Origin of the sequence: Flagellimonas baculiformis (genome assembly GCF_033441575.1) — a bacterium.
GTDB lineage: Bacteria > Bacteroidota > Bacteroidia > Flavobacteriales > Flavobacteriaceae > Flagellimonas > Flagellimonas baculiformis.
The window spans coordinates 57411-228753 of the sequence record NZ_JAUZVW010000006.1 but is presented as its reverse complement, the minus strand read 5'-3'; the positions used below and the strand labels follow the sequence as shown (position 1 = coordinate 228753).

151 protein-coding genes and 1 pseudogene (1 of these 152 running past the window's edge) are annotated in these 171343 nt (G+C 46.2%); 68 read left to right on the top strand and 84 right to left on the bottom strand.

Going from position 1 to position 171343, the window contains the following annotated elements; all coding sequences use genetic code 11:
• The coding region (locus tag SD450_RS10970) for a heavy-metal-associated domain-containing protein (RefSeq protein ID WP_318344515.1) at positions 1-186 on the top strand (186 nt) is incomplete at its 5' end.
• An 850-nt stretch (positions 187-1036) separates the two neighbouring features.
• Here SD450_RS10970 and SD450_RS10965 read toward each other — a convergent pair.
• The 15 genes from SD450_RS10965 to SD450_RS10895 all read right to left on the bottom strand — a co-directional run bounded on the left by SD450_RS10965 (position 1037) and on the right by SD450_RS10895 (position 21061).
• Positions 1037-2197, bottom strand: coding sequence for an alpha-hydroxy acid oxidase (locus tag SD450_RS10965; protein WP_318344514.1), 1161 nt, complete (start codon positions 2195-2197; stop codon positions 1037-1039).
• Between the two features lie 4 nt (positions 2198-2201).
• Entirely contained in the window at positions 2202-2540 is a 339-nt protein-coding gene (locus tag SD450_RS10960; RefSeq protein WP_318344513.1) for an L-rhamnose mutarotase, read from the bottom strand.
• On the bottom strand, positions 2528-3835 hold the full coding sequence (fucP, locus tag SD450_RS10955) for an L-fucose:H+ symporter permease (RefSeq protein ID WP_318344512.1): 1308 nt from the start codon (positions 3833-3835) through the stop codon (positions 2528-2530). The genes SD450_RS10960 and fucP overlap by 13 nt, the downstream gene beginning before the upstream one ends.
• Positions 3836-3844: 9 nt before the next feature.
• Positions 3845-4624 (bottom strand): L-fucose dehydrogenase, encoded by a 780-nt coding sequence (locus tag SD450_RS10950; protein ID WP_318344511.1) that lies wholly within the window; start codon positions 4622-4624, stop codon positions 3845-3847.
• A 3-nt stretch (positions 4625-4627) separates the two neighbouring features.
• Positions 4628-6724 carry an alpha-L-fucosidase gene (locus SD450_RS10945; protein WP_318344510.1) on the bottom strand — a complete coding sequence of 699 codons (2097 nt, stop codon included), beginning with the start codon at positions 6722-6724 and terminating at the stop codon, positions 4628-4630.
• Between the two features lie 101 nt (positions 6725-6825).
• The gene (locus SD450_RS10940; protein ID WP_318344509.1) at positions 6826-8214 is read right to left on the bottom strand and encodes an alpha-L-fucosidase; all 1389 of its coding nucleotides are present in this window, start codon (positions 8212-8214) and stop codon (positions 6826-6828) included.
• The gene (locus SD450_RS10935; protein WP_318344508.1) at positions 8215-10620 is read right to left on the bottom strand and encodes a glycoside hydrolase family 95 protein; all 2406 of its coding nucleotides are present in this window, start codon (positions 10618-10620) and stop codon (positions 8215-8217) included.
• Positions 10617-11453: an amidohydrolase family protein gene (locus tag SD450_RS10930; RefSeq protein WP_318344507.1), complete on the bottom strand. Its 837-nt coding sequence runs from the start codon at positions 11451-11453 to the stop codon at positions 10617-10619. The genes SD450_RS10935 and SD450_RS10930 overlap by 4 nt, the downstream gene beginning before the upstream one ends.
• A 62-nt stretch (positions 11454-11515) precedes the next feature.
• The gene (locus tag SD450_RS10925) at positions 11516-14194 is read right to left on the bottom strand and encodes a glycoside hydrolase family 3 protein (protein WP_318344506.1); all 2679 of its coding nucleotides are present in this window, start codon (positions 14192-14194) and stop codon (positions 11516-11518) included.
• Between the two features lie 63 nt (positions 14195-14257).
• A complete protein-coding gene (locus SD450_RS10920) occupies positions 14258-15115 on the bottom strand; it encodes a fumarylacetoacetate hydrolase family protein (RefSeq protein ID WP_318344505.1) in 858 nt (285 codons plus the stop codon).
• Positions 15116-15153: 38 nt separating this feature from the next.
• The gene (locus SD450_RS10915; RefSeq protein ID WP_318344504.1) at positions 15154-16641 is read right to left on the bottom strand and encodes an alpha-L-fucosidase; all 1488 of its coding nucleotides are present in this window, start codon (positions 16639-16641) and stop codon (positions 15154-15156) included.
• A gap of 12 nt (positions 16642-16653) precedes the next feature.
• Entirely contained in the window at positions 16654-17433 is a 780-nt protein-coding gene (locus tag SD450_RS10910; RefSeq protein WP_318344503.1) for an SDR family NAD(P)-dependent oxidoreductase, read from the bottom strand.
• A 2-nt stretch (positions 17434-17435) separates the two neighbouring features.
• Complete coding sequence (locus SD450_RS10905) at positions 17436-18776, bottom strand: alpha-L-fucosidase (protein WP_318344502.1); 1341 nt, start codon at positions 18774-18776, stop codon at positions 17436-17438.
• On the bottom strand, positions 18773-20089 hold the full coding sequence (locus SD450_RS10900; protein WP_318344501.1) for an L-fuconate dehydratase: 1317 nt from the start codon (positions 20087-20089) through the stop codon (positions 18773-18775). Before SD450_RS10900 ends, SD450_RS10905 begins: the two co-directional genes overlap by 4 nt.
• Positions 20090-20191: 102 nt before the next feature.
• On the bottom strand, positions 20192-21061 hold the full coding sequence (locus tag SD450_RS10895) for an AraC family transcriptional regulator (protein ID WP_318344500.1): 870 nt from the start codon (positions 21059-21061) through the stop codon (positions 20192-20194).
• A 357-nt stretch (positions 21062-21418) separates the two neighbouring features.
• Between SD450_RS10895 and SD450_RS10890 the strand changes: the two genes are divergently transcribed.
• From SD450_RS10890 to SD450_RS10870, 5 genes are all read left to right on the top strand, one after another.
• Positions 21419-21949, top strand: coding sequence for a SusD/RagB family nutrient-binding outer membrane lipoprotein (locus tag SD450_RS10890; RefSeq protein ID WP_318344499.1), 531 nt, complete (start codon positions 21419-21421; stop codon positions 21947-21949).
• A gap of 239 nt (positions 21950-22188) precedes the next feature.
• Positions 22189-23112, top strand: coding sequence for a hydroxypyruvate isomerase family protein (locus tag SD450_RS10885; protein ID WP_318344498.1), 924 nt, complete (start codon positions 22189-22191; stop codon positions 23110-23112).
• A 10-nt stretch (positions 23113-23122) separates the two neighbouring features.
• Positions 23123-24082 (top strand): formylglycine-generating enzyme family protein, encoded by a 960-nt coding sequence (locus SD450_RS10880; protein WP_318344497.1) that lies wholly within the window; start codon positions 23123-23125, stop codon positions 24080-24082.
• 25 nt (positions 24083-24107) lie between these two features.
• Positions 24108-25439, top strand: coding sequence for a Gfo/Idh/MocA family protein (locus tag SD450_RS10875; protein WP_318344496.1), 1332 nt, complete (start codon positions 24108-24110; stop codon positions 25437-25439).
• Positions 25440-25722: 283 nt separating this feature from the next.
• Complete coding sequence (locus SD450_RS10870) at positions 25723-26640, top strand: hypothetical protein (RefSeq protein WP_318344495.1); 918 nt, start codon at positions 25723-25725, stop codon at positions 26638-26640.
• A gap of 243 nt (positions 26641-26883) precedes the next feature.
• Here the strand turns inward: SD450_RS10870 and SD450_RS10865 are convergent, their stop codons facing one another.
• The 6 genes from SD450_RS10865 to SD450_RS10840 all read right to left on the bottom strand — a co-directional run bounded on the left by SD450_RS10865 (position 26884) and on the right by SD450_RS10840 (position 32137).
• On the bottom strand, positions 26884-27036 hold the full coding sequence (locus tag SD450_RS10865) for a hypothetical protein (RefSeq protein WP_318344494.1): 153 nt from the start codon (positions 27034-27036) through the stop codon (positions 26884-26886).
• Positions 27037-27042: 6 nt separating this feature from the next.
• Complete coding sequence (locus SD450_RS10860) at positions 27043-27264, bottom strand: hypothetical protein (RefSeq protein WP_318344493.1); 222 nt, start codon at positions 27262-27264, stop codon at positions 27043-27045.
• Positions 27265-27408: 144 nt separating this feature from the next.
• Positions 27409-28341: a polysaccharide deacetylase family protein gene (locus SD450_RS10855; protein WP_318344492.1), complete on the bottom strand. Its 933-nt coding sequence runs from the start codon at positions 28339-28341 to the stop codon at positions 27409-27411.
• A 68-nt stretch (positions 28342-28409) separates the two neighbouring features.
• Complete coding sequence (locus SD450_RS10850) at positions 28410-29129, bottom strand: CPBP family intramembrane glutamic endopeptidase (RefSeq protein WP_318344491.1); 720 nt, start codon at positions 29127-29129, stop codon at positions 28410-28412.
• 124 nt (positions 29130-29253) lie between these two features.
• Entirely contained in the window at positions 29254-30474 is a 1221-nt protein-coding gene (locus tag SD450_RS10845) for a hypothetical protein (RefSeq protein ID WP_318344490.1), read from the bottom strand.
• A gap of 94 nt (positions 30475-30568) precedes the next feature.
• Positions 30569-32137, bottom strand: a complete 1569-nt coding sequence (locus SD450_RS10840) for a choice-of-anchor D domain-containing protein (protein ID WP_318344489.1) — start codon at positions 32135-32137, stop codon at positions 30569-30571.
• Between the two features lie 340 nt (positions 32138-32477).
• On the opposite strand from SD450_RS10840, the gene SD450_RS10835 reads away from it, so the two are divergent.
• Entirely contained in the window at positions 32478-33401 is a 924-nt protein-coding gene (locus SD450_RS10835; protein ID WP_318344488.1) for a PAS domain S-box protein, read from the top strand.
• A gap of 108 nt (positions 33402-33509) precedes the next feature.
• Here SD450_RS10835 and SD450_RS10830 read toward each other — a convergent pair whose 3' ends face one another.
• Entirely contained in the window at positions 33510-34361 is an 852-nt protein-coding gene (locus tag SD450_RS10830; RefSeq protein ID WP_318344487.1) for a helix-turn-helix domain-containing protein, read from the bottom strand.
• Between the two features lie 475 nt (positions 34362-34836).
• Between SD450_RS10830 and SD450_RS10825 the strand changes: the two genes are divergently transcribed.
• From SD450_RS10825 to SD450_RS10810, 4 genes are all read left to right on the top strand, one after another.
• Positions 34837-36270 (top strand): MATE family efflux transporter, encoded by a 1434-nt coding sequence (locus SD450_RS10825; protein WP_318344486.1) that lies wholly within the window; start codon positions 34837-34839, stop codon positions 36268-36270.
• A 119-nt stretch (positions 36271-36389) separates the two neighbouring features.
• Positions 36390-36806 (top strand): SRPBCC domain-containing protein, encoded by a 417-nt coding sequence (locus tag SD450_RS10820; RefSeq protein WP_318344485.1) that lies wholly within the window; start codon positions 36390-36392, stop codon positions 36804-36806.
• Between the two features lie 188 nt (positions 36807-36994).
• On the top strand, positions 36995-37810 hold the full coding sequence (locus SD450_RS10815; RefSeq protein WP_318344484.1) for a helix-turn-helix domain-containing protein: 816 nt from the start codon (positions 36995-36997) through the stop codon (positions 37808-37810).
• A 188-nt stretch (positions 37811-37998) separates the two neighbouring features.
• Positions 37999-38352, top strand: coding sequence for a cupin domain-containing protein (locus SD450_RS10810; RefSeq protein WP_318344483.1), 354 nt, complete (start codon positions 37999-38001; stop codon positions 38350-38352).
• A gap of 176 nt (positions 38353-38528) precedes the next feature.
• Here the strand turns inward: SD450_RS10810 and SD450_RS10805 are convergent, their stop codons facing one another.
• Positions 38529-40928, bottom strand: a complete 2400-nt coding sequence (locus SD450_RS10805; protein WP_318344482.1) for a hybrid sensor histidine kinase/response regulator — start codon at positions 40926-40928, stop codon at positions 38529-38531.
• Positions 40929-41197: 269 nt separating this feature from the next.
• Here SD450_RS10805 and SD450_RS10800 point away from each other — a divergent pair, with 269 nt between their 5' ends.
• A complete protein-coding gene (locus SD450_RS10800; RefSeq protein WP_318344481.1) occupies positions 41198-42559 on the top strand; it encodes a WD40/YVTN/BNR-like repeat-containing protein in 1362 nt (453 codons plus the stop codon).
• Positions 42560-42592: 33 nt separating this feature from the next.
• Positions 42593-44212, top strand: a complete 1620-nt coding sequence (locus SD450_RS10795) for a hypothetical protein (protein ID WP_318344480.1) — start codon at positions 42593-42595, stop codon at positions 44210-44212.
• Between the two features lie 130 nt (positions 44213-44342).
• Here SD450_RS10795 and SD450_RS10790 read toward each other — a convergent pair whose 3' ends face one another.
• Positions 44343-44561 (bottom strand): hypothetical protein, encoded by a 219-nt coding sequence (locus tag SD450_RS10790; protein ID WP_318344479.1) that lies wholly within the window; start codon positions 44559-44561, stop codon positions 44343-44345.
• 11 nt (positions 44562-44572) lie between these two features.
• On the bottom strand, positions 44573-45067 hold the full coding sequence (locus tag SD450_RS10785) for a DinB family protein (protein ID WP_318344478.1): 495 nt from the start codon (positions 45065-45067) through the stop codon (positions 44573-44575).
• Between the two features lie 232 nt (positions 45068-45299).
• On the opposite strand from SD450_RS10785, the gene SD450_RS10780 reads away from it, so the two are divergent.
• The 5 genes from SD450_RS10780 (at position 45300) to SD450_RS10760 (ending at position 48808) form a co-directional block, all read left to right on the top strand.
• Positions 45300-46262 (top strand): helix-turn-helix transcriptional regulator, encoded by a 963-nt coding sequence (locus SD450_RS10780; RefSeq protein WP_318344521.1) that lies wholly within the window; start codon positions 45300-45302, stop codon positions 46260-46262.
• Positions 46263-46339: 77 nt separating this feature from the next.
• Positions 46340-47188 carry a bifunctional helix-turn-helix domain-containing protein/methylated-DNA--[protein]-cysteine S-methyltransferase gene (locus SD450_RS10775; RefSeq protein ID WP_318344477.1) on the top strand — a complete coding sequence of 283 codons (849 nt, stop codon included), beginning with the start codon at positions 46340-46342 and terminating at the stop codon, positions 47186-47188.
• Between the two features lie 59 nt (positions 47189-47247).
• Entirely contained in the window at positions 47248-47961 is a 714-nt protein-coding gene (locus tag SD450_RS10770) for a 2OG-Fe(II) oxygenase (RefSeq protein WP_318344476.1), read from the top strand.
• 3 nt (positions 47962-47964) lie between these two features.
• Positions 47965-48216, top strand: coding sequence for an Ada metal-binding domain-containing protein (locus tag SD450_RS10765; RefSeq protein WP_318344475.1), 252 nt, complete (start codon positions 47965-47967; stop codon positions 48214-48216).
• The gene (locus SD450_RS10760; protein WP_318344474.1) at positions 48197-48808 is read left to right on the top strand and encodes an alpha-ketoglutarate-dependent dioxygenase AlkB family protein; all 612 of its coding nucleotides are present in this window, start codon (positions 48197-48199) and stop codon (positions 48806-48808) included. The genes SD450_RS10765 and SD450_RS10760 overlap by 20 nt, the downstream gene beginning before the upstream one ends.
• Positions 48809-48814: 6 nt before the next feature.
• On the opposite strand, the gene SD450_RS10755 is transcribed toward SD450_RS10760, so the two are convergent.
• Complete coding sequence (locus tag SD450_RS10755) at positions 48815-50356, bottom strand: phosphatase PAP2 family protein (protein ID WP_318344473.1); 1542 nt, start codon at positions 50354-50356, stop codon at positions 48815-48817.
• A complete protein-coding gene (locus tag SD450_RS10750) occupies positions 50346-51350 on the bottom strand; it encodes a transporter (RefSeq protein ID WP_318344472.1) in 1005 nt (334 codons plus the stop codon). The genes SD450_RS10755 and SD450_RS10750 overlap by 11 nt, the downstream gene beginning before the upstream one ends.
• A gap of 351 nt (positions 51351-51701) precedes the next feature.
• Between SD450_RS10750 and SD450_RS10745 the strand changes: the two genes are divergently transcribed.
• The 22 genes from SD450_RS10745 (at position 51702) to trxB (ending at position 82809) form a co-directional block, all read left to right on the top strand.
• Positions 51702-54455: a helix-turn-helix and ligand-binding sensor domain-containing protein gene (locus tag SD450_RS10745; protein WP_318344471.1), complete on the top strand. Its 2754-nt coding sequence runs from the start codon at positions 51702-51704 to the stop codon at positions 54453-54455.
• 231 nt (positions 54456-54686) lie between these two features.
• Positions 54687-57743, top strand: coding sequence for a SusC/RagA family TonB-linked outer membrane protein (locus tag SD450_RS10740; RefSeq protein ID WP_318344470.1), 3057 nt, complete (start codon positions 54687-54689; stop codon positions 57741-57743).
• A 10-nt stretch (positions 57744-57753) separates the two neighbouring features.
• A complete protein-coding gene (locus tag SD450_RS10735) occupies positions 57754-59298 on the top strand; it encodes a RagB/SusD family nutrient uptake outer membrane protein (RefSeq protein ID WP_318344469.1) in 1545 nt (514 codons plus the stop codon).
• Between the two features lie 24 nt (positions 59299-59322).
• A complete protein-coding gene (locus tag SD450_RS10730) occupies positions 59323-61035 on the top strand; it encodes a LamG domain-containing protein (RefSeq protein WP_318344468.1) in 1713 nt (570 codons plus the stop codon).
• Between the two features lie 29 nt (positions 61036-61064).
• Positions 61065-62429, top strand: coding sequence for a glucoamylase family protein (locus SD450_RS10725; RefSeq protein ID WP_318344467.1), 1365 nt, complete (start codon positions 61065-61067; stop codon positions 62427-62429).
• Positions 62419-63795, top strand: coding sequence for a glucoamylase family protein (locus SD450_RS10720; protein ID WP_404828239.1), 1377 nt, complete (start codon positions 62419-62421; stop codon positions 63793-63795). The genes SD450_RS10725 and SD450_RS10720 overlap by 11 nt, the downstream gene beginning before the upstream one ends.
• 80 nt (positions 63796-63875) lie before the next feature.
• Entirely contained in the window at positions 63876-64664 is a 789-nt protein-coding gene (locus SD450_RS10715) for a carboxylesterase family protein (protein ID WP_318344466.1), read from the top strand.
• Positions 64665-64724: 60 nt separating this feature from the next.
• Complete coding sequence (locus SD450_RS10710) at positions 64725-66437, top strand: discoidin domain-containing protein (RefSeq protein WP_404828242.1); 1713 nt, start codon at positions 64725-64727, stop codon at positions 66435-66437.
• Positions 66438-66462: 25 nt separating this feature from the next.
• Positions 66463-68730: a beta-glucosidase BglX gene (bglX, locus tag SD450_RS10705; protein ID WP_318344464.1), complete on the top strand. Its 2268-nt coding sequence runs from the start codon at positions 66463-66465 to the stop codon at positions 68728-68730.
• A 6-nt stretch (positions 68731-68736) separates the two neighbouring features.
• On the top strand, positions 68737-70365 hold the full coding sequence (locus tag SD450_RS10700) for a sulfatase family protein (RefSeq protein WP_318344463.1): 1629 nt from the start codon (positions 68737-68739) through the stop codon (positions 70363-70365).
• Positions 70362-71195, top strand: a complete 834-nt coding sequence (locus SD450_RS10695; RefSeq protein ID WP_318344462.1) for an endonuclease/exonuclease/phosphatase family protein — start codon at positions 70362-70364, stop codon at positions 71193-71195. Before SD450_RS10700 ends, SD450_RS10695 begins: the two co-directional genes overlap by 4 nt.
• 175 nt (positions 71196-71370) lie before the next feature.
• A complete protein-coding gene (locus SD450_RS10690) occupies positions 71371-71826 on the top strand; it encodes a (2Fe-2S)-binding protein (RefSeq protein WP_318344461.1) in 456 nt (151 codons plus the stop codon).
• Positions 71827-71851: 25 nt separating this feature from the next.
• A complete protein-coding gene (locus tag SD450_RS10685; protein WP_318344460.1) occupies positions 71852-74056 on the top strand; it encodes a xanthine dehydrogenase family protein molybdopterin-binding subunit in 2205 nt (734 codons plus the stop codon).
• A 456-nt stretch (positions 74057-74512) separates the two neighbouring features.
• Positions 74513-75967 carry an arginine decarboxylase gene (locus SD450_RS10680; protein WP_318344459.1) on the top strand — a complete coding sequence of 485 codons (1455 nt, stop codon included), beginning with the start codon at positions 74513-74515 and terminating at the stop codon, positions 75965-75967.
• A gap of 19 nt (positions 75968-75986) precedes the next feature.
• On the top strand, positions 75987-76928 hold the full coding sequence (gene speB, locus SD450_RS10675) for an agmatinase (RefSeq protein WP_318344458.1): 942 nt from the start codon (positions 75987-75989) through the stop codon (positions 76926-76928).
• On the top strand, positions 76918-77892 hold the full coding sequence (locus tag SD450_RS10670) for a deoxyhypusine synthase family protein (protein WP_318344457.1): 975 nt from the start codon (positions 76918-76920) through the stop codon (positions 77890-77892). Before speB ends, SD450_RS10670 begins: the two co-directional genes overlap by 11 nt.
• Entirely contained in the window at positions 77892-78209 is a 318-nt protein-coding gene (locus SD450_RS10665; protein ID WP_318344456.1) for a hypothetical protein, read from the top strand. The genes SD450_RS10670 and SD450_RS10665 overlap by 1 nt, the downstream gene beginning before the upstream one ends.
• A 118-nt stretch (positions 78210-78327) precedes the next feature.
• Positions 78328-78774, top strand: coding sequence for an NUDIX hydrolase (locus tag SD450_RS10660; protein ID WP_318344455.1), 447 nt, complete (start codon positions 78328-78330; stop codon positions 78772-78774).
• The gene (locus tag SD450_RS10655) at positions 78740-79153 is read left to right on the top strand and encodes a VOC family protein (protein WP_318344454.1); all 414 of its coding nucleotides are present in this window, start codon (positions 78740-78742) and stop codon (positions 79151-79153) included. The genes SD450_RS10660 and SD450_RS10655 overlap by 35 nt, the downstream gene beginning before the upstream one ends.
• An 8-nt stretch (positions 79154-79161) precedes the next feature.
• Positions 79162-79947: an RMD1 family protein gene (locus SD450_RS10650; protein ID WP_318344453.1), complete on the top strand. Its 786-nt coding sequence runs from the start codon at positions 79162-79164 to the stop codon at positions 79945-79947.
• A gap of 9 nt (positions 79948-79956) precedes the next feature.
• Positions 79957-81330, top strand: coding sequence for a 30S ribosomal protein S6--L-glutamate ligase (gene rimK, locus SD450_RS10645; RefSeq protein ID WP_404828241.1), 1374 nt, complete (start codon positions 79957-79959; stop codon positions 81328-81330).
• A gap of 510 nt (positions 81331-81840) precedes the next feature.
• The gene (gene trxB / locus SD450_RS10640) at positions 81841-82809 is read left to right on the top strand and encodes a thioredoxin-disulfide reductase (protein ID WP_318344451.1); all 969 of its coding nucleotides are present in this window, start codon (positions 81841-81843) and stop codon (positions 82807-82809) included.
• 64 nt (positions 82810-82873) lie between these two features.
• Here the strand turns inward: trxB and SD450_RS10635 are convergent, their stop codons facing one another.
• Positions 82874-83317, bottom strand: a complete 444-nt coding sequence (locus tag SD450_RS10635) for a hypothetical protein (RefSeq protein ID WP_318344450.1) — start codon at positions 83315-83317, stop codon at positions 82874-82876.
• Between the two features lie 297 nt (positions 83318-83614).
• On the opposite strand from SD450_RS10635, the gene SD450_RS10630 reads away from it, so the two are divergent.
• Positions 83615-86686, top strand: coding sequence for a SusC/RagA family TonB-linked outer membrane protein (locus SD450_RS10630; protein WP_318344449.1), 3072 nt, complete (start codon positions 83615-83617; stop codon positions 86684-86686).
• A 9-nt stretch (positions 86687-86695) separates the two neighbouring features.
• Complete coding sequence (locus SD450_RS10625; RefSeq protein WP_318344448.1) at positions 86696-88099, top strand: SusD/RagB family nutrient-binding outer membrane lipoprotein; 1404 nt, start codon at positions 86696-86698, stop codon at positions 88097-88099.
• A 74-nt stretch (positions 88100-88173) separates the two neighbouring features.
• On the opposite strand, the gene SD450_RS10620 is transcribed toward SD450_RS10625, so the two are convergent.
• From SD450_RS10620 to SD450_RS10580, 9 genes are all read right to left on the bottom strand, one after another.
• Complete coding sequence (locus SD450_RS10620; protein WP_318344447.1) at positions 88174-89379, bottom strand: SH3 domain-containing C40 family peptidase; 1206 nt, start codon at positions 89377-89379, stop codon at positions 88174-88176.
• Positions 89376-90434 carry a pyridoxal phosphate-dependent aminotransferase family protein gene (locus SD450_RS10615; RefSeq protein WP_318344446.1) on the bottom strand — a complete coding sequence of 353 codons (1059 nt, stop codon included), beginning with the start codon at positions 90432-90434 and terminating at the stop codon, positions 89376-89378. Before SD450_RS10615 ends, SD450_RS10620 begins: the two co-directional genes overlap by 4 nt.
• On the bottom strand, positions 90434-91444 hold the full coding sequence (locus tag SD450_RS10610) for a dipeptide epimerase (RefSeq protein ID WP_318344445.1): 1011 nt from the start codon (positions 91442-91444) through the stop codon (positions 90434-90436). Before SD450_RS10610 ends, SD450_RS10615 begins: the two co-directional genes overlap by 1 nt.
• A 109-nt stretch (positions 91445-91553) precedes the next feature.
• Positions 91554-92276: a head GIN domain-containing protein gene (locus SD450_RS10605; RefSeq protein ID WP_318344444.1), complete on the bottom strand. Its 723-nt coding sequence runs from the start codon at positions 92274-92276 to the stop codon at positions 91554-91556.
• 180 nt (positions 92277-92456) lie between these two features.
• Positions 92457-93038, bottom strand: a complete 582-nt coding sequence (locus SD450_RS10600) for a GIN domain-containing protein (RefSeq protein WP_318344443.1) — start codon at positions 93036-93038, stop codon at positions 92457-92459.
• Positions 93039-93077: 39 nt separating this feature from the next.
• Positions 93078-94799, bottom strand: a complete 1722-nt coding sequence (locus SD450_RS10595; RefSeq protein WP_318344442.1) for a PspC domain-containing protein — start codon at positions 94797-94799, stop codon at positions 93078-93080.
• 10 nt (positions 94800-94809) lie between these two features.
• Positions 94810-95139, bottom strand: coding sequence for a PadR family transcriptional regulator (locus SD450_RS10590; RefSeq protein WP_072882137.1), 330 nt, complete (start codon positions 95137-95139; stop codon positions 94810-94812).
• Positions 95140-95351: 212 nt separating this feature from the next.
• Positions 95352-95864 carry a nuclear transport factor 2 family protein gene (locus tag SD450_RS10585; RefSeq protein ID WP_318344441.1) on the bottom strand — a complete coding sequence of 171 codons (513 nt, stop codon included), beginning with the start codon at positions 95862-95864 and terminating at the stop codon, positions 95352-95354.
• Positions 95864-96346 carry a DUF4870 domain-containing protein gene (locus SD450_RS10580; protein WP_318344440.1) on the bottom strand — a complete coding sequence of 161 codons (483 nt, stop codon included), beginning with the start codon at positions 96344-96346 and terminating at the stop codon, positions 95864-95866. The genes SD450_RS10585 and SD450_RS10580 overlap by 1 nt, the downstream gene beginning before the upstream one ends.
• Before the next feature lie 166 nt (positions 96347-96512).
• Between SD450_RS10580 and SD450_RS10575 the strand changes: the two genes are divergently transcribed.
• Positions 96513-96968 carry a DUF4442 domain-containing protein gene (locus SD450_RS10575; RefSeq protein WP_318344439.1) on the top strand — a complete coding sequence of 152 codons (456 nt, stop codon included), beginning with the start codon at positions 96513-96515 and terminating at the stop codon, positions 96966-96968.
• A gap of 68 nt (positions 96969-97036) precedes the next feature.
• Here the strand turns inward: SD450_RS10575 and SD450_RS10570 are convergent, their stop codons facing one another.
• Complete coding sequence (locus SD450_RS10570; RefSeq protein WP_318344438.1) at positions 97037-97843, bottom strand: hypothetical protein; 807 nt, start codon at positions 97841-97843, stop codon at positions 97037-97039.
• A gap of 133 nt (positions 97844-97976) precedes the next feature.
• On the opposite strand from SD450_RS10570, the gene SD450_RS10565 reads away from it, so the two are divergent.
• The 4 genes from SD450_RS10565 to nudK all read left to right on the top strand — a co-directional run bounded on the left by SD450_RS10565 (position 97977) and on the right by nudK (position 100511).
• Positions 97977-98777 (top strand): TIGR00266 family protein, encoded by an 801-nt coding sequence (locus SD450_RS10565; RefSeq protein ID WP_318344437.1) that lies wholly within the window; start codon positions 97977-97979, stop codon positions 98775-98777.
• 61 nt (positions 98778-98838) lie between these two features.
• Positions 98839-99201 (top strand): four helix bundle protein, encoded by a 363-nt coding sequence (locus SD450_RS10560; RefSeq protein ID WP_318344436.1) that lies wholly within the window; start codon positions 98839-98841, stop codon positions 99199-99201.
• A gap of 60 nt (positions 99202-99261) precedes the next feature.
• Entirely contained in the window at positions 99262-99915 is a 654-nt protein-coding gene (locus SD450_RS10555; protein WP_318344435.1) for a DUF2461 domain-containing protein, read from the top strand.
• A gap of 8 nt (positions 99916-99923) precedes the next feature.
• Positions 99924-100511: a GDP-mannose pyrophosphatase NudK gene (gene nudK, locus SD450_RS10550; RefSeq protein WP_318344434.1), complete on the top strand. Its 588-nt coding sequence runs from the start codon at positions 99924-99926 to the stop codon at positions 100509-100511.
• On the opposite strand, the gene SD450_RS10545 is transcribed toward nudK, so the two are convergent.
• Positions 100505-101788: a D-alanyl-D-alanine carboxypeptidase gene (locus SD450_RS10545; RefSeq protein ID WP_318344433.1), complete on the bottom strand. Its 1284-nt coding sequence runs from the start codon at positions 101786-101788 to the stop codon at positions 100505-100507. The genes nudK and SD450_RS10545 overlap by 7 nt on opposite strands.
• A 118-nt stretch (positions 101789-101906) precedes the next feature.
• Here SD450_RS10545 and SD450_RS10540 point away from each other — a divergent pair, with 118 nt between their 5' ends.
• Entirely contained in the window at positions 101907-102104 is a 198-nt protein-coding gene (locus SD450_RS10540) for a hypothetical protein (protein WP_318344432.1), read from the top strand.
• 27 nt (positions 102105-102131) lie between these two features.
• Here the strand turns inward: SD450_RS10540 and SD450_RS10535 are convergent, their stop codons facing one another.
• Positions 102132-103073: a LysR substrate-binding domain-containing protein gene (locus SD450_RS10535; protein WP_318344431.1), complete on the bottom strand. Its 942-nt coding sequence runs from the start codon at positions 103071-103073 to the stop codon at positions 102132-102134.
• A 123-nt stretch (positions 103074-103196) separates the two neighbouring features.
• On the bottom strand, positions 103197-103619 hold the full coding sequence (locus SD450_RS10530; protein WP_318344430.1) for a DUF2141 domain-containing protein: 423 nt from the start codon (positions 103617-103619) through the stop codon (positions 103197-103199).
• A 212-nt stretch (positions 103620-103831) separates the two neighbouring features.
• Between SD450_RS10530 and SD450_RS10525 the strand changes: the two genes are divergently transcribed.
• Entirely contained in the window at positions 103832-105994 is a 2163-nt protein-coding gene (locus SD450_RS10525; protein WP_318344429.1) for a TonB-dependent receptor, read from the top strand.
• A 1-nt stretch (position 105995) separates the two neighbouring features.
• Here the strand turns inward: SD450_RS10525 and SD450_RS10520 are convergent, their stop codons facing one another.
• The gene (locus tag SD450_RS10520) at positions 105996-106418 is read right to left on the bottom strand and encodes a DoxX family protein (protein ID WP_318344428.1); all 423 of its coding nucleotides are present in this window, start codon (positions 106416-106418) and stop codon (positions 105996-105998) included.
• Between the two features lie 290 nt (positions 106419-106708).
• On the opposite strand from SD450_RS10520, the gene SD450_RS10515 reads away from it, so the two are divergent.
• Positions 106709-107350, top strand: a complete 642-nt coding sequence (locus SD450_RS10515; RefSeq protein ID WP_318344427.1) for a hypothetical protein — start codon at positions 106709-106711, stop codon at positions 107348-107350.
• Positions 107351-107374: 24 nt separating this feature from the next.
• Here SD450_RS10515 and SD450_RS10510 read toward each other — a convergent pair whose 3' ends face one another.
• Positions 107375-107860, bottom strand: a complete 486-nt coding sequence (locus SD450_RS10510) for a GNAT family N-acetyltransferase (protein ID WP_318344426.1) — start codon at positions 107858-107860, stop codon at positions 107375-107377.
• A gap of 265 nt (positions 107861-108125) precedes the next feature.
• Between SD450_RS10510 and SD450_RS10505 the strand changes: the two genes are divergently transcribed.
• Positions 108126-109925 carry a PorP/SprF family type IX secretion system membrane protein gene (locus SD450_RS10505; protein WP_318344425.1) on the top strand — a complete coding sequence of 600 codons (1800 nt, stop codon included), beginning with the start codon at positions 108126-108128 and terminating at the stop codon, positions 109923-109925.
• A 3-nt stretch (positions 109926-109928) separates the two neighbouring features.
• Here the strand turns inward: SD450_RS10505 and SD450_RS10500 are convergent, their stop codons facing one another.
• Both SD450_RS10500 and SD450_RS10495 read right to left on the bottom strand, forming a co-directional pair.
• A complete protein-coding gene (locus tag SD450_RS10500) occupies positions 109929-110537 on the bottom strand; it encodes an FMN-binding negative transcriptional regulator (protein WP_318344424.1) in 609 nt (202 codons plus the stop codon).
• Positions 110538-110665: 128 nt separating this feature from the next.
• Positions 110666-111562 carry a DUF4382 domain-containing protein gene (locus tag SD450_RS10495; RefSeq protein ID WP_318344423.1) on the bottom strand — a complete coding sequence of 299 codons (897 nt, stop codon included), beginning with the start codon at positions 111560-111562 and terminating at the stop codon, positions 110666-110668.
• Positions 111563-111790: 228 nt separating this feature from the next.
• Between SD450_RS10495 and SD450_RS10490 the strand changes: the two genes are divergently transcribed.
• From SD450_RS10490 to SD450_RS10460, 7 genes are all read left to right on the top strand, one after another.
• Positions 111791-112411 carry a tetratricopeptide repeat protein gene (locus tag SD450_RS10490; protein WP_318344422.1) on the top strand — a complete coding sequence of 207 codons (621 nt, stop codon included), beginning with the start codon at positions 111791-111793 and terminating at the stop codon, positions 112409-112411.
• A gap of 6 nt (positions 112412-112417) precedes the next feature.
• On the top strand, positions 112418-113746 hold the full coding sequence (locus SD450_RS10485; RefSeq protein WP_318344421.1) for a 2TM domain-containing protein: 1329 nt from the start codon (positions 112418-112420) through the stop codon (positions 113744-113746).
• A 247-nt stretch (positions 113747-113993) separates the two neighbouring features.
• A complete protein-coding gene (locus SD450_RS10480) occupies positions 113994-114272 on the top strand; it encodes a 2TM domain-containing protein (RefSeq protein WP_318344420.1) in 279 nt (92 codons plus the stop codon).
• 44 nt (positions 114273-114316) lie between these two features.
• A complete protein-coding gene (locus tag SD450_RS10475) occupies positions 114317-114619 on the top strand; it encodes a 2TM domain-containing protein (RefSeq protein WP_318344419.1) in 303 nt (100 codons plus the stop codon).
• Positions 114620-114621: 2 nt separating this feature from the next.
• A complete protein-coding gene (locus SD450_RS10470) occupies positions 114622-114927 on the top strand; it encodes a 2TM domain-containing protein (RefSeq protein ID WP_318344418.1) in 306 nt (101 codons plus the stop codon).
• Between the two features lie 2 nt (positions 114928-114929).
• Entirely contained in the window at positions 114930-115262 is a 333-nt protein-coding gene (locus SD450_RS10465; RefSeq protein WP_318344417.1) for a 2TM domain-containing protein, read from the top strand.
• 66 nt (positions 115263-115328) lie between these two features.
• A complete protein-coding gene (locus SD450_RS10460; protein WP_318344416.1) occupies positions 115329-116084 on the top strand; it encodes a LytR/AlgR family response regulator transcription factor in 756 nt (251 codons plus the stop codon).
• Between the two features lie 91 nt (positions 116085-116175).
• On the opposite strand, the gene SD450_RS10455 is transcribed toward SD450_RS10460, so the two are convergent.
• Entirely contained in the window at positions 116176-117366 is a 1191-nt protein-coding gene (locus tag SD450_RS10455) for an LETM1-related biofilm-associated protein (protein WP_318344415.1), read from the bottom strand.
• Between the two features lie 364 nt (positions 117367-117730).
• Here SD450_RS10455 and SD450_RS10450 point away from each other — a divergent pair, with 364 nt between their 5' ends.
• On the top strand, positions 117731-119014 hold the full coding sequence (locus SD450_RS10450; RefSeq protein WP_318344414.1) for a tetratricopeptide repeat protein: 1284 nt from the start codon (positions 117731-117733) through the stop codon (positions 119012-119014).
• Positions 119015-119100: 86 nt separating this feature from the next.
• Here the strand turns inward: SD450_RS10450 and SD450_RS10445 are convergent, their stop codons facing one another.
• Entirely contained in the window at positions 119101-119643 is a 543-nt protein-coding gene (locus SD450_RS10445) for a mechanosensitive ion channel domain-containing protein (RefSeq protein WP_318344413.1), read from the bottom strand.
• On the opposite strand from SD450_RS10445, the pseudogene SD450_RS10440 reads away from it, so the two are divergent.
• Positions 119549-120682 (top strand): annotated as a pseudogene (locus tag SD450_RS10440) (CorA family divalent cation transporter); the annotation flags it as partial. The gene SD450_RS10445 and the pseudogene SD450_RS10440 sit on opposite strands and share 95 nt — an antisense overlap.
• A gap of 158 nt (positions 120683-120840) precedes the next feature.
• Positions 120841-121488, top strand: a complete 648-nt coding sequence (locus SD450_RS10435; RefSeq protein ID WP_318344411.1) for an OmpW/AlkL family protein — start codon at positions 120841-120843, stop codon at positions 121486-121488.
• A 73-nt stretch (positions 121489-121561) separates the two neighbouring features.
• Here SD450_RS10435 and SD450_RS10430 read toward each other — a convergent pair whose 3' ends face one another.
• The 13 genes from SD450_RS10430 to SD450_RS10370 form a co-directional block, all read right to left on the bottom strand.
• Positions 121562-122356 carry an anti-sigma factor gene (locus SD450_RS10430; RefSeq protein WP_318344410.1) on the bottom strand — a complete coding sequence of 265 codons (795 nt, stop codon included), beginning with the start codon at positions 122354-122356 and terminating at the stop codon, positions 121562-121564.
• Between the two features lie 3 nt (positions 122357-122359).
• On the bottom strand, positions 122360-122887 hold the full coding sequence (locus tag SD450_RS10425; protein WP_318344409.1) for an RNA polymerase sigma factor: 528 nt from the start codon (positions 122885-122887) through the stop codon (positions 122360-122362).
• A 40-nt stretch (positions 122888-122927) separates the two neighbouring features.
• Positions 122928-123230, bottom strand: coding sequence for a GNAT family N-acetyltransferase (locus SD450_RS10420; RefSeq protein WP_318344408.1), 303 nt, complete (start codon positions 123228-123230; stop codon positions 122928-122930).
• A gap of 18 nt (positions 123231-123248) precedes the next feature.
• A complete protein-coding gene (locus SD450_RS10415) occupies positions 123249-123455 on the bottom strand; it encodes a (4Fe-4S)-binding protein (RefSeq protein WP_318344407.1) in 207 nt (68 codons plus the stop codon).
• Between the two features lie 175 nt (positions 123456-123630).
• Complete coding sequence (locus tag SD450_RS10410; RefSeq protein WP_318344406.1) at positions 123631-124215, bottom strand: superoxide dismutase family protein; 585 nt, start codon at positions 124213-124215, stop codon at positions 123631-123633.
• 75 nt (positions 124216-124290) lie between these two features.
• Entirely contained in the window at positions 124291-124983 is a 693-nt protein-coding gene (locus SD450_RS10405; protein WP_318344405.1) for a DUF2490 domain-containing protein, read from the bottom strand.
• Entirely contained in the window at positions 124980-126902 is a 1923-nt protein-coding gene (locus tag SD450_RS10400) for a S9 family peptidase (RefSeq protein WP_318344404.1), read from the bottom strand. Before SD450_RS10400 ends, SD450_RS10405 begins: the two co-directional genes overlap by 4 nt.
• A 163-nt stretch (positions 126903-127065) precedes the next feature.
• The gene (locus SD450_RS10395) at positions 127066-128487 is read right to left on the bottom strand and encodes an amidohydrolase family protein (protein ID WP_318344403.1); all 1422 of its coding nucleotides are present in this window, start codon (positions 128485-128487) and stop codon (positions 127066-127068) included.
• A 4-nt stretch (positions 128488-128491) separates the two neighbouring features.
• The gene (locus tag SD450_RS10390) at positions 128492-129064 is read right to left on the bottom strand and encodes a YdeI/OmpD-associated family protein (protein ID WP_318344402.1); all 573 of its coding nucleotides are present in this window, start codon (positions 129062-129064) and stop codon (positions 128492-128494) included.
• A 1-nt stretch (position 129065) separates the two neighbouring features.
• Positions 129066-130679, bottom strand: coding sequence for a M1 family metallopeptidase (locus SD450_RS10385; protein WP_318344401.1), 1614 nt, complete (start codon positions 130677-130679; stop codon positions 129066-129068).
• 25 nt (positions 130680-130704) lie between these two features.
• Positions 130705-132036, bottom strand: a complete 1332-nt coding sequence (locus tag SD450_RS10380) for a M28 family peptidase (RefSeq protein WP_318344400.1) — start codon at positions 132034-132036, stop codon at positions 130705-130707.
• 39 nt (positions 132037-132075) lie between these two features.
• Positions 132076-133599: a nuclear transport factor 2 family protein gene (locus SD450_RS10375; protein WP_318344399.1), complete on the bottom strand. Its 1524-nt coding sequence runs from the start codon at positions 133597-133599 to the stop codon at positions 132076-132078.
• Positions 133596-135806, bottom strand: a complete 2211-nt coding sequence (locus SD450_RS10370) for a bifunctional alpha,alpha-trehalose-phosphate synthase (UDP-forming)/trehalose-phosphatase (RefSeq protein WP_318344398.1) — start codon at positions 135804-135806, stop codon at positions 133596-133598. The genes SD450_RS10375 and SD450_RS10370 overlap by 4 nt, the downstream gene beginning before the upstream one ends.
• A gap of 103 nt (positions 135807-135909) precedes the next feature.
• Here SD450_RS10370 and SD450_RS10365 point away from each other — a divergent pair, with 103 nt between their 5' ends.
• Positions 135910-137709, top strand: coding sequence for a glycoside hydrolase family 15 protein (locus tag SD450_RS10365; protein WP_318344397.1), 1800 nt, complete (start codon positions 135910-135912; stop codon positions 137707-137709).
• 54 nt (positions 137710-137763) lie between these two features.
• Here SD450_RS10365 and SD450_RS10360 read toward each other — a convergent pair whose 3' ends face one another.
• From SD450_RS10360 to SD450_RS10330, 7 genes are all read right to left on the bottom strand, one after another.
• Positions 137764-139575, bottom strand: a complete 1812-nt coding sequence (locus SD450_RS10360) for an acyl-CoA dehydrogenase family protein (protein ID WP_318344396.1) — start codon at positions 139573-139575, stop codon at positions 137764-137766.
• Between the two features lie 99 nt (positions 139576-139674).
• Positions 139675-139971, bottom strand: a complete 297-nt coding sequence (locus tag SD450_RS10355) for a four helix bundle protein (RefSeq protein WP_318344395.1) — start codon at positions 139969-139971, stop codon at positions 139675-139677.
• Between the two features lie 38 nt (positions 139972-140009).
• Positions 140010-141203 (bottom strand): acetyl-CoA C-acyltransferase, encoded by a 1194-nt coding sequence (locus SD450_RS10350; protein WP_318344394.1) that lies wholly within the window; start codon positions 141201-141203, stop codon positions 140010-140012.
• 48 nt (positions 141204-141251) lie between these two features.
• Positions 141252-141611, bottom strand: coding sequence for a four helix bundle protein (locus SD450_RS10345; RefSeq protein WP_318344393.1), 360 nt, complete (start codon positions 141609-141611; stop codon positions 141252-141254).
• A 33-nt stretch (positions 141612-141644) separates the two neighbouring features.
• Complete coding sequence (locus SD450_RS10340) at positions 141645-144050, bottom strand: 3-hydroxyacyl-CoA dehydrogenase/enoyl-CoA hydratase family protein (RefSeq protein ID WP_318344392.1); 2406 nt, start codon at positions 144048-144050, stop codon at positions 141645-141647.
• A 19-nt stretch (positions 144051-144069) separates the two neighbouring features.
• A complete protein-coding gene (locus SD450_RS10335; protein ID WP_318344391.1) occupies positions 144070-144516 on the bottom strand; it encodes a MarR family winged helix-turn-helix transcriptional regulator in 447 nt (148 codons plus the stop codon).
• A gap of 137 nt (positions 144517-144653) precedes the next feature.
• A complete protein-coding gene (locus SD450_RS10330) occupies positions 144654-146423 on the bottom strand; it encodes an AMP-dependent synthetase/ligase (protein WP_318344390.1) in 1770 nt (589 codons plus the stop codon).
• A 206-nt stretch (positions 146424-146629) separates the two neighbouring features.
• Here SD450_RS10330 and SD450_RS10325 point away from each other — a divergent pair, with 206 nt between their 5' ends.
• Both SD450_RS10325 and SD450_RS10320 read left to right on the top strand, forming a co-directional pair.
• Positions 146630-146875 (top strand): ribbon-helix-helix domain-containing protein, encoded by a 246-nt coding sequence (locus SD450_RS10325; RefSeq protein ID WP_318344389.1) that lies wholly within the window; start codon positions 146630-146632, stop codon positions 146873-146875.
• Positions 146862-147149 carry a type II toxin-antitoxin system RelE/ParE family toxin gene (locus SD450_RS10320; RefSeq protein ID WP_318344388.1) on the top strand — a complete coding sequence of 96 codons (288 nt, stop codon included), beginning with the start codon at positions 146862-146864 and terminating at the stop codon, positions 147147-147149. Before SD450_RS10325 ends, SD450_RS10320 begins: the two co-directional genes overlap by 14 nt.
• A 16-nt stretch (positions 147150-147165) precedes the next feature.
• Here the strand turns inward: SD450_RS10320 and SD450_RS10315 are convergent, their stop codons facing one another.
• The 5 genes from SD450_RS10315 to SD450_RS10295 all read right to left on the bottom strand — a co-directional run bounded on the left by SD450_RS10315 (position 147166) and on the right by SD450_RS10295 (position 154544).
• Positions 147166-147621, bottom strand: coding sequence for a GNAT family N-acetyltransferase (locus SD450_RS10315; RefSeq protein ID WP_318344387.1), 456 nt, complete (start codon positions 147619-147621; stop codon positions 147166-147168).
• On the bottom strand, positions 147611-151291 hold the full coding sequence (gene purL, locus SD450_RS10310; protein ID WP_318344386.1) for a phosphoribosylformylglycinamidine synthase: 3681 nt from the start codon (positions 151289-151291) through the stop codon (positions 147611-147613). The genes SD450_RS10315 and purL overlap by 11 nt, the downstream gene beginning before the upstream one ends.
• Positions 151292-151402: 111 nt before the next feature.
• Positions 151403-152305, bottom strand: coding sequence for a helix-turn-helix domain-containing protein (locus tag SD450_RS10305; RefSeq protein WP_318344385.1), 903 nt, complete (start codon positions 152303-152305; stop codon positions 151403-151405).
• Positions 152306-152361: 56 nt separating this feature from the next.
• Positions 152362-153204, bottom strand: coding sequence for an SDR family NAD(P)-dependent oxidoreductase (locus SD450_RS10300; protein WP_318344384.1), 843 nt, complete (start codon positions 153202-153204; stop codon positions 152362-152364).
• 128 nt (positions 153205-153332) lie between these two features.
• On the bottom strand, positions 153333-154544 hold the full coding sequence (locus SD450_RS10295; protein WP_318344383.1) for an RsmB/NOP family class I SAM-dependent RNA methyltransferase: 1212 nt from the start codon (positions 154542-154544) through the stop codon (positions 153333-153335).
• A gap of 59 nt (positions 154545-154603) precedes the next feature.
• On the opposite strand from SD450_RS10295, the gene SD450_RS10290 reads away from it, so the two are divergent.
• Positions 154604-155635, top strand: a complete 1032-nt coding sequence (locus SD450_RS10290) for a WD40/YVTN/BNR-like repeat-containing protein (RefSeq protein ID WP_318344382.1) — start codon at positions 154604-154606, stop codon at positions 155633-155635.
• 16 nt (positions 155636-155651) lie between these two features.
• Here SD450_RS10290 and SD450_RS10285 read toward each other — a convergent pair whose 3' ends face one another.
• The 7 genes from SD450_RS10285 to SD450_RS10255 form a co-directional block, all read right to left on the bottom strand.
• Complete coding sequence (locus tag SD450_RS10285; protein WP_318344381.1) at positions 155652-156092, bottom strand: hypothetical protein; 441 nt, start codon at positions 156090-156092, stop codon at positions 155652-155654.
• Entirely contained in the window at positions 156085-156615 is a 531-nt protein-coding gene (locus SD450_RS10280; protein ID WP_318344380.1) for a hypothetical protein, read from the bottom strand. Before SD450_RS10280 ends, SD450_RS10285 begins: the two co-directional genes overlap by 8 nt.
• Positions 156616-156648: 33 nt before the next feature.
• Positions 156649-157191: an RNA polymerase sigma factor gene (locus SD450_RS10275; protein ID WP_318344379.1), complete on the bottom strand. Its 543-nt coding sequence runs from the start codon at positions 157189-157191 to the stop codon at positions 156649-156651.
• Positions 157192-157351: 160 nt separating this feature from the next.
• Entirely contained in the window at positions 157352-159178 is a 1827-nt protein-coding gene (locus tag SD450_RS10270; protein ID WP_318344378.1) for an ABC transporter ATP-binding protein, read from the bottom strand.
• A gap of 4 nt (positions 159179-159182) precedes the next feature.
• On the bottom strand, positions 159183-160889 hold the full coding sequence (locus SD450_RS10265; RefSeq protein WP_318344377.1) for a phospho-sugar mutase: 1707 nt from the start codon (positions 160887-160889) through the stop codon (positions 159183-159185).
• A gap of 54 nt (positions 160890-160943) precedes the next feature.
• A complete protein-coding gene (locus SD450_RS10260) occupies positions 160944-161891 on the bottom strand; it encodes a glycosyltransferase family 2 protein (protein WP_318344376.1) in 948 nt (315 codons plus the stop codon).
• A gap of 42 nt (positions 161892-161933) precedes the next feature.
• Entirely contained in the window at positions 161934-162455 is a 522-nt protein-coding gene (locus tag SD450_RS10255) for a DUF4199 domain-containing protein (RefSeq protein ID WP_318344375.1), read from the bottom strand.
• Between the two features lie 160 nt (positions 162456-162615).
• Between SD450_RS10255 and SD450_RS10250 the strand changes: the two genes are divergently transcribed.
• Entirely contained in the window at positions 162616-162876 is a 261-nt protein-coding gene (locus SD450_RS10250; protein ID WP_318344374.1) for a type B 50S ribosomal protein L31, read from the top strand.
• A gap of 94 nt (positions 162877-162970) precedes the next feature.
• The gene (locus SD450_RS10245) at positions 162971-164146 is read left to right on the top strand and encodes a GlmU family protein (protein WP_318344373.1); all 1176 of its coding nucleotides are present in this window, start codon (positions 162971-162973) and stop codon (positions 164144-164146) included.
• Between the two features lie 474 nt (positions 164147-164620).
• Here the strand turns inward: SD450_RS10245 and SD450_RS10240 are convergent, their stop codons facing one another.
• The 5 genes from SD450_RS10240 to SD450_RS10220 form a co-directional block, all read right to left on the bottom strand.
• Complete coding sequence (locus SD450_RS10240) at positions 164621-165076, bottom strand: toll/interleukin-1 receptor domain-containing protein (RefSeq protein WP_318344372.1); 456 nt, start codon at positions 165074-165076, stop codon at positions 164621-164623.
• Positions 165077-165569: 493 nt separating this feature from the next.
• Complete coding sequence (locus tag SD450_RS10235) at positions 165570-166283, bottom strand: suppressor of fused domain protein (protein WP_318344371.1); 714 nt, start codon at positions 166281-166283, stop codon at positions 165570-165572.
• Between the two features lie 192 nt (positions 166284-166475).
• Positions 166476-166880: an EthD family reductase gene (locus SD450_RS10230; protein WP_318344370.1), complete on the bottom strand. Its 405-nt coding sequence runs from the start codon at positions 166878-166880 to the stop codon at positions 166476-166478.
• Between the two features lie 144 nt (positions 166881-167024).
• Positions 167025-169070 carry an amidohydrolase family protein gene (locus tag SD450_RS10225; protein ID WP_318344369.1) on the bottom strand — a complete coding sequence of 682 codons (2046 nt, stop codon included), beginning with the start codon at positions 169068-169070 and terminating at the stop codon, positions 167025-167027.
• 180 nt (positions 169071-169250) lie between these two features.
• The gene (locus SD450_RS10220; RefSeq protein WP_318344368.1) at positions 169251-170333 is read right to left on the bottom strand and encodes a hypothetical protein; all 1083 of its coding nucleotides are present in this window, start codon (positions 170331-170333) and stop codon (positions 169251-169253) included.
• 288 nt (positions 170334-170621) lie between these two features.
• Here SD450_RS10220 and mtaB point away from each other — a divergent pair, with 288 nt between their 5' ends.
• Positions 170622-171343, top strand: partial view of a tRNA (N(6)-L-threonylcarbamoyladenosine(37)-C(2))-methylthiotransferase MtaB gene (gene mtaB, locus SD450_RS10215; RefSeq protein WP_318344367.1) — the 5' portion only. The gene runs 607 nt beyond the window's last position; 722 of the gene's 1329 nt are visible here — the first part of the coding sequence; it begins with the start codon at positions 170622-170624; its stop codon lies beyond the right edge, outside the window.

Genomic DNA, 171343 nt, shown 5'->3' with positions numbered 1-171343 from the left:
AATATTAAGTGCAGTGGGTGTGCCAATACCGTAAAACCATTTTTGGATAAGGTGGATGGCGTGACCGATTGGTCTGTTGACTTTGCCTCCCAAGACAAATTGTTGATCGTACAGACCACAAGTGCCACGGAAGAGGAAATCACTTCTGCTGTTGAATCGGCTGGATATCATTTGACCAAGAAATAAAGGAATGTCCAGAAGAATATATTAAATGGTTCGAATAGGGTTGGGGTTACCTTAATCCTATTCGGGTTGTATAAGTTTATTGGATTTTTCTACACAACTTCGGTATAGGCATGGTCATTGGTAGTATTGAAAACATCGCAAGATTCAGGTATCACTGCAATCAAAACCTCTAAACTCGATCGTGTCAATCATGTAAGGTGGACCAGTAATGGCTTGGCTGGAACACCGGTGGCAAAAATCTAAATCTTGTAATTTATACAGCTAGTTTAAAAATGACAATCAAAGTTCTTATTATATCTGCTTGTCGATAGGGCGAATAGATACTCATCTTGTTTGTGATGAGATTTTGAACTCACAAAAATTCCTTTGTCTATTTTGATTTAAAATTAAATAAAACAAGATGGTGTGGTTTGATTTTATTTATCGATATTTACGTTGTGAAAATCATTATTTCACACGAAGATGTCCTATGGGATGTCCTATTTTGGGAAAATCGACATAATATTCTGGATATTAATGGGTTAGCACCTCGTCAAGAGGTCAGTCATCCTGACGAACCACTGTATAGGTGGTATCAAAGCACTGTCAACTGATTGATTTACAGCGATTTTTGTCTTTATTGCATTCAATTGAATTCATTTAAAACCATATAAAAGGTGTAGCACTCGGTGAATGGTTTAGTACGTTCATTGTGCATAATTTAGATACCGTTTGACAAACCTGATCTGTCAACTCCAAAATTTTTTTAGGCTTATTCTCTATAATTGGACAATGTTTTCTGCGTAAATCCATTCATCTCCATCCATGAACATTCAATAATTGAAAGATATCCAATGGCTTTTTAAGCCACTCAATGCTTCCTGAAAAGTGGCATTTGCTCCACATCAGGGCATCCAATTTGTTCCATTACCTGTTTCAATTGGGTTTTGAGTAAGGAAATGGTATGGTCGCCCCCATTGCTTCCCAAAGCTGCTACGCCATACATAAAGGAACGGCCTAAAAAAGTAAACTGGGCCCCACTGGCCATGGTTCGGGCAATATCGGGTCCGGAGCGCACACCGCTATCCATCATCACGGTAAGTTGATTGCCATATTTTTCCGATATTCGGGCCAATGGCTTTATGGTGGATTCCCCGGCATCCAATTGCCTCCCCCCATGATTGGATACAATGATGCCATCCAGTCCCAGGGATACTGCTTTTTCGGCATCGGCCTCAGTGATCACCCCCTTCAATACCAATTTGCCTTTCCATAGGTCCCTGATGGAAGCAATCTTTTCCATGTCCATACGCTTGCTAAAAGTCTGGTCCATGAACTGTCCCAACTGTTTTAGGTTGAGCCCTTTGGGCATGTACGTTTTAAGCACTTCAAAATTGGGTTGCCCATGCCGTAAAGTCTCAAAGGCCCATTGGGGCTTTCCCAATATCTGAAGGATGTTGGCAACACTCATTTTCGGGGGCATCGAAAGTCCGTTCTTTATTTCTTTAGGACGAAAACCAAAAACCGGGGTGTCGCAAAGCAACACGAGAACGGGGCAACCGGCAACTTGGGCCCGATGGATCAGGTCATTTCGAACAGATTCCTTCGTGGGATGGTACAATTGAAACCAAGCATTTCCCTCAGTGATCTCGCTGATACGTTCTATGCTGGAAGTGCCCACGGTACTCAGAATGAAGGGAATATTGTGTTGGAATGCAGCTTTGGCCAGAATCTCGGGGGAATTGGGCCACATGAGTCCTTGTAGACCGATGGGGGCAATTCCAAAAGGGGCATCATATCTTTTTCCAAAGATTTCTGTGGTCATATTGGCCTCCTTGTAGGTATCCAAATACCGGGGCAACAATTCAACCTCCCTGATTTCACCAGTGTTTTTTCGCAGGTTCACCTCTTCATTGCACCCACCGTCCAGATATTCGAAGGCAAATCTGGGAATACGTTTACGGGCCTTTTCACGAAGATCTTCGATGGAGGGGTATCGGGGGTTGAATGTGATTTGTGTTTGGTTGCGCATATGATTACAACTTGAAAATTTTTTTCATGGGCAGCCATTTTTCCCCTTTTTGGGCAAAGGGAAGTGGTTTTTGGAACGTCCACATCAACTCTTCCCATTCCTGCACCTTGGGATTTTGGGCATCGGCCTGTTGTTTTTTCTCAAAGGAAAACGAATCATCCACCTCCATGATCATGGACAACCGATTTCTTACTCGATATATTTCCATGCTTTGGATGCCAGATTCCTTGATGCTCTCCAATATTTCGGGCCATACTTTTTTATGATGCTCCTCATAGGCCTTGATGCTTTGTTCGTCATCCACAAGATCAAGTGCCAAGCAATATCTTTTTAGATTTCCCATACGCGTTCATTTTTTAAAGTGTCAAAACCGAACCAGACAATGTAGGCGAAACAGAACAATGGGAGGGTAAAGGAATAATTCACCTCGGCCACTCCCATGATTTGGGCATCGGCCACCCCATGGCCCCCAATATCAATGATCATTCCCTGTAATTTGGGCATCAGGGCACCTCCAACAATGGCCATGACCAATCCGGCCGCCCCCAATTTGGATTCCTCCTCGGTCAATCCGTTCAAGGCGATTCCATAAATGGTCGGAAACATGGGCGACATGAAGAACGAAATGCCCACTAACGAAAGCAATCCCAAATGGCCTTCAATGAAAATGGCGGCCAAGGAACAGATCCCGGCCATGAGGGAAAACCACATCAATAGTTTGCCCGGACTGAGAAAACGTAACAGATACGTGCCGATGGCCCGACCCACCAAAAACAAAATGAACGCCGCAAACTGGTAATTGGCTGCCATATCGCTTGCCATACCCATGGCCTCGGCATATTGATAGATGTAGGTCCAGCACATGATCTGCGCACCGACATATAGGATCTGTGCCAATACGCCCAACCTGTAACGGGGCCTTTGGAACAGTATCCTGCCCGTTTCTTTCAAGGACGGAATTGTTCCGTTTCCTTTGGCCTGCGGCATTTTGTTGACCATTATGAGAACGAATACCGCCAGAATGACCAGTCCCAGAACCACATACGGGTCCCTGATCACCATAAGGTCCGAAGTACGAATCATAGCTTTTTTGACAGGGTCCAAGGATGAATAATCCACGATATCATCCGATTGTAGTTTTTTGAGCACAAATTGCTGTGCAATGAGCAATCCCAATAGCAACCCCACCGGATTGAACACCTGGGCCAGGTTCAGGCGCTGCGTTGCCGTTTCCCTTGCACCCATGGCCAAAATGTAGGGATTGGCCGTTGTTTCCAAAAAAGCAAGCCCGAAAGTGAGCACGTATAGGCCAAGGCAAAAAAACCAGAATTCCTCCATGATGGCCGCTGGATAGAACATGAGCGCCCCTGCTGCATAAAGGGCCAGCCCTATCAGTATGCCTACCTTATATGAGTATTTCCGAACAAACAGTGCCGCAGGCAAGGCCATGCAAAAATAGCCGCCATAAAAAGCCATTTGGACCCAAGCAGCTTGGGAATTGGAAAGCTCCAACACTTTTTTGAATGCCTGTACCATCGGGTCTGTAACAGCATTGGCAAAACCCCATAAAGCAAAAAGGGAAGTGATCAGGACGAAGGGCAAAAGTGCTTTTTTGGATACAATTTTTGGTCTGGTCATGGCTATAGGTTAAAGTGAACGATCCAGATGGGTGTAGCCCCCATCCACGAAGATCAGTTGGCCGGTAGTGTGGCTGGATTTTTCGGAAAGAAGAAAAGCCACCGTGTTGGCGATCTCTTCTGCGGTTGTCATTCTATTCCCTAAGGGGATGTTATCCCTAATTTCCTTGAGTTTTTCTTCAGGATTATCAAAAGAATTTATCCAATTCTTGTACAATGGGGTATAACATTCAGCGACGATTACGGCATTCACCCGGATGGAATAGGGAAGAAGTTCCAGCGCCCATTCCCGGGTAAGGGAATTGCGGGCCCCGTTCGCTGCCGCATAGCCCGAGGTATTGCCCTGGCCCGTCACCGATGTTTTGGAGCCGATGTTCACAATGCTGCCTTTGGTTTTCTTCAAGTGGGGCAAGGCATGGTGGGCCATCAGATAATAATGTCCCACATTGCGCTCCAAGGAACGTTTAAAATTGTCATAATTGCCATTTTCGAGTCCCACTCCGTCATTGACCCCGGCATTGTTCACCAATCCATCTATTCTTCCGAACTGTTGGATGGTTCTTTCAATGGCATTTTTGCATTGCAGGGGGTCGGTAAGTTCCGCGAGGGCGTAAAAGGCTTTGCCTCCTTTGTCCTTGATTTCTTCGACAGTGGAAAGTACGTCGGCCTCCTTTCTTCCAATAATGACCGGGATGGCATTTTCTTCTGCCAAAGTGCAGGAAATCCCTTTCCCGATTCCTTTGTCACCTCCTGTGACCAATATCACCTTGTCCTTTAATCTTAAATCCATGCATCATTGATTTGTTGTGAACACACCGATTTCCGCAAAGGAAGTCCTGCCATCACCATTATGTTTTTCCAAAGCCCTCAATTTTATATATCGGGCCACTGTTGGATTGAAATTTATTTTTTGTTCAATGCGATTGTTGGCCACATTGCTGAATTCCCCTTTCGATACCGATTTCCATGTTCGGTTATCCTGACTGACCAAAAATTCATACTTGGTGATGATCCCAAACGGATAGCGTTCTTGGATGGGCCAATAGGTAAATCCAGTAAGTGTATGGGATGCTCCCAAATCTACGGTGATTTCGCTACTGTTCGAAGAATTTTCATCCGTTGCCCAGAAAGTATTGGTGTCATCATCCATAAGTTTAACGACATCGGCATCATGTTGAAGGGCCCCCACCACTTTCCAATCTTTTTTGGCCAGATCAAAGTATTGGCTCACCGTCTGTGTTTGTTGTCCATTGTTCGGGTCCACGGCAATGACCTTTACGTTAGTGGGGGTCAATACAGGAAATGGGCCGCCATATTTTTTGGAGGACGTTGTTGGCTCCTTTCCATCGGTGGTCACATAGACGTCCACTTCATCATCAGGTACTTCAATGGAGACCATTCCATCCCTATTTCTGGTGATTTTAGGGTCTACCAAAAGGGGAGGGGCATTATAGAGCTCAAGCGTGGAGAGTGTAATTGGGCCTTTGGCGTCCAAAATATCCACTTTGATTTGGGTAGCGGTAACGGTTTCAAACCGAAGAATACGTTTGTACCCCACAGTGGTCTGCTCATCCAAAACGTGCCATGTTCCATCCACTTCGGCACTTACCGTGAATTTTTTGATGCGTTGCCCCAAAGGAATATACTCTTGCAGGAGTATGCGGTTGACTTTGGTGGGCTGATTTAAACTGATGGTGATGGAAGCCGGTGTTGTTCCGTCGTCTGTGGCCCAGTAGGTTTCAAAATCCCCATCGATGGCCTTTTCAGCATTGAAGGAAGCACTGTTGCCACGGACATTCGAGGCACTGGCAGTATTTCCATGCGCCAGTTCTTGGGCAAAATCAGTATCGATTTGTGCCTTCAGGGCCATCAATTGTTGTACATCGTTTTCATGCACCAAACCTCTATCGTCCACCGGAAGGTTCAACAAAAAGTTCCCGTTCCTGCCTATTGATTCGTAATAGGTTTGCACCAAACGGGGCAAGGTTTTTACCTGATGGTCCTCACCGGGATGGTAGTACCACCCGGGACGTATGGAGGTGTTCACTTCTGCGGGCAGCCAATGTGTACCGTCTTCATGGCCCGAACGTAATTCCACATATCGTGGCCATCCGGGATGGATCTCATCCCTTCGCATCACGCTCCAGTTGGTCTCGTTGGCCCAGCCTTCCTCGTTACCGACCCAGCGTATGTCCGGTCCGCCATCACTGAAAATGACCGCATTGGGCTGTAATTCCCGGATCATCTCAGTGGTCTTTTCCCATTCGTAATAGGTTTTGTTGTCTATTTTTCGGGTTTCGTTGGCCCCTCCGTAATATCCGGAGCCTCCATTGGCACCATCGAACCATACCTCGAAGAGTTCCCCATAATTGGTCAACAGTTCCCGTAGCTGTTCATGGAAGATTTCCACGTATTCCGGTTTTCCATAATGCTCGTTGTTGCGGTCCCAAGGGGAAAGGTATAACCCCAATTTTAGGCCATATTCCTTGCAGGCATCGGCCAATTCTTGGACCACGTCCCCTTTTCCATCCTTCCAAGGTGAATTTTTAAGGGAATGTTCCGTGGTCTTGGTGGGCCACAAACAGAATCCATCATGGTGCTTTGCAGTTAAAATGATTCCCTTCATCCCGGCATCTTTGGCCACTTTGGCCCACTGTCGGGTGTCCAGTTGGGTAGGGTTGAAAAGAGCAGGGGATTCTCCTCCTATGCCCCATTCCATATCGGTAAAGGTGTTCATGTTGAAATGGACAAAGGCATAATATTGCAGTTCATGCCAATCCATTTGGCGTTGCGAAGGGGTTGGGCCAACAGCTTTGGGTGGTTCCACGGTTTGGCAGGCTACAAAGAGCAGGGCCAGGGACAAAGTTAGGATGTGGGCTTTTCGAATCATTTTTTCAAAGGTTTATTGTTAAGAAAGACAATCTTCTTCGCTACCCATTTTTAGTAGTGGAGCAGGTTGTTTTCAGGGTTGGATTTTTGATTACCTTCATTTTAATTGCTTTCAATTACAGAACCATCTTCCCGGTACAGCTCTATTTCACCATCCAAGAGCACGGCCAACACGGTCATGTTTTCGTCCAAAACGTAATCCGGGACTTGGATGTATTTGATGCCTGGATAATGGCTCCAATAGATTTTTCCCACCACTTTGTGGGAGAGTTTGGTGCCATTGCCCACAACCCATATGCGGTTGATTTTGTTCTTTATTCCACGGAGTACAATTTCACCGTTCGGATTTCCTTTTACAAATAGATACAGGATGCTTTTATCTTTTGAAAGGGTAGTGGGACCATAGAAATGTTCTTTTGGGATGCCGGCAACGGTTCCAAAAATAGCCTCTTTGTGCTTTTGGGTCCAACGCCCCAAACCGGTCAACAGTTCTTCCTGTTCCTTTGGAATGGAACCATCTCCCTTGGGGCCAATGTCCAACAACAAATTTCCACCTGCAGAAATGACATCGGTGAAAATACCGATCAACTGATCCAGACTTTTGTAGTCGTGGTCATTTTTTTGATACCCCCACGAGTTGTTCAGGGTCATGCAGAGTTCCCAATAGTTGTCCTTGGGTCGGGTGACGGGCATGCCTTGCTCGGGAGTGGCATAATCTCCATGTCCCTGTAATCTGGAATTGATGATGGTCCGTGGATTTTGATCGAGCAGCATTTGCCGTACCTTGGGGGCTTCCCACTCCGCTGAGCTATGCTCCCAATCCCCATCAAACCACCAAAGGTCGGGATCGTAGGTTTTTGAAAGCTCTTTTAGCTGTCCTTGGTAATAGTGTAAAAAGGTGTTCCATCGTTTGGGGTCGTCCGCGGGTTTGTACCGCATGGAATCCCGGGTGTGGTGGGTGTAGTCTTGATAGGACCAATCGGGAAGCGAATAATAGATGCCCACTTTTACTCCTTCCTTTCTGAGAGCATCCACAAAAGGGGAGAGTACGTCCCTTTTGGCCGCCGAGGCCTTTTTGGCATTGAAATCCCCAAATTTGCTGTCCCAAAGGGCAAATCCATCATGGTGTTTTGAAGTAATGACGGAGTAACGGGCCCCAGTTTTTTTGATGAGATCGACCCATGCCACAGGGTCGTAGTTTTTGGCAGTGAATCCATCGGTCTGTTTCAGGTAATCGTTATGTGAAATATATCCGTTGAAAAACGACCAAGACTCATCGATCCCATTTACGGCGTATAGTCCCCAGTGGATGAAAATACCCAATTTGGCATCTTGGAACCACTGCATTTTCTCTTCAGCTTGCGAATTATTTTGTGCCGTTCCAGAGACCGATATCAAAAAGAACAAGATGATAAGTCCCAATAGGGTCAACTTGTTGACCACTTGGACAATATTCTTTTGAAATGGCAGTGTCATGCTATATCGGATCATTTAATCGTTCGTTTTTTTAAGCTTTGCATTTAGCTGGATTTCCTCATTGGCCTTTAGTTGTAGGTCCACGATGGATGCGCCATATTTTACAGCAATGCTCGTGTCGGATGGGGAACGAAAGGCAACTTCCTCCAAGGTACCATTCTTCCAGCTTATATCCACTTCAATATTGCCCCTGGCCTTTAGGCCAGTTATTTTCCCGTTCTTCCAGTTGGGGGGGAGGGCAGGCAACAATCGGATAAATCCTTCGTGCGATTGGATCAGCAGTTCTGCCACCCCGGCGGTATAGCCAAAGTTACCATCAATTTGGAAAGGGGGGTGCATATCGAACATATTGTCCGCCAAAGAGATCTGAAAAAATTTGTTGATATTCTCCTCTGCGGAGGCACCATCCAGCAAACGGGCGTTCATATTGATCATCCAAACACGGCTCCAACCGGTTCCGGCACCGCCATGTTCCAATCGGTGATCAATGGTTTTTTGGGCAGCGGCAAATGCTTCGGGGTGGTTCTCCGTAATGTCATCACCTGGATGAAGGGCATAGAGGTGTGACATATGCCGATGTCCTTTTTCGGGTTCGTCATACGGCTCGTTCCATTCCAAGATGTGACCATCTGTTCCAACGACCACTCCGGGGTGAAGGGAAGCTTTCTTGGTTTTCACCTCTTCCACGAGTTTGTCTTCGATACCCAGTATTTGGGCCGCTTCCAAAAAATTATCGAACACCTCTCCAATAATTTGATGCCCCATGGCACTCCCCATGGAAACCGCTGCAGATTTGCCCTCTTGGTTGTAATAGGAATTTTCAGGGGAGGTTTCCGGGGAGGAAATCCATTTTTGGCTTTTGGTGTCCCAAGTCAACCAATCCAGATAAAAAGAAGCAATGTCCTTAAGGACAGGATAGGCCCTGTTCCTTAAAAAATTCTTGTCTTGGGTGAATTGGTAATGCTCCCAATAGTGCTGTGCACACCACCCGCCCCCATGGATCCACGATCCCCAATAGGCTCTTTCGGCCCTCATGAAGGGGGTGGCCCAAAGATCTGTGGTATGGTGGGCCATGCTGCCACGGGCAATACCATATTGCTCCTTGGCGGTCTTTCGCCCTCTTTCCAATACCCTGTCAATGAGATTGAAAAAAGGCTGGTGGAGCTCACTGAGATTGGTGACCTCGGCCGGCCAATAATTCATTTGCAGGTTAATGTTGAGGTGGTAATCGGCATTCCAGGGCGCTTCAAGATGTTCGTTCCAAATCCCTTGCAAATTGGCAGGATTGGTGTCGGGGCGCGAAGAGGAAATCAGCAAATACCTTCCATATTGAAAGAGCAGGGATTGCAACCCTAAGTCGGTACTCCCTTCTTTACAGCGTTGTAGGCGTTCATCCGTGGGAAGATGGGCCATGTTGTTTTCTCCCAGCTCAAAATCGACCCTATGGTAAAGTTGTTGGTAGTCCGAAATATGTCGCTCCAATAGCGATTCAAATAACTGTGGAGTGATTTGGGAAAGAGTCTCCTCATTTTTTTCAGCAAAGCTGTCCCCATGATAGAAGGAAGTATTGCCCACGATAAAGATCAAAACCTTTCTTGCCCCTTTGACTGAGATCTTGCCTTCCTTGGCTGTGATCTTTCCATCAGGAGCCACAACCTGTAACCGTACCTCAAAACGTACCCCATGATCAATGGGCAAAGGTTTGGAGAACCGCTTTCCGCCATATTGGGTCACCTGCCCGATCATACTGATTTGATTTGGGGAAGGGTTGGAGACGCTCACCGTGGGGTTGCCGTGGTCTTCGGGTCTGCTCAGGGAAAGTTCCAGGTTCAGACCGCTTGGAGATGTGGTGGTGAGCTCCATGACCATGGCATCATCGGGTTGGGAAGCAAATACTTTTTGGGTGTAATGATTGCCGTTCAGGGTATAGGAGGTAGAGGCCAACGCTTGGTCAAGGTCGAGTTCCCTTCGGTAGTTGGTGATTTCCCCCGTTTCTTTAAAATCAATGAAAAGATCGCCCATGGTCTGATGGGAGCGGAGGATGGTTTTGTTGGAGAATTTTTCAACAATCAGGCTATCCACCTCCGTAGTTTTGCCCTCACGTAACAATCTTCGCAACTCTTTGAGATCTCCGGGGTTTCCTTGTGCGTCTTCCCAATCCGGTCCTCCGGCCCACATGGAGTCCTCGTTGAGTTGAAGGTGTTCCTTGAATGGATTTCCAAAGACCATGGCCCCCAAACGGCCATTACCAATGGGAAGGGCCTGCATCCATTCTTCGGATGGGGCGGAATACCATAAAACTTTCTCGGAATCCTGTGCCTTCAAGCTGGAAAAAATAGTGGCCAAAATCAAGACCAGCACCCATGTCGATTTTGACACAAAGGATTCCGTCGTGAGGGAAGTATGGGTTTTGGCAATCATATTCTATAAAATTTTTGGGCGTTCCCTCCCATGACCTGTTCTTGGGATTCCTTCGGATATTTGGTCAGGTATTGGATCAAAATATCTTTTACTTGTCCGTATTCAGTAGAGAGCAGACAAACGGGCCAATCCGAACCGAACATGATTCGCTCAGCGCCAAAGGAATCGAACACCACATCCAGATAGGGGATGAAATCATTTTTGGACCATTTTTCCCAAGCCGCTTCCGTGACCATTCCAGAAGCCTTGCAATACACATTCTTCCGTTTGCCAAGTTCACCCATATAGTGTTCCCAGTTAGGATCTATCTTTCCATTGATATTGGGCTTGGCGATGTGGTCCAAGACAAAAGATTGGCCAGGGAACAGTTTTACCAGTTCCAATGCTGGGGACAAATGCTTCGGATAGATGAGAATGTCATAAGTGAGGCCATATTTTTCCAACAGGGATAGTCCTCTTTGGAATTCGGGACGGAGCATAAAATAGTCGTCTGGTTCATCCTGGACAACATGCCGTAATCCTTTCAATAATGGATTTTTTGCATACTCCTGAAGTTTTTCCCCGATATCCTCGGCACATAGGTCCAGCCAACCCACAACTCCCTTTATGAACGGATGTTGCTTTGCAAGGTCCAGCAAAAACAAGGTTTCAGCTTCGGATTGTTGTGCCTGGACGGCAATACAACCATCCATGGTGTTTTTTTGAAGCAAGGGATATAGGTCCGCAGGTAAAAAATCTTTTTTAATGGCCTCCATGGAGGGACCGATCCATTCATGTGTGCTTGGATGGTATTTCCAAAAATGCTGGTGACTGTCGATTTTTACGTTGCTCATAAATTTTCTGTCTTCAAGGTTGACAGCAGTTCCTTTTGGCTGGTGTCGGTTGCACCAACTGATCAGGGCAATACCGTGAAATTGGTCCGGATCAAATCCGTACTGTTTCCTCCGATCATCACTTCAAACTTGCCCGGTTCGACTATATATTCCATTTCCTTGTTCCAAACAGCAAGTTCTTCAGGTGTAAGGGTGAAGGTGACTTTTTTGGTCTCTCCCTTCTTGAGAAAGATCCGTCTGAAGCCCTTCAATGTTTTTTCGGGGGTGGTCACACTGCTATGCACATCATTGATGTAAAGTTGTACCACTTCTTCTCCATCTAAATCTCCTGTATTTTTTACAGATACGGAGACGGTGACATTTCCATTTTTTTGTATCTCTGGAGTATCCGCTTTGATATCGGAATATTCAAAAGTGGTATAGCTCAGACCATGGCCAAAGACATATAATGGGTTTTCGCTCTCGCTCACATATCTATGGATGGCTGAGGGTTTTTGGTTGTAATAGATGGGTAGTTGTCCCACGGATTTGGGGAAGGTGACAGGTAACTTCCCGCCGGGATTATAGTCCCCAAAAAGCACTTGTGCAACCGCTTTTCCTCCAAGTTCGCCGGGAAACCATGCTTCCACTATGGCCGGAACATTGTTCTGGATCCAGTTGATGGATAGGGGGCGTCCGTTGAGCAAGACACACACGACGGGTTTTCCGGTCTGTTGTATCGCCTGAATGAGTTCGTTTTGCATGCCGTGGAGATCCAAAGTGGCGACATCCCTGTTCTCTTCCACCAATTCCTTGGATTCTCCCAAGACCACGATGGCCACATCGGACTTCTTCACCAGATCCAGGGCAGGTTGAAAATTGACCTTTTCCCTGTTCCAGCGCAAATGTGCCCTCGCTCCCCAGCCTCCTTCCCACATTTCAATGCGGACTTTATAGGTTTTGCCGGCCTCTATTTTTTGGGGTACTGTGACAATGTTTGTGCTTCCTTTCCTCCAATTGTCAATGACCAATTGATCGTCCAGCCACATTCGGATGCCATCATCTGAACTCAATCCCAGCCAGCCATCAAATGCCTGGTCACTTTTTATATACCCGGTCCACCGGATGGAAAAGTTATCATCGTCCACACCGATACCGGGCGACCAGGGCCAATCAAATTCCAACTCCTTGTCGATTCTCACTAAGGCTGGTTCACCCTGCAAGTTTCTATTGTTGAAGTACTCGCCCTTCAGGCCGTTCTGTGAGCCATCCGGCACGAACAAATATTCGGATGGAATGGCCTGGCCTTTTACAATCAAGGGAACACCTTCTTCATACTGAACAAGGGTATTGGGGCCAACGGTCTGTTTGATTCCTTCCAGAACGGTTGTTGCCACTTTGTTCCTCACAGCATACCCTCCCAATCTCGACTGGTCCGCATTGGGACCTATGACAGCTATCGATTTGATATTCTTGTCCAAAGGCAATAAGTTGTCTTGGTTTTTGAGCAACACAATCGACTTGAGGGCAGCTTCCAAGGCAATTTTTTGATGTTCTTCGGAGTGGAACCTTTCCTGGATCAATTTTTCACTGGTGTAGGGGTTTTCAAAAAGCCCCAACATAAATTTGAGTCGCAGCACGCCCCCGACGGCCCTGTCAATATCGTTCATGCTCAATTGGCCTTCGTTGACCAAAGCAATCAAGGTCTCTTGCCAAAATTCATTGCTGAAATCGTAAAATTGCATATCCACTCCTGCCGATACTGCTTGTCGAATGCTCTCTTTTGGGGAATCGGAAACATTATGGGTGGTCTGGAGGTATTTGATGGCTCCTAGATCGGAAACCACGATGCCCTTAAAACCATATTCTTTTCTTAGGACCTCTGTCAAGAGCCAATGGTTCGAGGCACAAGGGATACCATCCAACTCGGAATAGGCACACATGGTACCGAGGGCACCTCCTTTCATGAAGGCTTTCTGAAAGGATGGCAGGAAACTTTCCCGCGCCGTACGTTCGCCGACCAGGGCAGGGGAGGAGTTTCCACCAGCCTGGGGTATGCCGTGCACGGCAAAATGCTTGGGTTCGGCAATGATGGAACGATCGGAGGCCAAACTTTCACCTTGAAGCCCTTGGACCATGGCAGTCCCCAATTCACCGGCCAAATACACATCTTCCCCAAAGGTTTCGGCAATCCTTCCCCAACGGGGTTCCAGACCAATATCCAAGTTTGGGCCAAGACCGAAATGGACACCATGTGCCCTTGCTTCAGTACCTATCACTTGTCCGACTTTCTTCAGGAGTTCTGTGTCCCATGTGGCCCCTAAGCCAATGTTCATGGGAAAGGCAGTACTTCCCTCCGCCATATAGCCATGGAGCATTTCTTCCATGATAAGGGCTGGTATGCCCCATCTGTTGCTTTCGATCACAAATTTTTGGAGGTCGTTGATCGTTTGTGCGGATTCTGGATAAAGGTCATGGATGGCGCCCACGCCCAAACTGCCTATTTTATTTTTTGCCTTATTCATGGAAAAATTCTGTCCGTCCACGAAAAATTCCCCCTTGTACATATCCATTTGGCGGACTTTTTCTTCAAGGCTCATTTTGGACAACAGATCGGTCACACGCTCTTCCACAGAAAGTTCAGGGTTTTTGTAGCTGTTCCCTTTCTGCCCGAACAGGTTTGGGGACAGAACAGAGGTCAATAAGCAAAGGGTGACGATTGTTTTCCTAAAATTGGCCTTATCCATAATTGAATTGATCACTATTGATTTTTTATGGGACATTTTCAAAAAGTGTGTTGGATAACTCTTGAGATGTCCAAGTTCCTATTTTTTATATGCAATACAGGTTTGTTTTGACTTTCCCAGACCTTCAATCCCCAGTTCCATTCGATCTCCTGGTTTGAGATATCGGGGAGGGGTAAAGCCAAGACCAACACCAAAAGGAGTTCCGGTGGAAATAACATCCCCTGGTAATAGGGTCATATATTGGCTGATGTAGGAAACCACTTCTTGGACATTGAAAATAAAATCAGATGTGGACGAATGTTGCAATCGCTCCCCATTCACGTCCAGCCACAGTTCCAAATTGTTCGGGTCCTTGATCTCATCGGTGGTGGCAATGTACGGGCCTAGTGGAGCGAACGTGTCACAGCCCTTCCCTTTGCACCATTGTCCCCCCTTCTCGATCTGGAAGGTTCTTTCACTGATATCGTTGTGAAGCACGTAACCGGCAATATGATCAAAGGCTTCCGATTCTTCAATATAGGAAGCTTTTTTGCCTATCACGATGGCAAGTTCCACTTCCCAATCGGTCTTTACACTGTTTTTGGGGATGATGACCTCGTCAAAGGGGCCGCATATGGCGGTTGTCGATTTAAAAAATAGTACAGGTTCCGTCGGAACGGCCATCCCTGCTTCTTCGGCATGCTTTGCGTAGTTCAATCCCACACACACTAGCTTGGAAGGTCTGGCTAATGGCGGTCCCAATCGGGTTTCCTTTGGAATTTCGGGACAACTGGCGGCATTTTTGTCGAGCCATTCCCTCAAATGGGCGATGCCGTCACCCCCAAAGAACGCTTCATCATAATCCTGGACAAAGGCCGAGACATCCAGCCATTTCCCATCTTCGGTCTGTATCCCCGGTTTTTCTTTTCCTGTGTCTCCAAATCGTATCAGTTTCATATATCTTTTCTGGCTTTGATAGTTATTTCCTTTCTGACTTAGTTCAACTTGATCGTAAATGCCACGGTTCCCTTCAGGCTGTTCTTGGCCGATGATGGAATCGTGAAAACTGTGGTGTCGCCTTCTTTTTTCCATTTGACCTTCCCAGAGCTTCCCAAGATGGTGGCCTTTCGGATGCTTTCCTTGGGAAGACCCACAAATTCAATGGTATCGGGAAGCGTTTCTTCATCTTCATCCATCAAATAGATCAGATAAAGGGTGTCGTCCGGTTTTGAGGTGAGACAGACCTTTTCATATTTATAGGGAGCGATGGCCTCCGTGCTGTAGATTGCCTCGCTATTGGTGTCCATCCAGTTCCCAATGCCCTGTAGGAGGTTATAGGCCCCCTGGTCCCATTCGCCTTCTGGGCTAGGGGCAATGTTCAACAGCAGGTTGCCCCCTTTGGCCACAATATCGACCAAGGTGTGAACGGCCTTTTTGGTGCTCATATAGTTGGCATTGAAGGCATAGGACCAACCACCACCGGCAATCATACACGATTCCCAAGGGTAGGGAAGGGCCTTTTCGGGTACACGGTTCTCCGGGGTCAAGTAGTTTTGGTTTTTTCCGTGCACGGCCCTGTCCACTACAATAAGACCGGGCTGTTTTTCGCGGGCCTTTTCCACCAACTCGTCCATATGGATGTCCTGGTTCACGATACGGTGTTTGAGATACCCATTGTCATTGTTCACAAGTTGTTGGTCGTACCAACTGGTGATCTCGGATTTGGGTGTTTGGGCCACCCAACCCCCATCGAGCCACAAAATGTCCACTTTGCCATAGTCCGTGAGCAGTTCCAAAATCTGGTTGTGGGTAAACTCCACGAATTTGTTCCATTTTTCGGGATTGGCCTCTGGTTCGTAATTCACGTTCCGGTCCCTTGGAGGATAGTAGGGATCCCAGTAATTGGGGTGGTGCCAATCAGGTTTTGAAAAATAGGCCCCGGCCCAAAGTCCCTCTCCCCGAAAGGCGTCAAAGACCTCCTTGGTGATGTTGGCCCTTGGATTTTTACTGAAAGGGGTCTTGGGATCGGTGATTTTATAATCCGTGTATTTTGAATCGAACATGCTGAAGCCATCGTGGTGCTTGGTGGTAAAGACCACGTATTTCATGCCGGCGTTCTTGGCGGCCTTGGCCCATTTTTCGGGATTGAACTTGACCGGGTTGAAAGTGGTCTGCAAGCCTTCGTACTCTTTTTTGTACGCAAAGTAATTGTCGGGATTAGAACCTTTTTTTCGTTCACACCAGCCATATTCTTCCGGACAAATCGACCAAGATTCCACAATGCCCCACTGACTGTAAGGTCCCCAGTGCATGAGCAATCCAAATTTCAGGTCTTGCCACTCCTCCAATTTTTCAAGGACCAAAGGATCGGTCTCGGGGACATACCGTTCATCCTCATAAACGGCTTGGGCCGAAAGCTTTCCAAAAGCGATGAAAAGAAGTAGGATCAAACAGCTATTGAATTTTGCTCTGTTATGGGTCATATTCTTCTTGTTTTATGCATTCAATTTGATGAACCCTCCGTCTATCGGAAAGTCGGTGCCTGTTATGAACGAAGCTTCATCCGAACAGAGGTAAAGGGCCAGATTGGCCACTTCCTCTGGTTTTCCCATACGGCCAATGGGTTGGGTCTTGGAGAGTTTTTCAAACATCTCCTGTTCCTTGCCTGGATAGTTTTTGGAAATGAAACCATCCACAAAAGGGGTGTGCACGCGAGCCGGGGAAATGCTGTTGCAACGGATGCCATGTCCCACATAGTCCTTGGCCACGGAATAGGTCATGGTCAATACGGCACCCTTGGTCATGGAGTAGGCAAACCTCTCCGGAATACCTATTGAGGAAGCAATCGATGCCATGTTGAGGATGACACCCGAGCCCCGTTCTTTCATTTTTCCAATGACAGCATATATGCAATTATAGACCCCTTTGATGTTCACTTCATACAGTCGGTCGAGGTCAGATTCCGAGGTCTCTTCAATGTTCCCCACATGGGCAATGCCTGCATTGTTGATGAGTACGTCCAATGGATGGTCGGTGGCAATGTTGTCGATTACCTTTTGGACCTGACCATGATTGGAAACATCGCATAGGTGCGCTTGGGCCTTATGGCCCAAATCGGTGAGTTCTTCAACGACCTGTTGGGCCCTTTCCCATTGAAAGTCCAAAATATGTACGTTGGCCCCATTCAAGGCAAACTGTTTGGAGAGGGCTTCACCTATTCCGCTGCCGCCCCCCGTGATCAATACCGTTTTATTGTTATAGTTGAAGGATGCCATTTTTATTTCAAGGTGATTTCTATGATAGTGTCCAAGGGATCAAGCTTGTCTTTCGGGATCTGGATCAACAGTCCAAAATCGTTTTTTTGATGCACCAAGGTACTTTTGTCCTTGAAGAGCTTGACCGTTTTGATGTTGAGGTCAAAATCTTTCACAAACACTTTGTCGTCCTGCTCCAGCAAGTGCAGGTATATTGTTTTTCCTTTTTGGGTAGAGGCCATTGCTTCGGTGGGTGGGACAGGCCCTGCTGATGTGGCATAGATGGTTTCACCATTTTCACGCATCCATTGGCCCATTTTTTTGAGGGATTCCTTGTGCTCTTCCTGAATTTCTCCATTGGGCATGGGCCCAACGTTGAGCAACAAGTTGCTTCCATAACCTGCGGCCTTTACCATATAGTGAACCAACTCTTTTTCAGATTTATGGTTTCTGTCCTGAAGGTTGAACCCCCATGATCCGTTAATGGTCTCGCAGACTTCCAAAGGCAGTTGCCCGATATCTGATGCCGGGGTGCCAAAGCCGGTCGTGTTCTTTCCGGGCAGGTCTTTTTCGAACATCTGGAAATCCTCTCCTTCAATCGGAGCCAAATGATGGTTGTTTCCGATAAGGCATTGGGGCTGAAGGTCGTGGATCAATTTATAGATTTCATCATAATGCCAATCCACTTGGAGTTTCCCGAATTTTTTACCGTCCCATTCTTTCTGGTCCCAATGCCCATCGAACCAGATACCTGCAATGTCCCCATAATTGGTCAAGAGTTCCGTGAGTTGGGTCTTCATAAAGCTGATATAGTTGTCCCAATCACCAGCGTTCCTTCCGGATATGTTGGTCCCTGTTCTCCCCCTTGGATAATAATCATCACTGTGCCAATCCAATAGGGAATAATAGAAAAACAATTTGATGCCTTCTTTGTGGCAAGCATCTGCCAGTTGTTTCAGTACATCTTTTCCATAGGGAGTGCCATCGACGATATCATAGGTGTTGGCCTTGGTGTCGAACATGGAGAAACCATCGTGGTGCCTACTGGTAATGGTAATGTATTTCATTCCGGCATCCTTGGCCATTTTTACCCATTTCTCCGCATCAAAGGCTATTGGATTGAAGAAGGTAGGCAACTTTTCATAGGCATCAATGGAAATGTTCTGGTTGTTCATGACCCACTCGCCATCACCCAAAATACTGTACACGCCCCAGTGGATGAACAGCCCGAACCTGGCCTCTTGGAACCAATGCCGGCTTTCCAGGTTCTGTGGGGAGGGGGTATAATCCTTCTGTCCTTGGCCATGTGCCAGTGTACTGAGGAAAAGTAACAGGACGGTGGATTTTTTCATTAAATGCTTCATAAGGTTGCAGTTTGATGGGGAGTCCACACTTTTCCCTGCGGGAAGGTGTGGTCCTTCAAGGATTCTTTTTTCATTTGGATGCTATAGCCTGGCATGAGCGGGGGCATGTATGACCCATTTTTAATAGTCACCGGGTCCAAAAAATGTTCGTGGAGGTGATCTACATACTCAATGACGCGGCCCTCCATACTGCCACTGATACATATATAATCCACCATGGACAGGTGTTGGACGTATTCGCAGAGACCAACACCTCCGGCATGCGGACATACGGGGATATTGAATTTTGCGGCCATGAGCATTATGGCCAAGTTTTCATTTACACCGCCCACCCTACAGCTGTCTATCTGGCAGATTTCAAAAGATCTTGCCTGCATCAATTGTTTGAAGATGACGCGGTTTTGGCAATGCTCGCCCGTCGCCACTTTAATGGGGGCGATGGCTTCGGCGATCTTGGCATGGCCCAGCACATCGTCAGGGCTTGTGGGTTCCTCGATCCACCATGGGTCGAATTTTTTCAACTGGGCGAGATTGTCAATGGCCTCTTGTACATCCCACTTTTGGTTGGCATCCATCATCAATTTGATGTCATTGCCAATTTCTTCCCGAATTAGGGCGGCCCGGCGCATATCGTCCTCAAGGTTGGAACCCACTTTCATTTTAAGGTGCTTGAAACCCTCTTCCTTGGCCTCGCGGCACAATCGCTTCACTTTCTCGTCCGAATATCCCAACCAGCCAGCCGAAGTGGTATAGGCAGGATAGCCTTGTGCCATGAGATGATCGATGCGTTCTTGTTTGGTCGCCTCAATTTTTTTGAGGAGCTCCAAAGCCTCATCAGGGGTAATGGCATCGGTGATATAGGTGAAATCCACGCAGGATACCAATTCTTCAGGTGTCATATCGGTCAATAGCTTCCAAAGGGGTTTCCCTTCGATTTTGGCATAGAGGTCCCAAACGGCATTCACCAAGGCCCCGGTCGCCAGATGGATGACCCCTTTTTCCGGTCCAAGCCATCTCAATTGACTATCGCTGGTCATCATTTTCCAAAAGGCTCCCATGTCCGAGGTGAAGCTTTCGAGGCTTTTTCCCACGACCAAATGTGACATCGCCTTGATGGCGGCCACACATATCTCATTGCCACGGCCTATGGTAAAGGTGAGTCCGTGACCTTCAATCTGTTGGGGATGGTCTGTTTGTAGGATGACGTAGGCGGCAGAATAATCTGGATCGGGGTTCGTCGCATCCGACCCATCCAGTGTCAGGCTAGTGGGAAAACGGATGTCTTTTACTTTAATGTCTGTAATTCTGGTCATAGTATTGGTTTGGGAAAATTCCCGCATAAAATTAGGAGTGCATTCCATGATGGGCTACCAAAAAAAGCACCAAAAACGGTACTTTTTTTGCCTTTTTATCACTTATTCTGATTTTTTGTAAGATTTAATATAGTCTTTTGGGGACATCTTCTTTATGGCCCTGAACTGTCGGTTGAAATTTGAAATGTTGTTAAAGCCTGATTCATAAGCGGTTCCCGTGATATTGTTTTCGTTTTCCAGCAAAAGTTTGCAGGCATACCCTATCCTGACCTCATTAAGGTACCGGCTGAAGGTCTTTCGGTGGGTCCTTTTAAAAAAGCGACTGAAAGCGGATGGGTTCATTCCCACAAGTTGGGCCACCTCACCTAAATTGACCTCATTTTTAAAATTGTCAAATATATATCCATAGACCTTGCGGAGCTTTTTGTTTTCATTTTGTTCAAAATTGTCCATGTACCCTATACTGGACAGGAATTCATGGTCTTTATGTTTGGTCAACTTGTTCAACAGTTCAATCAAGGCAATGGTCTTTGAAAATGAATCCATGGTGGGCATGCTTTCAAAGTATTTTTGGATGTCCGTACCCGTTGATTGAAATTTAATGCCCCTTATGGCCGTCTCCAACATGAGGCCAATATGGAAAAGTTCAGCAGACTTGAAAAAAGCGTCCCCCAAGAAGTCTTCCGTAAAATGAATGGCCACGGCTTCGGCAGCAGTGGGGTCTTCGGCCTTAAAATAGTGGTCATCGTTCAGCCACATATGGGGCAGGTTCTTGCCCAAGAGCACCACTTCCCCCGGCTGGAACTTTTGGATACTGTCCCCAATAAACCTGGTGCCAGTACTTTTTTTGATGAAGACCAATTCAAGCTCAGGATGGTAATGCCAAACCTTTAAAAAATAGGGATAGCTGTTTTGGGTGACGGAAAACGATGAACTGGCATCACTTTTACGGTTCAATAAATGAAGCTTCATACCATTCTGCTTTTAAGCCAATTTACAAACATATTGATTAGTTGTTTTTTCTGTTTTCATGCCCACATGAACCTTTTCAAAAATCAGGGACATGATATCACATTTAAGGTCTTTTCCAAAACCTTGATTCAAAACTTTTTAGAATCATTTTACATGCTGTATTTTCAAAAATAACGGTAATAAGGGGTATTGGGCAAAAAAAGTATCATTTCATTTGCATTGATCATCAGAAGGGCATGATGAATTTGATGTGTGAAATCATCAAAATATAGAATTAAAACTCACTGACAACTCAAACTTTTAACCAGTACACTAAACAACTCGCAATCTTACGAAAAAAAGCTAATCTTGATTTTAATGCTTGCTGTAAGCTCAGGGTATGTGTTTGGCCACGGTATTAAACCCCACTGTAGGGAAGTGAATTTCTTGAAGGCCGAAGCCTATGTGGGCGTGAACGATGCCATGGCCAAAGAGGCTTATGAAAGTGGAATTGCGGAATCCATCAATTTTTACTATCAGGTAAGGGAGGTGAGCAATGATGCAACCTCACCCGAACTGGTGGCCCTGGGGGAGACCGAAATATCGGATTACCTCGCATCCGCGGCGGTCAGTTGGGACAATGCTACAAGTGAGGAAGAAAAAATGAACCTTATTGCCACCCAAAAATGGCTCAGTTTCAATGTGATCCAACCCTACGAAAACTGGGCAGAACTTAGAAGGCTGAACGCCCCTGAACTCGATTTTTGGGTGGATCCCGCCAATGCCCAATCCCTTCCGCCCAATCGTTGGATCTATCCGAACAGCGAATTGGTGTACAACACTGAAAATTACAATGCGGTCAAGAGCAATGATAACCTATCCACCAAAACATTTTGGGACATAGATTGATTAGTTTAGTTTTTTTGATTTAGTTTTTTTAATTCATGCCCGGTGGTAAACCTCCCTTACTGCCGGGCATTTTTAATAAGGTAGCTACCATGGTTGGGACAGTCCAACCGATATTTGAAAATGCCAGTTTTTATGATTCGATACAGAGAGATGATTTTTGTGAAAATCCAGAAATGTAGCGCCTAAGTCAGATGAAGGTTGTAATATAGATGCAAATAAAGACCAAAGACCATCCAAATATGAAACGAAGAGACTTTGTAAAGAACAAGATGATTGCTTCCACAGCTTTGGGTCTGGGAGGAGTTGGGGTACTGTCCGCTTTTAAGGAGGATTCCGAACAGGCGAAGAGCGGATTCAAGCTCAAATATGCCCCACACCTTGGAATGTTCAAGGAATCAGCAGGGGAAGATCCCATTGATCAGTTGAATTTTATGGCCGATATGGGCTTTACCGCCTTTGAGGACAATGGGATGAAGGGGAGGTCCCAAGACCTACAAGAAAAAATGGCCGCTACCATGGCCAAGCGAGGCATCTCAATGGGGGTGTTTGTGGCACATACAATTTCATGGGACAAGCCCAATCTTGCCAATGGCGACGCTTCACTTCGTGAAAGGTTTCTTGCGGAAATAAAGGAATCCATTGAGGTTGCCAAAAGAGTGGATGCCACATGGATGACCGTGGTTCCAGGCCATGTGGATCTAAGGTTGAGAAAAGAGTTTCAAACGGCCCATGTGGTGGAAACCCTTAAACGGGCCAGTGCCCTTTTGGAGCCCCATGGCTTGGTAATGGTGCTGGAACCATTGAACTTCCGTGACCATCCCGGCCTGTTTTTAACGGATAGCCCTCAGGCATATGAGGTATGCAAAGCCGTGGACAGTCCTTCATGCAAGATTCTTTTTGATATTTACCATCAACAGATCCAAGAAGGAAACCTCATTCCCAATATCGATGCATGCTGGGACGAAATTGCCTATTTTCAGGTGGGGGACAACCCCGGAAGGAATGAGCCCACCACAGGAGAGATCAATTATAGGAATGTGTTCAAACATATCCATTCCAAAGGGTTTGAAGGCATCGTGGGTATGGAGCATGGCAATTCCAGGAAAGGCAAGGAAGGGGAACAGGCCGTGATCGAGGCCTATAAAAGCAGTGATGCATTTTGATTTGTTTTAGATGAAGCAACGGATTATTACACCCCTATTTTGGCTATTGTGCGCCATGGGGACCCTATATTCCCAGAGCAAATCAAACTATACCCAGAGCATTCCGGGTGTGGACATTGGTCTGGAAATGGTGGCCATACCTTCGGGCACATTTGAAATGGGCAGTCCCTTGGATGAGGAGGGAAGAAAAAGCGATGAAGGCCCCGTCCGCGAAATTGAAATGAACGGTTTCTGGATTTCCCAATATGAAATCACATGGGAACAGTATAATCTTTTCATTGAAAGGGCCATTGACCAACTCGAAAATGAGCACAAAGCCTTGGATGTTGACCTGGACGTTGACGCAGTATCGGGGGCTACCACTCCCTATGTGGATATGAGCCTTGGCATGGGAAGGGGAGAAGGTTTTCCCGTGGTGAACATCACTCAAAAAGCAGCTTCTACCTTCTGTGAATGGCTTTCGGCCTTAACCGGCCACTTTTATCGTCTTCCCACAGAGGCTGAATGGGAATATGCGGCACGGGCGGGAAGTGATGGACCGTACTATTTTGGGGAAGATCCTTCGAAATTGGAAGATTATGCCTGGTTTGAGAAAAACAGTGAAGGAAAATATCATCAAGTTGGCCTCAAAAAGCCAAATCCATGGGGGCTGTACGATATCTATGGAAACGTTGCGGAATGGACAATGGACCAATATAACGAGGAAGGTTATGCGGAAGCCAGTTTACCCTTTGAACCGACAGTGAGCGAGTATCCTGTGGCTGTTAGGGGCGGTTCCTTCAAAAGTACACCCGATGAATTGCGCAGCGCTTCCCGAATGGCATCAGATCCCGTGTGGAAGGAGCGTGACCCACAATTCCCCCGGAGTAAATGGTGGTTTACCGATGCCGGATTTGTGGGGTTTAGGGTAGTAAGGCCAATGGAGGCCCCTTCCCCTGACGAATATTCCCGTTATTGGGGAAAACAATAAAATAAGTATCCAAATAAATAGACAGATGAAACCAAAAAAGCAATCCAAGACCAAAGCAAGACGAGAGTTCATAAAAAAAGCCTCATTGGCATCAGGAGCCATGGTTCTTCCCTCGCTGGGCACAAGTGCCATGGCGAATGTGTTCAATGAAAAGAAATTGAAGATCGCCCTTGTGGGCTGTGGAGGCCGGGGCACCGGTGCGGCCAACCAGGCATTGGAGGCCGATGACCATGTAGAACTGGTTGCCATGGCAGACCTGTTTGAAGATCAATTGAATTCCAGCTATGGGCACCTGTATGAAAAATATAAGGACACTGGAAAGATGCAGGTAAAGCAGGAGCACAAATTTGTGGGTTTCGATGGTTTCAAGAAGGCCATAGACCTTGCCGATGTGGTTATCCTCACCACACCACCAGGATTCAGGCCCTATCATTTTGCCTATGCCATTGAAAACGACAAGCACGTGTTCATGGAAAAACCAGTGGCGACAGATGTCCCCGGAATACGAAAAGTGCTTGAGACAGCCAAATTGGCCGAACAAAAAAAGTTGAACGTAGTGGTCGGCCTGCAGCGCCATTACCAAGAAAATTACATAAAGACCCATGAACTCATCAAAAATGGAAGTTTGGGCAAAATAGTGGCAGGTCAGGTATATTGGAACAGTGAAGGGGTTTGGGTACGCCCCAGAAAATCTGGCCAATCGGAATTGGAATACCAAATGAGGAACTGGTACTATTTTAACTGGATATGCGGGGACCATATTCTCGAACAGCATATACATAATATTGATGTCGCCAATTGGTTTATTGGGGAATACCCACTATCCGCACAGGGTATGGGAGGAAGAATGGTGAGGACCGGACCGGACCATGGGGAAATATTTGACCACCATTTTGTTGAATTTACATATCCAAGTGGGGCGGTCATATCAAGTCAGTGCCGCCACCAACCCAATACTATGTACAAGGTCGGTGAAGCCTTTCAGTTGACCAATGGTACCGTAGTTACCAACGATGCCGGTGCGGCCAAGATATATGACCTCTCTGGAAAGGAAATGGAATCCATCAGCAATTCACAAGGACACAATCCGTACCAAGAAGAGCACAACAGACTCTTTGCTTCCATTCGAGAGAAGGGTGTTATCAGCGATGCGGAAAATGGAGCGAAAAGCACCATGAGTGCCATTTTGGGCCGAATGGCCACCTACAGTGGAAAAATGATCAGTTGGGAGGAGGCCATGAACTCCAATCTTCAACTTATGCCCGAAGAACTGACATGGGATTCTCCCACGCCAACAAAGCCAGATCATGAGGGAAAATATCCCATACCAATACCGGGTAAGGCCGTTGTTCTTTAAATCAGGGACCGAATCTCGCTTTAATTTCCTTTGCTTATACTTCAAGGATCCAGTATTGGGTATAGGCGGAAAGAAATATTGGTAGGAAAAAAATACCTACTTTCCGTGATTGTCCCTTTTGGGGAAACCCTCTACTTTTGATGGAAAATGGATTTCAAGGGAAGATGTCAAAAATCAGCAATGTTTGGAGATATATCTTCCCCTTTTTTTCCCAGGGCTCCTGCCTATTGTGTACCGGAAGCGGAAGAATCCATTTGGACCCAACAAAGCAAATATGTATAAAATGACGAACAAAATCATTCTGTTGGTTGCCCTTGTGACCATCCTTTCGTGTAAAAATGGACAGGGACAAGGACCACAACCTGAAGCTGAGCAAGCCGAGAGCCTAGTATCAAACCATGCTGAAGAAAACTTCAGTGAGGGGAGAATTGATGTTGCCATCCATTTCCAAGGGAACCGCTTGAGCGAAATTCTGAACAAAGTGAACCCATCCAAGGGCGATGTACAGCAACAGATGCAAAACCTCATGAAGGAACTGTCACCGGCCGAGGCGGAGAACATAAAAAAGGTGATGGAGTCCAATCCCATCCTTGCCATGCAAATCATGTTTGCCCCAATGCTCAAAAATGTGATTTTCGTGCGCGACGACCATGCATTGGCCAAATGCGATGGACTGATATACCATTTGGAGAACAAATTGGATGGAGACAATGAGACCGGAGTGGTGTTCATCCAATCACAGTATGACAAGGGCAAGCAGCTCACGTTCGAATATGACAAGGACTATTTTGGGGAAATCCAGCTACAGACCCGGATAGACATGGACCTATATGACAGACAGCAGACCAATGACACCGAGGTGATCGCGGGCTACACCTGCACCAAGGCCATATACAGCTTGAAAAACAGCACACCGATGGCATTGGGAAAGCTTGAGGTTTGGACCTCCGAACGCATGCCTCAGTCACTGAATTTTATACACCCTTTCTATTTGGAGGAGGAACATGGTATCATGAAAATTGCAATTTATCAAGACATGGATTCGGATATGCCAATGGTGTACGAGTTTAAAAAAGTGACCCCTGCACCAGTCAGCGATTCAGATATGGAAATCCAACAAAGCCAACCTATCTATTCAGGAAAATCCGATGCTCAGACCATAGCTGCCAAACTGATGGGTATCATGTTCGGGAACCCATAACAGTAATCCTAACAAACCTATTTTATGAAAAAATACGCAGCCATTGCGCTTGTCGTACTGATTGCCCATTCTGTACACATTGATTTCGGAGTCCAGCTGTTTTTTGAATTTCAAGTATTCGGCATCTTTTTCCTTTTTTGTCATTGATTTTGTCCGCTCAAGGAACTGATCATATAATTTTTCAACCCGTATGGAGTCGGAGCGTTCCCTAAAAACCATTCCATACCATCTTTTCCACTCGCCTTATTCCAAATATTCATCTTTCATGATGGCCATTATTTGGTCATTTTTTTGCTGGTCGAAAGTGATGCCTGCAAAATTCTCTTCATCGGTTCCGTTATAATAAATGCCTCCCACCTCATCATCCACGCGATTAAAGAATAGTATTCCTGGCAAATCCCTTTATGAACCCGGATGGTGTGGAATACCATGGGTAGTGGCGAATGCCTGCCTTTTAGGATTGCTGATTGAGATGTATAAATTTTTATCAGGTCCAATTATGCTCAACCTTTCGGCTTGAATTTCTTTGAATGTTTCTATGTCATTGACATGCCTGTCATAAAAGAAAAAACAGGTCAATACAATTAAAAAAATGAAGTTGATGGTTGGAAGATGTCTTTTCATATTTTTTGATTTGATGGTCTCCTGATCGATGATGTAAGCTTATTCCAATTGAAGAGGAGGGAAGAGATGTCCATTCAAAATTGAAAAGGGGCGGTGGCCGGGTTCAGCTTTTTGATAAAAATCACTCGATAATCCAACTAGATGTCAGTTTTCAAGTATGTGTTGATACATACGCTCTATTTCAGCTAACCCAGGTTCCTGTTTCATCCATTGCATACGTTCTTCCTGGGTGTCCATCCATCGGTACAACCAACTGATGCCCCATTTTTTGTAATAGCGGTCTTCCTGATCGTAAATGGGGTCGGTGAGCGATTCCTCAAAACTTACGATTTCATAACCGTCCTGTTTCAGCCGTGTGATGATTTCCCCCAAATAATCGGCATTGATGGCATTGTCATGGCACAGATAGATGTGTTTTATGGGCCGCCCATATAAACGGCTTGCCATTTCATCAAAAAAACCGACCAAAGCCAAGGTCTTTTCCACATACTGTTTTCCGATGTCCTCGGCCTTTTCCACTTCACCCTTGTCCACATAATGCTGGTAAACGTAATCGAACATCCAATCGGAACTCTCTACGGTGAAAGGGGCTATCCTATAGTTCCGTGAATCCAAATACTCCCTCATCTGCAGATGTTGGATGGAATCTTTGCCCATATCGTTAAAGGGGAACCTAAAATACGTAAGGTCCTTTTCATATGTGGATGCGTATTGCTTGGTCAAGGTTTCCCCTTTTTCAACATCTTGGACAAAATTGTCCCACCCAACTTCCGAATACCTGGAGTGGCTATAGGTATGGTTTCCGAGCAGTGCATTGTCGTTTTTGATCCAAGACTCCAATAGAGCTTTGTTACGTTCCACTTCTTCCGTTTGCAAAATTTTGTCCTCGTTGATGAAAATGGTAAAAGGGACGTCCAAGGAGTCCAACAGGTTCAACAGCTTTGGGTTATAACCGTCTTTTTGATATTTTTTGGCATTGGGGACATCGTCAATGGTTATGGAAATGGATTTTTGCTGGGCCAAACCAAAAGTGGTGCTCAACAACAGAAGGAACAGTGGAAATTTATATCGAATCATTTTTGTTTCATGATTATAAGGACAACTCCTTTTCTACCAATGGGTTGAAAGGTAAGAAACTTTGTTCCCTAATTAAAATACAGGTAGTACGTCAAGATAATCGCCGACATATTATAGATCCCGTGGGCCGCTATGCAGGCCGTAAGGCGTTTGGTCCAAATGAACAATACCGTGTACAGTATAGTGGGTACCAAAATATCGAACCAATCCAATGCGCTTGTGGGCAAATGCCCAAGCGCAAAAATCAAAATGGACAGAATTGCCGAAAACCATAGCCCCGTTTTCGGGTTCTTGAAGGTTTCCTTCAGCACATTGATGAAATATCCCCGGTTAAAAAGCTCTTCGGTGATCCCACCACCGATCACGCCCAATGCTGCAAAGGACAAGGTGCCCATCAAGGTGCCATCATACATTTCGGATAGGCCATAAATGTCTGGGCGGTTTATCCCTCCGGTGTTGGGAATGATGAAAACAAACTGGAGAATGGTCCATAGGGCACCGAAAAGGAGGCCCAAGAGCATATCCGTCCCCAAGTTTTTGGACTTGAGCCCGATATCACTGAATTTTTTTCCCAGGATCTTGAGGGAAAAGTAGAGTAGGGCCGTGACCGTTACAAATTGAAAGAGACCGATAAAGAGCAAATTGATACCGATTTTGCCTCCATTTAATTTGGTGACCCCAAAAAATACATCGGGAATTATAAATAGCAGATATCCCAAAATGATGGTCGTTATAAAAACGACCAAGGTCTTTGTCTTGCTAACTGGTTTTGAATTCTCTTCGGTCATTGTTTTGGTTTTTAAGGTTGTTTTTGTGTTGCATTCCACATAAAAACAAACCACCGTACACGCGTTATGCAGCACAGTGGTCGTGGATTTAAAATGGTGGATCGGGGCGGTATGCACCCATTGATCATTCACAGTCGGTTTCGTATTGGTTTCCTGTGGCATAGTGAAAAAGAGTACTGCTGTATGCTCCGTTTTCGTGCATGGAGATCAAATCGAAATACTGGAACGTACAGTGACCATCGGGCCAGGTGGCCTTTGCGACGACCTCTATAATGCGTCCAATATAGGATGTTGTGATCACATCGCTCCAACTACCCGATGTAATGACGAGGTCGGTAAAGTTCTCTTTCCATCCTTTCTCCTTGGCATGTTTTTGAAGTGCTTTCAGGGCTTCGGCCTTTATGGCATCATCGTTCATGGCAGCGGTGGGCATTTTCGGTTTTTCCGTCCAACTGTTCATGAATAGTTCCACCTGCTTCCAGAATTTCTTTTCGATATCTTCTTTGGCCTTGTACTCCATTTCGGTGATTTCTTGGTCGGTGTACTTCTTCCTCTCGTCACCGAACAAGAATATGGACTTGTCCCCTTCATCGTAAATATAGTGGACACCGTCCGCGCCAAAATGGATGTACTGGTCGGGGCTGCTTCTTCCCCAATAGGTTGGGGTGTCATAGTACATGAAGACGTGGGGATCCAAGTGGTGTCTGTAAAAAGTTTGGGTGCCCATTTTCCCTTTGAAAGTGAGCATCTTTACCTTGGCACCAAAAACCACATCGATTGTGTTTTTATCGATGATCTTCACGTGCATGGTACTCTTTTGGCCTATGGAACTGATACCTCTGTAATATTTGTCCACTTCAAATCTTTCTTCCGCAGGGGCTTTGGCATATTTGGTCAGCAGTCTAGGAAAATAGAATTTTTCCTTTCCGTCTTCCAGCATGTTCCGCCTCAGTTCCGCAGAACTTTTTTTGGAATTGACCAAGGATTGGTCTTGGGACAAGATCTCGTAGTAGTCAGCGGGATCGGCGGTGGCATAATTAAAATTGCCATTGAAGATGTACCGCTCAAGATATCCATCATTTTCGGCAATGAAATAGAAAAATCCGTCGCCCACATGCAGATATAGGCCATTGGTACCTTGTACGGATTTCAGTTCACGTGTATTTTCGGTGCCGTCCGTGTTTTTGAAGGTGACCGTTAACTTGCCATTGTCACAGCAATCGGAAATTTCGATGGTACCCTCACTCGCAGTGCGGTAATATGTTCCATTTTTGAATTGCTGTGAGCGGGCGATAAAGCCCATACAGACCAATAGTAGGCATAGGGCTGTCTTTGTTGTTTTCATGGGATTGGATTAGGCGTTTGTGAATGAATTGAATTGTTTGTTATATAAATGTTGAACACTGTGTATGTAAAGCATTCCAAGGTTCCCAAACGGGTTATGGACAATCCGTGGCATAACCGGCCGTATCATCCTTGGACCAGGAGCTGGGAGGGGTAAACCCATCTCCATCAATTTTGATACACGTCAGGCCCGGGTTGTTTTCAGCTTTCATGTAGGCCATGGAGGGATTGTTTCCGTTGGCCACATTGAGTGCATTTAATTGATTGTTGAAGCAAAATAGCGATGTAAGTGCCGCATTGCCGGAAACATCCACGTGGGATAGCAGGTTGTTTGTACAAGCCAGATACTCCAAGACAGTGTTTTGTGAAACATCCAAATTGGACAGTTGGTTGAAATTGCAGGACAAAAACGCTAGGGCTGTATTTGTTGATACATCCAAATCGGTCAACTCATTGTCGTTGCAAAACAGTTCCTTTAAGTCCAAGTTCGTGGAAACATCTAAGGTCGTCAATAGGTTTTCTTCACAGAGCAGCTTTTCCAAAGCCGTATTCTTGGAAACATCCAACTGGGTCAACTGGTTAATAGAGCATCTTAATTCCTTGAGTGCCAAATTTTGTGAAACATCCAAATTGGACAGCTGATTGTCATTGGCCCACAAGAGTTGCAAGGAAGTGTTTTGTGAAACATCCAACTGGGTCAACTGATTGATTCTGCAATTCAAATAGGTTAAAGCGGTGTTTTCCGAGAGGTTTAAACTGGATAGCTTGTTGTTGGAACAATTCAATTGCTCAAGAGCGGTGTTTTGTGAAATGTCCAGGTCGTTGATTGCGTTGTTGTCACAACCCAAATATTTTAAAGCTGTATTGTGTGAGACATCTAGATCGACCAATTGATTGTACCCACATTCCAAACGTTCCAGGGCCACATTTTTTGAAACATCCAAACTCGTCAACTCATTATTGTCCATCTCCAATCTGACCAAGGCGGTGTTGCTGGAAAGATCAACGGAGGTCAACGGGGTATCCTCTATGATCAGTACCGTTACGTTTATAAAAGCTTCGATACCGGTTAAATCGGTTATGTTGGTTTCATAACATAGTAGGGTGCCGCTATAGGATTCCGCTTCGGACACTTGTATCTCACCATCACCATTGGTGTCAATCTTTCCAATGTTTTCTCCCACTACTGTATCCCCATGGGCCAATAATCCAGCCTTGAAACTGGCATCCGGAATGTTCACAATGGCACTGGCGCCAGCGCTGGCCGAACCGGACAAGTTTATCGGGTGTTCGCCCACATTGCTGGTGATGGTGAGCGTGGCGGTCTTGCTGCCCTCTTCCGTAGGCGCGAAAGAGACGACAAATTCATATGCCCCATCGGGTTGTACCGTCTCTTCCGTTTCCCCTGCATTGACACTGAACTCCGAACTGTGGGTGCCGGAAAGGGTGAAATCTTCCAGGACCAAGTCCTGCTCTCCCGTATTGGTTACGGTTACCTTTACGTTTTTCAACGCCCCTATTTCTACTTCGGCGAAGTTGATGGAATTTTGGTCCACGGAGAATTTGGCAGGAGTCAATTTTTTCGGATCGTCGTCCTTGCTGCAACCCACAACAAGGAATAGGGCAAATACGATCATTGCCCATGAGGTCTTTGTTTTTTTCATGTTAAATAGATTTTGGGATATAAGATTTGTTCATTTTTTGAATTGATGGAGCGAAAATAAGGGGACATCCCACCATGGGCAAACACGGAATCCCTAAACCGTTAACAAACCGTTAACACTAGCAAAAAAAATGTTTTTTGACGCATAGGTTAGAGGGAATTCAATCATTTTATACTGATTTTCAATGGTTTGAATGCATTTAGTGAACATGGTTTCATGTTTTGAAGGCTTTACTTATCTTCGCCTTGTCGATCCACCTTTTTAATTAGGGACAGTTGTTCCACATTTTTTTGTGGGAACAATGGTTGGTCCATATCTGAAAAAATCAATACCCTTTTAGGTGAACAGAACGAATGAAATACACAACAGGGGAGAGGAGACAGAGCATCTTTTAAAGCTCCTTGATGAAGATGAAAACCTTGATGGAAAAGCATTAGGCAGACTATTGGAGGAGCAAAAGCTCGACAAGCTCAAACTGATTGCCGAAAATACCATAGATGTCATCTGTTTGCACCATCCGGCGGACGGTCGCTATCTCTACGCAAGCCCTTCCACGGAGCATATCATGGGCTACACTTCGGAAAATCTCAAGGGCAAGGTTCCGTATGATTTTGTCCACCCCGATCATCATGCCATACTTCTTAAAAACATTTCAAGTTCAACGGAGGGTTTGACCTCCATTCCCCATAAACTCGAACTAAAGTTCAGGACAAAGTGCAATGGGTACCAATGGTTTGAAGGATACACCAAACCCATTTTTGACAAAAGGGACAAGGTTGTGCTGGTATTGAGCTGTACCCGCAATATCCAAGACCGTAAAATTGCCGAAATGGAGAAAAAGCAGCGGGAGGTCATTCAGCAGAACCTGCTGCTATCCTCCATTTTATTGGAAAAGAAGAAGGCCATCGTCCAAAAAATAGAGAACAAGATCTTGGAGGTGGAACCCAACCAAAGAAAGGAGCTGAGAAGTGTTTTGTCCTACATTCAGGAAGCCTTGAACCTCGATGAGGATTGGGAAGATTTCATGGTGCACTTTAGAAAGATTCACCCCGATTTTTACGGGAAGATTTTGGAAAGGTACCCCGATCTGTCAAAAAAGGACATAAAACACTTGGCCTTTATAAAATTGGGGATGACATCCACCGAGGTGGCCAAGACCATGATCATTAAAAAAGAGAGTTTGAGGGTGTTGAGAAGTCGCTTGAAAAAGAAACTCCAACTGGACCCATCCCAAGACCTTGTTGCCTTCATCCAAGGATTTTGATTTTCATAAAATAAAAAAGTCGGGCATCCTAAGTTTCAAGGGAAATGACCCCACCCAGGGTGTGACCGTACCCTCAAAATTGGTCCGCACCTTGCAAGGAGGATAAGGTCAATGTGCCACAAATGGTTTCAATTTGGGCTTGGTATAGTTCCAGAACAGTACACCCCGGCCCTCATTTTCCCTTTTCACCTCTTCGATATAGGTGGTGGGCAATATCCCGGAATATTGCTTGAAGTTCCGAATGAAGTGGGATTGGTCGGAAAAACCGTTTTGGTACCCCACTTCGGAGAGAGAGTCAAAAGCATTGACCGTTAAGCTCTTATAAGTCTGTTCGAACCGATACAACTGCAAATATTTTTTTGGGGATATCCCTACCAATTCCTTGAACTGCCGCTCCAAGGAACGTTCGGAAAGACCATGGGATTTCGCAATGTCCCCAACAGAGGCGTGCTGATACTTTTTGGTATTCCAAAGAAGGTTGAGCACCGCAACATGGTTGCTCCGCGATGTGTTTTTTATTCGCTCCCAGAAGAAATGGGTCAGTAGGCTCATTTTTTTCTTTGTGCATTCAACAGTGCCCAACTCCCGGGACAAGTTTTGGGGCACGAGAAGGGAAAGGTCCTTAAAACTGTCCATCAGCGTGTTGGGTTTTACCCCGAAGATGTGGCGAATCGCATCTGGGGTAAAGCTGACCCCGAAATGCGAATAGTCTCCCTTGATTTTGAAGGACAACGGTTTGGAGATAATGCCCGAAACAAAGTTTTGGGGCAGACATTCATGGTTCGGTTTCATGATGCCACTCTTGACTTCACTGTCCTGCAGGATCAGTTTCGGGAACCGGTCCGCCATGATGCGCAGGTAGATCACATCACTGGGCGATGTGTTGTGGTCAAAGGTCCAAAAATATCGAATGTAGTTTCTCAATAAGGGATGGGGGGCAAAAAAGGCTTGCTGTTTCACTGGTGATGGTGGATTTTGATTGATGGATTTGAATGCGTATTTGATGGTTCGATGTTCCGTTGTGGTAGGCCACGGGTTCCCTCATTGGTCGGCAAAATTCTACTGTCCCAGCACCTTTTTGTATGGATGCATGATGTTGTGAAGGGTTGCTTGAAATATGTCTTGTTTAGTGTTGCGTGACCGGTAACTTACACATTGTCAAACAACACCAAAAGACAATTGAAGAAATGGCATTAAGCGCCCCGCACATCCTTCCTCACTCAAAAGTAATAAAAACCCATGGCGGAATCAACCCTTGGGAATGACGCTTTTGCACCTTTTTGATAACTTTCCATAAACTATTTTTGTTGATGCCTATAATAAGCGGTGCGGGGATATTTTTTGACCATGTCGGTTTCATACAATCATTTTTTGAAGATGCCGATTACATTTACGGCCACTCAAAAATGCCCCTTGAACTATTGAAAACTTACACATGGAAGAAAGCACAGAAATTCAGGAAAAACAGGAAACCCCACTGTCCAAACGTCCCATTTGGACGGCCTTGAAGGATGCGATAAAGGGGACCGAGGCCGATTATACCAAGATTGACCTTAAAAAAGCAATTTTCTTGTTGGCCGTTCCCATGATCTTGGAGCTTATCATGGAGTCCACATTTGCTGTGGTGGACATCTATTTTGTGGGAAAACTGGGGGCATCGGCGGTGGCAACCGTCGGGTTGACGGAAACATATCTCTTTCTTCTATATTCCATTGCCATGGGACTGGCTACAGCGGTGACCGCCATTGTGGCCCGCAGGATCGGGGAAAAAAAGAAGGAGGACGCAGGGGCCGTTGCCGTCCAATCCATCATCTTGGCCATTTTGGCTTCTTTGCCCTTTGCCATTGGCGGAATTTTCTTTGCGAAGGATTTGTTGGGACTGATGGGGGCCGACCAATGGGCCTTGGAACATGGGTACCGCTATACCCAATGGATGCTGGGATGTAACGGCATCATCATATTACTGTTCGTGATCAACGCCGTATTTCGTGGAGCGGGCGACGCGGCCATAGCCATGCGGGTGCTCTGGATCGCGAATGGTCTCAATATGATCTTGGACCCATTGTTGATTTTCGGATGGGGTCCCATCCCTGCAATGGGCATAGAAGGTGCGGCCATTGCCACCACCTTGGGAAGGAGTATCGGGGTGGCCACACAGTTATGGTTGCTCTTCAAGGGAGGAAAGCACATTCGCGCCAAATTGGCACAGCTCTATTGGAATGGAAAAGTAATATTGAACATCGTCAAGACTTCCCTGGGCGGTGTGGGCCAGATGATCGTGGCCATGACCTCTTGGATATTCATCATGCGTATTTTGGCCGATATCGGAAGTGATGCCGTGGCAGGTTCCACCATAGCACTTCGTATCATGCTGTTCACCTTGATGCCGGCCTGGGGCCTTTCCAATGCCGCGGCCACCTTGGTGGGCCAGAACTTGGGAGCGGGAAACCCGGATAGGGCCGAATCCGCCGTATGGAAGATAGGGCTGTACAACATGGTGTTTTTGATAGGGGTATCCATTGTGTACTTCTTCTTCAACCATGCTTTGATGGGACTTTTTACCGACGATGCCAATGTAATAAAGATAGGTGGGAAATGGTTGGCCATACTTTCCTATGCCTACTTTGTGTATGGCTGGTGGATGGTATCCGTGCAGGCTTTCAACGGTTCTGGTGATACCCGGACACCTACCAAGATCAATTTGGTATTTTTCTGGTTGATACAGATTCCGTTGGCCTACCTTTTGGCCATAACACTGGAATGGGGATATTCCGGTGTTTTTTGGGCGGTTTTCTTTTCGGAGACCGGAGTGGGCCTGTTCACACTTTGGCTGTTCTCCCGTGGAAAATGGAAAACGGTATCGGTGTAGCGTTTTGATTGGAAAACCACTGCGGCGAATGGCGGGATAGACCCTCTTAACATCCGTTTTTACACCCTTTGATAGTCAGCATTCCTTGCCAACTTTACCCTATAAAGTTTAAGCGAACCATGGAAAAGATACAGATTACCATCAAGATAAATGCAACCATCACAACAGTATGGGATTTGTGGACGGACTTGGAACACATCAAGCAATGGGCCAAGACCATGGGAGGTTGGCACATCACCAATGTTGAAAACGACGTGAGGGACAACGGCGCCTTCAATTTTAGGATGGAATCCTTGGATGGCGAACTTTCCTTCGATCATAAGGGGATCTACCAAAAAGTAGTGCCCTACGAACTATTGTCGCAATCATTGGATGATGGGCGAAGGACGGAGATAGCTTTCAAAACAGTGGGTAAAACGGTCCAGATCACGGAAACTTTTGAACCCCAGCCCAATGAACCCATTGACCTTCAGCAAGAATTTTGCCGATCGGTGCTGGAAAGTTTTAAATCCTATGCGGAGAATTACAAAGGCTGATCTTGAGCCTATTTTTAAGGAACCGAAATTTAAAAGCAGAGAAATACGGTCCCATAGAGTAGGGGCCAAATTGAAATAGACAGTTCTGTGGCTCTTTCCCGTTGGACAAATGGTAAAGGTTTAAACGAATACCCAACTTTGCTTTGGGGAACCGTCCGGGGGAGCTGTCGATTAAATGGTGTAGATTTATGGAAAAGTTGAAACGGCCCATGGTAAGCCTACAATCTTTCAAGGAATATAAGGACATTGACGTTCCCAAACGGTTGATGAAATATGTCCTTGTTTGGTGCTCATCAGGAGAAGCAAGAATAGTGGTGGATGAAAAAGAACTGGTCCTTGCCCCCAGGTCGGTACTGACCATCACTTCGGGCCAAGTACATTATTTGAAGCCATTGGAGGGATGCAAGGGCTTCATTTTGGAGTTTACACTCGATTTTTTCTGTAAAACGGACAGTGACATCGAATTGATCTTTCAAAACGGTTTGTTCTGTCATTTTGCGATGAACGAGGTCATTCCCGTGGCCGACCATGGCTTTGTGGAGGAACAGTTGGAGGCCATTAAGGCTGAAATAAAGGATGAACCATACCAGCATCTCATCTCCATCCATTCCAGGATAGAACTGATCTTGGTGGAGATCAACCGAAGCAAAATTGCACGGGGTGACGAAATTTGGAAGCCAGATGCCCTTTTCCTAAAGTTTTTGGAGCTGGTACGTTCCGATTTTGAGCAGAACCTTACAGTGGGGCGCTATGCGGAGCTTTTGGAGACCACGGAGGCCAAACTGAACGAACTGGCCAAACTGCATACCGGCAAAACGGCACAAAATGTCATTTATGGACTTATCGTTTCCGAAGCAAAGCGATTGTTGACCTATGAGAAATTGATCGTCAAGGAAGTGGCCTTCCAATTGGGATTTTCAGACCCGTTCTATTTTTCCAACTTTTTCAAGAAACACACCGGACAATCCCCCAAAGCCTATCAAACACGATATGCCCTCATTTAAAGAACTCAAATGAAATCGATGAGCACCAAATCCAAAAGGATAAGCTGGATTGTCGGATTCATCTTTATTCTTTTTCCGGAAGAGGAGTGATCTGGGCTGAAATCTTACATCCTTTTCCCAAGATCCTCTATTCTTTGGGGTGACCTTGCCCCATACATTTGTACCATAATACATTAAAAATCAGAATTATGAGTACGGACATTTTCGATTACATCGTGAACAGCCACAAAATGGAATGGCAACCCCTTATTGAAAACGGGAAGCACTATGAAGGCATTTGGGTAAAGTCGTTACGCTTCGATGAAGCCACCCATCGATCCCCATCCATTTTATTGAAATTCGGACCGGGAGCCTCTTATCCCTACCACAACCATCCCGGAGGGGAAGAACTGTTTGTGATGAAAGGGAGTTGCATGGTCAACGAGGCCTATTTGGGCGCAGGCGATTATCTATACACCCCAAAGGACTACAAGCATGGAGTGACCTCGGAGAACGGGTGTGAGCTGATGCTGAACATTCCTCAAGAAGTTGAGATTCTATAGGTTTGGCTGTGCAGTTGAAAAGTGTGCGTCCCAACTACAAATAAGGGAAACTGTCGCTTTTCTTCTATCATTTGAAACTGCCAAAATCTAGTTTTGACAGCACGTAGAGTTTATTCATCACATCAAAAAATCAAATCAAGAACGAATCATGAAACTTGTCATTTTTCCGTAGCTGCCTAGGCAACATGTGGTTTGAGCGGAATGTTCTTTTTCATTTTGGAGAGCAATAGGGGGCCATTGATCGGTTTGGTGATCAGGTCATTGGCACCCAACCTGAATATCTCTTTTCGGGTCTTACTGGTGCTGTCAGCCGTGACCACAAGAATAGGGATTTGCGGATTGCAGTTGGCCTTTCCGCTTCGGATCATGGAGGTTGTTTCAAACCCATCCATTTCGGGCATTTGCAGATCCATTAGGACAAGGTCGAAAGTTTGCTCCTTCATGATTTCCCATGCCTCCTTCCCATGGTTGGCAATGGTGAGGTTGATATCATCCCATTTCTTGAACAATAGTTTCACCACGGTCTGGTTCATTTTGTTGTCCTCTACAAGTAGAATGTCCCATGTACCCAAGCTATCCGCTGCGGCCATCTCATCTTGTTGGTCCAACACCAGTTCGGTATCGTCCATTTCATAGCCTAGGCTCAGTTCGCAAGTCGTGCCCTGTTGTGGATTATTGGTAATGTTGATTGTTCCCCCGTGTAGGTCCACATAATTTTTAACAATGTACAGTCCAAGGCCAAGACCACTGAACTCCCTCTTGTCCATAAAGGATTTTTTGGTAAACGATTCAAACACAGTGCTCATTTTTTCCTTGGAAATCCCAATGCCGGTGTCCTCAATGGAAAAATCAAGGACCACCTCGCTCTTGCCCTTGTATTTACAGTTCAGGGTCACGGTTATGCCTCCGGAATTGGTAAACTTGATGGCATTGTCAAGAAGATGGTTCAATATCTGGACCAGTTTTCCCTTGTCCCCAATGATTCTGGCCGGCAAGGACCCTTGAAAGGAAAAGCCGAACTCCAAGTTCTTTGCCTCCGCCTTTTTCTGATGGGCTTCCATGACTTTTGATAAGGTCGATGGAAGTTCAAAAGAGACCAACTTGAGTTCCTGGGTACCCTTCTCGATGACGGTAAAGTCCAAGATGTCCTCTATGCACCCCAAAAGGTTCTTTGAAGAGCTCAGGATGAGCTTGCATTTTTCCTCCAGATCTATTTCTTCCTTGTTTTGCTGGAGCGATGTGGCCACGCCCATGATAAGGTTCAGGGGTGTTCTGAGTTCGTGGCTGATGTTTGAAAGAAAAGACGACTTGATGTCGTTCATGTCCTCCGCGCGTTGAAGGGCCAATAATTGGTTTTTTTCGTTCTCCATGCGAAGTTCACGAATTCTATTGCTCATGGAAATGGAAAGAAAAACAATCTCCAGTCCAATACCAAACTTTGCTCCATTGTTGGTGAAGAAAGAGTTTTCTATGGTATTGAAGTTATTCAGGATGAAAATGACAAAACCAAGTACCAAACAGGATATGCCTATCACAAAATAGGGGTCCACCTTCACTTTTTTCACTTTGACCACCACTAGCGAAGTGATCATATGCACCAAGACCAATATGCCTACACCATTGGCCAAAGGATAACAAAAGGATGGCAGGGTGGGTGCTGCACAGAGAATAGTTATTCCCAGAAGTGTCCCAATGCCCAAAGCTTTGCCAGACAGGTGCAATAGCCGGTTCTGTTTCTTCAGGTTCAAAAAGGTATCCCCGTATTTTCCAAAGAAGAAAAGTGAGATAAAGGCGGTGAGCAATACCGCCCTGTCGGAAAGCCAACCAGCTTGTGGGGTAAAGTATTGATGGAAAAAACCATCAAGGGAAAACTGCATCAGGGCTATGAAGAGTACATAAAGACCATAGTATATAAAGGCATTGTCCTTTAGCGCAAAAAAGAAAAAAAGATAGATGATACAGGCCAGTATCAATATCCCATAAAAGAAACCGTAAAAAACCTGTTCCTTATAGGTCAGTTCAAAGAATGTATTTTTTCGATACAATTGCAGCGGGGTCATCACTACTTCACCATCACTTTTCAAGTGGATATAGACCTCCACGCTCTGACGGGGTTCCAAGCTTATGTCAAAAATGGACTTTCGGTGGGCAACGGTCTTTTTTGAAAACGGAATTTTATCTCCACTATACTGTCGTTGGACGTTGCCATCTTCGTCCACCAAATAAAGATCTACAATGTCCGTAATAGGCCTTGCAGTCTCCAGATAATACTCGGAAGCTGTTTGGTCGGGGTTTTCCAAAGTGAACCGGATCCAATAACTTTCATTGGAAAAGCCCATGTTTTCCTCTACACTGGAAAGAGGTACAAAGGGCAGATCGGCAGTATGTCTGATAGCATCGAATGTGAGGTCTCTCTTCCCGGTCAAAAGAATGGATGCCTGGGAACGAAGTGAGATTGATTCGGAAAAGTTATCCTGTTTATCAAACTGTGCATTGGAAATTAAGGGCAACATGTAGATTATGGCACACAAAAGTATACCAGCCATTATGGACAAAAATGAGGTCAAGAAGCGCATAAAGTAGGTTTTTTGTTGATACCGCCCTTTGGGAAAGCAGCATCATGCTTGTTTATATATCCTTCGATATAATGAAACTAAAGAAAGCCAAACCCCAACTTTTCCCCAATATTTGGGGATGTCTTGCAAAATACATCGATGTTCGGCAGCTTCTGAATGGGGGAACGGATTTTCGTCCAAATGCAAAAGCCAGTAATTTCCTACTCTAAGGCATTATATTGGGCAGTATTTATTAGATTTGGTCAGAATCGAACAACTTTAACTGACCCATGGGATTACAACTACGCTCTTTTTACTTTTCACTCTTATTTTTTGTTACCTGCGCTTTGGCCGCACAAGACTTCAAGGCATTCGAATACCGGACCATTGGCCCGTCACGTGGAGGACGGGTGACCACCGTCACTGGAACCCCTATGCTGCCCGGAACATTCTATTTGGGAGCCTCGGGTGGGGGCGTATGGAAAACGGACGATTATGGCACCACTTGGAACAATGTTTCCGATGGCTATTTCAAGACGCCGTCCATCGGGGCCATCGAAGTGGCCGTCAACGATCCCAACATTGTGTATGTGGGAACGGGTTCGGACGGTATCCGCAGCAACATCATCGAAGGAAAAGGAATGTACAGGTCCATCGATGCAGGAAATACTTGGGAACATATTGGACTGGAAAATGCGGGACAGATCGGTGCCGTGGAAATTGACCCTACCGACCACAATATAGTATGGGTAGCGGCCATAGGAAATGCGTTCAAACCGAACAGCGAGCGAGGTATCTTCAAGACCACCGACGGCGGACAGCACTGGGAAAAGGTACTCTATGTGTCCGATGAGGTAGGTTTTGCCGACCTGGAACTGCTTCCCGGCAACCCCAATGTGGTCTATGCCGCTGCATGGAAGGCCCGCCGCACTCCATGGACCATCGATTCTGGAGGAGAGAACAGCGAAGGGGGCATCTACAAGTCCATCAATGGGGGTAAAGACTGGGTAAAACTGGAAAAAGGATTGCCCAAAGGTCTCATCGGCAAAATCGATCTAGCAGTCTCGCCGGTCGATTCGCGCATATTGTATGCCGTTATTGAAGCCCCGGGGGAAGATAGGGGACTCTATAAATCTGTGGACCAAGGCAAATCCTTCACCCATGTTTCGGACAATGAGGATTTGGTGAACAGACCGTTTTATTACACCAACATCGAATTGGACCCTACCAATCCAGACATTATTTATTCCAATGCCAATCCCTTAGTGAAGTCAACGGATGGGGGAAAGACCTGGAAACGGATGAGCGTTCCGCACGGAGACAATCACGACATTTGGCTCAATCCCAACAACCCAGATCTGCTGATCCAATGTAATGATGGCGGTGCCAACGTGTCCCACAATGGCGGCAAGACATGGTCCACCCAGTTCAACCAACCCACGGCCGAAATCTATCAAGTTGCTGTGGATGACCAATATCCCTATTGGGTCTATGGGGCGCAGCAGGACAATACCACTTTGGCCATTCCGAGCAGGGCTCCGAATGCCACGGGTGTTCAAGGAACCCAGATTATGATGGATGTGGGAGGCTGCGAAACAGGACCCGTTATTCCCATGCCCGGAAACCATTATATCGTTTACAATAACTGTTAGGGGCGTTTCAGTGTGTACAACAAGAAAACGGGAATGGACAGGGAATATTCCATCGGGGCATCCAACATCTATGGGCACAACCCCAAGGATTTGAAATATCGGTTCCAGCGGGTGGCACCCATCCATGTTTCGCCTTTCAATCCCGAAGTGGTGTACATGGGGTCGCAGTATCTTCACAGAACGAGCAATGGAGGACAGCGATGGGAAACCATTTCCCCTGATCTGACTGCGAACGAGCCGGACAAACAGGTCATCTCGGGAAATCCCATTACCCGCGATATTACGGGTGAGGAATATTACAGCACATTATACTCCATCAGGGAGTCCAAGATCAGCCAAGGCGTCATCTGGACCGGTTCCAACGATGGGGTCATTTCCGTGACGAAGGACGGCGGCAAGACATGGAAAAATGTAACCCCCAAGAAACTGCCCAAAGGAGGTAGAGTGGAGTCCGTGGAGCCTTCCCAATTCAATCCGGCAAAGGCCTATGTGGCGGTGGACCGTCATTTGTTGGGAGATACGAAGCCCTACTTCTACAAAACGGAGAATTATGGCGAAAGCTGGGAACTCATCAGTACCGATTCCAATGGCATACCTTCCGATTACACGGCCCGAGTGCTACGGGAAGATCCCGTTCGTGAAGGATTGTTGTATGCAGGAACGGAATTTGGGATGTTCGTTTCCTTTGATGATGGGAAAACCTGGAAGGAATTCCAACAGAACCTTCCCGTGACGCCCATCACGGACATCATTCTTTTTCGGGGCGATTTGATCCTGAGCACCATGGGACGCGGTTTTTGGATCTTGGACAAGGTTACGGCCCTTCAGGACAAAAATATGGATGAATTGAAGGACGAGCCCGTCTTGTTCAAGCCGGACAAGACCATTCGGTACAGAACGCCTTGGGGAGGTGGAGATTTTCCAAATTACCCTTCCACTAGCGTTATCATTGATTATTATTTGCCCAAAGAAGTAAAAGAAGGGGTCAGCCTTCAGATTTTGGATGCACAGGGCAAAGAAGTGGCGACTATTGTAAGCGACTCCACCCAACTGGAATCCACGGAAGAGAAAGTGGAGGACATGGGCCTCAGTATGACCTTTGTCTATTTGGACAGCAAGTTGGAAACCAAAAAAGGCATCAACCGATTCCAATGGGACCTTCGTCAAAAAGGACCTTGGGACAAACGCAAGGGAAGACGCTATAAGGGTGGTCCCATGGCGCTTCCCGGCACCTACACCGCCAAACTTACGGTGGATGGTCAATCGTACGAGAAATCTTTTGAGGTGCTTATCGACCCCAAGTTGGAGGAAGAGGGCGTTTCCCTATCGGATATGAAAGAGCAACTGGCTTTACAACAAAAGGTGATGGATTTGTTGTCGGATGCGCGGAAATTGCAGGACGATGTGGAGGAGAAGATCAAAAAACTGGAAAAGGACAAGACCGACGAAGGCCAATTGGAGGAACTCAAGAAACTGTTGCAACAACTGAAAAATGAGGAAGGTGCCTATCCCCAGCAGATGATGGTGGCCCAAATATCATATCTGAACAATATTTTGGGTGGAAGTGACAAAAAACCCGGAGAAGAGGAAAAAGCACGTTATCAGGAACTATTGACCCAGTTCAACCAACTCAAACAAAAAGCGGGCATCTGATCCAAAAGATCAGGATGCCTGCTTATGCTGTTTAGGGCGAATGGTCCAAAAACGGAACACTCGGTCAACATCCCTTGATTGGGGATCAAGCCCGATTTTTTCATCATCGGTCGTTTTTCGGGAAACTGTTTCAATGGAGCTCTTCACAACAAAATCCATTTTTTTCCAATAAAGTTGAAATGGTATGCGCTTGTAAACTTTGGGTTTCGACCCGGAGAATGTTGTCACAATCCTCCAGATCAAAATTCCAATACCCGTTCCTGTCGATCAATTGGTTCAATAAGGGCCTAAGCGTCCTAATATGACCCTTGCCCAATACCGAAGTCCTAAATACCAAAACGGTCTTCATCACATTCGTTTTTAGCGCTCGTAGAAAAACGGAGGTTCAACGCCTAGGGCTCTCAAATAGACATAGCCCTGTCCGCGGTGGTGGATCTCATTGTCCATAAAATAGAAAATGGAGGATTGCACGGTGCCTTCATACTGGCCAAAGAGTTTTACATGGTCTTGGAAGCGTTCCAATTCAATTTGCCCCCAGAGCTTGTTGATCTCTTCCGTGTCCTGGTCCCATCTTTCCAAGATCTTGGCCTTTTGGTTCCCATGCTCAAAATGTTCTTGCAGTTCGGAAGTTTCCCGGGTCACAATTTCCTTCAGCCCAGGAACGGCTATCCCCAAAAGCTCCATCGTCATTTCGGCAAAGGTGCGCATGCCCCCAATGTTGTAGCTGAAGAATTCCTTTTCAGGGAAGGCTTCGATTACCCTTCGGGTAAGTCCGCGGTGACCTTGGTAGTGTTCCAATAGTTGGGCAGGGGAGATGACTTGTGCTTCAGTTTGATTTTTTACGGTGTTTTCCATGATGTTTGTATTTAAAGGTTTATGATTTCTGAAACCAAAATTAGAGGGGGTGTGTGACAGCCCTGTGTCAGTAGAAAAAAATCGACCTGAAAAAAAGTTCTTGACAAGCCGTTGTCACCCCATGGGCCTAGCTTTGCCGTGAATAAAAAGGTATAAATAGATGAAGATGGGAAAGAAAAGAACGCAGGTCCTTGGATTGAAATCCTATCTTTGGGAGATAGCTCACGCAATTATGGGAATGGACACCGCCAAACGTTTTGATAGGATAGTCGCCATTTTGATACAGCTGCAGTCCAAGCGGATTGTGAAGGCACAGGAACTGGCGGACCGCTTTGATGTGAGCTTGCGTACCGTGTATAGGGACATCAGGACCTTGGAGGCATCCGGTGTGCCCATCGTCAGCGAAGCGGGCGTGGGCTACTCCATTATGGAAGGGTACCGCCTGCCCCCGGTAATGTTTACCCGGGAAGAGGCCGGAAGTTTTGTGGCGGCGGAAAAACTCATGCAAAAGTTCACCGACAAGTCCCTCGGGGCCTACTACGAATCGGCCATGTACAAATTGAAATCGGTGCTCCGGGGAAGGGAAAAAGATTGGGTGGAAGCCTTGGAGTCGCAGGTATCCATTGTGCCAGGCCAAGTGCTGTTCAACGAAGAAGTGCCCAACGCCCTTGAAATCCTGTTCGAGAGCATTGCCGAGCGGAAACAGGTCTTTTTAAAGTACGAATCGCTCCGGGAAGAAACCCCATCAGAACGCCGCATAGAACCCGTAGGGCTTTTCAATGAAAACGGGTTTTGGTACATTCTGGGTTATTGCCACCTGCGGATGGACTACAGACATTTCCGCACGGACAGGATACACCACATCGCCAGGACCTCCATGGATTTTATGCTGGAACACGGCACTATGGACGAACACCGCGAGAAAAGGGAAGAGGTGGAAAAGACCAAGGTGAAGATCTTGGTGGACAAATCCGTGGCCAAATACATCCGGGGAGGTAGGAAGCATTATGGCTTTGTTTCGGAAAAACCGGTGGGTGGACAGTTGGAAATGACCTTTTTGACCACCGATATGGAAAATGGCTTTGCCAGATGGTACCTTATGTTCGGGGACTATGCTACGATCGTGGAGCCCGATGCGCTGAAAAAGAGGGTGGCTGATATCCTTAAAAAAAGCCAGGAAATGTTGGCAGGGTAGTCCCCGAGCAATAGTCAGCAAGATTCGGGTTTTATCTTCAAGTTGAGCCATCTACTTTTGGTTCAAATATGATAATTATGAACACGCAGGCAGAATTCAATTACGATAGGGTGGCAAAAGCCATCAGCTTCATACGGAGCAATTTTAAGGAACAACCCTCCCTGAACGAGATTGCGGAATCCGTTCACCTGAGCCCATACCATTTCCAAAGACTCTTCACGGAGTGGGCCGGGGTAAGCCCTAAAAAGTTCATGCAGTACATCAGCGTCGAACATGCCAAGAAAATGTTGAAGGAAGCACAGGTCACATTGTCCGAAGCGGCCATGGAAACAGGTTTTTCCGGGACGGGAAGATTGCATGACCTCTTTGTCAACATTGAAGGGATGACTCCCGGGGAATACAAGAATGGGGGAGAGAATTTGGAAATCAACTATAGTTTTGCGGAAAGCCCTTTTGGAAAACTGATCGTTGCCTCCACGCCCAAGGGCATTTGCCATATGTCCTTTGTGGATGATGGAAAAGAGGGGTTCGAGGATTTAAAGTCCCGTTTTCCCAATGCTACCTATCGGCAGTTGTTGGACAAGAACCAGCAGGACGGACTGGCCATTTTTCGGGATGATTGGAGCAAGCAGGAACAGATCAAGCTGCATTTGCATGGCACACCCTTCCAATTGAAAGTGTGGGAAACCCTACTCAAAATTCCGACGGGAAGTCTGGAGGTGTATGGAACCATTGCGCAAAAAATGGAAAGACCGAAAGCATCCCGCGCCGTGGGCACCGCCATTGGGAAAAATCCCGTAGCCTTCCTGATTCCATGCCACAGGGTCATCCAATCGACCGGAAAAGTGGGAGGCTATATGTGGGGCAGTACTCGAAAAAGTGCCATCATAGGTTGGGAAGCTGCGCAAATGGCCCCTGCCGAGTAAAACATCCATCAAAAAACGAACAGCCCAATCCATCATCAATCAAAAAACGAACAGTTAACATGAATACGATAATGCACCAAAGTTCCGAGGTCAAATGGGACCAAGTGGAAGAAAGTCTGCATAACAGGGGATATGCCTTGGTTTCCAATTATTTGGAACCAGATATGTGCGATGCCCTGAAGGAAATATACGATCGGAAAGAAGGATATAGAAAAACGGTAGTCATGGAACGCTATCGCTTCGGGTTGGGGGAATACAAGTATTTTGATTACCCGTTGCCTGGACCCATCCAAGAACTCAGGGAAGGATTGTACCCCCATTTGGTTCCCGTTGCCAATCTTTGGATGAAAGCGTTGAACATGCAAAGGGTTTTTCCACAAACCCATCAGGAATTGATAGACCAGTGTAAGGAACAGAACCAGTTGAAACCTACCCCACTTATTTTAAAATATGGGAAGGGCGGATTCAACACATTGCACCAAGATCTGTATGGAGAAGTTTATTTTCCCATCCAAGTGGTTCTTTTTCTGAGCGACCCCGATTCGGATTACCAAGGAGGTGAATTCGTGATGACCCAGCAGACACCCAGGGCCCAATCCAAAGCCATTGTGCTCAGACCTAAAAAGGGGGATATGGTTCTCTTTACCACGAATTTCAGACCAGTGAGAGGCACAAAGGGATATTATCGGGTGAACATGAAGCATGGGGTGAGCGAACTGCACCATGGTGAAAGATATACGATGGGCATTATTTTTCATGATGCCATCAGTTGAGAAATGGTATTTCATTCCGACATCGATAACAAGGAAGTCCTGAACATGATCCGAAAAGGGGAGATTATGCTGGGCGGGAACAAAAGGTTGAAAATATATGGTACCTTGGGGTGTGCTTCGGGCAAACGTATGAAACAGGAGAACAGAGTTTTTTTCAATTCGGATGCCGAGGCACGGAAAATGGGGTTCCGACCTTGCGGACACTGCATGAAGGAGGCCTATAAACAATGGAAAGATGGATTTGTTCACCTCTGAAATAGACCCCGATCATAATTGGTTGCCCAAGGAAGGTACCGTGAATTATTATGGACCTGTTATGGCCCGAAATGTTGCAGATGCCTACTATCAAGAGCTTTTGGCGAACATTGCTTGGACCAATGATGTGGCCGTCATCTACGGCAAGCGCATAGAGACCAAACGTAAAGTGGCCTGGTATGGCGACCGACCTTTTGAATACACCTATTCCAACCATACCAAAAAGGCCCTCCCATGGACAGAAGCCCTCTTGGAGTTGAAGGTATTGGCCGAAAAACGAACCGGGGAGACCTACAATTCCTGTTTGCTCAACCTGTACCATTCCGGGGAGGAGGGCATGGCTTGGCACAGTGACGCGGAGAAGGACCTGAAACGGAACGGGGCCATAGCTTCCCTAAGTTTTGGGGCTGAACGGAAATTTGCGTTCAAGCATAAGGAAACCAAGGAAAAAGTAGGGTTGATCCTCGACCATGGGAGTCTCTTGGTAATGAAGGGAGCTACCCAGAGCCATTGGTTGCACCGTTTGCCACCAACAAAGTTGGTGAGGACGCCGAGAATCAACCTTACTTTTAGGACAATAGTCAGTGTTTAGCACATATTATTGGTCGGCACCATCCACCATGGCCCTGTCAATGGTATATTGGGCCACATTTCGCCCTTGTTCCGTGCCCACGGTGGCATCAAAACTCCAGTGGATACCACCATACACCCTCGAAATGGCCGCTTCTTCTGCCCAGGCCCGCATCTGTGACGCTTCATCAGGGAAGACATAGGCCAAAACTTCCGATGCCGCAGCCGAGAACACACTGTGTCCAGAGGTGTAGCTGGGAAAATTGGGCGTACCCGCAATGGTCTTGAACCCTTCTATCATTTGTATGGGTCTAGGGTAATGGTAATAGTATTTGGCATCCCAACAACTTATTCCTGCATCCATGATGGCCATGTTCATATAGGCCAAGGTCCGTGTGGTCTGTAAGGGATTCAATCGATATTCAACGATAAGCTCGTTGGCGATGCGGTTCCAATGTCCAGGAGGCGTATAGGTACCGAGCCCGTCCTGCCAGAAATTGGCAATCCTACGGTGTTCGTCGGTCATGTTTTTGGCGTAATCCTTCAAAAGTTTCACGTCGTCCAGAAATTCCTGTGAGTCCAATTGGGGAGGAGCTATGGGACGTACGCTTTCCACGTCGTCAATGCTCCACATGGTCACTTTTCCGAAGAGTGGGGTAAGACCAACGGGGCGAACTGGGATTTCCAGATTGTCCCAGGCCCAGCCAAACCTATCGAGGGCAGCTTGCTTGATGGAATCCGATACGGCTTTTGGGGTCTGTGCATTCTTCATACCGTCATTGGCGGCTCGAGCTAGGGCAGTGGATGATACCGCATCGCCGATTTCCACTCCGGCATCGATATCGCTCATCACATTGCCCCCGGAAAGCAGCAGGCTTTCCAAATGTTCTTCCTCAAGGCCTTGCAGGTATTCGGCCTCCAAGGGAAACATGGCCGTAAGAATGTTTCTTGATGCCCGTGCAATCACTGCACCATCCGAAGGATAGGAGGGAATATCGTTGTCCTCATAGGCATAGACAATGCTTTCATCCAGTTGATAAGGTGCAGGCCTATTATAGTTGTATTTGTGGTGCCATGCACTGATAAGTCCATCAAATTGGGCCACGGACATATAGGCCAACGCCCTGCACGCATAAGGTGGGTGGGCAAAGGGAAATGCCGGTGGTCCTTCTGGATTGGAAGGATTGGGCAGGGTATAGGTGCCGTCAGCATTCGGCCCAGGGATGAGGTTGTATTTGGCAATCAGTTCCAAGGCAATCTCGTTCCAACGTATGGTCGGGTTGTTGGTCCAGTATTTTATTGCTTTTTTCTGTTCCGAAGTCATACTGGCCATGGCTTCTTTCATATCCTCCAGTTCATCCAGATAGAATTGGGAATCGGTCGCTTCTGGCGCCGCTATCTCGATGGCTGCACCGGATTCTTGGAGAACGGGAACCCAATCGCCCCCATTTTCATCGGTATTGGTAAAGGCATATCCTTCATACGGAAGGTATCTGGGGGTATCTTTTTCACAGGAGACCACGAAAATGAGGCCCAAGGCGAATAGCAAGGTGAATATCTTATTGTTCATCGGTAGCTTCAGTTTGTTTTTTAATGACATTGAATTGATAGGTGATGCCAAAGCCTGTATTGCTCAGCTTGGGAACGTTCCTTCCGTCCACCACCCTGTTGTGATAGGCCACTATCCCAAATCCTTTCAACGATTTGAAGAAATATTGTGCTGAAAACCCAATACGGTCAGATTCCACTTTGTTGGTGGGCTGTGCTGCGTTGTATGCCCGGATATCATCCCCACTGGTGGAGGTAAGGCTGAAGTAGCTCAACTCAAGTTTCAAGGACCTCTCGAGCAGCCATTTTCCTAGGATTCCCTCATAGGTCCATGCATTGGGCACATCCATCCAAGCGCTGTAGTAGCTGCCATTGTTGTAGTAATAGTCCCGTTCCGCTTCGGTATATCCACGCCACAGATGGGCGAGGGAGGCACGGGCATAAAAACCGTTGTTCCATTGGTATTGGGCTATGCCGCGCAAGGAAAACTCTGGTGCACCGGCCCCGATGCTGTAGGGCCTGTAATCCGAAAGATAGTTGGTGAAAGGGGTCGCAAACCCAGCCGTGGCCAGGGCAGTGAACTTTCCAGGGCCCAAATCCCGGTGTATGGCACGGTATTTAAGCGCAAATCCGATATCCTGAAATCCTTTGACACCGGCGAATTTCCCTCCATTGGGTTCAGAGGATTCGGTTTTGATGTAGGGTAGGCTGATATAAAAATTAAGGTCGTCCAAAATACCAATGGCGGCCATGGGCATGATGGTTTTTTGGTCCACCGTGGCAATGGTCTCATTGGATCGTAACAAGGTGCCCTCCCAATAGCGATCAAAAGTTCCGAAGTCATACGAAAGGAGCACACAGATGTTTTTGGAAGGCATCATCAGGGCGTCATTGGGCGTCTGTGCCCGGAGCGACAGGGACGATCCCATGCCGAAAATGGCCAATACGGAAACCCAAAGGGAAACATTTCCCAAACGGAAGGGTCTGTTGGCGCAAGTACGTTTTACTTGAATCATAGTTTAATTTTGGTTGGAAATGGTACCAAGAAGTCAGTTCCGACCCCTTGGTGTATTGCTGCGCTAAAATAGATCTGTGGAATATGGTCTGGGGTAAAGGAGAAAACAATAAAGGTTATGCAAAAGGAAATGCGATTATCAAAAGATTAAAAAAGGTTAATGCAAATCAAATGATATTGAAAATCAAATAAATACCTTTTAAAAAAGAATAGAGGGTAAATGGTTTTGAAGTTGTTGGACCGATTTGCAGGGCAGAGGAGATGTGTTTCTGAAAAGAATTGCATTGCCATGCACATTGTTTTGTATATTAAGGGAAAGGAAAGACCTTTGGTGGTAGGTTAATCAAATAGTATGCTTGGTAGGTTCATAAGGACTTTGATCCTCTTTTTTCCGCTACTGGTATGTGGGCAGAACATGTTGCCGCCCATCTACAATTATCGACTTTTGGACTACAAGGGGGCGAGTAAGAATTGGGATGTTTCCGTGAACGATGATGGGGAGCTTTTTGTGGCCAATAATAAGGGACTGCTGTATTTCAATGGGGAGCAATGGACCCTCAACAAACTGCCCAACAATACCATTATCCGATCCGTGGAGTCCATAGGGGACAGGGTGTACACAGGATCTTACGAAGAGTTCGGCTTTTGGGTGAAAAATGCCATTGGGCAACTCGAATATACCTCGCTCACACATTTGATCAAGGACCATACCTTCACCAGTGAGGAATTTTGGGAAATATTCCCATCCAATAATAAAGTGCTGTTCCGCTCCTTTTCGGCCATTTATAGTTATGATGGAACTGCGATAGAAGTGGTGGACCCTCCCAATTTTGTGTCCGATTTTATCGAATTCAATGATAAGCTCATTGTTGCTTCCGGGCCACTCGGTCTTTTTGAACTAAAGGACAAAGAACTGGTGCCTTTGCCCGATCAGGATTTGCTCAAGGGAAAAACAATTACGGATATGGTGGTCTTCAAGGGCAGTTTGATGGTAGGCACCAAGCTCAGTGGATGTTACCTTTTTGATGGTAAAAGCCTCCGCCCCTGGTCGGCCAAGATCAACGAAGAGCTCAAACAGCACCAATTGAACAAAATGGCCCTCCTCGGTGGAGATCGATTGGGTTTTGGTACCATCAAAAATGGGATGTACCTCTACAACTCATTCACCAGGGGCTATCAAATATTGAACAGGGAATCTGGCTTGCAGAACAATACGGTCCTTTCCATATTACTGTACACCGACCAACTCTGGTTGGGGCTCGATAATGGCATTGCCCGCATCAAGCTCAACAATCCCATTTCCTACTACACCGACCACACAGGCACATTGGGAATGGTGTACGATATCGCCTCCTACAAGGGGAAACTGTATTTGGGGAGCAATACGGGGGTATTTTATTTCGAGGACAACGAGTTCAAGTTCGTGAACGGGTCGCAGGGACACGTGTGGGACTTGGTGGAGTTGGAAGGCGATCTGCTCTGCGGTCACAATACGGGCACTTACAAAGTGGAGGAAAATGGTTTCATACCCTTGGGTTCAATAACCGGGGGATACCAGACCATTAAGGTGCCGGGACAAAACGCCATGTATGTGCAGGGGACTTACAACGGACTTTCAAGGTTCATCAAAAAAGATGATGGGCAATGGGAGATCAACAAGATAGAAGGGTTCGATTATCCAGTAAAGCACCTTTGTTTTGAGACACCGACCATATTATGGGCAGCACACCCCTATAAAGGTTTCTACAGGATTCATTTTGATGATGGCGATTATGGCAAGGTGGCCCGCATCCAACAATTTGACCATGACGGGGCACCGAGTGCATACAATGTAAAGATCTATAACATCAAAAACCATATTGTCCTGAACAGTGAGGGCAATTGGTACAGATATAACCCCATTGGCGATTTGATCGTGCCCTTTGAGGAATTCAAGGAGTATAGGGACAAGGAACTCCTCTTTTTTGATGATGAGCATTACTGGTTCGTGGATGGAGAGGATAAAAAGGCCATTATCTATACCGATTTGAAGGAAGATAGCCTGATGATCACCGATCTTCCCTTGCGCGAACGCTTGGCCCCCGATTCCCAAAAAGTGATCAAGGTAAACGACAGCCTTTCCTATATAACCCTCAGTGACGGTTTCGCCAGGATGAATCCCTCCAAGCTTGAAGGCCAATCACAGCAGTTGGAGCTGCCTGTGCCGAACATCATCGTGCTACGGGACCAGAGGGGCAAGCACCCGATCCAGCAGGAAGGGATGGAGATTCCGTTCAGACATTCACAATCCATAACCATAGAGGTGGCCTCGCCCAAATACATCTCCCCACATTACTATTTTGAGCTTCAGGGACCAAAAGAGTACTCGGAACATGTGGAAAGTGGTTTCATCAACTTCCAGAACCTGCCCTATGGGGAATATACCTTCAAGGTTTCCACTTCCGGAATGGACAACCAGCTTTCCGAGCCCAATACGTTGAGCTTTTCCATCTTACCGCCTTGGTACCTTTCTACAATCAGTTTGATCATATATGGCTTATTGACCATAGCGGCCATTTTCTTGGTGAGATGGTACAATCGCAGGAAACTGGGCAGGAAACAAAGGGAGATGGAACAGCAAATGGAAAAAGAGCAACAGGAAAGACTGGCCCAATTGGAAAAAGAGGAACTCGCCAAGGAAGTACGCCTGAAACAGAATGAACTGGCCAGCACCACCCTGAACATTGCCAAAAAGAACGAAATGATGTTGGAGATCAAAAACATGCTCTTAGTGAACAAGGATAAATTTTCCAATTCGCAGCGGTACCGTTCCTTCCTCAAAAAATTGGACAGCTCCATTGAGGATACGGAGGATTGGAAACGGTTCGAGGTAAACTTCAAGGAACTCCATGAGGATTTCTTCGAGAGACTGTTGAAAGCATACCCATCCTTGACGCCCAAGGACCTCAAACTTTGTGCATATCTCAAAATGAACCTTTCCACCAAGGAGATTGCCCCTCTTATGGCCATTTCCATCCGAGGGGTGGAGATACATCGATACAGATTACGGAAAAAACTGGAAATTGACAGTTCGGAAAACCTCTCCAATTTCCTTATCACCTTTTAGTCCGCAAACACTAGGTCTCGCGGTCCAATTCCTACTTTTCGGAATTACATCATCACTACATCACTATGTTAATGTTTTTCACAGTTTCAGTTGGGCAACTACTGCAAATGCGGTGAAATAAGGCCTTCCCAAAGGTATCGCCATGATGTATTTATTATGTATGGCCGCTCTGCAACAGCCACTTAAGGTTTTGTTAATTTAGTAAAAATCTAACTCTATTTTTGCACAATTATGAAAATTAAAAGCAAACTTTTGCTAATCTCGTTCATGTTGTTTCAGGCAGTGCTCTTTGCCCAAAACAACATCACGGTTTCGGGAACGGTAATGGACGATCAGGGCCAACCCTTACCTGGAGCCAGTGTCATTTTACAAGGTACTACAACGGGGATCCAGACCGATTTTGACGGTAATTACAGTCTCGAAGTCCCAGCAAATGGGACCTTGGTGTTCAGTTACATCGGTTTCACCACACAGGAAATTCCCGTTGACAGCAGAACTAACATCGACGTGACGATGCAGCAGGATACTCAAAGCCTGGATGAAGTCGTGGTGGTCGGGTATGGTACCCAACGAAAGGCCGATTTGACAGGTTCCATTGTAACAGTGGATGCCGAACAAATCGAGAAAACCCCATCTGCCAACCCGGTGCAATCGCTACAAGGCAAAGTGGCCGGGGTACAGATTGTGACCACGGGAAGCCCCGGTGCTTCGCCAGTTGTAAGAATTAGGGGGCTTGGGTCATACATAGATGCAGATGAAGAAGATTCCGATGCCACCAAAGTTTTATATGTCGTGGATGGAATGTTCTACAGCAACATTGACTTTTTGAACCCAAACGACATCAAATCGATGAACGTGCTCAAGGACGCGTCCTCATCGGCCATTTATGGAGTGAGGGCCGCCAACGGGGTCATCATCATCGAGACCAAATCGGGTGGGAAGAACAGGAAGCCCCAAATCGAATACAATGGCTATACGGGAATCCAGCGGGCCCAGAACGTATTGCAAATGGCCAATGCGGAGCAGTTCGTCACCATGGCGGTCGAATCAGGTTCTGCACCCGATGCCCAATTTGTTCTCAATGCCATGCAGCGTTATGGAAGGAGCCGTATCAACCCCAATGTGCCCGATGTGAACACCGACTGGTTTGATGAGATCATCAGGGATGGGATCATCCAAAACCACGGTTTGAGTGTCACGGGAGGGACAGAGAATGTGGCTTACTCCATCGGGACCAACTATTTTTCCCAAGAAGGTCTGCTCGATATGAAGAACAAATACGAACGGTTCAATATCCGTTCAAAGCTGGATGTGGATGTGACCGACAATGTAAAGGTCGGGGTGAACACCGTGTTCAGTAATGCCACACAATTTACGCCAGAGGATTCAGCGTGGTTCAAAGCTTATTTTGCAGTTCCGATTCTTCCTGTTTTTGATGAATTGAACACGGCTGCCACGCCGGTTCGTTATGCCAATGCCCAGGCATTGGGATACAGGGCCACACAGAACCCTTTTCCCGATATGGAGTACAACAACAACAGGTTGAAAATACGCAAATTGTTGGCCAACATTTATCTACAGACGGATTTCATCAAAGATAAGCTGACCTTCAAGACTGCTTATAATGTCGATTTTTCAGCCTTGGAAGAGCGCTATGTGAACCTGCCCTATAATATGGGGTTTGGCGATCAACGTCTTTCGTCCATCAACAGAAAACAGAACAACTACTACAACCAGATTTGGGACAATATATTGACCTATACCGATACCTATAATGAAGACCATAATGTCACAGTAATGGCAGGGGCTTCGTATAGGGACGAGGCAGCAAACAGATTTGAGGCCACAGGTACGGATATTGCAGGGATCAATTATGAAACGTCTTGGTATTTGGATTTTGCCGACCCCCTATCTTTCAACGACAATGTGGAAGAAGCCAATAGCAGAATATATGGCCAATCCTACTTTGGAAGGGTTTCCTATAATTTTAAGGACAGGTATCTGTTGTATGGAACCTTCAGGGCGGACAGGTCGTCCAAGTTTACCCAAGAGCAATGGGGCTATTTCCCTGCTGTGGGTGCAGGATGGGTTTTGTCCCAAGAGCCGTTCATGCAGGACAATGGAGTTTTTGACTTCCTGAAACTAAGAGCAGCCTGGGGGCGTTTGGGCAACGACAATGTCCGTGCAAGCTCTGGGGCCAACACCATCAGTAATGTAACGGTCGATTTGGGTGACAATCCGGTTACGGGAATAACTGCCACCAGTAATTTTTCCAATCTGAGTTGGGAAGTGGTGGAAGAGTTGGATTTCGGCATCAACCTTACCACACTCAGCAATCGTTTGTCGTTGGAAGCGGATTATTACATCCGGGACACCGAAAATGCCATCATGCCTGTGTATATCGCCATTGCTGACGAAACCATCGACAGAAACTCAGGGGTCATCCGAAACTCAGGGGTCGAGGTGGCACTGAACTGGACCGATGACATCTCCGAAGATCTCAACTACACCATTGGGGCCAACTTCACCACAGTGAAAAACGAGACCCTTGAAGTGGAAAACGAGAGTGGATACATTGATGCAGGCAGTGCGGAATTCCGTCAAAGGACCATTGTGGGAGAACCCTTGTACGCTTTCTACGGCTATGAAACCACTGGCGTTTACCAGAACCAGGCCCAAATCGATGCCGATCCGGTGGCACAGAATGCCATAACCAACGGACAGGACATTCAGCCCGGTTATTTGATCTATAATGATAGGAACGGGGATGGCAGCATCACCGATGAGGACAGGACAGTGCTCGGTTCTTTTCTACCCAAATTCACCTATGGCGGAAATATCGGGGTCAATTATAAAGACTTCGGTTTTACCATGAATTTCTATGGACAGACAGGCAATAAGATCTTGAACAGAAAGCGGGGAGAGGTCATTTTCACCAGCGATACCAACATGGATGCCGATCTCGCCAAAAACCGTTGGCATGGGGAAGGTACCAGTAACACCTATCCATCCTCGGCGGGCCTTCGTGATAGTTGGAACCAACGACTCAGCAACTTTTGGGTAGAGGATGGGGATTTCTTCAGGATCCAGAACATTCAATTGGCCTATACCCTGCGGGGGGACAAGTTCAAGGGCAACGCCCCCGATTTCAAATTTACCCTGACTGCCGAGCGACCTCTTACCTTGTTCAGCTATAACGGGTTCAATCCAGAGGTTTCCAACGGGGTAGACCGTCAGACGTATCCGGTACCGGCAATCTACACCATAGGGGTAAATGTTAAACTATAAAAAAATTGAAATGAAAACTAAGAAAAACATAATTGGCAAATGGATGTTTGCAGTGATTGCGATGTTTTTCATCCAATCGTGCAGCGACAAGTTTGATGATATAGAAGGTCAGTTGAATGCGGACGACCTTGATTATTCGGATACGGACAACATGATCCAAGCCTTGGTGGGGTCCTACGAAATTTTTGCCACCAGGGGATGGGAAGAGCCCTTGTTGCTCTCCGTCCGTGGGGACGATGTGAATGCGGGCGGTCTTGGAGACCAACAACCTTTTGCAGATACGGACAATTTCATATATACGCAAGATTATTGGATGTACAATTCTTTGTGGAACATTCATTATGGCGATATCGTAAGCCTCAACACCGAAATAGAACTCATCGAAAATTTCAAGAGTTTCGCAGACGAAAGCGGCCAAGCTACTGCCGATCAATATATTGCCGAGATCAAAGTGTTAAGGGCTTGGTTTCACTTTAACCTGGCCAGGGTGTGGGGCGATGTGTTCATCATCCAGACGACCACACCGGATACTGAGATTGCAGACGGACCGGCATCCAAAAATGAGGTCATGCAGTTCATCTCCGATCAAATGGATGAGGCAATCCCATTATTGCCCAACATGAGGCCCAACGAACGGCAAGATATTCCAGGTGGCGTCACCCGCTACACGGCATATGCAATGAAGGCCTTGGCCAACCTGGAAATGGAAAACTATCAAGCAGTTGCGGATGCCTGTGCGGCCGTTATCAACTCCAATAAGTTTTCCCTTTACCCTGATTTCTACAGCCTCTTCAAAAAACCTGGGGAACTGAGTGATGAGAGTCTTTTGGAAATGCAATTTTCCGACTTTGGCTCCGGCACAGGGGATACTTTCTATCATCTGTATGGTCCCTTTGGCCCACAAGGATGGACCCCTGCACGGGCCAATGCTTCAGACGGATGGGGTTTTTACGAGCCCAGTATGAAATTCATCAAATTTATGCTGGATAGGGACGAGACCGTGAGGTTGGAGACAAGCGTACTTTGGACCGATAGAGGAATTGCAGAGCTTCAATCCGATCCCAATTATGCCACCTTGCCTTCGTTTGTGGACAACACAACCCGAGATGGGGATATTATAAATAATTATGCAAGGGCACTGTTCGCTAGCGGAAAACACTACTTGCCATCTGTGCAGATCACCACTGGACGTAATGATTATGGAGGGGGCAAGAACATGATCGTCATCCGTTATGCCGAAATATTGTTGATGTATGCCGAAGCCCTTACACGCGGCGCAAGCGGTAGCGGTATGACAGCCGACCAAGCTGTGAACCTGGTCAGGAGCCGTGCAGGTTTGGGCGCATTGTCAGGAGTGAACAGTGAACAGGTCATGGACGAAAAGTTTGCGGAATTGGCCTTGGAATGGGGTATTCGTTACTACGATATGATCCGTTTGGACAATTTCTCCGAATTGAGCTATGACGGAAGGACCTTCACTGCAGACAAACAATTGTTGCCCTATCCGCAGGCCCAGGTGGACGCATTGCCGACCTTGGGTGGAGGAGACAACTAACATTAACCAAATAAACTACGAAAGATGAAATACACAGTTAAATCCATAGTGTTCCTGTTGGGACTTCTGGTGGTTTCCTGTAATGAGGGAATAGATCCCATTACCGCAGTCGATGCCGGAGTGGACGAAACGGCACCTTCAATAGTCATTAACAAGCCTATAGATGGTTTTCAGTTAAAAGTACCCGAAGCCATTGCAGCTATAACTATCGATTTTGAAGTTAAGGACGATATAGAAATTAGCTCTGTTTCTGTTGCAATGGATGGGACTGAAATTGCCAGTTATATGGAGTTCCTGGATTACCGTCACTTTATAAAGGATGATCTGGTATATGACAATGTAACCACAGGGGTACATACATTGACCATAACGGCTACGGACGTAGATGGCAAAACCACGGCATCTTCCATTGATTTTGAGAAAACACCACCGTATGTACCCTTATACGACGGGGAAATGTTCTATATGCCTTTCAATGGCGACTTTAATGAGCAGGTTACCATTACAGCTGCCACCGAAGTGGGATCTCCGAGCTTTGTTGGTGGAATATCAGGGAATGCATACCAAGGGGCTGCGGATTCCTATCTGAGGTTCCCATCAACTGATTTGGCCCAGGGTAATGAAATCAGTGCCACGTTCTGGTTGAAGATCGATCCATCGGATACTAGGGCAGGAATAATCAATATTGCCCCGGCAGAACCGGCATCTCCATCCGATAAGCCCAGTGGGTTCGGATTGATCCGCGAAGGGAGTGCGGACGCACAAAAATTCATACTTCTTGTGGGCAATGGCACCAATGCCACCTGGGTGAACCCCGGTGAACCCGCCACCATAGACCCGACCCTTGACGAGTGGGTGCATTTTGGAATCTCGATCTCGGCAACCAATGCAGCACTGTACATGAACGGGGAATTGGTTGGAGAAACTGCTTTTACGGGAATAGACTGGACAGGTGTAGGGGATTTGGTGATCATGTCCGGTGACCCCAATTTCAATGGTTGGGACCATAAAACAGAGAAAGGCCAAATGGATGAATTGAGACTGTTCAACAAAGCACTTACGCAACAGGAAATTCAAAAACAAATCTCCGAGTCGAGTTCTACATTCTATTTACCGTTTGATGGAAGTTATACAGATGTCATAAGCGATGAAGATGCCACCGAAGTGGGATCTCCGAGCCTTGTCGGTGGAATATTAGGGAATGCATACCAAGGTGCTGCAGATTCCTATCTGACCTTCCCATCCGCCGATTTGGCCCAGGGTAATGAAATCAGTGCCACGTTCTGGTTGAAAATCGATGCGTCTGACGATAGGGCGGGAATAATCAATATTGCCCCGGCGGAACCGGCATCTCCATCGGATAAGCCCAGTGGCTTCGGGTTGATTCGCGAAGGGAGTGCGGACGCACAAAAATTCATACTTCTTGTGGGCAATGGCACCAATGCCACCTGGGTGAACCCCGGTGAACCCGCCACCATAGACCCGACCCTTGACGAGTGGGTGCATTTTGGAATCTCGATTTCGGCAACTAATGCAGCACTGTACATGAACGGGGAATTGGTTGGAGAAACTGCTTTTACCGGAATAGACTGGACAGGTGTGGGAGATTTGGTGATCATGTCAGGGGACCCCAATTTTAGTGGGTGGGACCATAAAACAGAGAAAGGCCAAATGGATGAGTTGAGGCTGTATAGCAAAGCACTCACACAACAGGAGATTCAAAATTTAATGCAATAATTAGTTTAGTCGAGTTAGTTTAGTTTTTTATGAGGTTAATTTTAATTCCAATGGCTGTTGCATCCTTAATCATGGGATGCAATGGCCATAAAAACAAGAAAGAAGAAGATTCATCACACAAGGACACCATAGCCTATACCGATGAGGCATTGATGGATTCTGTCCAGTACCAGACCTTCAACTATTTTTGGGAAGGTGCGGAACCGGTTTCAGGATTGGCAAGGGAGCGTTTCCACATGGACAATGAATATCCCAACCACTACAAGGACATCATCACCACAGGAGGTTCTGGTTTTGGCCTTATGGCCATCCTAGTGGGTGTGGAGCGAAAGTTCATCACCAGGGAACAAGCCCTGGAACGTTATGAAAAGATTGTTGGGTTTTTGGAAAAAGCCGATCGTTTTCATGGCGCCTGGCCCCATTGGTTGTTGCCATCCGGAAAAGTGACCCCTTTTAGCCCAAAGGACAACGGAGGGGATTTGGTGGAAACGGCATTTTTGGTGCAAGGTCTTTTGACCGTAAGGGAATACTTCAAGGACGGGAACGAGCGCGAACAAAAATTGGCACAAAAGATCCAAGAACTTTGGGAAGGAGTCGAGTGGGACTGGTACACCAAAGGTGGCGAAGATGTGCTGTATTGGCATTGGAGTCCCGAGTATGCTTGGGAAATGAACTTTCCCGTTGGGGGTTACAACGAATGCCTGATCATGTATGTGCTGGCAGCAGCGTCCCCCACGCATTCCATCGATAAAAGTGTCTATGAAAAAGGATGGGCACTGGATGGGGCCATTGCGAAGGACACCACCTATTATGGGCTGGAGACCGAACTTAACCACTTTGAGCACGACAAAGCTCCCGTGGGCCCTCTTTTTTGGGCACACTATTCCTATTTGGGACTCAACCCCAAAGGACTTACGGATCAATTTGCCGATTATTGGAAATTGAACGTCAACCACGCCATGATCCATTACAAATATGCAGTGGATAACCCCGAAGGTCACGAAGGCTATGGGGAGGATAACTGGGGATTGACCTCAAGTTATTCCATCAAAGGATATGCAGGCCATAGGCCCGGTATGGATTTGGGAGTGATCTCGCCAACGGCCGCACTCTCCTCCATGCCTTATACACCCAAGGAGAGTACACAATTCTTGAAGTATATGTACACCCAGCAGGATAGTCTGATCGGAAAGTACGGCCCCTATGACGCCTTCAGTTTGGAAAAGGATTGGTACCTGCCACGCTATTTGGCCATAGATCAAGGACCCATACCCGTCATGATAGAAAACTACAGAAGTGGCCTGCTCTGGGATTTGTTCATGGCAAACGAAGAAGTCAAAAGCGGTCTGAAAAAATTGGGCTTCGATAGCCCATATCTAAAGAATGATGATTAAGAAAGCACTTGGCCTGATTGTACTTTTTACCCTGACAATTTCTTGCGGTGGAGGTGATGACTACACCTATGTGCCAACCACTCCCGAGATTCCTGATGATGGCTCGGATGATGACGTGCCGACCATCACCGACAATGAGCTGATGGACTTGGTACAGGAGGAAACCTTCAAATATTTTTGGGATTTTGCAGAGCAAAACTCAGGAGGTGCCAAGGAAAGGTACCATCCCGATGACCCGAACAGGGATTCACAGGTAGTGACAGCAGGCGGTACCGGCTTTGGATTAATGGCCATTTTGGTGGGCATCGAACGTGGCTTTATTTCCAGGGCGGAAGGTGTGGAACGATTGACCACCCTTTTGGATTTTTTGGAAAATGCAGATCGTTTCCATGGCGCATGGTCCCATTGGATCAATGGCTCAACCGGTGCGGTGATTCCCTTTAGTCCTTTGGATGATGGCGGCGACCTTGTGGAAACCGCTTTTTTGGCCCAGGGATTGATCTGCATCAAGGAATATTTGAAAAATGGATCGGCAGAGGAACAAGCATTGGCACAACAGGCCGATGACCTTTGGAAAGGGGTGGAATGGGACTGGTACACCCAGGGACAAAATGTGTTGTACTGGCATTGGAGTCCCAACAACGACTTTGCCATCAATCTACAGCTTAAAGGCTACAACGAAGTCCTGATCACCTATGTTTTGGCCGCGGCCTCACCCGATTTTGGCATTGAGAAAGAAGTATATGCCAATGGATGGGCCTCGAATGGGGGCATCAAATCGGCCAACACCCAATATGGATTTCCCCTTTTGGTCAAGCATATAGGTGCCGAACAATTTGGTGGACCCTTGTTTTGGGCACACTATTCCTATTTGGGGCTCAATCCTAAGACCCTTTCCGATGAGTATGTGGATTATTGGGACGTCAACGTCAACCATTCGAAGATCAACTACCAATACTGTGTCGCCAATCCGAAAGGATTTGAGGATTATGGGGAGGATTGTTGGGGTCTTACCGCGAGTTATTCCAGAAACAGTGATGGAAGCATGGGGTACAATGCCCACAGTCCCTCCAACGATATAGGGGTCATATCGCCCACTGCCGCCATCAGCTCCATTCCCTACACTCCTCAGGAATCATTGAAGGCAATGCACTTTTTTTACAAGAACAAGGACAAACTGTTGGGGCCGGCCGGCTTCTATGATGCCTTCAGTCCAGAATATAATTTTTGGGTGACCGAGGCCTATTTGGCCATTGATCAGGGACCTCAGATCATTATGATCGAAAACCACCGCACAGGAATGCTCTGGAACCTGTTCATGGCGAATGAAGATGTACAAGCAGGTCTCACCAAACTTGGATTTTGATATGAAGAATATATTTTCCTGCCTGTCCATTCATAGGTTTTTTGTTTCTTCATTATTTGTAACCTTATAATATGGAACAGATGAAAAAGCAATTAGTTCTACCGTTAATGCTATTGTTGGGCACTTTGGTTTCGGCCCAATGGCAATCCAAGTATGAAAAAAAGGAGTTGGTCGATGGAAATGATACCTTACGATATCGGATCATGTACCCAAAAGATTTCAAGGAAACGGAAAAATACCCGGTCATTTTATTTTTGCACGGGGCAGGGGAACGGGGAAACGATAACGAGAGCCAACTTGTGCATGGGGGCAGGCTCTTCGCAACGGATTATCTCCAGGAGCGCTATCCCGCCATTGTCATTTTTCCTCAATGTCCCAGGGAAAGTTATTGGTCCAATGTGGATGTGGACCGAAGCACATATCCCATAAAACTCAATTTTAAATATGATAGTGGCCCCACCAAGCCTTTGAAAATGGTGATGGACCTGTTGGACAGCACCATACAACAACCCTATTCGGATGACAACCAAATCTATTTGATGGGACTTTCCATGGGCGGTATGGGCAGTTTCGAACTTTTGAGCCGTAGGCCGGACACCTTTGCGGCGGCCATTCCCATTTGTGGGGGAGGTGACCCCAATTCGGTTTCTAGCTATGCGAAGAACACCCCTGTATGGGTATTCCATGGTGCTCAGGACAATGTGGTAAATCCGCTCCAGTCCATGGAAATGGTCAGTGCACTGCTCAAGGCAGGGGTCTATCCAAAATTCACCCTATATGATTTTGCCAATCACGGCAGTTGGGACCCAGCCTTTGCAGAGCCAGAACTCTTACCATGGCTGTTTTCACATAAAAAACAAAACCAATAAATGACGAGAAGAAGAACATTATTATGTTGCTTTTGTATACTATGGCTGCTGTCGTTTCAAATGGAGTTGCAGGCACAGCAGAAAACCTATTGCAATCCCATCAATATCGACTACGGTTACACCCCAATTCCCAATTTTGCCACCCACGGCAAGCATAGGGCCACGGCAGACCCGGTAATTGTCAACTTCAAGGATAAATATTTCCTTTTTTCCACCAACCAATGGGGTTATTGGTGGAGCGATGATATGTACGACTGGAAATTCATACCCCGAAAATTTTTGAGGGAGAGGAACAAGGTCTATGACGAACTGTGCGCCCCAGCAGCCTTTGTGATGAAGGATGAACTGTACTTGATCGGCTCCACCCACGGACCTGCATTTTCCATGTGGAAAAGCAAGGACCCCACCACGGACAACTGGGAAATTGCCGTCGATTCCTTAAAAGCTGGTGCCTGGGATCCAGGTTTCCTTTATGAAGAGGACACCGATAAACTCTATATGTACTGGGGCTCCAGCAATGTGTTCCCCATTTTGGGCACCGAGATCAACACCAAGACCCTACAATCGGAAGGCTACGTAAAGCCGCTGATTTCCCTCGTTCCGGAAGACCATGGTTGGGAACGCTTTGGCGAGCATAACGACAATACCTTTCTACAGCCTTTCATGGAGGGCGCATGGATGACCAAGCACAATGGCAAATATTATTTGCAATACGGAGCTCCCGGCACCGAGTTCAGCGGTTACGGAGATGGGGTGTATGTGAGCGATAAACCCTTGGACGCCTTTGCCTATCAAGACCACAATCCCTTTTCATACAAACCTGGCGGTTTCGCAAGAGGGGCGGGCCATGGCGCAACCTATCAGGACACGTTTGGTAACTGGTGGCATGTGTCCACCATCATTTTGAACCAAAAAAACAGTTTTGAACGTCGAATCGGCATTTGGCCCGCTGGTTTTGACCAAGACGATGTCATGTACTGCAATACCGCTTATGGCGATTACCCGACCTATCTTCCAAAGGAAGATGCAGATCATATCCAAGGACTGTTCACGGGGTGGATGCTGCTGAATTACAACAAACCCGTGCAAGCCTCTTCCACTTTGGGAGGGTACCAGCCCAATTTTGCCGTGGATGAGGATATGCGCACCTATTGGAGCGCTGAAACAGGCAATAAAGGGGAATGGTTCCAGACTGATTTGGGCGAAGTTTCCACCATCCATGCCATCCAAATCAATTATGCGGACCAGGACGCTGAATTTTTGGGGAAATCCGAAGGCGTCTATCACCAGTACAAGATATATGCATCGAATGATGGTAAAAAATGGACGGTTTTGGTGGACAAAAGCAAGAACCGGACAGATGTGCCCCATGATTACATCGAACTGAAGGATCCAGTAAAAGCACGATTCCTAAAACTCGAGAACATAAAAATGCCCACGGGCAAGTTTGCTTTGAGCGGTTTTCGGGTGTTTGGAAAGGGTGCCGGTGAAAAACCACAACCAGTTGAAGACTTTGTAGTGTTGAGGAGCAGCCCCGAGAAATTTGGGGAACGAAGGAATTCATGGCTCCGATGGAAACAGAACGATCTTGCCGATGGCTATGTCATCCATTTTGGAAAATCAGAGGACAAGCTCTACGGAAGCATCATGGTCTATGGAAAGAACGAATATTATTTCTCCGGAATGGACCGAACCGATGCCTACTATTTTCAGATAGAGGCCTTTAACAACAATGGGATCTCCGAGCGGACAGCCATTGTCAGATCAGAATAAAATACCAAAACAAAACAACCGAATCATGTCCACAAAAAAAATAGTGATAGCCCTAGTTGCGCTCTCTTTCTGGAGAGCAAATGCCCAACAACGGATTCCCGAAGTGGAGACACTTTTGCAAAAGATGACCCTAGAGGAAAAGATAGGCCAGCTCAACCTTTTGACCCCTGGGGGAGGTGTGGCCACAGGCGAAGTGGTCAGTAAGAACGTGGAGGCCAAGATCAAGGCTGGCCAAGTGGGCGGTCTTTTTGGCGTGGCCGGACCCGATAAGGTCAGGGTAGCACAGGAACTCGCCGTAAAGGAAAGCCGATTGGGCATACCGTTGCTCATTGGTTCCGATGTGATCCATGGTTACAAGACCACCTACCCAATCCCTTTGGGATTGTCATCCACTTGGGATATGGAATTGGTACAGCAGGCGGCCCAAATGGCGGCAAAGGAAGCCACGGCAGACGGCATCAATTGGAATTTTTCGCCCATGGTCGATATTGCACGCGATCCCCGCTGGGGACGCATAGCCGAGGGAGCAGGGGAAGACCCTTATTTGGGTTCGAGGATTGCTGAGGCCATGGTGAAGGGATATCAGGGCAATGATCTGGCTGCGGCCCATACCATGCTGGCCTGTGTGAAACATTTTGCACTTTACGGTGCTGCGGAGGCTGGACGCGATTACCATTCGGTGGATATGAGCAAAATCAAAATGTTCAATCAATATTTGCCTCCCTACAAAGCCGCTGTGGATGCGGGTGCGGCCAGTGTCATGACCTCGTTCAACGATGTGGACGGCATTCCGGCAACGGGCAACAAATGGTTGCTGACCGATTTGCTTCGTGATCGATGGGGTTTTGATGGTTTTGTGGTTTCCGATTACACTTCGCTCAACGAAATGATAGCGCATGGGCTAGGCGATTTGCAGGCCGTTTCCGCCTTGGCACTCAAAGCCGGATTGGATATGGACATGGTGGGTGAAGGTTTCCTGACCACGTTGAAAAAATCATTGGATGAAGGAAAAGTGACCGAGGAAGAGATCACCAGTGCCTGTCGGAGGGTGTTGGAGGCCAAGTACATTTCCGGACTTTTTGAAGATCCCTACCGTTATTTGGACACCAAACGTCCCGAAAAGGACATCCTCACCAAGGAAAACAGGGCCTTGGCCCGAAAATTGGCAGCCCATTCCTTTGTGTTGCTGAAAAATGAAAACCAACTATTGCCCCTTCAAAAAAATAAAAAAATAGCCCTGATTGGTCCATTGGCCGATAGTCGGAACAATATGTTGGGCACTTGGGCACCCACAGGGGATGTAAACTTGGCGGTTACCATTTTGGAAGGCTTCAAAAATGTGGCCACCAACGCCACCATCCAATATGCAAAAGGGGCAAATATTTCGGACGACCCTGAATTCGCCAAAAAAGTGAACGTATTCGGTCCCCGTATCGAAATTGATAAACGTTCTCCTGACGCCCTGTTGAAAGAAGCCATCGAGTTGGCCAAAAACTCCGATGTGGTCGTGGCCGTGGTGGGCGAGGCCACCGAAATGAGTGGGGAAGCAGCCAGTCGCACCGATATTTCAATCCCGAACAGTCAAAAGAAACTCATCCAAGCATTGGTCGAAACGGGGAAACCTGTGGCTTTGGTATTGATAAGTGGTCGCCCCTTGACCATTCCCGAAGAATTTGAACTGCCCGTGGCCATTTTGCAAGTTTGGCACCCTGGGGTAGAGGCAGGGAACGCCATTGCCGATGTGGTTTTTGGCAATTACAATCCATCAGGAAAATTAACAGCAACTTGGCCCAGAAATGTGGGACAGATTCCCATTTACCATAGCGTAAAAAATACGGGCCGACCTGCTCCCGAAAACGATGAATTTCAAAAGTTCAGATCCAACTATCTGGATTCCCCCAACGCTCCATTATTACCCTTCGGATATGGATTGAGCTATACCGAGTTTGCATATTCCAATTTGAAATTGGATAAATCGAGCATTGGTCAGGGAGAATCGATTTCAGCAACCGTGACGGTGGCCAATACCGGCAATTTTGATGGGGAAGAAGTGGTGCAACTGTACTTGCGGGATGTCGTCCGAAGCATCACCCCACCCAAACGGGAATTGAAAGGTTTCCAAAAAGTATTTTTGAAGAAAGGGGAAAAGAAGGAAATCACCATCACCTTGTCGCCGGACGATTTGAAATTTTACAACAGCCAATTGGATTTTGTGGCTGAACCTGGAGAGTTTGAGGTTTTTGTCGGCACCAATTCAGATGCGCAACTTTCCCAAACGTTTACCTTAAAATAGAATACAATGCGAATTGCAGCAATTTTGGCAGGTTTGGTATTGGTTTTGGCCTGCAAACAACAGGAAAAACCAAAGGAGGAAGTGGCCAAAGGCCCACCGAACATCATCTTCATCATGTCGGATGACCATGCCTTTCAGGCCATCAGTGCATATGGACATGAATTGGGCAAATTGGCGCCCACGCCCAATATTGACCGAATTGCCAAGAACGGGGCCATCTTTCAAAATAATTTCTGCACCAATTCGATATGTGGACCCAGCAGGGCGGTCATCCTCACCGGGAAGCACAGCCACATCAACGGTTTTCGCATGAACGGGGAGCAGTTTGATGGCAGTCAGCCTACATTGCCCAAACATCTGAAAAAGTTGGGCTACGAAACGGCCATCATTGGAAAATGGCATTTGCACGGTCCCCCCACGGGGTTTGATTATTGGGATATTTTGAACGACCAAGGCAATTATTACAACCCCGAATTTATCTCCGAAGGTGATACCTCCATTGTTGAAGGCTATGCCACGGATTTGATTACGGAGAAAAGTCTGGAATGGCTGAAACAACGGGACAGTGCCCAGCAACCCTTCTATTTAATGGTGCACCACAAGGCACCGCACCGCAACTGGATGCCCGCCTTACGCCATTTAAATGTGTATGATTCCATTACCTTCCCCTTACCGGACACCTATTTTCCGGAATTTGTGGACCAGCAGGCCGCTGCCGAGCAACAACAGACCATTTATAAGGACATGTACGAGGGGCACGACCTGAAATTGAGCAAAGCGCACGGAAGTACCGAGCTGGCCCATAACCCGTGGACCACGGATTTTGAACGCATGACCCCGGCACAGCGAAAAGCATGGGACGAAGCCTATCTGCCGAAAAACAATGCCTTTTGGGAAGCCAACCTCCACGGCAAGGAATTGGCAGAGTGGAAGGGCCAACGCTATCTACACGAATATTTGGCTACTGTGAAAGCTGTGGATGAAGGCGTGGGCAAAATTTTGGATTATTTGGAGGAGATGGGTTTGGATGAAAATACGTTAGTGGTCTATACCTCCGACCAAGGATTTTATTTGGGGGAACATGGCTGGTTCGACAAGCGTTTTATGTATGAGGAATCCATGAGAATGCCCTTGTTGATGCAATTGCCAGACGTGATAGAACCAGGTACGGAAATCGATGCCATGGTACAGAACCTGGATTTTGCACCGACCTTCTTGGATTTGGCAGGAGGGTCTCAATATGCTTCTGAAATGCAGGGAAGGTCGTTCCGGGAAGTCTTGGAAGGAACCACGGATGAATTCAATGATGCCGTTTACTATCATTATTATGATTTCCCGGCCTTTCATATGGTCAAGAGGCAGTATGGGGTGCGGACGGACAGGTATAAGCTCATCCATTTTTATGATGACATTGACGAATGGGAGTTCTATGATCTTGAAAAAGACCCCAAAGAACAATACAATGCCATCAATGATGAAGAATATAAAGATATCATAACAGTAATGCACAAAAAATTGGATAGCTTGCAGGAGTATTACAGCGTAACCGAAAAGGAATTCGAGACCACACCAAAGGTGAAAGTGGACAAAACCTATGAGGCTTTTAAAAAGTTGCGAGGAACCCCGATCCAATGAAAAATATTTATATAGCCCTTTTTGCAATAGGCACATTTTTCAATGTCCAAAGTCAAACAATCGATGTCATTTCCTATAATATCAGGTATGACAACCCCGATGACAACCCTAATAATTGGGACAATCGGAAGGATTTTCTCATATCCCAATTGAATTTCCATGCCCCCGATGTATTTGGCACCCAAGAAGGCCTTGTGCATCAGTTGAAGGATATCGACAATGGCCTGGAGAACTACACCTATTTTGGGGTTGGGCGTGACCATGGGGACGAAAGAGGGGAGTTTACTGCCATTTTTTACAACACAAAAAAACTGAAATTGTTGGAGCAGTCCACCTTTTGGTTGTCCGAAACCCCAGAGACCCCATCCAAAGGATGGGATGCCGCATTGCCCCGTATCTGCACCTATGGACTTTTTGAAAATAAAGAGGATGGCAACAAGTTTATGGTCTTCAATACGCATTTTGACCATGTGGGGGTGCAGGCGAGGGAAGAGAGTTCCAAACTCATCCTCAAAAAAATAAAGGAATTGAATCAGGATGGATTACCTGTGGTGTTAACAGGCGATTTTAATCTTGAAACGGAAAGTCCAGGCGTTCAGGTGATTTTGGGCGAAATGGAAGATGCCCAAATCGCAGCTGGCAAGAATGCTTTTGGGCCAACAGGGACTTTCAATGGGTTTGATTTTGACAAACCAGTGGAACGGAGAATAGACTACATTTTTGTTTCCGAGGCTTTTGAAGTGCTCAAGAGTGCTATTTTAAGCGATTCCAAGGACCTGAGATATCCCTCCGACCACCTTCCCGTTTTTGCCCGCTTGAAGTTTCGATAAGGGTGGGACGTATTCCGGATCTGAAAAACCATAGATAAAAAAGACACTTCTTATTTATACTGATTTTAAGTAACCTTCCAAAACGTAAAATCGATGTTAATTTTTTAACGATGTTTATGGAAAGTGGCCCATCTTTAGAAGGAAATCTTTACCTTCAAGAGGAATTTTTTAGATCATGGCGACATATACACTCAACATCAACGGAAAAAAACAAGAGGTGGACGTAGATCCATCCACGCCCATCCTTTGGGTTTTGCGCGATCATTTGAACCTGGTCGGCACCAAATACGGATGTGGCATAGCCCAGTGCGGTGCCTGTACCATACACTTGGATGGCAAGGCGACCCGATCATGTGTGCTCCCCGTATCCTCCATAGGAGAACAGAAGATCACGACCATTGAAGGACTGTCCGAAAATGGTGACCATCCCGTACAAAAAGCATGGTTGGAGGTGGACGTGCCCCAATGTGGGTATTGTCAGGCCGGTCAGATCATGACGGCGTCCGCGCTCTTGGAGACCAACCCAAGTCCTACGGATGAAGAAATTGAAAACGCCATGAACGGAAACATCTGTCGTTGTGGTACTTATCTTAGAATACGAAAAGCCGTGAAAATGGCAGCCAAATCATAATCCACTACACCAAAAACACACGATCATGACACTTGTAAAGACAAAAATTGGCCGTCGGGCCTTCATACGAAATACAGGTTTGGCCGGTGGAGGGCTGGTTTTGGGCTTCAACTGGCTGGCATCTTGCAAGATGACCCCAGAACAGGTCAGAAGTTTGCCCAAGGAGTGGTTCGAGCTGAATGGCTTCCTGAAGGTAGGGGACAATGGTCTGGTGACTATCATGTCGCCCAACCCAGAGATCGGACAAAACGTGAAGACCGCCATGCCCATGATCATTGCGGAAGAATTGGATGTGGCCTGGAAAGATGTGATCGTGGAACAAGCCCCTTTGAACACCGCAATTTTTACAAGACAATTGGCAGGAGGAAGCCAATCCATCCGACAAGGGTGGGAGAGCCTCCGCATGGCCGGGGCGACCGCCCGTCATATGTTGAAAGAGGCCGCTGCACAGGCGTGGCAGGTCCCTTCCAGTGAAATCACAACAAAAGAAGGCCAATTGATACATGAGGCCAGTGGCAAATCGGCTGGTTTTGGAGAAATGGCCTCAGCGGCTACGGGTATTGAGGTGCCAGAGGAAGTTGAACTGAAAGAGAATACGAATTTTTCGATCATAGGTACGGACATCAAAAATGTGGATGGTGAAAAAATCGTCACCGGAAAACCATTGTTTGGTCTGGACGTGCAGCGTGAAGGCATGTTGACTGCCATGATCGTACATCCTCCCGCTTTTGGGATGAAATATAAAGGAATGAATGCTGAATCGGTAAAATCGATGCCCGGCATCAAAGATGTGTTCCATTTTGAGGTCTATCCGGAAGACACGGAAAAGCAATGGTCCGATGGGGGAGGGATTCCCGAACTTGTGGCCATTGTGGGCAACAGTACCTGGGAATGCATGCAGGCCAAGAAAGCATTGGAAGTGGAATGGCAAGAAGATTCCAAACTGGAAAGCACGGCATACCACGATGAGGCCTTGACCGCATTGTTGGAAAAAGCGCCCGAGCAACCGGCACGGAAGGACGGTGATGTGGAAGCGGCCTTCAAAAAGGCGGCGAAGATTGTGGAGAGCACCTATTCGGCCCCTTATTTGGCACACAATACCATGGAGCCGATGAACTTTTTTGCCCATGTCACTCCTGAAAAAGCAGAGCTATTGGGTCCTATACAAACCCCAGAGTTTTTGGAGCTGACCTTGGCGTCCAGATTGGGCATGCCCGTGGAAAAGATAGATGTGATGATGACCCGGATGGGCGGCGGTTTCGGTCGACGTCTCTACGGAACCTTTGCCGTGGAAGCGGCCGTCATCTCCCAAAAAATGAACGCTCCCGTTAAATTGGTATATACCAGGGAAGACGATATGACGCAAGGTACCTATCGTCCAGCGTATAAAATCAAATACAAAGCTGGGTTGGATGAAAACGGCAACCTTATCGCCTGGCATGTAAGGGGCGCGGGAACCAATGATGACCTCGTCTTTGAAAACCGCTTTCCGGCAGGTGCCGTGGACAATTATCTGGCCGAAAAGCATAGCTTGCAGACCAATGTGACCACTGGGGCATGGCGTGCACCGCGTTCCAATTTTATCGCAGGAGCGGAGCAGGCCTTTATGGATGAGGTGGCCGAGGCTTCAGGAAAAGACCCTATCGAGTTTCGGTTGGAGCTTTTTGAAAGGGCCATCAACAATCCTGTGGGCGAACCCGAGAAGAACGATTACGACCCCGAACGTTACGCCGGAGTGCTCAAGTTGGTAAAGGAAAAATCCAATTGGGCCAGCAATCCCAACGGAAAATCGAGAGGGGTGTCCGCATATTTTTGCCATGATTCCTATGTGGCCCAAGTCCTAGATCTGGAAGATGGGGATGGAATGCCAAGAGTGGACAAAGTATGGTGCGCCGTGGACTGTGGCATCGTGGTGAATCCATTGAGTGCCAAAAACCAGGTGGAAGGGGGTATCGTGGACGGTATAGGCCATGCTACCTATAGTGCCTTGTCCTTCAAGGACGGCAAACCGGAGCAATCGAACTTTGATAGGTACAGATTGATTCGGAATGCCGAAGCACCCAAGGAAATTGAGACCTTCTTTGTGGACAATGGCATAGATCCGACAGGTCTGGGTGAACCTTCATTGCCGCCGATTGTGGGTGCATTGGCCAATGCATTGTACAAAGCTACGGGTAGGCGCCATTACAGCCAGCCTTTTATCAATGAGAGACCACCCTTGGTAGGGTAACATCATATTTGGAATGCCGATGAAGGCGTTCAGGTTCTTATTTTATTGCCTTTGGAACAAATAGCAGCAGGGTAATCGAGTTTCGTTACTATTAACTATTTGATTCACATCGATTTATGATGATTGAAATTTTTTTTTAAAAAAAGTTGACGTATTTGTTTTTTGTTTATGTTTGACCCCTGAATGAGTCCAGAATATTGGGACACATCACCTAATTGCGTTGAAAACTTTTTTCATGTTCGGGCTTTTGGGAATAAGGAAGTCAACCCAAAAAGCCGTCTTCAGGTCAAGACACCGGATTTTAGGGACGACTTCCGAAAAACACTCCATTATCCGTGATTTTTCACGGACTCCCTTCTTTGTTGCATACACTGTATTTGAGTTTCGTATCTGAGAACTTGCTGTTCATTTGGCCAAAAAATTAGTTATCAGTTTTTTTATCAATACGAAATTTAAATGAAAACAAAATATATCGATCTGATCGATCAGACCTACGATTTTCCACAAGAGGAATTCACACTACAGGACAACAAACTACAGTTCCATGGCATAGACCTGTACGATTTGATACAACGCTATGGTACTCCCTTGAAATTCACCTATCTGCCCAAGATATCGGACAACATCCAACGGGCGAAGAAATGGTTCGGGGAGGCCATGAAGAAGCATGATTATTCGGGTTCTTACCATTATTGCTACTGTACCAAGAGTTCCCATTTTGAGCACGTGCTGAACGAAGCATTGAAAAACGACATCCACATAGAGACGTCTTCTGCTTTTGATATTGACATTGTGGAGCACTTGAAGAAAACAGGCAAGGTGACCAAGGACACCTACGTGATCTGTAATGGCTTCAAAAGGGACCAATATATCCAGAACATAGCCCGATTGATCAACAATGGGCACAAGAACTGCATTCCGATCATCGACAATTATGAAGAGATCGAACTACTGAGTGACGCCATTGAGGGTAAATTCAAGGTCGGTATCCGAATCGCTTCCGAGGAAGAACCAAAATTCGAGTTCTACACCTCCAGATTGGGCATTGGGTACAAGAACATTGTTCCGTTCTATAACCAATCCATCAAAGAAAATCCGATGGTAGAGTTGAAGATGCTCCACTTTTTCATCAATACGGGCATCAGGGACACGGCCTATTACTGGAACGAGCTTTTGAAGTGTTTGAAGGTGTACATCAGCCTCAAAAAGGTGTGTCCAACCTTGGACAGTCTCAATATTGGCGGTGGGTTTCCCATAAAGAACTCCTTGGCCTTTGAATATGATTATGAGTATATGGTAGATGAGATCATCTATCAAATCAAGCAGGCATGCGATGAGGCCGGGGTGGAAGTGCCCAACATCTTCACCGAATTTGGAAGTTTTACGGTAGGGGAAAGTGGTGGCACCATCTATGAAGTCCTTTATCAAAAACAACAAAACGATAGGGAAAAGTGGAACATGATCAATTCGTCGTTCATCACCACCATGCCCGATTCGTGGGCCATCAGCAAAAGGTTCATTACCCTCTCCATCAACAGGTGGAACGAAGAGTATGAAAGAGTACTGTTGGGTGGGCTCACCTGCGACAGTGACGATTATTATAACTCCGAGCAGCACATGAACGCCATTTATCTTCCCAAATACAGAAGGGACAGACCGCTCTATATCGGGTTCTTCAACACAGGAGCCTACCAGGAGACCATAGGTGGGTTTGGCGGACTACAGCACTGCCTTATCCCACATCCCAAACACATATTGATCAACAAGGACAAGGAAGGGAATTTCAAGACCTCTGTCTTTGCAGAGCAACAGACTGCGGGGGAATTCCTTTCCATCTTAGGTTATGGGGCCAAGAAGACATCGGATAACCTAGTGGCTTCGAAGAAGCTGCCCGTGCCCAGCAAAAACTGATCATGAACCATAATCCCAAATGAAAACGAATAGAATATATGCCGGTATTCCAAAGGAATACGCATCTCCCGAAAAAGCCAAAGTAGTATTGTTGCCCGTTCCCTATGATGCGACCAGTACCTGGGGAAAGGGTGCCGACAAAGGCCCCGACGCCTTTTTGGAAGCATCGGAGAACATGGAATGGTATGATATTGAAACGGATACCGAGGTCTATAGACAGGGTATTTATCTGGCCAATCCCATTGATGCACTGGATTCCCCTGAAAACATGGTCAATGCCGTCCATAAAACCGTAAAGGAATATATCAAAAGGAACAAGCTGGTCACGATGATCGGTGGGGAGCATTCCATTTCCATTGGGGCCATCAGGGCGTTCAATGAATGTTTTGAGGACCTTACCGTTCTGCACTTGGATGCCCATGCCGATCTGAGAAAGGAATACAACGGTTCCCGTTACAACCATGCCTGTGCCATGCGCGAAGCCAACGAGACCACTAATTTGGTGCAGGTAGGCATCCGCAGCATGGACCATTCGGAAACATTGGTCATGGACAGGGACAAGGTGTTCTTTGCACATGAAATGGTCACCGATGATTTTTGGATGGACACCGCTCTAGATCTGATGACAGATAATGTTTACATCAGTTTTGACCTGGACGCTTTTGACCCCTCCATACTGCCATCTACCGGGACACCGGAACCAGGAGGGCTTTTCTGGTATGAAACCCTGGATTTTCTAAAAAGGGTCTTTGAGGAGAAAAACGTAGTGGGCTTTGATATTGTGGAGCTGTGCCCCAAGGCACAGGAAAGATCTTCCGATTTTTTGGCCGCAAAGCTGTACTACAAAATGTTGAGCTATAAATTTTTAAAAAAGAATGATTACTTAGAGGACGGATTTGAGGAAAACAATGATAACTTTAAGAAATCCGTAAACCCAATTGACGATTACGATGAACAATAAAGGAGAAATATCACAATTCATTCAAAAATATTTTTTGCACTTCAACTCTGCCGCATTGGTGGATGCCGCCAAAGGGTATGAGGCCCAGTTGGAGCAGGGTTCCAAGATGTTGGTGTCCCTTGCCGGCGCCATGAGTACGGCGGAACTGGGCAAGATCTTCGCCGATATCATACGCACCGATAAAGTACACATCGTCTCATGCACGGGGGCCAACTTGGAAGAAGATCTCATGAACCTTGTGGCGCATTCCCATTACCGAAGGGTGCCCAACTATAGGGACCTTACCCCACAGCAGGAATGGGAGCTGTTGGAAAAGGGACTGAACCGCGTTACCGATACCTGCATCCCCGAAGAGGAGGCCTTTAGACGCTTGCAACAGCACATTTACAAGATCTGGAAAGATGCCGATGACAAAGGCGACCGCTATTTCCCCCATGAATTTATGTACAAGCTCTTGCTTTCAGGAGTTTTGGAACAATACTACGAAATAGACATCAAGGATTCCTGGATGTATGCCGCTGCCAAGAAGAACCTGCCCATAGTGGTCCCAGGTTGGGAGGATAGCACCATGGGGAACATCTTTGCCAGTTATGTGATCAAGGGCGAGCTGAAGGCGAGCACCATGAAATCAGGTATCGAGTACATGACCTTTTTGGCCGATTGGTACCAGAAAAACTCTGAAAAAGGTATCGGTTTCTTCCAAATAGGGGGGGGCATTGCGGGGGACTTCCCCATTTGCGTGGTACCCATGCTTTATCAGGATTTGGAGCAGACAGAGACCCCTTTCTGGAGCTATTTCTGTCAGATCAGTGATTCCACCACAAGTTACGGTTCCTACTCCGGTGCTGTGCCCAATGAAAAGATCACATGGGGGAAATTGGATATAGACACCCCCAAGTTCATTGTGGAATCGGATGCGACCATTGTGGCGCCCCTAATTTTTGCCTACCTCCTAGACATGTGATGATGAAGAACAGACAACCCATGACGTTGAAGCGTGTTATAGTGGACTATAAGAAGCTCGACAACCATATACTGAACCTGCTTGTGGAGAAATTTCCGGATGGGTATGATGACGATGATATTGTCACCTATCGGAACGCCAGCAACGAAGTGGTGGAATGTATAGAAGTACGAACCGAGGACACCGCTTATCTCGTGAAAGTGAGCAAGCGCTTGGTGATGGCCATGGAAGTCCACGAGGACGTTGACACCGACGCCGATTCCGAAGAGGAAAGATCTCTGGATACAGAAGGTCTGGAGAGTACTGAGGAGGAGTAACTTACCTGTTGGAAAAAGACTGTACGGCATAAAGAGGAAAAAATATAGGCTGGAAGCATTGAAACCAGACTATATATGCGTAATTTCCATCTACATTCCTTAAGTAAAGAGGAGCCTTATGAAAAAAACAGTCAAATCCCGATTGATTGCCATACACAAGGACAAGGTTCTCGTGCTAAGAAAAGTGGGCGGTCCATTAAGGTACACTTTGCCCGGTGGTGTGAAGAAAAAGAAGGAGACGGAAAGTGAAACACTGGTTCGTGAAGTGGGTGAGGAAATAAAGTTGAAACTGTCCGAAGCGCAGTTGAGTTTTTATCTTTCCCATACGAAAAAAGGGAAGCTGGGGAACATGGTGAAAAATTATTTTTTGGTCCAGATGAAACCAAGGGCCATAAAAGTAAAGGAGAAATACAAGTTTGAAGAGGCCCTTTGGCTGGAATGGAAAGAAGCCCTGCCCTTTATGGACAAAATGGACCGGATGGCCGTTCGGTCCTATTTTAAAAGTTTAGGAAGAAAAACAAACAAAGAAAATGGATACAAAGTTCCACCTCGCCTTGCCATGTAAGGATATTGAAGAGACCCGCGCCTTTTATCAGGATGTGATCAAGGCCAATTTGGGCAGACATACCGAAAAATGGTTGGACGTTGACCTATTTGGCAACCAGCTCACCTTCACCCAATCGGGAAACTTCAACTTTGATTTCAAGAATTACCGCTTGGAAGATTATATCCTGCCCTCGTTCCATTTTGGGGTGATCGTTCCCGTGGATGTTTGGGGGGAGCTGTATTCAAGACTGTTCCAACTGGACCTGGAAGTGACCACCGAGGCCACTTTCATGCAGGACAAGGTCGGTGAGCACTTGTCCTTTTTCATACAAGATCCCAACGGCTACATGGTGGAGTTCAAGAGCTTTAGGGACCCAGAGGAGATTTTCGCAACCTGATAGATACCATGGATTCAAAAGCCATAGCCCTGCATCTCGCAGGGAACATAGACATTTCTGCCTATAGACAGGCCATTGGAAGACAACTCATATTTGGCGACAGGGATGAACTTTTCTATGCCGATGGTCCACAATATTTATATGTTTTCAGGTACGGGATTGTCTCTTTTTATGGTTTTGACGACACCTCGATCAATGAAGTTTTGGAAGGCTTGAAACCTTTTTGCGAAGGTTGGAACCGATCTGAGCTTACGGATGAAATGGAGATAGAACTCGTTTCCGATGAAGAGCCTGCCAAAGTGACCAACAGCAAAATAGAGCTGCAAAGATCCAATGTGGAAGGAATGCGGCTGGCCCTGTTGCACCTATCACAATCCGTAGCCTTGGACCATTTTGAAAAGCTTTCGGACCAAATCATGAAGGAGACCCGGGAGCACACCAATTATTTGGAACACCACGGCCGGTTGGACCTGGGAGGGAAAAAACTCAAAAGATACATTGCCAGGGTACTGAACATCAACAATCAGATTTCTGAAAACCTTTATATTTTTGATTCCCCCGAAGTGGTGTGGGAAGATGAGGCCCTCGATCGGTTGGACAGGAACCTGAAACAGATCTTTGACCTGAAGGAACGCTATAGGACCATCAAGGAACAGGGGTACATCATCAAGGAGAACCTGAGCCTTTTCAAGGACATCATGGACCACAGGGAGAGCAGTAGGCTGGAATGGATCATTATTTTGCTGATTTTGGTCGAAGTGCTGGACCTGTTCATCATGCGTATAATCAATTAAAAGCATTTTATTTTGGACAATTTGGAAATATTGGGCAGCGAGGAATGGTGCCGTTTTGAAGAACTTGGGATACCCGCCATCAAGGCCAGAGTGGATTCCGGTGCAAAGACATCATCGATCCAAGCCAGCAAGATCAAAATCTTTACCAAAGGACTGGAAGACTGGGTAAGGTTCGAGGTAAACCCATTGCAGGACAACAGGAGCATCTCCATATTGTGCCAATCCAAATTGGTGGATATGCGGAGTGTGAAAAGCTCGCAGGGCATATCCGAGGAACGTCCAGTGATAAAGACCCCCGTGAAACTTGGGGGAAAGATTTTTGATATTGAACTCACCCTCGCCAATAGGGATACCATGGAATACCGCATGCTATTGGGGCGGGAAGCCATCAACGAAAGATATTTGGTGGACCCTTCCAAAAGTTTTTGCATGGGCAGTATTTCACCAGAAGAGATATCCACCAAATACAGACCCTATAAATCGGACAAATCCGGATTGACCTTAGGCCTTTTGGCCAGTAACCCGGAGCTGTACAGCAACAAACGAATCATCGAGGCTGGCGAGATGCGCGGGCACAAGGTGGTCTTTTTGAACGTGGAGAACGTTTACATGAAACTCGATGCCAGTTCGCCGGAAATCAGGTATAGGGGAGGGAATATCCTGGACAAGTTCGATGCGGTCATTCCAAGGATCAAACCATCGGTCACTTTTTATGGTTGTGCACTATTGAGACAATTTGATACCTTGGGCGTGTATTGTCTGAACACGGCCGATGCCATCAGCAAATCCAGGGACAAACTGTTCGCCTCACAACTTTTTTCCAAAAACGATATCCATATTCCCATAACAGGGTTTGCCAAATCCCCGATGGACACCAAGGACCTCATCCGAATGGTGAACGGGGCACCTCTGATCATCAAACTATTGGAAAGCACCCAGGGCAAGGGCGTGGTGATGGCCGAGACCAACAAGGCCGCCGAGAGTGTCATCAATGCCTTCAAGAGCGTCCAGACCAATATTTTGGTGCAAGAGTTCATCAAAGAAGCCAACGGACAGGATATCCGCTGCTTTGTCGTGAACGGCAAAGTAGTGGCCTCCATGCAGCGCCAGGCCCAAAAGGGAGAGTTCAGGGCCAACATCCACCAAGGTGGGGCCGCCTCATTGATCAAGATCACATCGGAGGAACGAAAACTGGCCATCAAATCGGCCAAAGTCCTCAACTTGGACGTGGCAGGGGTGGACATCATCCGTTCCAATAGGGGGCCTTTGCTTTTGGAAGTAAACTCTTCCCCTGGATTGGAAGGTATCGAAAATACCACGGGAATGGACATCGCCAATGTGATGATCGAGACCATTGAGCGGAAACTCAAATACAATTCCTGATTCCCTAGATTTTATTATAATTAATTGATAATCAATTGTTTTTATATTTAGTCCGTACTTTCTTACGAGTGCGGATTTTTTTTTGAATATAAATTGAAAACGGCTATCCGTTAAGTCAAAAGGCCCATCCGTTAATTGGTGCCCCCGAATAAGAAAAACCAGTAGTATGTTTGTCTCGGAATCAAAAGAAAACCACCAAAATAGGATGGGGTGATAGTAGGGTACTTAAGTGTTCTTTTACCCAAAATCTTATTCAACAGGAGGTTTACGTTGCGCCAGGGGGTTTTTGAGGTTGAGCCCCCTCGGCCGTAACGGTTTCAAAGTCAAAATATATGTTCCCGTAAATTTGACCTACTTTTTTTTAGGAAAGGAGCCATGAAAATGGCTCCTTTTTCTTTTGTTCAGTTTCAATTGTTCACATCTTTTAAAAAAACACGGAAATCCCAAGATGTAAGTTTTTGTTCAAAAAAGCTACTTTTGTAAGATAATGAACAGAGGAAGTTTTTTGTTATGTCAGAACAGATAGAAAGAATAAAGACATTGATCATTGGCTCAGGCCCTGCAGGCTACACTGCGGCCATTTATGCGGCCAGGGCAGATCTGAAGCCCGTAATGTACACGGGTATGGAACCCGGCGGACAGTTGACCACCACTACCGAAGTGGACAATTTTCCCGGATACCCCGAAGGGGTCGACGGCCCTACCATGATGATGCAGCTACAGCAACAGGCCCAGCGTTTTGGAACTGAAGTCAGGATCGGTATGGTGACCGCCGTTGATTTTAGCGACGAGGTCGGGGGTATCCATAAAGTCACTGTGGATGATTCCATCGAGCTTGAAGCGGAGACCGTGATCATTTCGACCGGGGCCTCGGCAAAATACCTGAACATTCCCAGTGAGCAACGCTTAAGGGGTGGTGGAGTTTCTGCCTGTGCCGTTTGCGATGGGTTTTTCTACAAAGGACAGGAAGTGGCCATAGTAGGGGCGGGGGATACCGCAGCCGAAGAGGCCTCCTACCTGGCCAATATCTGTAAAAAGGTGACCATGTTGGTGCGCAAGGACCACATGAGGGCCTCCAAGGCCATGCAGCACAGGGTGAACAGCATGGACAATATCGAGATCAAATACAATACCGAGGTGGACGAGGTATTGGGAACGCAGGTGGTGGAAGGTGTCAGGACCGTGAACAACCAGACCGGTGAAAAGGAGGTGATTCCTGTGACCGGACTGTTCATCGCCATTGGCCATAAGCCCAATACGGATATTTTCAAGGGACAGTTGGACATGGACGAAACAGGCTATATCATCACACAGCCGAAATCGACCAAGACCAATAGGCCCGGGGTGTTTGCCAGCGGCGATGCCCAGGACAAAATATACCGACAAGCGGTCACTGCCGCAGGTACAGGCTGTATGGCGGCCCTGGATGCGGAACGCTATCTGGCAGCCGTGGAAAGCAAGGAAGTATTTGTCTCCTGATAGAAAAGTCAAAAACAAGTATAAGGCACTGGATCATCCAGTGCCTTTTTCATTAAAACTTATTTCAGTCGATTCTCTTGTAGTTTTCAGAGAACGTCCTGTTGCCATCTTGGTCCAGGGTAATCTGGCTGAACGAATCTGCCGTGAGCAGCAGCTCAAAGGTGAAGTTGCGCATGGTGTCCAGGGCCTTCATCATTTCATCGTCCCCGTATTCTATGACTTCCACCAAAGAAGTGTCCGTTGTTCTGTAGGAACCATAGCCAAACCTACCATTGGGGTCGTCCGGCACGTATCTGGTCCACATGATTTTTTCCCTTGAATACATTTTGACCTGCCTGTATCCATCAGATTTTTCAATAGTATCTATGACTTTTTTACCGTCATAGCTATAAAAACTCTGTAATTCCCAAGTACCCTCGATGGAGATACGATGTTGTTCAATTCCCTTAAAGCTCCCGGCCATCAAGAAAACGACAAAGCATACACTGATAAAAATGGATTTTTTCATAGAGATTGATGCATTGGAGGTTAAAGAATATCTAAAAGGTAGTGATATTTTTTGTTAAAATTGATTTTTAAGTCTTAAAATATTAACATTTCTTTAAAATAAAGCCCATGTATTGAATAGGTCATATTAGTTGAAAAAAGTTTGGCGGAGAATGACTTTTTCAAAAGATTTGCAATTGATTTGAAAATAATTGCATAAAACGGCACTATTTTTACAGAATGAACATTTATTGAATTAAATGTTTGATTTGTAAAATATTTTGAAGAATTTTCGGAAGTATTAACACAAACTAAAGAAATGAGAAACGTTTATTTGACATTTGTTGCAGTGTTTTCTTGCATTGCCGCTTTTGGACAGACCATTACAGGTACCGTATCTGATACGTCGGGTACGCCACTGCCTGGTGTGACCATTGTGGTGAGCGGTACGAACAACGGAACAACTACTGATTTTGATGGAAAGTATTCCATTAATGCCTCTAGTGGGCAGGTGCTCCGATTTTCCTATTTGGGAATGACAACCAAAGACGTTACGGTAGGTTCGCAGGCCACATTGGATGTGGTGTTGGAAGAAGATGCCGAACAGTTGGGTGAGGTGATTGTGACCGCTTTTGGTATATCACAAGAAAAAAAGGCCCTTGGATATGCGGCCCAGAGCATAGATGCTGAGGAAATCACCCGGACAAAACAGTCCAACCTGGTGAATTCCCTACAGGGTCAGGTAGCGGGTGTACAGATCACAAATTCGGGAGGAGCTCCAGGACAAAGCTCGAGAATCATCATTAGGGGTATAAACTCATTGGATCCCAGTGCGGACAACCAGCCGCTTTTTGTGGTGGACGGTGTTCCGATTGATAACTCAACGGTTGAATCCGCAAACACACCAAGGGGGCTATCCAACCGGGCGGCAGACATTAACCCAGCAGACGTGGAGTCCATGTCTGTACTGAAAGGAGCGGCCGCAACAGCACTTTATGGGGTTCGCGCAGCGAATGGTGCTGTAATCATTACCACCAAGAAAGGAAAAAAAGGCAAGGTCAGCATTAACCTCAATACTTCTGTTGGATTTGAGGAACTCAACCGTTTGCCCAAGCTCCAAAAGGAATATGGACAGGGTTTCAGCGGAGAGTACGATCCTTCAAGCTTTTGGCCAAGTTGGGGAGCTCCAATAGATGAGGTGGCACAAACGGAACCAGGACATAGATATCAGGATAATTGGAACAGGGCATTCGATACAGGAGTCCAGACAGATCACAGTTTGAGCATTTCCGGAGGCGGGGAGAAAGCAACCTTTTATGCATCTTTGGGACGTTTTGACCAAAAAGGAATAATTCCCTTTAGTGATTGGGACAGGACCACCGCAAAAATTTCTGGTACCGTCACCATGAACGAAAAGTTCAATTTCGGCGGGTCTATCAACTATTCCAATTCAGGAGGTAACAGGGTGCCACATGACAGATTCATGGAACGGATGATGTACTGGGCAGAAACCCAGGATGTAAGGGATTATATCAACGAAGATGGGACCATGAAGACTTATGGCAATACAAACCCTATCTACGATGCCCGTTTCAGTACCTATAAAGATGATGTGAACCGAATTATCGGGAATTTGAACTTCAATTATAGTCCTTTGGAATGGTTGACCCTTTCCTATCGCATAGGAACCGATTTTTATAGTGATTCCAGAACGGAGATCACTCCAGGCCCCAAAGGTATAGATGGGGAATTGCCATTGGATTCGGAAGGCTTTATGGAGGAAACACGTATAAACAGTAGGGATATAACCTCCAATTTTTATATCACACTGAACAATAAATTTGGGGATGACCTAACAACCACCCTAAGGTTGGGGAACGATATATTTGAAAGGAAATATGATAGGTTGACTTCAAGGGGCGAGCTTTTCATCATCCCCGAATTTTATAACCTGAACAACACCAGTAGAATATTCTCGGACCAAGGGAAAAGCATAAGAAGATTGGTCGGGTTTTATGGAGATTTAATGTTGAACTATAAAGACTATCTGTTTTTGAACCTGACAGGGAGAAACGATATTTCTTCCACTTTGCCCAAGGACAACAATTCATTCTTCTACCCTTCGGTAAACTTGGGATATGTGTTCTCCGAGCATATGGAGATGCCCACATGGTTTACCTTTGGGAAGCTAAGGGCTTCTTGGGCACAAGTAGGAAAAGACACAAATCCCCATGTACTTGGCTCAACGTTTGTTTCACCGGCCCATTTTCCGTTGGGGGGACAAGTTGGATTTAGTAGAAATAGTGAGTTTGGCGATCCAATGTTGAAGCCTGAATTGACGACATCCATGGAATTTGGAACTCAATTATCGTTCTTTGATAGTCGATTGGACTTGGATTTTACCTACTATAAATCCAATGCAGAAGATCAAATCATCCCAGTCCCTATTTCCGATGCCACCGGGTTCTCTTCCTATATAACCAATGCAGGTGAGATACAGAATAGTGGAATCGAAGTGGTACTTGGGGCAGACATTGTCCGTAATGAAGATTTTACGTGGAAGGCCACGGCCAACTTGTCCATGAACAACAATGAGGTCAAATCCATTAGGGAAGGCATAGATGAAATTATTGTGGGAAGCCAATTTGGTTATGTTGGTAGTACTGTTACCATGAAGTTGATAGAAGGAGAAGCCTATGGAAATTTGTATGGATCAAGCTATCAAAGGTTCGGGGCGGACGAAGAGTCCATTTTCCTTCAACGCAATTTGCCGACGGTCATAGGAGAAGATGGCTTCCCGGTACGTAATGCCGACCAGCTCATACTCGGCAACGCTGTTCCAAAATGGATAGGAGGCTTGAGAAACGAATTTACCTATAAGAATTTTGAATTGAGCTTTTTAGTGGATTTTAGGGCCGATGTGGATCAATATAACCAGTTCGACAACTTCTTGTCTGCCTTTGGTAAAAATGAATATACCTTGGCACGGAATGATTTCCGTGTTTTTGATGGAGTATTGGCCGATGGCACCCCGAACACGCAGGAAGTATGGCTTGGACAAGGCGTGGGTCCAGATGGCAGGGACTATGGTGCAGGTTATTGGAGAAACGCTTATAGGGGCGTCAGTGAGAATTTTGTACAGGATGCCAGCTTTATTAAATTGAGGAACATATCGTTGGCCTATAATCTGGACAGCAAAGCACTGGCAAAAATGCCTTTCTCTTCATTGCGCATTTCATTGGCTGCGAACAATATCATTTTATATTCTCCATGGGATGGTTTTGATCCAGAGTCATTTTCTGCTGGCGCAGGCGGAAATGCCATAGGTTTCACTGGTCTTGGTTTTCCAGGGACCCAGAGCTATTTTCTAACGTTTAATTTTGGAATATAAAAAACTAGAATGATGAAGATCACCAATAAGATAATAAGAAATGTAGGGCTGTCCTTGGCTTTGGTCGTGGTTTCCTGCGACTCCTATTTGGATGTCAATGAAAACCCCAACAATCCAGAAGATGCACCTATATCTGGTTTAATGATCAATACTTCCTATGAAACGGCAAAAAATGTTTTCAGGGTGGGAGGGATCACTTCAAACTATGTGCAATATTTGGCATCCCCAAACCAAGCCAGTGCATCGGACACTATGGAGCCCGTAAGCCACAATAATACATGGTTCAATATTTATAATGTCATGACCGATTTGACAGTGTTGATTGAAAAAGCCGAAGAGCAAGGTGCCAATCATTACAAGGGAGCAGCACAAGTATTAATGGCGTTGAACCTAGGGATGGGTGTGGATATTTTTGGGGACATGCCATTTTCAGAAAGTTTCACTTTTGAAACCGTTACCCCTTCCTACGATGATGATGAGGAACTCTATGGCGTGATCATGGGTTTTCTGGACGAGGCCATAGTCAATCTGCAGGGAGAAACAACTGTTTCCATGGGAGATGATGATTTTATTTATCAAGGAGACACGGACAAATGGATAGCTTTCGCCAATATGTTGAAAGCCCGTTACATGATCCGTACCCAAGAAAATGCATCCGAAATATTACAGGCAATCGACAATGGGTTTCAATCCAATGATGATGACGCCAAGGTGAGTTTCTTTGAACAAGATATCAACCCTTGGGCCGATATCGCCAGGGATAATGCCGACCTTTTGTTGGGAGGATGGATTTCAGAACAATTTGTTCAGGCATTGGATGGTACATCTTATCCAGCAGTTGACCCAAGATTGGGTTTGATGATTGGGACGACGGATGACGATACCTTTGTGGGCACAGTGAATGGTGCTGGAAGAGGAAATGCCCCAGAGCAAGGTGCTAGATCAACTTTGATCGAAGGCCAATACTATACATCCATAACTTCTCCCATATTGATAGCAACCTATAGTGAACAAAAATTCATAGAGGCGGAGGCGGCCTTCCAAACGGATAAGGCCCGATCCTATCAGGCATATTTGGATGGAATAACAGCACACATGCAAATGCTGGAAGTACCCCAAGCTGAAATTGATGCCTACCTTGCAGACCCCAGTGTGAGTATGGGAGAGGGTGCGTTTACCATCAACGATATTTTTAAGGAAAAGTGGATTGCGTTGTTTTTGCACCCAGAATCATGGAACGATGCCAGAAGGTTCGATTATCAGTATGAAGATATGGATTTACCCGTTAATCTGAATCCAGATTTGAACGGTCAGTTCATCAGAAGGTTGCCATATCCCGATAATGAAGTGAGCAGAAATGGACAAAACGTTCCCGATGTCACTCTTCTTGACCGAATTTTCTGGGATGAATAAATTAAAACCTTCACTTTTTTGAAATAATAAAGGCCATCCGATCGGATGGCCTTTTTATTGGTGCCCCTTAAATCTTAAAAAACATCTTGCTCCGTCAAGTAGAGGAGGCCTTCATCCTTTTGGTTCAAAATACGTTTGGTTCTCAAATAGCGCTCATAATTGTATGCGTCAAAATTGTCCGAACTTTTGTCCATACTGCTTATGTGGACATTCCCGGCGGAATGGATAAATTCATTGTTCCCGATCCACATGCCCACATGGACCACCCTTTCCGAAGTGGAATCCGTGGCTTTTCTTCCAAAAAAGAGCAGATCGCCCGGAATGAGTTTATCAAACTCCCTTGAATCATCTATCAATGTCCCTTCGTGTATCTGCTGTGAGGCATCACGTGGAATGATCATGCCGTTCATGAAATACACGGTCTTGGTAAAACCACTGCAATCCACACCTTTTGTGGAGGTGCCTCCCCACAGATAGGGCACGCCGAGCATCGTTTTGGAGGTTTCCACCAAGGCTTCCTTGGTAAAGGACAGGCTAGATTTCCAGTCCTGGTATGGAGACGCTTCGGATTTGGCCACAAAACCATTTTTTCCATCAGGATATTCCACTTGATAAAAAGCACCATCTTCTCCAATCAACTTTAGAATGTTGCCCGCGACAAGATCGGATACCACTTGCGCAGCTGCATTTGCTTCCGCAAAAGCGTGTCCATAGGTTTTAGTGTAGATCAATTTTTCTGCACCTTGCCAATCTTCAAAACGGGTCTTGTCCATCAACTCAATTCCTTTGCTGTCCACCCATCCCAAATAGTGGTCCGGGGTCTGGATGCGATACCAGCTACCTTGCTTTTGATAAACGTTTACGGGCATTCCCAAAGTTCCTTGGGTCACCATTTCTGCGGAATGCGCAGGACGGGACCTTAAATTGGCCACTGAAAGAGCTATCGCACCATATATGTTTCCCTCCAAACTGGCTGAAGGAAGTAACTCAATACTGTCCTGAAACGCAATTTGTTCCTGTTCCAATTGTTTCCGTAAGGCATCCAAAGCTTCTGGAAGGCTTGTGCCTCCTTTCAGGGTATAACCTTCAGGGCTTTCTATCACTTCGATATCGAAAAGGGTCACCCGAGTATCGGGAGCGTATGTGTTTTTAATGGAAGAAATGGCTTCTTCAACTTTGTTGGGCTCTTCTGTATCGGTCTTTGTTTCGCATGCCATAAAAACAAGGGACAGCAATGCGTAAAAGCAGCATCTTTTTTGAAGGGAGAATGGAAATTTCATTGTAGAACTTGGTTTAATGATGTATTCAAACGGTTGGCCAATTGTTGGATATCCTCTTTTTCATGATAGGCACTCAAAACGATGCGTCCCACAATGGGCCCGTTCGCATCCGGATAGTTGAAATAGGTGGTGATGAAACCGTTTTTTTCCAAAGCCTTTGCCAAATTAGCATCTTCAAACTCATAAGTAGGATGCCCTTCCATGTGTTTGAAAAGGGAAGGATGGTTCAATAGCTCCTTAAAAAACGCATCATTTTCCATGAGTTTAGCCCTCCTTTCGGCATAGATGTCCGTGGCATCCAACAGCGTACCCATGAAAGCGGGAAGGGCAGGGCTCGCCCCTCCAAAAAAGGGAGTATTTCGTAACATTTCCATATCTTCTTTGTTTCCCAATATGGCCCCGGCCTGAATGCCCAGCCCCTTGCCCAAGGAACAACAGACCATCAACTTGGCTGGGTTCAACGTTTTGAGCATGCCATAACATCCTGCTCCATCTTTTCCCACAATACCGATACCGTGCGAATCATCACCAACGAGCATGATGTTTTCCAAAGGAAGCTTTTTTAGGGCATCAAAATGTGGGAACTGGTTCCCGGAAAAATCAATCGTATCAAAAAGAAGTACTGGCATTGGGCCACCTCTGTTGATTTCTTTCAGGAGCCTATCCGTAAGATCTTCAAAGCTCTCCGTCTTGATCACTCCGTTCAAATGGAGTGCGGTGTGTGCATTGGGTGCCGCAAACAAGCTATGCCCTTTTTGCAATAAGGTCTGGATGACCAATTGGGCGGCCAAATACCCCGAAGAAAGGGTAAGGCAACTTTCCGCCCCGACCCATTTTGCCAAATGGTCCTCCGCAAGTCCATAGATGTCCAAAGAAACATTGGATTTTCTGGACGCCCCATAATGCATGCCATACCGTTCCACATTTTTGGAAAATCGCTCCAAAAAAGGAGGATAGGATTGCAGTCCCAGATAGGCAGTACCTCCAAAATAAAGGTAGGTTTTGCCTTCCACTTGGACCAATCGGTCGGGTATGCGGACAATGGAATGTGCCATTAGAGCAGTTCTATCCCACTTCCGGGAAGTTGGGGAAAAATGACCTTTCCATCATCCAAAATTTGGACTCCGCGGGCAATGTCATGTTTGAGCAGTAGCGAACCGTCCATATCCACGTAGTCCAATTGGGGGGTCAGTTGTGCAATGGCAGAAATCCCAACCGTGGATTCCGTCATGCAGCCCACCATGATCTTCAGTCCCAGTTCCTTTCCTTTTTGGATCATGCGCCGGGCAGGGGTGAGCCCACCACATTTGGTCAGTTTGATGTTGATGCCATGGAAGTAAGGGCCACATCTTTCCACATCGCTTTCCACAATGCAACTTTCGTCGGCAATGACGGGCAGTGCGGAATGTGCTTTCACTTTTGCCATGCCTTCCCAGTCATCGGCCTTGAGGGGCTGTTCCAAAAACTCGACCCCAAGTTCTTTCAAAAGTGGGGCATTCCTGATGGTTTCCTCGGCAGTCCATGCGCAATTGGCATCTATGCGGAAAATGCTGTCGGTGTGCTTGCGGAGCTCCCTTACTATGGCCACATCGTCTTGGGTGCCCAGCTTGATCTTGTAAACGGGCCATGGTTTTTCCTTCAGCTTTTCCACCATTTTTTCAACGGTGTCAATGCCAATGGTATAATTGGTGGTGGGGTAGTGGCTGTTATCGGTGCCCCAGATTTCATACAGGGGTTTGCCCAGTAACTTTCCGTAGAGGTCATTGGCGGCAAGGTCAAGCGCGCACAAGGTGAACTTTTCAAGCTTTAGGGACTCCAAATGCCGATAGAAATTTTCGGGATTATCAAAGTCATATCCTTCAATGGCCTGCCTCACCGCTTCGATTTCGGCCGTCATGCTCTCCACGGTAATTTTATAATAAGGATTGGATGTCGCCTCACCATATCCGGTCTTTCCCTTATGGGAAAGGGCCACGATCATGGTGTCCTGGGTATCGTGAGATTCCCTGGAAATGGTAAAGGTATGGGCCAGTTGTAAGGTGTATTTTTTGATCGCTATCTGCATGGATCTTTCTTTTTTTTCATCATGCTAAGATAGGGTTTCGACCCTAGTTATTAAAGACAAAGGCCCACCGAATTCGGATGGGCCTTTTGTTTTTTTGAAGGGTTGGGTCCTAGTACTTGCGCACGCTTCCCGAAACCGATTTTTTGGTTTCCACGCTGGCATCACCCGTGTAGGAGATGTCGGCCCCGCTGCTGGCATCGGCCACCAAGGACTCGGATACGTTCACGGAAATGTCGGCCCCGCTACTGGCATCGGCGTGGCAGGTCTTTACGGTCAGGTCCCTTGCTTTGATGTCGGAACCACTACTGGCATCGGCATAGAGTTTGTCCGCTTTTCCTGCTATACGGATGTCAGCACCACTACTGGCGTTTGCGGAAATCTCATCGGCCACCACTTCCACCTGAAGGTCGGAGCCGCTACTGGCATCAAGCTCTATTTTCCCGGACTCGATGACATTTTGGGTGATAAGGTCGGCCCCACTTGAGCTTTCCAATGCATCCACATTGCGAAGGGTCACATACACATTCTTGGTGGCCCTTCCGATGTTCTCAATGGCATGGATCTTTAGTTTGCCATCCCTGACATCCGTTCCGATCAGTTCGATGATGTTCTCATCGGCCTCAACGGTGATCTTGTACTCCGCGCCCTGTGTCACGAATACATCGATTCCTTCCGAAGCGGATACTACCGTGAAATCCTCATCCACATTGCGGTTTTCCTCTACGACTTCGCCGTTGCCGGTCTTGCCGCTCCCAAAGTTCATGTCCATCATACAGGAGGACGCGAACAGGGACAATAGTACTGCGATTGCTAATCTTGCTAGTGTTGTCATGATTGTTGTTTTTTGTGTCCAGTTGCACCGGACAGCTGTTATTGATTGATTAAGTTGTGATCTGCACTGAAAATCAACAGTGTAAATGTCCTATTTTATGCGTATTGTTTGAATTTTATACTTCCCAATTGTAGAAAACGGTTTCCCAATTGTAATTTTTGCTTTCCTAGGCCCATCATTTCATTTGCGCTTTATGCTGCCGCCATTTGAAATATCTGATTTGACGATAGGGTTTCCATCGTAAAAAATGGTTCCTCCACCTTTGATTGTGCCATCAAGAAGGGTTTTGACCTGGGCGGTGATTTCCCCACCTCCTTGGACATTGGCGATCAGGGAATCCACTTGGGTTGATGACATTTCAAGGTTCCCACCACCTTGTATGGAACATTTGAGTGCCTTTATCGGCGAAAAACCTTCCTCAATCAGTAGTGTTCCACCACCACTTAACTGAATTTCGTCAAAGTTTGGGGTGCCGATATGGATCTCGACACGACATTCATCCGAATGGTTATCCTTGCTTGAAATGTGCAGGATCTTTGATGAAACCGAAACATCAATCTTTTCCACACAATGTTTATCTCCTTTCAATTGTAAAGTGGTTGTCGGTGAAGGGTGCACATAAATATCACCTCCTGTCGTAACGATCAGACTTTCAAAAGGTGGGATGGATTTCCCATCTTCTTTTCCCTGAAAGGAATTGTCCTGTGCAGGGGAGGAAAGGGTGATGAAACTGAACAGTAGTATGGAAATAAACTTTGTCATTTTTATTTTTTTGAATTGGTTTCTGATAGTGAAAATGATTTAGTTCCCGGCCTTTACCTTGATGCCATCTTCATTGATCTTCATTTCAAAGGAATCCTGGTTGTCCTTGATATCGATATCTATTCCGTCTTCATTGATGATGATCTTGCCATTTCCGTCCCTGTCTTCTTCGTCTTTATCGGAACAGTCCAGGCACTTTAGCTCCCCATCTTTGCCCATGAGCCAAACGTGGCCCACAATGCTACTTCTGTAATAATCCTTATCATTGGCTATGCCTCGGCCTATATGGTATTTTGTGGATTCCTCGAACCGTACCATCCTGCCCTCGGGGATATGGATGGTGGTGGTCACTTCCTGGTTCCTGGCCTTATTGGAAACATCGGTGATCAGGTATTCGTCCAAAAGGATCTCATTGCCCAAAAGTTCGTAGCCATACATAATGTTTTTGGCCCTGTCCCTGGCGGACCGTGAGGAACTGCCGTTGGAGTCCTTTCGTATGGACAGGGAAACGACAGAATCCTCCGCTTTTTTCACGTTGATGTGCACTTCATCGGAAATGAGCACCCGGTTATCATCTTTATCGTAGGCAAAGGACATACGTCCAAAATGGATATCGTCCCTCGTGTATTCGTAGCCGGGGTTTTTCATTCGGATGACAAGCGTATCGGTCACGTTTTCCATGACCAGTTGGTCCTGTTCGTGCACGCTTCCCGTGTTCGAAAATTCCGCAGCCTGACGGATACCAAGGGCGATCAAGGCCCCAACGGAGATCAACCACAGCCCCAAAAGGGAGAATTTGGCAATGTTCCCGATGGATTTCAAGTTGTTCACCAAAATCTTCAGTCCCAAATAAAGGACAAAGAAGAAAGGAATGCCGACCGCAAAGAAAAGCAGTATGGAAACTACCCACACTGGCGCTCCTGTGGTGTTCACGATCTCATAGAAATCCACTCCAGGAAAATGGACCGCATCGAACATACCCACGGTGAACAGTCCGAAGAACAGCCCGATGAGGGTGGATGCCCCGATGATAATGAGCAATATGCCTATGAACTTGCCAAATACCTTGAAAAGGAACAGGATAATGTCCCCAATGGTATCAAAAAAGGTCTTGGAGCTGCTTTTGACCTTGTTGCCCACTTTTTCGTAGTCAACGTTTTTTACCTTGTCGGCAACATCATCAAACCCCTCTTTAACTTTGCGTTCTATATTGCTGATGTTGACGGGCTCCCCCCGCATATCCAATTTTTGAGAGGTAGTAGCTGCTTCCGGGACCAAGATCCACAGTAGGATGTAGGCGATCAGCCCAAAGCCGGAGGTGAAAACGGCCAAAAGGAGGAAAATGATCCGGATCCATAGTGCATCCAGCCCCAAATAGTGCTCCAGACCGGCACACACCCCACCAATATACTTATGGTCGATGTCCCGATATAGTTTCTTGGCCCTGGGTCTGGGCTCTGTGTAGGTTCTTTTGGGGTCGTCCTCAAAAATGTCCTCGTCCACCATATAGTCTTCGGGCTGTCCCATCACATCGATGACCTGGTCCACTTCCTTGTGGGTGATCACCTGTCGCTCGTTTTCCATTTTTTCCAAAAAGAGCTCGGCGATCCTTGCCTCTATGTCGGCTATGATCTCATCGCTTCCCTTGGTGCCCGCAAACGATCGTTTGATGGACTCCAGGTAGCGTCTCAGCTTGTTGTACGCATCATCGTCTATGTGGAAGAGCGTATTTGCCAAATTTATATTTACTGTCTTGTTCATTTTTTGATTGTTATTTTGTGTTGGTTACCAGATTGACTGCATTTCTTAGTTCATCCCAGGTGCCGTTGAGTTCCTTGAGGAACAGTTGCCCTGTTTCTGTCAGCGCGTAATATTTGCGGGGAGGCCCCGATGTGGATTCTTCCCAACGGTAGTTGAGCAATCCGGCATTTTTCAGCCTTGTGAGCAAAGGGTATATGGTACCTTCCACCACCAGCATCTTTGCGTCCTTCAGGGCATCCAGAATCTCCGAGGCATACTTGTCGTCATCCTTTAGGATGGACAGGATGCAGTATTCCAGGACCCCTTTGCGCATCTGTGCTTTTGTGTTTTCTATGTTCATAACTTCATGGGTCTATTAAATTAACTGTTCGTTTTTGATCTGCCAAACCGGGTCTGGCCTTGTTCCCACTCCGTCCCCTGTGATGAGCAGGGGAGTGGAAACGTTTTTTTATTGATGATTGATTGATGATCGACCCTTCGACTGCGCTCAGGGCAAGTTTTTGTTCGTTTTTTGATTGATGAATGAACTCCTATTTGTTGATTGATGATGTATTATTCTTTTTGTAAGTGATGGTCATAGCTTAGTTCCCGTTTTATTTTCCACTCGCCATCCACCAGCATCCACACATGGGTGAACTTGGCGATGTCGCCTCTTTGGTATTCCTTTTTATCGTTCAAGAATTCAAAACGGTGCACCCCATGCTGTATGGCCCCATAGAGCTCGCCATCTTTCTTTAGGGGGTAAACCTCCAAACTTCCATCGATCAATATCCTTTTTGAATATTGTGGAGCGGAAGGATCTCGCTTTTCACAGTTCTCACGGGTAGGTTTTAGGAACTCCTCACGGCCATCGGTAAAACCTCCGCGGTCATGGTAGAATTCAAAATCCTCGGTGAACAAAGACGCCATGGTTTCGGTGTCACATCGATTGAAAGCCGCATCGAACAATAGGCTGTCTTTCGACTTTAAGGTTTTATAGAGTTCGGTATCCTCCGCAACCTGCGCATTGGCCATAGCTGTCATTCCAATCAAGGCAAGGGCCATTATGTTTTTGGTCCGGTACATTACTTGATGAATTTAATGGTCAACGGATATTTGAAATACTGCCCTTCGTTGGTACGGATAGTGGCCAATATGCTGTACACAATGTTCACTATGGCCAACCCCACCTGTATGACGCCGGCTATTCCAACGGGCCAAAACAAACGGCCAAACCGAAAGTCGTCACTGTCGATATGGATGTTCAGGTTGTTGAGATGGCTCAAGCGGTGAAATCCGAACACATCCCAATCGAACAGACTGGGCAAGGACCCAATAAAAAAAGGAATGGTGATCAAGCCTGCCACAATGGAATAGAGCAGCATGCTGATCTGAAAGTTGAGGGCCTGCTTTCCGTTGTAGTCCACAAAGTCGTACTGCTTCTTGTTGGACATCCACAAGATCAGTGGTACGATAAAGTTCCCAAAGGGAATGAAATACTTGGAGAACGTGGACGCGTGGATGATCGCGGATAAGTTTCGTTCGTGTTTGGTCAATGTTGCTGCCATTTTTGATTGATGATTTTGATGTATAAAAGGGTAAACCTATTAGCTTACGATGCAAATATATATCCAAAAGACAGTACTATGCAAAACAAAGTACTAATAATTAACTTTTTTTTAACAATTTAAAATAGGAGGTTTTTGCCTATTTTTAGGCTCATTAATCTTGGATATGGCACTGACACCCAGTAAAATCAACACCTTTACATTTCTGAAACTCCCGTCGGCCTGGTGGTGCGGGGTACGGCTAAATTACATTGATGACCAAAAGGCCATCACCACGGTAAGGTACAAATGGATCAATCAAAATCCGTTCAAATCCATGTTTTGGGCCGTGCAGGGCATGGCTGCCGAGCTCAGTACCGGGGCCCTGGTGATGAACGAGATCCAAAAGAGCGGGAAAAAAATCTCGATGTTGGTGGCCAACAACAAGGCGACCTTCACCAAAAAAGCTACGGGACGTATTTCATTTACCTGTGAAGATGGGCCATTGATTGCCGATGCCATCCGAAAAACCGTGGAAACGGGAGAGGGGCAAACCTGTTGGATGAAATCCGTTGGGGTAAATGCAGATGGGGTAGAGGTCTCCACTTTTCATTTTGAGTGGACAATTCTGTTAAAAAAATAATTGATAATAGCTGTCTTTGTCACCCTGAGCGGAGTCGAAGGGTTGAGTGGACGGTGAGGGTGAGAAAATTATAAATCTTCGTTGCTGTAAAATTCAATTTCTTTTTTATATGGAAAGGTTTGTTCAAATATTATTTCATCTGAATTATGAAGGTCGCTCTCTAAAAGGGTATAATTGTTTTCAATTTTTTCATAAACTCTGTAATTGTGCTTTTCAGTTCTTGGGTTTATTATTGAGTACTGTATTATTGTACTGTGTCTGCTTGTGGTAATAATTAGAAGGTTGATGTCATCAGAACTAATATTTTTAGTGAAGTTTATTGGTCTGAATTTTTTTGAATTGATTTGTTTATCGCCGTATACTTTTGTTCTTTCTTCCCAACATTTGAATAAAAGCTTTTCAACTCCATCTACAATCTTTTTAGGACAGTTTTTAATTTTTTCCAAATCTATTATCCTAATTTCTGCATCATAAATTGGGTAATTTGACATGCTTTCGGCTATAAGCCTTATTTTATCAGTCTGTATTTGATGGACCACGATTCTAAGATATCCCGAGCCCATAACTCTCTTAATAGTTTCACTTTGTAGATGATCTAATTTTTTTTGAGCTTCAATTAAGTCATTAGCTAGTTTATTGTTTCGTTGTTGCTCTAAAATTATCAGGCTATCCTTTTTTATGGATTCTTTTTGCGCTTTTACAACTTCATCCGTCTTAGAAAGAACTTTTTTTTGAGTTTGAGAAAGTTCTAATTGGAGGCTATCATTTTTAAATTCAGATTTTTTTCCATCAATGTACTGCCAAGCAGATAGCATACCTGCTGCAAGTGCCACAAGAACAATAATTGCTGCAATAAAATAGTGTTTGGCTTCCAATTCTTGCTTATTTTTTCGAAAATAACCAAATTAGAATCTATTTTGTATTTGATAAATAGTTAGTTGTCAACTTTTTTGTAACAAAACCCCAAACCAACCAACATATAAACAGTAATCAAAAAACAATCAAAAAATGAACGCACACGAAATAGACTATCACATTTACGGAGAGGAAATGCAATATGTGGAGATCGAACTGGATCCACAAGAAGCCGTGGTGGCCGAGGCAGGCAGTTTTATGATGATGGATTCGGATATTAAAATGGACACCATCTTCGGGGACGGTTCCAATCAGGACACTGGGGTTTTGGGCAAACTGTTCTCCGCAGGCAAGCGTTTGCTCACCGGTGAAAGTCTGTTCATGACTGCCTTCCTCAATATTGGCCAAGGCAAAAAGCAAGTAAGCTTTGCTTCGCCCTATCCGGGCAAGATCATCCCCATAGACCTTTCGGAAAAAGGAGGGAAATTTATCTGTCAAAAGGATGCATTTTTGTGTGCTGCCAAAGGCGTCTCCGTGGGAATAGAGTTCTCCAGACGCTTGGGCCGGGGTTTCTTTGGCGGTGAAGGTTTTATCATGCAAAAACTCGAAGGAGATGGGATGGCCTTTGTGCACGCAGGCGGAACCATGGCCAAAAAAGTTTTGGGTCCGGGCGAAGTGCTCAAGGTAGATACGGGCTGTATTGTCGGCTTTTCCCAGACCGTGGACTACGACATCGAATTTGTGGGCGGCATCAAAAATACCGTGTTCGGCGGGGAAGGTCTCTTCTTTGCCACCCTTCGCGGTCCGGGCACCGTTTATATCCAATCCCTGCCATTCAGCCGATTGGCCAGCCGCGTTTGGGCCGCTGCTCCAAAAGGGGGCGGAAAAGACAAGGGCGAGGGCAGTATCTTGGGCGGATTGGGCGACCTGCTGGACGGGGACAACCGATTTTAATTTGTTGGAAGCCAGTTGCTCGGTGCTCGCTGTATAGTGTCAATTGTTCATAAAATCCAATATGACTGGAAAAGCAAAATTCAAATTTGAAAAACTACATATTTGGCAGGATGCCATGCATTTAGGTGAACAGATAAACACAATAGCTGATAGTTTTCCTCAAAAGGAAGTATATAACCTATCATCTCAAATATGTCGGGCTGCTGATTCAGTAGCTCTTAATATTTCAGAAGGTTCCATTGTTCAGTCAAAGCCTGAGTTTAAAAAGTTTTTAGGTTATTCTGCACGTTCACTAGCGGAAGTAGTGACTTGCCTTTACAAGGCGAATAATAGGAAGTATATGTCCGAAATTGAATTTGAAAAATTATATGATGTATGTTTCAAGTTAATGAACATGATCATAGCTTTTCGTAATAAGTTATAGTTTTGTTTCATTTTATTGAAGATTTTAACACCAAACATCGAGCATCGAACACCATAGCGGATGAATTTCAACGACCTCTTCCAATTTCTGGAAAAACTGCAAAAAAACAACAATAAGGAATGGATGGATGCGAACCGCAAATGGTACCGCTCCCTTCGACATGATTTCATTGCATGGTTGGACGATTTGGATCTCACCATGGCGCAATTGCATGACGATTACTATCCTACGCCTGGCAAAAAGGGCATCAACCGTATCAACAACAATTTGATGTTCCATCCGAACAAGCCGGTGTACAAGGACCATTTTGGTGCCGGCCTGGACAAAGCTCCCCATTCGGCCGATTTCTACATTGAAATTGGGTTGAAGCAGTGTCTGTTGGCCGGGGGTTTTTGGCGTCCCGACCCCAACACGTTGCGGAGCATTCGGGAGGGTATCGATTATGATGGGGAGGTGTTGCAGGAAATATTGGACAAACCTTCGTTCAAAAAGACGTTTGGGGGTCTGTATGAAGATGAGAAGTTGACCAATGCCCCTAAAGGATTTTCCAATGACCATCCGCATATCGATTTGCTGAAGAACAAGACCTTTGCCGTGGCACATGAATTTTCACGGGAAGAAGTGTTCCGACCCGATTTCAAGGAAAAAATCGTGGAGGTTTATAAGGAAATGCTTCCATTCCGCCGATATTTGAACAAAACCGTAACCGTTTAAATCCACCCATGAAATACGGAAACATCAGGAACATCAAAAAAGAGCTGTTGTCCGACAATTGGTACACCCTCAACAAAGTCACTTTTGAATACCAACGGGAAGACGGAACTTGGGAAACCCAAGTCCGGGAAGCCTATGATCGCGGCAATGGGGCCGTCATTTTGTTGTACAATGGCAAAAAAGGCACCGTTGTCCTTACACGACAGTTTCGCATGCCCACTTATTTGAACGGCAATGCGGATGGCATGATGATAGAGGCATGCGCTGGCCTTTTGGAAAAGGGAAATGCCGAGCAGACCATAAAAAAGGAAGTGGAGGAGGAGACAGGTTATAAGATCGATAAGGTAAAAAAGGTGTTCGAATCCTACATGTCCCCTGGTTCTGTAACCGAGATCCTCTATTTCTTCATTGGCGAGTACAAAGCCTCCATGAAGGTCAGTGAAGGAGGTGGGGCGGAAGATGAGACCGAAAACATTGAGGTGCTGGAAATCGGCTTTGATCGGGCACTTGAAATGGTGAAAACAGGTGAGATCAAGGATGCCAAGACCATCATGCTGCTCCAATATGCGCAGATCAATGCTGTTTTTGGTCAATAGTTGAGGTAGAGTTCCTTCAGTATCGAGTACATGGTTTTCCGTATCTCGGAGGAAGGCACCTTGAAATGATTGTTCATAAAACTGAAGATGAGCAACCTGCCCTTTTTGGTCTTGATGTAACCGCTCAGATTGTAATTGTTCCCAAACGACCCTGATTTGGCAAAGAGGAAAGGCTCCGTGCCAGGGTCTTCCCATTTTTCCACAGTGCCTGTCGGCCCCCACATCGGGAATATGCCAAAAAGCCGTTCTTCGGGCACTTCTGCATAAAGTTTTTGGAGAATCTGAACAAAAGAACGTGGCGTGAACAGGTTGTAGCGCGAAAGTCCGGAACCGTCCACCCACCGGGGTTGTTGTTCCAAATCGGCCAGATCATGTTCCAGCATATGAGTTATGGCCCTTTGGGTCCCCAAAGTGTCGGAAAGCATGGAAGAGGAAGCCATCAACAATTGTTCGGCCAAAAAGTTGTCACTCTTGAACAACATCTGCTTAAAAATGGAATCCGTTTCCATACCATATAAGGTCTCTTTGGGCCTATCGGGAAAATGGTCCACCAATGTGATCTTTCTTTGGAGCACTTGCTCCAGAAGCTGCTTGGTGAGGCTATCACTGGTGATAAAAGGCACTTCCAAGGTATCTTGTTTCATCGCTCCTATATAAAAGTGGTTGGCAAGCTCGTCCCTCCTGAACGGATTTTCCCTGACTTCTGTGGAATCAAGGAAAAAGGAAGGGGACACTTCCAGATTTTCGGTATGGGAAATGGTCGCCACATTACCATATAGGGGAATAGTGGTCTTTTCGGGGGAAAAATAGGTGTCATAATCTTCCCAGGCCCAACCTGGACCGAAACGGAGTTCTTCTGAATTTTTGGTGTACAGGGCAATGGCCCCTTGGTTTTTCAGCCAGTGGATGGCCGTACTGTCCTTAAGGTGGGGGTGCAGCCAGGATGGATCGCCCGTGCCCTCAATGAAGAGGGTGTCATTGGCGATGGTATATTTTAAAGTGGGAATACGCTTCGGCAGCAGCTTCACACCCGAGTAGAAGGTAACGATCTTGGTATTGCTGGCCGGGGTGAAGTATTTATCCCCATTGATGTTGTACAAGGTTTTTTTCGATTGTGCATCCACAACGACCAGGCCATGGAAGGAGTGGGACAGGTTCTCTTTTTCCAAGTGACTGCCCACAAACTTTCGTGTGGGGGAACAGCTGGCGAGTAGGACACATAGGATGGAAAGAAGATGGATCGGTTTTATAGGATGGCCCCCCTTTGAAATATTCATGTGTTTTGCACGTTGTTTTACACGAAGTTATTTATTTTTTAACTGGATTTTTGGTTTTCCAAAAAGGTTTTTTAGCTAATTTAGAGCACAACCAATGACCCAATTTAATCAAATTTCTATGCCAAGAGCTATGTTGGATTACACCAAAATTATCCTTCAAAAGGTAAGTTTTGATGCTAAACTCTTCACCAAGGAATTGAAGAAAGCTATTTCAAGGCTATTGCCCAGTGAAATTGAGGAACTTAAAATCTGGTTGCAATATTATATTGTGGACAAACCAGAGTTGCAACCCACATTACTATTGTTAAAAGCTTAAAACTGGAGCCGCAGAAATGCGGCCCTTTTAATTTTTGGCCAACGGGCTGATGATCTTCACGTCCTGAAAGGTGATGGCACCCCTAACAATACTGGAAATTACATCCCTGAGGGCTTCCGTGATCTGGATTTTCAGTTCGCTCTTGTGGTAGATGAGACTTATTTCCCGTGCAGGGGAAGGGCTTTTGAACGGTTTCAGGCTTTCCTTTTTCTGCTGTCCCAGTTGTAGGGTATTCAAGTAGGGCAACAAGGTCATGCCCATACCCTCATCGGCCAGACTGATCAAGGTCTCGAAGCTTCCACTTTCTATTTTGAAATGTTCCCCGTTCATGTTTTTGGACGCTTTGCACAAATTGATGACCCCGTCCCTAAAGCAGTGTCCGTCCTGTAACAAGAGCACATCGTTCACATCCAAATGGTCCGTGGTCAGTTCGGTTTCATGGGATAATCGGTGACTTTTGGGCACATACCCCACAAAGGGTTCATAATAGAGCGGTCTTTCCTTGATGAACTCAATTTCCAGGGGCGTAGCAGCAATTCCGGCATCCAAATGTCCATCCATGATGTTCTTGATCAGGTTATCGGTGGACTGTTCCTTGATGATGAGGTTCACCTTCGGATATTTTTTGATGAAGGTGTTCAGGAACATGGGCAGCAAGGTGGGCATAACCGTGGGGATGATGCCCAAAGTATAGTCCCCGCCAATGAATCCCTTGTCCTGATCCACAATATCCTTGATGCGCTCCGCTTCCGCTACAATATTTTTGGCTTGAGCCACGATTTTCTTGCCCACCTCGGTGATGGAAATGGGTTTTTTGCTGCGATCAAAAATGAGCACCCCCAACTCATCTTCCAACTTTTGTACCTGCATGCTCAAGGTAGGTTGGGTAACAAAGCTCTTCTCGGCGGCCAAGGTGAAATTCTTATGCTCGGCAACTGCCAATACATACTGAAGTTGGGTGATGGTCATCTAACAATAAATTTGAAATATAAAAGTATAAAAAACCATCAGCATAATCTATAAGAAAAGCCCAGGATTGGGATAGTGCAAAAAGCCTGCTCGAAGCAGGCTTTTTTTAAGTGGAAAGAAATTCTAAAACCGTATGGTCAGCTCCAGGTCCTCTTCCCCGACCTCAAACTTGGACGTTGAAAAATTGGGAGGTCCAAAGGACATATCGTTCCCAGAAGCGCCATAACTCTCCTTGGGCATCCCGTTGGACTCATAATCCATGCGGTTGTTTCCGTTCACATCGTGCATGGCCATGATGGCATAGGTGCCCGGAGTAACATCTGTAAAGGTCAGTACCACTTTTCCATTTTCGATGATGCTTTCAAGGTTTTGGACACCTGGTCCTTTCATGAAGGTCTCTGCCGTATGAAGGCCGGCCATTACCTTTCCTTCGTTGCTGGTCACATTGTCAATGGTAACGGTGATGTTGATGCCGTTTTTTTCTTCTTGTGCTTTGGATATGAGGCTCACCAAGAAAAAGCTCAATACTAGGGTAACAGTTTTCATAAGGATTGTTTTTGATGTTAATGCTGCAGCAAATCTCGGGTAGGCTATGCTTTTTAAAAATTGAGAAACACCGAACTGTCATTTTTCAAGGTTGAATTGTAGTGGAGAGAATGGCATCCCGATCCATCCTGAAAAATCCACAGTTGGGTATTTCCTTTTGGTATGGCAAGCAAGGGTGGGGCAATTTTGCGGCAACAATCAAACGAACAGTCATGAAAAACATTCTTATTGCATTCATCCTATTTTTCAATTTCGGTTTTATGATGGCCCAGACAATGGTATCGGGCACGGTGACCGATGCCAAGAAGAATCCCATCGAGGGGGCCAATGTATATGTGGAGGGCACTTATGATGGCGCATCCACCGACAAGGATGGCCACTTCAGTTTTGAAACCTCGGAAACCGGGACCCAGACCTTGGTGGTTTCCATGTTATCCTATGAATCTCATTACGAGATCGGTGACATTGTTTACTTCAAGGATTTGAAGATCCAGTTGGTAGAGGCCATCAATTCGTTGTCGGGGGTCACCTTGACCGCGGGAACCTTTGAGGCGGGCGATAACTCCAAAGTCTCGGTACTGAAACCATTGGACATTGTGACCACGGCCGGAGCTGCGGGCGACTTTGTGGCCGCACTGCAGACATTGCCGGGAACGACCACCATCAATGAAGATGGCCGTTTGTTCGTTCGTGGGGGAACAGCGGGGGAGACCCAGGTGTTCATCGATGGACTCAGGGTTTTCCAACCGTTCAATGCCACGGCAAACAACATTCCCACCCGGGGCCGGTTTTCCCCTTTTCTTTTTAAAGGGATCACTTTCAGTACGGGAGGGTATTCGGCCGAATACGGACAGGCCTTGTCCAGTGTACTTTTGCTGAATACCACCGATGTGCCCGATCAGGAGAAAACGGATATTTCCATCATGTCCGTAGGGGGAGGATTGGGGCATACCAAAATCTGGGGCGATCAGTCCTTGAGCCTGAACACGTCCTACATTAACTTGGCGCCCTATGAGGCCTTGATCCCTTCCAAAAATGGGACTCGTTGGAACAGTCCTTACGAATCCATTTCCGGGGAAGCGGTATTCAGGAGCAAGGGAAATCGAAGTATGTTCAAGCTCTATACGGGCTTCAACCACGCCAATCTGGATATAGAGCAGGAAGATATCAATTATACTGATTTTGTACGGTTTCAATTGACCAACAATAACCTTTACTTCAACTCTTCGTACAAATATTTTTTTGAGAATAATTGGAGTCTTGTCTCGGGAGCCTCTATTTCTTGGGACACAAATGATCTAAGTTTTGAAGGCAATGGAATTGACACCAAGGAAACGGCCTCCCATATCAAGGTCAAGGCCGGGAAAAACTTCAACAGTCGATTTGGCCTGAGTATGGGGGCAGAGGTTTTCACTTCGGATTTTGAAGAAACCTATACCGATGCGGCGGACGCTATTTTTGACATGGGCTATGACGGCCAACTTTGGGCGGCCTTTGCGGAATCCGATATCTTTTTGAGCAACAGGTTTGCCATGAAGCTTGGAGTAAGGGGAGAGCACAGCACCCTTTTGGATGATTTCAACGTTTCACCGCGGGTATCGCTGGCCTACAAACCAGGGGAGAATGGACAGTTCTCCTTGGCCTATGGCGATTTTTACCAACGGCCCGTTTCAGATGTGGTCAAGTTTGATGGGAGTGTACATTTTGAAAAAGCTTCGCACTATATCCTGAACTACCAATATATAGGCAATGGCAAAACTTTTAGGGCCGAAGCCTATTACAAGGATTATGACAATTTGATGAAATACGATACCGAAATGCCTGGATTTGGCTCTGTTTTTACCAACTCCGGCTCCGGATATGCCGGTGGCTTGGACCTGTTCTGGAGGGACAACAAGAGCATTGAATACCTGGATTATTGGGTCTCCTATTCATACTTGGACACGGAAAGGGACTATCAAAATTTTAGGGAAAGGGCCACACCGAATTTTGCCCCAAAACACAATCTGTCCGTGGTGACCAAATATTGGGTGGACAAGCTCCGCTCTCAGGTCGGGCTTACCTATTCCTTTGGTTCGGGAAGGCCTTATGACAACCCCAATACCCCAGAGTTCATGGCGGAGAAAACCAAATCTTTCAATAACCTGAGCTTCAATTGGGCGTACTTGATTGACCAACAGAAGATCCTCTACTTCTCGGTGAACAATATGTTGGGATTCAACAATATCAACAATTACCAATATGCGGACACGCCCAACATGGATGGGGTCTTTGACAGGCGTGCCATCACTCCGGCAGCAGACAGTTTTTTCTTTGTGGGCTTCTTTTGGACCATCAGTTCAGATGGAAAGAGTAACCAGTTGGATAACCTTTAGGTTATTTTTCCATCTTGAGGTAATAGTCCACCGAATGTTTCCCTGACCCATAGACCATAAAGAAGAGAGAGGCCAACAGGACCAATGTTGCGATGGATAGATTGCCCACATCCATGGTGCCCAGGAAATTGGTGAGCACGGCCCCGAACAGAATGGGTATTTGCGCAATGGCCGCCCAGCGTGTCAAAAGTCCCACAACGATCAATATCCCTCCCACAAAATGTGCCGGGGCAATGTAGTGGAGGATGATCATGCCCCCGGGCATACCTTCAAAGGGTTTCGCCATTTCTGCCATTTCCGCATGATTGGCCATAAATTCAACTCCTTTGATGAAAAGGAAAACTCCCAAGGCTACCCGCAAAAAATCCAGTGGATAATAGGTGTGGGCATTGGCCCATTTGTTCAATTTCTTTACTGTTCCCATGGCTGAAAGGTTTTAAGGTTGAACAGTATTAAGGTACTCATTTTTAGTGAGATGTGAAAGAAAGGTCTCAAACAACCTATTGTTCCAAAACAAGCTTGTGGCTGCGTATCCAATTTCAATGAAGAGGCCGCCATTGGACAATCAGAAAAGCTAACCGTTGCTTCAAATGCCACCTACGTCAATTCAAATACACCATAGGTCAATTACGCCTCTGTTCATTGCTATATTTTTCTACTTTTCAGGGATGGAACCTCAGTATAAAAAGGAGCATTTATTCAATTAGTACTTACATGAAAAGAATTTCTTGTTTGGTTGTTTTGGCATTGCTGGTTTTGGGCTGTTCTGATGACAGAAAATATGTGGGCATTGCCCTTAAAAAAGACCAGAAGGTATATTTGATGCCAACCATTGCGGACAAAGATGTATTGGAGCATCAATTGTCCGAAGACATGATTCCGGGTGTTTCCAACTTTGTACAAATTGTTGAGGATGGTGGTGATTTGTTTGTGGGACCAAGGGACTTTGAAAGGATTTTGAATCTCATCGCCAAGAATTACATAGTGTACGAAAGGAAGGAGAAAACCCACGATGGCTATGTGGCCTTTGGGGAGGATCACGTTTATAACTACTCCATAAAACATGAGAATACCGATAAGATAGGCCAGCAAATAAGCTTGGAAACCATAATGATAAAGAACAATGCATCCGATGACCTACTTGAGATTGTGTGGACAAATTTTCCCCAACCCCAGGCCAAAAAAAACTGTACCGTCAAAAAAATATGGGTAGTGACAAGTCCCTATGAAGGTAAAACTATTGGAAACTATGAAGAAACCGTGTTGATCAATCTCAATGAAATTGTTGATTTCTATGGTAATGGGGTCAGATTGGAACACAACAAAAAGCAAGGGATGTTGTATGTGCTACAGTAATGCACAAAACCCCCATGAGTCAAATCAAAGGTTGTCCAAATGCAGTTCCATCTGGATGTCGCTACGCTCGTAAGGCGAAGAGGCTCCCACCATTTCCTTGAAACCCAGCTTTTGGTATAGGGAAAGAGCGGGTTCGAGTACCCGATTGCTCTCCAGATAGAGTTTTTTGGCCCCCATTTCCTTTGCTTTTTCAATGATGTACTGTCCCAGCAATTTGCCGATTCCCATACCCTGCATATGCTCGGACACACCCATTTTGGCCAGTTCAAAATCATATCCTTCCTTTTGGCTGGGGATGAGTGCGCAGACCCCGACGGCCCTGTTGTCCAAAACCGCCACTGCAATATAGCCGCCCTTGTCCAAAATGTATTCTTTGGGATGGTCAAGCGCGGCATAGTCCATCTTTTCCATCTTGAAATACTTGGTGATCCAAGCCTCATTGAGTGCCTTGAAGGCATCTTTGTGGGCATCAGAATATGGGACTATGGAAAGGGTTTCTGACCTAGACATTTACGTGTAAATCTATGGATCTAAATTAATGGGTTTTTTTACTTTTTTCAGGGTGTTCTTCCAATATTTTGAGGGCTAATACGTTAAATATTCAATTCACCTCACCGTTCAACGAAAAAATTGGCGTTTAGCCGATAATTTACGTAATATTACATTGTAATTAGTAATAAAACTCTTACAAGTTCCCAAATCTTGCTAATGAGACCTAATCAAAAAAACAACCCTGTCCCAAACAGGAAACTTAACCTACAAAATCCAATCGGCTATGGATGTAAAACTACTTTTATTCCCCCAAAAATTTCCCCTACCTAAATGTAAGCGGGTCTTTTATGTTCTGGCAGTCAGCTTGATGATGGGCCAGACAACCGTTGCCCAAGAGAGCAACCCTTATGTGAGCTATGATGTTCCCTTTCAGAACTTATTGAAATTCAATAGGTTTTTGATCAATCCTACCTTTTCGGCAGTGAGGGAGGATAAGTCGTACATCAACCTTTTTCATAGAAGTCAAAGTGCTGATTTTGAAAACAATAGACAGAACTATTTTCTCAGCTACAGCGGAAGGATCAACGATATGATTGGTCTGGGCTTCAGTCTTTATAACCAACAGGAAGGAGTCATTTCCAACTTGGGGGTCATGGCCAATTATTCGCACGGCATCAAACTGGGAAGGGAGAGCAGCCTGACCTTCGGGGTGAACATTCCCTATTATGTGAGTAGTTATGACCCCAGTCGTGCGGTGGCTTTGGAAGAGGACCCCTTGTTGAACGAGGCTTCCCAGAATTCCATCATTTCTTTCCAACCAGGCCTGAACCTGTCCTTGGGCAAGTTTGACTTTGGGGTATTTGCCCAAAACTTGGTGGATTACAACATCAACTCGGGCAAATCTTTGACCGACTTGGGCCAAAAGACCTTCTCCGGTCACATCCAATTCACCCATGAGTTCAAGAATGGCGCCGGAATCTTTGAAGATGGCAGGTTATTGCCTTTGGCAAGGGCCCGTTTTGATGGGGAGGAAGATCCCATTTTTGGAGGCGGAGTCATTCTGGACCTTCCCAAACTGGGTTGGATACAGGGCGGGTACGATCAGTTGTACGGCGCATCGGCCGGAACCGGTTTCAACCTGAACAGACGGCTTTCCTTTGGCTATAATTTTGAAAAGAACATCAGCAACAGTATTGCCAATCTTGGGGTGACGCATGAAATCTCCATTGCCTATTCTTTCGTTCCCACACTTTCCAAAAACACTTTTGTGTCCAATGAGGAAAATCCGGATGGGGAGACCAAGAAGCCAATAGAAGGGACCCTTGTGGCAGATGCCGATAAGAAGGAAACCAAGGAAAAGGATGAGTCAAGGAGCAAGTTGAATGCCCAGACCACCCTAAGGCCCACCAACAAGGAGGATTTGGCATTCTGGGAGGAGCAGATAGCCCAATTGAGGGAGCAGCAGGAGGACAATTATGCCGTCATCAACGAACTGGTCTATCGAATGGACTCCTTGGAGAGGAACAGGGAGCGCGACATGGAAAAGCGTTTTGAAATGGTCATGCGCATCGTGAAAAGGCATACAGGGGACAAAACACCCGAAATTGAAGCAAAGGCACAGCAACTCTACTTGGCCGACAGCGAGGACCTGGATTCCATTTACAGTTCCATGGAAAGTAGGGCGCTGGCCCAAAACTCCAAACCTCGGACCGCTCCAAAAACAGTGGAGAAAGAGAAGGAGGGAACCTTTCATGGAGGGGCCTTCAAGCCCATAGAGAAGTTCATCAACCTGGATGGGGTCGGGCAAGGACATTACATCGTGGCCAATGTTTTCAAAAATGAGAATTACCTAAGGGATTTCATGGGAAAACTCAAGGCCCAAGGTTTGGAGGCGCAATATTTCAAGAATCCGGACAATGGCCTTAATTATGTGTATTTGGCCAAATATGAAGAAAATGAGGATGCCTATGCGGCCTATCGCTCCAAAATGAAGGGGCAATATACTGATGAGCTTTGGATCATGCACGTGGAGAATCCACGTTACTCCAATTGGGCGGATGCCATTTTTCAGGATGTTGAGTAGCCCTTAAGCCTCGTTTTCATCTATTTTTTGGGCTATGGCCCTGCTTCCGGCATCGCGTTCGCCCAGTTCGGAAATGATCTTGGGGTGGTCTTCAACACGCGTCTGCGAAAGTTTGTAGGTGGCCTGGATCTCCGTGATCTGGATCTGGAAGCCCACCACTCCCTTAACCTGTCTCAGGGTTTTGGGGGACATGTCTTTCAGGGAAATGGGGTTTTTGGAGTCCCGTTCGTATTTTTCTACCAACCGGTGCATGGATTGCATGGTCTCCGCTTCACTCAACACCTTCAATTTGCCATAGACATGTACGGCGATGTAGTTCCACGTGGGGACTTCCTCTTCCTTGTACCATGAGGAGGAAACATAGGCGTGCGGCCCGTTGAAGATACAGAGCACCTCCGCTTCTTCATCAAAACTCTTCCATTGGGGATTGGCCTTCGCGATGTGTCCGACCAAAATATCATGCCCATTTTCATCCGTTTCCAGTTCCAAGGGAATATGGGTGCCCCAAGGTCTGTTGTCCACAATGTTGATGAGGATGCCAAAACTGTTGTGGGCCAAGAAATCCTTGATCTCTGCAATGTCGCTGTTTTGATAGTGGGGCGGGGTGTACATCTATTTTAGGGATTGTTTTCTTTCTGCTAAAATAGAAATACCTCTCCAGTTTGAATTGCAAATGGTGGATTGAAATAAAAAAAAAGCGGGGCATTTGCCCCGCTTTGAACTATGTTCAGGATAAGGAATCAGTTTCCTTCTTCAACAACTTCAGCTTCCAGAAGGAAATCTTGCATTGTTTTGTTGGCAGCCACAATCTCTACCTCCAATGTATCGCTTGTCACGTATCCATTGATGGAGGAGAATACCTTATAGGTGCCAGCCTCCAGTCCCATAATGGCATATGCGCCATCGACATTGGTAGCTCCAGAGGTGACGGGTTCTTCATTGGTGTCCAGAACAGAAATCTGTGCGTTTTCCAAAGGAACCGTTGTTTCACCGTCCATTGTGGCCACAATTCCGCTCAAGGTACCTGCAGTGGATAGATTGCTGGCCTTGATCACGGGTTTAAAGTTGAACCCGGTGATGCCATCCACACTGTTGATGCTTCCCTTGGCAACAAAGGATCGACTAACATCGAAATCAAGTAGTAGATCACTGCTCAGACCTCCCGCAACGGTCAGTCCTGGGTCTATGAAGATTTTGATGCCAGTTTGCTCGCCACTGGGAACAGTAAGGTCGAAGCTTCTTTCATCGGTCAGGACCACGTTCACACCTCTTACATATACCCTGACAAGGTCATACGTGCCGACCGGTACTTCCACATCGGCCAATTCTTCTGTGACACCATTGGTGAGGTCCAAAAGGTTCACAGTAATTTCTTCTTCCATAAGGGTGACAAAAGAGGACTCACTATCATCGTCGTCCATTTCATCGTCATCATCATCGCCTGCCAATCTTGCATCTACCTTAAAGATGGTAACATTCGCTTCGGCGACCAAATCAAATGGAAAAGGGGCATCTGTTAACTGAATACTCAATCTGCCAGTGGCATCACCATTGTTTCCATTGTTGTCGTCATCAGAGCAACCAATGAACATCAAAAAAGCCAAGCTAAATACAATAGAAAAGATCTTTGTTCTCATAATATGGGGTTTGTTAAACATATGTTATATACGGAGGGGAATGGGAAATCGATGTCCGTTGCTGGGTTTTTCGATGAAATGCAATCTTCCAAAAACAGTTCATCCCCAAAAAAATACAGTTCGGTAAACCTTCTTTTCCATACAGGTTTGGCTGATGCACTTTTGTGGCACGATAATCACAAATAATCAATAATGGATACCCGATACGGGAATCAAAAAACGACAGTCATGAGAAAACTAACTTCTTTATTTGTATTTCTAACCATTTTAACGGCCAGCGCGCAGGACCGATACACCCAAGGAATGGAAAAGGCCTTCCAATTGTGGGAGAGCGGAAAAACGGGGGAGGCCTCCAATCTCTTTGAGCGGATAGCCACCGCAGAACCCGACAATTGGTTGCCCTATTATTATGCTTCACAGGTCAACACGGTCATCTCTTTTGGCGAAAAGGATGAGAAAAAGTTGACCGTGCAGTTGGAAAAGGCCAAGGAATTCTTGGACGTGGCAAAGGCCATATCGCCGGACAACCCGGAGATCCTGATTCAGGAGGCGCTCATCAATACGGCGTGGATCGCTTTTGATGGTGCCACCTACGGGATGACGCTGTCCCAAAAGAATGTCCAACTGTACCAAACGGCAATGGAATTGGCCCCGGACAACCCTAGGGTCATCCTGTCAAAGGCCGAATGGGACATGGGTGCGGCCCGCTATTTTGGAAAGGATACGGCCCCCTATTGCAAGGATGTGGAAAAGGCGTTGGAACTTTTTGCTACCTTTAAATCCGAAACCCCGTTTTACCCTTCTTGGGGCAAGGAAAGGGCAGAGGAGGTTTTGGCAAGTTGTAAATAAGATCGGATGAAACTCTTTTTCAGGGAACTTTTCAAATCCATTTTAGTGGGGATGGCCATTTATGTGGTCCTCCTCATTATCTATTTTGTGAATGGATGGGATTTTAGTGCAGGGCAACTTTGGGACGATTTTTTGGAGACCATGCTCTTTTCCATCATCATCTACCTCTGCAATGCTACTTCCTTCATCCTTTTGATGCGGAAATACGACAAGGAACTGTTCACCCGCAAGTATATCGGTTATGGATTGGCGGGGAACGTAGCGGCCTCCATCTTTGGTATTTTTCTTTCCCGATTGGCATTGCAGGTGTTGGTCCAAAAAGTTCCGCTGGATCAATTCCTCTTGGGGGAACGCCCACAATACTATTTCACATCCTTCTTGATTTCCATGGTCGTGGCAAGCCTGTTCTATGCTGCCTACTACTACAAATACTACAAAGAGAAGCAGGTTAAGGAACAAAAGATCATTGCGGGCACGGCCTCGGCACGTTTTGATGCGCTCAAGAACCAATTGGACCCCCATTTCTTGTTCAATAGCCTCAATGTGCTCACAAGTTTAATAGAGGAAGACCCCGTACAGGCCCAAAAGTTCACCACATCGCTTTCCAAAGTGTACCGATATGTTCTGGAGCAGAAGAACAAGGATTTGGTGACGGTGGATGAAGAGCTGAGTTTTGCCAAGACCTATGTGGGGCTGCTGAAGATGCGTTTTGAGGACAGTATTGTCTTTGATATTCCTGAAAAGTGCTCTGTGCCCGATGCGAAAATCGTCCCATTGTCATTACAGCTCCTTTTGGAAAATGCGGTAAAGCACAATGTGGTCAAGGCCTCCAGGCCGTTGCACATCAAGGTGTACGAAAAGGGATCTATGTTGGTGGTGAGCAACAACCTTCAGGAAAAACAAGTGGTGAACAAAAGCAGCGGGGTGGGGTTGCAGAACATCAAGCAACGCTACAACATTTTGAGCGACCGCGGGGTGGTCATCAACAAAACGGTGTCGGACTTCAGTGTGGAATTGCCCATGCTGACACAGGAATTCTCCGTGGTCGAGACCCAGCAAAGCTATATTGAGGAAAAACGCTACATCAAGGCCAAGGAACGGGTAAAGGCCATCAAGGACTTTTATGGAAACCTGACCGCATACTGCATCGTGATCCCCTTTCTGTGGTGGCTCAACTCCAGGACGACGGATTTCCTCTGGGCCATCTTCCCGACCTTGGGGTGGGGCTTTGGTGTGCTGATGCACGGCATGGAAGCCTTTGGCTATAACCCGCTTTGGGGCAAGCGATGGGAGGAGCGAAAAATCAGGGAACTCATGGAAAAGGATGATTTTTGATGGAGGGTCTGGGCTGAGGTAATTTTCAAGCTCAAGCTCAAGTTCAGGTCCAAGTTCAAGCTCAAACTCAAGCTCGTTTCTTCCAATTTTGTATATACCCCAAACCCTAAACCCTAAACCCTAAACCCTAAACCCTAAACCCTAAACCCCACAATTCATCCCCCAAAAACAACAGTTCAAGAAACTACTTTTTCCCTGCTCACAGTGTATTGCGAATTTTACAGTGTAATCAAAAAACAATCGAACAATGGAAGATGTAAAACAATACAGTTACGACAGGGCCAAGAGGCGAGTGGAGGACCTCAAATCCTTTTACTACAGTTTGGTGGGCTTTTGCCTGGTAATCCCTTTTTTGTGGTGGCTCAACTCCAGAACAACGGATTTTCTCTGGGCCATTTTTCCAACAGTAGGCTGGGGAATAGGGCTTGTGAGCCTATGGATGACCTCCCACGGCTACAACCCCATTTTTGGAAAAGAATGGGAAGAGCGTAAGATCAAGGAATTCATGGACAACAAAGAATTTTAACAATGAGTATATTTAACTGTCACATTCCGTTAAAAAACAACACTATGGAAAATTTTGACAAACAGAGCAAATACATCAGGGCCAAGGAAAGGGTGGACGAACTTAAAAAGTTCTATGGCAACGTTTTCTCCTATGTTGTGGTGATATCCGGGCTGGCACTGGTCAACTACCTCACCACCGGATTTGGATACATGTGGTTTCTTTGGGCCGCATTTGGCTGGGGCATCGGAATCATTTTCCACGCCCTGAAGACCTTCAATCTCAACCCATTTTTTGGAAAACAATGGGAACAGCGTAAGATCGAGGAATTTATGAACGAAGATGACGAAACCAAAAAATGGAATTGATCATGGAAGATATCAAAACAGACAAGTACAAACGCGCCAAGAAGCGGGTAGAGGAACTCAAGGGGTTTTATATCCACTTGGCCATCTATGTGGTGATCAATGCGTTTATTTTGGTGAATGTGTATCTTAGAACGGACGATTTTTGGCAATGGCCCCATTTCGTCACCCTGTTCTCTTGGGGATTGGGTATGGCGTTCCACGGTGTGTATGTGTTTGGTTTCAATCCGTTGCTCGGTAAAAATTGGGAACAGCGCATGATCCAGAAGTACATGGACGAGGACAAAAAAGAAATGGACAAATACAAATGACCATGGACCAAAACGGAACAAGCCTTGAAAGGGCCAACAAGCGGATCAAGGAGCTGAAGGGCTTTTACAGGCACATACTGATCTTTGTCGTGGTGAATGGGTTTTTGCTCCTGCTCCAAAGCGGGCTGTTGCATCCCTTCATGCCGGAAGGTTTCCCGGCAGAACCTTATTATTTTGATTGGGTCAATGGAAACATTGCCACATGGGGACTTATATTGGTCGTGCACGCCATAATTGTGTATCGCTGGAAATTCTCGTTCTTCAAAAGATGGGAGGAACGTCAGATCCAGAAATATATGGAAGAGGACAAAAACGAAATGGACAGGTATAGATGAGCGGGCCTTGCTCCCAATGAATAAATAGAAAGATTTCAAAAACCTTACAACCAAAACCGAACGAAAATGAACGTGATCATCATTGAGGATGAAAAACCGGCCGCAAGAAGGTTGGCCAGATTATTGGCAGACTTGGACCTGGAAGTTTCCACCATGTTGCATTCGGTGGATGAATCCATTGAGTGGTTCCAAAACAACCCCCACCCCGATCTTATCTTTTTGGATATCCAATTGTCCGATGGTCTTTCCTTCGAGATTTTTGATGTGGTCGATGTGAAAAGTGCCATCATTTTCACCACCGCTTATGATGAATATGCGCTTCAGGCATTCAAGCTGAACAGCATCGATTATTTATTGAAGCCCATAGATGATGAAGAGCTGGAAAGTGCCGTGAAAAAGTACAAGAATTTCAAGCCGGAAAGCAGGAAGATTTCTGTCGATTTCAACGACATTAAAAACCTATTGGTGAACCCCCTCGAACGGGAATACAAAAAACGGTTTACCGTGAAAGTGGGGCAGCACCTCAAGATCATCAATGCCGATGAGGTGGAATGTTTTTATAGTGAGAACAAGGGTACCTATGCGGCCACTTCGGACGGTAGAAATTATCTTTTGGACACCACTTTGGAGCAGTTGGAGGAGGAGCTCTCGCCAAAAGTTTTTTTCCGGATAAGCCGCAAGTTTTATGTCAATATCAACCACATCGGAGACATCATTTCCTATACCAATTCAAGGCTCCAGATCAAGTTGAAGCGCTTCAATGAGCAAGAAATCATCGTGAGCAGGGAGCGGGTGAAGGACTTCAAGTTATGGTTGGAATAATATGGTATAAAAATTTGATTACCAAAAAATTGAATATATTTAAAAAGTCACTATAAATTTTCCTTATAGTGGCTTTTTTACTGAAAAAAGGTCAATTTTCATCAATCCTGTTGTCATCAAAAGCAGAGGGGAGCAACTTGGGAATCAGCTTGATGAAAATGGGCAAAAGAACCGCTCCACCGGGCAGCATAAAAATGGCCAATGACGGAATACTTTTAAAAATATCCACCAACTGCTCCTGCACTTTTTTCTTCTCTTCCTCACTCAGATCCTTGATGGTGGATTTGGACAAAAGTGATACCAGTTCCCGACTTTGGGCCAACTCTTTTTTGAGCCTTTTGCTGTTCCTCAAAATAAGTTTGCTCACATTTTTTGACATCCCTTCGTAGAACTGTACGGCCAAATTTTTGTCGTTTAGATAAGGAACTTTTTCCCTGTTCCTTTCAAAGAAATGTTTGACAAATTCCAGCTCCAATTTTACCGCTTCGTCGGACTTGCCCAAGTCCTTTCCAAGTCCAAAAATGTAATCGGATTCTGTGTAGTCAAGTGACTTGTCTTCCCAAATCGTCAAGCAGGCCATGTCCAAAAAATAATCCTTTTCAAACTGGGAGAAATTATTGTCCAGAAGGTCGAGATAGGAACCGTCGAATTTCGTTTCACCAAGATTGACATAGGTGAGGGAAGAGGCCAAAAGTTGGATGAGCTTGGCATCGTTGGCATTGGTCTCTTTGGAATTGAGGGCGTGGTAGGCAATGTTGATGGTGACGTATTCCAGAAGTTGCGCATGCCTTTTTACATTGGCCTTCCCATTCAGATAGACCATAAAGATGAGCACATCCACATAGAGCAAGGAGTTGGTTAGGCTGTTCCCAAAGGCACGGTTGAAGGCGTTGCCCCCCAAATATATCCGGGAGTCGATGAGTTTTTCAAGCTGCGACTCGGTTTTGGAACCGCTGAGTATTTTATTGAGGAACGATATCCGGCCTACGTCCAAGGATTGGTAATATTCAAAAACCGTATTGACAAAATCGGTAAAGTCCGTCTTTCCTTTTTCAAAAGTATAGGTATAGTAAAGGGCGGTGAGCAGGTTGATCTTGGCAATCTCGTCCTCGCTCAAGGCATGCTCCACCTCAATAAAAGGAGCGATGTCCAAGTGGACCCCATAAACGAACCCATTCTTCTTGAGCTCCAGGTACAGGCTATCGAAATCGGAAAAACCTGCGTTCTCTTTGTTGGCAAGATGACCAAACTTGTTGATCCATCCAGAAGCAGAAGGGTTCATTCATGCATGGTTTGAGCCCCAAAGTAAAACAAATTATGGGAATTTTCAGATAGAAGGGCGAAGAGAGACATTAAAAATCCGTTAAGATTTTTTTAACATTTCCGTTCCAAACCCACTTCCACGAGGTTACGTAGGTATTGGTACAGAAAACAGGAAACGCATGCAAAATCAATAAGATCAAAATACAAAAAGGCTCTGCCTATCATGATATTCGGTGGTATCTATATGGATGGCCATCAACAGCAAGACAGGGTTGATATCACTGATTTACAACTTTCCCTTGATTGGGAAATCCTGAGTAATTGCTATGAAAAGGAGGGGGAGGGAGAAATCCCTTCCCTTTTATAAAAAACAACAACACAATATGGAAACAACCACTAAGTATCTCTCTCTGTTTTTCTTGGGTCTGCTCTTTTTTTCTTGCATCCAGGAGAAAGGGTTCAAGACAAACAGGCAGGACTATGACCCATTTTTGACGGCAAAACCGATGAAGACCACATCCAAAGATATTCAGGTCTGGGACCACCAAATCATGCAGGACAGCACACAATTGGAAAGTTTGGGAAATGTGGCCGATGAATATACCCGTCTGTTTCAGGAAACAGGGGACATCAAGCATTTGAAGAGTGCGGAGCAGTCCTTGAAAAAAGCAGTGGAGATGGCGAATGTTGAAAAAGCGGAATATCTGAGGGCTTTGGCGAAAAACTATATTTCGCAGCACCGCTTCAAGGAAGCATTGGAGTTGGCAAGCCAAGCGGTGAAAATAAAGGGCGGTGTCAATGACACCCAAAATCTCTTGTTCGATATCCATATGGAACTGGGCAATTATGGACAGGCGCAAATGTACTTGGACAGTATCCGGAACCTGTCGGATTTTGGATACCTGGTCCGTGTGGCCAAATGGAACGATCATAAAGGGGATGCGCAAGCGGCGATCCATTGTATGGAAATGGCAAGGGAGAAGGCGGAATCCTCCAAGGACAACAATCAGTTGCTCTTGTCCTACACCAACCTGGCCGATCTGTACGGACATGCGGGGCGCATTGAGGAATCTTATCAGTTCTATTTGAAAGCGTTACAGATAGACCCCCAAAATGCCGATGCAAAAAGAGGAATCGCATGGATTGTGTATTCCCACGAACGAAATGGCGAAGAGGCCCTTCGGATATTGGATTCCATCATCAAGGGAAATAAATCTCCTGAATACCATCTGCTGAAAGCGGAAATAGCCTCCTACACGAACGATGAGACACTTCGGATACAGTCTCTGGACAATTATTACAAGGGGGTGATGCAGGAAGACTATGGGCAGATGTACAACGCCCATAACGTGGGGTTCTATCTGGATATGGACGTCATGGACAGGGCATTGCAGTTGGCCAAACAGGAAGTGAGGAACAGGCCCACTCCGGAAACCTATGGTTGGCTGGCCTATAGCCTGCTGAAACGGGGAGAAAAGGAACAGGCGTTGGAATTGGTGGAAAACTATGTCGATGGACAAACCTTTGAACCTGAAATTTTGTTCTGCGTTGCTGAAATATATAAGGCAAACGGACACAAAAAGAAAGTCAAGGAAATCAAAAAAGAACTGTTGGGCGCCGTCTATGAATTGGGCCCATTGAAAGAATCGGGAATAGTGAGCCTATAAGGTATTTAAAATTTGCAACGAGTGGTTTCCAAGTTTGGACTTGGTTGTTGTTTTCAAGGGTGTTCGGCTTAGCTGGGCGCCCTTGATCAATTTTCGATGATCTCCTCCTCATCGGAAGTTTCCTCGATATCCTTTAGGATCTCTATCCCTTTTTGGATGACAAGGTTGGTGGGTATGGTCAACCTTCTCCCATCATCCGTGCGCATGAACAGGTAAAAACCACTGATGTCCTCCACGCGTCCGGTCCAGTCAAAATCCTTGTCCATGACCCTGATCCGGTCGCCCAATCGCAAGGGATGGCTAAAGAACAAGATCACACTGGCGGTCAAATTGGACAGTATGGACCACTGGGCCACAAAACCCACGCCCAAAATGGCGAGCACAGAGGACAGGAAAAGGGAAAAATCCTTCAGGTTGACGCCCCATATCAACGAAATCCCCACAAAGGCCAATAGGTAAAAAATCAAATTGCTAAGGTAGAAAATGATCTTCCGGCTGTTCATGTCGATGGAACTGCTCTTCCCGAACCTTCTAATGCCCCTTTTGGTGAAAGAGTTCAGTAACAATATGAGGGCCAGTAGGATAACCGTGAACAGAAGCTCGGTTTTAAAAGACATTGGGTCTATCATGGGGTGTTCTTGCTATTTTTGGATTAACTTATGCTCTAAACTACAAATAACCCATTTCACTTGCATCACAATGGAGACAGAATTTGAAAAAAATACATGGGTGATCAATTACTCCCTGGACAACTATGATAACCATCAATTCTCCCTGCAGGACGATATCCTACTCTCCAAAGGAGATAAGTCCATCACTTGGGTGAATACCTATGGTCTGGAATATATGGACGAGTTCAGGAAGATGGTGCTGGAAAATAATCTGGACGACTTTCTGTTACGGCTTCTCTTGAACCAAAAAATGGGCAACAAGGTGATCGAACTGGAGGAACAACTCTTTGTGGCGGCCAGGATCGTGAAGACGGAACATGATAGTTTGGAGTCCGAGCAGATGTTCTTTGTGGTGGCCAAGGATTTCATTTGGTGCATTCAGGAAAAAAGAGGCGACCATTTTGATTGGATCCGTCAACGGATCTTTGAGAACAAGGGAATCATCCGAAAAAAACGTGCGGACTATCTGTTGTTCTTCATTTTGGAAACCTTGATCACCAATTACAAGGACAAATACGAGGAAATTGTTTTGATGGAGAATACCTTGGATGTCATCCTAAAGCAGGAACCGACCCCTCAGTTCATGTTCGAGGTGGAGCAGAAGAAAGCCATGATCAACGAGTTCAAAAAGGCGTCCCTTGGACTTCGGGACATCATCATCAAACTGGAAAGAGTGGAGATGAAAGGGTTCCACAACAAGTATTTCAGCGAACTCAGGGAGCAGATCAATGGTTTGACCAACGATATCGATTCGGATATCCACGAGCTGGAGAGCCAGATCAACCTGTTTTTCAGTATCCAGGGGCACAGGTTGAACGAGGTGATGAAGACCCTGACCATTTTTTCGGTCATTTTCATACCCCTTACCTTTTTGGCCGGGATCTATGGGATGAATTTTGAAAACATTCCGGAGCTCCGATGGGCCAACGGCTACTTCATCCTTTTGGGGCTGATGCTGGTCATCACCATTGTTTCCATCATTATCTTTAAGCGAAAAAAATGGTTCTAAAGCCATAGGTTTTTTTAAATTCTTTCTTGGATCTTCTCGCCATTTCCCAGAGGGATATGCTGTCTGTTGTTCATATCCAATGACAAACATCATATATCTGCAGGGTCTCTAGGGCTAGTTTTGTCCCATCTTTAAATAACAGTACAATGAGAAAGACAATACTTTTTGCAGTGGCGGCATTGATGGGATTTTCAAACTTTGTAATGTCCCAAGACTCACCCTCGGGTGATTTTGGCAAATGGCAGTTTCGGTTGAGGGGCATTGTGGTGGCTCCGGACGAAGGTGCGGAGATTGAGGCCATAGGTGGGGACGTTTCCATTTCCACCGCTGTTGTTCCCGAATTTGACATTACCTACTTTTTTACTGAAAACTGGTCGGCGGAACTCATTTTGGGAACCACGAAGCATGATGTTGAGGCTGTTGGCACGGCTGCTGGGGATATCGATTTGGGCAGTGTCTGGCTTTTGCCGCCCACTTTGACCGGACAATACCATTTTACAGGGGGCGACTTTGTCCCTTATTTGGGTGCCGGGGTAAACCTCACTCTTTTTTACGGTGTGGATGAAGGACCTGTGGCCAATGATGTGGAATATGACACCGCTGTGGGTTTTGCACTGCAAGGCGGTTTCGATTTTATGCTGAACGACAAGTGGTTCTTGAACCTAGACATCAAAAAACTCTTTTTGAATACTACGGCCACAGTCGATGCCACCACGGCTTTGGGTGCCACTGTGGATGCTGATGTGGACATTGACCCCTGGATCTTTGGATTTGGAGTGGGCCTTAAACTATAGTTGGATTATCACGCTTTTTTTTAGGTTTGGAAGCAGTCCGGATTTTTTGGGCTGCTTTCTTTTTTGGGCAACTTTACCTGCCCACGGTTCCCAAGGTGTACAATTGTTCCAAGGTAGGGGATTCGCTTCCGCCCTCAGGCTCCAAAGTGATCCCGAATGCCTCGGACTCGTTGACGTTTTCCAACGTGAAGAGCTTGTCACCGGTAGTGGCAAAATCATCCAAAAGTCCTATGCTGGTAGGGGTGAGGGGGTCCAGTTTCAAGGACCAGACCTGATAGGTGAATCCCGTTGGGGGTTCCGGTAATCCCTGTGCGTCGATGACCACCTTGTTCTCGGACTTGTCCCAATACGCCTTGGCATAGGATTCCGGTGAAACAGCTTGACCACCTAGGGCAATCATGGTAACGTCTTGGTCTCTCAGCATTTCCAAGAATGTTTCTTGTCGGGCAGCTTCCTCCTTGATATTGGATAACGTTTCTTCCAAATCCTGTTTTTCTTGGTTCGAGACCTCTATTTCCGATTTCAGATTGTTGTTTTCGGTATAGACCCACAACAGACCGGCTGCCAGCAACAAAGAGGCGGCCCAGCCCAGATAGCTGCTCCAAGAGGTCTTCTTTTTGGATGTGGGCGGAACAAATGTGATCACATCATCCAGTTCGGCCTCGATTTTTTTGAAACCATCTGTGGGCAAACCAGGGGAAGTGGTACGGGAGAGTTTCAGAATGGCGGCCTCAATGGCCTCAATTTCCATCTTTATCTCTGGATATTGTTCCGCATACCGATGTACCTCCAAGTTTTGTTCCGGGGTAAGTGCCCCCGCAACATAGAGTTCCAAAATACCTGACGCTATGTACTTTTCAACTTCCATGACTTATGCCATATTCTTCCGTATCTCGGAAATACAGCTCCTAATACGTGTTTTTATGGTACCCACAGGCGTTTTGAGGTGCTCTGCGGCTTCCTTTTGTGTATATCCTTTGAAATAAAGCAAGTCTATCAGCAAGATGCATTTATCCTTCAGTCCTTTCAATAGGGACATCAGGCCAATGGTATCCACTTTATCGTTCAGATCCTCACTGTTTTCATAGATACCTACGAGAGATTCAACAGAGAGGTTTTTCTTTTGATTTTTATGGCTTTTTGAGCGCAGTTCATCGATCGCGGCATTTCTGGCGATGTTCAATATCCATGTAAAAAAGCGTCCTTTGGAGGTGTCGTATTGGTCGGATTTGGTCCAGATCTTGACAAACACATCCTGGCAAAGTTCCTGTGAGCGTTCAGGATTTTTGAGGATGACATTGATGGCCCCACATAGATTTTCCGCATACATATTGTACAGTGCTTCAAAAGCAGCTCTATCCTTATTTTGAAATCGTTCTATGAGGTTGTCCAATTGCATAGCCTATGGCTAAAGATATGAAAAGTAAGTGATGTCCAAGTTATCCGATGTTGATTCCTTTCATCACCAATACTTTCCATTCGGGGTGCCTTTGGAGGTACTTGGCCACAAAGGGGCATAAGGGGATCAGGGTCCAATCCTGTTCCTTGATATGTTCCAAGGTCTGTTTGATGAGTTCCGATCCAATGCCTTGTCCTTCATAACCTTCGGGAACTTCGGTATGGGTAAGGTATATTTTTTCCTGCGCTTTGATGTATTCGATTTTTGCAATGTCGCCATTCTCCAGTTCAAACTGGAACCGTTTGGCGGCCTCGTTGTCCACGAGTTGGTGTTTCTTTTCCATACAGTGTTGGTGGGTTTGTCAGTGATAGCTCAGCGCACCCGATGGGCATTTTGAGATTTGGTGTTTCAGTTCGTCGGTGGTGGCGTTTTCAACTTTTATCCACGGTCTTTCTTTGGGGTTATAGACCTTGGGCAACAGTTTCACGCATACTCCTGCATGTTGGCATAGTTCGGGCTTCCACACTACCGATATTTCCCCATTGGGGTATTCTTTTACATTGTCCATGGTCCGGTGCTTTTAAGTGAACAAAAAAAGAGGCTGTCTAAAAAGCTGGTTCTCTGTCAGTTTGAGCGCAGTCGAGAACTTAAAACATATTGATAGTCAATTGGTTTCGACTGCGCTCAACCTGACAAAATCAAAATTTTGCTGCTTTTTAGACAGCCTCTTTATCTGTCATTTGTTATTGGATAATGCCTGCACAGGAAATCCTGGCCCCGGCATCACCGCTGGGTTGGGAAGTGTAATCATCCACTCCTTGGTGCACGATCACTGCCTTGCCCAAAATGTCCTTGGTCTCATCATCGCAGCCAATGCACCATTCATCGGTAGCAAAATCCACGGTGGCGTTGCCCTCCGCATCGGCCACAAAATTACCGATGTCACCTTTGTGGTAGCCATCCTCGGCTCCCCACTTGCCATGTGGCTGAAAGGTGGGGTTCCAGTGCCCTCCGGTGGATTTTCCATCCGCAGAGGAACAATCCGCTTTTTCGTGCAGGTGTATGGCGTGTTCGCCTTCCGAAAGACCGCTGAATGTGGCTTTCATCGCCACTTTACCGTTTTCCTCGGTAAAGGTGGCCTCGCCAGTTACATTGCTGTCACTCTTGGGCTCCATTTGAAAACTTATGCTCTTCGGCTCTTCCTTGACTACTTCTTCCACCGTTTCCTCGGCTTCCAAAGTGGTTTCTTCCGCTTCTTTTTTTGTTTGTTTGCAGCTAAAGGACATGACCAGTATCAGTCCCAATGCTATTGTTTGTAATTTCTTCATTGTAAGAATTTTTAGGTTCATCACTAAGTTACTCATTATTTAGGGAGCTGTCAATTATTTTGCCCATAGTATTTCTTAGGGTTTCTTTTTCTTGAAAAGACCTCTTAGATCGGGATTGTAGAACACGGCAATCTGCAAACGGTCAAACACTGCATTGGGAAACTGGTTGCGAAGGTATCCCAATTGCACACTGCTGTTCTCCGTGACATGGACCCCTACGGCTGCATAGAGTCGGTTCTGCCCAAAAAGGTCATCCTGAAGGTTGATGAACACTTCATCGTAAAAGTTCAGGAAGAAGGTATTGGTAAGGGGCAAGGTCATCTGCAGGCGATAACGGGCCCTGTGCTGTGTGTCCGTGGCATCGCCAAAATTCAAAAAACGCTGTTCCAAGCGGTAGCGGTGCTCAAAAAGAAACTCCCAGACCTTATTCTTTAGAATAAACTGTTCAAAAATCCGGTGCTCTATGCTGTTGACCTCACCCGGTATTTCCCCAAAGGAATTGTCGGTATCGATATAGCCATACCCGAAGGTGGCAATGGCATTGGGGTCGATATGGTAATTGAGCCCTGTCCGCAATAGCAATTGGTTAAAATTGCTGGTGGTCTCATAATAGCGTGCCTGCGCCTCCGTGTGTATGCTGAACTTTTCCGAAACCTTGTTGGTGCCGAAGTACATGTACCAAGCTCCCCACTCATCCTCTCCAGGCTGTTGGGCATTTGAAACCATCGATACAAACAATACGAAAAGGGGCCATACTTTTTTGATCATAAACTTCCATCTTTAATAGCTGTATCCTGTTCTTCTTTTTTCAGGTACACATCCAAAAACTCCAATATTTTGCTATATGCTTCTATTTGATTCTCTTTTTTCACGAATCCATGCCCTTCGTCCTCAAAGAGCACATACTCCACGGGCACGCCATTTTTTCGGACCCCGGCCACTATTTCATCGGATTCGACCTGGAGCACCCTTGGGTCTTGGGAACCTTGGAGCACAATGAGCGGTTTGGTCACCTTGTCCGTGTGGAAAAGCGGGGAAATCTGCTTCAACCGAACGGAATCCGCACTGTAGGGATCTCCCAATTCCTTGTAGAGGGCATCTTTGAAGGATTCCCACCATGGCGGAATGCTTTTCAGGGTCCTCATCCAGTTGGTCACCCCGAACAGGTTCACGCCCACATCAAACTCTTCCGGTGCATAGGTGAGGGCCGCCATGGTCATGTAACCGCCATAGGATCCGCCGATGATACCGATTTTCTCGCCATCGATGCCCGGTTGTTGGGCCAGCCAATTTTTGCCCTCCACACAATCCTTGAGGTCTTTGTCGCCATGGTTGAGGTCGTCCATTTGGTAGAACGTTTTTCCATATCCACTGCTTCCACGGTTGTTCACGGCCAATACGGCATAGCCATGGTTGACCAAATACTGGATGAAGGCACTGAAGTTTTGGCGCGATTGCCCGCCCGGACCACCGTGTACCCAAACCAAAGCTGGGACCGGGTTTTCTTCGGAAGCTTGATGGGGTTTGTAATAGATGGCCGGAATTTCCACCCCATCAAAGGATTTGTAACGGATCACCTCTGCTTTGACGAGGTCCCGCCCCTGTATTTCAGGATTGAGGACATTCGTAAGCTGTTTCTGTTCCTTGGTCTCCAAGTTGTACACATAGAGGTTGGAGGGGGTATGCGAGCCACCTGCATAGAAGCGCATCAGCTTTTCATCATCGGAAAAGGCCACACTGGTGACCTCCATGTTCTCAATCTTGGGAAGTTCTATGTTTTTTCCCGTGGCCACTTCCATCACCTCGATGGTGTTTTTGGCGTCCTCGTTGATGTAGGTTACCTGATATGTGCCGTTATCCGTAAAACCCATTCCGACAATGTCCCAATCCCGTGCCATGGCCTTTTCATAGGAACCATCGTCCAGTTTGTACTTCATCAAATAGGAAAATTCACTGCCATCATCGGTGGTGTAGTAGAAAGCACTGCCATCGGGCGAGAAATCCTGTCCGCTGTTGCCACTCTGGTTTTTGTTGATCTTGACAAGTTCCTTGGTTTCCAGATTGTACAGGAACAGGTCACTGTCGTTGGTGTTGATGGATTTGCTGAGTGCCACATATTTTTCATCGGGTGAAATGACATTGATGTCATACCCATCGTCGTTTTGATAGATCAGTGTAGGGGTCATGGTCTCCAAATCCATCTCATAGAGGTCCATGAACCGATTGTCCCTTTTGTTGGAGGCATAGAAAAAGGAGGCGTCGTCGGTTGCCCAATCGTAGAACAATGACCGTGCGCCTTCATCCGGGGTCAGGTCTTTGTGATTGCCATCCGTCTCCCGCATATAGATGTGGTAGATCTCATCGCCATTGTTGTCCATTCGGAACAGCATTCGCTCATCTTTTGGAAAATAGGAAATGGAAAACACGGACGAACTGTCGGATTGGGTCACGGGCATCATATCCCCGCCCGAAGTTGGGATGGTGTACATGTTGTAGATACCGGAACGGTTGCTCGAAATCAGCAATTTACTGTTGTCAGGGGAGAAACTTCCTCCGCCGATGGCCTCATTGTCCATCATCTGGGCAATGGTGTAGGTCTGCATGGTTTCCGCTATGGACGGTTCTTTCTTTTCTTCCTTGCAGGCCCAGACCAGGGACACAAGGGCAATCATCATGATTTTTTTCATTTTGCTTCAGTTGATTTTGTTGGAAAAAAGGAAAATTGACCTGAAAATATCAGTATGGGGGAGCGTGGTTCTCATTCTACGGGTTGTTTAAGCCGTCTAAAGATACCAAAAACACCGACCAGATTTCTTAAAAACATGTTAACGGAGTCCCGATCACAGGTGGTCAATCCATCACGGCGCTGTCCAAAAGCTGCTGTAACTGCTCTTTGGAAAATACTTGGGTCCCTTTGACTACCGAATACAGTTTTTGGGTCTGGGTGATGTCTTCCAACGGATTTCCTTCCAAAATGACTATATCGGAGACTTTTCCTTCGGAAATGCCACCATAATCTTCGGTCTGTTTCAAAAATTGGGGGCCATGGTAGGCGGAGGTACGCAAGGCATCCAATGGGGAAATACCATTGGCCACCATGGCTTCAAGTTCCTTGTGCAGGGAAACCCCAGGATAAACATAGGAGTTGAAGGCACCACAATCCGAGCCTGCCAACATGGACACACCGGCCGTATTGAGGGATTTGGCCAATTCCCCGAAAAAAGTGTCCAGCTGTTTTCGGTTCTCCCGTGCTTCCTTGGAGGCATTCAGGGCACCTCTAATCCTTCCTTCATAGGTTTTGATGATGCCTTTGCCCATGTATTTCAAGTAAGGGTCGTCGGAATGGTCCACTTCAGCCAAATAACTCAAGGTCTTTCCAATATGGAGGGTAGGCACCACAAAAACATCGTTCTCTTTCAACTGGGTGAATGTCTTTTGAGCGGTACTGTCCGCGTAGGCACCCATAAGGGCGGGCATGGCACTCCAAAAGCCCATTTCGCCGTTTTTCAATTTTTCGGTGACCTCCACCTCGTTGCTGGCGCATCCCTTCATGATGTAGTACAGGTGCTCGATGCCGTCCATCCCAGCTTCGATGGTCTCGTCCAAGGTTACGGTAAAAGGCATGTGCCCTGATACGACCAGACCTCTCTCTTCGGCCCCTGCTATGGATTTGAGGTAGTTTTCCGCAGAAATCCTGCTGTCGTAGAGTTTTACAAAATCCACTTGCAATTTTTCCAAGGAATCCAAGGCATTTTCCACATCTTCCCCAGATTCGACCTCCAGGGAACCTGCCCAAGTGGAATTGGGACCGTCAATTTTGGGGCCAGCGGTGAAAATGGTGGGGCCTATGAGTTTTTCTTCAGCAATCTGCGATTTCCAATCCATAACGGAAGGGGTAAGGTCGCCCCCGGCATCACGCACTGTGGTGATACCATTGGCAATGAAGAGTTTTAAGAAGTTCTTGTTGTTGGCAATCAGTGAATCACCGCCCCTCAAATGGATATGGTTGTCCCAAAAACCGGGCAATACGTATTTTCCTGTGGCATCGATGGTGGAATCTGCTTCAAAGGTCTGCCCGCTTTTGGCCGTTTTGATGGCTTTGATTTTGCCGTTCAAAATGTAAATGTCCTGCAGCTCGACTTTTCCCGTTTCCAGATGGATGACATTGGCATTGGTGATGGCCAGGTCCACTTTTTCCTTGGTCTCGGTCTGGCAGGCGGTCAATAATAGGGTCAAAAGGGCAAAACAATAAGGGATGGGGTTGGTTTTCATGGTTTCATTGGTTTCTGTACTTGATATTTTTGGCGGAGAATTCCACAATTTCCTGGATTCGTTTTTCCCGTGTTTCTTCCCGTTTGGCCTGGTTCAGCCAATAGAGATAGCTTTTTTGTTGGCCAGGGGTAAAACCTTGGAAGTTGGTGAAAGCCTTCTTGTTTTTGTTGAATGCTTTTTGGAGGTCTTGCGGGACCACACCGTTCTCCACATCGTCCAACTCCGCCCAGGAACCATTTTCCTTGGCCAGTTCAATGGCTTCCAGACCACTTTGGTGCAGCAACCCATTGGTTTCCAGTTCCTTGATGTGGCCCTTGTTCACTTTGCTCCACGTACTCTTGGGCTTTCTGGGGCAAAAGTACTGTCTTCGTTTCCCGTCCCCAAGGCTTTTCACGGTGCTGTCGATCCACCCATAACAAAGTGCGACCCTCACGGCTTCTTCCCATCGCATGCTTTCCTTGTGGTGGTCCACTTTATAGAAGATAAGATAGACCCCGGTATTGGTGGAATGGTTCTCATGTAGCCATTCGCGCCACTCGGCATCATTTTTAAAGTAATGTTCAGGGTGTTTTTCCAAATCAGACTTTTTGGGTCTCTATATAAAAATTGACATCAAACTTCAGTTCGGAGCCGTCCATGGGTTCCGTTTTCCATTCCGCACTCGGGAACAGCCATTTTTCGGTGCCATCGACAAAAACACGGACAGGCATGTCAAAATCTTCCACCACATCCACATACCGATACTTGATGGAACCATTTTCCAACTGATATTCCAATGTGGGTATCATGGTGGTGCGCAGGTACTGGTTGAAAAATGCCGAGAGGTCTTTCCCTGTTTTTTTACTCAAGTAGTCCTCAATCTGTTGGCTGGTCACCGTTTGATGGTAAAAGTCCTTGTTGAGTCCGCGAAGGATCTGTCGCCATTGCTCATCATCTTCCACCAATTGGCGCAAGGTATGCAGGATATTGGCCCCTTTGTAGTACATGTCGCCAGAGCCTCCCTGATTGACGTCATAAGGGCCAATGATCGGTCGGTCATTTTGAATGTTGGCACGTGTGCCAATGACATATTCAGCCGATGCTTTTTTGCCAAAATGATAGTCCAGGTAAAGGTTTTCGGAATAGGCAGTAAAACCTTCGTGCACCCACATGTCCGCAATGTCCTTGTAGGTGATATTGTTGGCAAACCATTCATGTCCTGCTTCGTGGATGATGATGAAATCGAACTGAAGCCCCCAGCCCGTGCCGGAAAGATCGCGTCCTAAATACCCGTTTTCATATTTATTTCCATACGTAACGGAGCTTTGGTGCTCCATCCCCAGATAAGGCACTTCTACCAGTTTGAAGCCGTCTTCATAGAAAGGGTAGGGGCCAAACCAATGTTCAAAAGCCTGGAGCATCATGGGGGTCTGGACAAACTGCTTTTTGGCTTTCTCCAGATTTTCGGGCAGTACATAATAATCCAGTTTCAAAGGTCCATTCTCACCTTCATAGGCTTCGTCAAAATGCACATAGTTTCCAATATTTACATTTACACCATAGTTGTTGATGGGATTTTTCACCACCCAGTGGTAGGTCTTGAAATCGCCCTCCTCCTCAACACGCTCCAGTTGCCCGTTGGAAACATCCATCAGGTCCTTGGGAACGGTCACACTGATGCGCATGCTGTCCACTTCGTCGTACATATGGTCCTTGTTGGGCCACCAGACACTGGCTCCCAGACCTTGGCAGGAAGTTGCCACGAACGGATGACCGTTCTCATCCTGTTTCCAGGAAAAACCACCGTCCCATGGGGCCCTTACAGCTTCCCTTGGATGACCCGAATATTCAATTTTAAGCTCATTGAATTCACCGGGCACCTGTTTTTTCTTCAGTTTGATGAAATGCGCATTGCCCTCGGAGGTGAATTTCAATTTTTTTCCATCTTGGGTGATGGAAGTAATCTGCATGGGCTGCTGAAGGTCTATCTGAAGCACTTCGGCCTCTTTCAACACTTTGTATCTGACCACATTGTGGCCCGAAATGAATTTTTCGGAAGGCTCCACCTTTACATTCAGATCATAATGGTTGAGGTCCCACCACTCGCGTTCGGGGGTTATGCTTCCCCTAAGGGTATCCTGTCTGGTGAAATTTTGGGCAGACGCCATGCTCAATCCCATAAGAAAAAGGGATGCGAATAAAAAATGCTTCATATTTGTTATCAATGCTTATGTACTATTATCTGAACACTTTGTTGGGGAAAACCACAGGGCTTTCATGTCCGTCTTTCCCAACGGCCGCTACCCCAAAGAAGTAATTGTCGATCACAATTCCTTCCAACGTATGCTCGGTCACATTTTCCACATACCTGTAATTGTCCCAAGTGGGGGAGGTGGTATCCCTCCAATAAATTTTATATCCGACGGCACCGTCCACCTTGCTCCATCTCAATTTGGCATTGGGCTCCACAATTCCGCCGATTTCCACGGTCTCAGGTGCTGGAGGGGCCCAAGCGATGGATGCGAGGTTGATTGCATTAACGGCGGTTAGTTTTTTGGCATAGTCAAAATTCACATGTTCCAATACATCGCCATAGGCGATACCATCTTCCACCCGGATATCTTGATGTTGTTGGGTATAGTTTTCATGGGCTTCCATGATTCGAATACCAGCATATCCGGCATCGTTGAAGGGTCTGTGGTGCCCACCACGCCCAAAGCGGTCCAAGCGATAGATCATCATGGGGTTCATTTCGGGCATATAGGTCTTGGTGGTTTGGTACACATAGCGGGCCAATTGGCGGGAAATCCCATCTACTTCGCCACCATAGAACCGCCTGGCATTTCTTTGCTGTTCGGTCTCTGTGGGAGGTACGGGTTCGGAGAAAATCCTAAAATCCCGGTTGCTGACCACACCATCCACTCCAGTGATGTTGCCGATCATGTCATTGTTGAGGATACCCACAATGTCCCAGCCTTTTTCCTTGGCATGGGCGGCCAATCCTTTTCCGCCATAAAGACCCTGTTCTTCGCCCGATAGCCCCACATAGATGACGCTACTTTCAAATTGATATTTGGAAAGGACACGGGCCGCTTCAATGGTGCCCGCCATGCCACTGGCATTGTCGTTGGCCCCTGGGGAATCCGAAGTGAAATCGGCAGGATCACTGACACGCGAATCGATGTCACCGCTCATGATAATAAAACGGTTGGGGTATTTGGTGCCTCTTTGAATCGCCACCACATTCACCACCCAAACATCGTGCACGATTCGGGCATTGTCTCCTTTTTTTACCAAATCTTTTTGGTAGAAAACTTCCAAGCAGCCATTGCAATCGGAGGAAATTTGATCAAATTCTGATTTTATCCATCGTCTGGCGGCCCCGATGCCCCGGGTCTGGGAAACGGTGTCGCTCAGGGTGTGCCTTGTACCAAAATTGGCCAGGGTGGTCACATCTTTTTCAATCCTCTCCGCCGATACCGAATTGATGATGTCATAGATCCGAAGATCGGTTTGGGCAAAACCCAAGGTTGTAAAGAGTAAGAGAAGTGTAGTGGAGATATGTTTCATGATGTAGAGGTTGGTTTTAAATTGGGAAACTATTAAAAATTATTGGATGAAGGTTACTTTTGAGATCTTTCCATTTTCCAGTTCATAAATGGCCACGGCGGATAGGGTGGTTCCATTGGCCGTTACGGACTCTTCGTCTATCACCTTGTTGCCGATTACCATCCTGTTCTTGATGGTGCAGTGCAGATCGGGAGTGTTTTCAAAGAAAGTCGTGTACTGTGCGGTCATTGGCTTTTTTCCCTCGGACAGCAATTTATCCGGGTGCATGTACAATTTGACGTTGTCCGAATAAGTGTCCATAAAAGCATCGATGTCCCGTGCATTGTAGGCATCCAATTGTTCCTGGACAATGGTTTCCGCATCGGCAGTGGGCCGGTCCGGAAAAATAAAGGTCATGGAGGCGATAAGGCCGTTCTTCACCTCGTACAGCGCCACTTGATGCCCTTGTCTGCCATCCACCAACGTGATCTCCTCATCGATAACGGTATTGCCGATGACGATGCGCTTGACCACTTCCACGCTCGATTGTTTGGTATTGGCGAAAAAGCGTTCGTAATTTTCGGCCATCTTGGTTTTTCCAATATACATGGTTTCATGGGGAAACCGTTGTGCCAGGACGTTGTCCGAGTAACAGGAAAGAAAACCTTCCAGATTTTCTTTATTGAATGTTTCGACTTGTTTTTGGACAATGTTGGCCGGAGATTCATCGGACACAAAGGCCAATCGCGTTTTATCTTGATTTACGGCAATACGGCTGATGTTGTTGATCTCCTCTTGAGGAAAAGTCATGACAGGCTCCCAATCCCCACCAGAGGCGATATCCCACGTCAGCAATGTTTTTCCGGCCCCTGTGATGATGGTGCTTGCATCGACCCAGCAAATATCTTCCTCATTTTTGTACGTATCCGTGAATTTCTTCGTCACACCGGATGTAGGGTCTAGGGACAGTATGCTCCAGTTTTGACTCCCCTTGCTTATGAAACTGATGAGTTCGGTATCTGGAATTTTATGGAGCGACCTGCCCACATTTCGTTGTACGGTGCGAGTGGTGTTTTTTTCTAAATCGATGACCACCAGGTCCATACGATTTTCTACCAAGGCCGTGGCCACAAGGATATGGTCGTTGAACCAGACATGGTATCCAATCTTTAGATTGGTGATGGGAGTCGAGTCGCCCGTTTTCAGGTCGTATTCATACAAACGCTGCAGTCCGTCCAAATCCAAACGGATGGCAGAGATGGCATTTTTGTCAGGAATTTTGAGAGGGGAATATTCGCTTCCGGTAGGGGTGTTGGTCAGCCAGGAAGTGGTACTGCCCAAGTTGATGTTGAACCGTAGCACATCCGTCTGTCCTTCCCTCGTGGAAGAGAACAAGACGGTATCATCGTCCCAAAAGGAAGGTTGGTTGTCGTACCCCTCATTATTGGATATGTTCTTCGGGTTGGATAATACTGGCTCTCCATTTTTCAGGGCCAGGTCAAAAAGATAGATTTCCGTATTGGCCTGTGCATTCGCCAAGGCATATGTCAGAATGAAGACTGGGATAAAAAGTCTTTGGATCATGTTTGCGCAAACCGTTTTAATAGGTCCCTTACTTTTTTGGTGCTTTCCACATGGTACTTGGCCTGGGTTTTTTTGAGTCCCACTTTCACTGTGATGGCTGAATGTGGGAGTTCCTGGAACATGAACTCGTCGGTCCAGTCATCCCCGATGGCAAAGACAAAGTCATAGTTGTCCTCGCCCATCATACGGACTGCGGCCCTTCCCTTGTTCACATTGCTGCTCTTCACTTCCATGACCTTGTTGCCATTGAGCACGCTAATATCGTCATTACCGATGAGACTTCTCAGCACCGTATTCAATTCCGTGGCCCTTTTTTCGCCAAAATCAGGATCCGTGTTCCTGTAATGCCATGCCAGGGAATAATTCTTTTCCTCGATAAAGGAACCGGGGGTCCTGTCCACAAAAGATTCCAGAACCGGGCGTATTTTTCCCATCCAGTCCCCTTTGACCTGCTCCAGCATTTTAAAATCCTCCCCTTTTTTTGATATCCACACCCCATGCTCTACGATCATGTTGTATTTTTTGGGAAGGAACCACCTACCAAAGGTTTGTTTGTCCCTGCCGCTGATTAAGAACAAGGTGGTGTTTTCCTGTTCCTGAAGTTGGTCCAACAATTTATAGAGTTCTTCGTCGGGGGAAGCTTGTTGGGGGTCTTTGTGGAATCCGGCCAGTGTACCGTCATAATCTAGGAACAATAGCCGTTTTTTTGCCTTGGAATATTGGTCCACAATGCTGGAAAGGATTTCTTTGGACATTTTTTCGGAGACAAAGGCCCTTCCCAAATCCCTTTTCTCGTTCAGGGCGTTCATGAACTCATTGGCCCACACTTCGACATTGTAGCGCTCCAATCGGTTTTGGAGAAAGGTATTCCGATTGACCTGTTCCTCCTTGGACATGTTGATGGCTTGTTGCAGAGTATTTGCCTGCTCCTCAAAATTATTGGGGTTGATGAGGAGGGCCTCGTTCATTTCATTGGCAGACCCGGCCATTTCACTCAAGATCAACACCCCGGTCTTGTCCGTTCGCGTGGCGATGTATTCCTTGGCCACGAGGTTCATTCCGTCCCTTAGCGGCGTGAGCCAGGCAATGTCGCTGGTGGTATAAAGGTCGATCAGGTTCTCGAAGGGCAACGAGCGGTAGAAGTACCATATCGGTGTCCAATTGATTGTGGAAAGCTCTCCATTGATCCTACCTACCAATTCATCAATTTCTTTTTTGAGCAATTGGTATTGGGGCACATTGGACCTTGAGGGAACGGCAAGGATGATCAAGCGGACCTTTTCTTGGTATTGTGGGTATTTTTTCAAAAAATACTCGAAGGCATTGAGGCGCTTCGCGATTCCTTTGCTGTAATCCAAACGGTCTATGGAAAGGATCAGTTTGGTATCGGGGGCAGAGGCCCTGTGGCTGTCCAACCGTAGTTGGAAATCGCTTCGCTCTTCATTGTATTTTTGCTCGTGTGCAAGGGCCGCATCATGGAATTTTTTATAATCGATGCCCATGGGGAAGGAATCCACTTTAATGGCCCTGTTGTCCATATAGATTTCGTTGAAGCTCACCTCCAGTCCCAACAATCTTCTCACCGAACTCAAAAAATGCCTTTCGTAGTCATAGGTGTGGAACCCGATAAGGTCCGAGCCCAATAACCCCTCCAAAATTTCCTCCCTCCAGGGCAGGGTCCTGAAGATTTCAAAGGAAGGAAAGGGAATGTGCAGAAAGAAACCGATGGAGGTGTCGGGGCGTTTTTCCCGTACCATTTGGGGAACCAACATCAATTGATAATCGTGCACCCAAATCGTGTCTCCCTCATCCGATCTTTCGATGATGGCATCGGCAAATTTTTGGTTTACAGATTTGTAGGTTTCCCAAAAATCCAGTTCAAACTCGGAATACTCCAAAAAATAATGGAACAATGGCCATATGGTCCGGTTGCTGAAGCCATAATAAAAACCATCAATGTCGTTTGCGGTCAGTTTTACCTTGGCACAGCCATTTTCCTTTAGTGCCTGGTCAATTTTCCCTTCCAGTTCGGGCGGCGTTTCCTCGTCCGTGAGCCCAGACCAACCTATCCATAGACTTTCCCCTCCACTGTGTACGGATTTCATCCCTGTGGCAAGCCCTCCAACGCTTGGAATGGCATTGATGGAGCCATTACTGATTTGCAATTGAACGGGTAGGCGATTTGAGATTATGATAGTTTTGCCCATAAAAGGAAGGTTTTTAAAAGGTTTTAAAATTAAGTTTCTTTAAATTTCGGGAAATTCGACCGCAAAAGCAATTCACACTTAACCTTTTCAGAATAATTATTGTATGGATAACTTAAATTATGGAATTATTGGCAATTGTAGAAGTGCGGCGTTGATCTCCAAAACAGGTTCTTTGGATTGGTGCTGTCTGCCCGAATTTGATTCCACCTCAGTTTTTGCCAAACTATTGGACGAGGAAAAAGGAGGTAGCTTCGGGATAGAGGCCGTTGGCAATTATCAGATAGACCAAAAATATTATAGGGACACTGCCATATTGGTCACCCATTATGCTGATGGGGACCATGTTTTCGAGGTGATGGACTTCATGCCCAGATATTTGAAAAGAAACGGAAAATACCATGCCCCACCGGAAATCATCCGATATATCAAATATATTTCAGGAAGGCCCAAACTCCGTGTGACCTATGATCCCAAATTGGAATATGCAATGGGAGAGACCTCGACCTATATCAAGGAGGATTTTGTGGCCAGTCTTACCCATCAGGAGAAATATGATACCCTTTTTCTCTACACTTCCTTTGACAAGGAGGGAGTAATAGACTCCAAAGAATTGGTTTTGGAAGAGGATGGCTATTTCCTGATCTGTTACAATGAAAAGATACTGAAGCCCACCACCATAAAAATGGGACTGGAACTGGAACGTACCAAGGTGTATTGGTTGGATTGGGTGCACAAGGCGCCGACCTATAAAAAATTCAACAATGAAATCACCAGGAGTGCCATCACCCTAAAAATGCTCACATATGATAAGACGGGGGCTGTACTTGCCGCCGCCACGACTTCCTTGCCAGAGACCATTGGCGAGGTCAGAAACTGGGACTATCGTTTTTGTTGGATAAGGGATGCCTCCATGGTGATCAAGGTGGTCTCCGAACTGGGGCACATGAACTCGGCCCGGAGGTATCTGCAGTTTATCATAGACCTGATGCCGGACAAGGATGAGAAGCTCCAGATCATGTATGGCATCAACAAGGAAAAAAAGCTTACCGAAAGAACTTTGGGGCATTTGGACGGTTATAAGGGATCCAAACCCGTGCGAGTGGGCAATGCGGCCTATAAGCAAAAACAGAACGACATTTATGGCATTTTGATGGATGTCATTTATGAGCAGTTGGTGAAATTCAGCAATGATATCGAAAATGGGGAGGAGCTTTGGAGCATCACAAAAGGTATTGTCTGGATCGTGGGCATGCACTGGAAGGAACCGGACAAGGGCATTTGGGAGTTCCGTGGTGAGGACAGACATTTCACCTTTTCCAAGGTACTGTGCTGGGTGGCTTTGGACAGGGCCATTAAGGTGGCCAAGATGTTCGGCAAGACCCGAAAAATTGAAAAATGGACGGCTTTGGAGCAGGAAATCAAGGAGGATATCCACAAAAATGCCTGGAACAGTGACATCAATGCCTTTGTGCAATCCTATGGATCGAGGCACTTGGACGCATCGGTACTGCTCATGGAATCCTATGGTTTTATCCATGCCAGGGATCCCAAGTTTGTGAGCACCGTCAGGGCCATTGAGGAAGGTCTCAGCAACGACGGTCTGTTGTACCGATACAAGAACGAGGATGATTTTGGACTCCCTTCATCATCATTCACCATTTGCACGTTTTGGTTCATCAACAGTCTGTTCAAAATTGGGGAGGAGGAAAAAGCACTGGAACACTTTGAACGTCTGCTCAGCTATAGTAACCACTTGGGCCTGTTCAGTGAGGACATCGATTTCAATTCCAAACGATTGTTGGGCAACTTCCCGCAGGCCTATTCTCATTTGGCGTTGATAGAGTGTGCCATCAACTTTTCAAAGAAAGAGAGCGAGGAACGGATCTTGGAATCCTTGGGATAAAAAAACGCCCCTAAAAGGGGCGTCCATCGAAATTTGCTTTTGGGCAATCTTCAATTAGTCAAAGGTGTACCCGTTGTCAGCGGCAACTTTGTCTGCAATTTGGGTGCGCAGTGCCACTACGTTGGGTTGGTTTGTGTATTTCGTGAAACGTTTCAGTCCCATCAGCATCATCCGTTGTTCATCTCCCTCGGCAAATGAAACAATGGCTTCTTTGCCTTTTTGGTTGATGATGTCCACGGCCCGGTACAAGTAAAGCTTGGACATGGCTATCTGTGCGGCTTGTGCCTCTTCACCAAAACGTTTTGCGTTTTTCTCGGTACGAAGGAGGGTCGATTCGACCAAATAGATTTGGATGAGGATGTCCGCAGCGGACATCAATAGCATTTGGTGTTCTTCCAAGTCAGGGCCAAATTTTTGCACGGCACTTCCGGCTACCATCAAGAATACCTTTTTCAAGCGGGCCAACAAATCCTTTTCCTCTGCAAACAGTTCGGAAAAGTCGGGCGTATCGAACGAAGGAATGCCCATCAGTTCCTCGCCCACGGCTGTGGCCGGACCCAAAAGGTCCACATGGCCTTTCATGGCTTTTTTGACCAACATGCCCACAGCGAGCATTCTATTGATTTCATTGGTGCCTTCATAGATCCTTGAGATACGGGCGTCCCTCCAAGCAGATTCCATGGGGGTATCGGCGCTAAAGCCCATTCCGCCGAAGACCTGAATGCCCTCATCGGTGGTATGTTGCACATGTTCGGAAACGGCAACCTTCAGAATGGAACATTCAATAGCGTATTCCTCGACTCCTTTCAGTTCTGCTTCTTGGTGCGGGTTGCCTTCTGCCTCCCGAATGGCAATCCTGTCCTCAATGTTCTTGGCGGCCCGGTAACAGGCGGATTCATCCACATAGGCGTTGGTGGCCATATCGGCAATTTTTGCCTTGATGGCGCCAAAGTTCATGATCGGGGTCTTGAACTGGATACGCTCGTTGGCATATTTGGCTGCTTCGGTAACAATGCGGCGTTGGGCTTCCAAACAAGCTGCTGCCAGCTTGATCCGTCCCACGTTCAGGGCGTTCATGGCTATTTTGAAACCATTTCCCCTTTCGGACAGCATATTTTCTACGGGTACCTTGGTCTCATTGAAGAACACTTGGCGGGTAGAGGAGGAGTGGATGCCCAATTTTTTCTCTTCATCACCTAAGGTGATGCCATTTTCTGGGTCGTTTTCCACGATAAATCCTGTAATGTATTTGTCGTCCTCGATTCGGGCAAAGACGATGAACATATTGCAGAACCCAGCATTGGAAATCCACATTTTTTGTCCAGTGATGCTATAATACTTCCCGTCTTCCGAAAGTACGGCCTTGGTCTTGCCGGAATTGGCATCGGAACCTGCTCCGGGTTCGGTCAAACAATAGGCCCCGAACCATTCCCCAGAGGCCAGTTTTGGTACATATTTTTGTTTCTGCTCCTCGGTGCCGTACAAGGTGATGGGCATGGTACCTATCCCGGTGTGGGCCCCAAATGCGGTGCTGAAAGAACCGGTGGCCCCTGAAATGTAATCACAGACCAGCATGGTGGAGACAAATCCCATGCCCATGCCACCATAGGATTCAGGGACGGCAACACTGAGCAGGCCAAGCTCTCCGGCTTTCCGCATGCATTCCTCGGTGTAGGCATAGTCTTTTTTCTCAAAGCGTTCCCAATGCGCCCAAAGTTCGCGGTCCACAAATTCCTTGGTGCTTTCGCGCATCATTTTTTGTTCTTCGTTGAGGTCTTCGAGGGTAAAAATATCCTCGCACTTGGTCTCTTTTACCAAAAACTGACCACCTCTGAGTATGTCTTTGTTTGTTGTTTCTGTGCTCATACTTTATAAGATTTAAGATTCAGGAGACAAGAATCAGGACTTACTTTAAACCATCTTGAAACCTTGAAATCATTTTCTGTAATTGTTGAATTTTAGACTCTAAAAGTTCAAATTTTTTTTTGAAATATAATTCTGATCCGATGCAACAATTAATTGCGTTTCCCACTCAAAACTAGAACCAAGGCTATTCTCAATATATTTATTAAAATGCTTGTTGGTTGATTTACTAGTTCCCTCGGCAATATTTGAAGGAATTGAAACAGCGCAACGAATTAATTGGGAAGAAAGGTTGAATCTTTCTACATCGGGAAATCCACCAATGATTTTATATGTTTCCTTCACCAGGTCCATTGCTTCTTGCCAGATTTTGAGTTTTTTGAAATTATGTCTTCCCATCGTCTTGGTTTTTGTTTCTTGGCTCCTGGTTCTTGTGATTAGTTCAAAAACTCAAATATCCCCGCAGCACCCTGGCCTGTGCCCACACACATGGTCACCATACCGTACTGGCCTTTCATGTTGCGCTTTCGCATTTCATCAAAGAGTTGGACGGACAATTTGGCCCCAGTGCACCCAAGTGGATGGCCCAAGGCAATGGCCCCTCCGTTCACGTTCACAATTTCCGGATTGAGGTCCAATTCGCGGATCACGGCCAAGGATTGTGATGCAAAGGCTTCGTTCAACTCGATGAGTTCAACGTCGCTTTGTTTCAACCCTGCCTGCTTTAATGCTTTTGGGATGGCCTTGACCGGTCCTATTCCCATAATCCTGGGCTCCACACCTGCAGCGGCATAGTTGACCAATCGGGCAATGGGTTCCAAATTCAGTTCCTTGACCATGTCTTCGCTCATGACCATGACGAAGGCCGCCCCATCACTCATTTGGGAGGAATTTCCGGCAGTGACACTTCCATCAGCAGCAAAAACAGGCCTTAACTTGTTCAATGTGGGGATGTTGGTGTCCTTACGTGGACCTTCATCCTTGTTTACGGTGTAGGTCTTGGTCTCCTTTTTACCGGCTTCGTTCACAAATGTGTGCTCGACTTCGATGGGAACAATCTGATCCTGAAACCTGTTCTCTTCTTGGGCCTTCAAGGCTTTCATGTGGGAGTTGTAGGCAAAAACGTCTTGGTCTTCCCTAGAGACCTTGAACTGTTTGGCCACTGCTTCGGCGGTGAGCCCCATGCCCCAATAATAGTCCTCGTGTCCTTCTTTGGCCGTCGCATAGTCCGGGGTGGGCTTGTAGCCTCCCATGGGGATGTAGCTCATGCTCTCTGCGCCCCCGGCAATGATGCAATCGGCCATTCCGGATTGGATCTTGGCCGTGGCAATCCCAATGGTTTCCAATCCCGATGCGCAGTAACGGTTCACGGTCACGCCAGGTACGTCGTCGATGTCCAAGCCCATCAAGGAGATGAGTCTGGCCATGTTGAGTCCTTGTTCGGCTTCGGGCATGGCGTTGCCCACAATGACATCGTCAATGCGTTTTTTGTCGAGCTGCGGAAGTTCTTTCATCATGTGCTCAATGGTCTCAGCCGCCAGTTCGTCCGGTCTCTTGAACCTGAACAGTCCCTTAGGGGCCTTGCCCACTGCTGTTCTGTATGCTTTTACGATATATGCTGTTTTGCTCATATTTTATAAATTATTTGGAATCTAGAATCTAGAAGATTGGAGTTTAGACTAATCACTCAGATTGTCAATAAACTTGCCTAACATTTTTTGAATTTGTAGTATTTTATTTTCTAATGCTTTGAAATCGTTTTTATCTATATATCCCTCGTTGAAGGAAACTATTAATTGTGTTTCCCATTCGAAGGCAGAACCAAGACTATTTTCTAAAAACTTTTTAAAGTGCCTGTCAGTACTTTTGCTGGAACCTTCTGAAATATTTGAAGGTATGGATATAGCGCATCTGTTCATTTGACTTGCAAGATTGAACCGTTCAAAATCAGGGAAAGTTCTTGTTAGTTGATAACTGTCTTTCACAAACTCAATACCATCTTGCCAAACCTTTAATTTTTTAAAATTATGTCTTGCCATTTGTCTAATTTCTAGGTTCTAGCTGTCCAAAATCTAATTTCTAAGGGGTTTTCCGGTTTTCAACATATGTTGGATGCGCTCCAATGTTTTTCTTTCGGTGCACAAAGAGAGAAAGGCTTCACGCTCAAGGTCCAAAAGATATTGCTCGGAGACCAAAGAGGCTTCCGACAGGTCACCGCCGGCCATCACATAGGCCAGCTTATTGGCGATCTTTTTGTCGTGTTCGGAGATGTAGTGACCGGCCTCCATGGAATCCGTTCCCACCAAGAACATGCCCAAAGCTTGTTTTCCGAGTACTTTTACATCCTTGCGTTTTACAGGTTTGGTGTATCCTGCTTCGGCCATAAGCTTGGCATGGGCCTTGGCCGTTGCGATTTGGCGGTCCTTGTTCACCACCACAATGTCCTTTCCTTTTTGAAGAATGCCCAAATCATAGGCTTCATAGGCCGATGTGGATACTTTGGCCATTCCTATGGTGAGGAAATATTCCTGAAGTACGTTCAGTTCCACATCGTTCTTTCGGAAGGTATCGGATGCCCGAAGGGCCATTTCTTTGGAACCGCCCCCGCCGGGAATCACACCGACACCAAATTCCACCAAGCCGATATAGGTCTCGGCAGCGGCCACAATTTTGTCCGCATGGAGTGAAAGTTCGCATCCACCTCCCAAGCACATGCCGTGTGGGGCAGAAATGGTGGGGATGGAGGAGTAGCGCATGCGCATCATGGTGTCTTGGAACATTTTGATGGCCATGTTCAGCTCATCATACTCTTGTTCCACGGCCATCATGAATATCATTCCAATATTGGCACCAACGGAGAAATTCGCTGCTTGGTTGCCCACGACGAGTCCTTGGAAGTCTTTTTCGGCAAGGTCTATGGCTTTGTTCAGGCCAGCGAGCACATCGCCGCCGATGGTGTTCATCTTGGATTGGAATTCACAGTTTAAGATGCCATCGCCCAAATCTTCTATCACCACTCCACTGTTTTTGAACACTTCTTTGGACTTTCTGATGTTGTCCAGAATGATGAAGGCATCCTGACCGGGCACTTTTTCCATGGCTTTTTTGGAAATGTCATAGAAATAGGTGGCACCATCTTTTACGGTGTAGAAGGAATGGATGCCGGCCGCCTTCATTTCAGCGACCCAAGGGGCAGCTTCCTGTCCTTCAGCTTTGATGAGTTCCAAGCCTTTGTCCAGTCCCACGGCATCCCAAATTTGGAAGGGGCCATGTTCCCAGCCGAAGCCTGCTTTCATGGCATCGTCAATTTTATAAAGTTCATCCGAAATTTCTGGAATCCTGTGCGTAACATAAGCGAAAAGGGCACCAAAACTCTTTCTATAAAATTCGCCTGCCTTGTCCTTTCCATTCACCAATACGGGAAAACGCTCAATGACCTTGTCGATGGTCTTGGTGAGTTCCAAAGTGGCAAACTTTGCACTTTTTTTGGTGCGATAGCCCATGGTGTCCAAGTCCAAAGTGAGGATGTCACTTTTGCCATCATCACCAGTAACTTTTTTATAGAAGCCTTGCCCTGATTTACTGCCCAACCATTTGTTGTCCACCATGGTCTTGATGAAATCGGGCAACTGGAACAGTTCATGGCGTTCATCGTACTTGCAGTTTTCACTGATTCCGTTGGCCACGTGAACCAAGGTGTCCAGACCTACCACATCCACGGTGCGGAAGGTGGCAGATTTGGGTCTGCCAATAACGGGCCCCGTGAGTTTGTCCACTTCTTCAACGGTCATACCGAGATCTTTTACCGCATGGAAAAGGCTTTGGATGCTGAAGATACCGACCCGGTTTCCAATGAATGCAGGGGTGTCCTTGGCCACTACCGAGGTCTTGCCCAAGAATTGCTCCCCATACCCGTTGAGGAAGTCCAGAACTTCTTGGGAGGTATGTGGACCGGGAATGATTTCGAACAATTTCAAGTATCTGGCCGGGTTGAAAAAGTGGGTCCCGCAGAAATGTTCCTGAAAATCCTCACTTCTTCCCTCGCTCATGAATTTAATCGGGATACCCGATGTATTGGAGGTGATTAGGGTACCTTTTTTTCGGTGCTTGTCCAGATTTTCAAAAACCTGTTTTTTGATGTCCAAACGCTCCACGACCACTTCTATGATCCAATCCACTTGGGCCACTTTGGAAATGTCATCTTCCAAGTTTCCCGTGGTAATTCGGTCTGCAAATTTGGGATGATAGATGGGGGAGGGTTTTGATTTAAGTGCTGCGGCCAATGAATCGTTCACCAAACGGTTCCGGACGACCTTGTCCTGTAGCGTGAGTCCTTTGGCTTTTTCCCTGTCGTTGAGTTCGCGTGGAGCAATGTCCAACAATAATACCTCGACACCGATATTGGCAAAATGGCAGGCAATGCCACTTCCCATGATACCGGAGCCTATTACGGCAACTTTGTTTATATGCCTTTTCATGTGCAGGTCTGTATTTTAATTATTTCGTTGTTTTGATATAGACTTTTTTGTCGGCAATGAGTTTGTTGATGACATCCATGGTCTTGAAAAACCCGGCCAGGTCGCCATCTGAAACATGCTCTTTGACCACCTCGTTGAAACGGAGCACCACGTCTTTGGATTCTTTCCGTTTTTCGAGCCCCAAAGGGGTAAGGTGGATGAGAACCCCCCTTCCGTCGTTGGGGTTGGGTTTTCGTTGGATATAACCTTTTTCCTCAATATTTTTTAAGATCCTTGACAAACTTGTGGCCTCCATTCCCATTTTTGGGCCTAGGGCCGTACTCGGGGTGCCTCCTTTTGGGTCGATGCTCAATAGGGTGAAACCTATGGCCATGGTGACTCCGTAGTTCTTGGCCTCTTCATTATACATCTTGATAACAGCTTGCCATGTGGCCCTGAGGGCATAATCAATGGTCAAATCTTTCATTGAACAGGATTGGTGTTTTCAAATATAATAAAATTTATTATGCATGCATAATAAATAAGGATTAATTGATCGACCCAAAAAACAAGACCCACAATATTATGTGGGCCGTGTTTTGTTGTGATTATGTAAGTTGGACATCAATGCCCATATATCTCATTATAAAGGTCCAAATACTTCTCCTTGACAATCTTTCGTTTCAATTTCATGGTAGGGGTGAGGTGTCCCTCGTCCACACTCCAGACGTCTGGGGTCAACCGGAACTGTTTTACCTTCTCCCATTTGGCAAAATCCTCATTGGCCAGGTCCACTTCTTCTTGGAAACGGGCTATGACCTGGTCGTTTTTTACCAAATCCTTGTTGTTTTCCAAAGCAACACCATGTCTTTTGGCCCATTCTTTCACAAAATCAAAATTGGGTTGGATGAGTGCCGCGGGCATTTTCTCCCCTTCGCCCACCACCATGATCTGTTCAATGAACCGGGATTGCTTGAAGCGGTTTTCCAATAATTGGGGGGCCACATATTTGCCTCCCGAAGTCTTGAATATCTCTTTTTTACGATCGGTGATCTTCAAAAAGCCATCGGCATCCACTTCGCCAATGTCACCGGTGTGGAAATAATCGCCCGTCATCACTTCGGCGGTTTTCTCAGGGTCCTTGTAATAGCCCATCATGATGTTGGGACCCTTGCACAGGATTTCGCCATCTTCGGCAATCTTTACTTCAACACCATCAATGATCCTGCCTACCGTGCCAATTTTCCATCCTTTGTTGCGCTGATCGTTCACCGCAATGACCGGGGAGGTCTCCGTAAGGCCGTAGCCTTCCATCACGGGCATGCCTGCCGCTGCGAAGATCCTTGCCAATCTGGGCTGAAGGGCCGCACTTCCCGATACCATAACGGATAGGTTGCCGCCAAGGCCTTCCTGCCACTTGCTGAAGACCAACTTTCGGGCGATGCCCAATTGTTTTTCATACCACCAACCATTTTTTCCGTAAGGTTCAAATTGGAGCCCAAGTTCCACGGACCAGAAGAACAGTTTCTTTTTGATGCCTGACAGGTTGGTCCCTTTTGCAATGATGGCCTCATATACTTTTTCCAGAAGGCGGGGAACCACGGTCATCACATTGGGTTTCACTTCCTTCACATTGTCACTGATTTTGTCCAGCCCTTCCGCAAAGTGGATTTCAATGCCACAATATTGGTAGAGGTAGAGGATCATCCGCTCAAAAATGTGACAGACGGGCAAAAAACTGAGTGCGCTCCCGCCAGATTCGAACGGGACCCTTTTCTCACTGGAGATGACGTTGGACACAATATTATCATGGGAAAGCATCACGCCCTTGGGTCTTCCTGTTGTTCCTGATGTATAGATCAACGTGGCCAGATCGCCCGGTTGTACGCTGTCCTTTATTTGTTCCACTTCATCTTGGTTGGAAGTGTCGGTCCCCAACTCCAAGAGTTCTTTCCAGTTCTTGCAGTTGCCCAGTTCGTCAAAAGAATAGACTTCCTTCAAATTTTGAAGATTGGAACTGATGGCGAGCACTTTTTCCAAGACCTCTTCGCAGGAAACAAAACAGTATTTGGCCTCGGAATGGTTCAGAATGTATTCGTAATCCTCTTCCGAAATGGTCGGGTAAATGGGCACGTTCTGTGCACCAACTTGAAGTATGCCGATATCCATGATGTTCCATTCCGTTCGGTTGGTCATGGAAATAACGGCGATTTTGTCATTCGGTTTCACGCCCAGGCGCAAGAGGGCCCGGCTTATGGCATTGGCCTTGTCCACATATTCTTGGGTAGAGGTTGCCACCCATTTGCCATTGTATTTGGTGACCAATGACTTCTGTAGGGGCAGATTTTCCAGCTGATAGTAAGGAAAATCAAATAGACGGGTAACTTTTTGCATAGTAAGTTTCTGAAAAGTAATTGCAAAATAGGGAAAGGAAACCGTATTTTAAAACGACTTTTTTAAAAACAGCTATAATTATTTGCCAATTTTATGGTAAATGTAATTTCAAGCCCTCGCGGGAATCCGTGATATATCGGGATAGAAGGTTCAAATTTGGCAATGGTTTAATTTTGGTGTAATTTTACATCAAATCAGCATCAATTATGACAAGACAGAGTATTTCTTTTACGAAGCCAAATGATGAGTGGCTAAAAGAGCAGGTTGACAATAAAGAGTATTCGAGCAAAAGCGAGCTTGTCAACGACTTGATCAGACAGGCTAGAAGACAACAGGTGCAAGTTGATTGGATCAGGACAAAGTTGGAGAGAGCAGAAGACAGTGGGTTCACAAATGAAGGTAAAGATGAAATTCTGAGACAGTCAAAGTCATTGCTTGATGACAAAATATAGGTTGAGTAATGAGGCCAAGAATGATTTGATCCGTATTCATCATTATGGAATCCAAAAGTTTGGAATCTCCCAGGCTGATAAATATTTTGATACCTTCTTTGAATATTTTGACATGATTGCCCAACGCCCATATTCATTTGAATCGGTGGACTATATCAAAAAGGGCTATAGACGTTGCGTTTGCGGAGCCGACAGTATTTACTTCAGAATGAATGGTGACATTGTTGAAATAATGGCAATCGTTGGGAGACAGGATTTGGATAATGTTCTGTGAAATGTATTCGGCAATTTTAAAGTAAATGCAATTTCATCCCTTCGTGGGAATCCTTAAAACCCAAGGATTTGTAAAACTCCAAAGCATCGGGTCTTTTCTTGTCGGTGGTCAACTGCACCACATGGGCTCCTTTTTCTTTTGAACGTTCGATGGCCCAGAGGAACAATTGTCTTCCGATGCCTTTTTTTCGATACTGTTCATGAACCCTCACTGCTTCGATTTGTGCGCGGATTCCGCCCTGATAGGTAAGGTATTGGATAAAACTCAATTGGAGTGTCCCGATAACATCACCATCCCCGTTTTCAATGACCACCAATTCTTGATTGGGGTCGTTGGCAATGTTGTCAAAAGCCTTGTAATAGCTGTCGGGCAAAGGATTGCGGAAATCTTCCCGAAGTTTGCCCAACTCATCGTTGGCCAACATTTGGACTATGTGGGGGACATCAGTACTTGTCGCTCTTCTAATGTGCATTGTTTTTGGCATCCAACCATTCTTTTGCATTCACAAAGGCTTGCAGCCATGGGGAAACCACATCTTGTCTATCCTTTGGATAGTGGGCCCAGTTCCATGGAAAGGTGGAGCGCTCAATATGCGGCATGGTCACCAAATGCCTGCCCGTTTTATCGCAAAGCATGGCCGTGTTAAAATCACTTCCGTTGGGATTGGCGGGATAGCCTTCGTAGCCATATTTTGCCACAATGTGGTATTGGTCTTCGCTGTGCGGCAAACTGAATTTTCCCTCACCATGACTGATCCAAACGCCCAACGTAGTGCCGGCCATGTTGGACAGCATCACGGAATGGTTCTCCTGGATCTTCACCGAAGTAAATCCACTTTCGTGCTTATGCGAATCGTTATACGTCATTCTGCCATGGGTCTCATGTTCCGGGTTGATGAGATCCAACTCCATGAACAACTGGCAACCGTTGCAAATCCCAACCGAAAGTGTATCGGGTCTTGCAAAGAAATCCTTCAAGGCCTTATTGGCTTTTTCATTGTATTTGAAGGCTCCGGCCCAGCCTTTGGCACTACCAAGCACGTCCGAGTTGGAAAAGCCTCCCACAGCTCCAATAAATTGAATGTCCTCCAAAGTTTCCCTACCTGTGATCAGGTCGGTCATGTGCACATCCTTCACATCAAATCCGGCCAAATACATGGCGTTGGCCATTTCGCGTTCGGAGTTGCTTCCTTTCTCGCGGAGGATGGCAGCCTTTGGCCTTTCAGCACCTCTCGACTGCGCTCGAGGTGACAGTTTTCCTGTAAAATCGGAAGGGAAAACATATTTGAGCGGTTGCTCCTTGTAATTGGCATAACGTTCCTTGGCCAAACCATTGGCAGTCTGTTTATTGTCTAACAAATAGGAAGTTTTGAACCAAGTATCCCGAAGGGACTCAATGTTCAATCCGATTTCCACACCATTGTTCTTGATGTGCAAAATGTTTCCGGAGTAAACGCTACCAATTTTGTTGAATTCGATACCGTTTTCGGTCAAAACTTTTTCGATGGAACTGTCCTTGGACTGAAGGACAACCCCAATATTCTCCGAGAACAAGAGCTTGATGACATCTGATTCGCCAACAGTGGTCAAATCCAATTCGGCACTAAGGTCGTTGTCGGCAAAACACATTTCCAGCAAGGTGGTGATCAATCCTCCTGAACCAATATCGTGTCCGGCCAAAATCTGTCCATCCTTGATCAATTGCTGAAGCGTATTGAAAACGGTCTTCACATAATCAGCATTCAAAACGGAGGGAGCTTCATCCCCAATACCGTTCAAGATCTGGGCAAAGGACGATCCACCCAATTTATGGGCATCTTTGGAAAAATTGATATAATAAATGTCTCCACCATTCTTTTGGAGAACAGGTTCCACAATTTTGGCAATATCATCACAATGTGCTGCCGATGAAATGATTACGGTTCCAGGGGAAAGTACTTCTCCGTCCTTATATTTTTGTTTCATGGAAAGCGAATCCTTTCCGGTAGGCACGTTGATGCCCAGTTCGATCACAAAATCTGAAAGGGATTTTACCGCTTCGTATAAACGGGCATCCTCTCCTTTATTACGGCAGGGCCACATCCAGTTAGCGGATAGGGAAACCGATTTTAAACCATCCTTCAAAGGGGCCCAAACCATGTTGGTCAAGGATTCCGCCACGCTGTTTCTACTTCCGGCAACCGGGTCGATCAAGGCGGAAACAGGGGAGTGCCCAATACTGGTCGCAACCCCTTCCTTACCTTTAAAATCCAGGGCCATTACCCCAACATTATTCAAGGGTAATTGCAGTGGTCCGGCGCATTGTTGTTTGGCAACACGGCCACCCACGCAACGGTCCACCTTGTTGGTCAACCAGTCCTTACAGGCCACAGCCTCCAATTGCAGCACTTGTTCCAGATAATCGTGGAAATGTTCCAACGAATAGGAAAGGGCAGGGTAGGCCTGTTGGGCTTTGGTATCGGCCATAATAGTCTTGGGAGAACTTCCGAACATGTCCGAAAGCTCCAAATTCATAGGGGTTTCCCCTGTGGTACCAGAGGTAAAGGTGAATGTATGGTCCCCCGTAACAGTGCCCACTTGGTACATGGGCGAACGCTCCCGGGCTGCCACACGATCAAGTAATTCGATGTCTTTTTCACCGATCACCAATCCCATCCGTTCTTGGGATTCGTTTCCGATCAATTCCTTTTTGGATAGGGTAGGGTCGCCGATGGGGAGTTTGTCCGTATCGATTTTCCCTCCGGTTTCTTCCACCAATTCCGACAGGCAGTTCAAGTGTCCACCTGCACCATGATCGTGTATGGACACGATGGGGTTATCATGGCTTTCCACCAAACCACGGATGGCATTGGAAGCCCTTTTTTGCATTTCGGGGTTGGAACGTTGTACGGCATTCAACTCGATGGCAGAACTGAATTCGCCCGTATCAGCACTGGATACGGCCGCTCCGCCCATCCCTATACGGTAGTTGTCACCCCCTAGAACGACTATTCTGTCTCCTGTTTTTGGGGTGTCTTTCAATGCCTGGTCGGTTTTGCCATAACCGATTCCACCAGCCATCATAATGACCTTGTCAAAGCCCAATTTTCGGGCTTCTTCTTGGTGTTCAAAGGTCAAAACGGAACCTGCGATCAACGGTTGTCCAAATTTATTTCCGAAGTCGGAAGCACCATTGGACGCCTTGATCAAAATATCCATTGGGGTTTGGTACAGCCATTCTCTTTCTGGCATTCCTTTTTCCCACGGACGGTTTTCTTCCAAACGGGAGTAGGAGGTCATGTACACTGCAGTTCCGGCCAGGGGCAGCGAACCCTTTCCTCCGGCCAAACGGTCGCGGATTTCTCCTCCGGAACCTGTGGCGGCACCATTAAATGGCTCTACCGTGGTGGGGAAGTTGTGGGTCTCCGCTTTTAGCGAAAGCACGGAATTGAATTCCTTTTCTTCATAAAAATCAGGTTTGTCGGCACTTTTTGGGGCAAATTGGATGGCTTTGGGCCCTTTGATGAAGGCCACATTGTCCTTGTAGGCCGAAACGATATCGTTAGGATGGGCTTCAGATGTTTTTTTGATCAATTTGAAAAGGGAAGAAGGCATCTCTTCGCCATCGATTACAAAAGTCCCGTTGAAAATTTTATGGCGGCAGTGCTCGGAGTTCACCTGACTGAATCCGAACACCTCGGAATCCGTCAATTTACGGCCGAGTTTTTTGGCCAGTCCTTCCAGATACTCCACTTCCTCCTCGCTCAGGGCCAAACCTTCCTTTTGGTTGTAGGCGGCAATGTCCTCAATCTCCAAAATGGGCTCGGGAACAATTTTGATGGTAAAAATATCCTGTCCCAGACCCTTATATTTTTGGGAGAGCATGGGGTCGTAATCCGTAAAGTCCTCGGATACAGCATAGTATTCTTCAATTCGGATGATGCCCGAAATGCCCATGTTCTGTGTAATCTCGGTGGCATTGGTGCTCCAAGGGGTCACCATGGCGGCGCGTGGGCCAACAAAAAAGGCGTCGAGTGACGCCGCTTCTATCTTGGGTTGGTTGCCGAACAACCATGTCAGTTTACTGTTGTCTTCCTGAGCGATTTCTTGAGCGGTCTGGACGGCAAAAACCTTGGTAGCCTTGTCCCCAAAAAAATGGATCATACGTGTGGTGCGTTGTGCGGTTTAAGAAAGTGCAAATTTACGACTTTGGAGTGGAATTCCTGCTTTCTTATGCTAGAGTTTTGAACCGTGGGTGTTGATATTTGATAAACATCAATTGAAAGATGCCCTAAAGGCGGCTGGCGATTGGTTTGTCTTGTTCTTGAACAATTTGCTAAACGATTGGGAATGCTCAAAACCAAGGGTATAGGCAATTTCGCTGACCGAAAGCCGGGTGGTGGACAATTGCTCTTTGGCCTTCTCGATCAGTTTGTCATGGATGTGCTGTTGTGTGCTTTGTCCGGTCAACACTTTGAGCAGACTGCTTAGGTAGTTCGGGGAAACATTCAAGGTGTCCGCTACGGATTGGACGGTCGGTATCCCTTTGTTGATGGCCTCCTCTCCGTTGAAATAGGAGTCGAGAAAATCCTCCAACCGTACCAAAACCTCGTGGTTATTGATCTTTCTCGTAAGAAACTGTCTTTGATAATATCGTTCGGCATAATTGAGCAGTAATTCGAGTTGGGCAATGATGATGTTCTGACTGAATTTGTCGATGTTGGACTTGTATTCTTGCTGGATATGCAACAAAATGTCAACCATGGTCTTTTCTTCCTTTTCGGAAAGAAATAAGGCCTCATTGATGGCATAGCCAAAGAATTCATAGTTTTTGATGGTCTTGGCCAACGGGGTATTCCACAAGAAATCAGGATGGATGAGCAGCAACCAGCCCGAAGGCTTCTTTTCCGCTGGCAGCATTTCAAACTGAAGCACCTGTCTTGGGCCGATGAATGTCAACAACCCTTCATCAAAATCGTACTCCTGTTGTCCATACCTTAGCTTGCCTGAGACATTGCGTTTCAATCCGATGGAATAGAAATTTTGCGTCCAAGTGATCTGGTTTTCGATGGTCTGATAATCCACTTGGCCATAATCGACCACACTTATCAAAGGATGTTCGGGTTTGGGCAGTGCACAAAACTTGTGGAACTCGCTGAGGGTGTTGAACGTATGCATGATCTATTGAAGGTTAAGGGGCAAGGCAAAGCCTTGCCCCGTTTTGAAATTACATATTAATTTTTAAAATCCGTGGAATGGCTTAGTTCCTTGTTGGTTTCCAAGGCAGTTTCCAAGGTTTTCAATTTTTGTTGTGCCATGCCATAGGCATCGCTCCCCAAGAACAAATGTAGGGCGGGATCATCACTTTCGGCCACTTTGATGAGCACCTCTGCGGCCTTTTCGGGATCACCCAATTGGTTTCCGGCTATTTCTTCCTTGTGCAAACGTTCGGACTCTCTGGCTTCTGCATACACATCCATTCGGTTTTTGGCCAATTTCAGGGAATCATTCGATAGAAATTCGGTGCGGAAATAACCGGGATACACCAGCGTGGTATGGATCCCGAAGGGGCTCGCTTCCACGGATAGGGCCTCTGTCAAACCGACCACAGCAAACTTCGTGGCACAGTAAATACCAAATCCGGGAAAATTGCCGACCACACCCGCCACCGAGGCGATATTGAAAATGTGTCCGGATCGTTGTTCCCGTAAATGGGGCATCGCTTTTCGAACAACGTTCAACAGTCCAAAGACGTTGACGTCAAAATTTTGTCGTGCCTCAGCATCCGAAATTTCCTCCAAGGTCCCATTTTGCCCATAACCGGCATTGTTGACCACCACATCCACGCGGCCAAAGTGGCCGATCAATTGGGAAATGGCAGACTCTACACTTTCCTCGCTCATTAGATCCACTTGAAGTGGCAGGAAAGCCCCATGTTTTCCCACGGCATTTTCCAAATCACCCAAGCTTCTGGAGGTGGCTGCTACTTGGTATCCCTGATTCAACAACGTTTTTACCAATGTCAGTCCCAAACCTTTGGAAGCTCCGGTGACCAACCATACTTTTTTTGTGTCCATTTTCGTAGAATTTTGATTGTTAAGAATTGACACAGCAAAGTTGCCCTCAAACGAAGGGATATATGTAGCCTAATCTATGATTGTTGTAGCCGAAATTTAGGATGGAGGAGAAATTGCCCTTGGGAGAACTAATTTCTTTTCATCAATGCCATATAAAAACCGTCAAAACCGGTTTCTGAGGCATAAACGTTCTGCTCTCTTACCAATTCGAATTCCTTGCCATTTTCCGATTCCAGGAACTTTTTGACCTGCTCGGTGTTCTCTTGCGGAAGTATGGAACAAGTGGCATAGACCATCTGCCCCCCTTTTTTTACCATTTTACTGTAGTTCTGGAGGATGTCCTGCTGCACGCCCATGATCCTATCGATGAACTCGGGCTCCAGCTTCCATTTGGAATCAGGGTTTCTTTTGATGACGCCCAGGCCGGAGCAAGGGGCATCCAACAGCAATCGGTCGGCACTGTTGTGCAGTTTTTTGATCACCTTCGTGGAATCTATGGGTCGCGTCTCGAAATTGTGGATTCCGTTCCGTCTGGCCCTGATCTTAAGTTTTTTCAACTTGCTCTCGTAAATGTCGAGGGCGATGAGTTGACCCTTGTTCTGCATGAGCGATGCCAAATGCAAGGTCTTGCCACCGGCACCGGCACAGGCGTCCACCACGCGTTGCCCGGGCTGGACTTCCAGATAAGGGGCGACCAATTGGGATGAGGCATCCTGCACTTCAAAAAGCCCATCCTTGAAGGCTTCCGTAGTAAATACGTTTTTGCGTTCCTTCAATTTGAGGGCATCGGGATACCCTTCTATTTCTTCTGTTTCGATATCCTCCTTGGCCAAAAACAGTTTGAGCTGCGGTTTGGGAATCTTCAGGGTGTTTACCCTCAAAATAACATCCGCTTGTTGATTGAGTGCGGCAATTTCCTTGGTCCATAACTTGTTGCCCAGGGATTTCTCGCCGAGTTCGTCCATCCAATCGGGGACGGATTCCCGAAACTTTCGGATCTTGGACAGTTCATCAAATCTCCCTTTGATCCTTCGTTCCGGGGTTTCTTCCAACTGTTTCCAATCGGGCAACGGAATGCCTTTCAGTACGCACCAGACCGCAAAAAGTCGGAACAGATGCTGACGGCTATAAGGTTCGTGGGCTTCGGCTATCTCGGTGTAGAGGCGCTTCCAACGCACAATGTCATAAGTGGTCTCGGCAATAAAAGCACGGTCGCGGGCACCCCAACGTTTATCGTATCGAAGTACTTTTTCTATCACCTTATCGGCATATTCCCCATCATTGAAGATCTGCTTCAAGGCATCTATTACGGCAAAAACTAGGTTCCGGTGCAATCGCATGATACAAAATAAGGTTGCAAAGGTATCATTTCTCCTTACTTTTGAAGAAAATAAATGTAATGAGGATTTCCATTTTTCTTTTGATGGTCTTGGTTTTGGCCTCCTGCGCCGAGGAACAGAAGTACCGACCGTTCCAATCTGTGACCGTGACACCTGTTTATGAAGATTCGGTGAGCATCCGCGCCATCACGTTTCTGGACGGCAGAACACTCGCCTTTGCCGGGAGCAACGGCATGTACGGAACGGTGGATGTCGCTACGCACAAAGTGCGGGCCAATGTGCAGACCTACGATTCGCTGACGCCCAGTTTCAGGGCCGTGGGCAAGACCACCAATGATTTTTTCATGCTGTCCGTGGAAAGTCCTGCCTTGCTGTACAAGACCGGAAGCGGTGGAAAAATGGAATTGGTGTACCAAGAAGAAGGGGAAGGGGTGTTCTATGACGCTATGGCCTTTTGGGACGATACCTTTGGTATCGCAGTGGGTGATACGGTAGATGGATGCCTTTCCATCATCCTTACCAAAGATGGAGGGAAAACGTGGAGCAAAGTGCCCTGTGCCAGTTTACCCAAAGGCATCGAAGGCGAGGGAGCCTTTGCGGCCAGCAATAGCAGCATTGCCATAGCAGGAAATAAGGTTTGGATAGGGACCACTGAAGGCAGGATCTATTACTCTGCGAACAAAGGGGCCACTTGGGAAATCCAACAGACGCCCATCATTCACGAAGAGCCTACCCAGGGCATCTATTCCATGGATTTTTATGATGAACATCTGGGATTTGCCATTGGGGGGGACTACACTTCACCGGAGTCCAACCAAAAGAACAAGATCATAACCGTTGATGGCGGGAAAACATGGAACCTGATTGCCGATGGAAAGGAACCGGACTATAAAAGCTGTGTGCAGTTTGTGCCCAATTCGCATGGGAGGGGGCTTGTCGCCATCGGGTTTACGGGCATTTCCTATTCGGGTGATGGTGGTGAAAATTGGAAGGAGTTGAGCGGGGAACCGTTCTTTACCCTACGCTTTTTGAATGATTCCACCGCGTATGCCGCAGGCAGCAAGCGTATTGCCAAATTGGAGTTCAATTAGTTGAAGTAGTTGTTCATTATCCACCGCCTTTTCGCTTACGGTACTGCTGCAGTAACTGCCTTTTGAAATCTTCCTCGGCCTTGATCAGCAAGAGTGCCTTTTTGGCCGGGATTACCTTTCGGATGTTTGTCATAAAATCCTGTTCTTCGCGGTGCCTCTCGTTTTGGAGGGCAAGCATTTTGCCCAACAAGGCTTCGGATTCACTTTCGGACAAGCCTTCTGCCGAGGATATCTGTGACCTCAGTTCCATGCGTTCTTTTCTGCGGATGGTTTCCAGGTCCTCCTCGTGTTTGTTGTAGATGGGCCAGAAAGCCTGGGCCTCTTCGCTGGTAAGTCCTACCTTTTCGGTAATGAACGCCACTTTCAGGGTCTTGATCCGGTCCCTTGCCTGGCCTTGTGCCTGTAGCCCAAAGACCGTCAAGATCAGGGTAAACAATACAAGTGCTCTTCTATTCATGTTCTTCATTTTCTAAATGTAAATCCTCAATGTCTTCCATATTATCCTCCAAGTACTCCCAAAGGATATCGTTGGTCAGGTCCTCGGCCAGCACATCGTTCAACTGGATGTCTTCCAAAGGAATGGCCTCGGCAATTTCATAGGAGCTGAGCCCAATCTCATGATTTTCAAAATAGGCATCTATCTCTGCACTGGCCAAATCATCAAAACCCAAAGGAGCGGTTTCTGTTTTCCAGTTGATGCCGAAAACCAACAGAAAAATGGCCGCAACCGCTGCCGCTGCGTAATAAAAATTCCGACGGTTGCCCAGTGGGATGACCTTCCCGCCTTCCGCTGTTGCTTTCGAGAGAATCGTGGGAACGACCTCATCGAAGTAATTTCCCGGCACGGCAAAACCATCTGTCTTGGGGATGCTGGAACCAGTGGCACTTTCTTCGTTTTGGATCCGGTCCATCAAACGGTCATGGAAACTTTCGAAGTAGCCTTCCGGGGTGTTGAACTTATTTTCGTTGTTCTTTTTCATGGTGTCTTTTTGACTTCGATTTGTGCTAAAGGTTTAATCTGCTTTAAGATACGCCTCAATTTTCTTTGCGGCCAAATGATAGGATGCCTTCAAGGCCCCGACCGAGGTTTCCAATACCTCGGAAATGTCTTCATATTTCATTTCCTGAAAGTATTTCATGGTAAAGACCAGTTTTTGCTTGTCCGGAAGGGTGGCCAATGCTTTTTGGAGCTTTAACTGGATCTCATCACCCTCAAAATAGACGTCGGCCTGAAGGTTTTCCACCATGAGTTCCTTAAGTTCTTGGTCGCCAATGCCCATTTTTTTTGATTTTTGTTTCAAAAAGGTCAACGATTCGTTGGTGGCGATGCGGTACATCCAGGAGTACAGTTTGCTATCGCCCTTAAATCCATCAATATTACGGTACACTTTTATAAAAGTATTCTGCAACACATCGTCCGCATCGTCATGGTCAAGGACAATCCGCCGGATGTGCCAATAAAGGCGTTCCTTGTAGGTGTTCACCAACACCTCAAAGGCCTTTGCTTGGTTTTCCTTGCTCTTGAGCTCTTGTACTAGGGTTTCCTCAGCGATCAATTGTCGTACGATTTGATGCTATGACTAAGGTAAGGGGAAATGGTTTAATTTTTCAATGGCCAATGTTCAATAATCAACGATCAATCCCAGTGAGATGATATGAACAGAACAGATAAAACATCTCGACTGCGCTCGATGTGACAGTATCGAAAGTTGATCGTCAAGAGGTGAACGACTGCATCTCCACCAGCTTTTTGTAGCTTTTCTGGGACTGCATCAGTTCTTCGTGGGTGCCCTGTTCCAAAATTTCGCCCTTGCCCATCACCACAATGGAATCTGCATTCTGGATGGTGGACAAACGGTGGGCGATCACGATGGAAGTGCGGTTCTTCATCATCTTCTCAAGGGCATCCTGCACCAATCGCTCACTTTCGGTGTCGAGGGCCGATGTAGCCTCATCCAAGATCATTATGGGAGGGTTCTTGAGCACGGCCCGCGCAATGGAAAGGCGTTGTTTTTGCCCACCACTCAACTTGTTCCCACCGTCCCCGATATTGGTATCGTAGCCGTGGGGCAGTTCCATGATGAAATCGTGCGCATTGGCCACTTTGGCCGCTTCAATGATCTCGGTCATGGTCGCATTTTCCTTGCCCAAAGCAATGTTGTTCTTCACAGAATCATTGAAAAGAATGGAATCCTGGGTCACCAATCCCATCATGCCGCGAAGGGATTTTTTGGTAATGCTCTTGATGTTGGTCCCGTCTATGGCGATTTCCCCTTTGCTGACATCATAGAAACGGGTGATCAGGTTGGCCACGGTGCTCTTTCCGCTTCCGGATTGGCCCACCAAGGCCACGGTCTGTCCCTTTTCAACCTTTAGGTTGAAGTTTTTCAGGACATAATCCTCCTCATATTTGAAAGAGGTGTCCTTGAATTCGATGGCTGCGCTGAAATCGGTCTTTTCCATAGCCCCTTCCTTGTCCTTGATAGGATTTTCGGATTCTAAAATCTCCAAGACACGTTCTGCGGCTGCATTTCCCTTTTTCACTCCATAGGAAGCCTTGCTGATGGCCTTGGCTGGGGTCAGGATGTTAAAGGCCAGCCCCATATAGGTGATGAAAGATGCCGGGTCCAAATCATTTTCTACCAGCACCATGCGTCCGCCGTACCAAAGGAGTACGCCAAAAACCACGATTCCAAGGAATTCACTGATCGGTGATGACAGGTTTTGACGGTTCAAAAGGGAGTTGGAAAACTTGAAGAATCGGGAGGTGGAATTTTTGAATGTGGCATAGAATTTTGATTCCGAATTGAAGGCTTTGATGACCCGCAATCCCCCCAAAGTTTCTTCCACAATGGAAAGGAATTCACCCTGTTCCTTTTGTACCCTGTCCGATTTCCGCTTGAGCGATTTCCCGATCCTTGAGATCAGCATTCCTGCAATGGGGATAAAAATGAACACAAAAATAGTCAGCTTCACACTGATGAGAAACATTACGATTATGGTGAATAGAATCGTAAGTGGTTCACGTACAATCAATTCCAAAATGGACAGAAAGGAATGTTGGATTTCCAACACATCCGAAGTGATCCGGGCAATGACGTCCCCCTTCCGTTTTTCCGAGAAATAGGAAATGGGGAGGTCCACTATCTTTTCGTACATCTTGTTCCGAATATCCTTGAGCACCCCATTACGCAAAAAGGTGATGTAGTACATGGCCAGGTAGTTAAAGACATTTTTGAAAAAGAACAAGGTCAATATCAGCCCAACGGCCAGCAACAGCCCTTTCATGGGGTCCTCGCCGGAGAATTGGGTCACCTGGTAATTCATATACCCTTCAAAATAGTCTTTGAGCTTCCCAATCCCCTCAAATTTTGGAGCCTCGTTGATTTGTTTGGTCTTGTCAAAGAGCACGTTCAGCATGGGAATCAGGGCAGCATAGGACAATGCACTGAACAATGCGTAGAGGATATTGAAGAATATGTTCAAATAACCATATTTGCGGTAAGGTCCCGCAAAACGGAGGATTTTTTTAAAGTAGTTCATTCACTTACAAATTCAGCTCGGATAGGATACCTTCTATTTTGGTTTCCAACTGCGAATTTACGGATTTATAATCCTCTGCCTTGTCCAATTTTGCATTGGTGCTGATATAGAATTTTACCTTGGGCTCCGTTCCACTGGGTCTGGCCGCGATCCGGGTACCATCTTCGGTCTCGTAGATGAGCACATTGGACTTGGGCAGGTGAATGGTCCGTTCTTCGCCGGTCTGTACATTTTTGGCGGTAGAGGTGTTGTAGTCCTCGACCCAAAGCAATTTGGAGCCTTGTACGGAGGCCACGGGGTTCTCTTTGAAATCTTTGAGCATCTGTTTGATCTCCTCCGCGCCACTGATCCCTTTTTTGGTGAGGGAAATCAGTTTTTCCTTGTAAAAACCAAACTGTACATAGCAATCGATAAGGTCCTTGTAGAACGAGCTACCGTTTGCCTTGGCATTGGCAGCGATCTCACAGGCCAATAGGGTAGAGGTGACCGCGTCCTTGTCCCGGACAAAATCGCCCACCATGTAGCCAAAACTTTCCTCGCCACCTCCAATGAACTTGGAAGCAGGAAAGTCCTTGATCATTTTACCTATCCATTTGAAACCTGTCAGTGCCGTTTTGAATTCCACACAGTAGGCTTTGGCCATTTGCTCCATCATGGGGGTGGACACAATGGTGGTGGCAATGAACTCGTTGCCCTTGAATCCTTTTTTCTTGTACTGGTCCAACAAAAACTTGGTCATCAATACCATGGTCTGGTTGCCGTTCAGCAGTTCCATCTTGCCCTCCAGGTTGCGGACGGCAATGCCCAAACGGTCACTGTCGGGGTCGGTGCCCACGACCATGTCCGCACCGATTTCCTCCGCTTTTGCAATGGCCATGGCCAAGGCTTCGGGTTCCTCCGGGTTGGGCGACTTTACCGTGGGAAAATTGCCATCAGGCTTTGCCTGTTCCTCAATGATGGTCACATTGTGGTAACCGGCCCGTTTCAACACTTCGGGTATGGCCGTGATGGAAGTGCCGTGCAATGAAGTGAATACAATTTTAAAATTGTCCTTTCCTTTCGCATGGAAGTCCCCGTTGGCGACGGAAGCTTCAAAAAAGGCCTCGTCCATGTCCTTATCGATCAAATGGATCAGGTCGGCATTGGGGCCAAACTGGATATCTTCAAAAGAAATGGAATCGATCTCCGAGATGATTTCCCCATCTTGGGGGGGCACAATCTGCCCGCCATCGGCCCAATATACTTTGTATCCATTGTATTCAGGTGGGTTGTGCGAAGCGGTCAATACAATCCCGGCATGGCAGCTCAGGTGCCTCACGGCAAAGGAAAGTTCAGGGGTCGTGCGAAGTTCGGAAAACAGATAGACCCTGATGCCATTGGCGGAGAATACTTCGGCCACCGTTCTGGCCAGTGTATCGGAATTGTGTCGGCAATCGTAGGCGATCACCACCCGGATATCACTGTCCGTATAGGTTTTTTTAAGGTAATTGCTGAGCCCTTGGGTACTCTTTCCCAAGGTATATTTGTTGATGCGGTTGGTGCCCACACCCATCACGCCACGCATCCCGCCCGTACCAAATTCCAAATCTTTGTAGAAACGGTCTTTGAGTTCTTCGGGATCTTTATCAATAAGGTGTCTGATTTCCTTTTTTGTTTCTTCATCAAAAAAATCGGTCAACCAAGATTGTGCGGTAGCGGTAATGGAATCCATTTGTATAGTGTTTATGTGTCTTAAAAATACAAAGATTATAGGTTTGGACTGGGCTTAGAGATTAATTTTATCGGAGATATTGTAACGGGTGTCGTTTTTTCTGGAACGCACCATGATCTCCCCGATAAATCCTGCCAAAAACAATTGCGTACCCAAGATCATGGCGGTGAGGGCAATGAAAAATTGGGGGCGTTGTGTAATCAATCGGCCTGTTGGGTTCAGGAACAGTTTGTCCACACCCAGATAAAGGGCAAAACCAAGGCCCACGAGGAACATCAGAACACCCAGTGCACCAAAAAGGTGCATGGGTCGACGACCAAACTTGGAGACGAACCATATGGTGATCAGGTCCAAAAAACCGTTGATGAAACGTTCCGCACCAAATTTGGTGGAACCGTATTTTCTGGCCTGGTGCTGCACCACTTTCTCCGTGATCTTCGAGAAACCTGCATTTTTGGCCAAAACGGGGATGTATCGGTGCATTTCCCCATGCACCTCGATGTTCTTCACCACGTCACTATTGAAGGCCTTGAGTCCGCAGTTGAAATCGTGCAGTTGTACTCCTGACGTTTTCCGGGCGGCCCAGTTGAAGAGTTTGGAGGGGATGTTCTTGGTGATGATGGAATCGTACCGTATTTTTTTCCAGCCCGATACCACTTGCTGTCCCTCTTGGACCACCATGCGGTACATTTCGGGAATTTCCTCGGGGTTGTCCTGAAGGTCGGCGTCCATGGTGACCACCACATCGCCCGTGGCCGCCTTGAACCCTGCATGCAGGGCCTGTGACTTCCCATAGTTCTTGTAAAAACGGATGCCCTTTACGTGCTCGTTCTGTTGGGAAAGTTCGCTGATGATGTCCCAAGAGCCATCCGTGCTGCCATCATCAATAAAGATGATCTCATATAAAAAATGATTGGATTGCATCACCTGTACAATCCAATCATGTAGTTCTTTAAGCGATTCGTGCTCGTTGAGCAAAGGAATTACAATGGAAATCTGCATTGCTTGTTTCTGGAATTCCTTTCAAAAGTAGTATTTTTTGGTTTAGTATTCCGGCTTGGACTTTTTGAGGATGAGTCCGGTGATAAGTCCGATGACCAAACCAATGAGGCATCCCATGATCAGACCTATCGGATACCTTAGCCAACCAAGCTTTTTTTGCATTTCGGCGCCTTGTTGCCATTGTTCCTCGGTAATGTTGGGGTTTTCCGCCATGGTCTTGACTTTGGCCATCTCCATCGCCTTGTCCATGAAGTCTGGCTCAATAAAGTTGATGAGCACGAACTGGTAGATCAAGGAGAGGATCGTGGAGATCAGCGCGATGCCCACCGCGACCTTTAGGGCCTCACCGATGGTAAGATATCCGCCGTTCGCTTTTTTGAAGGCCATGACCCCCAACAAGATGACCACAAGGGTAAGCAGTATCGAAATGACCATAATCGGTGTGCTCATTTCGTAATGCATACCTTGGGTGTACAGCATTATGCTGAAAACAATTGAAACTACACCTAGAATTAGGCCGTAGTTAAGGGCAAATTTTCCGGTTTTTGGTTGTTGTTCTTCCATTTTTTTGATTTTTGTGTTGATTGTGGCCAATTAGTGGGCGGGCCAAGCTTTTTGTTACAGTTAAAGTTACTTTTTTATTTTTTAGGTCTTTTGAGTTGGTCGTGTCAAAGAAATCATTAAATTTGCACCTCGAAAATTCTGAGATTAAGTATTTAAGACGATGAAAAAAGATATACACCCCGGAAACTATAGAATGGTGGCTTTTAAGGATATGTCAAACGAGGATGTGTTCATCACCAAGTCCACTGCAGAGGCAAAGGAGACCATCACTGTGGATGGTGTGGAATATCCTTTGGTGAAGTTGGAGATCTCTAGGACTTCGCACCCTTTCTATACTGGTAAGACCAAATTGGTGGATACCGCTGGTAGGATCGATAAGTTCAAGAACAAGTACAAAAAGTTCAAGCAAGAAGAGGAGTAGGCCGAATAGGTCACCCTTTTTAACGATTTATAGGAGCGCTCCCGATGTTTTTCGGGGGCGTTTTTTATTTTTACAGTAGTCAAAAGCATAGCTTATGAACTTTATTCTTTCCGATGGCAACCACCGCGAAGACCTTTTTCCCTTTACACTGACCCGCCCTGTGGCCGAGATGCGCATCGGCATCCTGACCATTCGGGAAAAATGGGAGAAATGGCTGGGCGTGACCCTGAGCTTCCAAACGGAGGACTACCTTTCGGAAAAATTCCCGCTGCGGACGAGTGACAAGAATGTGGTGATCAATGGCAGCTATCTCCCCAATGAAAATGTGGTGCGGGCTGTCCAACAGTTGCAACTGGGCGAGGCCTTGATGGATGGTAGCGCGTATATCGCCTATGCCACCAAAACCCTTGATGGTGCTTTTGATGCTGCGCAATACCAGCTAATCGACCATGCGTTTGAAGGTGTCACCGTCAAAAATACCTGGGACATCTTTTCCAAGAACGGGGAGGCATTGCAGGCCGATTTTGACCTGTTGACCGCAGGAAGAAAAAGCCAGCTCATTTCCAAGACCAACCAAGTGTTGGCCCCAGAGAACATTTTTTTGGAGGAAGGAGCCACGATGGAGTTCTGTACCCTGAACGCCTCCACAGGGCCCATTTACATTGGCAAGAACGCCCTGATGATGGAGGGCAGTATGGTGCGTGGTGGTTTTGCGCTCTGTGAGGATGCCATTGTGAAGATGGGCGCCAAGATTTATGGTCCCACCACGGCCGGACCGGGCTGCAAACTGGGCGGCGAAGTGAACAACTCGGTGCTGTTCGCCAACTCCAACAAAGGCCACGATGGCTTTTTGGGCAATTCGGTGCTGGGGGAGTGGTGCAACATTGGGGCGGATACGAACACCTCCAACCTGAAGAACAATTATGCCGAAGTGCGCCTATGGAACTACCGGACCGAAAACTTTGCCCGTACAGGACTCCAGTTTTGTGGGCTCATGATGGGCGACCACAGCAAATGTGGCATCAATGTGATGTTCAATACAGGGACCGTGGTCGGTGTGAACGCCAATATTTTTGGAACAGGATTTCCAAGGAATTTTGTGCCCAGCTACAGTTGGGGCGGGGCCTCGGGTTTTACCACCTTTTTGCCCAGCAAGGCTTTTGAGGTGGCCACGGCCATGATGAAACGCCGAAACATGGCGTTCAACGATGTGGAGGCCCGCATTTTGGAGCATGTGTTTGAGGTGACGAAGCGGTGGCGGAATTTTTGAGGGGGTTGGAGAGATTTTGTTATAGCTGAGGTATATTGTCTACTAACCTTTACTATAGTAATTTGTCAACTTCAGTACTTTATGTTTTTCCAACATAAAATTATTATCAAAAAAACAATAGTCAAATATATTGGTACTATTGATTTTGAAAAAAGACATCCTATCCATGAATTTTTATTATTACTAAATTCTTTAATGTCCATTGAAAAATTTATTTTCTCAGGTTCAAGTCCCGCCACGAAATCGTATAATTCTCGAAATCGTTTTTCTTGACTCAAATAGTACGAGTCTAAAAACCAGAATATTGGAATACTAAAATAAGGTATCAAAAAATAGTCTGAAGTATTAGAAGTAATAGCAAAAATTGCTGAAGTTAGAGTGATACACCATCCTTTAATTATAAAAGAATTTGAATTCATCCTTTTAATTGCATTTTGAATAAATTCTAAATGTTTTAATTTTGACTCCATATATCTAAGATTTAAGCCATTCTTCAAGTTTTTTCCTTTTCATACCAAACTCAACATAGTAGTTCCCAGTAGAATGCTGATATTCTGTTTTTATAATAGGGTAGATTTGAAGATATTCGTTTCCAGACCATGAACCATCATTTTCTGTTATTGGCATTATTGCAATATTGTCCAAATATTTTTCACTATCACCAAATCCAAGTTCCCAATTACACCATTTTGATTGAATTGCATTTTCTGTAGCCAATAAAATAAATTTGTCATTTTCTTTTATTTTCTCCTTAATTTTAACCGCTGTTTCTCCAGATGTTTTTGTAGGCATATCTTCATCCTGCCAGTCTACATATACCTTTACTCCTAAACTTGTAAACATCTCAATTACATGTTCTAATACTTCACTGTCATCGTGTTTATGAGAAAGAAAAACAGTTATTGCTTTTTCATCTGTTTTCCCTAACAAGAACATCATTTTAGCAACAAACCTTGTACTGGTCGTGGTTTTATATAGATTTATATGGTTTTTTGTTATGAGCATTCGTAAAGCCAACGTAAAAATGAATCATTTTTAACTAGTTTATCAAATGATATCGAAGTTAACAGAAAACCACTTACAAAAACCCACATTTTCCCGCAATCATTCAACACTTTTATCAACATAACCTGCTGTTATTGTGTAGTCTGGCAGAACGTTTCATTTTGTATCAAGCCCATTCAAATCCAAAAAGCCATTGTACTCCTGGTGAAATGACTTCTTTTGGTGATGTTGCTTTTGGTTTTTTATATATCGGAAGACCTTTCCAACCACCGATTCAGAAACAGAATAGGCGGCATATCTCCCAGCTGGTGCGAGCGACACGCTCGTATCTCCTTGGTCTTAATTTTTTCAAAGAACATAATCACTTATACTTGGCACGAGCATGATGCTCGCGCGAGCGGGGGCTGTTAACTGCATTTTAGAATAATCCAAAGATTTTTTTAGCAGTATTTGGCCTGTTAATATCCAACAAATCAGTTACTCCATGTTTATCAAATCCATCAAATAAAGATTCAATACCTTTTCTCATTTTCAAATTAACTTCTTCACTATACAATGGAACCAATGAATAAAATTTTATTGTTTTATTATTCAATTTTAGTTCTTTAAAACCTTCATCTAAAATTACTGATGGGAGTAAAGCGATTGTATTCAATTTAGTTCCATAAGTTAATGGCTTAGCAGGATCACCATTAGGTATTGTATGACCAAAACTTAACCAAGTATTGTATTCATGTGGGAATCTTGCTAAAAATAACAACCATCTAATAGGCCAATAATTCGCTTCTTCATTAAAACTTTCCTCAGATAATTTCCAATCAGCAGGTAAACAAAAAGTTAATTCTGCATATTCCTCACCTTCAACACCTTTTGGTTGGGACATGGGTAGATCACTCATTCCTGAAGTGATTAAAGTGTGATAAGGCCTTTCTGAGTTTGCCTTTACCCAAAGTACATCAATATGTACTTGATTTGAACCTATTTCATGGAAAACCATTTCAATTTCACCAACATATTTCTCAATATGATTTGATATTTCTTCTATTGATGAATCTTCAGATGCAATTTTAAATTCATTCTTTTCTGATTCATTATACCTATAAATAGGTGCTCCTGACTCTGATTTTTCCATATTCTTTTATTAATTGCAGCGAACGCTAAAGATATGACTCGTTTAAATTAATTGTATCGACCGATAACGAAATTCAATGAAAAATACTACAATTTCAATGGCTGCAACCATCTAGTTTTCAGGTTTTATCAACAAAAAAAACCAGCAACAATACAATGCTGCTGGCCCATAAACTAACCTTTTTAACCCGGCTCACCGCACCACCTCACTGATTTGGACAACGGGCAGGATGTTGGTGTAGTTCGGGATATCCCCACGAATCTGCGCTGCATGGGGGCCAAATGCGTTCTGGTAATCCTCGATGCTATCAAAATACAGGTAGCCAATGGCCAAATAGGGGATGGGGTCATCGGCGGTGCGCCCGGAGATTCCCTTGTCAATCTCCAGGTTTTTTAACGTGTCCCCGAAGAGGTCGGCCAACATGGGCATGTGCTTAGTGGCATAGTAGTCCATATCGAAGGTTTTCCCCTCACCATTGGGATATAGGATGGTCACTTTGATCATCCTCTGAGGGGTTTCAGTGGTGGCTTGGGTCTGTCCATGGCCAGCAAGGCAGATGGCAAGACCGAGAATGAGTAGTAGGGTTTTGTGTTTCATAAGTTAATGGATGTTTTTTGTTTCCTATGTTGAAAAATTACAAAATTCAATCGGTTGGTAAACAGAATTTTATGAAGAATATCAACAAAAAAACCAGCAACAAAACATGCTGCTGGCTCCTATCAATTGTAGTTGAGATCTATATTATTCCTTCACTTCCGGCATTTGGGTGAAAGGCGCTATGCCAAACTCGGGGTACACCTCGGTGGGGTAGTAAAACGTGCCGCCACGTGCTACCAAAGTTATGCTCTTTATCGCCTTGATGTCCTCCACCGGGTTGCCGGGCACCAAAAAGAAATCGGCCAGTTTTCCCGGTTCAATGCTGCCCAGATCTTCCTGCCCCAGGTATTGGGCCATGTCAAGGGTGGCCAGTTTTAGCACCTCGGCATTGGTGTAGCCCAACTGCTCGGTGTACAGTTCCAGTTCGCGATGCAGGTTAAAGGCCCCGCCCAGATCGGTCCCTGCCACAATCAAAATGCCTTTTTCTTTCATCAGTTTGAGGGTTTTCACGATTTTTTGATAGGCTTCGCGGTAGGCCTTGTCCTCTTCCGCATCGGCAATCTGCGCCAGGGCCACTTTCATGCCACGCTGCTCGTTGGGCGGCATGTGGTCGATGTAATCCTCGGTGCCGGGAGATACTTGCCCGTTGCGGGAGAGCATCAATTTTTCGTGGATGGCTAGGGTAGGGTCAATGGCCGTTTTGTTCGCCACGAAGAGGTCCAGGGTTTCCTGCACCTTGGGACTGTTCAAGTCCAATTCTGGAAAGCGTTTCATGGCGGTGAGGCGTAGCAGGGTACGGGTGTCCTCCTCGGGTTCCAATACCCAACCCAGCATGGTCTGGTTGATGTGCGTCATCTCGTCAAAACCGGCGTTCAGCATGGCATTGGCGTTGGAGAAGGCAGGCACGTGCCCGGTCACGAAGAGCCCTTTTTCATGGGCCTTTTTCACAATGGCGGGCGCCCAATCCCCGTTCATGCTGTTGTAGAGCTTTACGCCATAATAGCCCAGACTGTCATAGGTGTCCACAGCGGCCAGGGCCTCGGCCTCGCTTTCCACAATGATTCCGTTGTTGGCGTTGAACTGGCTCTTGCCCTCGATAAAGCCCAATCGGGTGATGCGTGGGCCGGCCAAGACGCCAGAATTGATTTTTTCAATAAGATCGGACAGCACCTCGTTGTCGTTCCCCATATCGCGGAAGGAGGTCACCCCCGCCAAAACGTTCAACAGGGCACCGTTATCGCCGGAGTGGGCGTGCATTTCGTACAGACCGGGCACCAACGTACCACCGTTCCCTGCAATGACCACTTCGTTCTCGCCAGTGGCATCGGCCGCCTCGATGGCCGTGATCTTTTCACCTTCGACCACCACGGAAACCGGGTCGGTGAGTGCCATCGACTTGGGATCGAACACCCGTACGTTCTGGATCCGCACTTTTTTGCCATAGTTGTGGGCATATTTCTTTTGAAGGGTCTCGTAGCGTTGGGCCGAATAGTTTTCAGCCAGTTGGCGCATGTCCTTTTCCACGGCCTCAAATCCTTCACGGATCACAATTTGCCGAGGGGTAATGTAAGCGAAGAGCCGTTTTTGGTCATCCAGGATAAAATAGGAAGGGTTCAGTTCCGCCCCGGAAAGGGCATAGGTGGTCAGGGCCAGTTCCTCCTCGCCGGAAGGCTGAGGCACAGTGATCTTTTCCATCTCGGTGAGCGTCAGGTTACCAGCGGGAAGCACGGGCAAGGTGTTTTCGGGGGCGTTCAGCAGCAATCTGGCGGCCAGCACGGAGGAATAGGGGCTCCCAAACTGGTTCACATAGAGTTGGGCAGCTTCCACGTTCGCATTGCCGGAACCTGTGGCATCCGTCCAAGAGGCGTTTGTGCCCTCAAGGGAGAAATGTTCGTCAACGGCATTGCCAAAGGTGGTGTTCCCCGTTATTTTCCAATCAATGGGATAGCCTTCGGGGTTCAATACGATGGTCTCCTTCATGGTCGGGCCACGACCGTTGTTCTTGTAATCGAAATCGACATGGATGGTATCGCCCACGGTGGTGGTCTTGAGGTGACCTACCTTGTTCTCGCCGACGATGACGGAATAGGTTTCGTCCCCCTGATAGTCGGCAAGGGAAGAAACGGGTTCTTTTTTGCAGGATTGGATGGCCATCAGCGCAACGGCAATCGCCACTATTCGAAGTTTCATACGGTTGGGTTTAGAAATGAAGGTAGTAAGGTAGGGAATTTACAAATAGAACCATAGAATCGATTCAAGGCAAATCGACCTTTCATCTATGATGAAAACAATTACATTCCACAAAATAGTTAGATAATCCACTGATTTGTTCCGGTCCATTAAATGGAATGCTAAAAATCAAGTTTTGGGTTATTTTTCGAACATGATCAATTCGGAGTTGTAATCTATGGTAATCTTGAAATGCTTCAGGATTGACCCTCCGATGGCGCCTTGTACAATTTTATCCATGGAATGGATCATTATTTCAGACCATATATAATCTGGTCGTCGGGAAAACAGTACCGGGCCAACTATATGGGTTCCAATTTTGACTTCTGGGACTTCAATTATGCCTTGCTCTCCATCAGATGCTGGATAATACTTCCAATCTGGATGTTTTTGTCTCCATTCATCAAACAGGGTAGAGGAAATAAATGATCCCGCAATGGTGTTCTTGGAAGTATTAAAATATTTTTTCCCATTGTCAGAAAGTACAAAACTGGCCCCTGTATCAAAAAGCACATCCAATTGCTGGCCATCGATTTCAATCTGCATCCTGGGATGTCCATGAGTTGTGACTCCCAAACTATTTTTCTTGAATCCAATAGGTTGGATGTTCGGATCGACACCATCTGGTTGGTGAAGTGGGGTATTTAGCCAAATCTCTTCGTTTGGGTAATCCAAAGTCCACGATTTGCCAATGAAAAATCCTTGACCTAGAAATGCTTCCATGTTGGGAACTTTTTCCAGCTTTTCCCGAAGGTCTTCGGTAAGTCGGGGAATCATTAAATAAGGCTCTTTGACCACGGTAAAAGGCTTTCTTAAGATCATATTGGGTGCTGGGTAAGGAAGGGGGTAACAATCCATCTTTACCATATCCTTGAACAAAATATAATTCATGGGCATGATTCCTTTGGCTATTCCTTTTCGGACAAAAGGCTCAATATTTGGATCTTTCCTTTTGTAAGGGGACAAGATTGAGATACCGCCTCCTGTGTCACAAAAACCTAAGATGGTGTCTTTGTTGTTTAAAGGAAGTTTGACATAAAACTGTTCCCCGTCAATAAACTTGGATGGAACCAAAAATGCCCTATTCGTTTTATGGGTTGTTGGAAAGAAATCGTCCGATTCAATTAATTTCTCATCCAGTTTTTTGATCACAAAAAAATGTACGCCAACTATTATTAGAATCAGGGCAATGCCCCCTAGCCCATATTTAAGCACTCGTTTCATGCCAATTGATTTTTTGGTTATACGAACACCCGTACTACAACTGAAACGTCCTGTCAATTGCGATTCAAGTGAAGATCGGGTTTGTTTAAAACAAGTATGGGGAATGCTATAGGGGCGCAATTTACGTTATTTTTTGTTCCATGATTTAAAAATTGATCAATTACGCTATGAAATGGAGGACACTATTTTTATGGGTTTGGGACGTGGGCCCTTGGTGCCCGTCCCTCACTTTGTTGCCACAACTCTCAACAAATCATTATCTTTGCAGCCCTAAAGTCAGATGATTGGATGAACAAAAAGGTCGCATTTTACACACTCGGCTGCAAACTCAATTTCTCCGAAACTTCAACGATTGCCCGAAGTTTTGAAAAGGAGGACTTTGAGCGCGTGGACTTTTCCGAACGGGCCGATGTGTATGTGATCAATACCTGTTCCGTGACCGAGAATGCCGACAAGCGATTCAAGACCATCGTAAAACAGGCCCAAAAGGCCAACCCCGAAGCCTTTGTGGCCGCTGTGGGTTGCTATGCACAGCTCAAGCCCGAAGAACTGGCCGCTGTGGACGGGGTGGATCTGGTGTTGGGTGCCACCGAGAAGTTCAAGATCACTGATTACCTAAACGACCTCACCAAAAACAATGGGGGAGAGGTGCATTCCTGCGAGATCGAGGAAGCGGATTTTTATGTGGGCAGCTATGCCATCGGGGACCGTACCCGTGCCTTTTTGAAGGTGCAGGACGGTTGCGATTACAAATGCACCTATTGTACCATTCCGTTGGCCCGTGGCATTTCCCGTAGCGATTCCTTGGAGAACGTGCTGCACAATGCCCGTGAGATCGCTGCGCAGGACATCAAAGAGATTGTGTTGACCGGGGTGAACATCGGGGATTATGGAAAGGGTGAGTTTGGCAACAAGCGGCACGAGCATACGTTTTTGGACCTTGTGAAGGCCCTGGACCAGATTGACGGCATCCATCGCCTCCGCATATCGTCCATAGAGCCTAACTTATT

What these genes read in the sequence shown, in the direction of transcription:
- SD450_RS10965 (WP_318344514.1), bottom strand. Translation starts at nt 2,197, where the DNA reads ATGCGCAACCAAACACAAATCACATTCAACCCCCGATACCCCTCCATC.
- SD450_RS10960 (WP_318344513.1), bottom strand. Translation starts at nt 2,540, where the DNA reads ATGGGAAATCTAAAAAGATATTGCTTGGCACTTGATCTTGTGGATGAC.
- fucP (WP_318344512.1), bottom strand. Translation starts at nt 3,835, where the DNA reads ATGACCAGACCAAAAATTGTATCCAAAAAAGCACTTTTGCCCTTCGTC.
- SD450_RS10950 (WP_318344511.1), bottom strand. Translation starts at nt 4,624, where the DNA reads ATGGATTTAAGATTAAAGGACAAGGTGATATTGGTCACAGGAGGTGAC.
- SD450_RS10945 (WP_318344510.1), bottom strand. Translation starts at nt 6,724, where the DNA reads ATGATTCGAAAAGCCCACATCCTAACTTTGTCCCTGGCCCTGCTCTTT.
- SD450_RS10940 (WP_318344509.1), bottom strand. Translation starts at nt 8,214, where the DNA reads ATGATCCGATATAGCATGACACTGCCATTTCAAAAGAATATTGTCCAA.
- SD450_RS10935 (WP_318344508.1), bottom strand. Translation starts at nt 10,620, where the DNA reads ATGATTGCCAAAACCCATACTTCCCTCACGACGGAATCCTTTGTGTCA.
- SD450_RS10930 (WP_318344507.1), bottom strand. Translation starts at nt 11,453, where the DNA reads ATGAGCAACGTAAAAATCGACAGTCACCAGCATTTTTGGAAATACCAT.
- SD450_RS10920 (WP_318344505.1), bottom strand. Translation starts at nt 15,115, where the DNA reads ATGAAACTGATACGATTTGGAGACACAGGAAAAGAAAAACCGGGGATA.
- SD450_RS10915 (WP_318344504.1), bottom strand. Translation starts at nt 16,641, where the DNA reads ATGACCCATAACAGAGCAAAATTCAATAGCTGTTTGATCCTACTTCTT.
- SD450_RS10910 (WP_318344503.1), bottom strand. Translation starts at nt 17,433, where the DNA reads ATGGCATCCTTCAACTATAACAATAAAACGGTATTGATCACGGGGGGC.
- SD450_RS10905 (WP_318344502.1), bottom strand. Translation starts at nt 18,776, where the DNA reads ATGAAGCATTTAATGAAAAAATCCACCGTCCTGTTACTTTTCCTCAGT.
- SD450_RS10900 (WP_318344501.1), bottom strand. Translation starts at nt 20,089, where the DNA reads ATGACCAGAATTACAGACATTAAAGTAAAAGACATCCGTTTTCCCACT.
- SD450_RS10895 (WP_318344500.1), bottom strand. Translation starts at nt 21,061, where the DNA reads ATGAAGCTTCATTTATTGAACCGTAAAAGTGATGCCAGTTCATCGTTT.
- SD450_RS10890 (WP_318344499.1), top strand. Translation starts at nt 21,419, where the DNA reads ATGCTTGCTGTAAGCTCAGGGTATGTGTTTGGCCACGGTATTAAACCC.
- SD450_RS10885 (WP_318344498.1), top strand. Translation starts at nt 22,189, where the DNA reads ATGAAACGAAGAGACTTTGTAAAGAACAAGATGATTGCTTCCACAGCT.
- SD450_RS10880 (WP_318344497.1), top strand. Translation starts at nt 23,123, where the DNA reads ATGAAGCAACGGATTATTACACCCCTATTTTGGCTATTGTGCGCCATG.
- SD450_RS10875 (WP_318344496.1), top strand. Translation starts at nt 24,108, where the DNA reads ATGAAACCAAAAAAGCAATCCAAGACCAAAGCAAGACGAGAGTTCATA.
- SD450_RS10870 (WP_318344495.1), top strand. Translation starts at nt 25,723, where the DNA reads ATGACGAACAAAATCATTCTGTTGGTTGCCCTTGTGACCATCCTTTCG.
- SD450_RS10860 (WP_318344493.1), bottom strand. Translation starts at nt 27,264, where the DNA reads ATGAAAAGACATCTTCCAACCATCAACTTCATTTTTTTAATTGTATTG.
- SD450_RS10855 (WP_318344492.1), bottom strand. Translation starts at nt 28,341, where the DNA reads ATGATTCGATATAAATTTCCACTGTTCCTTCTGTTGTTGAGCACCACT.
- SD450_RS10850 (WP_318344491.1), bottom strand. Translation starts at nt 29,129, where the DNA reads ATGACCGAAGAGAATTCAAAACCAGTTAGCAAGACAAAGACCTTGGTC.
- SD450_RS10845 (WP_318344490.1), bottom strand. Translation starts at nt 30,474, where the DNA reads ATGAAAACAACAAAGACAGCCCTATGCCTACTATTGGTCTGTATGGGC.
- SD450_RS10840 (WP_318344489.1), bottom strand. Translation starts at nt 32,137, where the DNA reads ATGAAAAAAACAAAGACCTCATGGGCAATGATCGTATTTGCCCTATTC.
- SD450_RS10825 (WP_318344486.1), top strand. Translation starts at nt 34,837, where the DNA reads ATGGAAGAAAGCACAGAAATTCAGGAAAAACAGGAAACCCCACTGTCC.
- SD450_RS10820 (WP_318344485.1), top strand. Translation starts at nt 36,390, where the DNA reads ATGGAAAAGATACAGATTACCATCAAGATAAATGCAACCATCACAACA.
- SD450_RS10815 (WP_318344484.1), top strand. Translation starts at nt 36,995, where the DNA reads ATGGAAAAGTTGAAACGGCCCATGGTAAGCCTACAATCTTTCAAGGAA.
- SD450_RS10810 (WP_318344483.1), top strand. Translation starts at nt 37,999, where the DNA reads ATGAGTACGGACATTTTCGATTACATCGTGAACAGCCACAAAATGGAA.
- SD450_RS10805 (WP_318344482.1), bottom strand. Translation starts at nt 40,928, where the DNA reads ATGCGCTTCTTGACCTCATTTTTGTCCATAATGGCTGGTATACTTTTG.
- SD450_RS10800 (WP_318344481.1), top strand. Translation starts at nt 41,198, where the DNA reads ATGGGATTACAACTACGCTCTTTTTACTTTTCACTCTTATTTTTTGTT.
- SD450_RS10795 (WP_318344480.1), top strand. Translation starts at nt 42,593, where the DNA reads ATGGACAGGGAATATTCCATCGGGGCATCCAACATCTATGGGCACAAC.
- SD450_RS10790 (WP_318344479.1), bottom strand. Translation starts at nt 44,561, where the DNA reads ATGAAGACCGTTTTGGTATTTAGGACTTCGGTATTGGGCAAGGGTCAT.
- SD450_RS10785 (WP_318344478.1), bottom strand. Translation starts at nt 45,067, where the DNA reads ATGGAAAACACCGTAAAAAATCAAACTGAAGCACAAGTCATCTCCCCT.
- SD450_RS10780 (WP_318344521.1), top strand. Translation starts at nt 45,300, where the DNA reads ATGGGAATGGACACCGCCAAACGTTTTGATAGGATAGTCGCCATTTTG.
- SD450_RS10775 (WP_318344477.1), top strand. Translation starts at nt 46,340, where the DNA reads ATGAACACGCAGGCAGAATTCAATTACGATAGGGTGGCAAAAGCCATC.
- SD450_RS10770 (WP_318344476.1), top strand. Translation starts at nt 47,248, where the DNA reads ATGAATACGATAATGCACCAAAGTTCCGAGGTCAAATGGGACCAAGTG.
- SD450_RS10765 (WP_318344475.1), top strand. Translation starts at nt 47,965, where the DNA reads ATGGTATTTCATTCCGACATCGATAACAAGGAAGTCCTGAACATGATC.
- SD450_RS10760 (WP_318344474.1), top strand. Translation starts at nt 48,197, where the DNA reads ATGGATTTGTTCACCTCTGAAATAGACCCCGATCATAATTGGTTGCCC.
- SD450_RS10755 (WP_318344473.1), bottom strand. Translation starts at nt 50,356, where the DNA reads ATGAACAATAAGATATTCACCTTGCTATTCGCCTTGGGCCTCATTTTC.
- SD450_RS10750 (WP_318344472.1), bottom strand. Translation starts at nt 51,350, where the DNA reads ATGATTCAAGTAAAACGTACTTGCGCCAACAGACCCTTCCGTTTGGGA.
- SD450_RS10745 (WP_318344471.1), top strand. Translation starts at nt 51,702, where the DNA reads ATGCTTGGTAGGTTCATAAGGACTTTGATCCTCTTTTTTCCGCTACTG.
- SD450_RS10740 (WP_318344470.1), top strand. Translation starts at nt 54,687, where the DNA reads ATGAAAATTAAAAGCAAACTTTTGCTAATCTCGTTCATGTTGTTTCAG.
- SD450_RS10735 (WP_318344469.1), top strand. Translation starts at nt 57,754, where the DNA reads ATGAAAACTAAGAAAAACATAATTGGCAAATGGATGTTTGCAGTGATT.
- SD450_RS10730 (WP_318344468.1), top strand. Translation starts at nt 59,323, where the DNA reads ATGAAATACACAGTTAAATCCATAGTGTTCCTGTTGGGACTTCTGGTG.
- SD450_RS10725 (WP_318344467.1), top strand. Translation starts at nt 61,065, where the DNA reads ATGAGGTTAATTTTAATTCCAATGGCTGTTGCATCCTTAATCATGGGA.
- SD450_RS10720 (WP_404828239.1), top strand. Translation starts at nt 62,419, where the DNA reads ATGATGATTAAGAAAGCACTTGGCCTGATTGTACTTTTTACCCTGACA.
- SD450_RS10715 (WP_318344466.1), top strand. Translation starts at nt 63,876, where the DNA reads ATGAAAAAGCAATTAGTTCTACCGTTAATGCTATTGTTGGGCACTTTG.
- SD450_RS10710 (WP_404828242.1), top strand. Translation starts at nt 64,725, where the DNA reads ATGGAGTTGCAGGCACAGCAGAAAACCTATTGCAATCCCATCAATATC.
- bglX (WP_318344464.1), top strand. Translation starts at nt 66,463, where the DNA reads ATGTCCACAAAAAAAATAGTGATAGCCCTAGTTGCGCTCTCTTTCTGG.
- SD450_RS10700 (WP_318344463.1), top strand. Translation starts at nt 68,737, where the DNA reads ATGCGAATTGCAGCAATTTTGGCAGGTTTGGTATTGGTTTTGGCCTGC.
- SD450_RS10695 (WP_318344462.1), top strand. Translation starts at nt 70,362, where the DNA reads ATGAAAAATATTTATATAGCCCTTTTTGCAATAGGCACATTTTTCAAT.
- SD450_RS10690 (WP_318344461.1), top strand. Translation starts at nt 71,371, where the DNA reads ATGGCGACATATACACTCAACATCAACGGAAAAAAACAAGAGGTGGAC.
- SD450_RS10685 (WP_318344460.1), top strand. Translation starts at nt 71,852, where the DNA reads ATGACACTTGTAAAGACAAAAATTGGCCGTCGGGCCTTCATACGAAAT.
- SD450_RS10680 (WP_318344459.1), top strand. Translation starts at nt 74,513, where the DNA reads ATGAAAACAAAATATATCGATCTGATCGATCAGACCTACGATTTTCCA.
- speB (WP_318344458.1), top strand. Translation starts at nt 75,987, where the DNA reads ATGAAAACGAATAGAATATATGCCGGTATTCCAAAGGAATACGCATCT.
- SD450_RS10670 (WP_318344457.1), top strand. Translation starts at nt 76,918, where the DNA reads ATGAACAATAAAGGAGAAATATCACAATTCATTCAAAAATATTTTTTG.
- SD450_RS10665 (WP_318344456.1), top strand. Translation starts at nt 77,892, where the DNA reads ATGATGAAGAACAGACAACCCATGACGTTGAAGCGTGTTATAGTGGAC.
- SD450_RS10660 (WP_318344455.1), top strand. Translation starts at nt 78,328, where the DNA reads ATGAAAAAAACAGTCAAATCCCGATTGATTGCCATACACAAGGACAAG.
- SD450_RS10655 (WP_318344454.1), top strand. Translation starts at nt 78,740, where the DNA reads ATGGATACAAAGTTCCACCTCGCCTTGCCATGTAAGGATATTGAAGAG.
- SD450_RS10650 (WP_318344453.1), top strand. Translation starts at nt 79,162, where the DNA reads ATGGATTCAAAAGCCATAGCCCTGCATCTCGCAGGGAACATAGACATT.
- trxB (WP_318344451.1), top strand. Translation starts at nt 81,841, where the DNA reads ATGTCAGAACAGATAGAAAGAATAAAGACATTGATCATTGGCTCAGGC.
- SD450_RS10635 (WP_318344450.1), bottom strand. Translation starts at nt 83,317, where the DNA reads ATGAAAAAATCCATTTTTATCAGTGTATGCTTTGTCGTTTTCTTGATG.
- SD450_RS10630 (WP_318344449.1), top strand. Translation starts at nt 83,615, where the DNA reads ATGAGAAACGTTTATTTGACATTTGTTGCAGTGTTTTCTTGCATTGCC.
- SD450_RS10625 (WP_318344448.1), top strand. Translation starts at nt 86,696, where the DNA reads ATGATGAAGATCACCAATAAGATAATAAGAAATGTAGGGCTGTCCTTG.
- SD450_RS10620 (WP_318344447.1), bottom strand. Translation starts at nt 89,379, where the DNA reads ATGAAATTTCCATTCTCCCTTCAAAAAAGATGCTGCTTTTACGCATTG.
- SD450_RS10615 (WP_318344446.1), bottom strand. Translation starts at nt 90,434, where the DNA reads ATGGCACATTCCATTGTCCGCATACCCGACCGATTGGTCCAAGTGGAA.
- SD450_RS10610 (WP_318344445.1), bottom strand. Translation starts at nt 91,444, where the DNA reads ATGCAGATAGCGATCAAAAAATACACCTTACAACTGGCCCATACCTTT.
- SD450_RS10605 (WP_318344444.1), bottom strand. Translation starts at nt 92,276, where the DNA reads ATGACAACACTAGCAAGATTAGCAATCGCAGTACTATTGTCCCTGTTC.
- SD450_RS10600 (WP_318344443.1), bottom strand. Translation starts at nt 93,038, where the DNA reads ATGACAAAGTTTATTTCCATACTACTGTTCAGTTTCATCACCCTTTCC.
- SD450_RS10595 (WP_318344442.1), bottom strand. Translation starts at nt 94,799, where the DNA reads ATGAACAAGACAGTAAATATAAATTTGGCAAATACGCTCTTCCACATA.
- SD450_RS10590 (WP_072882137.1), bottom strand. Translation starts at nt 95,139, where the DNA reads ATGAACATAGAAAACACAAAAGCACAGATGCGCAAAGGGGTCCTGGAA.
- SD450_RS10585 (WP_318344441.1), bottom strand. Translation starts at nt 95,864, where the DNA reads ATGTACCGGACCAAAAACATAATGGCCCTTGCCTTGATTGGAATGACA.
- SD450_RS10580 (WP_318344440.1), bottom strand. Translation starts at nt 96,346, where the DNA reads ATGGCAGCAACATTGACCAAACACGAACGAAACTTATCCGCGATCATC.
- SD450_RS10575 (WP_318344439.1), top strand. Translation starts at nt 96,513, where the DNA reads ATGGCACTGACACCCAGTAAAATCAACACCTTTACATTTCTGAAACTC.
- SD450_RS10565 (WP_318344437.1), top strand. Translation starts at nt 97,977, where the DNA reads ATGAACGCACACGAAATAGACTATCACATTTACGGAGAGGAAATGCAA.
- SD450_RS10560 (WP_318344436.1), top strand. Translation starts at nt 98,839, where the DNA reads ATGACTGGAAAAGCAAAATTCAAATTTGAAAAACTACATATTTGGCAG.
- SD450_RS10555 (WP_318344435.1), top strand. Translation starts at nt 99,262, where the DNA reads ATGAATTTCAACGACCTCTTCCAATTTCTGGAAAAACTGCAAAAAAAC.
- nudK (WP_318344434.1), top strand. Translation starts at nt 99,924, where the DNA reads ATGAAATACGGAAACATCAGGAACATCAAAAAAGAGCTGTTGTCCGAC.
- SD450_RS10545 (WP_318344433.1), bottom strand. Translation starts at nt 101,788, where the DNA reads ATGAATATTTCAAAGGGGGGCCATCCTATAAAACCGATCCATCTTCTT.
- SD450_RS10540 (WP_318344432.1), top strand. Translation starts at nt 101,907, where the DNA reads ATGCCAAGAGCTATGTTGGATTACACCAAAATTATCCTTCAAAAGGTA.
- SD450_RS10535 (WP_318344431.1), bottom strand. Translation starts at nt 103,073, where the DNA reads ATGACCATCACCCAACTTCAGTATGTATTGGCAGTTGCCGAGCATAAG.
- SD450_RS10530 (WP_318344430.1), bottom strand. Translation starts at nt 103,619, where the DNA reads ATGAAAACTGTTACCCTAGTATTGAGCTTTTTCTTGGTGAGCCTCATA.
- SD450_RS10525 (WP_318344429.1), top strand. Translation starts at nt 103,832, where the DNA reads ATGAAAAACATTCTTATTGCATTCATCCTATTTTTCAATTTCGGTTTT.
- SD450_RS10520 (WP_318344428.1), bottom strand. Translation starts at nt 106,418, where the DNA reads ATGGGAACAGTAAAGAAATTGAACAAATGGGCCAATGCCCACACCTAT.
- SD450_RS10515 (WP_318344427.1), top strand. Translation starts at nt 106,709, where the DNA reads ATGAAAAGAATTTCTTGTTTGGTTGTTTTGGCATTGCTGGTTTTGGGC.
- SD450_RS10510 (WP_318344426.1), bottom strand. Translation starts at nt 107,860, where the DNA reads ATGTCTAGGTCAGAAACCCTTTCCATAGTCCCATATTCTGATGCCCAC.
- SD450_RS10505 (WP_318344425.1), top strand. Translation starts at nt 108,126, where the DNA reads ATGGATGTAAAACTACTTTTATTCCCCCAAAAATTTCCCCTACCTAAA.
- SD450_RS10500 (WP_318344424.1), bottom strand. Translation starts at nt 110,537, where the DNA reads ATGTACACCCCGCCCCACTATCAAAACAGCGACATTGCAGAGATCAAG.
- SD450_RS10495 (WP_318344423.1), bottom strand. Translation starts at nt 111,562, where the DNA reads ATGAGAACAAAGATCTTTTCTATTGTATTTAGCTTGGCTTTTTTGATG.
- SD450_RS10490 (WP_318344422.1), top strand. Translation starts at nt 111,791, where the DNA reads ATGAGAAAACTAACTTCTTTATTTGTATTTCTAACCATTTTAACGGCC.
- SD450_RS10485 (WP_318344421.1), top strand. Translation starts at nt 112,418, where the DNA reads ATGAAACTCTTTTTCAGGGAACTTTTCAAATCCATTTTAGTGGGGATG.
- SD450_RS10480 (WP_318344420.1), top strand. Translation starts at nt 113,994, where the DNA reads ATGGAAGATGTAAAACAATACAGTTACGACAGGGCCAAGAGGCGAGTG.
- SD450_RS10475 (WP_318344419.1), top strand. Translation starts at nt 114,317, where the DNA reads ATGGAAAATTTTGACAAACAGAGCAAATACATCAGGGCCAAGGAAAGG.
- SD450_RS10470 (WP_318344418.1), top strand. Translation starts at nt 114,622, where the DNA reads ATGGAAGATATCAAAACAGACAAGTACAAACGCGCCAAGAAGCGGGTA.
- SD450_RS10465 (WP_318344417.1), top strand. Translation starts at nt 114,930, where the DNA reads ATGGACCAAAACGGAACAAGCCTTGAAAGGGCCAACAAGCGGATCAAG.
- SD450_RS10460 (WP_318344416.1), top strand. Translation starts at nt 115,329, where the DNA reads ATGAACGTGATCATCATTGAGGATGAAAAACCGGCCGCAAGAAGGTTG.
- SD450_RS10455 (WP_318344415.1), bottom strand. Translation starts at nt 117,366, where the DNA reads ATGAACCCTTCTGCTTCTGGATGGATCAACAAGTTTGGTCATCTTGCC.
- SD450_RS10450 (WP_318344414.1), top strand. Translation starts at nt 117,731, where the DNA reads ATGGAAACAACCACTAAGTATCTCTCTCTGTTTTTCTTGGGTCTGCTC.
- SD450_RS10445 (WP_318344413.1), bottom strand. Translation starts at nt 119,643, where the DNA reads ATGATAGACCCAATGTCTTTTAAAACCGAGCTTCTGTTCACGGTTATC.
- SD450_RS10435 (WP_318344411.1), top strand. Translation starts at nt 120,841, where the DNA reads ATGAGAAAGACAATACTTTTTGCAGTGGCGGCATTGATGGGATTTTCA.
- SD450_RS10430 (WP_318344410.1), bottom strand. Translation starts at nt 122,356, where the DNA reads ATGGAAGTTGAAAAGTACATAGCGTCAGGTATTTTGGAACTCTATGTT.
- SD450_RS10425 (WP_318344409.1), bottom strand. Translation starts at nt 122,887, where the DNA reads ATGCAATTGGACAACCTCATAGAACGATTTCAAAATAAGGATAGAGCT.
- SD450_RS10420 (WP_318344408.1), bottom strand. Translation starts at nt 123,230, where the DNA reads ATGGAAAAGAAACACCAACTCGTGGACAACGAGGCCGCCAAACGGTTC.
- SD450_RS10415 (WP_318344407.1), bottom strand. Translation starts at nt 123,455, where the DNA reads ATGGACAATGTAAAAGAATACCCCAATGGGGAAATATCGGTAGTGTGG.
- SD450_RS10410 (WP_318344406.1), bottom strand. Translation starts at nt 124,215, where the DNA reads ATGAAGAAATTACAAACAATAGCATTGGGACTGATACTGGTCATGTCC.
- SD450_RS10405 (WP_318344405.1), bottom strand. Translation starts at nt 124,983, where the DNA reads ATGATCAAAAAAGTATGGCCCCTTTTCGTATTGTTTGTATCGATGGTT.
- SD450_RS10400 (WP_318344404.1), bottom strand. Translation starts at nt 126,902, where the DNA reads ATGAAAAAAATCATGATGATTGCCCTTGTGTCCCTGGTCTGGGCCTGC.
- SD450_RS10395 (WP_318344403.1), bottom strand. Translation starts at nt 128,487, where the DNA reads ATGAAAACCAACCCCATCCCTTATTGTTTTGCCCTTTTGACCCTATTA.
- SD450_RS10385 (WP_318344401.1), bottom strand. Translation starts at nt 130,679, where the DNA reads ATGAAGCATTTTTTATTCGCATCCCTTTTTCTTATGGGATTGAGCATG.
- SD450_RS10380 (WP_318344400.1), bottom strand. Translation starts at nt 132,036, where the DNA reads ATGAAACATATCTCCACTACACTTCTCTTACTCTTTACAACCTTGGGT.
- SD450_RS10375 (WP_318344399.1), bottom strand. Translation starts at nt 133,599, where the DNA reads ATGATCCAAAGACTTTTTATCCCAGTCTTCATTCTGACATATGCCTTG.
- SD450_RS10370 (WP_318344398.1), bottom strand. Translation starts at nt 135,806, where the DNA reads ATGGGCAAAACTATCATAATCTCAAATCGCCTACCCGTTCAATTGCAA.
- SD450_RS10365 (WP_318344397.1), top strand. Translation starts at nt 135,910, where the DNA reads ATGGATAACTTAAATTATGGAATTATTGGCAATTGTAGAAGTGCGGCG.
- SD450_RS10360 (WP_318344396.1), bottom strand. Translation starts at nt 139,575, where the DNA reads ATGAGCACAGAAACAACAAACAAAGACATACTCAGAGGTGGTCAGTTT.
- SD450_RS10355 (WP_318344395.1), bottom strand. Translation starts at nt 139,971, where the DNA reads ATGGGAAGACATAATTTCAAAAAACTCAAAATCTGGCAAGAAGCAATG.
- SD450_RS10350 (WP_318344394.1), bottom strand. Translation starts at nt 141,203, where the DNA reads ATGAGCAAAACAGCATATATCGTAAAAGCATACAGAACAGCAGTGGGC.
- SD450_RS10345 (WP_318344393.1), bottom strand. Translation starts at nt 141,611, where the DNA reads ATGGCAAGACATAATTTTAAAAAATTAAAGGTTTGGCAAGATGGTATT.
- SD450_RS10340 (WP_318344392.1), bottom strand. Translation starts at nt 144,050, where the DNA reads ATGAAAAGGCATATAAACAAAGTTGCCGTAATAGGCTCCGGTATCATG.
- SD450_RS10335 (WP_318344391.1), bottom strand. Translation starts at nt 144,516, where the DNA reads ATGAAAGATTTGACCATTGATTATGCCCTCAGGGCCACATGGCAAGCT.
- SD450_RS10330 (WP_318344390.1), bottom strand. Translation starts at nt 146,423, where the DNA reads ATGCAAAAAGTTACCCGTCTATTTGATTTTCCTTACTATCAGCTGGAA.
- SD450_RS10325 (WP_318344389.1), top strand. Translation starts at nt 146,630, where the DNA reads ATGACAAGACAGAGTATTTCTTTTACGAAGCCAAATGATGAGTGGCTA.
- SD450_RS10320 (WP_318344388.1), top strand. Translation starts at nt 146,862, where the DNA reads ATGACAAAATATAGGTTGAGTAATGAGGCCAAGAATGATTTGATCCGT.
- SD450_RS10315 (WP_318344387.1), bottom strand. Translation starts at nt 147,621, where the DNA reads ATGCACATTAGAAGAGCGACAAGTACTGATGTCCCCCACATAGTCCAA.
- purL (WP_318344386.1), bottom strand. Translation starts at nt 151,291, where the DNA reads ATGATCCATTTTTTTGGGGACAAGGCTACCAAGGTTTTTGCCGTCCAG.
- SD450_RS10305 (WP_318344385.1), bottom strand. Translation starts at nt 152,305, where the DNA reads ATGCATACGTTCAACACCCTCAGCGAGTTCCACAAGTTTTGTGCACTG.
- SD450_RS10300 (WP_318344384.1), bottom strand. Translation starts at nt 153,204, where the DNA reads ATGGACACAAAAAAAGTATGGTTGGTCACCGGAGCTTCCAAAGGTTTG.
- SD450_RS10295 (WP_318344383.1), bottom strand. Translation starts at nt 154,544, where the DNA reads ATGCGATTGCACCGGAACCTAGTTTTTGCCGTAATAGATGCCTTGAAG.
- SD450_RS10290 (WP_318344382.1), top strand. Translation starts at nt 154,604, where the DNA reads ATGAGGATTTCCATTTTTCTTTTGATGGTCTTGGTTTTGGCCTCCTGC.
- SD450_RS10285 (WP_318344381.1), bottom strand. Translation starts at nt 156,092, where the DNA reads ATGAATAGAAGAGCACTTGTATTGTTTACCCTGATCTTGACGGTCTTT.
- SD450_RS10280 (WP_318344380.1), bottom strand. Translation starts at nt 156,615, where the DNA reads ATGAAAAAGAACAACGAAAATAAGTTCAACACCCCGGAAGGCTACTTC.
- SD450_RS10270 (WP_318344378.1), bottom strand. Translation starts at nt 159,178, where the DNA reads ATGAACTACTTTAAAAAAATCCTCCGTTTTGCGGGACCTTACCGCAAA.
- SD450_RS10265 (WP_318344377.1), bottom strand. Translation starts at nt 160,889, where the DNA reads ATGGATTCCATTACCGCTACCGCACAATCTTGGTTGACCGATTTTTTT.
- SD450_RS10260 (WP_318344376.1), bottom strand. Translation starts at nt 161,891, where the DNA reads ATGCAGATTTCCATTGTAATTCCTTTGCTCAACGAGCACGAATCGCTT.
- SD450_RS10255 (WP_318344375.1), bottom strand. Translation starts at nt 162,455, where the DNA reads ATGGAAGAACAACAACCAAAAACCGGAAAATTTGCCCTTAACTACGGC.
- SD450_RS10250 (WP_318344374.1), top strand. Translation starts at nt 162,616, where the DNA reads ATGAAAAAAGATATACACCCCGGAAACTATAGAATGGTGGCTTTTAAG.
- SD450_RS10245 (WP_318344373.1), top strand. Translation starts at nt 162,971, where the DNA reads ATGAACTTTATTCTTTCCGATGGCAACCACCGCGAAGACCTTTTTCCC.
- SD450_RS10235 (WP_318344371.1), bottom strand. Translation starts at nt 166,283, where the DNA reads ATGGAAAAATCAGAGTCAGGAGCACCTATTTATAGGTATAATGAATCA.
- SD450_RS10230 (WP_318344370.1), bottom strand. Translation starts at nt 166,880, where the DNA reads ATGAAACACAAAACCCTACTACTCATTCTCGGTCTTGCCATCTGCCTT.
- SD450_RS10225 (WP_318344369.1), bottom strand. Translation starts at nt 169,070, where the DNA reads ATGAAACTTCGAATAGTGGCGATTGCCGTTGCGCTGATGGCCATCCAA.
- SD450_RS10220 (WP_318344368.1), bottom strand. Translation starts at nt 170,333, where the DNA reads ATGAAACGAGTGCTTAAATATGGGCTAGGGGGCATTGCCCTGATTCTA.